This is a genomic window from Micromonospora peucetia (genome assembly GCF_900091625.1).
Taxonomy (GTDB): domain Bacteria; phylum Actinomycetota; class Actinomycetes; order Mycobacteriales; family Micromonosporaceae; genus Micromonospora; species Micromonospora peucetia.
Map to the genome: position 1 here is coordinate 2,574,644 of NZ_FMIC01000002.1, position 222,351 is coordinate 2,796,994.

209 protein-coding genes, 7 pseudogenes and 2 riboswitches (2 of these 218 only partly in view) are annotated in these 222,351 nt (G+C 73.1%); of the genes and pseudogenes, 112 read left to right on the forward strand and 104 right to left on the reverse strand.

Annotated elements, in window-relative coordinates; translation table 11 throughout:
- A protein-coding gene (locus GA0070608_RS12040) for a hypothetical protein (RefSeq protein ID WP_091626858.1) crosses the window boundary here: on the forward strand, positions 1 to 511 show its 3' portion. 98 nt of this gene lie to the left of the window's left edge; the window shows 511 of its 609 coding nt (coding positions 99-609); its start codon lies beyond the left edge, outside the window; its stop codon occupies positions 509 to 511.
- 84 nt (positions 512 to 595) lie between these two features.
- Here the strand turns inward: GA0070608_RS12040 and GA0070608_RS12045 are convergent, their stop codons facing one another.
- From GA0070608_RS12045 to GA0070608_RS12060, 4 genes are all read right to left on the reverse strand, one after another.
- Complete coding sequence (locus GA0070608_RS12045) at positions 596 to 1,039, reverse strand: HNH endonuclease (RefSeq protein ID WP_091626863.1); 444 nt, start codon at positions 1,037 to 1,039, stop codon at positions 596 to 598.
- A 252-nt stretch (positions 1,040 to 1,291) separates the two neighbouring features.
- The gene (locus GA0070608_RS12050; protein WP_091626867.1) at positions 1,292 to 2,467 is read right to left on the reverse strand and encodes a hypothetical protein; all 1,176 of its coding nucleotides are present in this window, start codon (positions 2,465 to 2,467) and stop codon (positions 1,292 to 1,294) included.
- Between the two features lie 140 nt (positions 2,468 to 2,607).
- A complete protein-coding gene (locus GA0070608_RS12055) occupies positions 2,608 to 4,140 on the reverse strand; it encodes an FAD-dependent oxidoreductase (RefSeq protein ID WP_091626870.1) in 1,533 nt (510 codons plus the stop codon).
- A 61-nt stretch (positions 4,141 to 4,201) separates the two neighbouring features.
- On the reverse strand, positions 4,202 to 4,696 hold the full coding sequence (locus GA0070608_RS12060; protein WP_091626873.1) for an MSMEG_6728 family protein: 495 nt from the start codon (positions 4,694 to 4,696) through the stop codon (positions 4,202 to 4,204).
- Between the two features lie 101 nt (positions 4,697 to 4,797).
- Between GA0070608_RS12060 and GA0070608_RS12065 the strand changes: the two genes are divergently transcribed.
- The 5 genes from GA0070608_RS12065 (at position 4,798) to GA0070608_RS31980 (ending at position 12,104) form a co-directional block, all read left to right on the forward strand.
- Complete coding sequence (locus tag GA0070608_RS12065; protein ID WP_245715773.1) at positions 4,798 to 6,579, forward strand: potassium channel protein; 1,782 nt, start codon at positions 4,798 to 4,800, stop codon at positions 6,577 to 6,579.
- A gap of 288 nt (positions 6,580 to 6,867) precedes the next feature.
- A complete protein-coding gene (locus tag GA0070608_RS12070; protein ID WP_141719456.1) occupies positions 6,868 to 7,335 on the forward strand; it encodes a type 1 periplasmic-binding domain-containing protein in 468 nt (155 codons plus the stop codon).
- 107 nt (positions 7,336 to 7,442) lie between these two features.
- Positions 7,443 to 8,849, forward strand: coding sequence for a hypothetical protein (locus GA0070608_RS31975; protein ID WP_141719457.1), 1,407 nt, complete (start codon positions 7,443 to 7,445; stop codon positions 8,847 to 8,849).
- Positions 8,735 to 11,521 carry a polymorphic toxin-type HINT domain-containing protein gene (locus tag GA0070608_RS12075; RefSeq protein WP_091626885.1) on the forward strand — a complete coding sequence of 929 codons (2,787 nt, stop codon included), beginning with the start codon at positions 8,735 to 8,737 and terminating at the stop codon, positions 11,519 to 11,521. The genes GA0070608_RS31975 and GA0070608_RS12075 overlap by 115 nt, the downstream gene beginning before the upstream one ends.
- A gap of 256 nt (positions 11,522 to 11,777) precedes the next feature.
- Positions 11,778 to 12,104, forward strand: a complete 327-nt coding sequence (locus GA0070608_RS31980) for a hypothetical protein (protein ID WP_141719458.1) — start codon at positions 11,778 to 11,780, stop codon at positions 12,102 to 12,104.
- 326 nt (positions 12,105 to 12,430) lie between these two features.
- Here the strand turns inward: GA0070608_RS31980 and GA0070608_RS12080 are convergent, their stop codons facing one another.
- Entirely contained in the window at positions 12,431 to 13,675 is a 1,245-nt protein-coding gene (locus GA0070608_RS12080; protein ID WP_091626890.1) for an APC family permease, read from the reverse strand.
- Positions 13,676 to 13,684: 9 nt separating this feature from the next.
- Positions 13,685 to 14,452: a phosphatase PAP2 family protein gene (locus GA0070608_RS12085; RefSeq protein WP_091626893.1), complete on the reverse strand. Its 768-nt coding sequence runs from the start codon at positions 14,450 to 14,452 to the stop codon at positions 13,685 to 13,687.
- Positions 14,453 to 14,565: 113 nt separating this feature from the next.
- On the opposite strand from GA0070608_RS12085, the gene GA0070608_RS12090 reads away from it, so the two are divergent.
- A complete protein-coding gene (locus GA0070608_RS12090; protein ID WP_091626896.1) occupies positions 14,566 to 15,777 on the forward strand; it encodes a DUF4032 domain-containing protein in 1,212 nt (403 codons plus the stop codon).
- Between the two features lie 241 nt (positions 15,778 to 16,018).
- Here GA0070608_RS12090 and nagA read toward each other — a convergent pair whose 3' ends face one another.
- From nagA to GA0070608_RS12105, 3 genes are read right to left on the reverse strand one after another with little or no spacing between them, the layout of a single operon-like run.
- Entirely contained in the window at positions 16,019 to 17,128 is a 1,110-nt protein-coding gene (nagA, locus tag GA0070608_RS12095; protein WP_091626898.1) for an N-acetylglucosamine-6-phosphate deacetylase, read from the reverse strand.
- Positions 17,128 to 18,060 carry an ROK family protein gene (locus GA0070608_RS12100; protein ID WP_266319959.1) on the reverse strand — a complete coding sequence of 311 codons (933 nt, stop codon included), beginning with the start codon at positions 18,058 to 18,060 and terminating at the stop codon, positions 17,128 to 17,130. The genes nagA and GA0070608_RS12100 overlap by 1 nt, the downstream gene beginning before the upstream one ends.
- Positions 18,057 to 18,986 carry an SIS domain-containing protein gene (locus GA0070608_RS12105; protein ID WP_091626902.1) on the reverse strand — a complete coding sequence of 310 codons (930 nt, stop codon included), beginning with the start codon at positions 18,984 to 18,986 and terminating at the stop codon, positions 18,057 to 18,059. The genes GA0070608_RS12100 and GA0070608_RS12105 overlap by 4 nt, the downstream gene beginning before the upstream one ends.
- Positions 18,987 to 19,180: 194 nt before the next feature.
- Here GA0070608_RS12105 and GA0070608_RS12110 point away from each other — a divergent pair, with 194 nt between their 5' ends.
- The 8 genes from GA0070608_RS12110 (at position 19,181) to GA0070608_RS12150 (ending at position 26,409) form a co-directional block, all read left to right on the forward strand.
- Entirely contained in the window at positions 19,181 to 19,966 is a 786-nt protein-coding gene (locus GA0070608_RS12110; RefSeq protein WP_091626905.1) for a DeoR/GlpR family DNA-binding transcription regulator, read from the forward strand.
- Positions 19,967 to 20,118: 152 nt separating this feature from the next.
- Positions 20,119 to 21,129 (forward strand): ATP-binding cassette domain-containing protein, encoded by a 1,011-nt coding sequence (locus GA0070608_RS12115; protein WP_091626909.1) that lies wholly within the window; start codon positions 20,119 to 20,121, stop codon positions 21,127 to 21,129.
- Complete coding sequence (locus GA0070608_RS12120) at positions 21,126 to 22,142, forward strand: ABC transporter permease subunit (protein WP_091626913.1); 1,017 nt, start codon at positions 21,126 to 21,128, stop codon at positions 22,140 to 22,142. Before GA0070608_RS12115 ends, GA0070608_RS12120 begins: the two co-directional genes overlap by 4 nt.
- A 438-nt stretch (positions 22,143 to 22,580) precedes the next feature.
- A complete protein-coding gene (locus GA0070608_RS12125; RefSeq protein ID WP_091634925.1) occupies positions 22,581 to 23,138 on the forward strand; it encodes a DUF3263 domain-containing protein in 558 nt (185 codons plus the stop codon).
- Between the two features lie 578 nt (positions 23,139 to 23,716).
- On the forward strand, positions 23,717 to 24,433 hold the full coding sequence (locus GA0070608_RS12135) for a hypothetical protein (protein WP_091626919.1): 717 nt from the start codon (positions 23,717 to 23,719) through the stop codon (positions 24,431 to 24,433).
- Complete coding sequence (locus GA0070608_RS12140) at positions 24,430 to 24,822, forward strand: phage holin family protein (RefSeq protein ID WP_091626923.1); 393 nt, start codon at positions 24,430 to 24,432, stop codon at positions 24,820 to 24,822. The genes GA0070608_RS12135 and GA0070608_RS12140 overlap by 4 nt, the downstream gene beginning before the upstream one ends.
- 23 nt (positions 24,823 to 24,845) lie before the next feature.
- Positions 24,846 to 25,541 carry a DUF3618 domain-containing protein gene (locus GA0070608_RS12145; protein WP_091634929.1) on the forward strand — a complete coding sequence of 232 codons (696 nt, stop codon included), beginning with the start codon at positions 24,846 to 24,848 and terminating at the stop codon, positions 25,539 to 25,541.
- A complete protein-coding gene (locus GA0070608_RS12150) occupies positions 25,510 to 26,409 on the forward strand; it encodes a hypothetical protein (protein WP_091626928.1) in 900 nt (299 codons plus the stop codon). Before GA0070608_RS12145 ends, GA0070608_RS12150 begins: the two co-directional genes overlap by 32 nt.
- Positions 26,410 to 26,467: 58 nt before the next feature.
- On the opposite strand, the gene GA0070608_RS12155 is transcribed toward GA0070608_RS12150, so the two are convergent.
- A complete protein-coding gene (locus tag GA0070608_RS12155) occupies positions 26,468 to 27,832 on the reverse strand; it encodes a low temperature requirement protein A (RefSeq protein ID WP_176733704.1) in 1,365 nt (454 codons plus the stop codon).
- Positions 27,833 to 28,050: 218 nt separating this feature from the next.
- On the opposite strand from GA0070608_RS12155, the gene GA0070608_RS12160 reads away from it, so the two are divergent.
- Entirely contained in the window at positions 28,051 to 28,560 is a 510-nt protein-coding gene (locus GA0070608_RS12160; RefSeq protein ID WP_091626935.1) for a GNAT family N-acetyltransferase, read from the forward strand.
- Between the two features lie 15 nt (positions 28,561 to 28,575).
- Here the strand turns inward: GA0070608_RS12160 and GA0070608_RS12165 are convergent, their stop codons facing one another.
- Genes GA0070608_RS12165 through GA0070608_RS12195 form a run of 7 tightly spaced genes read right to left on the reverse strand, consistent with a single transcriptional unit; the run spans position 28,576 to position 36,907 of the window.
- Positions 28,576 to 30,927 (reverse strand): AAA family ATPase, encoded by a 2,352-nt coding sequence (locus GA0070608_RS12165; RefSeq protein WP_091626939.1) that lies wholly within the window; start codon positions 30,925 to 30,927, stop codon positions 28,576 to 28,578.
- Between the two features lie 22 nt (positions 30,928 to 30,949).
- The gene (locus GA0070608_RS12170) at positions 30,950 to 31,498 is read right to left on the reverse strand and encodes a hypothetical protein (protein ID WP_091634932.1); all 549 of its coding nucleotides are present in this window, start codon (positions 31,496 to 31,498) and stop codon (positions 30,950 to 30,952) included.
- A gap of 45 nt (positions 31,499 to 31,543) precedes the next feature.
- A complete protein-coding gene (locus GA0070608_RS12175; protein ID WP_091626942.1) occupies positions 31,544 to 32,281 on the reverse strand; it encodes a GTP-binding protein in 738 nt (245 codons plus the stop codon).
- On the reverse strand, positions 32,259 to 32,732 hold the full coding sequence (locus tag GA0070608_RS12180; RefSeq protein ID WP_091626946.1) for a DUF742 domain-containing protein: 474 nt from the start codon (positions 32,730 to 32,732) through the stop codon (positions 32,259 to 32,261). The genes GA0070608_RS12175 and GA0070608_RS12180 overlap by 23 nt, the downstream gene beginning before the upstream one ends.
- A complete protein-coding gene (locus GA0070608_RS12185) occupies positions 32,729 to 33,199 on the reverse strand; it encodes a roadblock/LC7 domain-containing protein (RefSeq protein ID WP_091626950.1) in 471 nt (156 codons plus the stop codon). The genes GA0070608_RS12180 and GA0070608_RS12185 overlap by 4 nt, the downstream gene beginning before the upstream one ends.
- Complete coding sequence (locus GA0070608_RS12190; RefSeq protein ID WP_091626954.1) at positions 33,196 to 35,697, reverse strand: sensor histidine kinase; 2,502 nt, start codon at positions 35,695 to 35,697, stop codon at positions 33,196 to 33,198. Before GA0070608_RS12190 ends, GA0070608_RS12185 begins: the two co-directional genes overlap by 4 nt.
- Positions 35,684 to 36,907: a hypothetical protein gene (locus GA0070608_RS12195; protein ID WP_091626957.1), complete on the reverse strand. Its 1,224-nt coding sequence runs from the start codon at positions 36,905 to 36,907 to the stop codon at positions 35,684 to 35,686. The genes GA0070608_RS12190 and GA0070608_RS12195 overlap by 14 nt, the downstream gene beginning before the upstream one ends.
- Positions 36,908 to 37,271: 364 nt before the next feature.
- Here GA0070608_RS12195 and GA0070608_RS12200 point away from each other — a divergent pair, with 364 nt between their 5' ends.
- Positions 37,272 to 40,139 (forward strand): alpha/beta fold hydrolase, encoded by a 2,868-nt coding sequence (locus GA0070608_RS12200; protein WP_091626960.1) that lies wholly within the window; start codon positions 37,272 to 37,274, stop codon positions 40,137 to 40,139.
- On the forward strand, positions 40,136 to 41,008 hold the full coding sequence (locus GA0070608_RS12205) for an ABC transporter permease (protein ID WP_091626964.1): 873 nt from the start codon (positions 40,136 to 40,138) through the stop codon (positions 41,006 to 41,008). The genes GA0070608_RS12200 and GA0070608_RS12205 overlap by 4 nt, the downstream gene beginning before the upstream one ends.
- On the opposite strand, the gene GA0070608_RS12210 is transcribed toward GA0070608_RS12205, so the two are convergent.
- The 4 genes from GA0070608_RS12210 to GA0070608_RS12225 form a co-directional block, all read right to left on the reverse strand.
- Entirely contained in the window at positions 41,005 to 41,691 is a 687-nt protein-coding gene (locus GA0070608_RS12210) for a DUF4232 domain-containing protein (protein ID WP_091626969.1), read from the reverse strand. The genes GA0070608_RS12205 and GA0070608_RS12210 overlap by 4 nt on opposite strands.
- A gap of 86 nt (positions 41,692 to 41,777) precedes the next feature.
- Positions 41,778 to 42,074 carry a hypothetical protein gene (locus GA0070608_RS12215; protein WP_091626974.1) on the reverse strand — a complete coding sequence of 99 codons (297 nt, stop codon included), beginning with the start codon at positions 42,072 to 42,074 and terminating at the stop codon, positions 41,778 to 41,780.
- Positions 42,062 to 42,310 carry a DivIVA domain-containing protein gene (locus GA0070608_RS12220; protein WP_091634940.1) on the reverse strand — a complete coding sequence of 83 codons (249 nt, stop codon included), beginning with the start codon at positions 42,308 to 42,310 and terminating at the stop codon, positions 42,062 to 42,064. Before GA0070608_RS12220 ends, GA0070608_RS12215 begins: the two co-directional genes overlap by 13 nt.
- 191 nt (positions 42,311 to 42,501) lie before the next feature.
- Positions 42,502 to 43,044: a hypothetical protein gene (locus tag GA0070608_RS12225; RefSeq protein WP_091626977.1), complete on the reverse strand. Its 543-nt coding sequence runs from the start codon at positions 43,042 to 43,044 to the stop codon at positions 42,502 to 42,504.
- A gap of 249 nt (positions 43,045 to 43,293) precedes the next feature.
- Here GA0070608_RS12225 and GA0070608_RS12230 point away from each other — a divergent pair, with 249 nt between their 5' ends.
- Positions 43,294 to 43,527, forward strand: a complete 234-nt coding sequence (locus tag GA0070608_RS12230) for a winged helix-turn-helix domain-containing protein (protein WP_091634945.1) — start codon at positions 43,294 to 43,296, stop codon at positions 43,525 to 43,527.
- 4 nt (positions 43,528 to 43,531) lie between these two features.
- Here GA0070608_RS12230 and GA0070608_RS12235 read toward each other — a convergent pair whose 3' ends face one another.
- The 7 genes from GA0070608_RS12235 to GA0070608_RS12260 form a co-directional block, all read right to left on the reverse strand.
- A complete protein-coding gene (locus GA0070608_RS12235) occupies positions 43,532 to 43,708 on the reverse strand; it encodes a hypothetical protein (RefSeq protein ID WP_245715775.1) in 177 nt (58 codons plus the stop codon).
- Positions 43,708 to 44,088, reverse strand: coding sequence for a hypothetical protein (locus GA0070608_RS32600; RefSeq protein WP_176733593.1), 381 nt, complete (start codon positions 44,086 to 44,088; stop codon positions 43,708 to 43,710). Before GA0070608_RS32600 ends, GA0070608_RS12235 begins: the two co-directional genes overlap by 1 nt.
- Positions 44,085 to 44,726, reverse strand: a complete 642-nt coding sequence (locus tag GA0070608_RS12240) for a hypothetical protein (RefSeq protein WP_091626982.1) — start codon at positions 44,724 to 44,726, stop codon at positions 44,085 to 44,087. The genes GA0070608_RS32600 and GA0070608_RS12240 overlap by 4 nt, the downstream gene beginning before the upstream one ends.
- A 136-nt stretch (positions 44,727 to 44,862) precedes the next feature.
- The gene (locus tag GA0070608_RS12245; protein ID WP_091626986.1) at positions 44,863 to 45,600 is read right to left on the reverse strand and encodes a hypothetical protein; all 738 of its coding nucleotides are present in this window, start codon (positions 45,598 to 45,600) and stop codon (positions 44,863 to 44,865) included.
- A 43-nt stretch (positions 45,601 to 45,643) separates the two neighbouring features.
- The gene (locus GA0070608_RS12250) at positions 45,644 to 45,862 is read right to left on the reverse strand and encodes a hypothetical protein (protein WP_141719459.1); all 219 of its coding nucleotides are present in this window, start codon (positions 45,860 to 45,862) and stop codon (positions 45,644 to 45,646) included.
- A 190-nt stretch (positions 45,863 to 46,052) separates the two neighbouring features.
- Positions 46,053 to 46,316: a hypothetical protein gene (locus GA0070608_RS12255; RefSeq protein WP_091626994.1), complete on the reverse strand. Its 264-nt coding sequence runs from the start codon at positions 46,314 to 46,316 to the stop codon at positions 46,053 to 46,055.
- Positions 46,317 to 46,504: 188 nt separating this feature from the next.
- Positions 46,505 to 47,254, reverse strand: a complete 750-nt coding sequence (locus tag GA0070608_RS12260) for a hypothetical protein (RefSeq protein WP_091626997.1) — start codon at positions 47,252 to 47,254, stop codon at positions 46,505 to 46,507.
- 187 nt (positions 47,255 to 47,441) lie between these two features.
- A riboswitch (SAM riboswitch) is annotated at positions 47,442 to 47,577 on the forward strand.
- A gap of 10 nt (positions 47,578 to 47,587) precedes the next feature.
- On the opposite strand from GA0070608_RS12260, the gene thrC reads away from it, so the two are divergent.
- The 3 genes from thrC (at position 47,588) to paaN (ending at position 52,055) form a co-directional block, all read left to right on the forward strand.
- Entirely contained in the window at positions 47,588 to 48,874 is a 1,287-nt protein-coding gene (thrC, locus tag GA0070608_RS12265) for a threonine synthase (protein ID WP_091627000.1), read from the forward strand.
- A 435-nt stretch (positions 48,875 to 49,309) separates the two neighbouring features.
- Positions 49,310 to 50,329, forward strand: a complete 1,020-nt coding sequence (locus GA0070608_RS12270) for a GNAT family N-acetyltransferase (RefSeq protein ID WP_176733705.1) — start codon at positions 49,310 to 49,312, stop codon at positions 50,327 to 50,329.
- A gap of 52 nt (positions 50,330 to 50,381) precedes the next feature.
- Positions 50,382 to 52,055 (forward strand): phenylacetic acid degradation protein PaaN, encoded by a 1,674-nt coding sequence (paaN, locus tag GA0070608_RS12275; RefSeq protein WP_176733706.1) that lies wholly within the window; start codon positions 50,382 to 50,384, stop codon positions 52,053 to 52,055.
- Positions 52,056 to 52,108: 53 nt separating this feature from the next.
- On the opposite strand, the gene GA0070608_RS12280 is transcribed toward paaN, so the two are convergent.
- Positions 52,109 to 52,642 (reverse strand): GNAT family N-acetyltransferase, encoded by a 534-nt coding sequence (locus GA0070608_RS12280; protein ID WP_091627013.1) that lies wholly within the window; start codon positions 52,640 to 52,642, stop codon positions 52,109 to 52,111.
- Positions 52,643 to 52,851: 209 nt separating this feature from the next.
- Here GA0070608_RS12280 and GA0070608_RS12285 point away from each other — a divergent pair, with 209 nt between their 5' ends.
- The 3 genes from GA0070608_RS12285 to groL all read left to right on the forward strand — a co-directional run bounded on the left by GA0070608_RS12285 (position 52,852) and on the right by groL (position 56,403).
- Positions 52,852 to 53,055 carry a cold-shock protein gene (locus GA0070608_RS12285; protein ID WP_091627016.1) on the forward strand — a complete coding sequence of 68 codons (204 nt, stop codon included), beginning with the start codon at positions 52,852 to 52,854 and terminating at the stop codon, positions 53,053 to 53,055.
- A gap of 138 nt (positions 53,056 to 53,193) precedes the next feature.
- Positions 53,194 to 54,507: a DUF3824 domain-containing protein gene (locus tag GA0070608_RS32605; RefSeq protein WP_091627020.1), complete on the forward strand. Its 1,314-nt coding sequence runs from the start codon at positions 53,194 to 53,196 to the stop codon at positions 54,505 to 54,507.
- A 273-nt stretch (positions 54,508 to 54,780) separates the two neighbouring features.
- A complete protein-coding gene (groL, locus tag GA0070608_RS12295) occupies positions 54,781 to 56,403 on the forward strand; it encodes a chaperonin GroEL (protein ID WP_091627023.1) in 1,623 nt (540 codons plus the stop codon).
- Positions 56,404 to 56,459: 56 nt separating this feature from the next.
- Here the strand turns inward: groL and GA0070608_RS12300 are convergent, their stop codons facing one another.
- The 3 genes from GA0070608_RS12300 to GA0070608_RS12310 all read right to left on the reverse strand — a co-directional run bounded on the left by GA0070608_RS12300 (position 56,460) and on the right by GA0070608_RS12310 (position 60,174).
- Positions 56,460 to 56,657 (reverse strand): hypothetical protein, encoded by a 198-nt coding sequence (locus GA0070608_RS12300; protein ID WP_091627026.1) that lies wholly within the window; start codon positions 56,655 to 56,657, stop codon positions 56,460 to 56,462.
- Positions 56,658 to 56,744: 87 nt separating this feature from the next.
- Positions 56,745 to 57,671, reverse strand: coding sequence for a GNAT family N-acetyltransferase (locus GA0070608_RS12305; RefSeq protein ID WP_091627031.1), 927 nt, complete (start codon positions 57,669 to 57,671; stop codon positions 56,745 to 56,747).
- A gap of 46 nt (positions 57,672 to 57,717) precedes the next feature.
- On the reverse strand, positions 57,718 to 60,174 hold the full coding sequence (locus GA0070608_RS12310) for a S8 family serine peptidase (protein WP_091627035.1): 2,457 nt from the start codon (positions 60,172 to 60,174) through the stop codon (positions 57,718 to 57,720).
- Between the two features lie 79 nt (positions 60,175 to 60,253).
- Here GA0070608_RS12310 and GA0070608_RS12315 point away from each other — a divergent pair, with 79 nt between their 5' ends.
- Positions 60,254 to 62,068, forward strand: a complete 1,815-nt coding sequence (locus tag GA0070608_RS12315; RefSeq protein ID WP_091634952.1) for a glycerol-3-phosphate dehydrogenase/oxidase — start codon at positions 60,254 to 60,256, stop codon at positions 62,066 to 62,068.
- An 85-nt stretch (positions 62,069 to 62,153) separates the two neighbouring features.
- Here GA0070608_RS12315 and GA0070608_RS33965 read toward each other — a convergent pair.
- Positions 62,154 to 62,252 (reverse strand): annotated as a pseudogene (locus tag GA0070608_RS33965) (FAD-linked oxidase C-terminal domain-containing protein); the annotation flags it as partial.
- Between the two features lie 32 nt (positions 62,253 to 62,284).
- Here GA0070608_RS33965 and GA0070608_RS34145 point away from each other — a divergent pair.
- Positions 62,285 to 62,860 carry a DUF4031 domain-containing protein gene (locus tag GA0070608_RS34145; protein WP_326564664.1) on the forward strand — a complete coding sequence of 192 codons (576 nt, stop codon included), beginning with the start codon at positions 62,285 to 62,287 and terminating at the stop codon, positions 62,858 to 62,860.
- Positions 62,861 to 62,881: 21 nt separating this feature from the next.
- Here GA0070608_RS34145 and GA0070608_RS12335 read toward each other — a convergent pair whose 3' ends face one another.
- Positions 62,882 to 63,523: an HD domain-containing protein gene (locus GA0070608_RS12335; protein ID WP_091627039.1), complete on the reverse strand. Its 642-nt coding sequence runs from the start codon at positions 63,521 to 63,523 to the stop codon at positions 62,882 to 62,884.
- A 75-nt stretch (positions 63,524 to 63,598) separates the two neighbouring features.
- Between GA0070608_RS12335 and GA0070608_RS12340 the strand changes: the two genes are divergently transcribed.
- Complete coding sequence (locus tag GA0070608_RS12340; protein WP_245716097.1) at positions 63,599 to 64,843, forward strand: FUSC family protein; 1,245 nt, start codon at positions 63,599 to 63,601, stop codon at positions 64,841 to 64,843.
- A 299-nt stretch (positions 64,844 to 65,142) separates the two neighbouring features.
- Here GA0070608_RS12340 and GA0070608_RS12350 read toward each other — a convergent pair whose 3' ends face one another.
- A complete protein-coding gene (locus GA0070608_RS12350) occupies positions 65,143 to 66,444 on the reverse strand; it encodes an aminotransferase class V-fold PLP-dependent enzyme (protein WP_091627051.1) in 1,302 nt (433 codons plus the stop codon).
- Between the two features lie 46 nt (positions 66,445 to 66,490).
- Positions 66,491 to 66,611, reverse strand: a riboswitch (SAM riboswitch).
- Between the two features lie 22 nt (positions 66,612 to 66,633).
- On the opposite strand from GA0070608_RS12350, the gene GA0070608_RS12355 reads away from it, so the two are divergent.
- Positions 66,634 to 68,124 (forward strand): PrsW family intramembrane metalloprotease, encoded by a 1,491-nt coding sequence (locus tag GA0070608_RS12355; protein ID WP_091627055.1) that lies wholly within the window; start codon positions 66,634 to 66,636, stop codon positions 68,122 to 68,124.
- 62 nt (positions 68,125 to 68,186) lie between these two features.
- Here the strand turns inward: GA0070608_RS12355 and GA0070608_RS32610 are convergent, their stop codons facing one another.
- Both GA0070608_RS32610 and GA0070608_RS12360 read right to left on the reverse strand, forming a co-directional pair.
- Positions 68,187 to 68,354 (reverse strand): hypothetical protein, encoded by a 168-nt coding sequence (locus GA0070608_RS32610; protein ID WP_176733707.1) that lies wholly within the window; start codon positions 68,352 to 68,354, stop codon positions 68,187 to 68,189.
- A 104-nt stretch (positions 68,355 to 68,458) separates the two neighbouring features.
- Complete coding sequence (locus tag GA0070608_RS12360; RefSeq protein ID WP_091627060.1) at positions 68,459 to 68,797, reverse strand: GroES family chaperonin; 339 nt, start codon at positions 68,795 to 68,797, stop codon at positions 68,459 to 68,461.
- A 158-nt stretch (positions 68,798 to 68,955) separates the two neighbouring features.
- On the opposite strand from GA0070608_RS12360, the gene GA0070608_RS12365 reads away from it, so the two are divergent.
- The gene (locus GA0070608_RS12365) at positions 68,956 to 70,254 is read left to right on the forward strand and encodes an AI-2E family transporter (protein ID WP_091627063.1); all 1,299 of its coding nucleotides are present in this window, start codon (positions 68,956 to 68,958) and stop codon (positions 70,252 to 70,254) included.
- Between the two features lie 106 nt (positions 70,255 to 70,360).
- Here GA0070608_RS12365 and GA0070608_RS34280 read toward each other — a convergent pair.
- Together GA0070608_RS34280 and GA0070608_RS34285 are read right to left on the reverse strand one after the other, a co-directional pair.
- Positions 70,361 to 71,050, reverse strand: a pseudogene (locus GA0070608_RS34280) (ATP-dependent DNA helicase); the annotation flags it as partial.
- 156 nt (positions 71,051 to 71,206) lie between these two features.
- Positions 71,207 to 72,565, reverse strand: a pseudogene (locus GA0070608_RS34285) (ATP-dependent DNA helicase); the annotation flags it as partial.
- A gap of 138 nt (positions 72,566 to 72,703) precedes the next feature.
- On the opposite strand from GA0070608_RS34285, the gene GA0070608_RS12375 reads away from it, so the two are divergent.
- Positions 72,704 to 73,210, forward strand: a complete 507-nt coding sequence (locus GA0070608_RS12375; protein WP_091627077.1) for a DUF402 domain-containing protein — start codon at positions 72,704 to 72,706, stop codon at positions 73,208 to 73,210.
- Between the two features lie 7 nt (positions 73,211 to 73,217).
- Here the strand turns inward: GA0070608_RS12375 and sigJ are convergent, their stop codons facing one another.
- Entirely contained in the window at positions 73,218 to 74,183 is a 966-nt protein-coding gene (gene sigJ, locus GA0070608_RS12380) for an RNA polymerase sigma factor SigJ (protein WP_091634956.1), read from the reverse strand.
- A gap of 165 nt (positions 74,184 to 74,348) precedes the next feature.
- Here sigJ and GA0070608_RS12385 point away from each other — a divergent pair, with 165 nt between their 5' ends.
- From GA0070608_RS12385 to GA0070608_RS12395, 3 genes are all read left to right on the forward strand, one after another.
- Complete coding sequence (locus GA0070608_RS12385) at positions 74,349 to 74,564, forward strand: hypothetical protein (protein ID WP_245716099.1); 216 nt, start codon at positions 74,349 to 74,351, stop codon at positions 74,562 to 74,564.
- Positions 74,565 to 74,681: 117 nt separating this feature from the next.
- A complete protein-coding gene (locus GA0070608_RS12390) occupies positions 74,682 to 75,308 on the forward strand; it encodes a DUF47 domain-containing protein (protein WP_088998168.1) in 627 nt (208 codons plus the stop codon).
- A gap of 4 nt (positions 75,309 to 75,312) precedes the next feature.
- A complete protein-coding gene (locus GA0070608_RS12395) occupies positions 75,313 to 76,317 on the forward strand; it encodes an inorganic phosphate transporter (protein ID WP_091627083.1) in 1,005 nt (334 codons plus the stop codon).
- A 48-nt stretch (positions 76,318 to 76,365) separates the two neighbouring features.
- Here the strand turns inward: GA0070608_RS12395 and GA0070608_RS12400 are convergent, their stop codons facing one another.
- Positions 76,366 to 77,334, reverse strand: a complete 969-nt coding sequence (locus GA0070608_RS12400; RefSeq protein ID WP_091634959.1) for a Gfo/Idh/MocA family protein — start codon at positions 77,332 to 77,334, stop codon at positions 76,366 to 76,368.
- A 71-nt stretch (positions 77,335 to 77,405) separates the two neighbouring features.
- Here GA0070608_RS12400 and GA0070608_RS12405 point away from each other — a divergent pair, with 71 nt between their 5' ends.
- On the forward strand, positions 77,406 to 78,239 hold the full coding sequence (locus GA0070608_RS12405; protein WP_091627087.1) for an NUDIX hydrolase: 834 nt from the start codon (positions 77,406 to 77,408) through the stop codon (positions 78,237 to 78,239).
- 4 nt (positions 78,240 to 78,243) lie between these two features.
- Here GA0070608_RS12405 and GA0070608_RS12410 read toward each other — a convergent pair whose 3' ends face one another.
- Entirely contained in the window at positions 78,244 to 79,200 is a 957-nt protein-coding gene (locus tag GA0070608_RS12410) for a helix-turn-helix transcriptional regulator (RefSeq protein WP_091627090.1), read from the reverse strand.
- A gap of 61 nt (positions 79,201 to 79,261) precedes the next feature.
- On the opposite strand from GA0070608_RS12410, the gene GA0070608_RS12415 reads away from it, so the two are divergent.
- Positions 79,262 to 80,449, forward strand: coding sequence for an epoxide hydrolase family protein (locus tag GA0070608_RS12415; RefSeq protein ID WP_091634964.1), 1,188 nt, complete (start codon positions 79,262 to 79,264; stop codon positions 80,447 to 80,449).
- A gap of 10 nt (positions 80,450 to 80,459) precedes the next feature.
- Here GA0070608_RS12415 and pstB read toward each other — a convergent pair whose 3' ends face one another.
- From pstB to GA0070608_RS12450, 7 genes are all read right to left on the reverse strand, one after another.
- Positions 80,460 to 81,236: a phosphate ABC transporter ATP-binding protein PstB gene (gene pstB, locus GA0070608_RS12420; RefSeq protein WP_091627094.1), complete on the reverse strand. Its 777-nt coding sequence runs from the start codon at positions 81,234 to 81,236 to the stop codon at positions 80,460 to 80,462.
- A 20-nt stretch (positions 81,237 to 81,256) separates the two neighbouring features.
- Positions 81,257 to 82,345, reverse strand: a complete 1,089-nt coding sequence (gene pstA, locus GA0070608_RS12425; protein ID WP_091627097.1) for a phosphate ABC transporter permease PstA — start codon at positions 82,343 to 82,345, stop codon at positions 81,257 to 81,259.
- A gap of 67 nt (positions 82,346 to 82,412) precedes the next feature.
- Entirely contained in the window at positions 82,413 to 83,504 is a 1,092-nt protein-coding gene (gene pstC, locus GA0070608_RS12430) for a phosphate ABC transporter permease subunit PstC (RefSeq protein WP_091627100.1), read from the reverse strand.
- Positions 83,505 to 83,556: 52 nt separating this feature from the next.
- Positions 83,557 to 84,660 carry a phosphate ABC transporter substrate-binding protein PstS gene (gene pstS / locus GA0070608_RS12435; protein ID WP_091627103.1) on the reverse strand — a complete coding sequence of 368 codons (1,104 nt, stop codon included), beginning with the start codon at positions 84,658 to 84,660 and terminating at the stop codon, positions 83,557 to 83,559.
- A gap of 327 nt (positions 84,661 to 84,987) precedes the next feature.
- The gene (gene mshD / locus GA0070608_RS12440) at positions 84,988 to 85,914 is read right to left on the reverse strand and encodes a mycothiol synthase (RefSeq protein WP_091627106.1); all 927 of its coding nucleotides are present in this window, start codon (positions 85,912 to 85,914) and stop codon (positions 84,988 to 84,990) included.
- Positions 85,915 to 85,988: 74 nt separating this feature from the next.
- Positions 85,989 to 86,909: a polysaccharide deacetylase family protein gene (locus GA0070608_RS12445; RefSeq protein ID WP_411970824.1), complete on the reverse strand. Its 921-nt coding sequence runs from the start codon at positions 86,907 to 86,909 to the stop codon at positions 85,989 to 85,991.
- A 114-nt stretch (positions 86,910 to 87,023) separates the two neighbouring features.
- Complete coding sequence (locus tag GA0070608_RS12450; RefSeq protein ID WP_176733708.1) at positions 87,024 to 87,743, reverse strand: winged helix-turn-helix transcriptional regulator; 720 nt, start codon at positions 87,741 to 87,743, stop codon at positions 87,024 to 87,026.
- Between the two features lie 246 nt (positions 87,744 to 87,989).
- On the opposite strand from GA0070608_RS12450, the gene GA0070608_RS12455 reads away from it, so the two are divergent.
- The 6 genes from GA0070608_RS12455 (at position 87,990) to GA0070608_RS12475 (ending at position 92,464) form a co-directional block, all read left to right on the forward strand.
- Positions 87,990 to 89,048 (forward strand): hypothetical protein, encoded by a 1,059-nt coding sequence (locus GA0070608_RS12455; protein WP_091627113.1) that lies wholly within the window; start codon positions 87,990 to 87,992, stop codon positions 89,046 to 89,048.
- A gap of 83 nt (positions 89,049 to 89,131) precedes the next feature.
- Complete coding sequence (locus tag GA0070608_RS12460; protein WP_091627117.1) at positions 89,132 to 89,920, forward strand: LmeA family phospholipid-binding protein; 789 nt, start codon at positions 89,132 to 89,134, stop codon at positions 89,918 to 89,920.
- A gap of 139 nt (positions 89,921 to 90,059) precedes the next feature.
- Positions 90,060 to 90,137 (forward strand): Ms5788A family Cys-rich leader peptide, encoded by a 78-nt coding sequence (locus GA0070608_RS34150; protein ID WP_323135737.1) that lies wholly within the window; start codon positions 90,060 to 90,062, stop codon positions 90,135 to 90,137.
- Positions 90,138 to 90,339: 202 nt separating this feature from the next.
- The gene (locus GA0070608_RS12465) at positions 90,340 to 91,188 is read left to right on the forward strand and encodes a sulfurtransferase (protein WP_091627121.1); all 849 of its coding nucleotides are present in this window, start codon (positions 90,340 to 90,342) and stop codon (positions 91,186 to 91,188) included.
- A 3-nt stretch (positions 91,189 to 91,191) separates the two neighbouring features.
- On the forward strand, positions 91,192 to 91,515 hold the full coding sequence (locus GA0070608_RS12470; protein ID WP_091627125.1) for a DUF1416 domain-containing protein: 324 nt from the start codon (positions 91,192 to 91,194) through the stop codon (positions 91,513 to 91,515).
- 85 nt (positions 91,516 to 91,600) lie between these two features.
- Positions 91,601 to 92,464, forward strand: coding sequence for a hypothetical protein (locus tag GA0070608_RS12475; RefSeq protein WP_176733709.1), 864 nt, complete (start codon positions 91,601 to 91,603; stop codon positions 92,462 to 92,464).
- Positions 92,465 to 92,563: 99 nt separating this feature from the next.
- Here the strand turns inward: GA0070608_RS12475 and GA0070608_RS12480 are convergent.
- The 3 genes and pseudogenes from GA0070608_RS12480 to GA0070608_RS12490 form a co-directional block, all read right to left on the reverse strand.
- Positions 92,564 to 94,619, reverse strand: a pseudogene (locus tag GA0070608_RS12480) (amylo-alpha-1,6-glucosidase).
- A complete protein-coding gene (locus GA0070608_RS12485) occupies positions 94,616 to 94,996 on the reverse strand; it encodes an SCP2 sterol-binding domain-containing protein (protein ID WP_091627132.1) in 381 nt (126 codons plus the stop codon). The pseudogene GA0070608_RS12480 and the gene GA0070608_RS12485 overlap by 4 nt, the downstream one beginning before the upstream one ends.
- 55 nt (positions 94,997 to 95,051) lie before the next feature.
- Positions 95,052 to 95,426, reverse strand: a complete 375-nt coding sequence (locus tag GA0070608_RS12490) for a DsrE family protein (RefSeq protein ID WP_091627135.1) — start codon at positions 95,424 to 95,426, stop codon at positions 95,052 to 95,054.
- Between the two features lie 12 nt (positions 95,427 to 95,438).
- Here GA0070608_RS12490 and mtfM point away from each other — a divergent pair, with 12 nt between their 5' ends.
- Entirely contained in the window at positions 95,439 to 95,543 is a 105-nt protein-coding gene (gene mtfM, locus GA0070608_RS33970) for a small membrane protein MtfM (protein WP_266320062.1), read from the forward strand.
- 55 nt (positions 95,544 to 95,598) lie between these two features.
- The gene (locus GA0070608_RS12495) at positions 95,599 to 96,192 is read left to right on the forward strand and encodes a heme-binding beta-barrel domain-containing protein (protein WP_091627140.1); all 594 of its coding nucleotides are present in this window, start codon (positions 95,599 to 95,601) and stop codon (positions 96,190 to 96,192) included.
- Positions 96,193 to 96,207: 15 nt separating this feature from the next.
- On the opposite strand, the gene GA0070608_RS12500 is transcribed toward GA0070608_RS12495, so the two are convergent.
- Positions 96,208 to 97,050 carry an aminotransferase class IV gene (locus GA0070608_RS12500; RefSeq protein ID WP_091627144.1) on the reverse strand — a complete coding sequence of 281 codons (843 nt, stop codon included), beginning with the start codon at positions 97,048 to 97,050 and terminating at the stop codon, positions 96,208 to 96,210.
- Positions 97,051 to 97,119: 69 nt separating this feature from the next.
- Here GA0070608_RS12500 and GA0070608_RS12505 point away from each other — a divergent pair, with 69 nt between their 5' ends.
- The 4 genes from GA0070608_RS12505 to GA0070608_RS12520 all read left to right on the forward strand — a co-directional run bounded on the left by GA0070608_RS12505 (position 97,120) and on the right by GA0070608_RS12520 (position 100,691).
- Positions 97,120 to 97,548 carry a Fur family transcriptional regulator gene (locus GA0070608_RS12505; protein ID WP_091627148.1) on the forward strand — a complete coding sequence of 143 codons (429 nt, stop codon included), beginning with the start codon at positions 97,120 to 97,122 and terminating at the stop codon, positions 97,546 to 97,548.
- On the forward strand, positions 97,545 to 98,657 hold the full coding sequence (ygfZ, locus tag GA0070608_RS12510) for a CAF17-like 4Fe-4S cluster assembly/insertion protein YgfZ (RefSeq protein ID WP_091627153.1): 1,113 nt from the start codon (positions 97,545 to 97,547) through the stop codon (positions 98,655 to 98,657). The genes GA0070608_RS12505 and ygfZ overlap by 4 nt, the downstream gene beginning before the upstream one ends.
- 93 nt (positions 98,658 to 98,750) lie before the next feature.
- Entirely contained in the window at positions 98,751 to 99,593 is an 843-nt protein-coding gene (locus GA0070608_RS12515; protein WP_091627156.1) for a beta-keto acid cleavage family enzyme, read from the forward strand.
- A 138-nt stretch (positions 99,594 to 99,731) separates the two neighbouring features.
- Entirely contained in the window at positions 99,732 to 100,691 is a 960-nt protein-coding gene (locus GA0070608_RS12520; RefSeq protein WP_091627158.1) for an asparaginase, read from the forward strand.
- A 63-nt stretch (positions 100,692 to 100,754) separates the two neighbouring features.
- Here the strand turns inward: GA0070608_RS12520 and GA0070608_RS12525 are convergent, their stop codons facing one another.
- Both GA0070608_RS12525 and GA0070608_RS12530 read right to left on the reverse strand, forming a co-directional pair.
- Positions 100,755 to 101,003 carry a flavin reductase gene (locus tag GA0070608_RS12525; RefSeq protein ID WP_091627163.1) on the reverse strand — a complete coding sequence of 83 codons (249 nt, stop codon included), beginning with the start codon at positions 101,001 to 101,003 and terminating at the stop codon, positions 100,755 to 100,757.
- The gene (locus tag GA0070608_RS12530; RefSeq protein WP_091627167.1) at positions 101,000 to 101,284 is read right to left on the reverse strand and encodes a hypothetical protein; all 285 of its coding nucleotides are present in this window, start codon (positions 101,282 to 101,284) and stop codon (positions 101,000 to 101,002) included. Before GA0070608_RS12530 ends, GA0070608_RS12525 begins: the two co-directional genes overlap by 4 nt.
- Before the next feature lie 341 nt (positions 101,285 to 101,625).
- Here GA0070608_RS12530 and GA0070608_RS12535 point away from each other — a divergent pair, with 341 nt between their 5' ends.
- Both GA0070608_RS12535 and GA0070608_RS12540 read left to right on the forward strand, forming a co-directional pair.
- Positions 101,626 to 102,423 (forward strand): helix-turn-helix domain-containing protein, encoded by a 798-nt coding sequence (locus GA0070608_RS12535; protein WP_091634971.1) that lies wholly within the window; start codon positions 101,626 to 101,628, stop codon positions 102,421 to 102,423.
- Positions 102,414 to 102,605: a DUF397 domain-containing protein gene (locus GA0070608_RS12540; RefSeq protein ID WP_091627172.1), complete on the forward strand. Its 192-nt coding sequence runs from the start codon at positions 102,414 to 102,416 to the stop codon at positions 102,603 to 102,605. Before GA0070608_RS12535 ends, GA0070608_RS12540 begins: the two co-directional genes overlap by 10 nt.
- Before the next feature lie 82 nt (positions 102,606 to 102,687).
- On the opposite strand, the gene GA0070608_RS12545 is transcribed toward GA0070608_RS12540, so the two are convergent.
- Entirely contained in the window at positions 102,688 to 103,485 is a 798-nt protein-coding gene (locus tag GA0070608_RS12545; RefSeq protein WP_176733710.1) for an alpha/beta fold hydrolase, read from the reverse strand.
- A 112-nt stretch (positions 103,486 to 103,597) separates the two neighbouring features.
- Between GA0070608_RS12545 and GA0070608_RS12550 the strand changes: the two genes are divergently transcribed.
- From GA0070608_RS12550 to GA0070608_RS12565, 4 genes are all read left to right on the forward strand, one after another.
- Positions 103,598 to 104,221, forward strand: a complete 624-nt coding sequence (locus GA0070608_RS12550) for a helix-turn-helix domain-containing protein (RefSeq protein WP_091627180.1) — start codon at positions 103,598 to 103,600, stop codon at positions 104,219 to 104,221.
- The gene (locus tag GA0070608_RS12555; protein WP_091627183.1) at positions 104,218 to 105,000 is read left to right on the forward strand and encodes a hypothetical protein; all 783 of its coding nucleotides are present in this window, start codon (positions 104,218 to 104,220) and stop codon (positions 104,998 to 105,000) included. The genes GA0070608_RS12550 and GA0070608_RS12555 overlap by 4 nt, the downstream gene beginning before the upstream one ends.
- Before the next feature lie 70 nt (positions 105,001 to 105,070).
- The gene (locus GA0070608_RS12560) at positions 105,071 to 105,385 is read left to right on the forward strand and encodes a DUF2516 family protein (protein ID WP_091627187.1); all 315 of its coding nucleotides are present in this window, start codon (positions 105,071 to 105,073) and stop codon (positions 105,383 to 105,385) included.
- The gene (locus tag GA0070608_RS12565; RefSeq protein WP_091627192.1) at positions 105,382 to 106,269 is read left to right on the forward strand and encodes an alpha/beta fold hydrolase; all 888 of its coding nucleotides are present in this window, start codon (positions 105,382 to 105,384) and stop codon (positions 106,267 to 106,269) included. The genes GA0070608_RS12560 and GA0070608_RS12565 overlap by 4 nt, the downstream gene beginning before the upstream one ends.
- A gap of 244 nt (positions 106,270 to 106,513) precedes the next feature.
- Here the strand turns inward: GA0070608_RS12565 and GA0070608_RS12570 are convergent, their stop codons facing one another.
- A complete protein-coding gene (locus GA0070608_RS12570) occupies positions 106,514 to 107,209 on the reverse strand; it encodes a nucleotidyltransferase domain-containing protein (RefSeq protein ID WP_091634975.1) in 696 nt (231 codons plus the stop codon).
- Positions 107,210 to 107,285: 76 nt separating this feature from the next.
- Here GA0070608_RS12570 and GA0070608_RS12575 point away from each other — a divergent pair, with 76 nt between their 5' ends.
- Complete coding sequence (locus tag GA0070608_RS12575) at positions 107,286 to 108,200, forward strand: SDR family oxidoreductase (protein ID WP_091627195.1); 915 nt, start codon at positions 107,286 to 107,288, stop codon at positions 108,198 to 108,200.
- On the opposite strand, the gene GA0070608_RS12580 is transcribed toward GA0070608_RS12575, so the two are convergent.
- Positions 108,191 to 109,222, reverse strand: a complete 1,032-nt coding sequence (locus GA0070608_RS12580) for a helix-turn-helix transcriptional regulator (RefSeq protein WP_091627198.1) — start codon at positions 109,220 to 109,222, stop codon at positions 108,191 to 108,193. The two genes, GA0070608_RS12575 and GA0070608_RS12580, sit on opposite strands and share 10 nt — an antisense overlap.
- A gap of 96 nt (positions 109,223 to 109,318) precedes the next feature.
- On the opposite strand from GA0070608_RS12580, the gene GA0070608_RS12585 reads away from it, so the two are divergent.
- The 3 genes from GA0070608_RS12585 to GA0070608_RS12595 are packed head-to-tail and all read left to right on the forward strand — an operon-like array spanning position 109,319 to position 111,493.
- Complete coding sequence (locus GA0070608_RS12585; RefSeq protein WP_091627201.1) at positions 109,319 to 109,855, forward strand: VOC family protein; 537 nt, start codon at positions 109,319 to 109,321, stop codon at positions 109,853 to 109,855.
- Positions 109,848 to 110,651 carry a MerR family transcriptional regulator gene (locus GA0070608_RS12590; RefSeq protein ID WP_176733711.1) on the forward strand — a complete coding sequence of 268 codons (804 nt, stop codon included), beginning with the start codon at positions 109,848 to 109,850 and terminating at the stop codon, positions 110,649 to 110,651. The genes GA0070608_RS12585 and GA0070608_RS12590 overlap by 8 nt, the downstream gene beginning before the upstream one ends.
- Positions 110,652 to 110,701: 50 nt before the next feature.
- Positions 110,702 to 111,493, forward strand: coding sequence for an EI24 domain-containing protein (locus GA0070608_RS12595; protein WP_091627210.1), 792 nt, complete (start codon positions 110,702 to 110,704; stop codon positions 111,491 to 111,493).
- Between the two features lie 42 nt (positions 111,494 to 111,535).
- Here GA0070608_RS12595 and GA0070608_RS12600 read toward each other — a convergent pair whose 3' ends face one another.
- The 8 genes from GA0070608_RS12600 to GA0070608_RS12635 all read right to left on the reverse strand — a co-directional run bounded on the left by GA0070608_RS12600 (position 111,536) and on the right by GA0070608_RS12635 (position 119,743).
- The gene (locus tag GA0070608_RS12600; protein ID WP_091627214.1) at positions 111,536 to 112,432 is read right to left on the reverse strand and encodes a GNAT family N-acetyltransferase; all 897 of its coding nucleotides are present in this window, start codon (positions 112,430 to 112,432) and stop codon (positions 111,536 to 111,538) included.
- A 1-nt stretch (position 112,433) separates the two neighbouring features.
- Positions 112,434 to 112,835, reverse strand: a complete 402-nt coding sequence (locus tag GA0070608_RS12605; RefSeq protein ID WP_091634980.1) for a RidA family protein — start codon at positions 112,833 to 112,835, stop codon at positions 112,434 to 112,436.
- Between the two features lie 120 nt (positions 112,836 to 112,955).
- Positions 112,956 to 113,960: a LacI family DNA-binding transcriptional regulator gene (locus GA0070608_RS12610; RefSeq protein ID WP_091627219.1), complete on the reverse strand. Its 1,005-nt coding sequence runs from the start codon at positions 113,958 to 113,960 to the stop codon at positions 112,956 to 112,958.
- Between the two features lie 19 nt (positions 113,961 to 113,979).
- The gene (locus tag GA0070608_RS12615; RefSeq protein WP_091627222.1) at positions 113,980 to 115,359 is read right to left on the reverse strand and encodes a GH1 family beta-glucosidase; all 1,380 of its coding nucleotides are present in this window, start codon (positions 115,357 to 115,359) and stop codon (positions 113,980 to 113,982) included.
- Positions 115,356 to 116,189 carry a carbohydrate ABC transporter permease gene (locus GA0070608_RS12620; protein ID WP_091634983.1) on the reverse strand — a complete coding sequence of 278 codons (834 nt, stop codon included), beginning with the start codon at positions 116,187 to 116,189 and terminating at the stop codon, positions 115,356 to 115,358. Before GA0070608_RS12620 ends, GA0070608_RS12615 begins: the two co-directional genes overlap by 4 nt.
- On the reverse strand, positions 116,186 to 117,214 hold the full coding sequence (locus GA0070608_RS12625; protein ID WP_091627224.1) for a carbohydrate ABC transporter permease: 1,029 nt from the start codon (positions 117,212 to 117,214) through the stop codon (positions 116,186 to 116,188). The genes GA0070608_RS12620 and GA0070608_RS12625 overlap by 4 nt, the downstream gene beginning before the upstream one ends.
- Positions 117,215 to 117,290: 76 nt before the next feature.
- Positions 117,291 to 118,592: an ABC transporter substrate-binding protein gene (locus GA0070608_RS12630; protein ID WP_091627227.1), complete on the reverse strand. Its 1,302-nt coding sequence runs from the start codon at positions 118,590 to 118,592 to the stop codon at positions 117,291 to 117,293.
- 389 nt (positions 118,593 to 118,981) lie between these two features.
- Positions 118,982 to 119,743, reverse strand: coding sequence for a maleylpyruvate isomerase family mycothiol-dependent enzyme (locus GA0070608_RS12635; protein WP_091627230.1), 762 nt, complete (start codon positions 119,741 to 119,743; stop codon positions 118,982 to 118,984).
- A gap of 70 nt (positions 119,744 to 119,813) precedes the next feature.
- Here GA0070608_RS12635 and GA0070608_RS12640 point away from each other — a divergent pair, with 70 nt between their 5' ends.
- Positions 119,814 to 120,905 carry a UDP-N-acetylmuramate dehydrogenase gene (locus GA0070608_RS12640; protein ID WP_091627233.1) on the forward strand — a complete coding sequence of 364 codons (1,092 nt, stop codon included), beginning with the start codon at positions 119,814 to 119,816 and terminating at the stop codon, positions 120,903 to 120,905.
- 680 nt (positions 120,906 to 121,585) lie between these two features.
- Here the strand turns inward: GA0070608_RS12640 and GA0070608_RS12645 are convergent.
- Positions 121,586 to 122,386 (reverse strand): class I SAM-dependent methyltransferase, encoded by an 801-nt coding sequence (locus GA0070608_RS12645; protein ID WP_091627236.1) that lies wholly within the window; start codon positions 122,384 to 122,386, stop codon positions 121,586 to 121,588.
- Between the two features lie 23 nt (positions 122,387 to 122,409).
- Positions 122,410 to 123,171 (reverse strand): SDR family NAD(P)-dependent oxidoreductase, encoded by a 762-nt coding sequence (locus GA0070608_RS12650; RefSeq protein WP_091627241.1) that lies wholly within the window; start codon positions 123,169 to 123,171, stop codon positions 122,410 to 122,412.
- 180 nt (positions 123,172 to 123,351) lie between these two features.
- Here GA0070608_RS12650 and mshA point away from each other — a divergent pair, with 180 nt between their 5' ends.
- From mshA to GA0070608_RS12665, 3 genes are all read left to right on the forward strand, one after another.
- Positions 123,352 to 124,716, forward strand: coding sequence for a D-inositol-3-phosphate glycosyltransferase (gene mshA, locus GA0070608_RS12655; RefSeq protein WP_091627245.1), 1,365 nt, complete (start codon positions 123,352 to 123,354; stop codon positions 124,714 to 124,716).
- A 119-nt stretch (positions 124,717 to 124,835) separates the two neighbouring features.
- Positions 124,836 to 125,417, forward strand: coding sequence for a type III secretion system chaperone family protein (locus GA0070608_RS12660; RefSeq protein WP_091627248.1), 582 nt, complete (start codon positions 124,836 to 124,838; stop codon positions 125,415 to 125,417).
- A 189-nt stretch (positions 125,418 to 125,606) separates the two neighbouring features.
- Positions 125,607 to 126,467 carry a hypothetical protein gene (locus GA0070608_RS12665; RefSeq protein ID WP_245716102.1) on the forward strand — a complete coding sequence of 287 codons (861 nt, stop codon included), beginning with the start codon at positions 125,607 to 125,609 and terminating at the stop codon, positions 126,465 to 126,467.
- 572 nt (positions 126,468 to 127,039) lie between these two features.
- Here GA0070608_RS12665 and GA0070608_RS33395 read toward each other — a convergent pair.
- Both GA0070608_RS33395 and GA0070608_RS12690 read right to left on the reverse strand, forming a co-directional pair.
- Positions 127,040 to 128,518: an MFS transporter gene (locus tag GA0070608_RS33395; protein ID WP_245715776.1), complete on the reverse strand. Its 1,479-nt coding sequence runs from the start codon at positions 128,516 to 128,518 to the stop codon at positions 127,040 to 127,042.
- A gap of 313 nt (positions 128,519 to 128,831) precedes the next feature.
- The gene (locus GA0070608_RS12690; protein ID WP_091627262.1) at positions 128,832 to 130,226 is read right to left on the reverse strand and encodes an MDR family MFS transporter; all 1,395 of its coding nucleotides are present in this window, start codon (positions 130,224 to 130,226) and stop codon (positions 128,832 to 128,834) included.
- Between the two features lie 150 nt (positions 130,227 to 130,376).
- Here GA0070608_RS12690 and GA0070608_RS12695 point away from each other — a divergent pair, with 150 nt between their 5' ends.
- On the forward strand, positions 130,377 to 131,144 hold the full coding sequence (locus tag GA0070608_RS12695; RefSeq protein WP_091627266.1) for a phosphoglyceromutase: 768 nt from the start codon (positions 130,377 to 130,379) through the stop codon (positions 131,142 to 131,144).
- A gap of 62 nt (positions 131,145 to 131,206) precedes the next feature.
- On the opposite strand, the gene phoU is transcribed toward GA0070608_RS12695, so the two are convergent.
- Positions 131,207 to 131,860 (reverse strand): phosphate signaling complex protein PhoU, encoded by a 654-nt coding sequence (gene phoU, locus GA0070608_RS12700; RefSeq protein WP_091627270.1) that lies wholly within the window; start codon positions 131,858 to 131,860, stop codon positions 131,207 to 131,209.
- Positions 131,861 to 132,059: 199 nt separating this feature from the next.
- Here phoU and GA0070608_RS12705 point away from each other — a divergent pair, with 199 nt between their 5' ends.
- Both GA0070608_RS12705 and GA0070608_RS12710 read left to right on the forward strand, forming a co-directional pair.
- The gene (locus tag GA0070608_RS12705) at positions 132,060 to 133,346 is read left to right on the forward strand and encodes a sensor histidine kinase (protein ID WP_091627275.1); all 1,287 of its coding nucleotides are present in this window, start codon (positions 132,060 to 132,062) and stop codon (positions 133,344 to 133,346) included.
- Positions 133,347 to 133,370: 24 nt separating this feature from the next.
- Positions 133,371 to 134,054: a response regulator transcription factor gene (locus GA0070608_RS12710; protein ID WP_091627278.1), complete on the forward strand. Its 684-nt coding sequence runs from the start codon at positions 133,371 to 133,373 to the stop codon at positions 134,052 to 134,054.
- A 56-nt stretch (positions 134,055 to 134,110) separates the two neighbouring features.
- Here the strand turns inward: GA0070608_RS12710 and GA0070608_RS12715 are convergent, their stop codons facing one another.
- Positions 134,111 to 134,920 (reverse strand): DUF3109 family protein, encoded by an 810-nt coding sequence (locus GA0070608_RS12715; RefSeq protein WP_091627283.1) that lies wholly within the window; start codon positions 134,918 to 134,920, stop codon positions 134,111 to 134,113.
- A 74-nt stretch (positions 134,921 to 134,994) separates the two neighbouring features.
- Between GA0070608_RS12715 and GA0070608_RS12720 the strand changes: the two genes are divergently transcribed.
- Together GA0070608_RS12720 and GA0070608_RS12725 are read left to right on the forward strand one after the other, a co-directional pair.
- On the forward strand, positions 134,995 to 135,939 hold the full coding sequence (locus GA0070608_RS12720; RefSeq protein WP_091627286.1) for a Ppx/GppA phosphatase family protein: 945 nt from the start codon (positions 134,995 to 134,997) through the stop codon (positions 135,937 to 135,939).
- An 82-nt stretch (positions 135,940 to 136,021) separates the two neighbouring features.
- On the forward strand, positions 136,022 to 136,828 hold the full coding sequence (locus tag GA0070608_RS12725; protein WP_176733712.1) for a sugar phosphate isomerase/epimerase family protein: 807 nt from the start codon (positions 136,022 to 136,024) through the stop codon (positions 136,826 to 136,828).
- 68 nt (positions 136,829 to 136,896) lie between these two features.
- Here GA0070608_RS12725 and GA0070608_RS12730 read toward each other — a convergent pair whose 3' ends face one another.
- From GA0070608_RS12730 to GA0070608_RS12740, 3 genes are read right to left on the reverse strand one after another with little or no spacing between them, the layout of a single operon-like run.
- The gene (locus tag GA0070608_RS12730) at positions 136,897 to 137,469 is read right to left on the reverse strand and encodes a CGNR zinc finger domain-containing protein (protein WP_091627292.1); all 573 of its coding nucleotides are present in this window, start codon (positions 137,467 to 137,469) and stop codon (positions 136,897 to 136,899) included.
- Positions 137,470 to 137,488: 19 nt separating this feature from the next.
- Positions 137,489 to 138,655 carry a glutathionylspermidine synthase family protein gene (locus GA0070608_RS12735; RefSeq protein WP_091627296.1) on the reverse strand — a complete coding sequence of 389 codons (1,167 nt, stop codon included), beginning with the start codon at positions 138,653 to 138,655 and terminating at the stop codon, positions 137,489 to 137,491.
- A gap of 1 nt (position 138,656) precedes the next feature.
- A complete protein-coding gene (locus GA0070608_RS12740; RefSeq protein WP_245715777.1) occupies positions 138,657 to 138,926 on the reverse strand; it encodes a hypothetical protein in 270 nt (89 codons plus the stop codon).
- Positions 138,927 to 139,056: 130 nt separating this feature from the next.
- Between GA0070608_RS12740 and GA0070608_RS12745 the strand changes: the two genes are divergently transcribed.
- The 9 genes and pseudogenes from GA0070608_RS12745 to GA0070608_RS12785 all read left to right on the forward strand — a co-directional run bounded on the left by GA0070608_RS12745 (position 139,057) and on the right by GA0070608_RS12785 (position 145,379).
- Positions 139,057 to 139,977 carry a proline dehydrogenase family protein gene (locus GA0070608_RS12745; RefSeq protein ID WP_091627300.1) on the forward strand — a complete coding sequence of 307 codons (921 nt, stop codon included), beginning with the start codon at positions 139,057 to 139,059 and terminating at the stop codon, positions 139,975 to 139,977.
- An 88-nt stretch (positions 139,978 to 140,065) separates the two neighbouring features.
- On the forward strand, positions 140,066 to 140,863 hold the full coding sequence (locus tag GA0070608_RS12750) for an alpha/beta fold hydrolase (RefSeq protein WP_091627305.1): 798 nt from the start codon (positions 140,066 to 140,068) through the stop codon (positions 140,861 to 140,863).
- Positions 140,856 to 141,434, forward strand: coding sequence for a TetR/AcrR family transcriptional regulator (locus GA0070608_RS12755; RefSeq protein ID WP_091627309.1), 579 nt, complete (start codon positions 140,856 to 140,858; stop codon positions 141,432 to 141,434). Before GA0070608_RS12750 ends, GA0070608_RS12755 begins: the two co-directional genes overlap by 8 nt.
- Complete coding sequence (locus GA0070608_RS12760) at positions 141,431 to 141,766, forward strand: YrdB family protein (protein WP_091627313.1); 336 nt, start codon at positions 141,431 to 141,433, stop codon at positions 141,764 to 141,766. Before GA0070608_RS12755 ends, GA0070608_RS12760 begins: the two co-directional genes overlap by 4 nt.
- Before the next feature lie 309 nt (positions 141,767 to 142,075).
- Positions 142,076 to 142,306, forward strand: a pseudogene (locus tag GA0070608_RS33400) (hypothetical protein); the annotation flags it as partial.
- A gap of 354 nt (positions 142,307 to 142,660) precedes the next feature.
- Positions 142,661 to 142,870, forward strand: coding sequence for a helix-turn-helix domain-containing protein (locus GA0070608_RS12770; protein WP_007465625.1), 210 nt, complete (start codon positions 142,661 to 142,663; stop codon positions 142,868 to 142,870).
- 218 nt (positions 142,871 to 143,088) lie between these two features.
- Positions 143,089 to 143,190: a 30S ribosomal protein bS22 gene (locus GA0070608_RS12775; protein ID WP_007465623.1), complete on the forward strand. Its 102-nt coding sequence runs from the start codon at positions 143,089 to 143,091 to the stop codon at positions 143,188 to 143,190.
- Positions 143,191 to 143,310: 120 nt separating this feature from the next.
- Positions 143,311 to 144,384 (forward strand): NAD-dependent epimerase/dehydratase family protein, encoded by a 1,074-nt coding sequence (locus GA0070608_RS12780; RefSeq protein ID WP_091627317.1) that lies wholly within the window; start codon positions 143,311 to 143,313, stop codon positions 144,382 to 144,384.
- Positions 144,385 to 144,482: 98 nt separating this feature from the next.
- Positions 144,483 to 145,379 carry a lysophospholipid acyltransferase family protein gene (locus tag GA0070608_RS12785; protein WP_091634992.1) on the forward strand — a complete coding sequence of 299 codons (897 nt, stop codon included), beginning with the start codon at positions 144,483 to 144,485 and terminating at the stop codon, positions 145,377 to 145,379.
- A gap of 32 nt (positions 145,380 to 145,411) precedes the next feature.
- Here GA0070608_RS12785 and GA0070608_RS12790 read toward each other — a convergent pair whose 3' ends face one another.
- From GA0070608_RS12790 to GA0070608_RS12800, 3 genes are all read right to left on the reverse strand, one after another.
- Positions 145,412 to 146,287: an HAD family hydrolase gene (locus GA0070608_RS12790; RefSeq protein WP_091627322.1), complete on the reverse strand. Its 876-nt coding sequence runs from the start codon at positions 146,285 to 146,287 to the stop codon at positions 145,412 to 145,414.
- A 168-nt stretch (positions 146,288 to 146,455) separates the two neighbouring features.
- A complete protein-coding gene (locus GA0070608_RS12795) occupies positions 146,456 to 147,340 on the reverse strand; it encodes a DUF5667 domain-containing protein (RefSeq protein ID WP_091627326.1) in 885 nt (294 codons plus the stop codon).
- A gap of 289 nt (positions 147,341 to 147,629) precedes the next feature.
- Positions 147,630 to 148,586 (reverse strand): ECF subfamily RNA polymerase sigma factor, BldN family, encoded by a 957-nt coding sequence (locus GA0070608_RS12800; protein ID WP_091627330.1) that lies wholly within the window; start codon positions 148,584 to 148,586, stop codon positions 147,630 to 147,632.
- 552 nt (positions 148,587 to 149,138) lie between these two features.
- Between GA0070608_RS12800 and GA0070608_RS12805 the strand changes: the two genes are divergently transcribed.
- Genes GA0070608_RS12805 through GA0070608_RS12815 form a run of 3 tightly spaced genes read left to right on the forward strand, consistent with a single transcriptional unit; the run spans position 149,139 to position 151,795 of the window.
- Positions 149,139 to 150,878: an AMP-binding protein gene (locus GA0070608_RS12805; protein ID WP_091627333.1), complete on the forward strand. Its 1,740-nt coding sequence runs from the start codon at positions 149,139 to 149,141 to the stop codon at positions 150,876 to 150,878.
- Positions 150,871 to 151,122 (forward strand): glutaredoxin family protein, encoded by a 252-nt coding sequence (locus tag GA0070608_RS12810; RefSeq protein ID WP_091627336.1) that lies wholly within the window; start codon positions 150,871 to 150,873, stop codon positions 151,120 to 151,122. The genes GA0070608_RS12805 and GA0070608_RS12810 overlap by 8 nt, the downstream gene beginning before the upstream one ends.
- A 22-nt stretch (positions 151,123 to 151,144) precedes the next feature.
- On the forward strand, positions 151,145 to 151,795 hold the full coding sequence (locus GA0070608_RS12815; RefSeq protein WP_091627340.1) for an HAD family hydrolase: 651 nt from the start codon (positions 151,145 to 151,147) through the stop codon (positions 151,793 to 151,795).
- A 183-nt stretch (positions 151,796 to 151,978) separates the two neighbouring features.
- Here GA0070608_RS12815 and GA0070608_RS12820 read toward each other — a convergent pair whose 3' ends face one another.
- Together GA0070608_RS12820 and GA0070608_RS12825 are read right to left on the reverse strand one after the other, a co-directional pair.
- Positions 151,979 to 152,632 (reverse strand): response regulator, encoded by a 654-nt coding sequence (locus GA0070608_RS12820; RefSeq protein ID WP_091627345.1) that lies wholly within the window; start codon positions 152,630 to 152,632, stop codon positions 151,979 to 151,981.
- A 24-nt stretch (positions 152,633 to 152,656) separates the two neighbouring features.
- Entirely contained in the window at positions 152,657 to 153,955 is a 1,299-nt protein-coding gene (locus GA0070608_RS12825; RefSeq protein ID WP_091627349.1) for a sensor histidine kinase, read from the reverse strand.
- 401 nt (positions 153,956 to 154,356) lie between these two features.
- Here GA0070608_RS12825 and GA0070608_RS12830 point away from each other — a divergent pair, with 401 nt between their 5' ends.
- The 5 genes and pseudogenes from GA0070608_RS12830 to hemB all read left to right on the forward strand — a co-directional run bounded on the left by GA0070608_RS12830 (position 154,357) and on the right by hemB (position 160,144).
- Complete coding sequence (locus GA0070608_RS12830) at positions 154,357 to 155,127, forward strand: redox-sensing transcriptional repressor Rex (protein ID WP_091627353.1); 771 nt, start codon at positions 154,357 to 154,359, stop codon at positions 155,125 to 155,127.
- A pseudogene (locus GA0070608_RS12835) lies at positions 155,124 to 156,482 on the forward strand (glutamyl-tRNA reductase); the annotation flags it as partial. The gene GA0070608_RS12830 and the pseudogene GA0070608_RS12835, both read left to right, overlap by 4 nt.
- A 113-nt stretch (positions 156,483 to 156,595) precedes the next feature.
- Positions 156,596 to 157,564 (forward strand): hydroxymethylbilane synthase, encoded by a 969-nt coding sequence (hemC, locus tag GA0070608_RS12840; RefSeq protein WP_091627360.1) that lies wholly within the window; start codon positions 156,596 to 156,598, stop codon positions 157,562 to 157,564.
- The gene (locus GA0070608_RS12845; protein ID WP_091627363.1) at positions 157,561 to 159,141 is read left to right on the forward strand and encodes a bifunctional uroporphyrinogen-III C-methyltransferase/uroporphyrinogen-III synthase; all 1,581 of its coding nucleotides are present in this window, start codon (positions 157,561 to 157,563) and stop codon (positions 159,139 to 159,141) included. Before hemC ends, GA0070608_RS12845 begins: the two co-directional genes overlap by 4 nt.
- A gap of 19 nt (positions 159,142 to 159,160) precedes the next feature.
- A complete protein-coding gene (hemB, locus tag GA0070608_RS12850) occupies positions 159,161 to 160,144 on the forward strand; it encodes a porphobilinogen synthase (RefSeq protein WP_091627368.1) in 984 nt (327 codons plus the stop codon).
- A 99-nt stretch (positions 160,145 to 160,243) separates the two neighbouring features.
- On the opposite strand, the gene GA0070608_RS12855 is transcribed toward hemB, so the two are convergent.
- The 3 genes from GA0070608_RS12855 to GA0070608_RS12865 all read right to left on the reverse strand — a co-directional run bounded on the left by GA0070608_RS12855 (position 160,244) and on the right by GA0070608_RS12865 (position 166,259).
- Positions 160,244 to 163,522 carry a lamin tail domain-containing protein gene (locus GA0070608_RS12855; RefSeq protein WP_091627372.1) on the reverse strand — a complete coding sequence of 1,093 codons (3,279 nt, stop codon included), beginning with the start codon at positions 163,520 to 163,522 and terminating at the stop codon, positions 160,244 to 160,246.
- A 97-nt stretch (positions 163,523 to 163,619) separates the two neighbouring features.
- Positions 163,620 to 164,636, reverse strand: a complete 1,017-nt coding sequence (locus tag GA0070608_RS12860) for a GNAT family N-acetyltransferase (RefSeq protein WP_091627375.1) — start codon at positions 164,634 to 164,636, stop codon at positions 163,620 to 163,622.
- 72 nt (positions 164,637 to 164,708) lie between these two features.
- Complete coding sequence (locus GA0070608_RS12865; RefSeq protein WP_141719461.1) at positions 164,709 to 166,259, reverse strand: lytic murein transglycosylase; 1,551 nt, start codon at positions 166,257 to 166,259, stop codon at positions 164,709 to 164,711.
- Positions 166,260 to 166,297: 38 nt separating this feature from the next.
- On the opposite strand from GA0070608_RS12865, the gene GA0070608_RS12870 reads away from it, so the two are divergent.
- Together GA0070608_RS12870 and GA0070608_RS12875 are read left to right on the forward strand one after the other, a co-directional pair.
- A complete protein-coding gene (locus tag GA0070608_RS12870) occupies positions 166,298 to 166,522 on the forward strand; it encodes an FmdB family zinc ribbon protein (protein WP_091627383.1) in 225 nt (74 codons plus the stop codon).
- Between the two features lie 194 nt (positions 166,523 to 166,716).
- The gene (locus GA0070608_RS12875; protein ID WP_091627386.1) at positions 166,717 to 169,551 is read left to right on the forward strand and encodes an ATP-binding protein; all 2,835 of its coding nucleotides are present in this window, start codon (positions 166,717 to 166,719) and stop codon (positions 169,549 to 169,551) included.
- 163 nt (positions 169,552 to 169,714) lie between these two features.
- Here the strand turns inward: GA0070608_RS12875 and GA0070608_RS12880 are convergent, their stop codons facing one another.
- From GA0070608_RS12880 to GA0070608_RS12895, 4 genes and pseudogenes are all read right to left on the reverse strand, one after another.
- Positions 169,715 to 171,379, reverse strand: a complete 1,665-nt coding sequence (locus GA0070608_RS12880; protein WP_091627389.1) for a glycoside hydrolase family 10-like protein — start codon at positions 171,377 to 171,379, stop codon at positions 169,715 to 169,717.
- 209 nt (positions 171,380 to 171,588) lie between these two features.
- Positions 171,589 to 172,314, reverse strand: a complete 726-nt coding sequence (locus tag GA0070608_RS12885; RefSeq protein WP_091627393.1) for a methyltransferase domain-containing protein — start codon at positions 172,312 to 172,314, stop codon at positions 171,589 to 171,591.
- 250 nt (positions 172,315 to 172,564) lie between these two features.
- Positions 172,565 to 172,810 (reverse strand): annotated as a pseudogene (locus GA0070608_RS12890) (hypothetical protein); the annotation flags it as partial.
- Positions 172,811 to 172,848: 38 nt separating this feature from the next.
- Entirely contained in the window at positions 172,849 to 174,486 is a 1,638-nt protein-coding gene (locus GA0070608_RS12895; protein WP_091627401.1) for an ABC-F family ATP-binding cassette domain-containing protein, read from the reverse strand.
- Between the two features lie 244 nt (positions 174,487 to 174,730).
- On the opposite strand from GA0070608_RS12895, the gene GA0070608_RS12900 reads away from it, so the two are divergent.
- The 3 genes from GA0070608_RS12900 to GA0070608_RS12910 all read left to right on the forward strand — a co-directional run bounded on the left by GA0070608_RS12900 (position 174,731) and on the right by GA0070608_RS12910 (position 176,765).
- Complete coding sequence (locus GA0070608_RS12900; RefSeq protein WP_091627405.1) at positions 174,731 to 175,501, forward strand: ROK family protein; 771 nt, start codon at positions 174,731 to 174,733, stop codon at positions 175,499 to 175,501.
- Positions 175,502 to 175,715: 214 nt separating this feature from the next.
- Positions 175,716 to 176,084, forward strand: a complete 369-nt coding sequence (locus GA0070608_RS12905) for a tetratricopeptide repeat protein (protein ID WP_091627409.1) — start codon at positions 175,716 to 175,718, stop codon at positions 176,082 to 176,084.
- Between the two features lie 426 nt (positions 176,085 to 176,510).
- Entirely contained in the window at positions 176,511 to 176,765 is a 255-nt protein-coding gene (locus GA0070608_RS12910) for a Smr/MutS family protein (RefSeq protein ID WP_091627412.1), read from the forward strand.
- 55 nt (positions 176,766 to 176,820) lie between these two features.
- Here GA0070608_RS12910 and GA0070608_RS12915 read toward each other — a convergent pair whose 3' ends face one another.
- Positions 176,821 to 177,696, reverse strand: a complete 876-nt coding sequence (locus GA0070608_RS12915) for an NAD(P)-dependent oxidoreductase (protein WP_091627416.1) — start codon at positions 177,694 to 177,696, stop codon at positions 176,821 to 176,823.
- A 237-nt stretch (positions 177,697 to 177,933) separates the two neighbouring features.
- Entirely contained in the window at positions 177,934 to 180,309 is a 2,376-nt protein-coding gene (locus GA0070608_RS12920; protein ID WP_091627420.1) for a M28 family peptidase, read from the reverse strand.
- Between the two features lie 307 nt (positions 180,310 to 180,616).
- Here GA0070608_RS12920 and GA0070608_RS12925 point away from each other — a divergent pair, with 307 nt between their 5' ends.
- The 7 genes from GA0070608_RS12925 (at position 180,617) to GA0070608_RS12955 (ending at position 189,357) form a co-directional block, all read left to right on the forward strand.
- On the forward strand, positions 180,617 to 181,795 hold the full coding sequence (locus tag GA0070608_RS12925; protein ID WP_091634995.1) for a PP2C family protein-serine/threonine phosphatase: 1,179 nt from the start codon (positions 180,617 to 180,619) through the stop codon (positions 181,793 to 181,795).
- Positions 181,792 to 183,549: a sensor histidine kinase gene (locus tag GA0070608_RS12930; protein WP_245715778.1), complete on the forward strand. Its 1,758-nt coding sequence runs from the start codon at positions 181,792 to 181,794 to the stop codon at positions 183,547 to 183,549. The genes GA0070608_RS12925 and GA0070608_RS12930 overlap by 4 nt, the downstream gene beginning before the upstream one ends.
- Positions 183,546 to 183,998 (forward strand): response regulator, encoded by a 453-nt coding sequence (locus tag GA0070608_RS12935; RefSeq protein ID WP_091627426.1) that lies wholly within the window; start codon positions 183,546 to 183,548, stop codon positions 183,996 to 183,998. Before GA0070608_RS12930 ends, GA0070608_RS12935 begins: the two co-directional genes overlap by 4 nt.
- Positions 183,991 to 184,803, forward strand: coding sequence for an inositol monophosphatase family protein (locus tag GA0070608_RS12940; protein ID WP_091627430.1), 813 nt, complete (start codon positions 183,991 to 183,993; stop codon positions 184,801 to 184,803). The genes GA0070608_RS12935 and GA0070608_RS12940 overlap by 8 nt, the downstream gene beginning before the upstream one ends.
- Positions 184,804 to 184,994: 191 nt before the next feature.
- Positions 184,995 to 186,038, forward strand: coding sequence for a coiled-coil domain-containing protein (locus GA0070608_RS12945; protein WP_091627434.1), 1,044 nt, complete (start codon positions 184,995 to 184,997; stop codon positions 186,036 to 186,038).
- Positions 186,039 to 186,074: 36 nt separating this feature from the next.
- Entirely contained in the window at positions 186,075 to 187,628 is a 1,554-nt protein-coding gene (locus tag GA0070608_RS12950) for a fused MFS/spermidine synthase (protein WP_091627438.1), read from the forward strand.
- A 70-nt stretch (positions 187,629 to 187,698) separates the two neighbouring features.
- A complete protein-coding gene (locus tag GA0070608_RS12955; RefSeq protein WP_091627442.1) occupies positions 187,699 to 189,357 on the forward strand; it encodes a serine/threonine-protein kinase in 1,659 nt (552 codons plus the stop codon).
- A gap of 11 nt (positions 189,358 to 189,368) precedes the next feature.
- On the opposite strand, the gene GA0070608_RS12960 is transcribed toward GA0070608_RS12955, so the two are convergent.
- Both GA0070608_RS12960 and GA0070608_RS12965 read right to left on the reverse strand, forming a co-directional pair.
- A complete protein-coding gene (locus GA0070608_RS12960; RefSeq protein WP_411970825.1) occupies positions 189,369 to 190,001 on the reverse strand; it encodes a potassium channel family protein in 633 nt (210 codons plus the stop codon).
- A gap of 25 nt (positions 190,002 to 190,026) precedes the next feature.
- Complete coding sequence (locus GA0070608_RS12965; protein ID WP_091627450.1) at positions 190,027 to 191,361, reverse strand: TrkH family potassium uptake protein; 1,335 nt, start codon at positions 191,359 to 191,361, stop codon at positions 190,027 to 190,029.
- 674 nt (positions 191,362 to 192,035) lie between these two features.
- Here GA0070608_RS12965 and GA0070608_RS12970 point away from each other — a divergent pair.
- The 7 genes from GA0070608_RS12970 (at position 192,036) to GA0070608_RS13000 (ending at position 200,514) form a co-directional block, all read left to right on the forward strand.
- On the forward strand, positions 192,036 to 193,235 hold the full coding sequence (locus GA0070608_RS12970; RefSeq protein WP_091627454.1) for a substrate-binding domain-containing protein: 1,200 nt from the start codon (positions 192,036 to 192,038) through the stop codon (positions 193,233 to 193,235).
- 6 nt (positions 193,236 to 193,241) lie between these two features.
- A complete protein-coding gene (locus GA0070608_RS12975) occupies positions 193,242 to 193,985 on the forward strand; it encodes an ABC transporter ATP-binding protein (protein WP_091627460.1) in 744 nt (247 codons plus the stop codon).
- 62 nt (positions 193,986 to 194,047) lie between these two features.
- On the forward strand, positions 194,048 to 194,827 hold the full coding sequence (locus GA0070608_RS12980; RefSeq protein ID WP_176733714.1) for an ABC transporter ATP-binding protein: 780 nt from the start codon (positions 194,048 to 194,050) through the stop codon (positions 194,825 to 194,827).
- Positions 194,827 to 195,717 (forward strand): branched-chain amino acid ABC transporter permease, encoded by an 891-nt coding sequence (locus GA0070608_RS12985; protein ID WP_091627469.1) that lies wholly within the window; start codon positions 194,827 to 194,829, stop codon positions 195,715 to 195,717. Before GA0070608_RS12980 ends, GA0070608_RS12985 begins: the two co-directional genes overlap by 1 nt.
- Positions 195,714 to 196,841: a branched-chain amino acid ABC transporter permease gene (locus GA0070608_RS12990; RefSeq protein WP_091627472.1), complete on the forward strand. Its 1,128-nt coding sequence runs from the start codon at positions 195,714 to 195,716 to the stop codon at positions 196,839 to 196,841. Before GA0070608_RS12985 ends, GA0070608_RS12990 begins: the two co-directional genes overlap by 4 nt.
- A 209-nt stretch (positions 196,842 to 197,050) precedes the next feature.
- The gene (locus GA0070608_RS12995; RefSeq protein ID WP_091627476.1) at positions 197,051 to 199,207 is read left to right on the forward strand and encodes a RecQ family ATP-dependent DNA helicase; all 2,157 of its coding nucleotides are present in this window, start codon (positions 197,051 to 197,053) and stop codon (positions 199,205 to 199,207) included.
- A 251-nt stretch (positions 199,208 to 199,458) separates the two neighbouring features.
- Complete coding sequence (locus GA0070608_RS13000) at positions 199,459 to 200,514, forward strand: hypothetical protein (RefSeq protein WP_245715779.1); 1,056 nt, start codon at positions 199,459 to 199,461, stop codon at positions 200,512 to 200,514.
- A gap of 99 nt (positions 200,515 to 200,613) precedes the next feature.
- Here the strand turns inward: GA0070608_RS13000 and GA0070608_RS13005 are convergent, their stop codons facing one another.
- From GA0070608_RS13005 to GA0070608_RS13015, 3 genes are all read right to left on the reverse strand, one after another.
- The gene (locus GA0070608_RS13005) at positions 200,614 to 201,030 is read right to left on the reverse strand and encodes a helix-turn-helix domain-containing protein (RefSeq protein ID WP_091627481.1); all 417 of its coding nucleotides are present in this window, start codon (positions 201,028 to 201,030) and stop codon (positions 200,614 to 200,616) included.
- Positions 201,031 to 202,046: 1,016 nt separating this feature from the next.
- Positions 202,047 to 203,252, reverse strand: coding sequence for a class I SAM-dependent methyltransferase (locus GA0070608_RS13010; RefSeq protein WP_091627485.1), 1,206 nt, complete (start codon positions 203,250 to 203,252; stop codon positions 202,047 to 202,049).
- A 129-nt stretch (positions 203,253 to 203,381) separates the two neighbouring features.
- The gene (locus GA0070608_RS13015; RefSeq protein WP_091627490.1) at positions 203,382 to 205,070 is read right to left on the reverse strand and encodes a DEAD/DEAH box helicase; all 1,689 of its coding nucleotides are present in this window, start codon (positions 205,068 to 205,070) and stop codon (positions 203,382 to 203,384) included.
- 315 nt (positions 205,071 to 205,385) lie between these two features.
- Here GA0070608_RS13015 and GA0070608_RS13020 point away from each other — a divergent pair, with 315 nt between their 5' ends.
- Positions 205,386 to 206,039, forward strand: a complete 654-nt coding sequence (locus tag GA0070608_RS13020; RefSeq protein WP_091627493.1) for a ferritin-like fold-containing protein — start codon at positions 205,386 to 205,388, stop codon at positions 206,037 to 206,039.
- A 60-nt stretch (positions 206,040 to 206,099) separates the two neighbouring features.
- Here GA0070608_RS13020 and GA0070608_RS13025 read toward each other — a convergent pair whose 3' ends face one another.
- Entirely contained in the window at positions 206,100 to 206,327 is a 228-nt protein-coding gene (locus GA0070608_RS13025) for a DUF3107 domain-containing protein (protein ID WP_091627496.1), read from the reverse strand.
- 65 nt (positions 206,328 to 206,392) lie between these two features.
- On the reverse strand, positions 206,393 to 207,031 hold the full coding sequence (locus tag GA0070608_RS13030; RefSeq protein WP_091627499.1) for a TetR/AcrR family transcriptional regulator: 639 nt from the start codon (positions 207,029 to 207,031) through the stop codon (positions 206,393 to 206,395).
- 145 nt (positions 207,032 to 207,176) lie between these two features.
- On the opposite strand from GA0070608_RS13030, the gene GA0070608_RS13035 reads away from it, so the two are divergent.
- The 6 genes from GA0070608_RS13035 (at position 207,177) to GA0070608_RS13060 (ending at position 215,388) form a co-directional block, all read left to right on the forward strand.
- Positions 207,177 to 210,239 carry a hypothetical protein gene (locus GA0070608_RS13035; protein WP_091627503.1) on the forward strand — a complete coding sequence of 1,021 codons (3,063 nt, stop codon included), beginning with the start codon at positions 207,177 to 207,179 and terminating at the stop codon, positions 210,237 to 210,239.
- A 70-nt stretch (positions 210,240 to 210,309) separates the two neighbouring features.
- The gene (locus GA0070608_RS13040; RefSeq protein ID WP_091627506.1) at positions 210,310 to 211,284 is read left to right on the forward strand and encodes an alpha/beta fold hydrolase; all 975 of its coding nucleotides are present in this window, start codon (positions 210,310 to 210,312) and stop codon (positions 211,282 to 211,284) included.
- A gap of 5 nt (positions 211,285 to 211,289) precedes the next feature.
- Positions 211,290 to 212,243 carry a DUF3152 domain-containing protein gene (locus tag GA0070608_RS13045; RefSeq protein ID WP_091627511.1) on the forward strand — a complete coding sequence of 318 codons (954 nt, stop codon included), beginning with the start codon at positions 211,290 to 211,292 and terminating at the stop codon, positions 212,241 to 212,243.
- Positions 212,244 to 212,344: 101 nt separating this feature from the next.
- Positions 212,345 to 213,178: a DUF3152 domain-containing protein gene (locus tag GA0070608_RS13050; protein ID WP_091627515.1), complete on the forward strand. Its 834-nt coding sequence runs from the start codon at positions 212,345 to 212,347 to the stop codon at positions 213,176 to 213,178.
- A 110-nt stretch (positions 213,179 to 213,288) separates the two neighbouring features.
- Entirely contained in the window at positions 213,289 to 214,470 is a 1,182-nt protein-coding gene (gene moeZ, locus GA0070608_RS13055) for an adenylyltransferase/sulfurtransferase MoeZ (protein WP_091627519.1), read from the forward strand.
- Between the two features lie 96 nt (positions 214,471 to 214,566).
- Complete coding sequence (locus tag GA0070608_RS13060; RefSeq protein WP_091627524.1) at positions 214,567 to 215,388, forward strand: prenyltransferase/squalene oxidase repeat-containing protein; 822 nt, start codon at positions 214,567 to 214,569, stop codon at positions 215,386 to 215,388.
- A gap of 159 nt (positions 215,389 to 215,547) precedes the next feature.
- On the opposite strand, the gene GA0070608_RS13065 is transcribed toward GA0070608_RS13060, so the two are convergent.
- From GA0070608_RS13065 to proB, 8 genes are all read right to left on the reverse strand, one after another.
- A complete protein-coding gene (locus GA0070608_RS13065; protein ID WP_091627529.1) occupies positions 215,548 to 216,063 on the reverse strand; it encodes an SUKH-4 family immunity protein in 516 nt (171 codons plus the stop codon).
- Positions 216,064 to 216,099: 36 nt separating this feature from the next.
- Entirely contained in the window at positions 216,100 to 216,723 is a 624-nt protein-coding gene (locus GA0070608_RS13070) for a hypothetical protein (RefSeq protein WP_091627532.1), read from the reverse strand.
- Complete coding sequence (locus GA0070608_RS13075) at positions 216,720 to 217,310, reverse strand: hypothetical protein (protein WP_091627535.1); 591 nt, start codon at positions 217,308 to 217,310, stop codon at positions 216,720 to 216,722. The genes GA0070608_RS13070 and GA0070608_RS13075 overlap by 4 nt, the downstream gene beginning before the upstream one ends.
- Positions 217,303 to 217,797, reverse strand: coding sequence for a WXG100-like domain-containing protein (locus GA0070608_RS13080; protein ID WP_091627538.1), 495 nt, complete (start codon positions 217,795 to 217,797; stop codon positions 217,303 to 217,305). The genes GA0070608_RS13075 and GA0070608_RS13080 overlap by 8 nt, the downstream gene beginning before the upstream one ends.
- A 27-nt stretch (positions 217,798 to 217,824) precedes the next feature.
- Positions 217,825 to 218,151, reverse strand: a complete 327-nt coding sequence (locus tag GA0070608_RS13085) for a WXG100 family type VII secretion target (RefSeq protein WP_091627541.1) — start codon at positions 218,149 to 218,151, stop codon at positions 217,825 to 217,827.
- A 2-nt stretch (positions 218,152 to 218,153) separates the two neighbouring features.
- Positions 218,154 to 218,552 (reverse strand): YbaB/EbfC family nucleoid-associated protein, encoded by a 399-nt coding sequence (locus GA0070608_RS13090; protein ID WP_091627544.1) that lies wholly within the window; start codon positions 218,550 to 218,552, stop codon positions 218,154 to 218,156.
- 159 nt (positions 218,553 to 218,711) lie between these two features.
- Positions 218,712 to 219,956, reverse strand: a complete 1,245-nt coding sequence (locus tag GA0070608_RS13095; RefSeq protein WP_091627548.1) for a glutamate-5-semialdehyde dehydrogenase — start codon at positions 219,954 to 219,956, stop codon at positions 218,712 to 218,714.
- An 11-nt stretch (positions 219,957 to 219,967) separates the two neighbouring features.
- Entirely contained in the window at positions 219,968 to 221,125 is a 1,158-nt protein-coding gene (gene proB / locus GA0070608_RS13100; RefSeq protein WP_091627551.1) for a glutamate 5-kinase, read from the reverse strand.
- Positions 221,126 to 221,138: 13 nt separating this feature from the next.
- On the opposite strand from proB, the gene GA0070608_RS13105 reads away from it, so the two are divergent.
- Together GA0070608_RS13105 and GA0070608_RS13110 are read left to right on the forward strand one after the other, a co-directional pair.
- On the forward strand, positions 221,139 to 221,450 hold the full coding sequence (locus GA0070608_RS13105) for an MGMT family protein (RefSeq protein ID WP_091627554.1): 312 nt from the start codon (positions 221,139 to 221,141) through the stop codon (positions 221,448 to 221,450).
- Positions 221,451 to 221,482: 32 nt separating this feature from the next.
- On the forward strand, positions 221,483 to 222,351 hold the 5' portion of the coding sequence (locus tag GA0070608_RS13110) for an MFS transporter (RefSeq protein ID WP_091627557.1). 547 nt of this gene lie beyond the right edge of the window; the window shows 869 of its 1,416 coding nt (coding positions 1-869); it begins with the start codon at positions 221,483 to 221,485; its stop codon lies beyond the right edge, outside the window.

The following is a 222,351-nucleotide window of genomic DNA, read 5'->3' on the forward strand; positions in this document are numbered from 1 at the left end:
CGCGGGGCTGGTCGCGCTCGGCATCGGATTCGATCTGGACGTGCCCGCCTGGGGCGAACCGCCGGGCTGGGCGACTGTGCTCGGGGCGATCCTGGTCGGCGCGGGGGCGGTCACTCTGGTCGGCGGCATGCTCTATCTCGTCGGGACCGGTCTATACCGGCGCAACGCGCGCTCCCCGCTGTGGGGCGAGAACCGGGCGCGCCGGCGCGAGCTGGTCCGGCAGGCGCGGGGTCTGCTGCCGGTGCCGGACGTGGACCTGCCGCTGGTACGCCGGGTGGCCGCGCAGATGGACGGCCAGTGGACACAGTGGATTCCGCTGTCCGGGGTGGTCCTGGCGCAGATCGGGCAGGTGTTCATCCGGTGGGGCCCGGGGTGGCTGGCGCTGGCGCTGCTGGTGACCGTGGCGTCCGGCCTGCCCGCCGCGCTGATCGCCCGGCACGAGGGGCAGGCGCGGGCGTTCCTGCGTGCCCACCCCGAGCCGCCGGCGTCGAAGAAAGAACCGACCGGGTGAGCCTCTCACCGGACCGGGGGCCGGCGGGTGCCGCGCCGAGGGGCGTACCCCCGACGCGGCCCCCCGTTCCCGCCGGCCGGTCCGTCACCGCCCGGCCAGCGACGCCCAGCTCGGGGTCGCCGGCTCGCGCCGCAGCGGCATGCCCGCCTCGGCGGGCGTCCGGTCGCCCTTGCGCTGGTTGCACCCGTAGCAGGCGGCGGTCGTGTTCCGCCAGGTGTTCCGGCCGCCGCGCGAGCGGGGCAGCACGTGGTCGATCGTGCCGCCCGGCTCCCCGCAGTACGCGCAGCGGCCCCCGTCCCGGCGCAGCACCCCGGCCCGGGACCAGGCCGGGCCGGCGCTGAACCGCCACCGGGTCACCACGTAGCGGACGAGGCGCACCACCCGGGGGACCGGGAAGATCCCGATCAGCCGGTCTGGCTCGGCCTCGTGGATCTCGGCGACCCGCCGGCAGAGCATCCGGATCGCGTGTTTGACGGTGACCCGGTGCAGCGGGCCGAGGTCGGCGTTGACGACGAGGACTGCGTCCACCGGTGTCTCCCTTCGTGGCGGTGACGATCTGGGCGGGCCGGACAGCGAAAGAGCCGCCCGGTCCGGGTGCGTGCGGACGGGCGGCTCGACGTCGTGCGGGCACACGTCAGTCGGGCCGGCCGCCCCCGGGGTCTTCGGCGCGGTGACCGCCGCCGCTCGCCGCCGCCGGACGGGTGGGCAGGCACGACGGCACACAGGTGACGTGCGACATCGACATGACCAGCTCCCGTGGCGGTGGTTGACCTTGCCCGATCACGGTAGGTCGGCGGGGGACAGAGCGGCAACGGATTTCGATCGAGGGGCCGCCTCGCCCGGGCGGCGCTGCCGGCGGGCCCGGCCGGCGGCCCGTGCGGCGGCCAGCGGCCGGTCGATGCGTACGGCCATCCGGGCGGTCAGTTCGCTCTCCAGCAGCGGCCGGTTGACCTCCCCGGCGACCGCGAGCGCCGGGCCGGAGACGGTACGCCAGATGGCGGCCAGCCCGGCCCCCAGCCCGAGCAGGGCCACAGCGGCCCGGGTCACCGGCGAACCGGCGGCGGCGAGCGCGCTCACCCCCACCACGGCGAAGAGCGCTGCCAGCAGCGGCACGAGCACCGGCCAGAAGATCCCCCGGGCGGCCCGTGCCACCAGCTTCCGGTCCCGGATGATCAGGTTCCGGGCGACGATCGCGTAGTCCTCCTCGTCCAGCAGGTCCCTGGGGTGCAGCCCGCCGGTGAGCACGCCCTGCCACAGCTCGCCCTGGTTGCGCAGCTCCCGGGCCAGCTCGGGCAGCCCCGCCTCGGTTGGGTCACCCACGCCCGCCCGGGTGACCGCCGACGCCCACGCCGACAGCGACCGCCGGACCACCGCGGCCGAGTACGGGGGCAGCACGCTGGCCAACTCGCCCAGCCAACGCCCGATCTCGATGTGCCGGCCGCCGAAGCGGCGGGCCACCTGCTCGGCCTCGCCGTGCCGGACGGTGTCGGCGAGCGAGCGCCCCAGCCGGTACGCCAGCCCCACCCGCTGGTTGGTGGCCATCGTCCAGCGCAGCAGCTCCACGTTCAGGTCGTCGACGGCGAGCAGCAGCGCGTCGGCGCCCACGGCCGTGTCGGCCAGCCGGGCGTGGGCGTCGGCGGGGGTGGGCACGGGTCCGACCCGCCGGGTCAGCTCGGCGATCTGGGCGAGCGCGACCTCCACGCCGTCCAGGTACATCCGCATTCGCCGCCGCCCCGACATCTCGGTCAGGTTGGACAGCTTCGCCGGCGCGCCCGCCGGCCGGTCGGCCCCGGTGTCGCGCAGCTCGGCGGTCCGCGCGTGGTGGTAGGCGTCCGCCATCCACCAGCCGAGCCGCAGGGCGGTCACGATGCAGGCCCGCTCGTCCCGGATCAGCGGGTACGCGTCGTCCCGCGGCACATCGGCGACGAGCGGGCCGTCGTCCGCGTGCGGCGACATTCCGCGCTGACCTCCCGGCTCACTCCAGACGGTCAGCCTAGGCGAGTCAAGCGCGCCATTTATCCGCTTTCGTCACGCTCGTCCAGCGTGCGTCGCAGCGTCGTCGCCTGTACCGGGCGCGCACCGCGGCGCCGTCGCCGTCACCTGCGTCCGGCGAGCAGGCCCCGGGGGCGGATCGAGCGGACCGGCTCCGCCGCGCCGCCCTCGGCCCGCAGGATGTGGTTGGCCGCGATGATCCCGGTCGCCGCCGACCGCTCCATCAGCGCGCTCGGGAAGTCCGTCCGGATGCCGTCGCCGGCCAGGTAGAGCCCGTCGGCGTCGGTACGCACCCCGGGCCGCCAGGCGTGGCTGCCGGGCGTGAACGCCGGTGCCTGCGCCGCCACCCGGGCCCGCAACTCGCGGACCCGCAGCCCCGTCACCTCCGGCCAGAGCGCGGCCAGCTCGACCCGCATCCGTTCGGCCAGCTCCCCGGCGGACACGCCCGCCTCGCACGCGTACGCGTGCAGCTCCACGACCGAGCCGCCGGTGCGCTCCGCCCAGCGGCGCGACTCGTTCTCCAGCCGGTGATAGAGGGTCACCGAGTCCAGGGTGGGCTGCCGGGACACCCCGCTGAACACCGCCCGGTCGGCGGACACGTCCCCGTCGCACCAGTAGCGCGCCACCGCGTACGGCGGACCGGGCCGGCCGAACGCGGGCATCCGGGCCACCAGTCGGGGCGCGTGGGTGGCAAGGCCGGGCGAGGCCGCGACCAGCGTGGCCAGGGCGGGCGGGTCGACGGCGAGCACCACGTGCCCGGCCGGGTACGACGTGCCGTCGGCGGTCGCCACCCGCCAGCCGGCGCCGTCGCGGATCAGGGCGGTGACGGCGGCGCCGGTGACCACCCGGCCGCCGTGCTGCCGCACGTGCCGGGTCAGCGGCTCCCAGATCGCCGTCGCGTAGTCCTCGTCGGGGCAGTCGAAGGCCAGCCCCTCCGGATTGCCCAGCAGGTAGAAGTGGAACTGCGCGATCATTTCGGCGGCCGACATCTCCGCCTCGTGGTTGAAGAACGAGTGCGAGAAGACCTCGAAGAGCATCGCGCGGGCCCGGTCGGGCAGCCGCAGCGAGGCGAGCAGTGCGTCGGCGGTGGTGTCGTCGAACTCGGCGTAGGTGCGCTTCGGGTCGTACGTGAGCAGCGGCAGCGCCGCGTCCCGGTCCATCCCACGCAGGTCACCCAGGCGCAGGCTGGGGCTGCGCAGCAGCAGCGCCAGCAGGTTCATCGGCGGCGCGGGCGGCAGCCGGCCGAACTCCTCGGTCGGCCACTGCCCGCTCAGGACCGGGTAGCCCGGAACCGGCCGCAGGAAGCCGAGCCCCGGGTCGGCGCGACGCAGGATCGAGCGCCAGTTGTAGTACTGCCGGAAGAACGCGTGGAAGCCGTGCTCGTTCATCTGCCGGGTGCCGTCGGTGAGCGTCTCCGGCCAGGCCCCGAGCCGCCCGCCGAGGGTCGGCGCCGCCTCCAGCACGGTCACCGTCACCCCGCGCTCGGCCAGCACCACCGCCGTCGACATACCGGCGATCCCGCCGCCGACCACCACGACCTCCACCTGGCGCGGCACGCGGGGGGCGCCGCCACCGCCCGGGTCCACCTCGTGCTCGCGTACGCCGATGAGCCGACCGACCACTTGCGACAGCGCCATGTGCACCTTCCGCCCGGTGTGCCTCCAGTCTGCCCTGAGGTGGAAGGAAGGGCCCTTCCTTTCACGTCGGAGGCGGCGGCGGGCAGCGGCGCTGCCGGTCGGAGGCGGGCCAGACGTACTCCAGGTCGGGCGGGACGTCGTCGCCGAAGATCGGGCCGTAGTGCCCGGGGTCCTTGCGCAGCAGCGACGAGCGGTGGCTCAGGTGCAGGTCGTCGCGGCCCAGCCAGGGCGGCAGCTCCCCGGCCTCGGCCAGCTCCCGCTGGGTGCGGACCCGGTTCAGGCCGCAGGCGGCGGCGAGGTCGGTGGTCATCGTGGCCGCGCAGGTGTCGGCCCGACCGGGCTCGCACCAGACGGCGCAGACGTCCAGTCCGTACCGGGTGAGGGCCTCCTCGTACCCGGCCCACATCTTCACCGCCGGATGGTTGCGCCAGCCGTACGTGGGCCAGGTCAGGCCGCGCAGCACCTGGATGGCCTCCACCCGCTGCTTGCCCAGCCGCCGCTGGTCCAGCGTCCGGGCACTGGCCAGAAAGTCCGGGTACGGCAGGAACGTCTGCATACCGGTGCTCTACCCGTCGCCGGGCGGGACATGCCGACGCGACCAGCGTTCATGATCAAGGGGGCTGCGCTCGGCGCGACCGGCTGACTACGATGCGGCACATGCCGGAGCCCCTGTTGGATCGTGCGCGGCGTGCCAGCCGGCGGCTTCGGGTCAACGGGGACGCGCGGGCGGCGCACTACGTGATCTGTGGCCGCGACGCCCTCGCCTACTGGGTGGTGCGGGCGTTGCTCGCCACCGAGCTCCAGGCCGGTCGCGTCCGGATCACCCTGGTCGTGCCGGAACGACCGCGCTCCGACGAGCCCGACGGGCGGGACCTCCAGGGCGTCGAGGTGGTACGCGCCGACCGGCTGGACGAGGTCACCTTCCGCCGGGCAGGGCTGGCCGGCGCCGACGGGCTGGCCCTGCTGCACCAGGACGACGTCGGCAACATGCACGCCGCGCTCTGCGCGCAGGAGGTCGAGCCCCGGCTGCGCCTGGTGGTGCGGATGTTCAACACCGGTCTCGCCAACGGGGTGCGGCGGATCTTCCCCGACTCGGCGGTGCTCTCCGACGCCTCGATGGCCGCCCCGGCCTTCGTGGCCGCCGCGCTCGGCGAGGTCGCACCCACCCATTTCCGGCACGGCGGACGCACCCTCTACGTGGCCCGCCGCGACGACGTACGCCCCACCGACGTGGTCTGCGGGGTGGCCGACACCCGCGATCCACAGCAGGTCCGGCTGCTGCCCGCCGACGGGTCGGTGGCCGACCTGGTGATCGCCGAGGCGACCGGGACACCGCCCGGGACGGAGTTGGCCGCCCGCCGGCTGGTGCGGGCCCGCCGGCGCCGCCGACCCCTGACGGTGCTGCTGCGCGCGGTACGCAGCTTCGCCACCCGCAAGATCGGCCTCGCGGTGATCGTGCTGCTGGCGGTGATCGGTGTGCTCGGCTGGCTCAACGGCTACGCCTCGCACAAGGGCTGGGCCGACTCGCTCTACCTCACGCTGGTCACCACGCTGACCGGGCAGGATCCGGATCCGGACAAGTCGGCCGCCGAGCAGGTCATGCAGGTGGTGCTCAACCTGGCCGGGCTGGCGCTGATCCCGCTGATCACCGCCGTGGTGGTGGACGGCATAGTCAACGCCCGGCTGGCCCTGCACTCCGGCCGCATCCAGCCCGAGCGCTCCGGGCACGTGGTGGTGGTCGGGCTGGGCAACGTCGGCACCCGGGTGATGGCCCAGCTCTGCGACTTCGGCGTCGAGGTGGTGGCGATCGACAGGGTGCCCGAGCCGCGCGGTGCCGCGCTGGCCCGACGGCTGGGCGTACCGCTGATCGTGGGGGACGCCGCGTTGGAGGAGACCCTCCAGTCCGCGTCCGTGGGTGGCTGCCAGGCGCTGGTGGTGGTCTCCACCGACGACGAGACCAACCTCCAGGCGGCACTCAACGGCCTGGCCGTCAATTCAGAACTCCAGGTGGTGCTGCGCCTCTTCGACGGCCACTTCGCCGAACGCATCCAGCAGGCGTTCGGCATCGGCGTCTCGCGCAGCGTGTCCTACCTCGCCGCGCCGTCGTTCGCCGCCGCGCTGCTGGACCGCGCGGTGATCGCCACCATCCCGGTCGGCCGGCACGCGCTGCTGGTCACCGAGGTCTCCGTCGCCGCCGGATCGTCACTGGACGGACGGCCGCTCGCCGCTGTCGGGCCGACCGAGAGCGTACGCCTGCTGGCGCACGCCCGGGCCGGTCAGCGCCTCGACTGGGCCCCCGATCCGCGCCTGGTGATCGTCGCGGGCGACCGGCTGACGGTGGTGGCCCGCCGGGCCGGCCTGAACGCCCTGCTCCGCGAGGCCGCGCCACCCCTGCCGGAGGACCCGGTCCCGCCCGTGCCCCGGCAACCGGAGGAGTGACGGCCAGTCCCGCCGAAGGCGTAACCGGAGGGCGCCGCCGGCGAGCACGGCGGCTGCCGGCCAACATGCGGCCGGTCCGGCCTTGCGTTCCACCCGGCGCGCCGAGCGTCCCGCCTGCCGGCGCAGCCCAGTTGGCCGGGCAGGGGTCTCCCACCCTCGGTTGAGGCCGAGTAAGGTGCGCCCGTGCTTGGTGGTGGGGTGGGCCGACGGCTTCGCGGCGTGCAAAGGCGGCGGCGCGGTAACGCGATCGTGCGGTGGCTGTGGGGCCGGCCCTTGTGGTGGTACGCGGTGGCCGGCATGGTCGCGGTGGTGCTCGTGGGTTGGGCGGTCTGGCCGGACGAGGAGCCGGAGCCGCGCCAGCGCGAGTACCGGGCCGAGACGGCCTGCCTGTTGACCGGCAACCAGGGCGTCGTGGCGGCCGAGGCGCGCCCAGTGTGGGCCGGCATGCAGGAGGCCTCGCTCACCACCCAGGTCAAGGTGCAGTACCTCGAGGTGGACGGTCCGCAGACGGTTGAGAACGCTGAGACGTTCCTCGCCAGCCTGGTGCAGAGCCGCTGTGATGTTGTTCTCACGGTGGGCGGGGCTCCCGTGGAGGCGGTCCGGGCTACGGCGGCACGATTCCCCGCTACCCGATTTGTTGCTTTTGGCCCGGCCGTCGCGACCCACAACGTGTCCGTTGTGGAGGCATCCGACCGGGATGCGGTGCAGCGGGAGGCGCGAGGGATCGTCGCCGGGCTGGCATCCGGCAAGGACTGACCACTCCAAGGATCCTTTCAGGATTGGCCGTCGGACACCTTGTGTCGAAGATCAGCCAGGCTCCACACTCTGCGATGACTTTTTGCTGAGCAGGGGAGAGACCGGCCATGCGCCGATCCGTCAACAGCGTCACGCGCCGTGCGGCGCTCGTGATCGCGGTGGTCTTCGGGCTGACTTTCGCCGTACCGCCCGAGGCGGTGCGGCCGGGCGGAGAGTTCCCGCTCACCTGGCTCACCTGGTTCGCAGAGCGGCCGGCCTGGTCGGCGGCTGCGGCCTTCGTCGGCCTGCCCGTGCAGGAGAAGGGGAAGCCGGTAGCGTTCGACCCGCACGTGGCGGCGTCGGCGACGGACGCCGGGCAGGGCGCCGGGCGGGCGCCGAAGCCGGCCCCGGGCACCCTGGAGCCCTACCAGCCGCACCGGATCGAGGTCACCCCCGAGACGACCGGGGTCGCCGAGCCGGGCTTCGACGCCCGGACCAGCAAGCGGGATGCGAAGAAGTCGAGCGCCCGCTCGGACGTCTTCACCAACGCCGACGGCTCCTTCACCAAGCGCACCTACGACCGCCCGGTCAACTACCGGGCGGCGGGCGGCAGCTGGCAGAAGATCGACTCGAACCTGGCCCGCCGCTCCGACGGCCGGCTGCACGTCACGGCGAACCGCCTCGGCGTCTCGGTCGCCGGCGGTGCCCCGGCGCCGACCGCGCGGGCGGCGGCCGGCGCCGACGTGCGGGACGTTGCGGCCGACCTCGCCCGGCTCACCCTGCCCACCGGCGAGAGCGTCGGCTACCAGCTGCAGGGCGGCACCGTCGGCACGCCGGAGGTGGCCGGGGCGACTGCCCGCTACCGGGACATCCTGCCGGACACCGACCTGGAGCTGACCACCTTCGACGCTGGGGTCAAGGAGACCCTGGTGCTGCGCTCGCCGCAGGCGGCGTCGACCTGGGTGTTCCCGTTGCGGCTCACCGGCCTGACCCCCCGGCTCACCGCCAACGGCTCGGTGGAGCTGCTCGACGCGGCCGGCAAGGCGGTGGCCTGGTTCCCGCACGGTTCGATGCAGGACTCGAAGGTCGACCCGAAGTCCGGCGCGCCGGCCGAGTCCGACGCGGTGACCTTCGAGATCGTCACCGTGGACGGAGCCCCGGCGCTGAAGGTGATAGCCGACCAGGCCTGGCTGCGCGACCCGGCCCGCCAGTATCCGGTGCGGGTGGACCCGACCATGACCACCGGCACCACCGGTGACGTCTTTGTCGACAACGACTCCGAGACCACCAGCCACAACGGCGACAACCTGCCGGTCGGCACCTACAACGGCGGCACCGTAAAGGCGCGGTCGTTCATCCACTTCGATGAGTTCGCCAGCGACGGCTCTCGACGCTGGCCAACCCGACGGCCGGCGCGCAGATGGCCTACACCTACAACACCCTGTCCCAGGTCACGAAGATCACCTACGGGTCGAACGGCAACACCCGCAACTTCACCTTCGACCCCCTGCGGCGGCTCAAGGACGACGAGCTGAAGTCGTCGTCCAACGGGGCGTCGCTGGCGAAGATCACGTACGGCTGGGACGAGAACAGCAACATCGTCTCGAAGGCGACGACCGGCTTCGCCGGCTCGGCGACGAACACCTACAGCTACGACCTGGCCGACCGGCTGACGTCGTGGAACAACGGCACCAGCACCACCGTGTACGCCTACGACAAGTCCGGTAACCGGGTGCAGAACGGCTCCAAGCTGTTCACCTACGACCAGCGGAACCGGCTGTTCGCCGCGGACGGGGTCACCTACACCTACACCGCCCGGGGCACCCTCGCGGAGGCCGGCGGCAACGTCACCCGCACCGACGCGTTCGGGCAGGTGGTGTCGCAGCAGGCCGCGGGTGGCACGCAGACCTACACGTACGACGGTCTGGGCCGCGCGATCCGCCCCGGCCACTCGTACACCGGTCTCGGCAACGACCTGGCCGGCGACGCGAGCGCGACCTACGTGCGGGGGCCGTCCGGCGATGTGGTCGGCACGACTGCGGGTGGCAGCCAGCGGATGGTCTGGACGGACCTGCACACCGACGTGGTCGGGCAGTTCACTGCGACCGGGGCGGCGCTGTCGGGGTCGGTGACCTACGACCCGCTGGGCAAGGTGCTCAGCACCAGCGGCCTGCTCGGCCAGCTCGGCTACCAGTCGGAGTGGACGGACGCGCTGACCAGCCGGGTGAACATGCACGCCCGCTGGTACAACACGGACACCGGTCAGTTCGATACGCGGGACACGGCGAGCAACAGTCCGATCCCGGACTCGATCAACGCCAACCGGTACCAGTACGGCGACGCGAACCCGCTGACAGTGACCGACCCGACCGGGCACTGGGGCTGGGGCAGCGTGAAGAAGTCCTTCTCCCGCGCGGTCAGTTCGGTGTCGTCGACCGTCCGTTCGTACGCCTCGTCGGCTTACTCGTACACCTCGTCGTACGCGTCGCGGGCCTACTCGTACGCCTCGTCGGCCTACAGCTCGGCGAAGGCGACGGTCAAGAAGACCGTCAAGCGGGCCAAGTCGGTGGTCAAGAAGAAATACCAACAGGCGAAACGTAAGTACAGCCAGGTCAAGAAGAAGATCCAGAAGAAGTACAACCAGGTCAAACGGGCGGCCAAGAAGAAGATCGACCAGGGTAAGAAGTGGGCGGCGAAGAAGGTCGCGGAGGCCAAGAAGCGCGCCAAGCAAGCGGCGGCCAAGGCGAAGCAGGCCGGTAAGAAGATCGCGGCGAAGGCACACAGAGCGGTCAAGAAGGCCGCCAGCCAGGTGAGCGACGCGGCGAAGGCAGCGACGAAGTGGGTCAAGGACCACAAGGATGTCCTGCTGGAGGTCGCCGCGATCGGCGGGGCGATCCTCGCCGGCATCGCCTGCACGGCGGTGACCGCCGGTGCTGGGGCGATCGCCTGCATGGTCGGCGCCGGTGCGTTGATCAATCTGGCGAAGGACGCCGCGCAGGGTGACATCCACAGCGTCGGCGACGCGCTGGGCTCCCTCGGGACCGGTGCGGTCTCCGGTCTGATCGGCGGCGCGGGCGGCGCCATCGCCGCCAAGGTCGGCGTCGCGTTGGCCAAGAAGGCCGGCACCGGCCTGACGGGCCGGCTGGCGACCGAGGCGGCCGAGAACGGCATCGAGGACGGGATCGAGCAGCTCGCCACGACGGGTACCTACAACCCGCGGGCGGCTGCGGAGAACATGGTGCCGGGGCTGGGCGGGCTGAGCCGCAAGGGCGGTGGTGGCGCGCGTTCCGGCGGGGCCTCCAGTGGTGGCTCCGGCGGCGGGGGCGGCTACAACCCGCTCGGCCTCTCCGTCGGCGGAGGCCAACGAGGCTGTTCGACGCACAGCTTCGACCCGAAGACCCCGGTGCTGATGGCCGACGGCACCAGCCGGCCGATCGAGGACGTCAACGTCGGTGACAAGGTCCTGGCCACCGACCCGGTCGCCGGCACCTCGGAGCCGAAGCAGGTCACCCAACTGCACCGCAACACCGACAAGGACCTGACCGACCTGACCGTCCGCGACCAGGACGGCAAGGTGACGAAGGTCGAGACCACCTGGCACCACCCGTTCTGGAACGCCTCGCAGCGGAAGTGGGACGACGCCAAGGACCTGAAGCCGGGCACGAAGCTACTGGTCCGCGGAAAGGGCGCGGTCACCGTCGTCGCGGTGCTCAACAAGCTCGGCGCCGAGGAGATGCGCGACCTCACGGTCGCCGACATCCACACGTACTATGTGGTAGCCGGCAACACGCCCGTCCTGGTCCACAACTGTGGAGGATATCCACACGATGGCGGCATATATGGTCAATTGACCCCATCGGGCAGTGGTCATCAGGTAAATCACATGCCGCAGAAGGCCGCCACGAAGGGTTACATTACCGAATACAGCGGTCCAGCTATTCGCATGGAAACGAAAGACCATCGGGAGGTGAACTCGACAGGAAGTGGCGCGGCCGCTCAGAAGTGGCTCACTCGACAGCGAGCGTTCGTTGACTCGGGTCGAATCGATCAGGCAATGCAAAATGATATCGACGACGTGGTCTCCAGGTTCCCTGGGAAATATAACAATTCCATCGGCGAGATGATCGCAGCCTTGCCGAGAAATGGTCAGTATCAGCGTGCGCGTAAAGTCAAAGGCTCCGTCCATGTGCAGCTAGCGCTCTGGTAGGGCCATGCGCATGACGTCTGCTGCTGTGCCGATCGAATAAATAAGAAAGTGAACCCGAGGGTGGGTAATGGATATTATTTTAGATCCCCCGCGGGGTGCCGCGGGCGTGCAACTTGGCACTACCATCTCGGAGGCTGAGCGGGCTCTTTCTCGCCTTCCCCATTATGAGGGGCCCGGGCGCTCAAGAGGGAGTCAGGGTGTAGCGCATTTCACAAGCGGGATGACGGTCCAGGCGCACGGAGATTCTAATGGAATAGTGGAAGCGGTTGAGATATACCGACCACTGGATCAGGTGACCAGAGTTGTTTACGACGGCATCTCAATCTTCGGTGACCGCGCCGATGCAGTAGAGTTTGAGCTAGCGCGCCGCCTTCGTCTGGAGGTCATCAACGACGGCTCGACTGTCGTTGCGCCAGATGCGTTCCTGGCTTTTGGGAAGTCTCTATCCGAGTCGGGATACTTCGATTCAGTTGTTGTCGCTGCGCCAGGATATTATGACGATATCGCGTTGCCGCCTGAACCTGAATTTCCCGCAACTCCGCCTCGTGAATCACAACTGGAAGGGCAGGAAGGCCTCTTCTAGGGGAAGATTATATAGGGCCGCCTCCATCTGCTTTAGTGGTTTGCGAGCGTGGCGGCGGCCGCGGCGAGTGCGATCTTGCGACTGTGTCCTGTGGCGTGGATCGACGGATACTAGTCGGCACAGGAACGGCCCTCTCTCATAGCCGAGCGGCAGCGCTTCGTATCCGGCTGGTAATACGTCTGCTCCGTCCGAGTCTGTCGACATAGTTTCGCCACGTCCTGAAAAAGGATGCCCTGGGTTCGCTCTTAAGCCGGAAACCGACGCCGCTGGCTGAACGGGTGGGTTCAGCGCGCCAGGTGCCAGGTTGCCTCGCTGCGGCAATGAGGTCACGCCGAGGACATATCCGGTCGGAGGGCGTACCAGGCGGCCCCGACCGCCAGCACGGCGAAGCCGGCCAGCACGCTGGAGAGCGGCAGGTTGACCGCGAGCAGCAGGCAGCCGACCAGCCCCAGCGCGGCCAGCGCCCGCACCGGCAGCCGCCGGCCCGGATCGCGGCCCAGGGTAAGCGCGGCGGCGTTGGTGATCGCGTAGTAGACCAGCACGGTGCAGCTGGAGAAGCCGATCGCGTCGCGGATGTCGCCCAGCAGCACGATCAGCATCACCACCGCGGCCACGGCCAGCTCTGCCCGGTGCGGCACCCGGTGCACGGGGTGGACGGCGGCGAGCGCCCCCGGCAGGTCGCGGCGGCGGGCCATCGCCAGCGTGGTGCGCCCCACCCCGGCGAGCAGGGAGAGCAGGACCCCAGTCACCGCCACGGTCGCCCCGGCCCGGACCAGCCACGCCAGCCCGGGCAGCCCGGCGGCTGTCACCACGTCGGCCAGGGGCGCGGCGGAACCGGCCAGCCGGTCGGCCCCGAGCACGCCGACCGTCACCACGGCGAGCACCAGGTAGACCGCCAGCACCACGCCGAGGGCCAGCGGGACCGCGCGGGGGATGGTCCGCTGCGGGTCGCGTACCTCCTCGCCGAGGGTGGCGATCCGGGCGTACCCGGCGAAGGCGAAGAAGAGCAGCCCGGCGGCGGTGAGCACGCCCCGCCCGGAAGCGTCGAGGTCGCCGAGCCGGTCGAGCGAGACGCCGCCGCCGACCGCACCGACCACCGCGACCAGGGCCAGCACCGCGAGCACCACGCCGACCAGCACCTTCGTCGCGGTCGCGGTCCGGCCGATGCCGCGCAGGTTCACGGCGGTCACCGCCAACACCGCGCCGACCGCCACGAGCCGGACCTGCCCCGGCCAGAGGTACGCCCCGATGGTCAGCGCCATCGCCGCGCAACTCGCCGTCTTACCGACCACGAATCCCCAGCCGGCCAGGAAACCGGCGAACGGGCCGAGCCGCTCCCGCCCGTACACGTAGGTGCCGCCGGACTCGGGGTAGCGGGCGGCCAGCCGGGCCGAGCTGGTCGCGTTGCAGAAGGCGACGAAACCGGCCAGCACGAGCGCCGCCAGCAACCCGACCCCGCCGGCCGCCGCCGCAGCGGGCGCGAAGACGACGAAGACGCCCGCGCCGAGCATCGACCCCAGACCGATGACCACCGCATCTCGTACGCCCAGCCGGCGCGCCAGTTGGTCCACGCCGGGACCCTAGGGGGCGGAGATGAACGGACGGTTCCAGTCCCGCAGCGCCCCCGGCAACGGCAGGTCGTCCCAGGGCACCCGGTGCACCAGCCGGTCGAGGAGGAGCCCGAGCAGCAGCCCGGCGACCGAGTCGGTCAGCCAGTGCCAGCCGAGGTAGGTGGTGGTGCAGAGCACGACGATCGGCGGCACCACCCGGATCACGGTGACCAGCCGGGGCGGCACGGTCCGGCCGAACGTACGCAGCAGCGGGGCGAGCAGCAGCGCGATGACGCCGTACCAGAGGATCGCGTTCGCGACGTGGCCGGAGGGGTAGGACTGGGCGAAGCGGAGCGGCAGTTCGTCCTGGAACAACGGGAGGGTCTGTTCGGCGGGCAGGAAGGGTTCCTTGATGCTCGCGCTGGGCGCGGGTCGGGCGGTCCACACCTTGAGCGGGCCGATGGTGAGGTAGCTGAGGGCGAAGGCGAGTATCGGCGGCAGCACCGGGCGCACCGATCTCAGTCGTACCGCGAGCAGCACCCCGAGCCCCACGGCGATCAACGTCAGCGGGGTGCCCTGACCGAGGTAGTTGAGGATCACCGCCGTCCAGTGCGCGGCCGTGGGCCGGTGCGCCTCCGACCAGTCGGCGATCGCGCGGTCGATCCCGAAGAGCCGTTCGCCGGCGAGCGCCACGGTCAACCCGACCAGGGCGGTGAGCAGGAGTGCGTCGAACCACCAGCCGGTCGGCCGGACCGGCCGGAGCTGCGCCTTTCCCCGTACCGTCGTGGTCTCCCGCATCCCCGTCACGCTACCGGCCCCGGTCGGCGCCGGACCGGGACGGGCCGGGGACGCATGTGTGCCGAACCACGAAGGGAGGCGCGCGACGGGGGGTACCCGTCAGACTTGTCCCCGTGCGGATCACCTCGGCCCTCGTGGACCCGGCGCTGCTCGACCTTCCCTGGTCGACCCCGCTGGAGGAGTGGCCTGCGCAACACCTGGTGGCGCTGCCCCAGGGCATCTCCCGGCACATCGTCCGCTTCGTCCGGCTGGGCGGCTACGTCTACGCGGTCAAGGAGACCGGCGAGCGGGTCGCCGAGCGGGAGTACGACCTGCTGCGCGCCCTGGAGCGGATCGACTTCCCGTCGGTGGAGGCGGTGGCGATCGTCGCCGACCGGCAGACCGACGAAGGCGAACCGCTCGACCCCGTGCTGATCACCCGGCACCTACAGTTCTCGCTGCCCTACCGGGCGCTCTTCTCGAACACCCTGCGCCCGGAGACGATGGGCCGGCTGCTCGACGCGCTCGCGGCCCTGATCGTCCGGATGCACCTGACGGGTTTCTTCTGGGGCGACTGCTCGCTGTCGAACACGCTCTTCCGGCGGGACGCCGGCGCGTTCGCCGCCTACCTCGTGGACGCCGAGACCGGCGCCCTGCACCACGCCCTGTCCAACGGCCAGCGCGGCGAGGACCTGGAGATCGCCCGGGTCAACATCTTCGGCGAGGCGCTCGACCTCCAGGCCGCCGGGCTGCTGCACGAGTCGATCGACCCGGAGATGGTCTGCGAGGAGGTCGTGCAGCGGTACGAGCGGCTGTGGCACGAGATCACCTACGAGCAGCAGGTCGAGCGGGAGGCCCGGCACGACATCGAAGGCCGGATCCGTCGCCTCAACGAGCTGGGCTTCGACGTGGCCGAGGTGGCCATGTCCACGATCGACAACGGGCGCTACCTGGTCCGGCCGAAGGTGGTCGACGCCGGCTACCACACCCGGCGGCTGATCCGCCTGACCGGCCTGGACGCCGAGGAGAACCAGGCCCGCCGACTGCTCAACAACCTCGACGCCTACCGGGCCGAGAGCGACCTGACCGACGAGCAGCAGGCCGCACACCGCTGGCTCACCGAGGTCTTCGAGCCGGTGGTCCGGGCGGTGCCCGCGCACCTGCGCCGCAAGCTGGAGCCCCAGGAGCTCTTCTCGCAGATCATCGAGCACAAGTGGCTGCTCTCCGAGCGGGCCGGCCGGGACGTCGGGATGGGTCCGGCCGTGCAGTCGTTCCTCGCTGACGTGCTGGTGCACCGCCCCGACGAGCAGGCCGTGCTCGGCGTCGAGGTCCCCACCGCCGGCTGACCCCGGACGGCCCCCAACGCCACGTATCCGGCAGCGGCCGGCTGGCGGGCGGTGACGATCATTCCGCTGAAAGGCGGCGGACTGTGTCCGCGACCGCTGTCGAGCTGATGTCGTAGACGATTCAGCCTGTGCGCCCTGCGTGATGTCGTAGACGATTCAGCTCCACAGGGCGGACCCGAACCACTCCGCCCTGGGCAGCCGGTGCCCCCGCCCGCACGGCCGACCGCCGCGACGCCGCGGGTCACTCCACCCAGGAGCCGCCGCGCATCACCCGGACCACGTTCAGGTCGTCGTCGAGCACCACCAGGTCGGCCCGGAGCCCGACCTGGAGCGCGCCCAGCTGGTCGCCGAGGCCGATCGCGCGGGCCGGCGTGGTGGCCGCCATCCGGACGGCGTCCGCGATCGGGATCCCGGCGGCCACCGCGTGTCGCAGCGCGGCGTCCATGGTCAGGGTGCTGCCCGCGATGGCACCGTCGCGGGCCAGCCGGGCCACGCCGTCCGTCACCGTGACGGCCTGGCCGCCCAGGTCGTACTCGCCGTCGGCCATGCCGGTGGCGGCCATCGCGTCGGTGATCAGGGCGGCCCGCTCGGGGCCTGCCGTCGAGGTGGCGAAGGTCAGCATCCCGTCGTGCAGGTGCACGCCGTCGGCGACCAGCTCGCAGACCACGTTCGGGGCGTCCAGCAGGGCCACCACCGGGCCGGGCTCGCGGTGGTGCACCGGCCGCATCCCGTTGAACAGGTGGGTGCCGACGCTCGCGCCCGCCGCGACCGCGGCACGGGTCTCGTCGTACGTGGCGTCGGTGTGGCCGACCGCGGCGACCACCCGGTGCGCGGTGAGCAGCTTGATCGCCTCCAGCGCGCCGTCCCGCTCGGGGGCGAGGGTGACCATCCGGACCGCCCCGTCGCCCAGCTTGATCAGCTCGGCCAGCTCGTCCGTCGACGGGTCGCGCAGGAACTCGGGGTTCTGCGCGCCGCAGCGGGCGGAGGAGAGATACGGCCCCTCGAAGTGGATCCCGGCCAGCACCCCCTCGGCGACCAGCGGGGCGTACGCCTCGGTGGCCGAGCGCATGAGCGCGAAAGGCGAGCTGACCAGGCTGGCCAGCAGGGTGGTGGTGCCGTGCCGCAGGTGGAAGGCGGCGACCTGCCGGGCCTGCTCGGCGTCGCCGGTGGTGAAGGTGTGCCCGCCGCCGCCGTGCGTGTGCATGTCGACGAAGCCGGGCACGATCCAGTGCCCGTCGTGGACCGACGGGTACTCGGCCACCGCCCTGATCCGGTCCTCGTCCAGCTCGACACAGCCCTGCCGGATCACGCCGGTCGGCGTCACCACCTTGCCGTTCACCCGGTTGGCCATCACTTCTCCAGACTGTCGAGGGCGAGCAGGGCGGCGCCGAGGCAGCCGGCCTCGTCGCCGAGGGCCGCCGCGACGAGGCGCGGCTCCCGGTGGAACGTCAGCCGCTCGTGCAGCGCGGCCCGCAGCGGGTCGAACAGCAGCGTGCCGGCCCGGGCAAGCCCGCCGCCGAGCACGACGGTCTGCACGTCGTAGAGGGACTGGCCGGTGGCGAGGCCGTCGGCGAGCGCCTCGACGGCCTCCCGCCAGACGTCCGCCGCCAGTGGCTCGCCGGCCGCCGCCCGGTCGGCGACCTCGGCGGCGGACACCGGTACGCCTGCCAGCGCCGAGTAGCGCCGCCCGATCGCGGCGGCGGAGGACACCGCCTCAAGGCAGCCGGGACGGCCGCAGCCGCAGCGCGGCCCGCCGGGGCGTACCTGGATGTGGCCGATCTCGCCCGCGGCGCCGTGCGCGCCGGTGGCGGCCGTGCCGTCGACCACGTGGGCGGCGGCGATCCCGGTGCCGATCGCGACGAAGAGGACGTGCCCGCCGTCGCGGCCGGCGCCGAGCCGGGCCTCGGCCAGGCCACCGGCGCGCACGTCGTGACCGAGCGCCGTCGGCAGCCCGAGCCGCTTCCGGGCCAGCTCCCGCAGCGGTACGTCCCGGAAGCCCAGGTTCGCGGACCAGACGGCGACCCCGCGCGCCTCGTCGATCACCCCGGGCACCGCGATGCCGACCGCGACCGGGTCGAGCCCGTCGGCGCGGGCCTTGCCGGCCAGCCCCTCGGCGACTGCCAGGACGGTTTCCACCACGGCGTCCGGGCCGCGCCCGGCGTCGGTCGGGTGCCGTTCGGTGTGCAGCACGGCGCCGTCCGCCCGGACCAGGGCGCACTTCATCCCGGTGCCGCCGACGTCCAGCGCGACGACGACGTCGGTCGGCCGGTGCTCCGCGCTCACGCCAGTACCACGGAACGGGTCAGGTGCCGGGGCGCGTCGGGGTCGAGGCCCCGGCTGGTGGCGAGCGCGACGGCGAACCGCTGCGCCAGGATCAGGTCGGCCATCGGATCGACCGGCGTGCGGCCGGCCGCCCAGCTGCCCAGCACGGTGCGGCAGCCGTGGGTCCGGCTGTGCACGAACGCCGCCCCGGTCGCCGCCACGTCCGCCGGCAGCCCGTCGGGCAGCTCGCCGAAGGCCCAGACCAGCCGGCCCGGCGCGGCGATCGAGATCGGCCCGTGCCGGTAGTCCATCGCCGGGTACGCCTCGGCCCAGAAGGTGGCTGCCTCGCGGCACTTCAGCGCGGCCTCCTGGGCCAGCCCGACCGTCCAGCCGCAGCCGAGGAAGGTGACCTGCTCGATCAGGGCCGGGTCGATCGGCAGCGGGGCGCGTACGGCTACCTCGGCGTCGGCGGCGAGCACGTCGATGTTGTCGCCGAGGTGGGCGCGGAGCAGGGCGAGCGCGGTGGTCGCGAAGCGGGTCTGCACCACCGAGCGTTCGTCGGCGAAGGGCATGGTCACCGCCGCGTCGGCCAGCGCGACGGCGGGGGAGTCGGGGTCGCCGACCAGGACGGTGGTCGGCACCCGCCCGCGCAGGGCGGCGATCAGCTCGGTGACCTCGGTGGTGGTGCCGGATCGGGTGATCGCGACAAGCCGGTCGTAGCGCCGGCCGGCGGGGAACTCGGAGGCCTGGAAGGCGTCGGTCTCGCCCTGGCCGAGGTGTTCACGGCGGGCCGCGTACGCCATCGCCATGAACCACGACGTGCCGCAGCCCACGACGGCGACCCGCTCGCCGGGGCGGGGCAGGCGGTCGGCGGCGGTGGCGGCGAGTCGCGCCGCTTCCCGCCAGCAGTCGGGCTGGCTCGCGATCTCGGCGTCAACGTACGACATGAGAACTCCTACGCAGGGGAGCGGTGCGCAATACGGCTCGTTAGAGCCGCCTTTCGCGCGTTATTCTGCGCGAAAGCGGTTGGCTGTGGCAACCGGCCTCGGCATCGCGCAAGCCAGGGTTTTGCGCCCTCGTAGTTTCGCGCATTACTGTGCACGCAATCAATCACCGACCGCGCAGTAACTGGAGGGCCCGGGTGGACCGGTACGCCAGATGGAACGCCCTGCTCGAGATGCTGACCGACAACGGCCGGGTCAGCGTCGAGGAGGCCGCCGAGCGGCTGGACGTCTCTCAGGCCACCATTCGGCGCGACTTCGACCAGCTCGCCCAGCAGCAGATGATCACCCGGACCCGGGGTGGCGCGGTCGCCAACGGCGTGTCGTACGACCTGCCGCTGCGCTACAAGACCGCCAAGCACTCGGCGGAGAAGCAGCGGATCGGCGCCGCCGCCGCCGCGCTGGTCTCGCCAGGCACCGTGGTGGGCCTCAACGGCGGCACGACCAGCACCGAGGTGGCCCGGGCCCTCGCCGTCCGGCCCGACCTGAACACCAGCGCCGAGGGTGCCCAGCTCACCGTCGTCACCAACGCGCTGAACATCGCCAACGAGCTGCTGGTCCGCTCCCGGATGAAGGTCGTGGTGGCCGGCGGCGTGGTCCGCCCGAAGTCGTTCGAACTGGTCGGCCCGCTGGGTGGGGCGCTGCTGCGCGAGGTCACCCTGGACGTCGCCCTGCTCGGCGTGGACGCGATAGACCCGCAGCTCGGCGCCGCCGCCCACCACGAGGGTGAGGCGGCGATGAACAACCTCATGGTGGCCCGGGCCAAGCGGGTCGTGATCATCGCCGACTCGTCCAAGTTGGGCGGTCACGCCTTTGCCCGGATCTGCCCGGTGGACCGGGTGGAGACGCTGGTCACCGACTCCGGGGCCAACCCGGAGGTGGTGGAGGCGTTCCGCGCCGCAGGCGTCACCGTCATCTGCGCCTGAGGTGAAGGGAAGGGCACCTTCCTGACGCCTGGTGCACAGGGAGGGGTCCTTCCTGACATCCGATCGGCGTGCCGATGCATACCGGGTATTGCGGGCCGATGCATACCGCGTATGGTGTCGCGTGTCATACCGCCCATCGGGGGAGGTGCAGCTTGTCAGCTGTCCTGGAGATCGAAGGTCTCCGCAAGACGTACAAGAGTCGTCGGCGCGGCACCCGCAACGCGCTCGACGGTTTCGACATGCGGGTCGAAGAAGGGCAGGTGCACGGCTTCCTCGGCCCCAACGGGTCGGGTAAGACCACCACGCTGCGTACGCTGCTCGGGCTCATCCGGCCCGACGGCGGCCGGATGGCGGTCCTCGGGCACGAGGTGCCCGCAGCGCTGCCCGCCGTCGCCGGCCAGGTCGGCGCGATCGTGGAGAGCCCGCAGTTCTTCCCGCACTTCACGGCGCGGGACACCCTGTCGCTGCTCGCCGGCGCCGGTGACGTGCCGCAGCACCGGGTCGACGAGGTGCTGGAACTGGTCGGGCTGCGCGACCGGGCCGGCGAGCGGGTCAAGACCTACTCGCTCGGCATGAAGCAGCGACTCGCCGTCGCCTCGGCCCTGCTGAAGAACCCGAAGCTGCTGATCCTCGACGAGCCGGCCAACGGCCTCGACCCGGGCGGCATCCGGGAGATGCGCACGCTGACGCGTAACCTCGCGGAGTCGGGGATGACCGTGCTGCTCTCCAGCCACATCCTCGGCGAGATCCAGTTGATCTGCGACTCGGTCACCATCATCTCGCTCGGTCGGCGGGTGTCCTACGGGCCGGTCGAGCAGGTGCTCGCCCAGCACTCCTCCGGCGCGGTCCGGGTGCGGCTGGAAGCGGTCACCGACCTGCCGGTCGCCGCCGAGGCGCTGACCCGCGCCGGGATCCGGGTGGACGGTCAGGCCGACCACCTGATGCTCGCCGGGGTCGACAAGCCGGCCACGGTGACCCGGCTCCTCGCCGAGCAGGGCCTCTACGTCAGCGAACTCGTTCCGGTCGCCGTCGACCTGGAGAGCGTCTTCCTTGAACTGACCGCCACCGCCCCGGTACCCGGCCAGCACCGGCAGGTCGACCAGTCCACGAAGGTCGGTGGGGCGGGCCAGCCCGGTGCCACCGGAGGAGGGTGGGGCGCATGAGCCTCTACCGTACGGAGCTGCGCCGGCTCGCCAAGCGGCGCTTCACCCGATGGATGAGCCTGCTGGGCCTGTTGGTGCTGGCAGCGGTGGTGGTGGGGATCTTCGCCAGCAACGAGAAGATCGACGCCGCCGCGCTGGCGAAGGCCGAGCGCGCCGCCGAACAGCAGTGGCAGCGGGACGTCCAGCAGAACGCGCAGTACCGGGCGGAGTGCGACAAGGCGAAGGCCGCCGGTACGAGCCAGGACGGGGGCTTCCCGGAGGACTGCTCGGTCATCCAGCCGCCGCCGCGGGAGGCGATCCAGACGGACTGGTTCCTGCCCTCCACCTTCGACTTCCGGAAGAACTTCGGGTTCGCGCTGCTGCCGCTCGCGGCGATCCTGGCGTTGGTCGGGTTCGTTGTCGGTGCCTCCTTCGTCGGGGCGGAGTGGAACACCGGCGGCATGATGAACCTGCTGCTGTGGCGGCCGAAGCGGCTGACCGTACTCCTGACGAAGCTGGCGGCTCTGCTCACCGGGCTGGTCGCCCTGGCGGTGCCCACGACGGTGCTCTGGTTCGGCAGCTTCTGGCTGGTCGCCACCTTCCGCGGCAGCACGGAGAAGATGACCTCCGGGGTCTGGCAGTCCTTTGCCCTCACCGGGCTGCGCGGGTTGGTGCTCGCCCTGTTCGCCGCGACCATCGGGTTCGCGCTCGCCTCGCTGGGGCGGCACACCGCGATGGCCCTGGGCGGGGCGATCGGCGTGATGGTGGTCGGCCAGTTCGGTCTCGCCATCCTGCTGCAGATGGCGGGGGTGCGCTTCGCCGAGGCGTGGTTGCTGCCCACCTACGCCTTGGCCTGGCTGGACAAGAAGGTGACGCTGGAGGACTGGGACGCCTGCCAGGCCACCTACTTCGGCGATTGCAAACCGGACACGATGGACATCACCTGGCAGCAGTCCTCGGTGATGATGGCGGTCGGGTTCACGGTGATCCTCGGCGCGGCCCTCTGGACGATGCGCAGGCGGGACATCTCCTGACCGTGGGCGGTGCGGCCGGCGGCTCTCCCCGGCCCTCGGTCGTACCGCCGCATCCGGGTTGCCGGACCGGCGCACCGCCCCCGCGCCGGGGGCTGCCGAACCGGAGCGTCGCCCCGCGCCGGGGCCCCTTAGCCGGAGCGCCGCGGCGTGCCGTCGAACCGGAGCACGGCCCGGACGGTTTGCGGGGATTTCGCGGGGCCGGGTACGGCTTGAACCGGAGTGCACGGCCCGGGCGGTTCGGCGGCGGGCACGGCATGAACCGGAGTGGACACGTTCCGGCACCGTCGTCCGATGCGAACCGGGTCGGCCCTGGTTAGGCTGGGGGTCCCCGGTCGGGGTCCGCCCGCCAGCAGCCCCACGAGGAGCGCCATGCAGCCCGCCGACGCCGCCCCGGCCGCCACCGAGCAGCCCGCGTCGGACCGGCCCGGCGAGGTGGGCATGACCGGCGAGGTGGGCCCGGCCGGCAAGGTGGGCACGATCGGTGAGGCGCGGGACGCCGCCGGCGGCATCCCGCAACCACGCACCGGTCCGGAAGTCGGGGTGCCGGTGGTCCCGCACCCCCGCCCGGCGGCGGATCCGGACACCGCCAGGGTCCCGCCCCGCGTCGCCGATGCCCCGCCCCGCGACATTGACACCCCGACCCGGGACGCCGACGCCGACGCCGACACCGACACCGACACCGACACCGACACCGACACCGACACCGACACCGTCGCCGATGCCCCGCCCCGGGGCGCCGGTGCTTCGGCGGATGCTCACCCGGACGGCGGTCTCACCGAACGGGAGCAGGGCATCCTCGCCTTCGAGCAGCAGTGGTGGCGGCACGCCGGCGCGAAGGAACAGGCCATCCGGGACACCTTCGGCCTCTCGGCCACCCGCTACTACCAGTTGTTGAACGCGCTGCTTGACAACCCGGCTGCCCTCGCCGCCGAGCCGGTGCTGATCGGGCGGCTGCGCCGATTGCGGTCCTCCCGGGCCCGCAATCGCCGCCGCTGACCCGTAGTCCGGGACCAGCCGGGCAACGCCGAAACGGGCCTTATCGGGCAAGAGTGAACAAATAGCAGGTGCGCGCGGCTCGGTGATCGGGATCTTGGTGAGAAAAGGCCCTCAGAGGGGCCACTTCGTACCAAGATCTCGTCGCAACCGGGCCACCCACAGCCGCAACCGTCACCCACGACCGCAACCGGTACAGCCCCGCCGAGCCCTGTCGGGTCGGTCGCTCCGTTGACCGCTCGCCGCGTCCTACGACCGGTCCTGGCCCCCGACCTGTCCGTGTCCGCTCGATCTGAGCCGATGTCGCCGCAGCGGCACCGCACCAGTGGCCGGCCGCCATGCCAGGGACGCCGGGACGCCGGGACGCCGCAGCGGCACCGCACCGGTGGCCGGCCGCCATGCCCGGGACGCCGGGACGCCGGGACGGTACCGCATCGGCGGCCAGCCGCCCTGCCCGAGGCGCCGGGGCGGCATGCCGGTGACCCGGGCGGGTACGCGGCTGTCGTTCCGGGCCGCGTCTCGCGGCCGGTTCACGTTCCGGGCCGTGACCTGCGGCCCGGGGCCGACGGAGGGAGCGGGCGATGACGCAGATCAACCCGAGCCGGCCATCGGACGGTGCGACCGGCACCGCACAGCAGGCCCGGCAGGAGGCGTCCCGGGTCGGGCACCAGGCGGCCCAGGCCGGCGGACAAGTCGCGCACACCGCCGCCGAACAGGGCGGACAGGTGGCGTCGGAGGCACGCCGGCAGGCGCGCAACCTGACGGGCGAGGCCGGCACGCAGTTGCGCGACCAGGCCCGGGCACAGCAGCACCGGGCAGCCGACGGGCTGCGCGGCATCGGGCGTGAACTCGACTCGATGGCGGAGCGGAGTGCGGACTCCGGGTTGGCCGGTCAGGCGGTCCGCCGGGTGGCGGACGCCGCCCAGCAGGCGGCCGGCTGGCTCGACGAGCGCGAACCCGGGGCGGTGGCCGACGAGGTGCGGGCGTACGCGCGCCGGCACCCGGGCACCTTCCTGGCCGGCGCGGCCGTGGCCGGCGTACTGGTCGGGCGGCTCACCCGGAACCTGACCGCCTCGGGCGACGGGGCGCGGGGCGCCAGCCAGCCGTCGACCCCACAGCCGGCCGCCGCGCCGACCAGGCCAGCCGCCGCGCCCGGCATGACCGGGCCGCAGCCGTACGAGCGGACGGTCGAGGCGCCGTACCGGCCCGAGGAGGCGTACACCGGGATGGCCCGGGTGCGTAACGCCTCGCCGCCCGGCCGGCAGGGGCCGGACATCCCGGGTGGGGTGGCGCCGTGAGCGCCCCGGAGAAGGAGCGGACGCAGTCGGTCGGCGACCTGTTGGGCGACGTGACCCGGGACTTCTCCACGCTGGTCCGCAAGGAGGTCGAACTGGCCAAGGCGGAGCTGCGCGAGGAGGCGGGTCAGGCCGGCAAGGTTGGCGGCATGTTCGGCGGGGCCGCGCTGGCCGGTTTCCTGACGGTGCTGTTCGTGTCGTACGCGCTGTGGTGGGGGCTGTCCAACGTGATGGACCAGGGCTGGGCCGCGCTGATCGTGGCCGTCCTCTGGGCCGCCGTCACGGGTGTCCTGCTCGCCAACGCGCGGGCGAAGCTGGCGCAGTTGCGCTCGGTGCTGCCCCGGACGAAGCAGACCGTACGGGAGATGCCGAACGCGGTGCGAGGCCGGTGAACCAGTCGGGAGGGGAGCAGATCATGTCCAACGATCCGGACCGGATCCGGTGGGAGATCGAGAACACCCGGAACGAACTGAGCAGCGACGTCGACGCGCTGGCCGACAGGGTCAACCCGCGACGGATCGCCGGTGAGCGCGTCGGGCAGGCCCGTGGCGTGCTCACCCGGGCCAGGGAGAAGGTGATGGGCGTGCAGTCGGACGGGCACGGTGCCGGTCAGCGGATGTCGTACGCGACAGGTCAGCGGATGTCGCACGCGGCCGGATCGACGCGGGCGTTCGGGGAGCAGTCCCGGGAGCAGATGTCCCATGCCGCGGTCTCGGTGCGGGACGAGGCCCGCTCGCTCGGGCAGCAGTCCCGCCAGCAGGCACAGGGCAATCCCCTCGCCGCCGGCCTGATCGCCTTCGGCGCCGGGCTGCTGGTCTCGTCGCTGATCCCGCCCAGCCGCCCCGAACGGCAGTGGGCCGGGCAGGCCAGAGGCATGGTGGGGGAACACGCCGACCAGTTGCGCGCGCAGGCCGGGCAGCTGCGGGAGCAGGCCGGCCAGGTCGGCCACGAGATGCGCGACAACCTGCGCGGACCGGCGCAGCAGGCGGCCGAGTCGGTGCGCTCCACCGCTGCCGGGGGCGCGTCCGCCGTCCGGGAGCAGGGTCGCGCGGCGGCCCACCAGACGCAGGGGCAGGCGCATGCGGCCGCCGACGACCTCCGTCGCCGCTGAGGCGACCCGGGTGGTCGGGGCGGCGCGGACGATGCGGGTACGCTCCGCGTCCGCGCCGCCGCCCGGCCGGCCGGTCAACGAGGATCTGGTCTTCCGGTTCGGGCCGCTGGTCGGCGTGCTGGACGGCGCCAGCGTGCCGGAGGGCTTCGACACGGGGTGCGTGCACGGGACCGCCTGGTATGTCCGGCATCTCGCGGCCCGGCTCGGGCTGGCGGAGGCGATCCGCCCGACGGCGACCCTGATGAGCAACCTGGCGGCGGCGATCCTCGCGGTCCGGGCCGACCACGGCGGCGAGTGCGACCTGGACCATCCGGGCACCCCGTCGAGCACGGTCTGCCTGCTACGCGACGGCGGCGACCACCTCGACCACCTGGTGCTCTGCGACAGCCCGCTGGTGCTCGACGTCGACGGCACCGTCGACGTGGTCACCGACGACCGGCTGGACTCCGCGATGGCCGACCTGCGTGCCACGGTCGTCGCCGTCCCGGCGGGTTCCGCCGATCCGGTCGACCGGATCCGTCGGGCGGTCGGTGTGCAGCGGGAACGGATGAACCGGACGCACGGCTACTGGGTGGCGGCGGCTGACCCGGATGCGGCGTTCCACGCGGTGACCGGGACGCTGCCGCTGCACGGGGCAGGTGCGGTACGCCGGGCGGCACTGCTCAGCGACGGCGCGTCGGCTCTGGTGGAGCAGTTCGGCCTGCTCGACTGGGCGGGGCTGCTGGACGTGGCGACCGTCGAGGGGCCGGGTGCGTTGATCGACCGGGTACGCGCCGCGGAACGCGACCACCCGGACCGGCTGCGCCGGCACAAGCGTGCGGACGACGCCTCGGTGGTGTTCTGCGAGTTCGACGTGGGCACCCCGTGACCGGCCCCGCCCGTGGGTTTCGGGCCGTGGTCGGCGGTTCCAGGCCGGTCGGGGTCGGTCAGGGCACGATGGCGGATTCCGGCGGGTGGCCCTCGCGCGGCGTCTGTTGCTGTTCCAGGTAACGGCGGCGCCATTCGGTCTCCCCGGCCTCCAGTTCCCGTTCCTCGTGGAACTTCTCCTGGCGCAGCTCCTGCCGCTTGTGCCGGTAGCGGACGGTGTCGATGATTGCCACGAGCACGATGACCACCACCAGCAGGGTCAGCGCCCCGAAGGACGGTAGCGCGGTGCCCACCGGGATCAACGCGATCAGCACCACCAGCGCGAGCACCTGGAGCCGGTTGACCCGGTGCACGGTCCGGAACTGGAACCCCAGCACCGCCAGGAGATAGAGGGCCACGCCCCCGTACAACACGGCGGCGTCGAGCACGTCGATCCGCTCGTGCAACCCGACCCCGGTGGGGTCGCCGATCTCCGCCAGCACCCGCTTCAGGCCGAGGGCGAACAGGATGGTCCCGGCGATTATCGGCAGGTGCAGGTAGGTGTAGGCGTCCCGGGCGAGCGCGATCCGCGCGGGGCCGTGGACCCGGTGCAGCGCACGCTCCCCGGCGATCGCACGGCTGTCGAAGTAGATCCACCAAAGGGCGGCGATCACCGCGATGCCGAGCGCCGACGCACCGATGATCGGCCAGGTGAGTGGCAGGCCGGCCTCCAGGCCCGGGCCCAGCCCGAGGGAGATGATCGACTCACCGAGCGCGATGAGCACGATCTGGGCGTGCCGTTCCGCCCAGTGCCCCGCCGAGACGATCGTCAGCCCCTCGTTGCGGGTCCGTTGGCTCACCGCGAACGCCACGGCGACGGCCAGCACCCACAGCCCGACCCGGGCGACGGCCTCCGCGTCGCCGTCGAACAGGCGTTGCGGCACGAGCGCGGCGAGGAGCAGCAGGGAGACGGTGATGAACGGCGGTACGGCGATCGTGCGCCAGCGGGGCCGCAGCCGCGGGTCGTTGCGGAGCGCGTACCAGAAGGCCAGCAGTTGGAGGTTCCGGACCACCAGATAGCAGCCCGCGAAGACCAGGTCGCCGGGCAGCCCGGGGGGCTTGTCGGTGAACGCCTCCGGCAGCGACACCGACGCCACGAAGATCACGGCCATGGTGGTGAACCCGAACAGGGGCATGATTCCCTGGTCGGCACGCACGACATTGCCGAGCGTGGCGAGACTGGTCCAGGCGGTCCACAGCAGCGCGAGCACCAGGAGGCTACCCAACAGGCCGCCCTCGCCGAGGGTCTTCGCGGAAGCGTTTGTGACGTTGATGAACGCGAAGACGAAGACGAGGTCGTAGAAGAGTTCCAGCCGGGTGACCTTGGCCCCGGGGGCTGCCGGTGCCAGCCGATGGGTGCCCACCTGGACCTGGTCAGTGCTCACGGGCCAAGTTTCGCAGCGGCCGGGAAACCACGGCGGCGAACCGGGGGAACAGCGGAGGCTCACGCCGCGCCGCCCCGCGGCCCCCGACCGGACGGTGGTCAACAGCGGAGCGTGAGGTGGAACCTGATGCGGGCCGACCGGTCGGCACCTTCCGCCGGACCGCCAATCGGTGCCCGATGGGGTGGACTCGGGCCGGTGGTGGCGGCAGACTGCGGCACGTGGCGGGAACGGTCCGGTTGGAGCCGGTGGACGAACGGAACCTGGAGCCGTTGCTCTCCGTAGCGGCTGCCGAGGCGGAGCCGGGCGACGTGATGCCGCCGGTGGAGGCTCCGGCGGGGTGGTCGCACGCCCGGCGGGAGGCGTTCCGGGAGTTCCACCGGGCGAGCTTCGGCGGTCTTCACGGCCCGACCGGCACCCGGATGTACGCGATCCTGGCCGGCGGCGAGGTGGTCGGCGTGATCCGGATGGCCCACCGCGACGAGCCGGGCACCGTCGAGACCGGGATGTGGCTGGGGCGCTCCGCCCGGGGGCAGGGCATCGGCGCGGCCGCCCTGCGCGAGTTGCTGAACGAGGCGGCGGCGGCCGGGATGCGGCTCGTGGTCGCGGAGACCACCACCGACAATCATGGCGCCGTGTCGGTGCTGGAGAAGTGCGGCGCGAAACTTCGCGAGGACGGCGGGAAGGTGCACGCCGAGATCTGCCTCGATTCGACGCTGCCAGCTCCGTGACGCCCCGGCCGCCCGTCAGCCGCCCCGCTTCTCGGCGTACGCGGCGAGCCAGGCGACCTGGGCCGGGTCGAGGGACGGGCGGACCCGGGAGCGGGCCGTCGCCACGTGCGCGGCGGTGACCGTGGACGCGGTCAGTGACTCCCGCATCGCGGCCAGCGCCGCCTCCCGTACCAGTGCGGCGCAGTCCGCCGCCGAGAAGCCGTCCAACTCCCCGCCCAGCGCCGCGAGGTCCACCTCGGGTGCCAGCGGCACGTTCCGCGACGAGGCGCGCAGGATCTCCGCCCGCGCCGGCCCGTTCGGCGGCGGCACGTACACCAGCCGTTCCAGCCGCCCCGGGCGCAGCAGGGCCGGGTCCACCAGGTCGGGACGGTTCGTCGCGCCGACCACCACCACGTTGCGCAGCGCCTCCACCCCGTCCAGTTCGGTCAGCAGCGCGGCCACCACCCGGTCGGTGGTGCCGCCGTCGCTGGCCTGGCCGCGTACCGGGGCGAGCGCGTCCACCTCGTCCAGGAAGATCAGGGTGGGCGCGGCCTCCCGGGCCCGGCGGAACAGTTCGCGGACGGCGCGCTCGCTCTCACCCACCCACTTCGACAGCAGCTCCGCGCCCTTCACCGAGAGCACGTTCGCCCGCCCCGAGCCGGCCAGCGCCGTGACCAGGTAGGTCTTGCCGCAGCCCGGCGGGCCGTAGAGGAGAACACCGCGCGGCGGCTGCACACCGAGCCGGGCGAAGGTGTCCGGGTAGGTCAACGGCCAGAGCACCGACTCGGTAAGCGTCTCCTTGACCTCCGTCAGGTCGCCCACGTCGTCCAGCGTCACCGAGGCCAGCTCCAGGGTGGATGCGGCCATGGTGGTGGGGCGGACCACCTCCCGGGCGGCGGTGAAGTCGGCCATCGCCACCGTCGGCGTCTCGGCCGACTTCTGCCGCAGCGCCGCGCGCACCCCGGCCTCGCGGACCAGCGCGGCCAGGTCGGCGGCGACGAAGCCGGGGGTACGCCCGGCGACCTCGTCGAGCCGCACGTCGTCGGCGAGCGGAACCTGCCGGGTCAGCACCGTCAACTGTTCCCGGCGCAGGGCCGCGTCCGGCAGCGGGACGCTGATCCGCAGCGAGAGCAGGTCCGGGGCGCGCAGCGCGGGGTCGACGGCCTCGGGCCGGCCGGTGGTGCAGACGACCGCCGCCCCCGCCCGTACGGTCTCGGCGACCACCTGCCGGAACACGGTGGCCACCGGCCCCGGCCCGTCCGCCGGGGCGAGCGCCTCCACGTCGGCGACCAGCAGCACCCCGGGGCCGCCCGCGCGCGCCTCGGCCGCGGCGGCGCGCAGCCGGTCGGCGGCGGCCTGGTTGGTCAGGGCGGCCACCTCGGGGGCCCAGAGCGGGCTGACCCGGGCCCCGACCCGGGCGGCCACGGCGCGCACCAGCGCCGCCTTGCCGGACCCGGCCGGCCCGGCGATCAGTACGCCCAGCGAGACGGTGGTGCCCAGCCGGCCGAGCACCTCCCGGTGGTGGAAGCCGAGGTCGAGCAGTTCGGTGAGCTCTTCGGCCTGCGTCCGCAGCCCGGGCAGCTCGTCCACCGACGGCGTGGCCCCCGACTCGGCCGGCCCCGCCCCGGTGCCGTTGCTCCGGGCCGCCCGGCCCACGGCGTCCACGTCGGCGGGCGGGCCGTCGGGGCGCAGGTCGGCCGCACCGGTGCCTCCGGGGCGCAGCCCACCGGCGGCGCTCCCGCCGCCGGCCGGGCGGATGCGGCCGGGCCCGGGCCCGATGCCCGGGCCGGTGGTGCCGGCGGAGCCGTGGGTCGCCTGGCCGTGCTCCCAGCCGACCACGGTGTCCATCGTGACCAGCGAACCGGTGTCGGGCTCGGCGGCGACCACGGTGAGCAGGGTGCTGGTCCAGGCGTACCCGACGCGGTTGGAGAGGCTGCGCCGGGCGGCTTCCACCAGGCTGCGCACCGAGGCGTCCGGCAGCACGTCCTGCGGCAGCAGCGACACGTCGTCCCCGGCCGTCACCACCTTGCCCAGCAGGGCCAGCCGGAGCATCTCGGGGGATACCACGGCGGCGATCTGCGCCGGCCCGGCGAGGAGCACCCGGCTGGCCGGCGTGACCGGCAGGCGGCTCACCGTCACCTGGCCGCCGTCGCGGATCCCGAGGTTGCCCAGCATCAGGTCGTCCGCGTAGACCAGCGCGGCGCTCGCGGTCGGCTCGGCCGGCACGACGATGCCGGCGGTGACCCGCCGGCCTGCCAGCCGCACCGGGTCGCCGGGACGCAGCGCCAGCGCGGTGAGCACCTCCGGGTGCAGCCGGACGATGCCCCGTCGGGCGTCCAGGGCCGCCGGCCGCAGGCTCGCGGTCAGGGTCAGGTCGGGTTCCGCCACCGCCCGACCCTAGCCGCCCTGGTCACGCCGCGCCCGACCCCGGTGCGTTCCGTGCTCTGTCGGACGGGTCACCGGCACCGAGCAGGGAAGGGTCGCGGCGGATCAGTTCGGCCAGCCGCGCTGCCGGGTCGGGGGTCAGCCTCTCCCGGGTCGGTGTCCACGCCGGCACCGTCTTGACCGACATAGGCCAGGCCGGCGGTGGCGCGGCGGCCTCCACGTCGACCGTCACGCCCGAGTCGGTCCAGACGACCCGCAGCGGGTACGCCTGCCCGTCGTGCTCGACGCGGATGCTGACCGCCGTGCCGGGATGGCCGGCCACCACCCGACGGACGGCCTCGGCGACCTCCGCCACCGGGTCACGGGGTTCCGCGCCCCGCCGGGTGTCGGCCCAGCCGGGGCCGGCGTTGCGTCCCTCGCCCCGGGTCTCGGTGCGCCCCGGGTCGGATCCGCCCTGCGCCTCCGCCGACGTGACGGCCTCCCCGCCCGCCGCCTCCGCCTCGGCTGCCCGACGGCGCAGCGCCTCCTCGCGGCGGGCCATCCGGGCCAGTGTCTCGTCCAGTCCACCTCTCATCACGACCACCCCTTCTCGTGAAACGGGTCGAACCGCCGGAGCGGTTCAGGACTTCCTCTCCCGGGTGGCCCGATCGAGTGCGCGGTCCAGGACGACCAGCAGGGCGTCCCGCACCGAGAGCCGGTCCCGGGCGTCGAACTGCACCAGGGGCACGTGGTCGCCGATGGCGAGCGCCCACCGGATCGCGTCGAGGTCGTGTGCCAGCCGCCCGTCGAAGGCGTTCACCCCGACCACGAAGGGCAGACCGGCCCGCTCGAAGAAGTCGATCGCCGGATAGCAGTCGTCCAGTCGGGCGCTGTCCACCACGACGAGCGCGCCGAGCGCCCCGAGGGCCAGGTCGTCCCACATGAAGCCGAACCGGGCCTGCCCGGGCGTCCCGAACAGGTACAGCTTCAGGCTGCGGTCGATGGTGACGCAGCCGAAGTCCATCGCCACCGTGGTGGTGGTCTTCGCGGAACGGATGCCCGGGTCGTCGACGCCGATCCCGGCGGTGGTCATCTCCGCCTCGGTGGTCAGCGGGGCGATCTCGGAGATCGCGCCGACCGTGGTGGTCTTGCCGACCCCGAAGCCGCCGGCGATGAGAATCTTGACCGGGATCGGCGGCGCGGCGGCCGGCGCGGGGCGGGGCACCGCGGCCACTCCGGTGGCCGGCAGCCGGTGCGGTGGTGGGGCTGACGCGGCGGGCTGCGGCCCCGTCGGGGAGCCGTACCGGGCGGCGGCGTTGTTGGCGGCGATCCCGCCCAGCGGGGCGACCGGCCATTCAGGAGATCGCACGGAGTCCATCAATCACTCGCAGGATGAGGTTGGGGTCGAGGGCGTCGGCGTGGTCGTGCACGTCCAGGTGACCTGCGGCGCGGAGGTCGCCGACCAGCACCCGGGTCACGCCGAAGTGCAACCGGGTCCGGGCGGAGATCTCGGCGACCGAGATCGGCTCACCGCAGAGCGAGACGATTGCCTGCAACTCGGGCGCCAGCCAGGTGAGCGGCGCCGCCCGGTCGGTCGCCGGCCGGGCGGTCACCTGCGTCTCCAGCCCGATCGCCGGGTCGGCGCCGGCCACCCGCCCGGCGGTGAGCACGAACGGGCGCGGGCCGGCCGGCCCGTCCTCGGGCGCCGGTGCGGCCGTGGTCGCCGGCAGGCCGGGCCGGGCGTCGTACGGGGACGACGCGTGCAGGTAGGGCCGGATCCGGATGGTGGGCTCCGGATCCGGTTCCCCGCCGGCGACCTCGCGGGTCATTGCTGAACGGCGTTCTTCAGCTCGGCGATCAGTTTCGGGGTGAGGGCGCCACCGGCCCGCCCGGCGAAGAGCGTCATCTCGTAGGCGACGGTGCCGAGGTTCGCCGACCGGTCGGCGACCACCCCGAGCACTGAGCCGCTGCTGATCGCGCTGATCAACAGGTAGCCCTCGGCCATGTCCACGATCACCCGGTTCAGCCCGCCGAGGGCGTACCAGCTGGCGGCGCCGCCGGCGAGGCTCGTCATGCCGGAGACCACTGCGGCGAGCCGTTCCGCGTTGGACCGGTCCTTGATCGCCGACATGGCCATCAGCAGCCCGTCCGACGAGACGGCGATCGCCTCCACCACGCCGGCGGTGCTGGAGGTGAAGGAGTCCAGCAACCAGTTGAAGGTACGCGCCTCCGGGCTCAGCTCACCGGCGTCCGGATGCTGGTGGTCGACGTTGTCGTGCAGGAAGGGGCTGGTCACCGTGATGTTTCCTCTTCGTAGCGGCGGTCTTGACTGACTTCACGCAGGGCGCGGGCCACGCCCGCCTCGAACTCGGTGAGGAGGTCGCGGACCTTGTCCGGGTCTCCCGGCGACGGGCTGTCGGGCTGACGGGCCGGGGCGACGGTGAGGTTCGCCCCGGGCACCCGCCGGGTCAGCAGCGTCGGCGCCGTGCGGCCCGGCGGCCGATCCAGTTCGGCCCGGCGTACGCCGGACTCGACCGCTTCGACGAGGGCCCGGGCGGCGGCCGGGTCCGTGCCGGTGACCTCCGCCGGCCTGACCGCTGGCGGCCTGCCCGGGCGCAGGGTGGCCCCCGGCACCCGCTGCCGGATGCCCGCCGGGGCGGAATTGGCCGGTCCGGCGGAGCCGGGGGGCGCGGAACCCGCCGGTGCCTCCGGCGCGGCCTCGGCCAGCTCGCCACCGGCGCCGAACGCGTCCCAGGGAGCGCCGGACTCCAGGCTGCGGGTGGCCCGGCTCAGCAGTGCCGCGTCGAACCCGGACGGCGGGGTGTCCGGCGCGGCCCCGACCGCCGTGCGGGGCCGGTCGGCGGCCTGCGCGTCGGCGGGGGAGCGCCGGTCCCGGGCGGGTACGGCGGCCCGGGCCACGGTCACCCCGGCCCGCTCGGCGCGGTGGATAACCAGCGACGTCTCCGGGACGTCCAGGTGCGCGGTCACCCCGCCGCCGGTGGTCGGCGCCAGCCGCACCGCCCAGCCGTGCCGACGGGCCAGCCGGCCCACCACGAAGAGCCCCAGCACCTCGGTCGGCGCGAGATCGAGGCGCTCCCGCCGGGTCAGCCGGGCGTTCTCCTCCGCCAGCCGCTCCTGGGTGATGCCGATGCCCCGGTCCACCACGGTCAGCCGCGCCCCGGACCCGGTCGGCTCGCCGCCCACGGTGACCCGGGTGTGCGGCGGGGAGAAGACGGTCGCGTTCTCCATCAGCTCGGCCAGCGCCAGGACGAGGTCGCCGACGGTGCCGGGTGCCACCGACACGCCGGGCGGGACCTGCACGTCGACCCGGGTGTAGTCCTCGATCTCGCCGAGCGCCAGCCGGACCACGTCGCCGAGCGGCACCGGCGCCACGTGCGGGTCCGCGCCGGCCGCGCCGGAGAGCACCACCAGGCTGCCGGCGTTGCGGCGCAGCCGGCTGGAGATGTGGTCGAGCCGATACAGGTGTTCCAGCCGGCCGGGTTCGGTCTCCTGCCGCTCCAGCCGGTCGATCAGCGCGATCTGCCGGCCGACGAGGTTCTGCGTACGGCGTCCGACGTGGCCGAACATCTGCGCCACGTTGCGCCTGCCGGCGACCTGCCGTTCGACGAGCCGGGCGGCGGTGCTCTGCACCCGGTCGAACGCGCGGGCCAGGTCGCCGATCTCGTCGCGGGCCCGCACGTCGACCGGGTCGAGGCGCATCGGCGTGCTGCCCTCGGCCTCGTCGTCGGCGACCCGGGTCAGCTCCGCCTCGGCGACCCGGGCGACCCGGTCGGCCGAGCGGGTGAGCCGGGTCAGCGGTCGGGTCACCGTCCGGGCGACGGCCGCGCTGAGCAGCACCACCATGGCGAGGATCAGGGCGGCGAGCCCACCGACCAGGTACGCCTCGGTGAGCGCCCGGCGCTGCTGTGTGGTCACCTCGGCGAGGACGTCGGCGACGAGTTTCTTCTCGATGAACTGCCCGAAGGTGATCATCGAGAGGACCGACGGGAAGAGCGCGTCCAGCGGGATGCTCCTGGTCGCGCCGGCCGGGTCCAGTGCGCTCCTGCTGAGGAACTCGGCGCTGGTCCGGGCGGCCACCGCCGCGTCGTTGAGCGCCACCAGCTTCAACTGCTCGGGCGTGAGGAGATCACGGAACCGCCGGTTGTCCGCCCGGAGCCCGGCCATGCAGGCGACGTACGAGGTGGCCACCTGGGGGGAGTTGGTCGCCTTGACCAGCACGATCAGGGTGGCGCAGGCGCCCATCGCCTCGTCGACGCGGAGCAGCCCGTCCAGGGCCAGCACCTGCCGCCCGGCGGCCGTGTCGGTGTCCACCCCGAACGGCAGCCGCAGCGAGTCGATCAGCCTCGTGCTCACCGGTCCGTACGCGGCCATGATCTGGTCCGGGGTGGCGGTCCCGGCGAGCACCGCGGCCCGTAGGCCGGTCAGCCCGCGTACGCCGCTCAGGGCCTCGGTGACCTGCGGCAGCAGCAGGTCGCCCAGGGTGGCCCGCAGGTCGGCGACCCGGTCGTCCACGCTGGCCGTCCGCTGCATCAGCTCCGTCCGGGTGACCCGGCCGAGCAGCAGGCCGACGGAGAGGACCCGCTCCTGTTGCAGGTCCTGCACGAGGCTGCCGATCCGGCTGGCGACGCGGACCCGGTCGGCGGTGCCGTCGGCCCGTTGGGCGGCGGCCACCCGGTCGAGCACCGCCGGCACGGCCAGCCCCACCACGGTGAGCAGCGGGATGACGACGAGCAGCGCGAGCTTGCCCCGGATCCGGAGTCTAGCGAGCAGCATCGAAGGGCCCCCACTGCGCGGTCCCGGGCTCGCCGCCCGACCTGACCGGCTGGAGCTGGCGTGGCTCCGCGCCCCCGGCAGCGCCCGGCTGCCACGACGTGTTCTCCGGCGCGGCGGCGGCCCGCTGCTGCTGGTCGCCGTTGCTCTGCCCCTGGCCGTCGTCCCGGCCGGGTCGGGTCTCCGCCGCGCGCCGCCGGGCCCGGCGGACGGCGGCGAGCCACACCGCGCCGAGTGCCGCCCACAGCAGGGCGGCCAGCACCCCGGCCGCCACCGTCAGCCAGCGGTCCCGGGCGAGGGCGTCGACGCGTTCGGCGAGCAGGGCGTCGAGTTCACCGAGGATGACGGGCTGGAGTTGCCCGGCGGCGGACTGCGCGTTGAGTCGGGCGCCGACGAGCTGCGCCTGGTTCACCACCGCGCTGCGGTCGCCCGGCGCGGAGTGGGCCGCGAGCGCCTCGACGGCGCGTTGGTAGGCGTCGAGCGGGGTCAGCACGCTCGGGCCGAGGTCGGCGCTCTCCGAGCTGTCCACCGCGGCCCGCAGGTCGGTGGCCAGGTCGCCGGCCGGGGTGAGGGCGGCCATCCGGAGGGCGGCGAGCTCGCCCGTGGTGCGGTTCCGGTCGGCGGCGGGTCGGCGGTCGGCGAGCAGGGCCAGGTCGACGAGCCGTCCGGCCGCCACCACCGCCTCGGGCAGCTCCTCGCCGACGCCGTCCTGGAGGAAGAAGGAGTCCGACCGGGGGTCGCGGACCAGCCCGGAGGTCTCCCGGATCTTGCGGTACAGCGCCAACAGCAGGTCGGTGGCCTCGCCGTACGCGGCGAAGGCGTCCTCCGGGTCAGCCGGACCCCGGGCGCCCAGCGCCTCGATCCTGGCCCGCAGGCCGGCCCAGCGTTCCTGGCTGCGCAGCTCGTCGCCGATTCGCGCGTCGACCGAGGCGGCGGCCTCGACCGCGCGGGTCAGCGCCTCGCCGGAGGCGGGTCGGCCGGCGACGGCGGCGGACTGGGCGTTCACCAGGGCGTCGGTGACCGGGGCGAGGGCGCGCAGGTATTCCACGCCGAGCCGTTCCCGGCTGGCCAGGTCCCGGTCGTCGGCGGTGAGCCGCCAGGCCTGGACGAACAGCAGGGTCATCGGCGCGAGCAGGGCGACGAGGAGCAGCAGCGGCAGTACGCGGCCCACCGCGAGGGGCCGCCGGCGGGCCGGTGGCGCGGGGACTGTCATGTCTGTCTCCTCCGGCGGGCGCACGGGATCGGCGGGGGTGTCGGGGGTCGACGGTGAAGTCCTGTGCACCGGACCGGAAAACTAGTCGACCGGCACGGAGCTGTTTGGCTCGTCGGGCAGTCAGCTTTGCGTCATGAAGCCCGATGTAACCGCGACGTGATCAATTTGGCACGCTGCGTACCGACCCGGAGATGGACATGGATGGATCGGAGTGGATTTCTGCGGAACATCGGAATTCACGTGATCCGAATTCCTCTTTCTGAGACGGGCTGGACCGCGCCGGTGTGACACCGATCGGATCAACCGGACGGACGTACGGAGGATCTCAGCCAACGCTCAGGATCCGGGCCGTACCGTGTGCCGAATGAGATCGCCGTTGTCGGCCGCGTGGATCCGGCGCGCACTGCCCACCCGCCGACGCGCCGTGGCCGCGACAGGGGTCGTAGTGCTGCTCGCCGCTGCCGTGACCTGGGCCGTAGTGCCGAAGGGGCCGGACGTCCGCACCGAGGCGGCGATCGTGAACGTCCGCTCCGGGCCGGCCGGCGACGAGCCCGTCGACCTGGACACCACGCTCTATCTGCCCGAGGGCGCCTCGGCGGGGAACAAGGTGCCGGCGGTGCTGCTGGCGCACGGCTTCGGCGGCACCAAGGAGTCTGTCCGCGCCGATGCCGAGGAGTTCGCCGGACGCGGCTACGCGGTGCTCACCTGGACCGCGCGGGGCTTCGGCCGCAGCGGCGGGCTGATCCACCTGGACCACCCGGACTACGAGGTCCGGGACGCGCAACGCCTGCTGGACTGGCTCGCAGCCCGCCCCGAGATCCGCACCGACGCCGCCGGGGACCCGAAGGTCGGCGTCGTCGGCGGCTCGTACGGCGGCGCCCTGGCGTTGCTGCTCGCCGCGCAGGACCAGCGCGTCGACGCGATCGTGCCGATGATCACCTGGAACGACCTGTCCCGCTCCTTCCTGCCGGAGAGCACCGGGAAACAGCCCACCGAGGGCGTGTTCAAGTCCGGCTGGGCCGGCCTCTTCTTCGGCGGCGGCGGCAACGTCGGCTCCGGGCCGGCCGGGCTCTCCGGGGTCAGCGCCGCACAGCCCGAGGGGGCGCCTGCCTCCGCCGGCCCGCCCAGCCCGGGGCCGGGTGCCGGCCCGGGGACCGGTCCGGGGCGGGCACCGGCCGGGGCTGCCGACCCGGCGTGCGGCCGGTTCGCCGCCGACATCTGCGCCGCGTACCTGCGGATCGCCACCACCGGACAGGCCGACCAGGCCGCCGTGGACCTGCTGCGCCGTTCCAGCCCGGCCGGCGTGCTCGACCGGATCAAGGCGCCGACCCTGCTGGTGCAGGGCGAGGCGGACACCCTCTTCCCGCTCGGCGAGGCGGACGCCAACGCGCGCGGCATCGCCGCCGCCGGCACGCCCGTGCGGGTGGCCTGGTTCACCGGCGGGCACGACGGCGGCGAGGGCCCGAAGACCGACTCGGACCGGGTGAAGTTCCTGACCGTGCAGTGGCTCGACCACTACGTCAAGGGCGATGGGGCGGCTCCGGGGGACGACTTCACCTGGTCCCGCATCGCCGGCTTCGACGCTCTCGACCGGGGGCTGGTGGCCACCGGCTACCGCTACGCCGACTATCCGGGTGTCGCCGGCACGGCCCGCCGAGAGGTTCCGGTGACCGGCCCCGCCCAGCCGGTCGCCAATCCGCCGGCCGGCAACCCGGCCGCCATCTCCTCGGTGCCCTTCGCCGGCGAGCTGTCGTCGCTGCTCGGTGGCGTGGCGGGGGACATCCCCGGCCAGCATGCCCGGTTCGAGTCGGAGCCGCTGGCCGAGGCGGTGGACGTGGTGGGTGCCCCGACCGTCGACATCCGGGCGGCGTCGCCGACCGGGGAGGCGGTGCTCTTCGTCAAGCTCTACGACGTCGACCCCAACGGCACGGCCACCCTGCCCAACGGACTGGTCGCCCCGGTCCGGCTCACCGGCCTGCCGCCGACCATCGACGCGGCGCGACCGGTCACCGTCACCCTGCCGGCGATCGTCCGCCGGTTCGAGGCCGGGCACCGGCTGCGTGTGGTGGTGGCGACCTCCGACCAGGCGTATGCCACTCCCGTCGAGCCGGCGGTGCACACCGTCGAGGCCGGCGGCGGCGCGGTCAGCCTGCCGACCGTCGCCGGCGACCCGATCCCCACCGCCGCCGCCGTGTGGCGCTGGGTGCTGGCCGGGCTGATCGCGGCGATCGCGGTCGGGCTCGTCGTGGTCGTCGCCGTGGTCCGCCGTCGGCACCGCCGCCAGGACAGCTCCGTGCACCCGGCGTACGCGGGCGTCCCGCTGGCCGTGCGGCAGCTCCGCAAGGAGTACGCGGACGGCTTCGTCGCCGTCTCGAACGTGGACTTCGAGGTGCACCCCGGTCAGGTCGTCGGCCTGCTCGGCCCGAACGGCGCGGGCAAGACCACCACGCTGCGGGTGCTGATGGGGCTGACCCAGCCCACGGCCGGCGAGATCTACGTCTTCGGGCACCGGTTGGTGCCCGGCTCGCCGGTGCTGTCGCGGATCGGCGCGCTGGTCGAGGGGCCGGGTTTCCTGCCGCACCTGTCGGGGCTGGACAACCTGAAGGCGTACTGGCGGGCCACCGGGCGGCCGGCCGAGGACGCGCACTTCGAGGAGGCCCTGGAGATCGCCGGCCTGGGTGACTCCGTGCACCGCAGGATCAAGAACTACAGCCACGGCATGAAACAGCGCCTCGCCATCGCGCAGGCCATGCTGGGCCTGCCCGAGCTGCTGGTGCTCGACGAGCCGACCGACGGGCTCGATCCGCCGCAGATCGCGGAGATGCGCCGGGTGCTCCAGCGCTACGCCACCGACGGCCGGGCGGTGCTGGTCTCCAGCCACCTGCTGGCCGAGGTGGAGCAGACCTGCACGCACGCCGTGGTGGTGAACAAGGGCCGCATCGTCGCCTCGGGCCCGGTCGAGGAGATCGTCGGCGAGTCGCCCAGCGTGCTCTTCGACGTGACCGACCCGGTGGCCGCCCGGGCGGTGCTGGACGGCCTGCACGGGGTGCGGGTGCTTCCTGACGGTGAGGGGCAGCTCGTGGTGGACACCAACGGCACCGCCCGCAGCGAGGTGGTGGCCGAGCTGGTCAGGGCCGGCATCGGGGTGGACCGGGTGGTGCCGCGGCGCCGCCTGGAGGACGCGTTCCTCGCGCTGGTGGGCGAGAACTCTCGGGGAAGCGGGGACCGATGATGGCGGGCACGTCACCCACGGCGGGAGCGGCGGCCGGCTACCGGCCGTCGGCGACCCTGCCGTTCGGCGCCGAGTTCCGGCGGCAGGCGTCCCGGCGGCGTACGCAGCTCGCGCTCGGGTTCATGGTGCTGCTGCCGTTGATCATCCTGATCGCGTTCCAGTTCGACACGGGCGACGACGACAACGGGCGCGGGGAGTTCGGCAGCCTGGTCGAGTTCGCCACGTCGGGCGGGCTGAACTTCACCCTCTTCACCATCTTCGTCTCGGCGTCGTTCCTGATGGTCGTGGTGGTGGCGCTGTTCTGCGGTGACACGGTGGCCAGCGAGGCGAGCTGGGGCAGTCTGCGCTACCTGTTGGCGGTGCCGGTGCCCCGGGCCCGCCTGCTGACGGTGAAGCTGGTGGTCGCGCTCGTCTACTCGGCGTTGGCGTTGGTGTTGCTCGCCGGCACCGCACTGCTGATCGGCACCCTCCGCTACGGCTGGGAGCCGCTGCGCAGCACCGTGGCGGCCCAGCTCGAACCGGGCGAGGGGCTGCTGCGGCTGCTGGGTGTGCTCGGCTACCTGGCGGTCGTACTCCTGGTGGTGGCCGGCCTGGCGTTCCTGCTGTCGGTGGTGACGGACGCCGCGCTCGGTGCGGTCGGCGGCGCGGTGCTGCTCTGGATCCTCTCCGGCATCCTCGACCAGATCACCGCGCTGGGCGCAGTGCGTGCGTTCCTGCCGACGCACTACAGCACCGCCTGGTTGGGGCTGCTGTCGACGCCGGTGCAGACCGACGACGTGGTACGCGGCGCGATCTCCGCGATCAGCTACGCGACGCTGTTCTGGGGGTTGGCGTTCTGGCGGTTCACCCGCAAGGACATCACCAGCTAGGGCGACTGCTTCTTCCAGGCGCTGACGCCGAGCCGGCCCGTGTTGCCGAGGTCGATCGGGCCGTTCGTCTCGACGGCCTGCGCGGGCTGGCCCGTGGCGGCCGCGACCTCCAGGCCCTCGCCGTTGGTGGCGACGACTGTCGAGTCGGTGACCAGGTTGCGCCAGAGCACGGCGGCGCCGGCCCGTTCACCGGGCCGCAGGGTCAGCGGCCGGGGCGGGGCGTCGAAGCCCGACGTGATCCCCTTGGCCCCTTCGATCACCTGGACCGGTATCGGGTTGCCGTCGCCGTCGAGCAGGCGAAGCGCCGGGTAGCCGTCGAGCGGGTAGGGCTTCTTGCCGCAGTTGACCAGTTCCAGGCTGAGGGCCCGCAGGCCCATCGCGGCGCTGACGCCCGGCGAACTGATCCGTACGCCGGATTCCGGGCAGTCGGTCGTAGGGGTGGTCCCGGACGCTGCCGCTGTCGGCGGCGCGGCCGGCCTCGGGGCGTCCGGTGCCGGGTTGGCCGGTGTCGGGGCCGCCGGCGTCGTCGGTGCGGGCGGGGTCGGGGCGGCTGACGGGAGGTCGGTCGCCGGGGAACAGGCGCCGAGCAGGACGAGGCCGGCGACCGCGAGCCCGACGGCGCGGGCGCTACCGGGGAACCGGTTGTGGACGTGCGGTGCGGGTCGGTGCGCCGGGCCTGCCATGGCCTGATCATCGCACCGGCCGGCGCAGGGTGGAGCTTCGGTGGGCGCTGTCGAGCTGCCCCATCTGTGCGACCGCCCGGGCCGGGTCAGCCTTCCGGCGCCTGTCGAGCTGAGTCGTCTACGACATCAGCGGCCTCGGAACAGCCGCCGAGGTGATCGGAGCGCCGGGCGCACCGGCCGCCGCCGGGCATCGGGTGGTCACACCAGACGCGGGTACGCAGGAACTGCCGGTCCTCCTCGCTCAGCGTCGCCTCCCCGAAGTCGATCGCGAGCACGTGCCCGAGGGAACGGCGCAGCGCCATGGCCAGGGCGGCGACCTCGTCGACGCGGGTCAGGGTCGTCGGCAGGTGGATGATCCAGTGCGGGTCGTTCACCGGTGCCACCGGCTGTTCGGGGCCGCCGTGGTGTGTCGACACTCGGTGTGCCGGGACTGCCACTGGCGCAGCGCCTGCCGGATACGTTCGCCCTCGGTGTTGGCGGTGACCAGGTCGAGGGTGAGCCGTTCCAGCTCGTCGGCGAGCCGGTCGAGGTAGGCGTACACCTGGTCGGGGTCGAGACCGCGCCACCGGCGGGTGCCGAAAGTGGTGGCGCGGACGTGCTGCGGGAGCAGGCGCTGCATGGCTCGGTAGATCACGGCTGTCTCGTCTCTCCGGTGCGATCAGGGTCCGCGCGGGGGATCGGTGTCGCGGGCGGATGGTTGCGGCGCCGGGGCGGGCGGGGTCGACCGGAACGACCGCGCGTGGCGTGCCGGCCGGAGCCCGGCACCCGCCCCGGGCCCTTCTCCTTCTCGCGGAGGTCCGCGAGCAGGCTTCAGGTGGTGGCGGGTTCCGCGCCGGACAACCCGCCGGTGTACGACTCCAGCGCGGCCACCGCCGACGCCAGGCTCACCGTCATCAGGTCGAGCTGTTCGGCGGCGCGCTGCCACTGCCCGGTCGCCGTCTCGGTCGCCGGGTCGCCCCGGTGGCTGTCGAGGAGTTGCTTTCCGGCGTTGGTGATCCGGGCCGGGAGCTGTGCGAGCCGAGCGGCTGCCGCGTCCAACTCGTCCCGGGCGGTGTCCAGCACCTCGATCAGTCCGCCGATGGTGGCGGGCTCCTGGTGGCCGGCGTCGGTGCGCAGCCGGCGTACCCCTTCGCTGAGCTGCCGTTCCGCGTCGCCGGCCAGGTCGAGCGCGTCCTCGCCGCTGCGCCGCGCCTGCCGGACCGCCGGATGCGCGCAGCCCGTGCTGGTGCGTTCCAGCAGCACGGTGGCGGCGGCCACCGCGAGGTACGTCTCGCGCAGCTCGCCGGCCACCTGCTCGACCGCCCAGATCGCGCTCGCGGCGGGCACCGCCGAACTCGCCTGCGACACCGTCACATCAGACCTCCTTGTGCGTTGGTGGGTGCCGGGGCAACGCGCCGAAGGCACGGAGGGGGTCCGTGCCTTCGTGCACGCTGCCCCGGCATGGTCCGGATACGAGACCCGGGGGAGCGAGACGCCAGGCTGCCGAGCGAGGAGTCCCACGGAACTCACAGTAGGTACCTAAGGTGTCTAAGTCAACGTCGAAGTTGTAGGTGCCTAACTCGGCGTGTTGAAATGGTTGGGCCGAGCGAGGAGTACCCCGTCATGTCCAACCGCACCGCCGACTACATCCGAGTCGTGGACGGCATCACCGCGCAGATCCACTCGGGTGAGCTTGCGCCAGGAGACAAGCTGCCCACCTACGCGCAGCTTGCCGAGCATTTCAAGATCAGCGTTACGACTGCGCAAACCGCGTTGCGTATCCTTCGAGAGCGCGGCTTGGTGGAGGGGCACCAGGGTAAGGGAACCTATGTCGCAGTACCCCCGGAGTCGACATAGCCCGTCAGATGGCCCGCAGGTAGCGGCGAAGGTTGTCCTTCGACTGCCGGAGCAGGGTGCAGGCCTCCTCGACAGACCTGCGGGCGCCGGTCAGTTTTCCATTCACCTGCTGCATGAGGGCTGGACTTGCCCCGGTGATCACCGTCATCAGCCAGGCGTGGTTGGTGCCGATACGATCCATCACACCGACCAGCCCTTGATGGTTTCGTTCGAGGCGCGCGATGATCCGATCTCGGCGGCAAGGCTGCCGACGCTCGCCGGCTCGGCGCCGGCACGCCGTACCTTGACGGTGTCGAAGGTGGCGTTCACCGCCGCCTTGGCCAATACTCCCGAGGCAAATCCCAGAACCAGCCCGGATCCTGCCATCACGACCGGTGGCACCGGGACTCCCTGCCTGGCGAGGGCGGTGGCTGCGGCCAGTCCGGCGGCGAGACCGCCCCATTCGCCCAACTTCTCCAGCAGTTTGCCGACGCCCTCCTTGGGTGTTTCGTAGCGGAGGTTGCGCAGGTAGCCGTCCTGCTGCCGGGATCCGTTGCGATATCCCCGCCGGCGGTAGCTCATGGCATCGCGACGGGATCCAGGAAGGCGCACTGGGTGGCGATCAGCATCGGCAGGTTCACCGCCACCTCGCGGGCAACTCCCTCAGGCGTGAGGCCGATCGGGTCCTCACCCGCCGCCAACTCCTCCTCGTCAGCCCGGGCGAAGTAGGCGCAGGCTTCCCAGAGGTTGGGGTGCAGGAAGGAGAACGCCCACATGACGTAGGCGTCGTTCTGGAGCGCTACCAGGGGGCGGCGGTGATGGCCCATCCGGTGGTAGTGGGGCTCCTCGGCTGTCGATCCCATCCCCTCGGCGGTGGGGAAGAGGCGGTAGTGCCGGAACAGGTCTTCGAGCGGGCCTTCGGGGTCGAACTCCAGTAGCAGGCCCCGGTTGACCAGATCTTCGACCAGTCCTGCGGCGTCAGGCTGTGGCTTCGGTGCGGTCAGCAGCGACTCCACCAGCCTCGCCCGGTCCACGCGCAGCTCCGAGTGGCCCTCGACGTCCAGAAAGACGGCCCCGTAGGCGCCGACCTCGTCCTCGCTGAGGTCGACCATGTCCGCGCCGAGGTGGATCTCCCACGACTCCGGCGTCGGGTCGGCGGGGCGCACATACCGGTGTTGTGGTCCGAGGCTGAAGCCCACCGGGACGATGACGCGAGGCATGGGCCGTCCCTTCGTCATTGCGGGTCGCTGCCGACCCTACCGAAGTCGGCACTCTGAGTCACCTCGCAACGCCAGGCGGTCATCGTCGATTAGCTTATGTCGATACGCTCAGCCTCCGTTATGGACGAAGCGTGCGCTACAGCGTCGTCCGGACCGACTCGATGAGATGCCAGATCGCGACGCTCGCCACGGTCGACCCGGCGGCGGTCAGCAGGAGGACCCGCAGTGAGACGAGCCGTCGGCGAAGCCGTACCGTCACGAGCACAGTTGCTGTCGCGAGAAGGAACTGCACCGCCGCCGACCCGATCCGGGCCCAGACGAAGGAATCCACCGGCCCGACCCAGATGAAGGCGGCGTGGAATACGGCATAGGCGGCCTCCCCGGTGAGCAGACCGAAGGCGACGCCGAGAGCAATGCTGGCGTTGGGGGTCGAGCCGACCCTGACCACGTACGCGACGCAGCCCAGGACCAATCCGCCGAACAGCGAGCCGACAAGCCAGAAGGTCGACGCGTGTATGACGGAGGAGAGTCCGCCGAGTGACGCCGCCCCCTCCGGTCCCGAGCCGTTGGATCCGTGATACCACCGCTGGCTCAGAGAAACGATGAGGCCGTAATAGATCAGGGTCGCCAGGACGAGTGTGCCGACCCCAGCGACGAGAGCGGACGTGAGGGTCGCAGCGAAGAAACTCACGGCGAGGGCCACCACACCCCAGGCGAATCCTGAGCTGAAGACCGGCACGAGGAACCTGCCCACGGCTTCCGGAACGAGGTCGGCACTGAACGCTGCGGTTCCCAGCGCCACACCCGCAAACACCGGTGAGAGCGTCTGACGCCACGTGTTGAGGCGCCCCCCGAAGGTCGTCAGTTCTGTCATCTGGACACCGCCGAAGAGTCGATCTTCACCAGGTCGCCGCCTGTCAGTCGTCCGACGGCATCGGCCACACGTCCCGGGAATCGTTGAAGGCCGCTCCCCGCGTCGGCTCGACCGTCAGCCCTCTCGCCCAACGCCCCAGAGGCGCGGGCGCCCGCCTCACCGATCGGCCCAGCCATGCCACCAGGTGCGCCGCGGCGACGAGCGCGACCAAGCCCAGCGCCGGCAGTACCAGGAAGAGGAAAACGATCGCTGCGAGGAGCACTCGGACATTCTCGCCCGACAAGGCCACGACTATCGATGCAGGCGCCGGGAGCGCATCTGAGGAGCTAGTCGATCTTGTCGTTGACGGTGCCGTCGTATCCGTCGATGCGGTTGGTGTAGACGTAGGGGGACAGCGACGCCATGGCTCAGGCGCCAGGGACCTCGGTTGGCGGGACGTGGGGGACCAGCGTTCAGCCGAGGACGTTCATGTAGTTGCGGGCTGCCTCTGAGCTGCCCTGGATCAGGCTCATCGCCTCGACCAGCCGTTGCCTGCTCTGCTCGGCGCGGGCGATGGCCTCGGCGATGGCCGGATGGCCGGTGCCGGTGGCGACTGCCCGCATCCGGGCCAACGTCTGGTCCGTGGCCTCGACGGCGGCCCGGATCTGCATGACCGTGGCATTGCCCTGCTCTGCGGCCTGTGCGAGGGCTGCCTTGACTTCCTCGATGCTCGCCATCCGGCCCTCCGGAGTATCGACGCGAGACGACGTCGCCCTGCGTGTTTATTCGGACACTATCGGAGACGGTCTGGTCGCCGCACTCCCGACCACCGCGCCGAGTCGGGATGTCGACATTGACTGTGCCCAATCCCGACTTCGCTGCGTGCGGCCTGGGTCGTGTCGTGCGCAGCGACTCGGCGGGGACGTCAGCGGGAACGGGACTTGCGCTTCCGGGCGGGGGAGCTGCCGTCGGGGACCGTGCCGGAGTCCGAGGAGTCGGCGGTGTCGCCGTCGGCGGAGGCCTCGGTCGCCCGGGCGTCGGTGTGGCTCAGCTTGGCCAGTGACGTGCCCCTGAGCTGGTAGACGGCGGTGCGCCGGATGTTCAGCTCCGCCATCGGGCTGTTCGTCGACCGGGTCAGGTAGACCACCGTCGCCCTGCCGTCGCGCACGCTGACGCTCTCCACCGGGGTGCGGTCGCCGAGGTCGACCTGGGCCTGGTAGTCCGGTTCGCCGTCGACGTTGCGCCAGGCGGCGAGGGTGAAGAAGCGCCCGGTGCCACCGCCGTCGAGCATGACCACGCCGATCGCGTCGCCCGCGCCGTCGCTGTCGAGATCGCCGACGGCGCAGGGCCGCTGCAACTCCACCGTCGTGCCGTCCCGGTCGGACCAGCGGCCGTCGACGAGGCGGATCGGCGCGGCGTACTCCCGGTAGCGGACCTTCCTGCTGCCGACCCGGGTGTTGCGCAGTTCGACGCAGGCGAGCTGGTCGCCCGTACGGCGTGGGGTCGGGGTGGCCCGGGTGGTCGCCGTGTCGACGTCGTCCCGCTTGGCGGCGGTGCCGGTCGACCCGTCGGCGGACCGGTTCCGCTTCTTCCGGCTGCCCGGAGAGCAGGCGGTGGTGGCGACCAGCAGGCAGACCATGGAGAGCGCCACCACGGGGACGAGCTTGCGACGCATCGCGCGATTCCCTTCCATCGATGAGCCCGCACGGTAGCCGGCCCGCGCCAGCCCGGTCGCCGGTGGTGGGTCACCGCGTACCGGAAGCGTTTCCGAAAGGCGGGAGAGGCTGCGGCATCGCTCACAGCGTGGGATCCACCGTTTATCCGGGCGGCGAGAGCGCCTAGACTCGGCGGCACAACTGCATACCTCATCCAGAGGGGCTGAGGGATACGGCCCGACGACGCCCCGGCAACCACCCCGCGCGCTCATCGCAGAGCGCCCCGCGGGGCAGGTGCCAATTCCGTCCCCGCCGCAGGGTGCGATGTGGGGAAAGATGAGAGGACCCTCGACATGACGTCGACGTACGCCCCCTCCGGCATCGACACCACCGTCAGCCCCGCCCGCGCCCTGGTCTGCCGCGCCTGTTCGGCCCGCTACCCGCTCGCCGCCCAGCACGCCTGTTACGACTGTTTCGGCCCGCTGGAGGTCGACTACGACGCCGCCGCGCTGGCGGCGGTCACCCGGGAGCAGATCGAGGCGGGCCCACAGAACATCTGGCGGTACGCGGCCCTGCTGCCCGCCGGCCAGGACCCGGCCACCCGGGTCACCCTCGACCCGGGCTTCACCCCGCTGGTGGCCGCCCCGCACCTCGCCGCCGAGCTGGGCATCACCGCCCCGCTCTGGGTCAAGGACGACAGCGCCAACCCGACCCACTCGTTCAAGGACCGGGTGGTCTCCGTGGCGTTGACCGCCGCCCGGGCGCTCGGCTTCAGCCGCTACGCCTGCGCCTCCACGGGCAACCTGGCGAACTCGGTCGCCGCGCACGCCGCCCGGGCCGGCACGCCGTCGGTGGTCTTCATCCCCGGCGACCTGGAACAGGGCAAGGTCATCACCACCGCCGTCTACGGTGGCGAGCTGGTCGCCATCGACGGCTCGTACGACGACGTGAACCGGCTCTGCGGCGAGCTGGTGGAGACGGACGAGTTCGAGGACACCGCGTTCGTCAACGTCAACGTGCGCCCCTACTACGCCGAGGGGTCGAAGACGCTCGGCTACGAGGTGGCCGAGCAGCTCGGCTGGCGGATCCCCGCGCAGGTGGTGATCCCGATGGCCTCCGGCGAACTGCTCACCAAGATTGACAAGGCGTTCGCCGAGTTGGTCGAGATCGGCCTGGTCGAGGCTCCGGCCGGCGGCTGGAAGGTGTTCGGCGCCCAGTCGGCCGGCTGCAACCCGATCGCCACCGCCCTGCACGCCGACACCGACACCATCACCCCCGTCAGACCGACCGGCATCGCCAAGTCCCTGAACATCGGCGACCCGGCCGCCGGCATCTACGCGCTGGAGGCGGTACGCCGCACCGGAGGCTGGATGGAGTACGTCGACGACGACGAGATCCGCGCCGGCATCCAGATGCTGGCCCGGACCACCGGCGTCTTCGCCGAGACGGCCGGCGGGGTGACCGTGGCCGTGCTGCGCAAGCTGATCGAGTCGGGCCGGCTGGACCCGACGGCGGAAACCGTTGTCTTCAACACCGGCGAGGGCCTCAAGACCCTCGACGCGGTGGCCGGCCAGGTCGGCCCCACCCACCGCATCAAGCCCTCGCTACGCGCCGCCCGCGACGCCGGCCTCCTCGGCTGACTCCCGCCCTGCCCCGCTCCCCGCCCCGCCCTGCGCCCCGCCCCGCCCCGTCCCGCTCCCCGCGATCTTGCACTTACTGCCCCGACGTTTCGGGACTTTCAGGGCATCTTGAGGGCACAAAGTGCAAGATCGCGGCGGGCGCGGCGGGCGCGGCGGGCGCGGCGGGCGGACGCGGCGGGCGGGGGAGGGGCGGGGAGAGGGTTTCAGGGGGTGACTGGGTTTTTGCTGTGAGTGCGGAAAACGCGCCGACGAGGACTTGACGGCAGGAACCGCACGGCGCAAGATGCTCCGTGCGGGAGGGCGTTTCGCCCGAGACTTTCAGTTCTTGCGACCCAACGCCGGAGGCGTTGTGCGAGCGTCCCTCCCGACCAACTTCCGATCGGGCCAGCGGTTATTCGCTGGCCCGATCGTCGTCTCATGGCGCACTCTCGCGCAATGAGCATCACGATCGCGCTGCTCGACGCCGCCGACCAGGCAGCGATCGACGAGGTCTACCGGATCGGCGCGGCAGCCAACGAGGCCGACCTGCCCGACTTCCCGCCCTTCTCCCAGCGGCACTTCGAGGCGGCGCTGCGGCACCCGATGCCGGGCAACCTACCGCTCTGGGCGCTGGCCCGGCTCGACGGTGTGCCAGCCGGCTACCTCGCACTGGAACTGCCGCAGCTCGACAACATCGAGAACGCCACGGCTGAGATCGTCGTCCACCCCGCGTGTCGGCGTCGCGGCGTCGGTCGCGCGTTGCACGAGCATGCCGTACGCCTGCTGCGGGAGCGGGGCCGCAAGCGGGTGCTGGCGATGGCGGTCTCCGCGCTGCCCGGCGGCCCGGCCCGGTCCGCCGCCGGCGCGGCCTTCGCCGCGTCGACCGGCGCCCGGCCCGCGCTGGCCGAGGTGCGCCGCCGGCTCGATGCCACCCGGCTCGACGACGAGGGCCTGGCCGCGTCGCTGGCCGAGGCCCGGTCCCGCGCCGCCGGATACCGCACCGTCCGCTGGCAGGGGCACACCCCGGAGGAGTACGTCGCCGACATCGCCTACCTCGACGGCCGGTTGTCGACCGACGCGCCGTTGGGCGACGTGCAGTGGGAGCCGGAGCGGGTCGACGCCGACCGGATCCGGGGCGCCGATCGGGCGCTGGCGGCGCGGGGCCGGCGGCGTTACCACACGGCGGTCCGGCATGAGGCGTCCGGACGGCTGGTCGCCTGGACCCTGCTCGACGTGGGCGCCACGGTCGACTGGCACGCGTTCCAACAGATCACGATCGTCGACCCGGAGCACCGCGGTCACCGGCTCGGCCTGCTCGCCAAGGTCGAGAACCTGCGCCACCTGCTGGCCCACGAGCCGGCGGTACGCGTCATCGACACCTTCAATGCGGCCGAGAACGGCCACATGGTGCGGATCAACGAGCAGCTCGGGTTCCGTCCCGTCGACGGCTGGACCGACTGGCAGCTCACGATCTGAGTTGTGACACGGCCCTACTGATCCTGGGGCTTCCTGTTGCATGATGGCGGGCATGACGGAGACCCCGCACCCCCTGTACGACAGGCACGCCGACACCCTCAGCCGGGCGCTGACCGCGATCAAGGAGCGCGGGTACTGGTCCGCCTATCCCGAGTCGCCCAGCCCTCGGGTCTACGGCGAGACCGCCGCCGCCGACGGCAAGGCCGCCTTCGAGGCGTACCTCGGTGGTGATTTCCCCCTCGACCAGCCGGGCGCCGGCGACCGGATCGCCACCGAGAGCAGCCCGTTCGGCGTCGAGCTGGACGTCCGCTACCCGCACGCCGGGGCCGACGAGCTGGTGGCCGCCGCCTCGGCCGCCCTGCCCGGCTGGCGCGACGCCGGTCCGCAGGCCCGGGTGGGGGTCTGCCTGGAGATCCTCGACCGGCTGCACCGGCACATCTTCGAGCTGGCCAACGCGGTGCAGTTCACCAGTGGCCAGGCCTTCGTGATGGCCTTCCAGGCCGGCGGCGCGCACGCGCTGGACCGCGCGCTGGAGGCGGTCGCCTACGCGTACTCGGAGATGACGCGGCACCCGGGGACGGCGGCCTGGGAGAAGGCGGCCGGCAAGGGCGACCCGCTGCGGATGACCAAGACGTTCCACGTGGTGCCCCGTGGCGTGGCGCTGGTGATCGGCTGCAACACCTTCCCGACCTGGAACTCGTACCCGGGGCTGTTCGCCTCGCTGGTCACCGGTAACCCGGTGGTCGTCAAGCCGCACCCGCGCGCGGTGCTGCCGCTGGCGATCACGGTGAAGTACGCCCGGGAGGTGCTCGCCGAGGCCGGCTTCGACCCGAACCTGGTGCTGCTCGCCCCCGAGGCGCCCGGCGAGAAGCTCGCCTCCACACTGGCCCTGCACCCGGCCGTGAAGATCATCGACTTCACCGGTTCCACCGAGTACGGCGACTGGTTGGAGGCCAACGCCCGGCAGGCGGCGGTCTACACCGAGAAGGCCGGCCTGAACACGGTGGTGATCGACTCCACCGACGACTTCGCCGGGATGTGCCGCAACCTCGGCTTCACCCTGACCCTCTACAGCGGCCAGATGTGCACCACCTCGCAGAACATCCTGATCCCCTCCGGCGGCATCGCCACCGACCAGGGGCACAAGAGCTTCGACGAGGTGGCCGGCGGGATCGCCGCGACGGTCGCCAAGATCACCGCCGACCCGGCGCGCGGGGTGGAGATGACCGGCGCGATCGTCAACGACGGGGTGCTGGAGCGCCTCGACGAGGTCACCAAGGTCGGCGAGGCGGTGCTGGAGTCGCGTACGGTCGAGCACCCCGCCTTCCCCGGCGCGGTGGTCCGCACCCCGACGGTGGTCAGGTTGGCGGCCGGCGACACCGCGACCTACTCGCGGGAGTGGTTCGGGCCGATCTCGTTCGCCATCGCGACGGACTCCACCGCGCACAGCCTGGAGATCCTGCGGTCCACGGTCGGCGAGAAGGGCGCGCTCACCGCGGCGGTCTACTCCACCGACGAGGCGGTCCTCGACGCGGCCGAGGTGGCGGCGATCGAGGTCGGGGTGCACCTGTCCTGCAACCTGACCGGTGGGGTCTTCGTGAACCAGTCGGCGGCCTTCTCCGACTTCCACGGCAGCGGCGCCAACGCGGCGGCCAACTCCGCGCTCACCGACGGCGCCTACGTGGCCAACCGGTTCCGCATCGTGCAGTCCCGCCGCCACGCGTGATCGTTGCGGCTGCCCGGGCCGGTCGCGAGTGGACCGGGCCGGGCGGCCGTCGATCAGGCCGGGCGGCGCATCTGGAGCTCGGTGAGCGCCGGAACGGTGGGGTGCGGGACGCGTACGCCGGTGTCGACGAAGCCAAGCCGCCGGTACGCGCGGCAGGCCCGGTCGTTGCCGACCACCACCTCCAGCATCAGTTCGGGACGCCCGCAGGCCCGGGACCAGGCCGCGACCGCGTCGACCAGGTCGCCGAGGAGGCCGGTGCCCCGCCAGTGCGGGGTGACGTAGACGGCGTACACCACGGTCAGCCCCGGCTCCCGCGGGGCCGCCATGCCACCGGCGTGCCCGACGAACCGGCCGCCCGGGTCGGCGACGAACTGTGCGGTGCCCGCCCCGGCGGAGACGGACGCGATCCGGGCCGTGTAGTCGGTGTGCGACCGGGCTGCGGCGTCGGCGAGGGTCTCCAGGAAGGCCAGCGGGGAGTCGGCGAGCATCTCCAGTCGCAGGGCCCGCATCCGGGCCGCGTCACGCGGCCGGACCCGCCGGATCTCCGCCCGCCGCGCCGGCCCCGACCCGTCGGGCATGCTCGTCATGACGCATGCGTACCACAGCGACGATCACCGATGGCAGCCTATCTAAATATGCCCGATTTGCGGGAGTGCACCGTCGTCACGCTTCGTGTAGCGTGCGATTTCGGTCACCGTTTCAGCGGCCTTCGTCGATCGCCGAGCCGGGGGCCTCCGGTGCCGGTCAGCCCGGCTTCCGGGGTCGTGGAACGCCGCGCAGAGTGAGGAAGTGCACCGTGGCACAGGGCACCGTGAAGTGGTTCAACTCCGAAAAGGGCTACGGCTTCATCGCCGTCGACGGCGGGCAGGACGTCTTCGTCCACTTCTCGGCGATCGAGATGGACGGCTACAAGGCGTTGGACGACGGCCAGCGGGTCGAGTTCGAGATCTCCCAGGGACAGAAGGGCCCCCAGGCAGAGCGGGTACGCGTCGTCGCCTGACCGGCCGTTCGGTTCGCGGCGGTGGGGGCCGGCAGACGGCTGAGCGCCGTCAGCCCCGTCCCTCCGGGGGCGGGCTCGGCGCGGTTGCGCCGGCAGGGAAGGATCGTGAGCCGTTCCAGCCATCGCTGAGGAGGGTTCATGTCCGACCAGCCGCCCCCGGCCGCGCCGCCCCCGGGAGATCCCTACCCCTCCGCGACACCACCCGGCGGTCCGGCCGGCGCAGAGCCCGGCGCCGCCGCGCCCCCGGCCGGCGCAGAGCCCGTCGTCCCGGGCCCGGAACAGCCTGTCGTCCCGGGTGCCGGACCGGCCGTCCCCGCAGCCGGAGGACCGGCTGTCCCGGGTGGTCCCGTCGTCCCGGGTGGCGGTGCGCCGGCGGGTCCGCAGCAGCCGCAGGACTGGGTCTTCCCGCCGACCGGCGGCTTCCCGCCCGGCTCCGGTCCGTACGGTGGGCAGCCGTGGTATCCGGGTGCCCCGGTCGCCTACCCCGGGCCGGGTGCCCCGGTCGCCTACCCCGGGCCGGGTGCCCCGGTCGCCTACCCCGGGCCGGGCGCCCCGGTCGCCTACCCAGGGCAGCCGGTCCACGGGTGGTACCCGCCGGGGCACGGCCTCGACCCGGCCGACCTGCTCGTCACCCCGCCCGGCGCCGGCGTCAGCGGCTGGTTCGACCGGTGCGTCGGCGCGGTGCGCCGGGGCTGGCGGCTCCTGCTGCCCATCCTGCTGCTCACCCAGGTGTTGCCGGCCGTGGCGGTGTCGGTGCTCACGCTGGTCGTCGACCCGTCGGCGAAGTGGGAGGAGTCGATGACCGACGACTCCGCCGCGCTGCCCGACACCTTCCTGGCCGACCTGGGCGTCATGCTGGCCGTGGTGCTCGGCGGCACCCTCGTCTTCGGCCTGGTGCAGAGTCTGGGCTGGGCGGCCGGCAGTTGGGTGGTCGCCCGGCAGGCGGCCGGTCAACCGGTGAGTCTGGGCGCGGCCCTGTCCTACGGCGCGCGCCGGGCACTGGGCCTCTGGGGCTGGACCCTGCTGATGAGCGTGATCATCGGGATCGGCGTCTGCTTCTGCGTCCTCCCCGGCATCTACGTCGCCTTCGCGCTGAGCATGGCCGGCCCGGTCTATCTCTTCGAGCGGCAGGCTCCGATCGGCCGCTCCTTCCGGATGTTCCACGACCGGCTGGGGCTGCTGCTCGGCCGGGTGGCGCTGGTGGCGGCGGCGGTGATCGTCGGCGGCGGGTTGGCCGGCATGGTGGAGGGCATCGGGGGGCTGCCGTTCGGCACCACTCCGTTGGAGTCGCCGGGTACGGCGGTGGGCGTGTTCGTGGTGACGCTGCTGGGCGCGGTGCTCGCCCTGCCGACCCACCTCGCCCAACTGGTCGGTCTGGTCGTCACGTACGCCGAGCAGCGCGCCCACGAGGGGCCGGTGGACAGCGCACGGCTGGCCGGTGAACTCGGCTGACGGGGGCGATCGTGCTTGCACTCGGCAGGGGAGAGTGCTAAACAAGTCATTGGCACTCGCATACCGCGAGTGCCAATGGTCGGGGCGGTAGGGCCACGGCCGCAGCGGCGTCCACACGCGGGTGCGGCACATGGCCGGTCGTCGCGGGCTATCCGGCCCGGCCGAGGAGACGTCGTCGTCGCCAGGTGGCGACGTCCCCAGGTGCGTACACCAGGCGGCCCATCCGGGACACACACTCGGGTGGCCCGTGAGTGTCCAGGAGGACAACGCCGTATGGCCAAGATGATCGCGTTCGACGAAGAGGCGCGCCGCGGCCTCGAGCGGGGCATGAACCAGCTCGCCGACGCCGTGAAGGTGACGCTCGGCCCCAAGGGCCGCAACGTCGTCCTCGAGAAGAAGTGGGGTGCCCCCACCATCACCAACGATGGTGTGAGCATCGCCAAGGAGATCGAGCTCGAGGACCCCTACGAGAAGATCGGCGCCGAGCTGGTCAAGGAGGTCGCGAAGAAGACCGACGACGTCGCCGGTGACGGCACGACGACGGCGACCGTCCTGGCCCAGGCCCTGGTCCGCGAGGGCCTGCGCAACGTGGCCGCGGGTGCCAACCCGATGGCCCTGAAGCGGGGCATCGAGGCCGCTGTGGCCAGCGTCTCGGAGGAGCTGCTCAAGCTCGCCAAGGACGTCGAGACCAAGGAGCAGATCGCCTCCACCGCCTCCATCTCCGCCGGTGACAACACCGTCGGCGAGATCATCGCCGAGGCGATGGACAAGGTCGGCAAGGAAGGCGTCATCACCGTCGAGGAGAGCAACACCTTCGGGCTGGAGCTGGAGCTCACCGAGGGTATGCGCTTCGACAAGGGCTACATCTCGGCCTACTTCATGACCGACCCGGAGCGCATGGAGGCCGTCTTCGACGACCCCTACCTCCTGATCGTCAACAGCAAGATCTCGTCGGTCAAGGACCTGCTCCCGATCCTGGAGAAGGTCATGCAGTCGGGCAAGCCGCTGCTGATCATCTCCGAGGACATCGAGGGCGAGGCCCTGGCCACCCTGGTCGTCAACAAGGTCCGCGGCACCTTCAAGTCGGTCGCCGTCAAGGCGCCGGGCTTCGGTGACCGTCGCAAGGCCATGCTGGCCGACATCGCCATCCTCACCGGTGGCCAGGTCATCAGCGAGGAGGTCGGCCTCAAGCTGGACGCCGTCAGCCTCGACATGCTGGGCCGCGCCCGCAAGGTCGTGGTGACCAAGGACGAGACCACCATCGTCGACGGTGCCGGCGACGCCGATCAGATCCAGGGCCGGGTCAACCAGATCCGGGCCGAGATCGAGAAGAGCGACTCCGACTACGACCGCGAGAAGCTGCAGGAGCGGCTGGCCAAGCTGGCCGGCGGCGTCGCGGTGATCAAGGTCGGCGCGGCCACCGAGGTCGAGCTGAAGGAGCGCAAGCACCGCATCGAGGACGCCGTCCGCAACGCGAAGGCCGCCGTCGAGGAGGGCATCGTCCCGGGTGGTGGCGTCGCGCTGGTGCAGGCCGGCAAGACCGCCTTCGACAAGCTGGACCTGGCGGGCGACGAGGCGACTGGCGCGAACATCGTCAAGGTCGCGCTGGACGCCCCGCTGCGGCAGATCGCCGTCAACGCCGGCCTTGAGGGCGGTGTCGTGGTGGAGAAGGTCCGTAACCTGGAAGCGGGTCACGGTCTGAACGCCGCCAACGGCGAGTACGTCGACCTGCTGGCCGCGGGCATCATCGACCCGGCCAAGGTGACCCGGTCGGCGCTGCAGAACGCCGCTTCCATCGCGGCGCTCTTCCTCACCACCGAGGTCGTCGTGGCGGACAAGCCGGAGAAGGCCCCGGCCGCTCCGGCTGGCCCGGGCGGCGGGGACATGGACTTCTGAGTCCAGCTCCAACGCCGGAGGGGGCGGGCCGCGTCAGCGGTCCGCCCCCTCCGCTGTCACGTCGGCAGTGGCCGCTGGTTGCGTCTATTCTGCGCCCGGTCGTACGGCTGCGGGATCTGCACCGGCTCGTCGACCAGCGTCACCGGCTCGTCGGCCGGCTCGTCGACGCCGGCCATCTCCGCCTGCTGCTCGGCGTCGCCGTAGTCGAACCGGTCGAACGGCAACGGGCCGGGGCGTTCGTCGTCCGTGGTCATGGCTGCCTCCTTAACCGAAACGGTAGGGCGCGACGATCACCGATGCGGGCGAATGGCGTTATAAGGATCTATGTCCTATTCGCCCCTTCAGCTCCCGAGCGTCCTGCGGTAGAGGAAGAAGACGCGCTCGATCCGGGCACCCGCACTGCCCGAGTAGAAGGCGACCGGCCCCACCCAGCCGATCTGCGCGGCCGGCACGCCCGCCGCCTGCTGGTCGCGTAGGCACCGGCGCAGCAGCACCCCGCCGATCCCCGAGCCCTCGGCCGCCGGGGCGGTGCCCATCGGGCCGAACCAGCTCGGCCGGGACGACCCGTACGCGGCGAAGCCGAGCACCTCGCCGTCGCGTTCGGCCAGGTGACAGCCCGCCCCCTCCCGGCCCACCGAGCCGGCCAGTTCGGCGTCCCAGACCCCGCCGAAGGTGCTGCGGGCGAACTCCGCCAGCGCCGGCAGGTCGGTCGCCCCGGCGCGGCGGACCGTCACGCCCCGCCCGGCCAACCGCGCCTCCGCCGCCTCCGTCGGGCGCAGCGCGGGCGAGTCGTCGTACGACAGGTCGGCCGTCATGTTCCACGCCGTCCGGTCCTGCCGGTAGCCGAGCGCCAGCGCGGCGCAGACCGCCGGGGTGTAGCGCACGTCGATGCCGGGCCAGGCGTAGTACGGCGGATTGCCGGCGAGCAGCACCTCGGCCGCGCCGAGACCGGTGAGGATGCGCTCGGCGGACGACAGCAGCGCCCGTCCCACGCCCCGCCGCCGGTGGGCGGGGTCCACCGCCACCAGGTCCACGTGCCCGAGCCGGGCGTCCCGGGCGGAGACGGAGCAGACCAGCACCCCGACCAGGTCCGCCCCCCGGTACGCGCCCAGTGCGACCACCGGCCGGTCGACGGCCGCCCGGGTCCAGAGCGCGTCCACCACGTCCGGCGCCTCGGCCGCATCCTCGGGCAGGTCCAGCGCCCGGCGGCACAGCTCCGCCACGGCGGGCACCCGGTCGGCGGTCAGCTCGGCGATCTCCGTCTCCATGGTCGCCGACCCTAGATCACCGGGTACGGGGGAGGGCAAGACCTGCTCACCCCCTGGCCTCCCGCACCGCCGCGTACGCGTCGACCAGACCGGCGCCGGTGATGTTCCGGTCGCCCCCGCAGGTCTGCGTCCGGGAGGCGTACGTCGCCCCGGCCGGGGTCGCGGTGTCCCGCAGGATCTGCCGGGTGCGGGGCAGGTCACCGACGAGTGCCGGGTTGGCCGACCACATCAGCGCCACCACGCCCGCCACCTGCGGGGTCGCCATCGAGGTGCCGCTCAGGGCGGCGTAGCCACCGCCCGGCATCGCCGACAACACCTCGTCGCCCGGCGCGACCAGGTCCGGCTTGGCCGCCCCCGGCACCGGGCCCCGGGACGAGAACAGGGTGACCCGGCGCTGCCGGTCCACCGCGCCGACGGTCAGCACGTCCGCGTACGGGGCGGGCGGGTCGTCGATTGAGCCGCAGTACGGGCCGGTGTTGCCAGCCGCGGCCACCACCAGGATGCCGGCGGCGTCCAGGGCGGCTGTCGCCGGCCGGAGCACCCCCGGGTCGCAGCCCTCGATCGGCGGGCAGCCCCACGAGTTGGTGAGGATCTCCGGGGCGCGCGCCGGTCGCCCGTCGGTGAACGGGTCCCCACCCGGCGGGAAGGGCGCCAGCATGAACTGGAGGCAGTCCAGGTAGTACGCGGGGTTGCCGAGGTTGCGGTCCAGGTTGACGCAACCAACCCACCGGGCGCCCGGGGCCACCCCGATGCCGCCCCGGCCCACCGCGCTGCCCGCCGTGTGGGTGCCGTGCCCGCCCTGGTCGATCGGCGCCCGGGTGCCGTTCCACGGGTCGTGCCAGGAGTCGTCGCCGCCCCGGAAGCCGCCGGCCAGCGCGGGGTGCCCGCCGTCCACGCCCGAGTCCGAGCTGCCCACCACGATGCCGGAGCCGTCCACCCCGAGCTGGGACCAGACCCGGTCCGCGCCGAGCATCCGGATGTTCCACTCCGGGCCAGCGGGCGCCGGCGCGGTGCCGTGACTGCGGCCGGCCGGCGCGGGCAGCGGTCGTACCCGCTGGTTGACCAGCACCCGGGCCACCTCCGGCCGGCGCGACAACCAGGCCCGCACCACCGGCCCGCCGTTCACCTCGACCGCGTTCACCAGGTAGTAGGGGGTGTGTTCCAGCCGCAACCGGCGCAGGTCCCGGCGCAGGTCGGCCTGGGTGCGCTCGGCGGTCGCCACCAGCCGTCGGTGGACCTCGCCGACCCGGGCGTCCCGGCCGGCCCGACCGGTCGCCGCCGGTACGCCACCGAGGTCAGCCTGCTCGCGCAGCACCACGAACAGCCGCTCACCGTGCAGGCCGGGCTGGCCGACGCCGACGGCCACCACGCCGACCGTGACCAGCAGAACCGCGGCGGTCACCCCGGCGACCCGCCGGCTCGGCCGCCGGCCCCGGGTCAGCAACGCGCCGTACGCCACAGCGAGGACGGTCGCGGCGGCGAGCCCGGTGCCGGTCGCGGCGGCCACCCAGAACGGCACGTCGCGAGTGCCGGCCAGGACGAGGGTGATCTCCTCGGGGTCGGTGAAGGCCAGCGGGCCGAGCACGCCGAGCCCGACCAGCCAGCGGGCCGCGGGCCGGACGCCGGATGCGCCCGCCCGCCCGGCCGCCCCCGAAGTGCCGGGCGGGATCGCCGGTAGGGCGGCCGGGCGGCGGGCCGCCGCGTGCAGGGCCGCCAGCGCGAAGCCGGCCGGCGGCAGGGTCAGCAGCAGGGGGAGCTGGGCCCCGGACTGCCCGACCCCGGCGGCGAGCAGCAGCAGCGCGACCCCGGCGACAAGCCCGCCGACCAGCACCAGCCGGGCTGGCCGGGGCGGCTCGCCGACGGTGAAGCGGGACCAGAACGCCTCGTCCAGCAGCGCCCCGGCCAGCGCGCCCAGCGCGGCGGCGGCGACCCCGGCGAGCACCGTCTCCAGCAGCCCGCCGAGCGCCCCCAGCCAGACCCAGGGCAGCAGCAGCGCCAGCCCGCCGGCCACCCCGAGCAGTGTGACCGCCGGCGCGGGCACCCGGGGCGTCGCGCCGGCCCCGCGCCGGGCGAGCGCCCGCAGCACGAGAGCGGCCAGGGCGGCCGTGGCGGCCAGCGCGGCGAGGTACGCCTCGTGGTGTACCGGCGGGATCGCCCGGAGCAGTCCCAGCGCGCCGAGCACGAGCACCGTCGCCAGCCAGGCCCGCCCGGTGGCGCGGACCGCCGCCGAGCGGGGCAGCAGGGCGAGCGCCAGCGCGGGCCCGCCGACCAGCAGCACGGTGGCCAGGGCCGCTGCCGGCCACAGCCAGACCGCCCGGTCCAGCCCGGAGGCGAGCAGTACCTGGTCGGCCAGCCACCCGCCGAGCTGGCTGACGACGACGAAGCCGACCGTCCAGCAGCCGGCCGCCACCGCCGCCACCGCCGCCCAGGGGCTCGGCCGCTCCGGCCCGGCCGGGCGCCATGGGACGGGCTGGCCAGCGGGGAACGGGGGACCGACCTCCATCCCCCAGACAGTACGGCGCGGACGGCGCGTGCCGCGCGGTGGCGGCGACAGTTACCGTGGACGGGTGCGTGACCCCAACGTGTCCCGAACCGCAGCCGGTCAGCTCTCCCCCGAGCGCCGGGCCGCCGACCTGCGCCGCCTGCGCGCCGAACGCTTCGACGTGCTGGTCATCGGCGGTGGCGCGACCGGGGCCGGAGCCGCCCTGGACGCGGCCTCGCGGGGGCTCAAGGTGGCCCTGGTGGAGGCGCGCGACTACGCCGCCGGCACCTCCAGCCGCTCCAGCAAGCTCATCCACGGTGGCCTTCGCTACCTGGAGCAACTGGAGTTCCACCTGGTGCACGAGGCGCTCACCGAGCGTGGGCTGCTCGCCACCCGGCTCGCCCCGCACCTGGTCCGGCCGGTGCCCATCCTGGTCCCGCTGCCCGACGGGCGAGGCGTGCGCGGCCTGCCCGGCCGGCTGTTCCGCCGCTCCTACTACGGCGCCGGCGTGGCGGCCTACGACGCCTTCGCCGGGATCTTCGGCGGTGGCCGGGGCATGCCGCTGCACCGGCACCTGACCCGCGAGGGCACCCGCCGGGTCTTCCCCAGCCTGCGCGCCGACGCGGTGGCCGGCGCGATCCGCTACTACGACGGGCAGGTCGACGACGCGCGGCTGGTGGTGACCCTGGCCCGCACGGCGGCCAGCCTCGGCGCGACCGTGGTGAACAGCACCCGGGCCGTCGGGCTGATCCGGCAGGCCCGCGAGGTCACCGGCGTACGGGTCCGGGACCTGGAGGCGCCCGCCGGCTCACCGGACGCCGAGTTCGAGGTACGCGCCCGCACCGTCATCGCCGCCACCGGCGTGTGGAGCGACGACATGTCGCGGATGCTGAACGATGTCGGGCTGCGTCCCGGCATCCGCGTCCGGGCCTCCAAGGGTGTGCACCTGGTGGTACCCCGCTCGGCGATCACCGGCGAGGCCGGGCTGATCCTGCGTACGGCGACCAGTGTGCTCTTCGTCATCCCGTGGGGCGGGCACTGGATCATCGGCACCACCGACACCGACTGGCGGCTCGACCGGTCCCACCCGGCCGCCTCCGCCCGGGACATCGACTACCTGCTGGACCAGGTCAACGCGGTGCTCGACCGGCCGCTCACGACGGCCGACATCGAGGGGGTCTACGCCGGGCTGCGGCCACTGCTGGCCGGCGAGGCCGACTCCACCTCCAAACTGTCCCGCGAGCACGCTGTCTTCGAGCCGATGCTCGGTCTGCTGCTGGTCGCGGGCGGCAAGTACACGACGTACCGGGTGATGGCCTCCGACGTGGTGGACCGGGCCGCCCACCGGCTCGGTGCCGTACGCCCCTCCCGCACCGCCGACCTGCCGCTGCTCGGCGCCGACGGCTATCCGGCGATGTGGCGGGACCGGGCGGACCTGGCCCGCCGGCACGGGGTGCCGGTCGGGGTGGTCGAGCACCTGCTGGAGCGCTACGGCACCCTCACCCGTGACCTGCTCGCGTTGATCGACGCGGATCCGCTGCTGGCCTCCCCGCTGGCCGGCGCACCGGAATACCTGGCCGCCGAGGTGACGTACGCGGCCCGGGCCGAGGGGGCACTGCACCTGGAGGACGTGCTCACCCGGCGGACCCGGATCTCCTTCGAGACCGCCCACCGGGGCCTGGAGTCGGCCGGCCACGCGGCCGAGCTGATGGCCGCGGTGCTCGGCTGGGACGAGGCCACCCGGGCCCGCGAGGTGGAGCACTACCGGGCCCGGGTGGAGGCGGAGCGCCAGTCCCAGCTGATGCCCGACGACGCCACGGCCGACGCCGCCCGGCTCGGCGCGCCCGACGTGCGGGGCTTCGCAGCGGACCGCGGCGCGGACGACGACCAGGCCGAACTGCCGTCGTCCCGCTGACCGGCCCGGCCCCGGTCACCCCTGCATCCGCCGCTTGCCCCGGTGGTCCTCACCCGTGGTGGGGTAGGAGCCCGGACCGCGGCGGTCAGAGGACCTTGCCGGGGTTGAGCAGGCCGGTCGGGTCCAGGGCGGCCTTGATCGCCTGGTGCACCCGTAGGCTCACCGGGCCGATCTCGCGGGCCACCAACCGGCCCTCGGGCGGGTAGCTTGGCCGACATGCTCTACCTGGACCGGCCCGCCTGGCCGTGGCGGGGGCGGCTCTGGTCCCACCTGATCAGCGACGTGTCCCCCGCCGAGCTGCACGCCTTCGCCGAGGCGCTGGCTGTGCCCCGGCGGGGGTTCGACCGGGACCACTACGACATCCCGGCCGAGCGGTTCGCCGTGGCGGTCTGGTTGGGCGCCCGGGTGGTGCCGAGCCGTGAACTGGTGCGTCTGCTCCGCCAGTCCGGCCTCCGCCGCCCCAAACACCTGTCCCACCCAACGCCCCAACCCCCAACCCACCCACCCCAACCCAACGCCCCAACCAACGCCCCAACCCACCCCAACCCCGCCCCAACCCACCCCAATGTCCCAGCCCACCCAGCCCAGCCCTCAACCCAACCGCCCCTGAACCAACCCACCTTCCCGCCCCGCGATCTTGCACTTTCTGCCCTCCCTATGGGTGATCAGTGGCTTTCGTCGGGGCCAAAACCGCAAGATCGCCGCGGGCTGGAGGGCAGAGGCGAGGGCAGGGGCAGGCCGGAGTGCGGGGGGCGAGTGCAGGGGCGGGGGCAGGGTGAGGGGCGAGGGTGAGGGGCGGGGCTAGGGGCGGGGCTAGGGGAGGGCGAGGGTGGTTAGTTCGCGGGTGAGGTTGGCGCGGGCGCGGGGTTCCCAGCGCCGGGCCAGTGGCGGCAGCCGGTACAGCGCGGGCAGGGCGAGCAGGCCGGCGAGCACCCGGGCCCGGCCGGCCCGGAAGGCCGGGTCGGGCACGTGCGCGTACTCCTGGCGGATCGCGGCGGCGTAGCGGTCGTACGCCTCGGGCGGCGCCGCGAGGACGGCCAGGTCGGCGTCGCAGAGCAGCGCGCCGTCGGCGTCGCCCGGGTCGACGGCGTGCCCGGCGGTGAGCAGCACCAGCCGGCGCACCTCGGCCACGGCGTCGGCCGGCAGGCCCGCCCCGGTGAGTAGCGTGCCGGCGAGCGCCGCGCTGTCGCGCTCGTTGGCGTCACCCCCGGCGCGCGGATCGTAGACCGCGTCGTGACACCAGGCCGCGAGGCGCACCAGGTCCGGCCGCCCGGCGGACGGCGCGTGCGCGTCGACCACGTCGAGGACGGCCGTCAGGTGGTCCGGGGTGTGATGGTGCCGGTGCGGCTCTCGCCAACGGGCCAGCAGTTCCGCGCCGACCCGGGTCAGCGCCGCCGGGTCGGTCACCCCGGCGCCCCGGGCCGCGGCCCGCCACCGGTCGAGAAGGTCAACCACCCGGCCGAGTCTGCCCCACCGCCGCCATCGCCGGAGGATTCACCGGACGTGGCACGGGTAGTCCCCGCCATGGCCGTGGCCCGGGACCGTCGCCCCTCACTGGTGCGACGCGTCATCCTGCGCGACCGGGGTACGGACGTCGAAGGGCCGCGCATCGGCGAGGCGGTGGCGCACCTGCGGCAGCGCGGCAAACTCACCCTGCACGACCGTCTGCACCGGCTGAAGATGGCGATGGGCCTCGCCGTGCAGGCCGGCCTCGCCGCCGGGCTGGCCTGGCTGGCGGCGCACGAGCTGCTCGGCAACCCGCAGCCGGTCTTCGCGCCGATCTCCGCGGTCGGCACCCTCGCCGCCTCGGTCGGCCAGCGGTTCCGCCGCACGGTGGAGCTGATCGCCGGGGTGGGGATCGGGGTCGCCGTCGGTGACTTCCTCATCTATCTGCTCGGCACCGGGCCGTGGCAGCTGGGGCTGGTGGTCACCCTGGCGATCTTGCTGACCATCTTCGCGGGCGCCAGCGTGGCCATCGTCATCCAGGCGGCGGCCACGGCGGTGCTGATCGTCACGCTCAGCCCGTCGACCGAGAACCTGGAGATCCCCAGGTTCATCGACGCGTTCGTCGGCGGTGGCATCGCGCTGCTCGTCACCGCGGTCCTGCTGCCGCTCAATCCGCTGCGGGTCATCAACCGGGCCGCCCGGCCGGCCCTGGACCTGCTCGCCGCCCAACTCGACAACACCGCGGACGCGCTGCGGGAACGGGACCGGGACAAGGCCCAGCTGGCCCTGGACCGGCTCCGCGACAACCAGGAGGAGCTGGCCGCCTTCACCGAGGCCATCGAGGGGGCGAAGGAGACCGCCATCCTCTCGCCGGCCCGTTGGCACCGGCGGGACGAGCTCACCCACTACGCCGAGGCCGCCGAACCGATCGACCGGGCGATGCGCAACGCCGGCACGTTGACCCGGCGCGCGGTCACCCTGATCGAGGACGGGGAGCCCATCCCGGAGACGATGCCGGACGCGGTGGCCCACCTCGCCGAGTCGGTACGCCTGCTCAAGCACGAGTTCGCCGTCGCCGAGGAGCCGGAGAAGGCTCGGGAGCGGGCGCTGCGCGCGGTCGGCGAGGCCGGCCGGGCGTACGCCGAGGGGGTCGGCTTCTCCGGCAGCGTGGTGATCGCACAGGTGCGGACCACCGCCAGCGACCTGATGGTGGCCTCCGGCATCAGCCAGGAGGAGGCGAACCGTGGCGTCCGGCAGTCCTTCGGCGACCAGGACCGAGCGCACGATCACGGCCCCCCGAAGCCACCCACCGCCCCGCCGCTTGGCTGACCACCCCGCCGCCCCACCACCCACCGCTCACAGCCCCGCCCCTCTCGCTCACAACCCTGCCCCCTCGCCCGCCGCCCCCGCCTCGCTCGCGCCCCGCGCACCCGCCCCCTCGCCCGCGATCTTGCACTTTCGGCCCCTAAGGCGCGGCTTTAGTCCGGTTTGCCGGGGCAGTAAGTGCAAGATCGACGGGGCGGGAGCGCGGGGCGGGAGCGCGGGGCGGGAGCGCGGGGCGGGAGGCGGGAGGCGCGGGAAGGGCAGGGGTGGGAGGCGCGGGGCGGGGGAAGGGGAGGGCGGGGAGGTCAGGGCAGGGTGGTCAGGGCGGTCAGGAGGCGGTCGACGTGGTCTGTCGTGCTGCCCAGGCCGATGCTGGCGCGCAGGGCGGTCGGTGGCAGGTCCCGCCGGCCGCTGCGGGCCGCCGCCTCGTCGAGCAGCCGCCGGGCCAGCGGATGGGCGCAGAAGAGGCCGTCGCGCACCCCGATGTCGTACGACGTGGCCAGTTCCGCCGCCACCTCCGCCGAGTCCCGGCCGGCCACCACGAACGACACGATGCCCACCCGGGACGCCGCCGGCCCGAACGTGCGCAGCTCCACCACGTGCGGCAGGGCCGCGATGCCGTCGCGCAGCCGGGCCAGCAGGGCCTGCTCGGTGTCGTGCAGGGCGGCCCGGTCGGCGTCGGCCAGGGCGGCGCAGACCGCGGCCAGGGCGACCGCGCCGAGCAGGTTCGGCGTGCCCGCCTCGTGCCGGGCCGGGCCGGTCGCCCACCGTACGTCGTGGGTGGCCGCCCCGACGTGGCTGGTGGCGCCGCCGCCGACCAGGTACGGCGGCGCCGCGTCCAGCCAGTCCGCCCGCCCGACGAGCACCCCCGTGCCGAACGGCGCGTACAGCTTGTGGCCGGAGACCGCGAGGTAGTCGACGTCGAGTGAGGCGACGTCCACCGGTGCGTGCGGGGCGAGTTGCGCGGCGTCCACCGCGATCCGGGCACCGTACCGCCGGGCCACCTGGGCCAGCTCGGCCACCGGCCAGCGCTCGCCGGTCACGTTGCTGGCGGCGGTCACCGCCACCAGCACGGGCGGGCCCTGGTCGACGCCGGGGCGCGCGGGATGTGTGACTGGGCCGCCCCTCCCGTCCGGCCTGCGCAGCTCGCTGAGCGCGGCGGCCAGCGCGCGGACCGCCTCGGCCGGCTCCCGGGGCACCGGCAGCCGGACCGAGCCGCGCGGCCAGGGCAGCAGGTTGGCGTGGTGCTCCCCGCCGAAGGTGACCACCGTGGTGCCGGCGGGCAGGGCCCGGGCCAGCAGGTTCAGCGCGTCGGTGGTGTTGCGGGTGAAGATCACGTGGTCTTCGGCGCGGGCGCCGAAGAAGTCACCGACCGTCTGCCGGGCGCGTTCGTAGGCGAGGGTGCAGCGCCGCGACAGGGCCCCGGCGCCGCGATGCACGCTGGCGTACCAGGGCAGCAGCTCGGCCACCGCGTCGGCCGCGGCTCGCGCGCAGGGCGCGGTGGCGGCGTAGTCCAGGTTTACCTGGCCGGGTACGCCGAGCACGCCGAGCGGCCCGGCGACGGTGGGCGGCTGCGGTGCGGGCGAAGGCGCGAGGGTGACGGTCATGGCCGACCTCCGGGTCCAGGGACCCCGGGTGGGCGCACACGGGCGGGGTCCGCGCTTGCCCGGCACGCGGATCGCGCCGGGCCCGGTCATCACCCGGGGCACCCCACCGCGAACTCGACGAGGGTTGCCGGCCAGCAAACCGGGGCTTGACGCTGGCGCTCGTGACCTGCCGGCAGCATAGCCGGGTGAATGCGGCCGAACCAGCCGGCCGGGGATGGCTACGCTGACCGCATGGCCGACACCCCGCCCGGCGCACCGCTGCCGCCGACCGCGCCCGCCGTTCCGCCGCCGGTCGGGGCCGGGCCCCGGATGCCGGTGCGCCGGCCGGGTTGGCCCCGGTACCTGGTGCTGGCCGGGACCGTCGTGTTCATCGCGGCCTGCGCGCTGTTCATGGTCTTCAGACTCGGTCAGAATCTCGGCGTCGAGGCGCTGCTGATCGGCCTGGTCGCCGCGATCCTCCCGGTTCCGGTGCTGGTGGGCTGTTTCCTCTGGCTCGACCGCTACGAACCGGAACCCCTGAAGTACCTGATCTTCTGCTTCGCCTGGGGCGCGTTCGTCTCCACCGCCGCATCGCTGGAGGTCAACGGCTTCTTCGCGGGGCTGTTCGAGGACTGGGGGCTGCCGGACGGGCTGACCGCGGTGCTGGTCGCGCCGTTCATCGAGGAGCTGACCAAGGCCATCGGGCCGATCCTGCTGCTGATCTTCCGCCGGCGGGAGTTCTCCGGCATCACCGACGCCCTGGTCTACTGCGGGCTCTCCGCGGTCGGCTTCGCCATGGTGGAGAACATCCTCTACCTGGGCGGTCACGGCTACGCCAGCGGCGCGCAGCAGTACGGGCCGGCGACCGGCACCCAGCAGGTCATCGCCATCTTCATCGTCCGGATCCTGCTCTTCGGCTTCGCCCACCCGCTGTTCACCTCGATGACCGGGGTGGGGCTGGGCATCGCCGCGCGCGCCGCCAACCGGTGGGTCCGGGTGCTCGCCCCGATCGCCGGCCTGCTGTTGGCGATGATGCTGCACGGCCTCTGGAACCTGCTGCCCACGCTCACCCAGGCCACCGGCGAAACGTTGATCATGTTGTACGGCTTCATCGGCGTGATGGTGCCGTTGTTCTTCGGCATGGTCGGGCTCGCCCTGTGGCTGCGGGCCTGGGAGGGGCGGATCACCGAGCGGACCCTGCCGGACTACGTCCGGGCCGGCTGGCTCACCCCGCCCGAGGTGGCGGCGCTGAGCAGCCTGGGGCGGCGGCACGCGGCCCGGGTGTGGGCCAAGCGGGTGGCCGGCGATGGCGGGCTGAGGGCGATGCGCGGCTACCAGTTCGCGGCGACCCGGCTGGCGCTGCTGCGCGACGGCGCGTTGCGCGGCCTGGACCGGAGCCCGGTTGACCGGGACCGGACAGCACGGGAGGAACGGGAGCTGCTGGAGGCGATCGGCGCGTACCGGTCGTTCTTCACGGGCCGGGACCCACAGGCGCCGGTGGGGATCTGGGACGGGCACCGCTACCACCTGCGGTTCCCGGACGGCACGCAGCGGTCGGTCGAGGCGCCGGACGAGCCCGTCGTGCCGATCCCGGTGGTGCTCGTCCCGCCGCCACCCCCGCCCGGCTACGGCCCACCCGGCTGGTACGGCCACGGCCACGGCCAGCGACCGGCCGCGCCGTGGCCCCCCGGCCACCCCTGACCCGTACGCCCAGCCACCCCTGACCCGAGACCGGGGCCGCCCCGTGAGGTCGGCCCCGGTCGTCAGGTCATCAGGCTGGTGAGGAAGTCACCGAGACCCTGCGCCATCGCCATCAGTCCCGCCCCGATCGCCTTGAACATCTCCGCCGCGCCCTCCGGCCGGAAGGCCATGAAGTAGATCAGGAACGCGACGCTCCCCCAGAGCAGAACCTTCTTCACGAGTACCGGCATCGCGTCCCTCCCCAGGGCCGGTGGTGCGGTTGGCTTCCCGGCGGGGAGCGACGCAAACGACACCGGCGCCCTCATCCGGGCGGGCGGGGGCGGGCGGGGTGGGATCAGAGGTAGAGGCCGGTGGAGTTGTTCTCCACCCGCTCGGCGGCCACGGCGTGCACGTCGCGCTCGCGCAGCAGCACGTAGCCGCGCCCGTGCAGCTCGACCTCGGAGCGGTCGTCGGGGTCGAAGAGGACCCGGTCGCCTGAGACGATGGCGCGCACGTTCGGCCCGACCCCCACGGCGGTGGCCCAGGCCAGGCGTTTGCCCACGGCGGCGGTCGCCGGGATCACGATGCCGGCGGTCGAGCGTCGCTCACCCTCGCTCCCCTCCACCCGCACCAGCACGCGGTCGTGCAACATGCGGATCGGCAGCCCGGAGTCGAGATTCTGGTCGGCGGTCACGCCGGAAACGCTACCGTGTCCCCGTCGGCCGGCCGTGGGCGGTTACGCGCCGGGGGCCGGGGGCAATGTGTGGCGGACCTGCCATACGGTGGCGTCGTCGGACGTATCCTGTCCGCCCACCTGCGTGGGCGGGCCGATTCTCTTGCCAGGAGGTGCGCTTGAGCCGCTTCGAGCGGATACGCGGACGGCTCCGTCGCGCGTACGAGTCGGGCCGGGAGTCGACGCGCGTCCGCCGTACGGCCCCGGCCGACGATCCCGCGACGGCCGGCGTGGCCTCGCCGACGTCCCCCGGGCCGGTGGCGGCACCGTCCGCGACCGTGGTCGGCGCGGCGCCGCCCGCGGCCATGCACAACTCCACCTCCAGCCGGGACGACGCGGACGTCCCGCACGGGCTGCGGATCGCCGCTGCCTGGTCCTGGCGGCTGATCGTGATCGGTGTCGTCGCCTGGGCGCTGCTGAAGGTCGTCGGCACCGTCAAGATCGTGGTCATTCCGCTGGCCGTCGCGCTGCTGCTCTCGGCGTTGCTGGCGCCGGCGGTCGGCTGGCTGTTGCGGGCCCGACTGCCCCGCTCCCTGGCGACGGCGGTGGTGCTGGTCGGCGGCCTGGCCGGGGTGATCGGCACGCTGACCCTGGTGGTGAACGAGTTCATCCAGGGCGTGCCGGAGCTGAGCAAGAAGTCCTCGGAGGGCGTCCGGCAGATCCAGGACTGGCTGAAGACCGGCCCGCTGCACCTCTCGGACGGCCAACTCGACAACTACATCGAGGAGGGCCAGAAGTGGATCAACAACAACACCGAGAAGTTCACCAGCGGTGCCCTCTCCACGGCCGCCACGCTGGCTGAGGTGTTGACCGGCACGCTGCTGGTGCTCTTCGCCACCTTCTTCTTCCTGCGCGACGGCAGCAAGATCTGGCGCTTCCTGGTCCGGCTGCTGCCGGTGGCGGCCCGCTGGAAGGTCGACGACGCCGGGCGGGCGTCCTGGGCGACGCTGGTCGCCTACGTCCGGGCGACCGTGCTGGTCGCCTTCATCGACGCGGTCGGCATCGGCGTCTTCCTGGTCATCTTCGACATCCCGTTCGCCTTCCCGCTCGCCGCGCTGGTCTTCCTCGGGGCGTTCATCCCGATCGTCGGCGCGACCCTGTCGGGCGTCGTCGCGGTCCTGGTCGCGCTGGTCGACAGCGGCCTGGTGACCGCGCTGATCATCCTCGGCGTGGTGATCGGGGTGCAGCAGGTGGAGGGACACCTCCTCCAGCCGCTGATCATGGGCCGGGCGGTGGCCATCCACCCGCTCGCGGTGATCATCGGAATCGCGGCCGGTGTGGTCCTCGCCGGGATCACCGGCGCGCTGGTCTCCGTGCCGCTGATCGCCGTGCTCAACACGGCCGTCCGCCGGCTCGCCGCCCGCACCGTTCCGGACACCCCGCCCGACGCCGTCGTCGTCGCCTCCCAGGCACCCTGACCCGTCCCACCGCGCGGCCACGGGCCCGCACAGCCGCACCGAGAGGGTGGCCCTCCCGAACCCGGGGGGTCACCCTCTCGACGTAGCTGGGAGCGCGGGGCCGTCGTCAGGGCTTGGCGAGGCGTTCGAGCGCGCCGCGGGCGACCTCCGGCCGGGTGGTGTACCAGAACGGCGGCAGCGACCGGCGCAGGAACGGCCCGTACCCCCGGGCGGTCTCCAACCGTGAGTCGAGCACCGCCACCACGCCCTTGTCGCCCGTCGACCTGATCAGCCGGCCCACCCCCTGGGCCAACCGGATCGCGGCGATCGGCACGCTGACCGCGGCGAAACCCGACCCGCCGCCGGCGTCCACCGCCGCTGCCCGCGCCGCCGCCAGCGGCTCGTCCGGCCGGGGGAAGGGCAGCCGGTCGATGACCACCAGCTGGCAGGCGTCGCCCGGCACGTCGACCCCCTGCCAGAGCGACATCACCCCGAACAGGCAGCTGGACTTCTCCTCCCGGAACCGGCGCACCAGCAGCGGCAACGACTCCTCGCCCTGGAGCAGGACCGGCAGGTCGGTCCGCGCGCGCAGCAGCTCCGCCGCCTGCTGCGCGGCCCGTCGGGAGGAGAAGAGGCCGAGCGTACGCCCGCCGAGCGCGGTCACCAGCGCGAGCAGCTCCTCGCCGGCCGCGTCGGGCAGCCCGGAGACGCTGGGTCGGGGCAGGTGCGCGGCGACGTACAGGATGCCCTGCCGCCCGTAGTCGAACGGCGAGCCGACGTCGAGGGAGCGCCACCCCGGCCCCGAGGTCGCCGGCACCCCCGGCGTGCCGGTCACCGGGCTGCTCCCGGTGGGTCCGCCGCCCTCCGCCGGGCCGCCGCGTCCGGCCGACTCGTCGGCGCCTCTCCGCCCGCTGCCGGGGCGCCCCGCGGCGGTCCGGGCGGCCAGCGCGGCGGCGGCCGGCGACGGTGGGTCGGCGGTGGGAGCCTCCAGGCCCAGCGCCCGGGCCACCGTGTCGAACCGGCCGCCCAGCGTCAGCGTGGCCGAGGTGGCGACCACCACGCGCTCGTCGTACAGATGGGTGGCGAGGGTGCCGGCGACCGAGAGGGGCGCGACCACCAGCGCCCGGCGACCGGTGTTGTCGTTCTTCTCCACCCACGCGACGTCGTGGTCGGCTTCCTCCAGCAGGCGCTGCGCGGTGGCGGAGAGCTCGTCGAGCACCGCCTTGGCCTGCTGCTTGCGCACCGGGTCCGGGTCGTCGGACTTGACGTCGCCGATCGCGTCGAGCGCCGCCCGGGTGGCCGCGTCGAGCAGCGTGCACGCGTCGCGCAGCGCGGACGGCAGCCCCGAGGTGATCCGCCCGGCGGGCGCCTCGGCCAGCCCGACCGCCAGGGCGTCGCCGGCCGCGGTGAGCGACTCGGCGGTCTCCGGCCGCAGCAGCGGGCGGGCCCGCTTCGCGGAGCGGTCGATCAGCTCCGGCACCAGCTCGGCCTGGGCGGCGGAGGAGACCCGGTCGGCCAGCTCGTGCGCCTCGTCGACGATGAGCAGCTTGTGCGGCGGCACGATGTGCCGGCCGGCGAGCATGTCCACCGCGAGCAGGCTGTGGTTGGTGACGACGATGTCGGCCTCCCGGGCGCGGGCCCGGGACGCCTCGGCGAAGCACTCCGCGCCGAACGGGCAGCGGGAGGCGCCGACGCACTCCCGGGCCGGCATGGACACCAGCCGCCAGGCCTGGTCGTCGACGCCGGGGTCCAGCTCGTCCCGGTCGCCGGTGTCGGTCTTCTCCGCCCAGTCGCGCAGCCGCTGGACCTGCTTGCCGAGCCGGCCCGCCTCACCGAGCCACCGCGTCCCGCCGCCGGGGCGCGCGGCCGGGGCGTCGAAGAGGGTGTCCTCCGGCTCGTCCTCGGTGGAGTTGTCCAGCCGGGCCAGGCAGAGGTAGTGGTGCCGCCCCTTCAGCACCGCGAAGGTGGGCCGCCGCCCGAGCACCGGCTCCACGGCGTCGGCGAGCCGGGGCAGGTCGTGGTCGACCAGTTGGGACTGCAACGCCAGGGTGGCCGTGGAGATCACCACCGGACCGTCCACGGTCAGCGCGGGCGTCAGGTAGGCCAATGACTTCCCGGTGCCCGTGCCAGCCTGCACGAGCAGGTGCTCCCGTGCCTGCACGCACTCCTCGATGGCGGTCGTCATCTGCTGCTGGCCCGGACGCGCCGCCCCACCCGGCACCGCGCCGACGGCGGCAGCGAGCAGCTCCACCCCGCTCGGCCGGGCGCCCCGCCGCCGGCCTCCGGTGCGGGGCGAGGGGGCGGCGGAACCGGTGGCGAGGCGCGGAGTCACCGTGCGACGGTACCCGTCGGCCCCGACGTCGGCCGCGCCGATCCGGGGCGTGGCGTCGTCACGGTACGGTCTCCCACCGACCGCGTCCGGTTACTTCCGTGCGGCGACGGATGGGCGGTATCGGTTAGGGTGCGACTCATGCCGAGCGATGTGGTCCGCGTGATCTACCGCAAGTACGACGGCAGCGCGCACCGTGACTACCCGGCCCGCCGCCTCGCCGAGGACGACCTGGGCGTCTGGCTCGGCGTGACCGAGGGCACGAGGTCCGTCTACCATGGCCGGCCGTCGGTGGAGCAGATTCCGTTCGTCCTGCTGGTGCCGCACCACGCCTGGTGGACCGGCATGTTCAACCCGCCGCCACGGACCAGCGAGGTCTACTGCGACATCGCCAGCCCGGCCCGCTGGGAGAACGACGACACGGTCCACCTCATCGACCTCGACCTGGACGTGGTGCGCCGCCGGGCCACCGGCGCGGTGGAGTTGCGCGACGAGGACGAGTTCGCCGAGCACCGGGCCCGCTTCGGCTACCCGGACGACGTGGTGACGCAGGCCGAGGCGGCAGCCCGATGGCTCCTCGACGCGCTGGGCGACGGCGTCGAACCGTTCGCCACGTCGTACCGGAAATGGCTGGCCCTGGTGGTCTGACCCGGCGTCACCAACGCGGTGGCCAACGGTCCTCGGCCGCCAGCGGCGGCAGGTTGCCCAGCTTCTCCGGGTTGAGTTGGTGGAAGACCCCGGTCACCCGGCCGCCGTCCACCGCGAGGGCGGCGACCACCCGCAGCGGCCGGCCGTCGGAGTGCAGGGTCTCCAGGTGCAGGCCCTCCACGCCGTCGACCAGCACCGGACGGGCGCGCAGCGTGCCGGCGTAGCGGCCGGCCCGGCCGAACAGGCCCAGGATGAGGCGGGCCACCGCGTCGGCACCGAGCACCGGGCGCCGGGCCGCCGGGAAGTGGCCGCCGCTGTCGCCGATCAGGACCACGTCCGGGGCGAGCACCCGCACCAGCGCGGCCAGCTCGCCCGACTCGACGGCGGCCACGAAGGCGGCGAGCACCCGGCGCTGCTCGACCGCGTCGGCGGTGTGCCGGGGAGCGTCGGGCGCGTGCACTGCCCGGCGGGCCCGGGAGGCGAGCTGGCGGGCGGCGGCGTCCGTCGTACCGAGCACCTCGGCGATCCGGGAGAACGGCACGGCGAAGACGTCGTGCAGCACGAAGGCGACCCGCTGCTCCGGCGCGAGCCGCTCCAGCACCACCATCAGGGCGGTGCCGACCTGGTCGGCGCGGACCGCCCGTTCGGCGGGGTCGGGCGCGAAGCCGTCGGTGCGCGGGCCCTGGTCGAGCGGTGCCACCACGGGCTCCGGCAGCCACTGGCCGGGGTACGCCTCCCGCCGTACCCGCGCCGAGCGGAGCACGTCCAGGCAGATCCGGGCGCACGCGGTGGTGAGCCAGGCGCCGAGGTGCCGGATCTCGGCGCGGGCCGTCGGGTCGGCGAGCGCGGCGGCGTACCGCAGCCAGGTCTCCTGCACGGCGTCCTCGGCCTCGCTGCGGCTGCCGAGCATCCGGTACGCCACCGCCAGCAGCCGCCCCCGCTCGGCCTCGAACTCCGTCGCCAGATCCCGCACCACCGCTCCTCCCGCCACCCGCCCCGGCCCGGATTCTTCCGCGCCGGCACAGCTTGTCCCATCCCGTCGGCGGGCGGGTGTAGCGGGGGTGGGTGATGATCCGAGGATGCGAGCGACGACGCCCGGGTCCGCTGGGACGACTACCAGGCCGCGTACGCCGAGGCCCTGGGCCGGTGCGGCAGGGCCACCGCGCCCTGGTACGTGGTGCCGGCGGGCCGCAGGTGGTACCGCGACCGGGCCGTCGCGCACCTGCTCCGGGGAGACGTTCGACACCCTCGATCTCGGGTATCCGCCTGCCGGTTTCGACGTCCGGCACGAACGGGAGCGGCTGCTGGGATCCGAGGGGACGCCGTAGATGAACGGCAGGTGAACGACCGGTGAATGTGGCCTGGCCAGGGGGAGGCCGCCGAATCCGCCGTTCCGCCGTTTTCTAGCATTCCCAGGCGGGCACCCTCCGGGCGGCCGCCACCCTTCCACCGACACGACGAGGTCCGTGCTGTGAAGTTTTCCTTCCGTCCGAACGAGGGCGCCTTTTACGAGCTCTTCACCAGGGCCGCGCAGAACCTGGTGAAGGGCACCGAGCTGCTCAACGAGCTGGCCCTGCCCGGGGTGGAGGTGCAGTCGGTCAGCGAGCGGCTCACCGAGGTGGAGCACGACAGCGACCAGATCACCCACGAGCTGTACAAGAAGATCAACTCTACCTTCATCACGCCGTTCGACCGGGAGGACATCTACCGGCTCGGCTCGCTGCTGGACGACGTGATGGACCACCTGGAGGCGGTCGGCAACCTGCTCTACCTCTACGGCCTGACCAAGCTCCCCTCGCTGCCCCGCGAGATGCACGAGATGGTCAACGTCCTGGACGCACAGGCGAAGCTGACCGCCGACGCGATGCCGCGGCTGAAGTCGATGAAGGACCTCGAGGACTACTGGATCGAGTGCAACCGGCTGGAGAACGACGGCGACCAGGTGTACCGGATGCTGCTGGTCCGCCTCTTCTCCGGCGAGTACGACGCTCTGACCGTGCTGAAGATGAAGGAGGTCGCCGACGAGCTGGAGGCCGCCTGCGACGCCTTCGAGCACGTGGCCAACACCGTCGAGACCATCGCGGTCAAGGAGTCCTGATCCTGTGAGTCCCGAACTCATCGCCGTACTGGCGGTGATCGCGGTGGCATTGGTGTTCGACTACACCAACGGCTTCCACGACGCCGCCAACGCGATCGCGACCAGCATCTCCACCCGGGCGCTCACACCCCGGGTGGCTTTGGCCATGGCGGCGGTCGGCAACTTCATCGGCGCCCACTTCGGCGCCGAGGTGGCCAAGACCGTCGGCAGCGGCCTGGTGAAACTACCCACCGGCACATCGAGCCTCGGCATCGTCTTCGCCGGCGTGATCGGCGCGATCGTCTGGAACCTGGTCACCTGGTACTTCGGCCTGCCGTCGTCCTCGTCGCACGCGCTGATCGGCGGCCTGGTCGGCGCGACCGTCGCCGCGTCCGGCACGGTGCTGTGGAGCGGCATCGGGAAGAGCGTGATCATTCCGATGATCCTCTCGCCGATGGTCGGCTTCGTGCTCGGCTACATCGTCATGATCGCCGTGCAGTGGATCTTCCGGAAGGGCCACCCGGGCAAGCTCAACCGCGGCTTCCGCTGGGCGCAGACCGCGTCCGCCGCCGCCATGTCGGTCGGCCACGGCATGCAGGACGCCGCCAAGACCATCGGCATCGTGGTGCTCGCCCTCTACGTCGGCGGCTTCCAGGACGATCCGAGCCACATCCCGGAGTGGGCGTTCTGGACCTCGGCCGCCGTACTGGCTGCCGGCACGTACTCCGGTGGCTGGCGGATCATCCGGACGCTGGGCCGGAAGATCATCGACCTGAAGCCGCCGGAGGGCTTCGCGGCCGAGACCGTGGCCAGCGGGGTGCTCTACTTCAACGCGCTCGTCCTCGGCGCCCCGATCTCGACGACCCACACGATCACCTCGGCGATCATGGGCGTCGGCGCCACCAAGCGGCTCTCCGCCGTCCGGTGGGGCGTGGCCGGCAACATCGTCGGCGCGTGGATCCTCACCTTCCCGGCCGCCGGCTCGATCGGCGCCCTGATGTACTTCCTGGCCCGTCCGCTGTTCAGCTGAGGTGTAGGGAGGGGCCCTTCGTTGACGAAGGGCCCCTCCCAACCCGCGCTAGGAGTAGTGGACGCCGATCTGGGCGCGGATCCCGTCGAGGAGCGCCATCACCTCCAGCGTGGCGGCGTGCGGCACCAGAGGGCTCTCCAGCAGTCCTTCGGCGAGGCAGCGCTGGACCTCGGCGGCCTCGTACTGGTAGCCGCCGCCGACCAGCTCTTCGGTGATCGTCTCCGGCTCGGCGCCGGCCCGGTGCAGGGTCACCGAGCCGGGGCGGAAGAACGGCTCGGGCAGGTCGATCCGGCCGGTGGTGCCGGTGACCGAGGCGACCAGCGGGGTGGCCCCGACCATGCCGCAGCTGAGCGTGGCGACCGCGCCCGAGTCGTACCCGAGGACGATCCCGGTGTTCTCGTCCACACCCTCCGGGCTCAGCTTCGCCCAGGACCGGACGTGGTCGGGCACGCCGAGCAGCAGGTGGGCCAGGCTGACCGGGTAGACGCCCAGGTCGAGCAGGGCGCCACCGCCGAGGGTGCGGGCCCGCAGCCGGTGCTCCGGCGGGAACGGCCCGGCGGCCCCGAAATCGGCCCGGACGCTGGTCACCGTGCCGATCGCGCCGTCCGCGACCAGCGCGCAGAGTCGGCGTACGAGCGGGTTCGTCCGCATCCACATGGCCTCCATCAGGAAGACCCCGGCCGCGCGGGCGGTGTCGACCAGTTCGGCGCTGGTCGACAGTTCGAGGGTGAACGGCTTCTCCAGCAGCACCGCCCGGCCGGCCGTGAGGCAGGTCAGGGCCGCCTCGTGGTGCGCGGCGTGCGGGGTGGCGACGTAGACGACGTCCAGGTCGTCGTCCGCGGCGAGTTCCGCCCAGGAGGCGTACGCCCGGGGCACGCCGTGCCGGGCCGCGAACCGCTGCGCGCTCTCGGCGGTCCGCGAGCCGACGGCCGCGAGTTCGGCGCCCGGCACCAGCCGCAGGTCCTCGGCGAAACGGGCGGCGATGTGGCCGGTGGCCAGGATGCCCCAACGAGTCATGCCGGCCACGCTAGCGAAGATCACCGGATGGCGGAGCGGGCGATCCACCCGCCGGGAACTAGGCTCGGCGCATGACGATCGACGCCGACGGCTTCCCCGCACCCCCGGCGCTCGTGGAGCATGCCCGCCGGTTCCACGCCGAGGGCGGCACCCCGGCGACGCCCCGGGTCGCGGCCACCGTGCTGCTGCTGCGCCCCGCCGGGGACGACTTCGAGGTGTACCTGATCCGACGGGTCGCCGCGATGGCCTTCGGCGGGATGTACGCCTTCCCCGGCGGAGGGGTCGACCCCTCCGACTCGCAGGCGCACCTGGACTGGGCCGGCCCGCCACCGGCCGGATGGGGCGAGCGGCTGGCGCTGACCCCGCAGGCCGCCCAGGCGGTCGTCTGCGCCGCGGCCCGGGAGGTGTTCGAGGAGGCTGGCGTCCTGCTCGCCGGCCCGGACGCTCAGACCGTGGTGGGCGACGTGAGCGGTGACGACTGGGAGGCCGACCGGGTGGAGCTGGAGCAGCACCGGGGCGGCTTCGCGGACCTGCTCGCCCGGCGCGGGCTCACCCTCCGGTCGGACCTGCTGCTGCCGTGGAGCCGGTGGATCACGCCCGACTTCGAGCCGCGCCGCTTCGACACGTACTTCTTCGTGGCCCTCCTGCCGGAGGGGCAGCGGACCCGGGACGTCTCCGGCGAGACCGACCACACGCTCTGGATCCGCCCGGCGGACGCCCTGGCCCGGGTGGCGGCGGGCGAGCTGAGCATGCTGCCGCCGACCCTGGTCACCCTCGGGCAGGTGGCCGACGCCGGTGGCCTGGCGGGTGTCGTCCGCGCGTCGGCCGACCGGGACGCCGCCAATCCGGTCACCCCCCGGCTGGAGTTCACCGACGACTCCGCGGCCCGGTTCGTGCTCGGCTGACGGGTCACGGCGCCGCGCGCAGGTAACGGTCGGCGATGGTACGCAGGAGGTCGGTGAGCTCCGGTGGATCCTGGACGGTGAAGTCGGCGTCGAGCAGGCCCAGCCAGACCGCCACCGTTTCCAGCCGGTCGGCGCCGGTGTGCAGCAGGCAGCTGCGCGCGTCGACCGGTTCGACGGTGCCGACGGCCGGGTTGATCCGTTCGGTGACCACCTCGGCCGGCGCGTGCACCAGCACCCGGGCGCGGTGTCGCCAGGCTGCCGAGGAGACGCCGTGGCGGACCCGGTCCACCACGTCCTCGGGCAGGTCCCGGGTGGGGAAGCGGGGCCCGACGGGGGTACGCGGGGTGATCCGGTCCACCCGGAACGTCCGCCAGTCGTCCCGCTGCGGGTCGAAGGCCACCAGATACCAGCGGCGCCCCCAGTTGACCAGCCGGTACGGCTCGACGTCCCGCCGGTCGGCGGTGCCGTCGTGCCGGATGTAGTCGAAGCGCAACCGTTCCCGGTCCCGGCAGGCCGCGCTTATCGTGCTGAGCGTCTCCGCGTCCACGGTCGGGGCGGGCGCGTCGTGGGGCACCCGCACGGTGTGGGTGTGCAGCGCGTTGACGCGGCGGCGCAGCCGGTGGGGGAGGACCTGTTCCAACTTCGCGAGCGCGCGCAGCGAGGTTTCCTCGATGCCGGCGACGCTTCCCCCGGCGGCGGTACGCAGCCCGACGGCCACCGCCACGGCCTCCTCGTCGTCGAGCAGCAGCGGGGGCAGCGCTGCACCCGCCCCGAGCCGGTAGCCGCCGACCGCGCCCCGCGTGCCGTGCACCGGGTAGCCCAGGGTGCGCAGCCGCTCCACGTCGTTGCGGACCGTCCGGGTGCTCACCGACAGCCGCTCGGCCAGCTCCGTGCCGGTCCACTCGCGTGGGGTCTGCAACAGTGACAGCAGGCGCAGCAGCCGCGCCGAGGTCTCCAACATCGCCTCATTCTGCCTGCTCATTAGGAACGAACTCTTCCTAATGGGCTCCTACCGTAAGGGCATGGCTGACGACACCGCGATCGTTCCGTTCCGCATCGACATCCCGCAGGCCGACCTCGACGACCTCGCCGACCGGCTGGCCCGCACCCGCTGGGCCGAGGAACTGCCGGCCGACCCCACGGCCACCCCCGAGGGACCGGTGCCGCCCGGCTGGGAGTACGGCGTCCCGGTCAGCTACGTCAAGCGCCTGGTCACGCACTGGCGCACGGCGTACGACTGGCGGGCCTGGGAGGCGAAGCTCAACGCGTACCCGCAGTTCACCACCGAGATCGACGGGCAGAACGTGCACTTCCTGCACGTCCGTTCACCCGAGCCGGACGCCACCCCGCTGATCCTCACGCACGGCTGGCCGACCACGGTCGTCGAGTGGCTGGACGTGATCGGGCCGCTCACCGACCCCCGGGCCCACGGCGGCGACCCGGCGCACGCGTTCCACCTGGTCATCCCGTCGGTCCCCGGCTTCGGCTTCTCCGGCCCGACCGGGGATCGGGGCTGGAACCGGTTCCGGGTGGCCCGGGCCTGGGCGGAGCTGATGCGCCGCCTCGGCTACCACCGGTACGGCTCGGCCGGGAACGACCTCGGCGCGTTCATCGCCCCTGAGGTGGGCCGGGCCGACCCGGAGCACGTGATCGGCGTGCACGTCACGCAGGTCTTCTCACTGCCGTCCGGGGACGCCGACGAACTGGCCGCCCTCTCGGAGGAGGAGCGGGGCAAGCTGGCGTTCGCCGACTGGCACGTGCAACGGCACGGCGGCTACGACCGGCTCCACTCGACCGAGCCACAGAACGTCGCGCACGCGCTGGCCGACTCACCGGCCGGCCTGCTCGGCTGGGTGGCCCAGCTGATGGGCGAGCAACTCGACCCCGACTACGTCCTCACCAACGCGACGATCTACTGGCTGACCAACACCGCCGCCTCCTCGGCCCGTTTCTACTACGAGGACGCGGAGGTGGTCCCATCCGCCCAGAAGGTCAACGGTCGTGGCACCACGCCCCTGGAGCCGACCACCGTGCCGCTGGGGCTGGCCAACTTCCCCTGGGACTTCCAGTCCATCCGTACGCTCGCCGAGCGGGACCACGAGAACATCGTCTCCTGGCAGACGTACGACCGGGGCGGCCACTTCGCCGCCCGCGAGGTGCCCGACCTGCTGGTGGACGACCTGCGCCGGTTCTTCGCGACGCTGCCCTGATCCCGGCGACTCAGCCGAAGCGGCCGGTGATGTAGTCCTCGGTCTTCTTCACGCCGGGGTTGCTGAAGATCTTCTGCGTGTTGTCGTACTCGATGAGGCGGCCCGGGTCGCCGGTCTTCTCGATCGAGAAGAAGGCGGTCCGGTCCGAGACGCGGGCGGCCTGCTGCATGTTGTGCGTGACGATGATGATGGTGAACTTGTCCTTGAGCTGGAACATAAGGTCCTCGATGGCCAGCGTGGAGATCGGGTCGAGCGCCGAGCAGGGCTCGTCCATCAGCACCACCTGCGGCTCGACGGCGATGGTCCGGGCGATGCAGAGCCGCTGCTGCTGACCGCCGGAGAGGCCGGCACCGGGCTTGCCGAGCCGGTCCTTCACCTCGTCCCAGAGGTTGGCCGAGCGGAGCGCCCGCTCGGCCGCCTCGTCCAGGATCGACTTCTTGCGCAGCCCGTTGAGCCGCAGCCCGGCCACCACGTTCTCGAAGATGCTCATGGTGGGGAACGGGTTCGGTCGCTGGAAGACCATGCCGATCATGCGCCGGACGGCGGTGACGTCCACATCCCGGTCGTAGATGTCCTGGTCGTCGATGGTGAGGCTGCCCTCGACCCGGGCCCCGGGGAGCACCTCGTGCATCCGGTTGATCGACCGCAGGAAGGTGGACTTGCCGCAGCCGGACGGGCCGATCAGGGCGGTCACCGTCTTCGGCTCGACCGTCAGGTTGATGTTCTCGATCGCCTTGAAGGCGCCGTAGTAGGCGGTGACGTTCGAGGCTTCGATGCGCTTGGCCATGGTGGTGGTACCTCCGGGGTTCATCGGCCGAGCCGGTTGCGACGGGCCAGCAGCTTCGCCGCGACGGTCAGGACCAGCACGAGGGCGACCAGGGTGAGTGCCGCGGTCCACGCCCGCGCCGGCGCGTACCGGGACGCGTCGCCGGCCTGCTGGTAGACGAAGAGGGCCAGCGACGACTGGTTGTTCTCGAACGGGTTGAAGTTGATCGCCGCGCCGCCGCCGGCGACGAGCAGCACCGGGGCGGTCTCGCCGGCCGCGCGGGCGATGGCGAGCATGACGCCGGTGACGATGCCCGGCAGGGCGGTCGGCAGCACGACCCGCAGGATGGTCTTCCACTTCGGCACGCCGAGGGCGTACGCCCCCTCGCGCAGCGGCGCCGGGACGAGCCGCAACATCTCCTCGGTGGAGCGGACCACGGTGGGCAGCATCAGCACGCTCAGCGCGAGCGCGGCGGCGAAGCCGGAGAAGCTCGGCCGCCCGTCGTTGAACCACGGCGAGACGATCAGCACCCAGAACGCCAGCACGAAGAGTCCGGCGACGATCGACGGGATGCCCGTCATCACGTCCACGAAGAAGCGGATCGTGGCGGCGAACCGGCCCCGGCCGTACTCGACGATGTAGATCGCGCAGAGGATGCCGAGCGGGACGGTGATCAGGGCGGCGATGCCGACCTGCTGGAGTGTGCCGACGATCGCGTGGTACGCGCCGCCGTTCGGGTCCCGCGCGCCGATGTTGTTCATCGAGGTGAGGAAGAAGTCGGCGTCCAGCCGCTCGGCGCCCTTGCTGACCAGCGTCCAGACCACCGAGGCCAGCGGCAGGACGGCCAGCACGAACGCGGAGTGGATCAGCGCGCTCCAGGTGCGGTTGCGGGCCGACCTGCGTCCCTCGACCCGGTTCGCGGCGGCGAACAGCCCGGCCAGGTAGAGCAGTGCGCCGACCACCACGACCAGCACCGGGCCGCCGGTGCCGGTGCCGTACACGACGGCGGCGGCGACCGTCAGGGCGGCTGCCGCGATGGCCGGCGCGGCGTACCTCGGCAGCCGTCGGGCCTTCAGGGTGGGCGGCTGCGCGGACGGTCGGGTTCGATGCGGTGTGCGGGTAGTGGTCATGCCGTCACTCCGCTTCGCTCCGTGGCGGCAGACGCACTGTGAAGATGATTCGCTCGCTGACGCTCGCTCATGCCGCCGACTCCGTGAACTCCCGGCGGCGGTGGATGATCGCCCGCGCCGTGATGTTGACGATCAGCGTGATGGCGAAGAGCACCAGGCCCGAGGCGATCAGCGCGCCCCGACCGGTGTCGTTCGCCTCGCCGAACGTGTTGGCGATGTTGGCGGCGATGGTGTTGCCGCCGCTCTCGATGAGGTTGAACGAGATGCCGAAGGTGATGCCGAGGGTCATCGCCAGGGCGATGGTCTCGCCGAGGGCCCGGCCCAGGCCGAGCATCACCGCGGCGATGACGCCGGGGCGGCCGTACGGCAGCACCGCGGTGCGGATCATCTCCCAGCGGGTGGCGCCGAGGGCGAGGGCGGCCTCCTCGTTGGCGGTCGGGGTCTGGAGGAACACCTCGCGGGAGAGCGACGTGATGATCGGCAGCACCATGATCGCCAGGACCAGCGCGCCCAGCATGATCGACTTCCCGAACGGTCCGTCACCGCCGAAGATCGGGATCCAGCCGAAGTACGTGTTCAGCCAGGCGGAGAAGTCCCGCACCGGACTGATGAAGACGTCGCGGCCCCAGAGGCCGAAGACCACGCTGGGCACCGCGGCCAGCAGGTCGATCAGGAAGCCCAGCGTGGTGCCGAGCCGGCGCGGCGCGTAGTGGGACAGGTAGAGCGCGATGCCCAGGGCCACCGGCACCGCGATGAGCAGGGCCAGCGCGGAGCTGAACACGGTGCCGAAGGCGAGCGCCCCGATGCCGAACCTCGGTTCCGCGTCGTTGGGGAACCAGCCCTCGAAGCTCCAGAAGCTCTCGGTGTTGGCCCGTAGCGCCGGCACCGCCTTCGCCACCAGGAAGATCGCGATCGCCGCGATGATGACCAGGACGGTGGCGCCGGCGCCCACGGTCAGGCCACGGAAGGCCCGTTCGGCGCCGAACGCCCGGGCCCGGGGCAGCGCGCCGCCGCCGCCCAACCCGGCTCCGCCCGGCGTACGGATGCTGACTGGTGCCTCGGCCGGACGCGCCGAGGCACCGGAGGGCCGGTCGTGACCTTCGGTCACGCGCGTCCCGCCGGTGCCGGCGTGGGCCGAGCGGTGGGGGGTTTCACCCATCTGCTCGCTCGCTTCGAGTTGAGGTGGTGGTGACGGTGTCGGTGCGGCCGGCTCAGGCGAGGTTCTTGACCGCGGCCTCGACCTTGGTACGGACCGACTCGGGCAGCGGGGCGTAGCCCAGTTCGGTCAGGTCGGCCTGGCCCGCGGTGCTCGCGGCGTGGCCGAGGAAGCCCTTGACCAGCGGCAGCTTGTCGGCGGCGAGGCCCTTGGTGCAGACGATCTCGTAGGTCACCAGGACGATCGGGTAGGCCCCGGCCTCCTTGGTGTTGTAGTCGATCTTCATCTTGAGGTCGTCGCCCTGGCCGACCACCTCCGCGCCGGCGATGGTCTTGCCGGCCGACTCGGCGGTCAGCTCGGCGAACTCGCCCGCGCCGTTGCCGACCTTGGCGGTCTTCAGGCCGCCGTTCTCGGCGTACGACCACTCGACGTAGCCGATGGTGCCTTCCTGGCCCTTGATCGCGCTGGCCATGCCGTCGGACTTCGCCGCGCCGGTGCCGCCCGGGGCCTTCCACTCCTTGGCCTTGCCGAAGGTCCAGTCAGACGCGGCGGTCTTGGTGAGGAAGTCGGTGAAGTTGTCGGTGGTGCCGGAGGAGTCCGAGCGGTGCACCGCGTTGATGGTGGTCGACGGCAGCTTGGCGTCCGGGTTGTCGGCCTTGATCGCCGGGTCGTCCCACCTGGTCACCTTGCCGGCGAAGATCTTCGCCAGGGTGGCCGGCTTGAGCTGGAGGTTGTCCACGCCGTCGACGTTGTAGGCGATGGCGACCGGGCCGATCACCATCGGCAGGTTGATCGCGGCGCCGCCGACGCACTTGGCGTCGGCCTGCGGCTGCTCCTCGTCCTTGAGGGCGGAGTCCGAGCCGGCGAAGTCGGCGGTGCCGGCGACGAAGGCCTGGATGCCGGCGCCCGAGCCGGACGGCTCGTAGTTGATCCTGGCGCCGGAGCACTTCTGCTGGTACGCCTTGATCCACTCGTCCATGGCGTTCTTCTGCGCCGACGAGCCCTGGGTGTTCAGCGTGCCGGTGGCGCAGTCGGCGGCGGCCGACCCGGAGGTGGAGGCGCTGCTCGCGGGCTCGTTGTTGTCCGAGCCGCATGCGCTGAGAGCGAGCGTCGCGGTAAGAGCGAGGCAGGCGAGGGTGCCGTGCCGCTGGAGCTTCACCTGAGGGGTTTCCCTTCACGTCTGACTTCGCACCCGGATTGGGGCCCGGGGTGCCGGCGCTGACCGGCTGATCCAAAAGTTAGGAGCGCCAGGTAGCCGGTTCGTCGGTCAGAAGTGAACGGGGAGTGAACAGGTGCGGCAGCGTAGATGACCGCTCGCTGAGTGCGAGTTGTCCGTTAAGTGAACTCGAATGCCCCGGTCGGAGGTATGGCGATCTTCCTGGTGCACGGCGCGGCCCGCCCGGCACGGCCCCGGGTCGCCGTGCCGTCACGGCCCGCCCGTCACGGCCCGGGTCGCCGCGCCGCAGCGCCCCGGGCCGTGCCGACGTCAGGCCGACTGGTAGTTGACGTGCGCCGACCAGCGGGCGAAGCCGAGCCGCTCGTAGAGCGCCACCGCGGCGGTGTTCGACTCGTCGACGTAGAGCATGACCCGGTCCAGGCCCCGCTGGTCCCGCAGGTGCGCCAGGCCGGCCGCGGTCAGCACCCGGCCCAGCCCGCCGCGGTGCGCCGACGGGTCCACGCCGAGGACGTAGACCTCGCCGATCCGGGCCGAGCCGGGTCGCTCGTGGACCTTCGTCCAGTGGAAGCCGAGCAACCGGCCGGTGGGCTCGTCGACGGCGAGCAGGAAGCCCTCCGGGTCGAACCACGGCTCGTCGAGGCGTACCCGCAGGTCGGCGGGGGACCAGCGACCCTGTTCCGGGTGCTCGGCGAAGGCCCGCGCGTTGAGCGCCAGCCACTCGTCGTCGTCGACGCCCGGCTGGAACGCACGCAGCGTCACCCCGTCCGGCAGCCCGGGGTCGGGGATCGGGGCGGTCAGCGGCCGGCGGAGCTGCCAGAGCACCCGGGCCCGGCGCAGGCCCAGGTCGACGGCGAGCGCGGCGGCCGAGGGGTGGTCGCCGTGCGCCCAGACCCGCAGCGGGCCGTCGGCCGCCGCCAGGACGCCCCGGGCCAGCGCCCGGCCCGTCCCGCGCCGCCGGTACGCCGGGTGCACCACCAGTTCCACCCCGACCCCCGTGGCCGCGTCGGTGGTGTCCAGGTGCGCGTACCCGGCCAGTGTGCCGTCGTCCGCCCGGATGGTCAGGTGCACCGCGGGCGCGTCCGGGTCGCGGAGCCGGAGCAGGACGTGCTCGTCGAACGGGTCTGCCCCGTCCACGTCGCCGGCGGTCCGGGCGAGGGCCGTCACGTCGGCGATCTCCGTGGGGCTGAGGCGGCCGGCCCGGGTCACCCGGCGGTCGCTCGGTTCGGGGTTGCTCATGGGGCCACCGTAGTCCGTTCGGCTCCTCGGCCCCGTCCCGCTCGCGACGGTTGCCGTGGTGCGGCTGGCGCGGCTCACGTCGCCCCGTTCGGCAACGCCTCCACCTCGAACCGGCTGGTCAGGGCCGGCAGGATGCGGTGCAGCGCGTCCACAGTGCCCTGTCGGTCGCCGCCGGCGTCGTGCAGCAGCACGACCGAACCGGGTACGACGCCCGCCACGACCGTCGCCGCGATCCGGCTGGCTCCCGGCACCTCCCAGTCCGCCGGGTCCACCGTCCAGTGCAGCGGGATCATGTCGAGTTCGTTGGACACCGACACGACCTGGCCCGTCCAGGCGCCGCCGGGTTGCCGGTAGTACGCGATCGGCGCGTCGGGCACCGCCGCCCGGATCGCCGCGCTGGTGCGCAGCAGGTCCGACCGGATGGCGTCCGGCGACCGCCTGCCGAGGGTGACGTCGTGGTTCCAACTGTGGTTGCACAGGGTGTGCCCGTCGGCCGCGATGGCCCGGATCAGGTCCGGGTGGGCCTGCGCGTTCTCGCCGACCACGCAGAAGGTGGCGCGTACCTGGTGCTCGCGGAGCAGGGCGAGCACCTGCGGGGTGTACCGCGGGTCCGGCCCGTCGTCGAAGGTCAGCGCGACCAGCGAGGTGCCACTGGTGGTCTGCGCGCCGAACGGCCCGTCGGTCGGGCCGGGCGACGGTGTGCCCCCGGGGCTGGCGCCGCCATCCTGGCCGGCCTCCGCCGGGCCGGTGCTCGCAGCGCCCTCCGGCGTGCGCCGGGAAGCGTCGCCGGCCGGCGGCTGGTCGGTGTAGTGCGGGCCGGTGGTGACGCTGGCCCGGGAGGGCGGCTGGTCGGGGACCAGGCTGCGCCCGAGGACGTACGCGGTGCCGAGCAGTGCGACGACCACCAGCGCGACGAGACCGATGGTGCGCGCGGCCGAGGGGTCCCGGATCAGCGCGCGCGCCCGTGTCGATCCGCTGCCGCCCCCGTGGCCGATGCGCACGCCGCCGCCCCCTTTTTGTCGCAAACCCGGCAGTCAGAATAGAACCGACTAGCAAGGCAAAAGGGGTAAAAGGGAAACAACGAAACAGCCCGCGAAGGATGGGGAAGATCAGACGGGCAGGGGCGCGCGCTCGCTCTCCGGCAGCGACCGGGAGGGCGGTACGACGAACTTGTAACCCACCTGCCGCACCGTGCCGATCATCGACTCGTACTCGGAGCCGAGTTTGGCGCGCAGCCGCCGGACGTGCACGTCGACGGTGCGGGTGCCGCCGAAGTAGTCGTAGCCCCAGACCTCGCGCAGGAGTTGGTCCCGGGTGAACACCCGACCCGGGTGCTGGGCCAGGAACTTCAGCAGCTCGAACTCCTTGTAGGTGAGATCGAGCGGCCGGCCCTTGAGTTTCGCGGCGTAGGTGTCGGGGTCGATCGTCAGCTCCCCGGCGCGGATCGAGCCGCCGGCACCGGAGGTGGCGTTGCTCAGCCGCCCGACGGCGAGCCGCAGCCGGGCCTCCACCTCGGCCGGGCCGGCGGAGGCGAGGATGACGTCGTCGACGCCCCAGTCGGCGTTGAGCGCGATCAGGCCGGCCTCGGTGACCACCGCGACCAGCGGCACCCCGAGCCCGGTGGCGTGCAGCATCCGGCAGGTCGCCCGGGCCTCGCTCAGCTCGGAGCGGGCGTCGACCAGCACCGCGTCCGGACTGGGGCCGGCGACCAGGGTACGGACGTCGCGGGGTGCGGTGCGGACCGAGTGTGGCAGCAGGTCGAGCGCCGGCAGCACTGCGGATGGTTCGCCTGCGCGTGCGGTCACCAGCAGCAGGATCTCCACGATCACCTCCGTCCCGGCGGCCGTCGGCCGCGCGCGACCAGCGCACTCCGCAGCGGGGTGTGACGCTGATGAACTTGCGTGGGTCCCGGCGTCGCTGACGGGGCGGGTAACGGCCTGAGCGTAACCGATCGCCCCGGTCACACCTCTGCGGCATTTCCTGTTTGCCCTGTTTGCCCATGATCGTGCGCCAGGTTTTAACGTTGCCGAAACCGTGACCCCCGCGCCGGCGGGTGGGTCTGGCACGATCGGGGCGTGTTTCCCTCCAGCTCGCCCGAGACCGGCCGTGACCAGTGGGCCGACGGGCCCCGCCCCGGGCCTGCCGACCCGTCCCGTGGCCAGCCGCCAGCACCGCGCCCCGGGCCGGCCCCCGACGACGACGAGCGCCGGGAACGCAGCGGGCCACGCCGCGCCCGGCGGGCCGGCGAACCAGCCCGCCGGCCCGACGACGAGCCGGACACCGAGCCGGACGAGGAACCGTTGGAGCCGGTCGAGGTGCGCCGTCCGCTCGCGCTGACCGTCGCCGGGTTCGCCGTCCTGCTCGGGGTCGGTCTGGTGCTCGGCGCGCAGACCTCCGGCCCGGGGCACCGGCTGCCCTTCGCGTTCATCATCTTCGGCGTACAGGTGCTCTTCGTGCTGGCCTGGACGATGGCCATCCGGCCGCCGGCGCTGCTGCTGGTCGCCCTGGTCAGCGTCGGCGCTGCGGCGGCGGCCGACATCGCGGCCGTGCAGACGGACATCGCCGGCCTGGCACCGCTGGGCTACGTCGCGGCGGGCGGCTTCGCCCTCGGCGTGCTCGGCCAGCTGTTCCGGCGGGTCGACCGGGTGCGGGTGACGGACTCGCTCGGCAGCACCCTGCTGATCGTGGTCGGCGTCGTCGCCTTCGCCACCCTGATCGTGCTCAGCCGGATTCCGGCGGGCACCCAGGCCATCACGGTGTGCCTCACCGCCAGCGCGGTCGCGCTCACCGTCGCCCGGCTGACCGACGCGGTGGCGCCCTGGCCACGGCTGGCCCCCCAGGTGCCCCGGGGCGCGGCCGGCGTGGTCGTCGGCGCGATGGCCGGCACGCTGGTCAGCGCCCTTCTCGGCGGCTACCTGGTGACGCCCTTCACCCCGACCCGTGCCGCGGTCATCGGGCTGGTCGCGGCGGTCACCGCTGTGCTGGCCGACCTCGCCGTCGGCTACGCCGAGGCTGGCCGGCTGATGGCGGGGGAGCCGCCGACGATGTGGGTGGCCCGGCACATGCAGGGGCCGCTCGGCGGCTTCGCCCTGGCCGCGCCGGCCGCGTACGCCATGTGCAAGTTCGTCCTCTGACCCGGCGATTGAGGGTTTCCCCGTTCGGGTACCACCGGTGGGCCGCTTCGCGGCACCCTCGGCACTGACGAGAAGGAGACGGCGTGGCGCAGGACGACACGTACGACGAGCGGCCCCGGCGACGTGGGCGCAAGGTGCTCATCACCCTCGTCGTGCTGCTGCTGGTCCTGGGCGGCCTGATCGTGGTGGCCGACCGGGTCGCGGTCGGGGTGGCCGAGCGCGCCATCGCCGACCAGGTCCGGCAGGAGATCGCCAAGCAGGGGGCGCAGTCCTCGGCGCCGGAGGTGGAGATCGGCGGAGCCCCGTTCCTCACCCAGGTGCTCGACGGCCGCTACGAGCGCATCTCCATCGCGCTGCGCGACGTGCAGGGCTCGGTGCGGGGCGACGCGGTCGCGCTGCCGAAGCTCGACGTGGACGCCCGGAACGTGCGCGCCTCGCTGGACACCCTCCGTACCGGCCAGGGTGAGGTGGTTGCCGAGACGGTCGACGGGACGGGCACCATCAGCTACGACAGCCTCGCCAAGCTGCTCGACCGGCCGGGGCTGACCCTCGGCGAGCAGAACGGGCGGCTGGCCGTCACCGCGCCGGTCGACATCCTCGGCCGGCGGCTCACCGTGACCGGCACCGCCGACATCACGGTCGGCAAGGAGGGGCAGGTGGCGCTGCGCTTCAACGACCTGAACGCCGAGGGCCTGCCGAACCTGCCGCTGGCCCGGACGCTGTTGAACAACTACGCCCGCGGCATCTCCATCGACGTGCCCCTGCCCGAGCTGCCGTTCCAGCTCGCCGTCCGGAAGGTCCGGCCGCTGCCCGAGGGGCTGACCGTCACCGCGGACGCCAGGAACGTGCCGATCAACTCCGTCACCGGCTGATCCGCCCGGCGATCCGCACCCCTGCCACCACCCACCACGGAAGGTGTCCTTCCTTCCGTCTCTGCGTCGGCCTGCGCTCCGTCCCGGATGCTGGTCGGCGCGGTGGTGTCCCGAAGCCCTGCTGGTAGGCTCCCTGCTCATGGGGACGCACCTCACCAAACGGCGCGCGGTCGACCTGTGCCGCGTGGCCACCTGCCTGTGTCGCTCCGTCATCTGACGGCGGGGCTGTCCTCGGCCGCTTGACGGCCACCTGCACGCAGGAGTTCTTCTTCTCCCGTGCTTTCTATCAACGCCCGGCAGCGGCGCCGTCGCACAAACCCGTGATCCGTCCATACGGTGGATCCCGCGCGTGGTGCGATCGTCACGACTTCGATGCCCTCGTGCTGGTTCACCATTCATCCTCACCAGGGAGTGATCTGATGAGTCGCGACACCGCACTCGTCTCGGCCGACTGGGCCGAGAAGAACCTCGACGCCCCGGGCGTCGTCTTCGTCGAGGTCGACGAGGACACCTCGGCCTACGACACCGGCCACCTGGCCGGCGCGATCAAGCTGGACTGGAAGACCGACCTGCAGGACCAGGTGCGTCGGGACTTCGTCAACAAGAGCCAGTTCGAGGCGCTGCTCTCCGAGCGGGGCGTCAGCAACGACGACACCGTCATCCTCTACGGCGGCAACAACAACTGGTTCGCCGCGTACGCGTACTGGTACTTCAAGCTCTACGGCCACGGCGACGTGAAGCTGCTCGACGGTGGTCGCAAGAAGTGGGAGCTCGACGCCCGCCCGCTGGTCACGGACGCGGTGACCCGGCCGGCGACGCAGTACGTGGCGCAGCAGCCGGACACCTCGATCCGGGCCTTCCGCGACGAGGTCCTGGCCGCCATCGGCACCAAGAACCTGGTCGACGTACGCAGCCCCGACGAGTTCGCCGGCCGGCTGCTCGCCCCCGCCCACCTGCCGCAGGAGCAGGCGCAGCGGGCCGGGCACATCCCCACGGCGATCAGCGTGCCGTGGTCCAGGACGGCCAACGAGGACGGCACCTTCAAGTCCGACGACGAGCTGCGCAGGATCTACGCCGACGCGGGGCTGGACGACGGCCGCGAGACCATCGCGTACTGCCGGATCGGCGAGCGCTCCTCGCACTCCTGGTTCGTGCTCCAGGAGCTGCTCGGGCACCGCAACGTGAAGAACTACGACGGATCCTGGACCGAGTACGGCTCGCTGGTCGGCGTGCCGGTCGCGCTCGGCGACGAGCCCGGGGAGGCCTGAGCCATGACCGCACCCACCGCTGCCGGCTGCGCCGCCCCCGACCAGGCCGCTCCGCTGCCCGCGAGCCTGGACCTGGAGAAGGAAACCGTGATCACCGGTGTCGTCCGCTCCGCCGCGGGCGAGGCCGTCCCGGGCGCGTACGTCCGGCTGCTCGACTCGACCGGTGAGTTCACCGCCGAGGTGGTGACCTCGCCGGCCGGTCAGTTCCGGTTCTTCGCCGCGCCGGGCGCCTGGACCCTGCGGGCGCTCTCCCGGCACGGCAACGGCGAGACCGCTGTGACCGCTGCCCGGGGCCTCAACGAGGTTGCCGTCACGGTCGCCTCCTGACCCACACTCCGATCGGCCGTGGCCCGTCCCCTCACTGGTGGCGGGCCGCGACCGTGTTCGGCTGCGGCTGGACGGGCGTGACACGATGGCCGGCGTGAACGGCGTGCAAGCGGCGGGGCAGGCCCCGCCCACTGGTCCCGACCGGCCGGCGTCCGCCCGGCGGTGGTGGCGCTGGCTGCTCGCCGCCACCGTGGCGTGGGCGGTGCTGCTGGGGGCGCTGACCTGGATCTCGGTACGGGACGACCCGCCGACCGTCCGGGAGCAGCGCAGCCTGACCGAGGCCGGTCCGGTCGTCGACCGCGCGGTCGGCGAACTGGTCGCGGCGGCCGGCGACACCGCCGTGCTGACCCCGCCGGTGGTGGATCGGGGCTGTCGGGTCACCCCGTTCGCCGACGGCGCCGACCTGTCGCGCGGGGTGGACGTCTTCGTCGCGACCGGCGGGGAGCGGACGCTGCTGGAGCAGGTCGCCGACCGGCTGCCGGCGGACTGGCGGGCCGGGGTCCGGGCCACCTCGGACGGCCCCCGGCTGCGCGCCGACGCGGGCGAGTTCGTGACCGTCTCCGGCCGGGTCGAGGGGGACGGCCGGGTCCGGCTGACCGTCGACACCGGCTGCCGGCCGGTCGGCGACGGCTACGCCGTACCCGCGATCGGCGCCGCCGGTGCGGAGGCCGACGCCCTCGCGGAGGCGCTGCGGACCCTCGGCGGTCCGGCCGGACCGGCCCCCGAGCCGGTCGCCGCGCCCTGTCCCGGTGGCGGCACCGCCCGCACCGTCCGATCCGCCGGCGTCCCGGCCCCGGCGTCCCCGGCCGCCGCCCTGGCCCCCGTCGCCCGCGTCCCGGTGCTGGACGGCCCACAGGCGTACGCCTACCGGCGCGGCCCGGTGACCGTCGTCGCCGACCTCTCAGGCGACCGGATCGTCCTTTCCGCGACCACCGGCTGCGCGGCCTGATCTCGCCTCGACCGGCCGGCCGTCGTCGGGTCGCCGTCGTCCGTGGGCCAGCGTCCGGGGCGGTCCGGTCAGGTCCGTGGCTGCGCCGCCTGACGAGGATCAGCGACCGCGCCGGTGGTCGTGCGGGGTGCGGCTGCGGCCGAGGGCGTCGACGTGGCCCCACCGGCCGGGAATGTCGAGCAGCTCGACCCGACCCATCCCCTCGGGCACGGCGGGATCGATGATCAGGTGCTCGCCCTGCGGATCCAGGCCCAGCATCACCCGGAGCAGCAGCAGCGGTGTCCCCGCCGACCAGGCCTGCGGGCTGCACGCGGTGGGATACTCCACCGGGTACTCGGTGAGGTCCCGCTCGTAGCCGGCGAAGGCCTCCGGCAGTCGCCCGCCGAAGAACCGGGACGCGCCCACCATCGCGTCACAGATCTGCCCGGCCTCACGGCGGAACCCGTACCGCCACAGCCCCCAGGCGATGATCGAGTTGTCGAACGGCCAGACTGTCCCGACGTGGTAGCCGACGGGTTGTACCGCCCCTGGTCGTCGGCGAGGGTCCGCACCCCCCAGCCGGAGAAGAGCCGTGGGCTCATCAGGTGCTCGGCGATCCGTCCGGCCCGCGACTCGTCCACGATGCCGCTCCAGAGCAGGTGCCCGATGTTCGAGCTGAGCGCGTCGACCTGCCGGCCCTCGGCGTCCAGGGCGAGCGCGTAGTACTCCCGTTCCGGAATCCAGAAGTCTCGGTTGAACCGTATCTTCAGCTCGGCTGCCTCCCGTTCCAGCCGGTCGGCGTACGCGGGGTCGCCCCAGATCGTCCGGGCCAGCCGGGCACCGCGGATCTTCGCGTCGTAGGCGTAGCCCTGGAGTTCGCAGGTGGCGCGTGGGAAGCCGGGTAGCCGGCCGTCGCGGTAGGAGATCCCGTCCCACGAGTCCTTCCAGCACTGGTTCTGTAGCCCGGTCTCCGGGTTCCGGGTGTGGTACCACAGGTATCCGGTGCCGAGCAGGTCCCCGTACGTGTCGATCCAGTCGAGCGCGGCGCGGGTGGGCGCCTCCAATCGCAGGGCCAGGCTGGTGTCGCCGGTCCACCGCTCGTACTCGTCGAGCAGGATGACGAAGAGCGGGGTGGAGTCGGCCGACCCGTAGTACGGCGAGTGGGGCTGTTCCTCGAAGCCCGCCGTCTCGCCGTACCGCAACTCGTGCAGGATCTTGCCCGGTTCCTCGTCCCGGAAGTCGTCGATCCGGTGCCCCTGGAGCCGGCCAGGATCATCAGCGTCGGTGGCACCAGCTCCGGCAGGAAGGGCATCAACTGGAGCGAGGTGATGAGGCTGTCCCGGCCGAAGAGGGTCATGAACCACGGCAGCCCGGCTGCCAGCAGCCGTACGCGGAGGGTGATCGACTCGTAGCGCAGCGCCGCCAAGTCGTTGAGGCTCTGCCGGTACGCCCCGGCCAGCGGCTCGCAGTCGCAGCCGAGTTTCGGCGCCCGGGCGATCAGTTCGTCCTGCTCGGCCCGGATCGCGTCCGGGCCGCGACTGCTCCCGTGCAGCGGCAGGCTGGCCCGGATGTCCTCGCCCCGGGCGCCGTACACGAGGGTGGCCACGCGCAGCCGGGTGGTCCACTCGCCGTGTGGGGCGACCCGGACCCGGAAGGTCATGCTGGAGACCTCGATGTGTGCGGACGCGCTGGTGCTGATCACCGTCTCGCGGTGGAACCCCTCCCGGTGGTAGGCGAGACGCAGCTCGTTGTCGCCGACGGTGGCGGTGGTGTGACCGTGCTTCTGTTGGACGTGCTTGATCTCGAACAGGTCCGCGAAGTCGGCGGCGATGTCGAGGTGGACGACGAACTCGGTCTCCTCCCCGGAGTGGTTGAGCAGGGTCAGTTCCTCCTCCAGGCTGTTGCTGATGGCCCGACTGCGGATCACCGAGACCTTCGCGTCCAGGTAGTGGGTCGGCTCGCCGGGTACGAGGAAGAACCGGGTGCGGAAGGACTCGGCATCGTCGATGGAGAGGGCGTGTAACCGTTCGCCGCCGAGGGTCAACAGCCAGGTGGAGAGGAACCGGGTGTCGAACGAGAAGAACCCGGTCGGGAAGTCGAGTGACGGCTCGATGTCGCCGCGACGGTCGCTGACCAGGAAGGTGTTGCCGTCGAGGATGCTGACCAGGTCCTTCACCGTAACCGTCCGGCCTGCGCGCGGGCGACCTCGCGGGGGTCCCGGGTGCCGGGCGGGTCGGGAAAGAACCGCCGGAACAGCAGGAAGAGCACGACGTCGCCGCTGAAGCTGCTCTCGTTGCGCAGCACCGACGAGATCGCCTCGGCCCGGCCGGTGACGAGCCGATCGAACAGGTCCTCGCTGGTGTACCAGATCGCGTCCGCCGGCCCCCGGTCGCGGCTCACCTCGATCGCGCCGGGGCGAAGGTGGACCAGCCAGCGCACCGTCTGGCCGCCGTCCGAGAGGGCGATCTGTATCGTCCCGCTGACCGGGCTGCGCAGCACCCCCGGGGCGCGCGCCGGCAGTGATTCGAAGAACCGCTCCGTGGCCTCGGTCACACCCGAATCGTAGGCATTCGCCTGACCTGCCGGGCCGGTTCCGGTTCCTGACGGGTCAGTAGACCAGGGCCTGGGCCCCCTCGGCCACCGACTCCTCGACGAAGACCGCGGCACCGGCGATGCGGACGCCGGGCAGCACGTCGTCCGGCCCGATGTCCCGCCGGGCGGCGCACTGGGTGCAGACGGTCACCGTGCCGGTGGTGAGGATCACGTGCAGCAGCTCGGCCAGCGGGGCGGAGTGCGGCAGCTCGAACTCCTGCGCCCGTCCCGGCAGCGCGAACCAGGTCGACTCCCCGGTCAGCCAGAGGGACACGTGCACCCCGGCGGCTGCCGCGGTGGCGGCGACGGTGAAGGCCTGTGCGCACCGCTCCGGGGCGTCCGCGCCGGCGGTGGCCTTGACGACGAGAGTGCGGGCCATGGGGCCCAGCATAGGATGAGCGCGATGGTTACCGAGATCGGGTTCGTCAGCCTGCTGGTCGCCGGCCTGGGCGCGCTCGCCGGTGGCCTGGTCTACCTGGCCGTACGCATATCGAGAGGTAACTGGTGAGCGCGAGGAGTGAGCCGGGTTTGCGAGCCCCGCAGTCGCGAACGGAGATGGGCCAGTGAGCGACGAGAACCCCATGCAGCCGCCGCCGTGGCTGAACGCGCCGCCGGTCGACCCGTACCCCTTCGAGGAGAGCCACGACCTGCGGGTCGGCCCGAAGCTGCACCCCGCGCTGGACGGCCTGCTGCCGTACGTCGGGGTGTGGCGCGGCCGGGGCCGGGGCGGCTTCCCCACCATCGAGGACTTCGACTTCGCGCAGGAGATCCGGATCAGCCACGACGGCCGACCGTTCCTGTCCTACGAGTCGCGTGCCTGGCTCCTCGACGAGCAGAGCCAGCCGATCCGTCCGGCGGGTCGTGAGGTCGGCTGGTGGCGGCCGGTGATGGACGGCGACCAGGCCACCGACGAGCTGGAAGCGCTGATGGCCGTGCCCACCGGGGTGATGGAGCTGCACATCGGCAAGCGCAAGGGCACCCAGATCGAGTTCGTCACCGACGCGGTGGTCCGCACGGCGACCGCCAAGGAGGTCACCGCCGGGCACCGCCTCTTCGGCATCGTCGAGGGCGCCCTGCTCTACGCCCAGGAGATGGCGGCCGTGGGTCAGCCTCTCTCCCCGCACCTCTCCGCCCGCCTCACCCGGGTGGCCGGCTGACCCGGGCGGGGCAACTCAGGGGAGGGCCAGGAGGGACTGGAGGGCCCCGGTGTGCGTGCAGCGCCGCAGCGGGACGGCGTCCAGGGTGCGGACCTCCACGAGGCCACGGACGGACGAGCTGAGCCAGACGCCGTCGGCGGCCCGCAGCTCGGCCGGGGTGACCAGGCGCTCATCGGCGCGCAGGCCCAGTTCGTGGGCGTGGGCGAGGAGCCAGGCAACGGTCACGCCCGGCAGGATGCCGGTCTCGGCGGCGGGCACGGTGCAGAGGGTGTCGCCGGTCAGCCAGACCAGGTTGGCTGTGGGCCCCTCCAGCGCGTACCCGTCGCAGGAGACCCAGAGCGCGTCGTCCACGCCGGTGCGGGCGGCCCACCGGCGGGCGGCGGTGCTCACCGCGTACGAGGTGGATTTGATCCCGGCCGGCAGCCAGTCGAGTTCGGCGCGGGCCCGCGCCGCGACGCCGAGCGGCAGGGTCGCGACGGTGACCCCGTCCCGGCGGGCCGCCCGGGCCGACGCCGGCACCTCGCCCAGCGTGGCGTAGGCGGTGGGCGGCCCGCCGCCCTCCGGGCCCCGGGTGCAGACCAGCCGCAGCGCCCCCTCCACCTCGGCGGGCCAGCCGGCGCTGACGGCGTCCAGCAGGTCGACCAGCACGTCGGCGGCGGGCACCGCCAGGTCGACGGCCGCTGCCGCCCGGGCCAGCCGGGCCAGGTGCGCGTCGCGCAGCCACGGCCGCCCGTTTCGCAGGTGCATCGTCTCGAAGAGCCCGTCGCCGTGCAGTACGCCCCGATCGTCGCCACGCAGCACCGGCTCCCCGGGCGGCACCAGCCCGCGCCCCGGCACGGCGATCCTCGACGCCACCATGACCGCCGAGCCTAGCGGTGGACCGGTCGAGGCGACGGCGGGAGCTGCGGGGCGAACTATGATCGGACGGTGTCCGAATCCTCCCTCGCGGAAATACTCCGCTCCCGTGGGCTGCGGCTGACGGCGCAGCGGCAACTGATTCTCCAAGCCGTGCTGGACCTGGGGCACGCCACCCCGGAGCAGGTGCACACAGCCGTCCGGGAGGTTGCCGCAGGGGTCAACATCACCACCATCTACCGCACGCTGGAGCTGCTTGAACGGCTCGGCCTGGTCACCCACACCCACCTCTCGCACGGCTCGCCGACCTACCACGCGGCCGGCGAGGACCAGCACGTCCACCTTGTCTGCCGGGACTGCGGCGCGATCGACGAGATCGATCCGGAGCTGCTGCGCCCGTTGGCCGACCAGGTGGCGAGCCAGCGCGGGTTCCGGGTGGACATCGGCCACGTCTCGCTCTTCGGTGTCTGCGTCCGCTGCGAGAACGGGGACCGGAAATGATCGACATCGCGGGAGCGGTGAGCGTCGAGAGCATCGACGAGGCCAGCCGGGACCAGCCCGAGCCGGCGCACGCGGCGGCCGGCGTGCGGGGCGTGGCGGCGCACTACGGCGACCCGATGCGCGAGCAGCGCACCCTCGACACGGCGGTGGGCCTGGTCGACCGCTCGCACCGGGGCGTCGTGGCGGTGCCGGGTGAGGAACGGATCGGCTGGCTGCACACCGTCACCAGCCAGCACCTGGCACAGCTCGGCGCCGGCCAGGGCACCGAACTGCTGGTGCTCTCCCCGCACGGGCACGTCGAGCAGCACGCCATGGTCGCCGAGGACGGCATCACCACCTGGCTCGACACCGAGCCGGGCGCCACCGCCGGCCTGCTGTCGTACCTGGAGAAGATGCGGTTCTTCAGCAAGGTCGAGCCGCGTGACGTGACCGGTGAGCACGCGCTGCTCTCCCTGGTCGGGCCGGAGGCGCCCGCCGCGGTGGAGACGCTCGGCGTGACCGGGCTGGCCGCGCCCGACGTGGTCGCGGTGCCGGGGCCGAAGTTCCGTTCCGGCGAGCTGCCGCCACGGCCGACCGCGCTGTACGATGTGCGCCCGCTGCCCGTGGGTGGCTGGGCCCGCCGGGGCCCGCTCGGCGTGGACCTGCTGGTGCCCCGGGCCGCGATGGAGCAGGTGGTCACGCAGTTGCGGGGCAACGGGGTGCCGGTCGCCGGGCTGTGGGCGTACGAGGCGGTGCGGGTGGCCGCCCGGCGGGCCCGGGTCGGGGTGGACACCGACCACCGGACCATCCCGGCCGAGGTGGACCTGATCGCCCCGGCCGTGCACCTGGACAAGGGCTGCTACCGGGGCCAGGAGACCGTCGCCCGGGTGCACAACATGGGCCGGCCGCCGCGTCGGCTCGTACTGCTGCACCTGGACGGGGTGACCACCGACCAGCCGCCGGTGGCCGGCACGCCGGTGACCCTCGACGGCCGGGCGGTCGGCTTCGTCGGCACGGCCGTGCACCATCACGAGCTGGGTCAGGTCGCCCTGGCCGTGGTCAAGCGCAACGTCGCCGACGACGCCCGCCTGCTCATCGGGGAGACCGCCGCCGCGATCGATCCTGCCTGACCGTCCGACGGCGAAAGAATCTCTCATTCGTGGCGCTGAGGCCGGAAAAGTTCCGGTCGACTGGCTCGCTGACCTCGGTCTAGGATCGCCGGCATGACGACAGGGACGTTGATCACGGTTGCCCCCACCGGCGCGGAGTCGGCCAAGGCCGAGGTGCCGGCGCTGCCGGTGACGCTCGACGAGCTGCTGCTGACCGCCAAGGAGTGCGAGGCGCTCGGCGCCGCCGTGATCCACGTCCACCTCCGTGACGACGAGGCGCAGCCGACCCTGGACCAGGGGCGGCTGCGGGAGGCCGTGGCGGCGCTGAAGGAGAGCACCGACCTGATCGTGCAGCTCTCCTCCGGTGGTGCGGTGACCGACCCGGAGGCCGACCGGCTCGCCGTGCTCGACGCCGGCCCGGACATGGCCTCCTGCACGATGGGCACGCTCAACTTCGGCGACGACGTCTTCCTCAACCGCTGGGAGTTCATCGTCGACCTGCACACCCGGATGCAGGAGCGCGGCATCGTCCCCGAGTACGAGATCTTCGACCTCGGCCACCTGACCGCCCTGCAACGGCTGCTCGGCAAGTACGGCCTGCCGGCCGGCGGGCACGTGCACGTCGACTTCGTGATGGGCGTGCCGGGTGGCATGCCGGGCACCACCTCGGCGCTGGTCGCCGCCCACCAGGCGCTGCGCGACCTGCCCGAGGGCACCACCTTCTCGGCCACCGGCGTCGGCCGCAGCACGATCCCGGTCATGCTGGCCTCGCTCTCGGCCGGCGGGCACCTGCGGGTCGGCATGGAGGACACGGTCACGTACGCCAAGGGCCGCTCGGTCGAGTCCAACATGCAGCTCGTCGCCCGGGCGGTCGGCTTCGCCCAGCTCGCCCAGCGCCCGCCGCTGACCACCGCCGAGGCGCGCGGGCTGCTCGGCGTGCCGGCTGCCGCCCGGTAGGCGGCGGGGCTCGACCGGTAGCCGACCAGGGTCGCCGGCCGTAAGCGGCGGCCCTGGCGGCGCTGCTGTACACCCGGCGGTAAACCGCCTGCTCACCCGCCTGACGGACCGAGCCGGTGCTGCCGGTACCTTCCACCTGTGGGAAAGACGTACGAGGGCGGCGCGCCGCTCACCGAGGTGGTCCGGTCGGGGTTCGTCGAGGGCGTGCACCGGGGTTCGGTGGTGGTGCTCGACGCCGCCGGCACGACGGTGGCCGATGCCGGGGACGTGACCTCCCCGGTCTTCCCGCGCTCGTCCAACAAGCCGATGCAGGCGATCGGGATGCTCCGCGCCGGGTTGGCGCTGACCGACCCCGCCGACGTGGCGCTGATCTCGGCCAGCCACGCCGGGGAGGACTTCCACCTGAGGCGGGTCGGCGCGCTGCTGGCCCGCGCCGGGCTGGACGAGTCGGCCCTGCACTGCCCGCCGGACCTGCCGGTGAGCGACGAGGCCCGGACCGCCGTGCTGCGGGCCGGCGGCGGTCCCACGCGTACGCAGATGAACTGCTCCGGCAAGCACAGCGGGATGCTGCTGACCTGCCTGGCCGCCGGCTGGCCGCTCGACGGGTACTGGCGCCCGGAGCACCCGTTGCAGCAGCGGCTGCGGGACACGGTGGAGGAGTTCACCGGAGAGCGGGCCGAGGCGGTCGGGGTGGACGGCTGCGGCGCTCCGGTTCTCGCGGCCTCGCTGACCGGCCTGGCGGGGGCGTACCTCCGGCTGGTCTCGGCGGAGCCAGGCGCCGTGGCGCGGACGGTGGCCGACGCGATGCGCGCCCACCCGGACCTGGTCGGCGGCACGCAGGCCGACGACAGCCGGCTGATGCGCGGGGTGCCCGGGCTGCTCGCCAAGATCGGCGCCGAGGGGGTCGTCGCGGCGGCGGTGCCCGGCGTCGGGGCGGTCGCTCTCAAGATCGACGATGGTGCGGGCCGGGCCCGGATGCCGGTGCTGGTCTCCGCCCTGCGCCGGCTCGGGGTGGACGCCCCGGTGCTGGCCGAGTACGCCGAACTGCCGATCTTCGGTGGCGGCCTGCCGGTCGGCGCGGTCCGCCCCCTCTGGTAGCCGTTCCACGAGCCGTCGCGGTTCGCCTGCCTCCGGTAGCCGTTCCACGAGCTGTCGCGGCGTTCACCGGGCGTGCGTCCAGCCGGTGAACCGCTCGGCGAGGCCCACCGGTGGCGTCCCGCCGTCCAGGGTGGCGAGATGCGCGGCGGCCTCGGCCTGCAAGGCCGCGAGGTGGACCCGCAACGCGGCGCGATCGTTGCGGTACTCGCCGAGGAGGGCCAGCTTCGCGGGCGAGCAGGGCCAAGCGATCCCGCACGCCCGGCAGCGCCAGGTCGGCCGCGTGGGCAGGTGCGGGAGGCTCCGGCGACTCAAGCGTTCACCGCCGTACGCTCGGGGCGTGGTTGCCGGCGCGCAGCCAGGGTGGGCGAGGTGGCGAGCCGACGCACCCCTTCGCGTCTGACGAACAGCTCGCGTTTCGCCACCGCCCGGCCCGCCGAGCCCAGTTCGTAGGCCTCGAACCACAGCCAGCCGTCGTACGTGTGGCGGTCGGGCAGCTCACGGATCACGCGAACCCAGATCGGCCGCGTGAACTGGGGGCTCGCGTCGCGGGTCAGGTGCAGGACGTCGCCCGCCTTCAGCCCGCGCTCGCCCACTGTGGGCCCCCGTTCCGGTGAGCGGTCCAGCGCGACGCGGGTACGGCGTCCGTTACCCGGCTCGGCCCTCGAAACGGCGAGACGAAGGGCCCGATCGGTCCCGGAACCATCGGACGGGCGGGTGGCGGGTCGTTCTTCGGCGCTGGCTTCGGCTTGCCCTCTGGCATGTTTCCCCCTCAATCGGCGGAATGGGTTCCGTGGATGGAACTCTCGCCCGAGACCCCCTAGTGTCGAAAGGCAATCGGCCATCATGGAGCGTCGTTGACGGGATGCGATTTGCCTGGTGAGGGCGGCGAAGGGACTCTCGCCCAGGCGTTGGGGGAGGTTTGGGGAATGTGAGCATGTCTGCGGCGGAAATCCTGCTGGACGAACTGCGCCACGCGCGGACGGCACGGGGAATGAACCAAGACGAGTTCGGCAGATTCATCAGCTACTCCGGCACCCATGTCAGCGCTGTCGAGACGGGCGCCCGGCCGCCGACTGGCGACTACGTGGCGGCCATCGACAAAGCGCTGAAGACCGGCGGTATCTTCGCAAGACTTCTCGAGCGGCTCGCCGCGCTCGACCTGGCGCCAGTCTGGCTGCGCGAATGGATCACGTTTGAGAATCAGGCCAAGGCGCTGCGCTGGTACGAGCCGGCCTTCGTGCCGGGCCTCCTACAGATCGAGGCGTACGCACGAGCGACGCTTGAGGCCGGCGGGTTGCTCACTGCTGAGCAGATTTCGCGGCGGGTGCGCTCGCGGCTGGATCGCCAAGCCATTCTCAACCGCAACGAGTCACCCCATGTCGTGATCGTGCTCGACGCGGCGGTGCTGCGACGGACGGTGAACGACGACCGGACGCTGATGCGTGAGCAGCTCGACCACTTGGCGGACGTCGCCGAACTTCCTCGCCTGCACATTCATGTAGTGCCGGAAGACGCGGGGCTCTACCCTGGCCTGCAAGGTGGCTTCATCCTCGCCACCATGCCTGATGAGACGGTCGTCGGGCACATTGACCATCAGGTGCGTTCTCAGACCGTCAGCGGCGCGGCCGAGATTGCTACGCTCCAGAAAACATGGGAGGCCATCCTCCGGGACGCGCTTCCTCGCAGACCTTCTCTAGACCTGATCAAGGAAACGGCGAAGACATGGACATGACTGACGCCCGGTGGCGTAAGTCGTCGAGGTCCGGGACGAACGGCGGCAACTGCGTCGAGGTCGCGGACAACCTTCCCAGCGTCGTCTGCGTGCGGGACAGCAAGGATCCCGCCGGCCCGGCCCTCGTCTTCGAGCCGGCCGCGTGGCGCGCATTCATCGGTCGGGTCGGCTGGCGAGGCTGACCGCAGGCGCGGAAGCGCCCGCCCCCCGTCGTGGGGGCGGGCGCTTCGCTCTGAGGTGGCCCGGTGTAGCTGTTCGGCTCTGTCAGGGGAGGAAGTCGAGCAGGGCGGCGTTGACCGGGGCGGGTCGCTCCAGCGGCAGCAGGTGCCCGGCGTCCGGCACGTCCGGCAGGCGGATCGCGTGGGGTGCCTCGGCCGCGATCCGGTCGGCGAGGCGGCTGATGTCGGGTACGTCCGCGGTGCCGGCGCCGACCAGGACGGGCATCCGCAGCTCGCCGAGGCGTCCGATCGCCGGCGGGTCGAGTTCGGCGACGTCGATCGCGCTGAGCGCCAGCTCGGCGGCGAGGGCTCGCTGGTCCATCTCGCGGGCGAAGGCGAGCAGCTCGGGGTCGACGTCGGCGGGCTCGCGGCCTGGGCCGACCACCCAGAACCGCACCTCACCGGCGGCATTGGCGGCGAAGTCCTCCGGGTCGATCTCTCCGACCAGGCTGTCCCAGAGGTCGTTGGCCTCGTCCGACCATTCGTGCCCCGAGGCGGCGGTGCCGAGGAGGGCGAGCGCGGTCACCCGGTCCGGGTGGGCCAGCGCGGTGTCGATCGCCACTGCGCCGCCGAACGAGCAGCCGACCAGGGCGGCCCGGGGGATGTCGAGCGCGTCGAGCAGCCCGGCCACGTCGTCGTGGTGGGCGAACGGGGTCGGCGGCAGTTCGGAGTCCCCGTACCCGCGCAGGTCGAGGGCGATCACCCGGTGCCGCGCGGCCAGCGGGCCGACCTGTTCCCGCCACATCCGGCGGTCGGCGATGCCGGCGTGCAGCAGGACGACGGGCGTGCCGCTGCCGGTGTCGTCGTACGCGAGCAGGGCGCCGTTCACCTCGATCTTGGTCACTGCGGAAAGGTACGCAAGGGGGCGACCGGGACGCAACCGCGTTGGTGAGACGTCGCTAACTCTGGCTAGCACTTCGCTTGCAGGAGCTAGCAATGCGCGTTAGCGTCGAGTCATGGCCACTGGTAAGGACCTTCCCGACGTCGGCGGGTTCATTCGCGATCTGCGCCGCAACGCGAAGATCTCGCTCCGGCAACTCGCCGAGCAGGCGGGGGTCAGCAACCCGTACCTCAGTCAGATCGAGCGCGGCCTGCGCAAGCCGAGCGCGGAGGTGCTCCAGCAGCTCGCCAGCGCGCTGCGGGTCTCCACCCCGGCGATGTACCTGCGGGCCGGGCTGCTCGACGACAAGGAGGGCCAGGGCGTGCTCGCGGCCATCGCCGTCGACCCCGACCTGACGATGGCGCAGAAGCAGTCGCTCACCCAGATCTACGAGACGTTCCGCCGGGAGAACGCACGGCTCGCCGAGGCGACCGCGGCGGCCACCGGTGCGACGCCCGCCACCGAGGCCGACGCCACGTCCGACGTAAGCGCGTCGGAACCCGTCGAGGCGGCTTCCGACCTGGCCAACCTCGCCGCCACCGGCCCCACCACGCCGGAGGGCACCCCGATCGAGGCCGTTCTGGAGTCGGTCGCCGTCACCGAGGCCGGCCCCGCTCCCGCTCCGACCGACACGCCCGCGAAGAAGGCCGCCAGCAAGGCGGTCCGGAAGGCCGCCGACGCGGCCGAAGAGGAGAAGTGATGTCCCAGCCGAAGACCAGCCGCATCCCGGCCCCGATCTACGCCGCCGCCGGCGCTGGCGAGCTCGCCCTCCAGCAGCTGCGCAAGCTCCCGGCTGTGGTGACCGACCTCGGCAACAAGGTCGTCGCCGACCTGGGCGGCAAGGCTGTCGTCACCGGCGTCGAGCTGCGTCAGAAGGCCAACGACACGCTGCGTACGGCGAACCTGACCGTCGGCAGCCTGCGCGAGAAGGCCGTCCCGACCGAGGAGGACCTGAAGCGGCTCCGCGAGGCCACCGACCTCAACAAGCTCCGCGAGGCCACCGACTTCAACAAGCTGGTCGAGGTCGCCGACCTCAACAAGCTGCGCGAGGTCGCCGACCTGGACAAGCTCCGTGCGGTGGCGGCCCGCAACGCCGCCGTGGTGGTCGCCGGTGCCCAGGCCGCGTACGTCGCCCTGATCGCCCGGGGTGAGCGGGTCGTCGGGGCCGGCGTGCTGGAGGCCGCCGAGACCGTGAACGCCGACATCGAGGCGACCGAGGCCGAGCCGGCCGACGCCGTCGCGAAGCCGGCCACCACGCAGCCCGCCGAGCAGCCCGCCGTTGCGAAGCCGGCCACCGCGCAGCCTGTCGCCGAGGTGCCGACCCCGGCCGACGTGGCCGAGGTGCTGGGGGCCAAGCCGGCCGCCGCCAAGAAGGCGACCCGGGCTCCCCGGGCCACCAAGGCCGCCGCCAAGCCGGCCGCCACCCCGTCGGCGAAGCTGCCCCGGGCCACCAAGCGGACCCGTCCGGCCGCCGAGTAGTGCGTTGCGCCGGTGGCCCCGGATGCGTCCTGTCGGACGTATCCGGGGTCACCGGCATAAGCTTGCCGACATGGCCTACGCCGCGCCGCTCTTCGCCTTCGATGTTCGCTACGTGACCGAGCTGATCCTGCTCGTCTTCGCGTTGGTCGTGCAGGGCATCGCCCTGGTGCACGCCATCACCCAGCGTTCCGACGCCTTCTCGGCCATCGGCACGCTGCCCAAGGGCGGCTGGATCGCCATCCTGGCCGTCTGCCTGGTGCTGACCCTGCTCGGCTTCGGCCCGATCAGTCTCTTCGGACTCATCGGCATCGCCGCCGGCCTGATCTACCTGCTCGACGTCCGGGTGGGGCTGCGCGACCTGAGTGACGGCAAAGGGTTCTGGTGAGGGGTTTCCGCTGGCCGCCCCCGCCGGACGGTGGGCCCCGCACCTGGGGTCCGGGCCCGGGTGGCCCGCGTACCGGTCGACCGGCCCTGCCGGAGCCGGACACCGACCTGGTCGCCACTCCGCACGGCGTACACCTGGAACAGCTCGTCACCGGCACGGGTGACCCGGTCACGGTGTTCGCCCACGGGTTGGGCAGCGGCATCGCCACCACCCGGCCCTTCGGCAGCGGGGTGACGGGTCGCAAGCTGTTCTTCCAGTTCCGCGGGCACGGCCGGTCCGACGCGCCGCCCGGTGCGTGGACCTACCTGGACCTCGCCCGTGACCTGCGCGCGGTCGCCGATCTCGGCGGCGCCACCCGGGCCTTCGGCGCCAGCCTCGGCGCGGGCGCGCTCTGCCGGCTGCTCACCGAGAGCCCTGAACGCTTCGAGCGACTCGTCTTCTTCCTGCCGGCGGCGCTCGACCAGCCACGCGGCGAGGTCGCCCGGGCCCGGCTGACCGCGCTGTTCGACGCCGTGGAGAGCGGCGACTCGTCCGCCGTGGCCGACGTGGTCCAGATGGAGCTGCCGCCCGCCGTACGCAACACCCCGGCCGGCTGGGCCTACCTGCGCCAGCGGCTCGACCAGCTGCTGCGTGACGGGCTCGCCCCCGGGCTGGCCACCCTGCCCGAGCAGGCACCGCTGCGCGACGCCGGGGCGTTGGGCGCGGTCACCGCGCCGGCCCTGGTGATCGGCTGTGCCGGCGACGACCTGCACCCGGTCGAGGTCGCCGAGCAGCTCACGGCCGCGCTGCCCCAGGCCACCCTGCACGTGTACGACCGGCCCGGCGTCCTCTGGACCGAACGCGCCGACCTGCGCAGCCGGGTGTCCGCCTTCCTCAACGGGTGACGTGACTCCCGGCGCCGAACGCCGACGCCGGGAGCCGGGCCGTCACACGAGGTCGATACGTTCCCGCTCGATCGGGTAGCCCGCGCGGGCGAAGGCGGCGACCATCGGATGGTTCGGCTGATCGGTGGCCGCCACGATCTCCTCCGCGCCCGCCTCGACGAGCAGATGGGTGGCCTCGACCCTCCGGTCCCATGCATGGGGCAGCTCGACAGGGCCGCAGACACACCCCGGCCCGGGCGGCGGGTCAGCGGGACCTCAGCTCCGGCGGCAGGTGGGCGGCGCGGAGGGCGAGCAGCCAGCGTTCCACGGTCGGTTCGTCCGGGCGGTCCGGCAGTGGGGTGCGGACCCGGTCGAAGTCCCGTTCCGCCTCGGCGAGCAGCCTCCGGGCCTCCGCCAGGTCGCCGCCGGCCACCCGCTCGCCGAACTCCCGGAACCACTCCGGGTCGGCGAGCCGGATCTCCAGCACACCGGTGGCGTAGAGCAGCCGGCCCTGGTGCACCAGCCGGGCCAGGTGCCGGGCGTGCTTGGCGGTCCGCCGCCGGGTGTCGGCCGAGAACGTGCCGTCGGCCCGGGACTCCAGCTTGCGGAACTGCTGGCCGGCGTACCCGAGATAGGCGTCGCGGACGCGGGGCGCGCTGAGGAACGCCGAGCGGATGGCGATCAGCCGGTCGCCGAACTCCGTCCGGGTCTCGTAGCAGTCGTCCGGCAGCCAGGCCAGCTCGGTGGCGGTCGGGTTGCCGCTCAACGCCAGGCGGCACCACTTCGCCGCCTCGTGCAGGGTGATGTCCGGGTCGGTGGTCACCACCGACTCGCGGGGCGGGTGCAGGCCGTGGAACGCGACGGTGGGCGCGGCGAAGACACCGATCCGGTCGACGTCGGAACCCGGCCCGGCCAGCCCGTACGCGACGGAGCCGACGATTCCGGAGAGCAGCAGGTGCATGCCCGCGAGCATGACGGACGACACGGCTTCGTGAAACCGGACTTCGGCTGTCAGGTATCGCTGACAGGCTCGCCGCATGACTAAACCGCTGACAGGGAAGATCGCGCTCGTCGCCGGGGCGACCCGGGGCGCCGGCCGGCAGATCGCGGTCCAGCTCGGTGCCGCCGGTGCCATGGTCTACGCCACCGGCCGCAGCAGCCGGGCCGGCCGCTCCGAGCTGGACCGGCCGGAGACCATCGAGGAGACCGCCGAGCTGGTCACCGCCGCCGGCGGGACCGGCATCGCCGTCCGGGTCGACCACCTCGTCCCCGAGCAGGTCCGCGACCTGGTCGCCCGGATCGACGTCGAGCAGGGCCGGCTCGACGTGCTGGTCAACGACATCTGGGGTGGCGACCCCCTGACCACCTGGGAGAAGCCGGTCTGGGAGCAGCCGCTGGAGGCCGGCTTCCGCAGCCTGCGCCTGGCGATCGACACGCACATCATCACCAGCCACTTCGCCCTGCCGCTGCTGATCCGCCGCCCCGGTGGCCTGGTGGTGGAGGTCGGCGACGGCACGCGCGAGCACAATGACGCCAACTACCGGCTCTCGGTCTTCTACGACCTGGCCAAGGTGTCCGTGAACCGGCTCGCCTTCAGCTGGGCGCACGAGTTGAAGCCGCACGGCTGCACCGCCGTCGCGCTGACCCCGGGCTGGCTGCGGTCCGAGGCGATGCTGGAGCATTATGGCGTCACCGAGGAGAACTGGCGCGACGGCGCCGCCAAGGAACCGCACTTCGTCATGTCGGAGACGCCGGCCCTGGTCGGCCGCGCGGTCGCCGCCCTGGCCGCCGACGAGGACCGGGCCCGCTGGAACGGCGAGTCGCTCGACAGCGGCGGGCTGGCCCAGGTGTACGGCTTCACCGACCTGGACGGCACCCGGCCGCACTGGGCGCGCTACTACACGGAGGTGGTGGAGCCCGGCCGACCGGCCGACGACTCCGGCTACCGCTGACCCGGCTCGGGCTCGGGCTCCGGCTCGGGCTGCGGCTCCGGCTCGGGCTTCGGTCCGGCGTAGCGGCGGGCCATCCGATCGGCCGCCTCCGCCAGCCGGGCCCGCAGCTCGGGCGGGTCGAGCACCTCCACCTCCGGACCCAGCCCGAGCAGTTGGTGGTACGCGACCTCGACGGATTCGACGGGCAGCCGGGTCACCACCCAGCCCTGCCCGTCGGGCCCGCCGGTGGCGGCGACCGCCTCGTCGTACGCGAAGGGGGCGTCCGCCAGGTGCCGGAGCTGGCGCAGGCCGGCGGGGCTGAGCCGGACGGTGGCCTGCTCCCGCAGCACGCCCCGCTGGAACGCCTCGGCCTGCTCCCGCCAGTACCCGGCCAGGTCGAAGCCCTCGTCCCGGTCGAAGGTCTCCCCGCCCACCTCGACGCCGGTGACCCGGTCGACCCGGTAGGTGCGCACGTCGTCGCCGACCCGGCCCACGAGATACCAGACGCCGTTCTTGAGCACCAGCCCGTACGGCCGCACGGTGCGCGCCACCTCGCGGTCGCCGCGCCGGTAGCGCAGCTCGACCATCCGGTCCCGCCACACCGCGCCGGCAAGCTCGGTCAGCCACGGCGGCGGCCCCACCTCCCGGAACCAGCCCGGCACGTCCAGGTGGAACCGCTGCCCGGTGCGGGCCGGGGCGTCGCGCAGTGTGGGCGGCAGCGCGGCCAACACCTTCAGTTCGGCCGAGGCCACCGCGTCGGCGAGCCCCATGTCGCCGGCCGGTCCGGGCAGTCCGGCCAGGAAGAGCGCCTCCGCCTCGTCCCGGGTCAGCCCGGTCAACCGGGTCCGGTAGCCGCCGAGCAGCCGGTAGCCGCCGGCCCGGCCCCGGTCGGCGTAGACCGGCACCCCGGCGGCGGAGAGCGCCAGCACGTCGCGGTAGACGGTCCGCTCGGAGACCTCCAGCTCCCGCGCCAGCTCCGGCGCGGTCATCGTCTCCCGCGCCTGAAGCAGCAGAACCAACGAGATCAACCGGGCCGCCCGCACGCGTCCATCCTGCCGTGCCCGCTCGACCGCCCCCCAGCCGGGCCGTCACGGATCCGGCTTGACCCTCACGGTGCGTGAGGCCGGAGGGTGGGGTGCATGAGTGACTACTACGACGCTTTTGAGATGAGCCCCGTGCCCGCGCCCGGCCCGGACGCGGTTGCGCCGGAGCCGTACCGGGGAATCTATGGAATGCCCGCGTTCGTGACGATCCCCACGAGCGATCTGGCGGCGTCGGTGGACTTCTGGACTCGTGGGCTCGGGTTCTTCGAGCTGTTCAGCATCCCCGGCACGCTGGTGCATCTGCGCCGGTGGGCGTTCCAGGACGTCCTCCTCGTCTCGGCGGAGAGCGTTCCGGCGCAGCCACCAGCGATGAGCTTCAGTTTCTCGGGCGTGCTCAGCCAGATCGATTCCCTTGTCGAGGCATGTCGTGCGTTGAACCCGGACTCGGTCGAGGGCCCACGGGACACTCCCTGGAACACCCGCGACGTGGAGGTGATCACCCCCGAGAACGCACGGATCGTCTTCACCGCGGCGAAGCCCTTCGATCCGGCCAGTCAGGAGGCACGGAACCTTGAAGCCATGGGGATCACCCCACCGGGCGTCGGGCGCGGCGACAATGAGGAGCATGTCTGATGCCACTGACGTCGAGGGCCTGACCGTCGGTCAGGTCTCGACGCGTCTGGGCGTGACAGTCCGCGCGCTGCACCACTGGGATGACATCGGTCTGGCGCGACCGTCGCTGCGCACGACTGCCGGATACCGGCTCTACACCGCCGGTGATCTGGAACGCCTGCACCGCATCGTCGTCTACCGGGAGATCGGCCTCAGCCTGGACAGGACCCAGGCCGTCCTGGACGACTCGACCGCAGACGTGCCCGGCGCACTGCGCGCGCAGCGCACCCAGGTCGCCCAACGGATCGACCGCCTCCAGCAGCTCAGCGCCGGCCTGGACCGCATGATCGACGCCCACGAGCGCGGCCTGCTGCTGACCGTCGAGCAGCAGGCCGCGATCTTCGGCCCCCAGTGGAACCCGGACTGGCCCGCCCAGGCCCGTCAGCGCTACGGAGACACGACGCAATGGCAGCAGTACGCCGAACGCTCAGCGTCTCGCAGTCCGGAGGAATGGCAGGCCATCGCCGACACCGTTGCCGACCTCGACCGTGCCCTCGGCGACGCGATGGACGCCGGTGTCACCCCTGGCAGCCCAGAGGCGAATCGACTCGTCGAGCGGCACCGTGAGGTGTTCACCTCGTACTTTCCCCTCACCAGGCAGATGCAGGTCTGTCTCGGCCGCATGTATGAGGCCGATCCGGCATTTGCCGCCCACTACGACGGCATCCGCGCCGGCCTCACCACGTGGTTCCGGCAGAGCATCGACGCCAGCGCACGCGCCCACAACATCGACCCCGACACCGCCACCTGGCAGTAGCGCGCGGCTGCGACCAACCCCATGACCGGGTACAACTAGGCTCTGCGGTCGTGAACGCAACCCGCATCGCCGCGCCCGTGACCGGCGCCGTCGGCCGGTTCTTCGCCGGCGTGGGCCTGCTCCTGCGCGGCCTCGGCCTCTACGTCCGCAGCCCCAAGCTGATGCTGCTCGGCGTCATCCCGGCGTTGATCTCGGGCGCGGTCTTCGTGACCGCGTTCGCCACCCTGGCGTACTTCGTCGACGACCTGGCCGCGCTGGTCACGCCGTTCGCCGACGACTGGTCGACCACCGGGCGCAGCCTGGTCCGGGTGATCGCCGGGCTGGCCTTCCTCGGCATCGGCGGCCTGCTCGCGGTGGTCAGCTTCACCGCGGTCACCCTGGTCATCGGCGACCCGTTCTACGAGAAGATCTCCGAACGCGTCGAGGAGCGCCTCGGCGGCACGCCCGGCGCGGTCGAGGTGCCGTTCTGGCCGTCGCTGCGGCGCAGCCTCGCCGACTCGGTACGGCTGGTGGGCCTGTCGATCCTCTTCGGCATCCCGCTCTTCGCCGCCGGGTTCATCCCGGTGGTCGGCCAGACCGTGGTGCCGGTCATCGGGGCGGCGGTCGGCGGCTGGCTGCTCGCCGTGGAGCTGGTCGGGGCGCCCTTCTACCGGCGCGGGATGCGGCTGCCGGAGCGCCGGTCGTACCTCAAGGCGGACCGGCCCACCACGCTCGGCTTCGGGGTGGCGGTCTTCGTCTGCTTCCTGATCCCGCTCGGCGCGGTGTTCGTCATGCCGGCCGCCGTCGCCGGGGCGACCCTGCTGGCCCGCCGCTCCCTCGGCCAGTCCATCTCCGAGGACTGAACTGCGGTCCCGCCGCTTCCGTCGGCCGGACCAGCGGCACCGTCAGGAGAGGTCGCGCAGGCAGGACCAGCTCGACCCGACCGGTCGGTAGCCGAGCTTGACGTTGATCGCCAGCATCGGCGCGTTCGCCTCGTCGTTCGAGGTGTAGGCGACGCGTACCCCGCCGGCTGCGGCGCGGTGCAGCGCCGCCGTCTTGACCAGGCGGGCGAGCCCGCGCCCCCGGTGCGTCGGCAGCGTGCCGGTGTAGTCCGACCACATCCGGTCGCCGTCCCGCTTGACGAGGCTTAAGGCCACCAGCTCGCCGCCGGCCTCGGCCACCGTGCTGGCCGCCCGGTCCAGGCCCAGGTTGTCCCAGACCTCGGAGTACCAGTTCTCGTAGCTGATCGAGTCGACGGGCACGTCCCCCGGCTCGTCGGCCGCCGCCGCCAGGTTGACCAGGTAGACCCGGCGCGGGTCGAGGTCGGTCAGCGGGAGCAGCCGTACGCCCGGCGGCGGCTCCGGCATCGGCGGGGCCGGCCGCAGGTCCAGCGCCGAGTAGCGCAGCTCCCGGCTCGGCGTGAACCCGTGCCGGCGGGCGAACGGCAGCGACTCCGGCAGCGCCCAGGTACGCACCCGACGCGCCCCGATGTCCCGCAGGTGTCCCAGCGCGGCGGTCAGCAACGCGGTGCCGGCACCCCGGCCCCGATGCTCCGGGTGCACGTGCAGGATGGAGACCTCCCCGACGTCGCGCTCGGAGGTCAGGTCGTTGCGGTAGGCCGACACCCACCCGACCACCGTGTCGTCCACCTCGACCACGTACGCGGTCCACTGCTCGCTGGGCGGGGGCTGGGCGATCATCTTCCGGGTCGACTCGACGCCGCGTACCAGATAGGGGTGGACCAGCGCGCGCAGTGCCACCACAGCGGGCGCGTCGTCGGGACGGGCGGTCCGGATCCGCATGTCAGGCCTCCTCGCGTACGGCGGCGACGGCCTCGACCTCGACGAGTTGGTCGTCGTAGCCGAGCACGGCCACCCCGAGCAGGGTGCTGGGCGGCTCGTGGTCGCCGAACGCGTCCCGGACGACCTCCCAGACGGCCACCAGGTCGGCCTGGCGGGACGACGCCACGTACACCGTGGTCTTGACGACATCGGTGAGCCGGGCGCCGGCCGCCGCGAGGGCGGTCTCCAGGTTGGCCATCACCTGCCGGGCCTGGCCGGCGGGGTCGCCGGGCGCGACGGTCCGCCCGTTGACGTCGAGCGGGCAGGCGCCGGCGGTGTGGACGAGCCGGGTCGACGGCTCGACCGTGGCCGCGTAGGTGTACTCGGCGACGTCGGAGAGGGCGGGCACGCGGATCAGGTTCACGGTCACGCGCGCGACGCTACCGGCGCCCGCAGCGCGCCTCCACGGATTAAGTCCGGCGCCCGTCAGGAAGGGGTCTTCCCCTTATACAGAAGGCGTTGACCGGGTGCCCTTCCCTGCACCTCAGGCCGACTCGCGGATGATCAGCTCGGTGGGTAGCACCACGGATTCGATCGCCTCTCCGGCGGCCAGCCGCAGCAGCAACCGGGTCATCTGCCGGCCCAGCTGCACGATCGGCTGGCGGACGGTGGTCAGCGGCGGCTCGGTGTACGCGGCGGTCTCGATGTCGTCGAAGCCGATCACCGCCACGTCGTCCGGCACCCGCCGTCCGGCCGCGCGGAGCGTACGCAGGGCGGCGTGCGCCATCAGGTCGGAGGCGGCGAAGACGGCGTCCAGGTCGGGGTGCTCGGCGAGGAGTTGCCGCATCGCCGTCGCCCCGGACTCGCGGGTGAAGTCGCCGGTCGCCACCAGCTCCGGCAGCCCGGCCTCGGCGACCGTGTTCCGGTAGCCGGTGAGCCGCTCGATGCCGGCCACCATGTCCTGCGGGCCGGCGATGGTGGCGATCCGGCGGCGTCCGCTGTCGAGCAGGTGCCGCACCGCCGTGGCCACCCCGCCGACGTGGTCGACGTCCACGTAGGGCACGTCGGCGCCGTCGAGCGGCCGGCCGCTGCACACCACCGGAATGCCCAGCCGGGCGAGCCGGCCGGGCAGCGGGTCCTCGCCGTGCAGCGAGGCGAAGAGCACCCCGTCGACGTGCCGCCCGGTCGTGTAGCGCTCGACCCGGTCGTGCCCGGCGGGCGAGCCGGCCAGCATCAGCACGAGCTGCTTGTCTGCCGCCTCCAGCTCCTGCGCCGCGCCCCGGATGATGCCGGGGAAGACCTGGTCGTCGGAGAAGACCCGGGTGGCGGCCTCCGGCAGCACCAGGGCGATCGAGTCGGTCCGCTGGGTGACCAGGCTGCGGGCGGCCAGGTTCGGCACGTACCCCAGCTCGGCCACCGCCTGGCGGACCGCCTCCTGGATCGGTTCGGCGACGGTCGTGGAACCGTTCACCACCCGGGACACGGTGGCCCGCGAGACACCCGCCAGCCGGGCCACCGCCTCCAGTGTCGGCCGCTGCGCCGTCGTCATCCCCGTAACCACCGCCTCGTCACAGCCCGTTCCGGGAGATCACCTCCTGGTACCACCGGGCGCTGGACTTCGGTGTGCGTCGCTGCGTCAGGTAGTCGACGTGGATGATGCCGAACCGTCGACGGTAGCCCTCGGCCCACTCGAAGTTGTCCAACAGTGACCATACGAGATAGCCCCGAAGATCCACTCCCCGGGAGATCGCCTCGTGTGCGGCGCGCAGGTGCCCGTCGAGGTAGGCGATCCGGTCGGCGTCCATCACCTGCCCGACGCCGTCCGGGGCGTCGGTGCCGGTCTTGTCGCCGAACGCCGCCCCGTTCTCGGTGATCATCAACGGCACGCCGGGGTAGTCCGTGGCGATCCGTTCCAGCAGCCGGGTCAGCCCGGCCGGCTCGATCATCCAGCCCATGTCGGTCAGCGGCCCGACCGGCGGGAGGAACTCCACCGCGCCGACGGTGCCCGGGTAGGCGCCGTCGCCCGCGCCGTCGGGCCGGCCGGCGACGTAGGTGGGCGCGTAGTAGTTGATCCCGAGCAGGTCGATCGGGGCGGCGATCAGCTTCTCGTCGCCGTCGCGCAGGAACGTCGGCTCGACGAGCCGGACCACGTGTTCCAGCACGTCGTCGGGGTAGGCCGCCCGCAGCATCGGGTCGAGGAAGATCCGGTTGTGCAGGCCGTCGACCAGCCGGACCGCCGCCGTGTCCGCGGCGCTGTCCGGGTCGGCCGCGCGCACGTCGGCCGGATTGATCGTGATCCCCACGGTGTCCGCGCCGGCCGCGCGCAGCGCGCGGGCCGCCAGGCCGTGCCCGAGCAGCAGATGGTGTACGGCGGCGAAGGCCGCACCCGGGTCCTGCTCGCCGGGGGCGTGCACCCCGTTGCCGTAGCCGAGGTAGGCCGAGCACCACGGCTCGTTGAGCGTGGTCCAGGTGCGGATCCGGTCGCCGAGCCGGGTGTGCACCGCCGTGGCGTACGTGGCGAAGTGCTCGGCGGTCTCCCGGTTGGTCCAGCCGCCCCGGTCCTGGAGGGCCTGCGGCAGGTCCCAGTGGTAGAGCGTGACGATCGGGTCGATGCCCCGGGCCAGCAGCGCGTCGGTCAACCGGTCGTAGAAGTCCAGGCCGCGCGGGTTGACCGGGCCGGTGCCGTCCGGCTGGATCCGGGGCCAGGCCACCGAGAAGCGGTACGCCGCCAGCCCCAGCTCCGCCATCAGCGCCACGTCGTCGGCGTACCGGTGGTAGTGGTCGCAGGCCACGTCGCCGGTGTGTCCCTGGTGGACCCGTCCCGGCGTACGGCTGAAGGTGTCCCAGATCGACGGGCCGCGGCCGTCGTCGGTGGCCGCGCCCTCGATCTGGTACGCGGCGGTGGCCGCGCCCCAGACGAAGTTGTCGGGGAATCGCAGAGTGCTCACGCCTTGACCGCACCTTCCATGATGCCGCCGATGATCTGGCGGCCGAACAGGACGAAGACCAGCAGCAGTGGGAGGGTGGCGATGGCCGTCCCGGTGAACACCTGGGACATGTCCGTGTAGTAGCCCTCGGAGAGGGTGCGCAACGCCAGTTGCACGGTCGGGTTCTCCGGGTCGTTGAGGACAGCGTACGGCCAGAGGAAGTCGTTCCAGGTCGTCATGAACGTGAGTAGACCCAGCACGGCGGCGGCCGGGCGTAGCGCCGGCAGCACGACGTTCCAGTAGATCCGCGCGGTGTTGCAGCCGTCCACCCGGGCCGCCTCGATCAGCTCGGTGCTGACCGCCTGGCCCGCGTACTGCCGCATCATGAAGACCCCGAAGCCGGTGACCAGGGCCGGCACGATCACCGCCGGCAGCCGGTCGTTCCAGTTCAGCTTCGTCATCAGCATGTATAGCGGGATGACGCCGAGTTGGGTGGGCACCATCATCGTTGCGATGATCACCATGAGCAGCGCGTTGCGGCCCCGGAACCGCAGCTTGGCGAAGGCGAACCCGGCCAGCGTGGAGAAGAAGACCACCGACACGGTGACCGTGGTCGCCACGATCGCCGAGTTGATCAGCCCGGTGACGAAGTACGCATCGGTGTTGTTCAACAGCCGGGACACGTTCGCGCCGAAGTTGCCGCCGGGGGTGACCGGGGGCGGCAGTTGGCCCATCGCGTCGTTGGAGCGGCTCGCCACCACGAACATCCAGTAGATCGGGAAGATCGACATCACCCCGGCGGCGATCAGCGCGGCATAGGTGAGCCGGCTGGCGGCCCAGAGGCGGGTCATCGCGCCCATCCCTTCGACTTCGCGTCCTCCTTCGACTTCGCGTCCTTCCTCGGGGGCTTCGCGTCGCCGAGCCGGCGCAGGAGCAGTACGTTCACCGCCGCGACGACCGCGATCAGCGCGAAGAGCAACCACGCCACCGCCGAGCCGTACCCGAAGTTGTAGTGGGGCGCGAAGGCGTTCTCGAACATGTACATGGTCACGGTCTGCGACTCCCGTAGCGGTCCGCCCCGGATCGGGTTGGTTCCGGAGTGGAACAGCCGGGGCTCGGTGAAGAGCTGGAGCCCGCCGATGGTGGAGATGATGACGGTGAAGATGATCGTCGGCTTGAGCAGCGGAACGGTGATCGACCAGAACTGCCGGACCCGGTTGGCGCCGTCGATGGCGGCCGCCTCGTAGAGGTCGCGGGGGATGGCCTGCATCGCGGCCAGGAAGATCAGCGCGTTGTAGCCGGTCCACCGCCAGTCGACCATGGCGGAGATGGCCACCCAGGACGCGAACCGGTTCGACTTCCACTCGATCGCGTCGATCCCGACCAGGTCCAGCAGCCAGTTGACCATGCCGAACTCGCGGCCGAAGAGCACCCCGAAGACGATCGCGACCGCGGCGGTCGAGGTGATGTTCGGGATCAGCACCGCCATCCGGAACGTGGTCCGGGCCCGCAGTTGCCGGTTCAGCAGGTTGGCCAGCCAGAGCGCGGCCAGCAGCTGCGGGACGGTGGAGATGACGAAGATGCCGAGGGTGTTGACGACGGCGTGCCAGAAGTCGGCGTCCGCCAGCAGCCGGCTGTAGTTCTCCAGGCCGACGAACGGATGGCTGCTGCCGAGCAGGTCCCAGTCGTGCAGGGAGACCCAGAAGGTGTAGATCAGCGGGTACGCCCCGAACACCCCGAAGAGCACGAAGAACGGGGCGATGAACAGGTAGGGCGAGTACTTCGTGTCGAGGCGGCTGAACCGCATCCCCGGCGGACGCCGGCCGGTGCGGGGCGCCGGTGCGACCGGCGGGTGCGGGTCGAGCTGGACGGTCATGCCCGGACCACTCCTTTCCCGGCTGCGGGCGGGATCGGCGCCCCCGGCGCCCTCCCGCCCGCCCTACCGGCTCGGGCTACTTGGCGGCGGCCTTCTTCGCGTTGTTGACCGCGTCCGTCCAGCCCTTTCCGGGGTCGCGCTGGCCCAGCTCCACCGTCCGGACGGCGTTCTCGACCTCGGTGCGTACGGCCTGGTTCTTCGGCCCCATGTAGACGGGCTTCAGGGTCTTGGCGCCCTCGCCGAAGATCTGCCCCACCGGGGCGTCGGAGAAGTACGCGTTCTTGGCGTCGACGATCGCCGGGTCGGCCAGCGCCTGCGGCGACGAGGGCAGCGGGCCCTTGGCCTTGAACGCGCCGATCTGACCCTTGGCGCTGGTCAGGAACTTCGCCAGCTCGATCGCCTCGGCGCGGTGCTTGCTCTGGGTCGGCACGGCGAGCCAGGACCCGCCCCAGTTGCCGCCGTCACCGGGCACCCGGGCGATGTCCCACTTGCCCTTGGCCTCGGCGCCGGCGTTGCCCTCGATGACGCCGGTCATCCAGGCCGGGCAGGCGATCGTGGCGAACTTGGCCTGCTTGAAGGCCGACACCCACTCCTCGGACCAGGAGCCGTACTTGCCGGAGAGGCCGGAGTCGATGATGTCCATCGTGGTGTCCCAGGCCTGCCGGACCGCCGGGTTGCTGTCCACCACCAGGTTGTCGCTGGTGTCGTAGTAGTGGTGGCCCTGCGCGTTACCCGCCGTCTGGAGCACGATCGTGTTGAAGATGTTGGTCGCGGCGTCCAGGAACGAGGCCCCGGTGTTCTTCGCCTTGAACTGCTCGCCGACCTTGATGTACTCCTGCCAGGTCGGCCAGAGCTTCGACACCGTCTCGCGGTCGGTGGGCAGACCCGCCTTGGCGAAGAGGTCCTTGCGGTAGCACATGGCCATGCCGCCGACGTCGGTGCCCAGGCCGATGACCTTGCCGTCCGGGGTCGTGCCGCCCTTCCACTTCCACTCCAGGAAGTTGCCCTGGAGCTCGGCCCCGCCGTGGTCGAGCAGGTTGACGAAGTTGTCGGGGTTGGCCTTGTATTCGACCATCAACCCCTCTTCGATGGCGACGACGTCGCCCGCGCCCTTGCCGGCGGCGAGCCACTGGGTCAGCTTCGGCGAGTAGTCGTCGAGGTTGGTGCCCGTGCCACGCTCGACGATCTTCACGTTCGGGTGGCTGGCCATGTATTCCTTGTAGAGCTCTTCGTAGCCGAACTGGCTGAACACGTCCACGGTCAACGTGATCTTGCCGTCCTCGGCGGGTTCGTCGCCGGCGCAGCCAGCGGTGGCGAACAGCGCGGTGGCGGCGACGAGGGCCACCGCCGCCAGGCGGCGGCGCGGAAAGACACCCATATCGGTTGGACCCCTCTCAGGTCGTCTGAGGTGGTGAGGCAGGTGGCGGAGCAAAGCTGAGAGAGCGCTCTCACGACAGGGTGGTGGTTGGTCCGGTCGGTGTCAAGGGAACCCTCCCGCTCGCCGTCAGGTCAGGGCCGGACGCCGTCGCCGTGAGGGCCGGACGCCGTCGGGTGAGGGGCCGGACGCAGTCGGGTGAGGGCCGGGCGCGAATGAGAGTGGCCGCCCGGGCACGGGCGGCCACTCTCATCGGACATGCGGTAGAACCGGACCGCACGAAACCCTCGGGATCCAGCGCCGCGCGGAACCCTTCGGGCCCGGCACCGTGGGGAGCCGTCGGCCCCGGCACGGTGGGGAGTCGCCGGCCCCGGCGCCGTGCGACGGGTGGATCAGCCGACCCGGAGACCCTCCAACAGGGTCCGGTCGCCGGCCACGTCCAGCGTGTCGAGACCGACCCGGCCCCAGAGCGCCAGCAGCAGGTCGCTCGCGGTACCGCTGACCTGCGCCCGGGCGTGGTGGTCGTCGTGGTCGAAGATGGTGGCGGTGTCGAGCAGGGCCACACCCTCGCCGCGCAGCCGCAGGAACCACTCCTGGGCGGCGTCGACCGCGGAGAGCTGCACCACCCCGTGCCACTGGCCGGCGGTGCGGCGTCGACCGGCCGGCAGCCAGGTGTCCAGGATCTCGCTCACCCCGTCGGCGGCGAGCTTCGCCTCGACCGGCTCACCCGCCGCGATGGCGAGTTGGGCGTCCCACCGGTGCACCGCCGTCTCGTGCGCCATCCGGCGCGGCCAGAATCCCGCCTTCTTCGGCTGCGGCGCCCAGTTCCAGGCCGGAGCCTCCGGGTCCAGTCCGTCGAAGAGGATCATCAGCTGGTCGTACGCCTGCTGCCAGAGCTGGAGCGGGGCGACGCCCGGCTCCGGTGCCACCGGCTCGGAGCGGCCGGGCGGCGGGGTGACCGTGCCCGCGCCCGCGAACGAGTGCACCCAGTGGTAGAGGGAGGCGAGGTGCAGGGTCAGGTCGGCGACGGTCCAGCCGGGACAGGACAGCACCGGTGTCTCCGGCGGCGCCTCGGCCGCAGCGGCGGCGAACGCCGGGCCCTCCGTGCGGAGTGCTCCCATCCAGAAGTCCTTCGTGCCGTGCAGTCTGCTCATCGCCATCCTCCCGGGGGTGACCGGGCCACCAGTGGGCGCCGCGGCTACCCCTCAGCCTAGGGTGAAAGGCGTGTCAGACGTCTACGCCCAGCCGACAACCGGCCCCGAACCCGCCACGACGTGCGAACTGGCGCAATACACCACGTTGCGCCTGGGCGGCCCGGCCGGGCGCGTCGTCGCCGGCACCGACGCCGACGGGATCGTCCGGGCGGTGCGGGAGGCGGCCGAACGCGACGAGCAGGTCCTGCTCCTCGCCGGGGGCAGCAACGTCGTGATCGGAGACGCCGGTTTCCCCGGCACCGTCGTCCTGGTGCGCTCCCGGGGCCTGCGGGTGGTCGCCGAGGACACCGACACCGTCACCGTACGCGTCGAGGCCGGCGAGCCCTGGGACGACCTGGTCGCCACCACCGTGGCCAACGGCTGGTCCGGCCTGGAATGCCTCTCCGGCATCCCCGGCTCGACCGGCGCCACCCCCATCCAGAACGTCGGCGCGTACGGGCAGGAGGTCGCCGAGACCATCACCGGCGTCCAGGTCCACGACCGGGTCGAGGGGACCGTCGGATCGATCCCCGCCGCCGACTGCGGCTTCGCGTACCGGTCCAGCATCTTCAAGTACGCCGACCGCTGGGTGGTGCTCTCCGTCGACTTCCGGCTCGCCCGCTCGCCGCTGTCCGGCCCCGTGCGCTACGCGGAACTGGCCCGGGCGCTCGGCGTACAGGTGGGGGACCAGGTGCCGCTGGCCGACGCCCGGGCCACGGTCCTGCGGCTGCGCGCCGGCAAGGGCATGGTGCTCGACGCGACCGACCCGGACACCCGGTCGGTCGGCTCGTTCTTCACCAACCCCGTGCTGGACGTGGCCGCGTACGAACTGCTGCGGGAGCGCGCCGCCGACCTCGGCGAACCGCCGGCCTGGCCGGGCGCGGGTGACGTGGTTAAGGTCAGCGCGGCCTGGCTGATCGACAAGGCCGGCTTCGGCAAGGGCCACCCGGGGCCGCAGGGTGTCGCCATCTCCAGCAAGCACACCCTCGCCCTGACCAACCGCAGCGGCACCGCCAGCACGGCGTCCCTGGTCGAACTGGCCCGCGAGATCCGCGACGGCGTCCACCAACGCTTCGGCGTGACCCTCCACCCCGAACCCATCCTCATCAACTGCACCCTCTAACCACCCCGCCCGCCCACGCCCGCGTGACCCACCCCGCCCTGCCCCCGCGTGACCCGCTTGCCCGCCCCCGCGTGACCCGCTTGCCCGCCCCCGCTTGACCCGCACCGAGACCGACCGGTTGTTTGTCTGTGCCGGCCGACGAGTTGCGGGTAGAGGTGGCCTCCGAACCGGGTATGGGCCAAACGCCGAGACCTCGCCCGCGCCCGGACAGGTCGCGACTCCCGCGTCCGAACCCGTCGAACGGGTGCCGTACATGGCCCCGACGAAGGTGAGGTCCGCAACGCCGGGGTCCTGTGCCTCAGCTGAGCCCCACGGGTGGAACACCATGGTTGTCACCGAAAGCCTTTGACACCCATGGTGTTCCACCCGTCACGACCGATCCGCGTTCAGCTCCGCGCCGCCCGGGCATGCCCGGCCCCGCCCACCCCGCCCTCATTCCGTTCCGCCCCTCGTGCCCGCGATCTTGCATTTTCGGCCCCTTGATTGCGCAAATTGCCGCTTATGTCGGGGCTAGAAGTGCAAGATCGCGGGTGACGGGGTGACGGGGTGACGGGGTGACGGGGTGACGGGGTGACGGGGTGACGGGGTGACGGGGTGACGGGGTGACGGGGTGACGGGGTGACGGGGTGACGGGGTGACGGGGTGACGGGGTGACGGGGCGAGCGGGCGGGGGAGCTGGGTCAGGGGGTGGGGGAGATCTGGGGCCAGGGGAGGGTGAGTTCGCCGTGGCGCCAGCGGCGGGGACCGTCCAGGATCGGCCAGCCCGCCTCGCGGACGGTGGACACCGTGCGTAGCCAGCGCTGGCGGGGGCCGTACGGGGCGTAGCCGGCGGCGGCCTGCCAGGCGTCGTCGAGGGCGCGGATCAACTCGTGGATCCGCTCACCGGGGACGTTGCGGTGGATCAGTGCCTTGGGCAGCCGTTCGGCCAGCTCCGCCGGGGTGCCCAGGGTGGTGAGCTTCGCGGCCAGGGTGAGCGTACGGGGGCCGTCGGCGTCGATCAGCAGCCAGCCGCCGAGCCGCCCCAACTCGTCGCAGGTGCCCTCGACCAGCAGCCCGCCCGGGGCCAGCCCGGCGGTCATCGTGCGCCAGGCGTCGGCGACCTCGTGCTCGTCGTACTGGCGTAGGACGTTGAAGGCGCGGACCAGGGCGGGACGGAGCCCGGCCAGCTCGAACCCGCCCCGGGCGAAGGTGAGCCGGGGCGGGTCGGCGGACGGCTGGGCGGCGGCGACGCGTACCGGATCGATCTCCAGCCCGACGACCCGCACGTCGGGGCGGACCGCGGCGGCCAGCCGGGCGCGCAGCTCGACGGCGGTCACGGGGCTGGCGCCGTAGCCGAGGTCCACCACCAGCGGGTCGGCCGCCGCGCGCAGCGCCGTTCCGCAGGTCTCGACGATCCAGTTGTCCACCCGGCGGAGCCGGTTGGGGTTCGTCGTGCCCCGGGTCACCACGCCGAGCGGCCGGTGCCGCCCCGTGCCCGCCATCGTCCGCGACCGTCCGGACCGGGTCAGCCGACCCGGTGCACCTTGTGCTGGGCGGCCTGGGCCAGCGGGCGTACGACGAGGCGGTCCACGTTGACGTGCTGCGGGCGGGTCGCGCACCAGGCGATGCAGTCGGCGACGTCCTCGGCGACCAGCGGCTCGGCGACGCCGGCGTAGACCGCTGCCGCCTTCTCGGTGTCCCCGCCGAAGCGGACCAGCCCGAACTCGTCGGTCCTGACCATGCCGGGGTCGATCTCGATCACGCGCACCGGCCGGCCGGAGAGTTCCAGCCGCAGCGTGCCGGCGATCGCCGTCTGTGCGTGCTTCGCGGCGGCATAGCCGCCCCCACCTTCGTAGACGGTGAAGCCGGCGGTCGAGGAGACGACCACGATGGTGGCGGCCCCGGACGCCTCCAGGGCGGGCAGCAGCGCCTGGGTGACGCGCAGCGTGCCGAGCACGTTGACGTCGTACATCCACTGCCAGTCACCGACCGACCCGGACTCCACCGGGTCCAGGCCGCGCGCGCCGCCGGCGTTGTTGACCAGGAGGGTGACCGGTCCCAGGGCCGCCGCCGCCCGGGCCAGGCCGGCCACCGACTCGTCGGAGGTGACGTCGCAGGCCACGGCGGTGGCCGCGCCTCCCGCCGCCTCGATTTCGGCCACCAGGGCGGCCAACCGGTCGGTACGCCGCGCGGCGGCGAGCACGTGGAATCCCTCGGCGGCGAGCCGGCGGGCGGTGGCCGCCCCGATCCCGCTGGACGCTCCGGTGACGACGGCGACAGAGGTCATCCGGCCATTCTCCCCCGAACTCCCGGGCCGGGTGCCGGCGGCGCGGTGATGAGGTCCGTCACGCCCGGGGGTTGTTCCGGGGCATTACCAGTGCCCGATGGGGAAGATGACAGCCGCCGGGGACGTTGTCCGAAAAGCGCCGGGCGTGCGGACGGCATCAACCGTGACAGAGGAGCGGATGTGGCGGAGTTGCACACCGGTGTGGGTCGTCAGCGCGGTGCGCGCCCGTGGCCCCGCCCTCGGCGGATCGCGACGCTCTCGGTACACACATCACCCCTGCACCAGCCTGGCACCGGCGACGCCGGCGGCATGAACGTCTACATCCTGGAGGTCGCCCGGCGGCTGGCCGAGGCGAACGTCGAGGTGGAGATCTTCACCCGAGCGACCTCCGGCGACCTGCCTCCGGTGGTCGAGACGGCGCCCGGCGTGCACGTCCGGCACGTTACCGCCGGCCCCCTGGAAGGGCTCACCAAGGAGGAGCTGCCGGGGCAGCTCTGCGCCTTCACCGCCGGTGTGCTGCGCGCCGAGGCGTCCCGGCCGCCGGGCCACTACGACCTGATCCACTCCCACTACTGGCTGTCGGGGCAGGTCGGCTGGCTGGCCAAGGAGCGCTGGGGGGTGCCGCTGGTGCACACCGCGCACACGCTGGCGAAAGTCAAGAACGCCCAGCTCGCCGCCGGGGACCGGCCCGAGCCGAAGGCCCGCGTCATCGGCGAGGAGCAGGTGGTCGCCGAGGCCGACCGGCTGGTCGCGAACACGGCGGTCGAGGCCCGTGACCTCATCGACCGGTACGACGCCGAGCCGGCCCGGGTCGCGGTGGTCGAGCCCGGCGTGGACCTGGACCGGTTCCGCCCGGCCACCGGGGACCGCGATCGTGTCGCGGCCGACGCCCGCCGCCGGCTGGGGTTGCCCGTCACCGGTTACGTGGTGGCCTTCGTCGGTCGCATCCAGCCGCTGAAGGCCCCGGACGTGCTCATCCGCGCGGTGGCCGCGCTGCGGGAGCACGACCCGTTGCTCGCCGACGAGGTGACCGTGGTGATCTGCGGGGGCCCCAGCGGCAGCGGGCTCGACCGGCCGACCGCCCTGATGGAGCTCGCCGCCACGCTCGGCGTCGCCGACCGGGTGCGTTTCCTGCCGCCGCGGACCGGTGACGACCTGCCCGCGCTGTACCGGGCAGCGGACCTGGTCGCGGTGCCGTCGTACAACGAGTCCTTCGGCCTGGTCGCGCTGGAGGCACAGGCCTGCGGTACGCCGGTGGTGGCCGCCGCCGTCGGCGGTCTGGTGACCGCCGTGCGGGACGAGGTCAGTGGCGTGCTGGTCGACGGCCACGACCCGGTCGACTGGGCCGGTACGCTCGGGCGCCTGCTGCCGGACGGGCTCCGCCGCGCCGCGCTGGGCCGGGGTGCCGCCCGCCATGCCCGTGACTTCTCCTGGCACCGGACCGCCTCCGGGCTGCTCGCCGTGTACGGCGAGGCGATCGCCGCGCACCGGGCCCGGCTCGCCTCCGAACTGGCCGGCGGTCCCGCGATGTCCTGCTCCTGGTGACCGGTCCGCGTCGGCCGCCGTCATCGGTGCCGGGGCGTCGTCTGCCGTCATCCGGTGACCGGTCCGCGTCGGCCGCCGTCATCCGGTGGCGGGGCGGTGGCGGCCGTAAAGTGGATCCGATGAGTGGGAAGAGTGATCTTGCGGCCCTGATCGAGTCGGTCTGCGACGAACGGGAGCTGGTCTGGGAGTCGACCGGACCGGGCTCATACGTGGTCACGCTGCCGGGTACCCACAAGTTGAAGACGGTCTGCAACCTGATCGTCGGGGAACACGCGCTGCGGATCGAGGCGTTCGTGATGCGCCAGCCCGACGAGCGGCGCGAGGAACTGTGGGCCTGGCTGTTGCAGCGCAACGCCCGCATGTACGGGGTGTCGTTCTCCGTCGACGGGGTCGGCGACGTCTACCTGACGGGTCGCGTCAATCCCGCCGGGGTCGACGCCGACGAGCTGGACCGACTGCTGGGCTCCGTGCTGACGTACGCGGACGAGTCCTTCGACACGATGCTGGAGATCGGCTTTGGCAGCTCGATCCGCCGGGAGTGGGAGTGGCGGGTCAAGCGGGGCGAGTCCACCGCCAACCTCGCGGCGTTCGCGCACCTCTTCGAGCCGTCCCCGGGCGGTGCGGGGCCGACGGGGAAGCCAGGCGCCGTCGCAGACGTCCCGGGCACGGGTGCCCCCGTCGGAGGTTCGGACCGGTCCTGACGGGTATGCCGCACCGCGCGGTGCGGCACTGGGATCCGCCGCGCGCCGAGGACCAACTGTCGAGGAGCGTGAGCGTCCATGGCTCAGCGGAACAGCTCAGGTCGCGGCGGGACTGCGACCAGGACGAAACGGCAGGCGGGCAACCAGACCCCGAACACCCCGACGATCTCCGAGTCCGATATCTCCCGGATGAGGGTGGACGAGATCCGGGGACAGCTCCGCAGACGCGGGGTCGCCGGCATCTCCGCCCTGCGCAAGCCGGAACTGGTGAAGACACTGGCGAGGACCCTGCGGGCGGAGCGCCCCTCAGGTGGCGCCGCGCGCCGCAGCACCGGGCCCGCTGGCCGGGCGACGGGCGTACGGGCGTCGGCCGGGCGTGCCGCCGCCACGAAGAAGGCGGCGGGCAGGTCTGCCGCGAGCCGGTCGCAGGCGGCGGCGACGAAGGCTCCGGGCCGGTCGCAGGCGGCGAACAAGGCCGGCCCGGCGAAGAAGGCGGCGGGCAGGTCTGCTGCGGGCCGGGCGCAGGCGGCGGGCAGGTCCGCCCCGGCGAAGAAGGCTCCGGCCAGGAAGGCCGCCGCGAAGGCGGCCCCGGCGAAGAAGGCGACGGCGGCGGCCCGGAAGTCCACTGCGGCCGGCGCGTCGACGTCGGCGGGCACGACAGGCGGCGGTACGGCGACCGGGGTCCGGACCGGGCGGAGCACCTCCCGGTCGGTGCGTTCCTCGCAGCTCATCTCGTCCACCGCCGATCGGCCGGAGCGCCCCGGACGCAGCCTGGTGACCACGAACCACGACGTGATCCAGCGTTGGGCGCGGGAGCGCGGTGCCAAGCCGGCGACGATCGCGGGCACCGAGCGGGAGGGCCGGGCCGGCGTGCTCACCTTCAACCTGCCCGGTTACCGGGAGAGCAGCCGGGTGCGCGAGATCACCTGGGACGACTGGTTCCGCACCTTCGACGGGCGGAAGCTGAACCTGATCTACCAGGAGCAGCTTCGCGACGGCCGGCAGAGCAACTTCTTCCGTACCGAATCGCCTGATCGTGAGGACGGCTGACGTGTTTGGGGGAATGGCCGACGGGTATGCCCTGTTGGCCATGACCGAGGCCCGAGGCGGTGACACCCCGGTGGGACACCGGGGCTGTGACCGGCGAGACAGGCGATCCAGGTTGTCTTCGTAATACCGGGCGAACTAGCTTTATTGCACTGCGCCACGCTCGGAACCGTTCGGGGGAGCGGTGGATCGATCAGATCCGTGCACCGAGCGAGACGCAGGGGACGGGTGGAACAACACCGTTGGGGGACGGTGGCCACCTGTTTGGACCGGCGGCGCGAGCGGGCGACGCCTACGGGGGTGGGCTTTGCCCGCCGCCGCCGGTCATACGGTGCGAACGCCCATCGCGATCACGAGTCGCGATGGGCGTTCTGCTGTCTCCTCACCCTGGCACAGCCCCTCCGCGCCGCCCCTCCGCGCCGCCCCTCCGCGCCGCCCCTCCGCGCCGCCCCTCCGCGCCGCTCCTCCGCGCCGCCCGTCCGCGCCGCCCGTCCGCGCCGCCCCTCCGCCTCCGGCCGCGTTGATCATGAGTTTGGCGGTGATGTCGATCTCCTCGGCCGCAGCCAACCCCATGATCAACGCACCGGGGTGGGGGTTGGGGGTGGGAGGGGGGTGGAGAGCTGGCGGAGGGCGGCGACGCGGCGTTCGCGGGGTGGGCCGGCCAGGAGGTGACAGCCGGCGGCCAGCAGTCCCAGCCCGCCGACGATCAGCCAGTGCCGGTCCCCGAGATACTGGAGGCTCACCCCGCCGAGGGTGGGCGCCACGAACGACGCCGCCGGGAATGCCAGGTAGAACACCGACTGGTAGCGGGCCCTCAGCTCGGGTGGGGCGAGGTCGGCGTTGATCTGTGCGTTGGGCGGCGCGGCGAGCATCTGGCCGACGGTCCAGACGACCGCCGCAGCCAGGTAGACCGCCACGTCGTCGGCGAACGCGAGGGTGGCGAAGCCGAGCGCCAGCAGCGCGGTGGAGACGGCCAGGACGCGGTCCTTGCGGTGTCGATCGATCAGTCGCGGTACGAAGAGCTGCCCGAGCACGATCAGTACCCCGCCGAGCGCCACCACGGCGCCGTACGCCGACGGTCGCAGGCCGTCCGACCGCATCGCCAGGGGCATGATCGTCGACGTCTGCATGGTCAGCACGGCCAGCACGAAGGTCAGGCCCACGAAGGTGAGGAAGGTGCGGTCGGTCAGCGCGGTGTGCAGCCCAGGCTGTCGCTGCCGTCCCCCCAGCCCTTCCCGTCCCCCCAGCCCTTCCCGTCCCGCTGGCCCTTCCCGTCCCGCTGGCCGTGGCCATCCCACCAGCCGGAACCGCCCCGGTAGCCGGAACCGCCCCGGTAGCCGGAACCGCTCCGGCAGCTGCGGCGTCCCCGCTGCGCTGTCGAGCGGCCCCGACCGAAGATCTTGGACACTTTCCGTCCGGTCTGAAAGGAAAGTGTCCAAGATCGGCGCGGGGGCAGTGGGGCGGCGGGGAAGGGTCTCCGGGACCTTCCAGGCGATGACGGCCGCCGCGAGCAGAGTGGCGGCGGCGTCGACCAGGAAGAGCGCGACGAAGCTCGCCTCGGCGAGCAGGCCGGCCAGCAGCGAGGCCATGGCCATGCCCAGGTTGAACGCCCAGAACTGGAGGTTGAAGGCCCGGGAGCGACGCTGTTCGGGCACCACGTCGACGATCGCCGCCACGAAGGCGGGGCTGGGCATCGAGTGGGCCACCCCGACCAGGGCGGCGAGCGCCGCGATCATCACCAGGTGCCGGCTGAAGGCCAGCCCGACCATCAACCCGGCGGTGGCCAGGTGAGCGGCGATCAGAGTGGACCGCCGCCCCCACCGATCGGCCAGCACCCCGCCGAGCAGCACACCGGCGGCACCGCCCAGCCCGTACGCCCCGACGACCGCCCCGGTGAGCCCTTCGCTCGCGCCCCGCGCGTCGGTCAGGTAGAGCGACAGGAAGAGCATCGCGAAGGCGCCGGCACGGTTGATCAACAGTCCGGCCCAGAGGTACCAGAAGGTGGCGGGGAGACCGCCTGCGGTGTCGTCCAGCCAGCGGCGCAGGGCCCGCACCCGTCCTCCCGACAGTTGTGTTTCCTAACCGAATCGCCCTAGACCGTAGGAAGCCCAGGGCTGCCGCGCCAGAGTGTCGCTGGTCACCGCGCTCCGGTGGGCTCCGTCGCCCGCCCCGGACCCACGACCGGCAGGTCGCCACCACCGCGCATGGGCTCTAGCGCCTCGACCGGTTGGTCGCCGCCCCGCGTGGGTTTCATCCCCTCGATCGGCAGGTCGTCCCCCCGCGTGGGCTTCACCGTCTCGACCAGTAGGTGGTCCCCCCGCGTGGGCTTCACCGCCTCGACCAGTAGGTGGTCGCCCCGGGTGGGCTTCACCGGCCGACCGGCAGGTGGTCGCCGCGTGTGGGCTTCACCGGCTCGGCGGGGGCCGTCGCCGCCGCCTCGGCGGCCTCCGGGACTGGCGGCTTGATCGCCACCACGGGTACGACAGGACCGGTGGCTGTCCGCAGGGTGACCGCCCGCCGTTCCCGGGCCGGGCCGGAGATCAGGTGGGCGAGCGCCATCAGCCCACCGATGACGGCGCAGCCGAGCCAGAGTTGGGCATTGCCGGCCTGCTCCCGGACCAAACCGCCGAGGACCGGCGCGACGGCGGCGGCGGCCTGCCAGGAGAGTGAGAAGACGCCCTGGTAGCGGCCCCGCAGTTCGGCGGGGGAGAGTTCGGCGATCAGGGTGGCGTTGGACGGCGAGTTGAGCATCTCGCCGACCGTCCAGATCAGCACGGTCAGGCCGTAGAACCAGGCCACGTCGGCGAAGGCGGTGAGCCCGAACCCGACACCCATCACCACCGAGGCCAGGGCGAGCACGTGCGACCGGCTCCGGCCCCTGATCAGTCGGGGTACGAAGAGTTGGCCGACCACGATGAGCACCCCGTTGAGCGCGATCACCGAGCCGTAGGTGGCGGGGCTGAGGCCGGAGTCGCCCATCGCGATCGGCAGCATCGAGATGTGCTGGAGGAAGACCAGCGCACTGAACAGGTTGAGCGTCACGAAACCGAGGTAGACCCGGTCACGCAGGATGGTGCGCAGCGCCCCGACCGGAGCACCGGCCCTCTTCTGGCCGCCGACGCCGACGCCGACGCCGACGCCGACGCCGACGCCGACGCCGACGCCGACGGGGGCTCGCCGGGTCTCGCCGACCTTGGCGAAGATGATCAGCGCGGTGATCACGGTGGTGGTCGCGTCGACCACGAAGAGCAGCAGGTAGCCGGCCTCCGCCGCGAGTCCGGCGAGGATCGCCGCGCTGGCGAAGCCGAGGTTGATCGCCCAGTAGTTCAACGAGAAGGCGCGCAGCCGGTCCTTCTCCGGCACCACGTCGATCACCATCGCCCCGAACGCGGGCCGGGCCGCCTCGGCGAACATGCCGAGCAGCAGGGCGCCGAGCGCCACGGCCCAGAGTTCCCGGGCGAAGCCGAGGGCGAGCATCATGGCTGCCGCGCCGAGGTGTGCGGTGAGCAGGGTGGGCCGGCGGCCCCAGCGGTCGCACAGCGTACCGCCGACGGTGGTGCCGACCGCGCCGCCGACGCCCCACAGGCCGAGCACGAGCCCTGCCTGCGACGGGGAGAAGCCGCGCTCCTGCGTCAGGTAGATGGCCAGGAAGACCAGGACGAACGAGCCGAGCCGGTTGATCAGCGTGCCGGCCCACAGGTACCAGAAGGTGACCGGCAGGCCGCCGGTGGTGTTCCGGAACCAGCCCTGCATCGTCCGCACGTCGGCGCCCCCGCCCCGTAATGACCGCCATGATTATTGCGCCTTACAACCTAGTGTCAGGCCCGATGTCCGGGCAGCGCATTTTCCACGTGGTGGTCGTCACGACCACTGCCCGCGCGTCGCCCGGCGGCGTGCGGCAGGATGATCGGCATGACTGCTAGCGAGGGGCCCACCGTCGGGACGCTGGTCCTGCTGCGGCACGGCGAGAGTGACTGGAACGCCAAGAACCTCTTCACCGGCTGGGTCGACGTCGACCTGACCGAGAAGGGCGAGAACGAGGCGCGCCGCGGCGGCGAGCTGATGCGCGAGCACGGCCTGCTGCCGGACGTGGTGCACACGAGCGTGATGCGCCGCGCGATCCGCACCGCCGAGCTGGCGCTCAACGCCGCCGACCGGCACTGGATCGCCGTGCGCCGGTCGTGGCGCCTCAACGAGCGGCACTACGGCGCCCTACAGGGCAAGAACAAGAAGCAGACCCTGGAGGAGTACGGCGAGGAGCAGTTCATGCTCTGGCGCCGCTCGTACGACACCCCGCCGCCGCCGATCGCCGACGACGACGAGTTCTCCCAGGTCGGTGACCCGCGTTACGCGCTGCTGCCGAGCGAGCTGATGCCGCGTACCGAGTGCCTCAAGGACGTCGTCGAGCGGATGCTGCCGTACTGGTACGACTCGATCGTGCCGGACGTCCTGGCCGGCCGTACGGTGCTGGTGGCCGCGCACGGCAACTCGCTGCGCGCCCTGGTCAAGCACCTGGACCAGATCTCCGACGAGGCGATCGCCAAGCTCAACATCCCCACCGGCATCCCGCTGCGCTACGACCTGGACCCGCAGTTGCGTCCGCTCACCCTGGGTGGCACGTACCTGGATCCGGCCGCCGCGAAGGCCGCCGCCGCCGCGGTGGCCAACCAGGGCCGCTGACGTAGGTGTAAAGAAGGGCCCTTTCCTGACGCATCGCGTCGGGAAAGGGCCCTTCTTGCGCCTCAGCCTGGGGTGGGGGTGGGTTCGCCGGTGATCAGGTAGACCACGTGCTCGCCGGCGTTGACGGCGTGGTCGGCGAAGCGCTCGTAGAAGCGGCCGAGCAGGGTGGCGTCGATGGCGGTCTCCACCCCGTACGGCCAGTCCTCACCGAGCAGCAGCCCGAACAGGTTCCGGTGCAGGTCGTCCATGGCGTCGTCGTCACCGTCCAGTTCGGCGGCGAGGTCGGCGTCGGGCCTGGCGAGCACCGAGCCGATCTTGATGGCCATCCGGTCGGCGGTGGCGGCCATCTCGGTGAAGGTCGGCCGTAGTTCTGCCGGCACGGCGGGCGACGGGTGCCGGCGCAGGGCCGTCTTGGCGACGTGTTCGGCCAGGTCACCCATCCGCTCCAGGTCGGCGGCGACGTGCAGCGCGGTGATCATCGCGCGCAGGTCGGAGGCGACCGGGGCCTGCCGGGCGAGCAGGTCGCAGACCCGCTCCTCGACGTGCCGGTAGAGGTTGTCGATCTCGGCGTCCCGCTCGATCACCGTCTCGGCCGCCCGGCGGTCCGCGGTGAGCAGGGCGTGGGTGGCCTGCCGCATCGCGGCCCGGACGCCCTCCGCCATGTCCACCAGCAGTTGGCTGACGATCTGCAGGTCAGCACGGAACTCGTCGCGCATTGTCACGTCCTGTGGTCGGTGGTCGCCGGCCCGGGGCCGGCGGGGGAGCAGGTGCGCCGCCCACGGTAGGTCGGTCGGGCGGACCGGAGGTGAACCTCGGTGAACGACGCCGGACGCGGGGGTGAACTTTCCCGGAAGCGAAGGTGATTCAGCCTATTTATGTGGGTTGACAGGTTAACAGTGACCCTACGATCGCCAGGTGGAATGGGCGGTGACGGTCGCGGTGGCCGTGGGGCTGGCGGTCGGGCTGATCGCCGGGGTGTTGCTGCCCCGGCTCGTCCCGGTGCTCGGCGAGCGCGCCACGCGGACGGGGAGCCGGTCCGGCTTCCCCTTCAGTAGGGGGAGGCTCCAGATATCCGAAGATCCGCAGTCCGGGATCGACCGTCGGACCATCGACTCGCTCCGGGCCGGTGTGGTCGTGCTCGACCCCGACGACCTGCCCGTCCTGGTCAACCCCGCCGCCCGTGCGATGGGGCTGCTCCGCACCGGCGCCACCCCCGGCTCGATCGCCGCCCACCCGCTGATCCGTACGCTCGCCGGGCAGGTGCGGCGCACCGGCGTGCGGCGCGAGATCGAGCTGGACCTGCCGCGGGGCCGTGACAACGCCGAGGTGAACCCGCTCGGGGTGCACCTGAGGGCGCTGGGGATCGGGGCCGGCTTCATCGCCGTCGAGGCCTCGGACGTGACCGAGTCGCACCGGCTGGCCCGGGTTCGCCGCGACTTCGTGGCCAACGTCAGCCACGAGCTCAAGACCCCGATCGGGGCCCTCCAACTCCTCGCCGAGGCGCTGCTGGACGCCACCGAGCCGGCCGGGGCGGGCGCGCCCGACCTCTCCGAGGACCTGGTCGCCGCCCGGCGGTTCGCCGAACGCATCCAGCACGAGTCGACCCGGCTGGGCCGCCTGGTGCAGGAGTTGCTGGAGCTGACCCGGCTCCAGGGCGCCGAGCCGCAGCCGCCCCCGGAGCCGGTCGCGCTCGACTGGGTGATCGCCGAGGTGATCGACCGGACCCGCACCTCCGCCGCCGCCCGCCGGATCGAGGTGACCGTCGACGCCGAACGGGGCCTGACCGTCCACGGCAGCGACACCCAGCTCGCCACGGCCGTGGCCAACCTGGTGGAGAACGCCGTCAACTACTCGGGCGAGGACACCACCGTGCGGATCACCACCCGCGCCACCGCCGAACACGTGGAGATCTCCGTCGCCGACCAGGGCATCGGGATCGCCCCGACCGACGTCGACCGGGTCTTCGAGCGGTTCTACCGGGCCGACCAGGCCCGGTCCCGGTCGACCGGCGGCACCGGCCTGGGGCTGGCCATCGTGAAACACATCGCCGGCAACCATGGCGGACGGGTCGAGGTGTCGAGCACTCTTGGTGGTGGGTCGACGTTCACCCTCCGGCTTCCCACCCGTCCTCCGGACGAGGTCCTGGCGACACCGCCCACCGCTGGGATCGAAGCCGGTCCGGCCGAGCTCCGGCAGGTCTGACAGCACATGGAAAGGAAGTCCCCGTTGAGCCGCGTTCTGGTGGTCGAAGACGAGGAGTCGTTCTCCGACGCTCTGTCGTACATGCTTCGCAAGGAGGGTTTCGAGGTGTCCGTCGCCTCGACGGGACCCGCCGCCCTCACCGAGTTCGACCGGGCCGGTGCCGACATCGTGCTGCTCGACCTGATGCTGCCCGAGATGTCCGGCACCGAGGTGTGCCGGCAACTCCGGCAGCGCTCGCACGTGCCCATCATCATGGTCACCGCCCGGGACAGTGAGATCGACAAGGTGGTCGGCCTGGAGATCGGCGCCGACGACTACGTGACCAAGCCGTACTCGCCCCGGGAACTGGTCGCCCGGATCCGGGCGGTGCTGCGCCGGCAGAGCGCCGAGGCCGCCGAGTCGGGTGGCCCGACGCTGGCCGCCGGGCCGGTCCGGATGGACATCGAGCGGCACGTGGTGACCGTCGACGGCACCCCCGTCCAGCTTCCGCTCAAGGAGTTCGAGCTGCTGGAGCTGCTGTTGCGCAACGCCGGCCGGGTGCTCACCCGGGGGCAGCTCATCGACCGCGTCTGGGGGGCCGACTACGTCGGCGACACCAAGACCCTCGACGTGCACGTCAAGCGGCTGCGCTCGAAGGTCGAGCCGGAGCCGTCCGCGCCGCGCTTCATCGTCACTGTCCGGGGTCTGGGCTACAAGTTCGAGCCCTGATCGGCGTACGCACGAAGGGGCCCGCGCCGTGCGCGGGCCCCTTCGTCGTCGGTCGGTCAGGCGGGGTCGGCGGGGTGCGCGGCGACCAGACCCTGCCGGCCGCGTGCCCCACAGACCTCGGCCAGCTTCGCGTACGCGGGGGCGCCGACGAGCGCGGTCAGCTCCGGGCCGTAGGTGACGTACATCGGCTCGGCGCCGACGTGCGCGTCGGTCGAGGAGGTGCACCACCAGTCCAGGTCGTGCCCGCCCGCGCCCCAGCCCCGCCGGTCGAACTCGGCCAGCGTGGAGACCAGCACCTTCGTGTCGTCCGGCCGCTTGACCCACTCCTGGTCGCGGCGGATCGGCAGCTGCCAGCAGACGTCCGGTTTGTATTCCAGCGGGTGTGCCCCGTCGCGCAGCGCCTGGGCGTGCAGGGCGCAGCCGGCGCCGGCCGGGAAGTCGGCGTCGTTGAGGAAGACGCACGGCCCGTCCGCCCCCTGGGTGGCGGTACGGCGGGCGGAGTTCTTGCCGTCGATGGTGTCGTTCTCGGTCCAGTTCTTGAACCCGCGCCGGAAGTGCTGCCACGTCTCGGGGCTCAGCCGCTTGACCGCGGCCCGGACCCGCTGCTCGTCCTCCGAGTCGGTGAAGAACGCACCGTGCGAGCAGCAGCCGTCGGCGGCCCGGCCGGCGACGATGCCATGGCAGCCCCGGCCGAAGATGCACGTCCAACGGGACAGCAGCCACGTCAGGTCGGCCCGGATGAGGTGGTTGTCGTCCGCCGGGTCGGCGAACTCGATCCACTCCCGGGGGAAGCCCAGCGGCACCTCACGACTGCGTGGGTCCGCCGGGTCGTCCACCAGCACGCGGAGTTCGATCTGGCCTGTCACTCGGCCCAGCGTACGCGCGGTGCCCGCACCGGTCCGCCGAGCCGCGCAAACCGGTTGGCCCTAGTGTCTTCAGCATGCGACTGGGTGTCCTCGACGTCGGTTCCAACACCGTGCACCTGCTGGTGGTCGACGCCCATCACGGGGCGCACCCCTGGCCGGCGCACTCGGAGAAGGTAGTGCTGCGGCTGGCCGAGCAGTTGGGCCCGGACGGCGCGCTCACCGAGCCCGGCGCGGACAGCCTGGTCAAGGCGGTCGGCATGGCCCAGGCGGCGGCCGTGGGGCTGGACGCCGACGACCTGATCGCGTTCGCCACCTCCGCCGTCCGCGACGCCACCAACGCCGCCGAGGTGCTGGCCCGGGTCCACGACGAGACCGGCGTACGCCTGGAGGTGCTCCCGGGTGCGGACGAGGCGCGGCTGACCTTCCTCGCGGTGCGGCGCTGGTTCGGCTGGTCGGCGGGCCGGCTGCTGGTGCTGGACATCGGCGGCGGCTCGCTGGAGATCGCGGCCGGCATCGACGAGGACCCGACCGTCGCGGTGTCCCTGCCGCTCGGCGCCGGCCGGCTCACCCGCGACCGGCTCCGGGTGGACCCGGCCACCGCGGCGCCGCCGTCGGCCGAGGCGGTCGACGAGCTGCGGGCGTACGTCGACGGGCTGCTGGAGCCGGTGGTCGCGCAGGCGACCGCGGTGGGCTGGGACCGGCCGGTGGCCACCTCGAAGACGTTCCGGACCCTGGCCCGGCTGGCCGGGGCGGCGCCCTCCGGCGCGGGCCTGTGGGCGCCCCGCCGGCTCACCCGCGCCGGGTTGCGGCAGGTGCTCGGGTTCATCCGGCACATCCCGCCGGCCCAGCTCGTCGAGCTGGAGGGGGTGAGCGCCGGCCGGTCCCACCAGCTGCTCGCCGGGGCGGTCGTCGCCGAGGCGGTGCTGCGCCGGCTGGACGTGGACGCGCTGGACATCTGTCCCTGGGCGCTGCGTGAGGGCATGATCCTGCGCCGGCTGGATCAGCTCGGTCCGGTGTGAGCGCGAGGCGGTCCGGTGTGATCTGGGCGGTTTGCGGCATCTCGTCGCGAGGCTTCGATCTACCCCGGCTACCCTCGATGGTGTGACTTCCCGCGTCCCGGTGCTCCTGTCCACGTCCTCGGTCTTCCCTGAACGGACGGCGGCGGCGTTCCAGTTGGCCGCCTCGCTCGGCTACGACGGCGTCGAGGTCATGGTCTGGACGGACGCCGTCAGCCAGGACGTCGGGGCGCTACGCGGGCTCGCCGAGCACTACGGCGTGCCGGTGCTCTCCGTCCACGCGCCCTGCCTGCTGGTCACGCAGCGGGTATGGAGCCCCGACCCGTGGGAACGGCTGCGCCGCTCGGCGGAGCTGGCGGCGACGCTCGGGGCACCCGTCGTGGTGGTGCACCCGCCGTTCACGTGGCAGCGGGAATATGCGCGCAACTTCGCCGACGGGCTCGCCACGATCGCCGCCGAGTACCCGGACCTGCGTTTCCCGGTGGAGAACATGTACCCGGTCCGGATGGCGGGGCGGCAGTTCGTGCCGTACGTCCCGGGCTGGGACCCGACCGCGACGGGGTACGCCTCCTACACGCTCGACCTGTCGCACTGCGCCGCCTCGCACACCGACTCGATGGCGATGGCCGACCGGATGGGCGCCAACCTGGCCCACGTGCACCTCGGTGACGGCACCGGCGAGGGCCGCGACGAGCACCTGGTGCCGGGGCGCGGCAACCAGCCCTGCGGCCGGCTGCTCTCCTCGCTGGCCGGGCGCGGGTTCACCGGCTCGGTCGCTGTCGAGGTCACCACCCGGGGCGCGAAGAGCCGGGCCGTGCGGGAGGACGACCTGCGGGAGGCGCTGGCGTTCGCCCGCGAGCACCTCGGCACCCCGTCCCCGGTCGACGCCTGAGCGCCGACCGACCCGGTGCCGGACGCGCCGACCGGCCGGTGCCGGACGCGCCCGACACCGGGCCGGCGTCAGACGACCGTGGTGAGGGTTTCCTTGCTGGCCACGCCGGCCTGCTCGCCGATGGCCGCGCGCTTGCGGGCGCGGTGGGCGGCCACGTGCGAGCGGGTGGCACAGCGTTCCGAGCAGAACCGCCGGCAGCAGTTGGACGAGGTGTCCAGGTAGACGTTGCCGCAGCGTTCGTCGGCACACACCCCGAACCGGGCGCTGCCGTACTCGCAGAGCCAGACCGACAGCCCCCAGACCGCGCCGGCCATGTATTCGGCGCTCACCGAGGCGCCCCGGCTGGTCACGTGCATGTGCCAGTCGTTGGAGTCGTGCCCGGAGATGCGGGGCTGCACCGGGAACGCCTCCAGCAGCGCGTTGATCTCGGTCACCGCCTGGGCGTCCCGCCCGGAGGTGCCGTACTCGAAGACGTCGCGCAGTCGCTTCTGCGCCCGCCGGAAGGTCGTCAGGTCCCGCTCCGCCACCTCGTCGCGCATCCACGCGTTTTCTTCGGGGAAGAGGGCCCGCAGGTCGTCGAGGTCGTCCAGGCGGGCGTTGACGAGGTCAACGCCGGTCCGGGCGTACGCGTCGAAGTTCACGCTCACAACCGTAGACGACTCAGGGGGCCCGTGGCGCGTCGATGTAGTGCGGCAGGAACCGCGCGTAGCCGTCGGTGATGAGGCTTGCGCTCTCCCGCACCCCCACCCCGGCCGATTCGCCGTCGACGATCCAGCTGCCCAGCACCATCCGGTTGCCGGCGAACTCCGGCAACGCCCGGAACTCCTGGTAGCACCAGCCCTCGTCGCCGTAGATCCCCGGGTTGGTGATCTCGGTGTCGCCGGTGACGATCCGCACCGAGCCGCCCTCCCGGCCGAGCAGCGGCTTGGCCACGTACTCCGTCATCGCGCGCGGCGAGTCGAGGTACGCCGGCAGCAGCAGCTCGTGGCCGGGATAGAGCTCCCAGAGCACGGCGAGCAGTGCCTTGTTCGACAGCAGCAGCTTCCAGGCCGGCTCGATCCAGGTCGTCGGGGTGCCCGGCTCCAGCGCCGGCGGCCCGTACGGCTCGGCGAGCATCCACTCCCAGGGGTAGAGCTTGAAGCAGGTGGTGACCGGGTGGCCCGACGCGTCGACGAAGCGCCGGCCGTCCCAGCCGAGCTGTTGGATCGGCTGGAGCGTGACCTCCAGGCCGGCCTGCCGGGCGGTCTCGGCGAGGTAGCCGGCGGTCATGTGGTCCTCGCCGGACTCCTCCTCGTTCGACCAGAGCACATGTACCCGGCGGTCGTGCAGCCCCGACCCGATCTTCGCCCAGGCGCCGACGAGGCGCTCGTGCAGGCTGTTCCACTGGTCCAGCTCCGGCCGGGTGTGCTCAAGCCAGTACCACTGGATGATGCTCGCCTCGACCAGCGCGGTGGGGGTGTCGGCGTTGTACTCCAGCAGCTTCGGCGGCCAACTGCCGTCGTACCAGAAATCGAAGCGCCCGTAGAGGGTGGGCGGCGCCTCGCGCAGCGACCGGGCCACGGCCTCGGCCGCCCAGGCGGGGATGCCGAACTCGGCGTAGCGGTGGTGCGCGACGACGTGTTCGGCGGCGGCGACCGACATCCGGTGCAGCTCCTCGGTCGCCTCCTCCAGCCGCAGCACCTCGTCCAGCTCGAACGCGTACGCGGCGGTCTCGTCCCAGTACGACATGATGCCGCCGTCGGGCAGCTCGGTGTCGACGTACACCAGGCCCTGCGCGCGGATGGTGGCGTCCCAGTCCGGGCGGGGGGTGACCGCCTCCCGGCGCACCTCAGCCGCCGCAGGCGGCTAGGTGGGTGCCGAAGCCGCCCCGCTCGGGCATGGCCGCGGTGGTCGGCTCCGGCGCGGTCCGTCCGGTGGTCACCGTCGGGGCCCGCAGCGCCAGGGCCACCGTCCCGCCGCCGCCCACCGGGCCGAGGGCGCAGTCGTCATCGTCGTCGTCCGAGGTCGTGTTGCAGCCGGAGAGGGCGAGCGCGAGGACGGTGAGCGCGCCGAGCTGCACGGAGGCCGACCGGAGCCGGCGGCGGGGGCGTTGTTCCACGTCATCGTTGTAGCCGATGGAGGCCACCGTCGTCCGCCCACGGCTGGTGCCTGTGATGCGGTTGGGACCTGGCGATCGAGGCTGCGCCCGCCGCCCCGCGCGGGGCAGCGGTGGGCGTTACGCTCGGTCCATGCTCCGTACCATCATCCTCGCTGCCTCCCGGTCATCGCAGGTCGAGCGGCTCGTCGCGACGGCCCCGTTCACCCGGGACCTCGTCCGCCGGTTCGTCGCCGGCGCCAGGACCGACGACGCGTTGCGCGCGACCCGCGAGCTCGTCGACGACGGCCTCGCGGTCACTCTCGACAACCTCGGCGAGGACACCGTCACCCCCGAGCAGGCCACCGCCACCCGCGACGAGTACGTGCGGCTGCTGAGGGAGCTATCCGGCGCGGGGCTCACCCCGGCGGCCGAGGTGAGCGTCAAGCTGTCGGCGCTCGGCCAGATGTTCGACGAGCAGCTCGCCTACGACAACGCGCGGGCGATCTGCGCCGCCGCCGAGGCGGCGGGCACCACGGTCACCCTGGACATGGAGGACCACACCACCACCGACTCGACGCTGGACATCCTCGCCAAGCTGCGCAAGGACCACCCGTCGACCGGGGCGGTGCTCCAGGCGTACCTGCGGCGGACCGAGTCGGACTGCCGCGAGCTGGCCACGGAGGGCTCCCGGGTGCGGCTGTGCAAGGGCGCGTACAAGGAGCCGGAGTCGGTGGCCTACCAGTCCACCCGCGAGGTGGACAAGTCCTACGTGCGCTGCATGAACATCCTGATGTCCGGCGACGGCCATCCGATGCTGGCCACCCACGACCCCCGCCTGATCGCCATCGGCGAGGACCGGGCCCGCTGGTTCGACCGCGGCCCCGAGCGATTCGAGTTCCAGATGCTGTACGGCATCCGCCCGGAGGAGCAGGCCCGGCTGGTCGGCGAGGGCTACACCGTGCGCACCTACCTGCCCTACGGCGAGGACTGGTACGGCTACCTGATGCGCCGGCTCGCCGAGCGTCCGGCCAACCTGATGTTCTTCGGCCGGGCCGTGGTCTCGAAGAAGTGAGTCAGCCGTTCGGCCAGCCCCGGGTGCCCAGCGCCAGGGGCTGAGTAAGCCCTTGACGGTTTTGGCTAACTGGATTAGCTTTTAGGTTATGCCAACTAGCTATGTGGGGCGGGACGGCGGGCGGATCGCCTACGAGGTGCACGGGCAGGGGTCGCTCGTCGTCCTCTCGCACGGCATGGGGGAGAACCGCCGCTCGTTCCGGCACCTGGTCCCGTTGCTCGTCGCGGCCGGGCACCGGGTGGCGTCGGTGGACGTCCGGGGGCACGGCGAGTCCACCGCCGGCTGGCCGTCGTACGCCCCGGCCGAGGTCGGCGCCGACCTGCTCGCGGTGGTCCGCGACCTCGGCGACGGACCGGCCACCCTGGTCGGCAACTCGTCCAGCGCCGCGGCCGTGGTCTTCGCCGCCGCCGACGCCCCCGCGCTCGTCAACGGCATCGTCCAGATCGGCCCGTTCGTCAGGCAGCCGAAGCTCAACCCGTTCATGCGGCTGGCCCTGGCCGCCGTGCTGCGCAGCCCCCGGCTGTTCGGGCTGTTCCACCGCACGCTCTTCCCGTGCGCCCGGCCGGCCGACGACGCGGCGTACCGCAGGGCGATGGTCGCCACCCTGCGCGAGCCCGGCCGGATGGCGGCGACCCGTGGCCTGAACGTGCCGGCCGACCCGCACTGGACCACCCGCGCCCGCGAGGTCCGGCAGCCGGTGCTGGTGCTGATGGGCGCGCAGGACCCGGACTTCCCCGACCCGGGCGCCGAGGCACGGGCGGCCCGCCGGCTCTTCGCCACCGCCGAGGCCCGGATGATCGACGACTCCGGCCACTACCCGCACGCCGACCAGCCGGCGCGTACCGCCGCCCAGCTCACCGAGTTCCTGGCGGTCACCGGTGCCTAGGGTCGGGCTCAACCAGCGGACCGTGGTGCGCGAGGCAGCCCGGCTCGCCGACGAGGTCGGCGCCGACCAGCTCACCCTCGCCGCGCTGGCACACCGGCTCGGCGTCGCGCTGCCCAGCCTCTACAAGCACGTCCGAGGGGCCGAGGCGCTCGCCCAGAAGCTCTCCGCGCTGGCCACCGCCGAGCTTGCCGACGAACTGACCACCGCCGCCGCGGGCCGGGCCGGCGGGGACGCGCTACGGGCCGTCGCCGCCGCCTACCGGTCGTACGCCCACCGCCACCCCGGTCGCTATCCGACCACCCAGCGGGTGCCGGACCCGACCGACCCGGAGCACGTCGCCGCCGGTGAACGGGCCGTCGGGGCGATCCGGTCCACCCTGCGCGGCTACGGGTTCGACGGCGACGACACCATCGACGCGACCCGGATGCTGCGCAGCACCCTGCACGGATTCGTCTCGCTGGAGGCTGCCGGCGGGTTCGGCCTGCCCCGCGCCGTCGACGCCTCCTTCGCACACCTGGTCGCCGCGCTGGACGGCGCGTTCCGGTCCTGGCCCCGAGATTCGGACCGATGAAGGCCCTGGGACTGCTGCTGCTCTTCCTGCTGGAAGTCGCCGTGCTCGTCGTCGGTGGCTGGTGGGGCTGGACCCTCGACGTGGTGACGCCCGTCCGGGTGGGCGCCGCCGTCGCCGTACCGCTGCTGCTGGCCGCGCTCTGGGGTGTCCTCGGTTCGCCGAAGGCCCACGTGTCGCTGCCACCAGCGGGCAAGCACGCGTTCCAGGCCACCTGGTTCGTGGCCGGCGGCGGAATGCTCGCCCTACGCGGACTGCCACTGCTCGGGCTCGCCCTGGTCTTGACCTGGGCACTCACCATCACCCTGCTCCACCTGACCCCCCGCCCCGCCTAACCCGCCCCGCCCCGCCCCCACCCCGTGCTGCCCTGCCCCACCCCGTGCTGCCTTGCGCCGCCCGTCCCCGCGATCTTGCACTTTCGGCCCTGACGAAAGGGGCATTGTGCACATCTTGAGGGCGCAAAGTGCAAGATCGCGGGGACGGGCGGTGTGGGGCGGTGTGGGGCGGTGTGGGGCGGCGTGGCTTGGTGGGCTGTGGTCGTTTGGTCGGGTGGATGGTCGTACCGCAGCTACGGCATCTCCTCCGCGCCGTGGTCGGCTGACGGACCCGAGTGGCGCCGCGGCCTCCGGTGGCACCGGCCCGGGGTGGCCCCTGGCATTCATGATCGACCGCTGTCGGGCGGCGCCGGCCGACCTGAGACACTGGTGCCCGCTCCCAGCGCGGAGCCCCGGTCCGCGTCCGGAAGCGGCCCGGGGCACCCGCCCGGTGGCTCCGGTGGCGCCACCGGAGCCACCGGGCGCCTTCCGCGCGGCGGGCGACCCCCGCTCAGCCGGGCACCGGGCTCCGTCGAGGCCGCGGAGCCGGCGGAGCAGTAGGCCGGGTGAGTCGTAGGCCGGGTGAGTCGTTCACGACATCAGCTCGAAAGGGCGCGAGGTGGGCCCATCGATCGCCGTCGTGTGCGGAGCGTCGGCGGTGGCCCGGCGGGCGGCATCCGAGGCGCCGCGGGCACAGCACGGGCCGGGTGAGGGCCGACCGGACGCCGGACGCAACAGGTTCGACGACGACGTAACCGGTCGAGTGGACACCGGCGAGAATTATGATCAGTTGTACGAAGGGATCGCGCCGGTCACAGCCGTCCCGCTACCGTACTGGTAACACGCGCGTCGCCGGTCCGGGCGGGACGAACCCGTCCGGTGGCACGCGCCGGGCATGGGATTGGTCGGTGAGCCATGGCCGGGTCGCAGTCCGACGGTCGGCTGTCGGAGGTCAAGTTCCTGACCGTCGCCGAGGTGGCGACGGTCATGCGGGTGTCGAAGATGACGGTCTACCGCCTGGTGCACAGCGGTGAGCTCACCGCGGTCCGGGTCGGCCGGTCGTTCCGGGTACCCGAGCACGCGGTGCACGAATACCTGCGGGGCGCCTTTCAGGAAACCGCCTGAACCGCCCGTAGACCGCCCGTCGAGTGCGACGTAACGGGCATCGCCGGGGCCGCGTTGGTCCTGCTGACGCTCTCCGGCTACCCTGGACCCCGACCGTGACCGCAGGTGTGCCCCGCCGCATACACCGCAGGCCGGTCCGTTGTCCGCAAGCGGTCGCCGACGCCACATGATCGTGGCGTCACCCGGTCGCCCCGCACGTTGCATCGAAAGGCTTTCGTATGGGCTCGGTGGTCAAGAAGCGCCGCAAGCGTATGGCAAAGAAGAAGCACCGCAAGCTGCTGCGCAAGACCCGCGTCCAGCGTCGCCGTCTCGGCAAGTGACCGGGGCCGGGTCCTGACCCGGCACCCGTCGTCACTTGCCAACTGTCGACCCTCGGAGGCTCAGGTGATCAGGCCGCGGATGTCCCGGCTCGATCTCTCCTGCCGGGGAAGGTGTGCGACATGACCCCCGGTGGCACCCCAGGTGCCCCGGGGGTCGTCGTCGTAACCGGGGTCAGCCGCTACCTCGGCGCACACGTCGCCGCCCGGCTCGCCGCCGACCCGCGCATCGAGCGGGTCATCGGCGTGGACCAGCCCGAGCCGGGCACCGAGTTCGCCGACCTGCTCGACCGGGTCGAGCGCGTTCGCATCGACGCCGGCTCGCTCGGTGGCCTCCTCGCCGACCTCGACGTCGACGCGGTGGTCCACCTGGCCCTGGTCACCGCGCCGGACCCGCAGCACGGCGGTCGCTCGGCGATGAAGGACCAGAACGTCATCGGCACGATGCAGCTTCTCGCCGCCTGCCAGCGCGCGCCCCGCCTGCGCAAGCTCGTGGTCCGCTCCTCGACGGCCGCGTACGGCGCGTCGTTCCGGGACCCGGCCGTCTTCACCGAGGAGACCGAGCCGCGCGAGGTGCCGCGTGGGGGATTCGGCCGCGACATCCTCGACATCGAGGGGTACGTCCGAGGCTTCCGCCGCCGGCGGCCCGACGTCACGGCGACGGTGCTGCGCTTCGCGCCGTTCATCGGCTCGACCGCCGACACGACCCTCACCCGCTACTTCTCGCGGCCGGTGGTGCCCACCGTGTTCGGGCGCGATCCCCGGTTGCAGTTCCTGCACTTCGACGACGCGCTGGAGGTGCTGCACCGGTCGATCGTCGAGGACCATCCGGGGACGTACAACGTGGCCGGGCCGGGCGTGCTCTCGCTGTCGCAGGCGATCCGCCGGGCCGGCCGGGTCGCCGTGCCGGTGCTGGAGCCCGGCCTCTCCAGCGCCGCCGCGATCGCCCGCAATCTCGGCTTCGGCCGCTACGGCCTGGACCAGGTCGACCTCTTCGTGCACGGCCGGGTCGTCGACACCAGCCAGCTCGAGCGGGAGTACGGCTTCACGCCCCGCTCCACCGCCGCCGCCTTCGACGACTTCATCCGGGCCCACCACGGGGGAATCGTGGTGGACCGGGAGCAGTTGGCCGCCGCAGAGCAGCTCGTGCTGGACGGGATCCGACAGGTCCGGGCGGCCGTGCGGGACAGCTCGTGAGCGAACCGGAGGAGCTGCGCGACGGCCGCTACGAGGTGCCGTCGACCGGATCCGGGCCCGACGAGCCCGCGCGGGTGAACGGGCGCGCGCCGGCCCCGGTGAACGGACACGTTCCGGGCCCGGCGGGCGGGCCGGCGGTGTCGGACCGGCCCGGCGACCACTGGGACCGCAAGGTCGCCAGGGGCCTGGCGTTCCTGCGCCGGCGGCTCTCCGGTGACTACGAGGTCGACGAGTTCGGGTTCGACCCTGAGATCACCGAGGCGGTTTTCCACCCGCTGCTGAGGATGCTCTACCGGGACTGGTTCCGCACCGAGGTCACCGGCCTGGAGCACGTGCCCGCCGAGGGTGCCGGCCTGGTGGTCGGCAACCACTCCGGCACCGTGGCGCTGGACGCGCTGATCCTTTCGGCCGCCCTGCACGACCAGCACCCGGCCAACCGCTATCTGCGGCTGCTCGGCGCCGACCTGGTCTTCCGGATGCCGGTGGTCTCCGAGCTCGCCCGCAAGACCGGCGGGACGGTCGCCTGCAACCCGGACGCCGAGCGGCTGCTCGGCAACGGCGATCTGGTCGGCGTCTTCCCCGAGGGCTTCAAGGGTGTCGGCAAGCTCTACTCCGAACGCTACAAGCTGCAACGCTTCGGCCGGGGCGGGTTCGTCTCTGCGGCGCTGCGCACCGGCACCCCGATCGTGCCCGTCGCCATCGTCGGCGGCGAGGAGACCTATCCGATGCTCGCCGACATCAAGCCCCTGGCGCGGCTGCTCAAGCTGCCCTATTTCCCGGTCACGCCGACCTTCCCCCTGCTGGGGCCGCTCGGTGTGGTGCCGCTGCCGAGTAAGTGGCTGATCGAGTTCTGTCCGCCGATCCCCACCGCGCACCTGATGGATTCCGCCGACGACCCGCTGGTCGTGTTCAACCTCGCCGACCAGGTGCGGGAGACCATCCAGCAGACCCTGCACCAGCTGTTGGAGCGGCGTCCGGACCCGTTCGGTCCCTAGGTTCTGTCGCGGGACGCGCGCAGCGGGCGCCGTCAGCTGTCGCGGCGGCGCCGGTGCAGCGCCAGCCCGGCGCTGACCGCCCCGGCGACCAGGCCGGCCGCCGCGGTGGACGGTACGGCGATCTTGACGGCGCGTCGGCCGGTGCGGAAGTCGCGGACGTCCCAGCCGCGCTGCCGGGCCTCCTTGAGCAGGGCCGGGTCCGGGTTGACGGCCACGCCCCGCCCCACCATGGAGAGCATCGGCAGGTCGTTGCACGAGTCGCTGTAGGCGGCGCACCGGCCCAGGTCGAGCCCCTCGACCGCGGCGAGCTGGGCGACCGCCTCCGCCTTGGCCGGGCCGTGCATCAGGTCGCCGACCAGCCGGCCGGTGTAGGCACCGTCGATGATTTCGGCGACCGTGCCGATCGCGCCGGTCAGGCCCAGCCGCGTGGCGATCACCCGGCCGATCTCCACCGGCGCGGCGCTGACCAGCCAGACCCGCTCGCCGCAGTCCAGGTGGCGCTGGGCCAGTTGGCGGGCGCCGGCCCAGATCCGGGGCGCCATCAACTCGTCGAAGATCTCCTCCGCGAGGCGCTCCACGTCGTCCACCCGCCAGCCCTCGACGAAGGCGAGGGCGGCCTCCTTGGCCTGCGACATGTCCCCGGCGTGCTCGGTGGCGAGCAGCCGGAACCGCAGCTGCTGCCAGGCGAACCGGGCCAGGTCGGCGGTGGTGAAGTAGTTGCGCGCGGCGAGGCCCCGGGCGAACCAGTAGATCGAGGCGCCCCGCATCATCGTGTTGTCGACGTCGAAGAAGGCCGCCGCGGTGGGATCGGGTTCCGGGGGAGTCAGCGGCGCCAGGTCGGTCTCCGCCCAGCCGGCGGTGTGCCCGTGGAGGTCGGTGCTGACCGTCACCTTGCGGCTGCGGGCCACGTGACCTCCCTCCGCTCGACCGACGCGACGTGTGCCTTCCGCGAGGGTAACCGGGTCACGGCGACGCACGGCTGCCCAACAGGCGAAGTGTGGCGAGGGTGTCTCGGCCGGATCACAGCCCGGACGGCACGGGCGCGGTCGCCGACGCGCTGGCGGGCCGACGGTGGGTCAGCGGTCGCCGGGGCAGGTGGCCGGGACCGGGCCGAGGGCGTCGCTGCCGACGGGCGCGGGCAGGCCGCAGGCGATGGCCGCGCGCAGGGCGTCGGAGCGCTTGCGGGCGGCGTCGAGCAGGGCGAGTGAGCGGCGGGTGCGGTCGCGGTCGGCCCGGGTGGCGTCGTCGAGCAGCCCGCCGACGGCCCGCCGCTGGCCGGTGAGGAAGGAGTTGACCGCGTCCAGCGCCGCCGGGTCCGAGCGCTGCACCGCGGCGCCGGTCAGCAGGCGTACGCCCTGGCGGGTGTCGGCGTCCATGTCGTTCAGCACCGCGCTGAAGCCGTCCTCGTCGCCGCGCAGCGTGGCCGCCTCGGCGAGCCGGGTGCGGGCGAAGTCCAGGAACAGCTGACCCCGGCTGACGTCGGAGCTGGCCAGCGCGAGCTGGGCGCGTTCGGTGGAGCGCTTCATGCCGTACAGCGCGTCGCCGGGGACGGCGTTCTCGCTGGCGGCCGAGATGCCCGAGAGGGCGACGGCGCCGGCTGCGACGCCGACCAGGATGGCGCCGCGGGCGCGGGCCCGGCGGGCGGTCACCGCCGGCAGCAGCCGGTTGCGGCCGGGCTCGGCGGCGGAGCGCCGGGACGCCGGTTCGGTCGTGACGGTGGCCGGGGCGCCGATGCCTTCGCGCTCGGCCGTGGCCAGCAGCATGGCCCGCAGGCCGGTACGGAACTCCGGATCCACCTCGACGGCGGGCCGGGCCACGGGGAGCCGCTGCCCGACCGCGACGAGTGCGGCCAACTGGTCGTCGGCCCGGGAACGGACGTGGTGTCGCCGGCCCCCGTTGGCCTCGTCGAGAAGCTGCGCGAAGCGCTCCGCGCGCCGACGGGAGAAGAGGTTGCTGTCCACCGCGGGCACCTCCTCTCGCTGGTCGCGGCCGGTCGGCCGCTGTCGTCGCCAGCGACCGGTGACGGCGAGACACCACAGACGAAGGTCGTGGGGCGGCCGCACTGCCGGACCTCGGGGCCCGGAGGATGCCGGGGCTACCACCGGTCGCACCCGGAGAAACGGTCCGCACCGGGCATGGGTTACGGGGCCGGCGGAGGCGAAATCACGGAAAGTGATTGCCGTCACGAGGTGAAAACGGCGCTGAGCTGCACGTACATCGATCGATGTACGGCAGTCTCCGGCAAAGGGGCTACGGCTGGAAACCGTCCGGCAGCAGCCGGGCCAGCGCCCGTACCGCGCGGTACTGGAGCGCTTTGATCGCGCCCTCGTTCTTGCCCATCGTGCGAGCCGTCTCGGCCACCGAGAAGCCCTGTAGGAAGCGCAGCACGATGCACTCCTGTTGCTCCGGGTTGAGTTGCTTCACGGCGCTGAGCAGGGCCACGTTGGTGATGTGCTCGACGACCGCGGCCTCCGGGCTGCCCTCCGGGCCCCGGTCCTCGCGGTCGGCGTCCAGCACGTCCCCGGTGGTGACCTCCAGCCGGTAGCGGCCGGACTTGAAGTGGTCGGCCACCAGGTTGCGGGCGATGGTGACCAGCCAGGCCCCCAGGTCGCGCCCCTGCCAGGTGAAGCTGCCGATCCGCTTGAGGGCACGCAGGAAGGTGTCGGAGGTGAGGTCCTCGGCGAGTTGGCGGTTGCCCACCCGGAAGTAGACGAACCGGAACACGGTGTCGACGTACCGGTCGTAGATCAGCCCGAACGCCTCGGACTCGCCACCCTGGGCCCGCTCGACCAGGCCCCAGACCTCGGTGGCGGGGTCGGACGGGTCCGGGCGGCTGGGGAAGCCCGTCGAGGCGTTGACCGGTGCGGCGGCCGCCGGCACCGCCGGGAGCACCGCCGTCTCCGTGCCCGACTCGTCGGGTGGCCTGGCCGGCTCCGTGGTGCGGCGGCCCTGCACCGGCATCGTGGGCCGGGCGGGGACGGCGACCCGGCCGCCGGCCGGCTTCGCGTTGCCGCCCGGTGTCGCGGGGCGTGCCGGCGGTTCGTTGTGCGGCCGGCTGCGGGTCTGGCTCGACGCGCCCTCCCCCCGGACGGCGAGGCCGCCCGGGTCGTCCGACGGGCTCCGGGTGGCGGGCCGTTCGTTGACCGAGCCGCGGCTCGCCGGGTTGGTCAGGCGGATCGGTCGATCCGCGTATCCGAAGGTGGTCACCGTGCCGCCTCCGTCCCGCCGGCCGGCGACGCCGGTCGGCGCGTCGCCGTCGTGGCCCGGCCGGCACGGCCGGGCAGGGCTGGCTCGGGATGTGCCGACGGGCGGCAGATCCCCTTGAGGTGCTGGTCCAATGCGCTCACAGGCACGGGGGCCTCCTCGGGCTGAGGGGTGTCGACTCACGGAAAATGGGGTGAGCCGACCCGAGTGATGATAGGGCCAACGTCACCCACGCGTGGCAAGTCCGTTACACAGGGCGGAAGTATTTCCCCCCGCGTCGCACAACTGGCGGACCGGTTGTCCGTCGTGGGTGGTTGACATTCGGATTGCGCCGTGTTCGTGAAGAAAATTCCAGGTCAGCGCACATTGGCCGGTCGCCGAACGGGGCGGCGGTGCGGGTCGTCGAGTCAGGATCTTCCGGCCTCCGGAGGCCCGTGCACGTCCTGTCGACGGGACCGACCCCGTCCCGCTCGGGCGTCGCCGACAGTCCTGTTGACGGGACTCTCCCCGGCCGGCCTTTCCGTCGACCGACTGACCCGTCGGCCCTTGTCGGGCATGGCCCACCGGCCCTGCGCTGTGCCAGACTCAGCCACCGTGCAGGACGCAACCGACAGCCCCGCCTCGACCCTCGTCGAGCGGCTTCACCGGGCGGCCACCGCCCACGGCGACCGACCCGCGCTGCACTGGCGCGAGCGGACCCTGACCTGGTCCGAACTGGACGTCTCGGTGACGGCCACCGCCCACGCCCTGGCGGCCCTGACCGGATCACCGTCGGCCGGGGCCCGCCCGGCGCCGGGCGGCCCCGCCACCGACCGGCACCCGCCCCGGATCGCCGTCGCGCTCGGCAACTCGCCGGACCTCGTGGTCAGCTGCCTGGCCGCGCTGCGTGCCGGGCTGGTCGCGGTGCCGGTCAACCCCGACCTCACCGCCCCCGAACTGCGGCACGTGCTGGCCGACTCCGGCGCCTCGGTGCTGATCGCCACCGAACGGGTGCGTGACCTGGTCGCCGGCATCGCCGGGGAGTTGCCCGCGCTCGTCGCCGTGCACACCGCGCCGCCGGTGGCCGACACCGGTCACCCGTTCCCCGACCGGGGCGGCGACGACCTGGCGCTGCTGCTCTACACCTCCGGCACCGAGGGGCGGCCGAAGGGCGCGATGCTGACGCACCGGGCGTTGGCGGCCAACCACGAGCAGGTCGGCCGGATCGAGCCGCCCGTCGTCGGCCCGGACGACACCGTGTTGCTGGCGCTGCCGCTGTTCCACGCGTACGGGCTGAACGCGGGGCTGGGTGCCGTCGTCCACCATGGCGCGACCGGGGTGCTCGTCGACGAGCTGGGCCCCGACGCGGGACTGGCCGAGATCGCCCGGCGCCGGGTCACCGTGCTGGTCGGCGTACCGTCGATGGTGGCCGCCTGGTCCACGGCGGACGCCGCCGCCCTCGCCGGGGCGACGGCCTCGGTCCGGGTCGTGGTCTGCGGTGCGGCGCCGCTGGAGCCGGCCGTCGCGGCGCGCTTCACCGAGGTCACCGGTCGTCCGGTGCACGTCGGGTACGGGCTGACCGAGACCGCGCCGGTGCTGACCTCCACCCTGGTCGGCGGGGAACCGAAGGCCGGCTCGGTCGGCCGGCCGCTGCCCGGCGTCGAGCTGCGTCTGGTCGGGACGGACGGGGCCGACCTGTGGCGCGACGGCGTGGCCGAGCCGGACGACGACGCCGACGAGCTGGACCTCTCCGACGGCACGCCGGGCACCGACCCGGGCCAGGTCGTGGTGCGCGGGGCGAACCTCTTCGCCGGCTACTGGCCGGACGGGCGGGGCGGACCGGACGCCGACGGCTGGTGGGCCACCGGCGACGTGGCGTACGCCGACTCCGACGGCGACCTCTTCCTGGTGGACCGGATCGGCGAGCTGATCCTGGTCAACGGGTTCAACGTGTACCCACACGAGGTCGAGCTGGTGCTCTCCGCGCACCCGGGGGTGGCCGAGTCGGCGGTACTGGGTGTGCCGCACCCACGGACCGGCGAGACTGTCCGGGCGTACGTGGTGCCGGCGCCGGGGCGTCCGGTGACCGGTGAGGAACTGCTCGCCCACTGCGCCCGCAACCTGGCCCGGTTCAAGTGCCCGACCGCCGTCGAGTTCGTCGACGGGTTGCCGCACTCGGTGATCGGGAAGGTACGCAAGACCCTGCTCCGGCCGGCGTCGTCCCCGGCGTCCCCGGTACCGTCCCCGGCGGCGTCGCCGGAGACCCGCCCGCCGGCCCCGGCCGGCACCAGCACGACGGAGGAGACCGATGCGTGAGCCCCGACTCGCCCTGATCACCCGCCCCGGCTGCCACCTCTGCGACGACGCGAAGGTGGCGCTGGACCGGGTGGTGGCGGTCACCGGGGACCGGTGGACCGAGAAGGACGTCACCGGCGACATCGAGCTGGAACGCGAGTACGGCGACCGGCTGCCCGTGGTGCTGCTCGACGGCAAGGAGCACGGCTACTGGCGGGTGGAGGAGGAGCGGCTGCTGCGGGACCTGACCACGCCGCAGCTGTGACACCGGGCGCTATGGTGCTGCGATGACCCCGGCGCGAAACCACCTGGTGTGGGACTGGAACGGCACCCTGCTCAACGACCTGAACCTGGTGGTCACCTCCACCAACGCCGCCTTCGCCAGCGTCGGCGGGCCCGCCGTGACGGCCGACGAGCACCGGGTGCGGTTCCGCCGGCCGATCGCCGACTACTACGCCGAGGTGCTCGGCCGGGCCGTCGACGACGACGCGTTCGGCCGGCTGGACCAGATCTTCCACGACGCGTACCGCACCGGGCTGACGACCTGCGAGCTGGCGCACGACGCAGGCGTCGCGATGGCGGCCTGGCCGGGCAGCCAGTCCCTGCTGTCCATGTGGTTCCACGAGGAACTGGTGCCGACTGTGCAGACGTACGGCCTCACCGGGCAGTTCGTCCGGGTGGACGGGCTGCGGGCGAGCGTCGGCGGGGACCGCAAGGCCGAGTCCCTCCGGCGGCACCTGGCCGAGCTGGGCGTGGACGGCCGGGACGTGGTGCTGATCGGCGACTCCGTCGACGACGCCGACGCCGCCGTGTCGGTGGGGGGCCGCGCCGTCCTCTACACCGGCGGGTTCACCGACGCGGTCCGGCTGCGCGCCGCCGGCCACCCGGTCGCCGACACCCTCACCGACGCGGTGACCCTGGCGGCCACGCTGCCCTGACCGGCCCGGCTGCCGCGCCGCCGGCTGCCGCCCCGCGCCGCCGGCTGCCGCCCCGCGCCGCCGGCTGCCGCCCCGCGCCGCCGGCTGCCGCCCCGCGCCGCCGGCTGCCGCCCCGCGCCGCCGGCTGCCGCCCCGCGCCGCCGGCTGCCGCCCCGCGCCGCCGTCGGCAGGCCCGGTCGCGGGTCAGTTGCGCAGGTAGGCCAGGACGGCCAGGACCCGCCGGTGCTGCTCCGTGTCGGGCGGGAGCTGGAGCTTGGTGAAGATGTTCCGGACGTGCTTCTCGACGGCCCCGTCGGTGACCACCAGCGTCCTCGCGATAGCCGTGTTGGAGCGCCCCTCGGCCATCAGCGCGAGCACCTCCCGTTCGCGCGGGGTGAGCTCGCGCAGCGGGTCGTCGCGGCGGCGTCGGGCGAAGAGCTGGCCGACCACCTCGGGGTCGAGCACCGTCCCGCCGGCGGCCACCCGGTCCAGCGCGTCGAGGAACTCGTCGATCGCGGCCACCCGGTCCTTGAGCAGGTAGCCGATCCCACCCCCGCCCCCGCCGGTGGTGGCGAGCAGGTCGTCGGCGTACGACACCTCGACGTACTGGGAGAGGACCAGGATCGGGGTGCGGGGCACCAGCCGGCGTGCTTCCACCGCCGCGCGCAGCCCCTCGTCGGTGTGTGACGGCGGCATCCGGACGTCGACGATCGACACGTCCGGCCGGTGGGCCACCACCGCCGCCACCAGCGCCTCCCCGTCGGCCACGGCGGCCACCACCTCGTGCCCACACTCGGTGAGCAGCCGTACCAGCCCCTCCCGGAGCAGCACCGCGTCGTCGGCGATCACGATCCGCATGTGCTGTTGTCTACCACGTACGGCTCACAGCGGGAGTTCCGCGCGGATCGTGGTGGGTCCGCCGGCCGGGCTGACCACGGAGAGCCGGCCGCCGGCGGCGCGGACCCGGTCGGCGATGCCGACCAGCCCGTGCCCCTTGGCCAGGTGGGCGCCGCCCTGACCGTCGTCGTCGACGTTGACCTCCAGCCGCCCGTCGTGCCGGGCCACGGTGATCTGGCACTCGGTCGCCCGGCTGTGCTTGGCGACGTTGGTCAGCGCCTCGGCCACCACGAAGTAGGCGGTGCTCTCCACCGCCGGTTCGAGCCGGCCGGCCGGGCTGGCCAGTTCCGGGTCCACCCGCAGCTCGATCGGGATCAGGCCGCGCCCGGCCAGCGCCGCCAGGGCGCTGGGCAGGCCCCGGTCGACCAGGATCGGCGGCGCGATGCCCCGGGACAGGGCGCGCAGCTCGGCGAGCGTCTCCCGGGTCTGGGTGACCGCCTCGTCCAGGGTGCGCGCGGCGGCCTCCGGGTCGGTGGCGAGTTGCTGGCGGGCCCGGCTGAGATCCATCGCGAGCCGGACCAGGCGCTGCTGCGGGCCGTCGTGGATGTCCCGCTCCAGCCGGCGCAGCGCGCTCGCCTCGGCGGAGACGGCGGCCCGCTTCTGCTCCTCCAGCACGATGATCCGGTTGCGCATCTCGGCCACGCCGGTGAGCAGGGCCCGGCCGAAGCTGGCCTGGAGCAGCGCGCAGCCGCGGGCCACGATCGGCAGGGTGATCAGGAAGAACAGCCCGATCGCGGTGTGCAGCCCGATCCGGGCGATGGTCGAGTCGCCCAGGCCGAGGAGCTGGGGGAGACCGACGTCCTCCGGGTCGCCGTGCGGCAGCGCCCAGTCGTACGCCCAGTAGAGGCTGCCGGCGACGGCACCGGCCCACCAGACGAGCGTGACCACGAAGGTGACGATGGCCACGATCAGCTTGAGGATGCCGTGCGCCAGGTCGAGCCAGGACTGCGCGTCCCCCATCGGCACGAAGATCCGCCGCCAGGCGCTCGCCCCGGGCTCGGGGAGCCGGTACCGGGGGCGGATCCGGGCCTGGTGGAGCACGGCGGGGAGGCGAAGTCGCTCGATGTCGGCGAGGCCCCGGGCGGCGTAGAGGGTGCCGCTGAGGATCGGCAGGCCGATCACCGTCACCACCAGCCCGAGCCCGGCCGCCAGGCCGACCAGCAGGACGGCGAAGCTGGCCAGGGCCAGCGGGAGGCCCAGCAGCACGTAGCCGGAGTCCAGCAGGAGCTGTCGGGAGATGGTCGGCACCGGCACGGGCTGGTCGGCGGCGGGTACGGCGGTCATGCCAACGAGGCTAGGCAGCGCGGGCGGCCGGACCCATCCCGTCGGCCTGCCTCTCGGGCGTAGGGCTGGCCCTACCGTGACCGGATCGTGGGCGAGCCGTGGCCGTGCGATTGGTCAGAGAAGTCGTAATTGAGCAATAATCAGCGCGGCCGGCGCCATCGGCCCCGCCCGGAGGCCGGGCAACGGCCGGCGGAGGCCCGCTGGATCGATCTTGCGGAATGGAGGGGCTGGTGAAGCCGCGTCGCGGGCTTTCAAGATCGCGATTTGTGCACGCGTTCACAAGCGCCTACTCTGTAATTCCGACGCGCCCTGCTAGCACAGCCGGCATTCTCGGTCGCCAGCGGGAGTCCCTGAACGGCCGGCCGCACGAGCTGGCTGAGGATCGCACCGCACGGAGTCTCATGAGTCAGCACCGTCACCCTGGTGCGCCCGGCCGCGCCGGTGCCGTACCGGCGCTTCCGGACCTGCCGGAGGCGACCGTCGCCCGGCTCCCGGAATACCTCCGTGCCCTGCACAATCTCGCCGACACCGGTCACGAGACCGTGTCCAGCGAGGGGCTGGCCGGCGCCGCCGGCGTGAACTCCGCGAAGCTCCGCAAGGACCTGTCGCACCTCGGCTCGTACGGGACCCGGGGCGTCGGCTACGACGTTTCGCTGCTGATCGACCAGATCGAGTACGTGCTCGGGCTCACCCAGCGGCGGGCCGTCGCCCTGGTCGGCGTGGGTAACCTCGGTCACGCCCTCGCCGGCTACGACGGCTTCGCCAGCCGCGGCTTCCGGATCGCCGCGCTCTTCGACGCCGATGCCGGACGGGTCGGCGAGGAGATCAACGGGCTGATCGTCCGGCACATCGACGAGCTGGCCCGGGTCGCCGTCGAGGAGGCCATCGCCATCGGCGTGATCGCCACCCCGGCCCCGGCCGCCCAGGCGGTGGCGGACCAGCTCGTGGCCGTGGGTGTGACGAGCATCCTGAACTTCGCCCCGTGCGTACTCTCGGTGCCGGAGGGCGTCGACGTACGCAAGGTCGACCTCGCCATCGAGCTGCAGATCCTGTCCTTCCACGAGCACCGCAAGGCATCGCTGACCGCGCTTCCCGCCACCGGTGGGTCCGCCCTCACCGCCCTGCCCGGGGGGCTCGCCGTCACCGAACCGCAGGAGGCGATCGGCACGTGAAACTGCTCGTCGTCGGCGCGTCCTACCGCACCGCTCCCGTCGCCACGCTGGAGCAGCTCGCGGTCGGCCCCGCGGACCTCACCCGCACCCTGGACCGGCTGGTCGCCCAGCCGTACGTGACCGAGGCCGTGCTCGTCTCCACCTGTAACCGGGTGGAGGTCTACGCCGCCGTGTCCGGTTTCCACGGCGGCCTCGGCGACATCTGCGCGGTGCTGGCCGAGCATGCCGGTTGCCAGCCGGCCGCGCTCGCCAACCACCTCTACGTGCACTTCGACGCCGCCGCGGTGGACCACGTCTTCCGGGTCGCCGCCGGGCTCGACTCGATGGTGGTCGGCGAGGCGCAGATCCTCGGCCAGCTCCGGGACGCCTACCATTCCGCGACCGGGGCCGACACCGCCGGGCGGCTGCTGCACGAGCTGATGCAGCAGGCGCTGCGGGTCGGCAAGCGGGCCCACGCGGAGACCGGCATCGACCGGGCCGGCCAGAGCGTGGTGACCGCCGCGCTGGAGCTGGCCGCCGGGCACCTCGACGGCGACCTCGCCGGCCGTCCCGCGCTGGTGGTCGGTGCGGGCGCGATGGGCTCGCTGGGCGTCGCCACGCTGTCCCGGCTGGGTGCCGGGCCGCTCACCGTCACCAACCGGGGCGCCGACCGGGCCGTCCGGCTGGCCGAGGCGTACGGGGCCGGTGCGACGCCGATGGCGGAGCTGACCACCGCGCTTTCCACAGTGGACATCGTAGTGGCCGCCACCGCCGCCGCCGAAGCGGTCCTCACCCGTGAGGTGGTGACCCGGGCGCTCGCCGGGCGTGACCCCGGCCGGGGGCCGCTCGTCCTGCTGGACCTGGCCGTGCCGCGCGACGTGGAGGCCGGTGTCGCCGAGCTGCCCGGCGTCGAGGTGATCGACATCGACCGGATGGCGGCGCTGCTCGCCGACGGGCCCGCCGCCACCGATGCCGCCGCCGTCGAGCGGATCGTGACCGGCGAGGTCGACGCCTTCCTCACCTGGCTGCGCGGCGCCGACGTGGCACCCACGGTGGCCGCCCTGCGTGGCCGCGCCGACGACGTGGTCGGCGCCGAGCTGCGCCGGCTCGCCCAGCGTCGTCCGGACCTCACCGACGACCAGCGCGCCGAGGTGGCCCGGACGGTGCACCGGGTGGTGCAGCGACTGCTGCACCAGCCCACCGTGCGGGTCCGCCAGCTGGCGGCCGAACCCGGCGGCGACCAGTACGCGGCCCTGCTGCGCGAGCTGTTCGACCTCCAGGTGCCGCAGACCTCCCCGGTCGACGCCGTCCCCGACATCGTGGCCGGCGACGCCGCGCCGCCGTTCGGTCTCGCCGACCTGCCACCGCCCGTCGGCCTCGCCGACCTGCCACCGCCCGTCGGCCTCGCCGACCTGCCACCGCCCGTCGGCCTCGCCGACCTGCCACCGTCGACGGGTTCCGCCGACATCCCGCCCATCGGAGGTGAGCGATGAGCACGCCCCTGCGCCTCGGTACCCGGGGCAGCAAACTGGCGATGGCCCAGTCCGGCCACGTCGCCGAGGCCCTGACCGCCGCCACCGGCCGGCCCGTCGAGCTGGTCGAGGTGGTCACCGCCGGCGACCGCTCGTCGGCACCGGTGCACCGGCTCGGCGTCGGCGTCTTCGTCTCCGCCCTGCGCGACGCGCTGACCGCCGGCACCATCGACTTCGCGGTGCACTCCTACAAGGATCTGCCCACCGCGGCGGCGGCCGGGCTGCACGTCGCGGCGGTGCCGACCCGGCAGGACCCGCGGGACGCACTGGTCGCCAGGGACGGCCGGACGCTCACCGAGCTGCCCTCCGGCGCGACCGTGGGCACGGGCGCGCTGCGCCGCATCGCCCAGCTGCACGCCCTCGGGATGCAGTTGGAGGTCACCCCGATCCGCGGCAACGTCGACAGCCGCCTCGCGCGGGTGCTCGGGCCGGAGGCCGACCTCGACGCGGTCGTCCTGGCCCGGGCCGGGCTGGCCCGGCTCGGGCGGACCGACGTGATCACCGAGACGCTCGACCCGATGCTGATGCTGCCCGCGCCCGCCCAGGGCGCGCTGGCGGTGGAGTGCCGGGCCGATGACCTCGACCTGGTCGAGCTGCTCGCTGTGCTCGACCACGCACCGTCCCACGCCGCGGTCACCGCGGAACGGGCGTTGCTGGCCACCCTGGAGGCCGGATGCTCCGCTCCGGTCGCCGCCTACGCCGAACTCGCCGAAGGCGACGACGGCGAGGAGATCTATCTGCGCGGGGCGGTGATCAGTCCGGACGGTACGAGAGACCTCCGGCTGTCCCGCACCGGAACGCCCGCCGACGCGGCGGAGATCGGCAAGGCACTCGCCGCCGAACTCCTCGACCTCGGCGCCGACTCGATCCTCGGCCAAGATGGACACGCCGGCCCGGGGACCCAGCAATTTGGGAGCACAGAATGACCCGCACCCGTAAGCCCGTAGGCCGCATCGCCTTCGTCGGGGCCGGTCCCGGCGACCCGGGCCTGCTGACCCGCCGGGCGCACGACGCCCTGGTCGACGCCGACCAGGTGGTGTACGACCGGGGAGTCCCGGAGTCGCTGCTCGACGCCGTCCGCTCCCAGGCCAGGGAGGACGCCCAGTTCACCCCGGCGGAGGGCGCGCCGGGTGACGTGGCGAAGGTGCTGATCTCGGCGGCCCGTTCGGGGCTGAACGCGGTGCACCTGGTCGCCGGCGACCCGTTCGGCCACGATTCGGTGGTCAAGGAGGTGCAGGCGGTCGCGCGGACCGCCGCGCACTTCGAGGTGGTTCCCGGTGTCGGCCAGGCCGAGGGGGTGGCGACCTACGCGGGCGTGCCGCTGCCGGGCGTACGGACGGCGGCCGACGTCGAGGACGTCAGCACGCTGGACTTCGACGCGCTGGCCGCGGCCGTCGGCCGGGGTTCGCTGGCGCTGGCCGTGGACGCCGGCGACCTCGCCGCGATCCGTGACGGGCTGCTCGCCGCCGGTGTGGAGGGCGCCACCGGCGTCGGGGTGACCGGGGACGGCACCGGCGAGACGCAGTACACCACCACGTCGACCGTGGACTCGTTCGTCGCGGCGGCGCTCGGCTTCACCGGCCGGGTGGTGCTCACCGTCGGCGAGGGCGTGGGCCAGCGGGACAAGCTGAGCTGGTGGGAGAACCGGCCGCTGTACGGCTGGAAGGTGCTCGTGCCCCGCACCAAGGAGCAGGCCGGCGTGATGAGCGCACGGCTGCGCGCGTACGGGGCCATCCCGTGTGAGGTGCCGACCATCGCGGTCGAGCCGCCCCGGACCCCGGCCCAGATGGAGCGGGCGGTCAAGGGCCTGGTCGACGGCCGGTACGCCTGGGTGATCTTCACTTCCGTCAACGCGGTCCGCGCGGTCTGGGAGAAGTTCGCCGAGCACGGCCTGGACGCCCGGCACTTCGGCGGCGTCAAGATCGCCTGCATCGGTGAGGCGACCGCCGACGCCGTCCGCGCGTTCGGCATCCAGCCCGAGCTGATCCCGTCGGGGGAGCAGTCCTCCGACGGGCTGCTGGCCGAGTTCTCGCCGCACGACGAGATCCTCGACCCGGTCGGCCGGGTGCTGCTGCCGCGCGCCGACATCGCCACCGAGACCCTCGCCGCCGGGCTCACCGAGCGCGGCTGGGAGGTCGACGACGTGACCGCGTACCGGACGGTCCGGGCCGCCCCGCCGCCCGCCGAGATCCGGGACGCGATCAAGTCGGGTGGCTTCGACGCGGTGCTCTTCACGTCCAGCTCGACGGTGCGCAATCTGGTGGGTATCGCGGGGAAGCCGCACGCCCGTACCGTTGTTGCGGTGATCGGTCCCAAGACGGCGGAGACCGCGACGGAGTTCGGCCTGCGGGTCGACGTCCAGCCGCCGCACGCCTCGGTCCCCGATCTGGTGGAGGCGCTCGCCGCCTACGCCGTCGAGTTGCGCGAGAAGCTCGCCGCCATGCCGGCGAAGCAGCGTCGTGGCTCGAAGGTGCAGGGGCCGACCGCCCTGAGGTTCCGGTAGTCGTAGCAGGAGGCCCGTGATGCCGTACCCCGAGATCCGGCCCCGCCGGCTGCGCCGCGACGCGGCCATCCGGCGGCTGGTCTCCGAGACCCGCGTCGACCCGGCCGAGCTGGTCGTGCCGATGTTCGTCAAGGAGGGGTTGACGGAGCCGCGGGCGATCGCGTCGCTCCCGGGGGTGCTCCAGCACTCCCGGGACTCGCTCCGCAAGGCCGCCGCCGAGGCGGTCCAGGCGGGCGTGGGCGGCATCATGCTCTTCGGCGTGCCGGCGCGACGGGACGCCACCGGGTCCGGCGGGATCGACCCGGACGGCATCCTCAACGTCGCGATCCGCGACGTCGTCGCCGAGGTGGGCGACGCCACGGTGGTGATGAGCGACCTCTGCCTGGACGAGTTCACCTCGCACGGGCACTGCGGTCTGCTCACCCCCGACGGTGGCGTCGACAACGACGCCACGCTGGAGGCGTACGCCGAGATGGCGGTCGCCCAGGCCGCCGCCGGGGTCGGGGTTGTCGGGCCGTCCGGGATGATGGACGGCCAGATCGGCGTGGTACGCCGGGCGCTGGACGCCGCGGGCCACCAGGACGTGTCCGTGCTGGCGTACGCCGCCAAGTACGCCTCGGCCTTCTACGGCCCGTTCCGGGACGCGGTGGAGTCGGCCCTGGAAGGCGACCGACGCACCTACCAGCAGGACCCGGCCAACCTGCGGGAGTCGCTGCGCGAGGTCGAGCTGGACGTCGCCGAGGGTGCCGACATGGTGATGGTCAAGCCCGCCCTGCCGTACCTCGACGTGGTGGCGGCGGTCCGCGCTGCGGTGCACGTCCCGGTCGCCGCCTACCAGGTCTCCGGCGAGTACGCGATGGTCGAGGCGGCTGCCGCGAACGGCTGGATCGACCGGGAACGGGTGATGATGGAGACGCTCACCTCGATCCGTCGTGCCGGCGCGCAGATCATCCTCACCTACTGGGCGGTCGAGGCGGCCCAACTCCTCCGCCAGCGCTACTGACCAGGAGCGGCCCCGGCCGGCCCGCGCCTGGTGAGCGGACGGCCCGCCGACCAGGAGACTCCTGGTCGGCGGGCCGTCGGGACGCGCTCCGGTGCGACGTCAGTCGTCGTCGGTGATGGTGCCCACGGCGAGGGGGTCGGCCAGGCGCAGGCCCGGCACCCCGGCCACCAGCAGGGTCACCTTCTCGTCCGCCTCCCGTTTCCGGTCGCCGCGCACGGTCACCGGGAAGGCCAGCGAGGTCTGCCCGGCAGCCAGCACCTTGCAGCCGACGTACGGGTCGTAGTCGGCGCCGGCCTGGGCCGTGGTGCCATAGGTGGCGGCACAGAGCAGCACCGGCTGGGACAACGGCCGCGACACGGCGACCGTGAAGGTCAACGGCCGGGTGCCCCGGTCGCCCTCGACCACCGACGCGTCGCTGACGCTCAGCGACGCCCGGGAGCGGAACCGGGCCACCTGCGGGTCGTGGTCGCTGGAGCCGCGGGTGCCGTCGCCGGCGTGGTCGGCCGGCCAGTCGGCGTTGATGTGCGCGGCCCGCATCTGCACCAGGTCCCGGTGCAGCGTGCCGTTCACGAACAGGTGGTCCAGCGTCTGCGCCTGCCCCTCGAAGCTGTACGAGTAGGCGGACGACGGCGCGTCGGCGAGCAGGTCGTCCCACAGGTTGCGCATGCCGGCCCCGTACAGCGGACCGAGCTGGTCCGACCCGGTGGGCTCCGCCGCCGTGGCGATGGGATCGTCGGGGCGGGGGAAGACGTTCAGGTCCCCGCCGTAGACCACCCGCGCGTGCGGATCCGACGCCTCGATAGCGGTGACGATCGCGGCACCGTACGCGGCCTGCTCCCGGCGCTGCCCGACCCGGCTGTCCGGCCCCGACGAGTAGTGGTTGCTCGCGGCCCACAGGGTGTACCGCTCGGTGGAACCGGGCGCCGCCGCGACGGTGAACCTGCCGAGCTGCGGGGCTCGGGTGAAGACGTTGTTGCCGTCCTTGCCGGTGGACGTGTCCACGTCGGGGGGAAGGACCGCGTTGAGCGCCTTCGGGTTCTGCACGTCAGCGTTGGCCGGTAGGCCCGCGCTTCGGTACTGGACCGTTGGCGCCGAACCCAGCAGCGGGTCGCCGGCGGTGGCCTCGGCCAGCGACACCCGGTCGGTGCGGAACAGGAACGCCGCGGTGATGCCCCGGGCGTCCGCGCCGGTCCGGTCGTACGCGGCCTGGTAGGTCGGGCCACCGGCGGCCGTGATGGTCAGCGCCAGGTCCTGGAGGCTGTCCGGTGCCCCGTCCGCGTTGTCCGTGCTGCCGCAGACCAGCACACCGCCCGAGACCGAGCAGATGTCCTGGTCCTCGGCCTCCTGCACCAGGATCAGGTCCGGCGAGTGCAGGTCGGTGGTGATCTGGTCGGCCAGCGCGACGAGCTGCTCGCGGTACTCCTGCTCGCTGCCCGGGACGTAGTCGAACGGCGGGCGCACCCCGGTGCAGCCGGCGTTGCCGGCGAAGTCGCACCCGTCGAAGGGGTCGTCACGGTAGTCGTACAGGTTCTCGACGTTGTAGGTCGCGACCGCGATCTCCTCCGACCGGTTGGCCGGCTTCGGCGGGTTGTTCGTCGACGGATCGGTCCCGCCGGTGAACGCGGCCCGCTCGACCTGCACGCCGTACTTCTCGAACGAGTAGTAGAGCCCGCCGACCGCGTCGGCGGTCAGCGTGTCGAAGGTGCGCGCGGGCGGGAGCAGCGCGCCGCTGTCACCCGTGGTGCCCTTGACGCCCATGCTGCCGAGCAGGACGCGCTGCCCGTTGCCGTCGTCGAAGCGGCGGCCCGGGTCGTTGTCCAGCGGGTGCGCGTCCCGGAACACCCGACGGGCGAGCGGGTCGGCGCGGTCGAGCAGCGGGTCGTCCCGGTCGATCACGAAGATCTCCGCGTCGGCGGTGGAGGGGAAGACGTTCCGCCCGCTCACCGCGCCGCTGCCCGCACGCACCCGCAGCCGGGCGCCCTCGTGCCGCTCGAAGAAGCGCTGCGCCGCCGCCAACTCGACCGGCGGCACCGCGTCGGTCACCTCGACCTCGGCGTTCACGTCCACCCCGGAGGCGATCCGGCGGACCAGCGACGCACCGGAGAGCTGGGTGAAGTTGAAGTACTCGGAGACCCGGGCGCGCAGCACCACCTCGTCGCCGGCCGTCGGCACGTAGCCGCCGATCAGGGAGGTGAACGAGCCCATGAAGACGAAGATGCCGTCCGAGCTGGTCGGGTCGCCGTCGGTGGCGTCCGACCGGCTCTGCAGGAAGAAGCCGTACTGGTTCCGGCCCGCCGAGTCGCGGGCCAGGGTGAGCTGGGTGATCACGCCGCGTACGTCGTGCAGCGTGCTGCTGGTCCCGTTGCCGGAGGCCGGCGCGAGCGGCGACCGGTCGGCAGGGCCGGACTCGGCGTCGGTGGTCGGGCCCTGCACCTCGCCGACAGTCAACTCCCGGGTGACCTGCACGGCCAGGGTGCAGGTGGCGGTGTCGCCGTCCGCGTCGGTCGAGGTCAGCACCACGGTGTACGCCCCGGCGGCCAGGTCGGCGCTCGTGCCGACCGTGGCCCGGGCGGTGCCGCCGACCGCGTCGGCCGGGGTGACCGCCGAGCGGCTGACGGAGCCGGTGGCCGGGGTCGGGCTGACCGAGGTGACCGCCAGGTCGACGATCCGGTCGTCCGCGTCGGTGGCGGTGACCTCCCGGGTGGCTGCCGTGCCGGCCGAGGTGACCAGCGTCGGCCCGCAGGTGAGCGTGGCCGGCGCGTCGACCGGGCCCCCGCCGTCGACCGTGTGCGCGCCGAGCCCGTCGAACGTGTCGACGGGGAAGCCGGCCCACTGGGCGGCCGGGTCGAACGCGTCGGAGGGGTCGGGGTCGCCGGCGGTCACGGCGGCCGACCGACGCAGCGTGTTGTCGGCGGTGCTGGTGACGCCCGTGCCCCACTCGGTGCCCGGGTCGACGCCGACCTGGCCGATCGAGTCGAGCACGGTGCCGCCGCGACGCAGCACGATCGCGTCGTCGCCGTTGAACAGGCTGGCGGTCGTGGTCTGGTCGGCCCGGTCGAGGATGCCCGGCGCGGCCGAGGCGGAGGCGAGGACGAAGGCGTCACCGGCCGCGACGGTGCCGGTCAGGGCCAGGTTCGTCGGGGTGGTGGAGCCGTTGAAGTGCAACTGGAGCTGGTAGCCGCTGGCGGCCAGATCGACGGCGGCGCCGGTGCCGTTGAACAGCTCGATCGCCTTGTTGTTCGACGAGCCTTCGACGTATTCCGAGATGAAGAGGTCGGTGGGCGCGGCGCTGGCCGCGGTGGGTGCGATGCCGACGGCCGCGACGGTCACGGCGGCGGTGGCGGTCGCGAGCGCGGCAAGAGTGCGGCGCGGGCGCATGTGGCCTCCACGATGGGTGGACGGGGAACTAACGCACGTTAAGGGGCGCTGCTGACCGCCGTCCATCCCCCAGACGACAGTTTCCTGAACTCTCCGGTCAACGTCCGGCGTCGATGCGGTGCACCAGCTCGGCCACGTCGATGCTGTATTCGCACCATTCGCGGTCCGGCCGGTAGCCCAGCTCGGCGTTGACCTTGAGCATCGCCTCGTTGGCCTGCGCGTTCCAGGTCTGCACCTCGGCCAGCTGCGCCTCCGTCGAGCGCAGCTCCATCAGCATCCGGGCCTTGATCGCCCGGTCGATGCCATAGCCCCGGTGGTCCTGCACCACGATGGTGTCGTACTGGTCGGCGCGGGTGGGGTGCTGGGCCGGCACGACGACCTCGGTCAGCCCGGCCACCTCCCCGGTCTGCTCGTGCAGGGCGAGCACGATGTAGGGCTTCATGCCCCGCCGGTGCAGGCAGTCCAGGCTGTCCCGCAGCCGCTGTGGGTCGTAGGAGCTGGGGCGCAGCTCGCCGTCCTCGACGTCGCGCACCTCCGCCTTGGCCCGGGCGTACGCGTCGATCAGCTCGTCCGGCGGGCCGCCGGGGTGGAACTCCAGGTGGTAGCCCGCGCCGATGCCGGTGGCCATCTCGGCCAGCTCGGCCCAGTCCACCCCGGACAGGTCCAGCACGCTGCGGGTCTCGACGAACTCCTTCGAGAAGCCGAGCGCCTCGTAGAAGGCGATGGCCGGCGTGTCGCCGACCACCTCCACCCCGATCGACTGGAAGCCCTCCTGGTAGGCCCGTCGGGCGGCGGTCAGGACGAGGCTCCGGCCGAGGCCCGTGCGCCGGGCCGACGGGTGCACCAGCACCTCCAGCACCCCGATGTCGCCGAGCAGCAGCACGTGCACATGACCCAGGATCGCCCCTGGGCTGCCGTCGGCGGCCTTCTCCGCCTGGGCGACCCAGGAGATCCGCCGCTCACCGGGCATTACCTCGGCGAGATATTCCCGCATGGAAATCTCCCGCCACGGCGGATCCCGCGGCAGATCGGCCGCCAGGACCGCGTTCAGCGTGTCCAGCAGCGACGCGATCTCGGCGGACGACGCGGTCCTGGGGTCCCACTCGCGCACCATCACCCGTCTAGCTTGCCGCTAACGGCTGCCGGGGGGAAGTGTCCAGTTCTCCAATGTATGCAGACGATCACTTCACGTGCGGCTGGCCTGTCCGTAACGGTTGGCGGTGTCGTGGACGTCCTGGGCGTACCGACGGACGTCGTTGTACGACAGGATCGCGCTCCACCAGTCGGCCGGGATGGTGAGGTTCCGCCCGCCCTTGCAGAGGTAGTTGCCGGCGGCGAGGGCGGCGTCGTCCAGGTCGTGCGGGTCCTTCACACCGTCGTTGTCGGCGTCGGCCCCGATCTCCTGCCAGGTGGTCGGGATGAACTGCATCGGCCCGACCGCCCGGTCGAGGACGGGGTCCTTGTCCAGCAGGCCACGGTCGGTGTCGGGGATGCGCATCCGACCACCCTGCCCGTCCAGCGGCAGGCCGATGATCTCGGGAAGCGCCTTGCCGTCCTGGCCCAACTTGGCGTTGTTGGCCTGGCCGTGCCCCGACTCGACGAACCCGATGGCCGCCAGGGTGGTCCAGCTCAGCCCGCAGCTGCGGTTGGTCTGGGAGAGCACCAGCTCGGCGTAGCCGTACGCCTGCATGGCCACCGGCGAGATGCCAACCTTCGGCCCGATCTGGGCGGCCCAGCCGGCGAGCGCGTCCGACGGCCGGCCGGTGATCCCGCCGCCGGGCGGCCCGGTCGGCACCGTGCCGGGCGGCGGCACCGTCTGGTTGGGCAGCGGCAGCCCGCCGGGCAGCGGCACCTGCGGCGCGGTGGTCGGCGTGGCGGAGGTGGCGTCGGCGGCCACCGGACGGGGCCCCCGGGCCGTCGCGGGCACCAGCAGCGCGCCAGCCGTAGCCGTTGCCGCGACCAGGGCGAGCAGGAACACCCCGGGCAGGGTGAGTCGTCCGCTGGGCCGCCGCGACCAGTCCCGGGTGGCGCGGGCCGCGGCCATCGCGACGCGGTGCGGCGGCTGGCGTACGGCGTGCGCGAACTGCACCCGGCGGCGCCGGGGCCCGGTGGCCGGTTTCGTCGCGGGCGCGTCGACCTTCGTCTCCGTGAGGTCGTCCGGCTTCGCGGTGGTGGCCGGCCGGTCGCCGGGCTTCGCATCCGTCGTGGGCGTGTCGTCCGGCTTCCCGGCCGTGGCCGGCGTGTCGTCCGGCTTCGGCTCGGCGGCCGGCGTGTCGTCCGGCTTTGGCTCGGCGGCCGGCGTGTCGTCCGGCTTTGGCTCAAGGGCCCGCGTGTCGCCTGGCTTTGGCTCGGCGGCCGGCGTGTCGCCCGGCTTCGGCTCGGTGGCGGACTCGTCGTCCGGCTTTGCGGCGGCGGGCTTGTCGGTGTCGCCGGGCTTCGCGGCGGCGGTGGGTGTGGGCGTGGGCCCGGCTTCCGGCGGCTCCGGTGTGGAGGACCCGGCCGGAGTCTTCGCCGGCCCGGCGGGTGCGGGCCCGGCCGCCGGGGCGCCGGCCTCGGCAGAGGTGCCGGCGGCGGAGGCGCCGAATTTCAGCCAGGGGCGGCGGGGACGCGGCAACCGCGTGGCGGGTTCGGGTCCGGCCCCGGAACCGGCGAGCGGCCCGTCGATCGGCGCTGCCGGCCGCAGGGGCCGAAGGGTCGTCCTGTCCTCGCCGTCCGCCACAAGTTGAGTATCACCCATGTCCCTCCGTACGTCAGGACCGGTCGTACCCTTGTGCCATGCCCCGGTACGAGTTTCGTTGCCGCGCCTGCGGTGACACCTTCGAGGTCAACCGCCCGATGGCGCACGCCGCCGAGCCCGCGTCCTGCCCGCAGGGGCACGCCGACACGGTCAAGCTCCTCTCCACCGTCGCGGTCACCGGCCGAGGCGGCGGCAGCGGTGCTGCCGGTGGTGCGCCGGCTCCGGCCGGCGGCGGCTGTTGCGGCGGTGGCTGCGGCTGCTGACCGGCGCGTCACCGTCGGTCCCGCACCGTCCGCCCGCGCCGGGCCGGTCCTTCGTCCAGCGGCACCTGCCGGCTCCTCTCGTGGTGGTCGAGGGCGGACGGCCCCTGGGTCCGGGCCCGGCCGACCGTTCTCACGATGCGTGATGGTCCGGTATCAGGCAGCATGAGTCCGACGTCACGGGCGGAGGTTCCACCATGTCGCCACGGATCCACCTCCCGAGCGGGTTGGTGACCTTCGTCTTCACCGACATCGAGGGTTCCACCCGGCTGGCCCAGCTGCTCGGCCCGGACTACCCGCCGGTGCTGCGGGAGCACCGCCGTCTGCTGCGCCGGACGATCGCCGCGACCGAGGGCGCGGAGCTGTTGACCGAGGGGGACTCGTTCTTCCTCGCCTTCGGCGACGCGACCGCCGCGCTGACCGCCTGCCTGACCGCGCAACGGGCGCTGGCCAGCCACGAGTGGCCCACCGCCGACGCCGTCCCCCGGGTCCGGATGGGGCTGCACACCGGCTGGGCGGAGCCGCGCGACGGCGAGTACGCCTCCCCGGAGGTGCACCGCGCGGCCCGGGTAGCCGCAGCCGCCCACGGCGGCCAGGTGCTCTGCTCGGCGGCGACGGCGCGACACGCGGCGCCGCTGCCGCCCGGCGCGTCCCTGCTCGACCTCGGCCTGCACCGGCTGCGCGGCTTCGACGACCGGGAGCGGCTCCTCCAACTGGTCGCGCCCGGCCTGGAGCGGCAGTTCCCGCGGCCCCGCACCGCCGACGCGACCGCGCACAACCTGCCCACCCCGGTCACCTCGTTCATCGGCCGGCACGCCGAGCGCGCCGAGCTGAAGCGGCTGGTGGAGGCGCACCGGCTGGTCACCGTCCTCGGCGCGGGCGGTGCGGGCAAGACCCGGCTGGCCGTGGAGTTCGCCGTCGACCTGGTGGAGTCCCACCCGGACGGCGTCTGGTTCGTCGACGTCGCCGCGGTCACCGACCCGGGCCTGGTGGCGTTCGAGGTCGCCGCCGTGCTCGGCCTGCGTCCCGAGCCGGGCCGCCCGATGGTCGACACGCTGGTGGAGTACGCCGCCGCGCGCCGGATGCTCGTCCTCCTGGACACCTGCGACGCCCAGCCGGCAGCCTCGGCCGACGTGATCTCCCGGCTGCTCGCCGGCGGGGTGAACGTCCGGGTGCTCGCCACCAGCCGGGAGTCGTTCGGCCTGCCGGGCGAGGTGGTCTGGCGGATCCCGCCGTTGTCGGTCGACCCATCGACGGACGGGGCGGAGAGCGACGCGGTCGCGCTGCTGCTGGACCGGACGGCGGCGGCCCGGGGTGGTCGGCCGCCGGACCCGGCAGAGTCGGCCGACCTGCGCCGGGTCGTACGGCGGTTGGACGGGCTGCCGCTCGCCATCGAGCTGGCCGCCGCCCGGCTGCGGGTGCTCTCCGTCGGGCAGCTCGCCGAGCGTCTCGACGACGTGCTGGGCACCCTGGACGCGGGCCGGGACACGAAGCCGTCCCCGGTCGGGCCGGACTGGTCGGGCGAGCAGCAGGACCCGGTGGACCTGGTCGCGGCGGCCGTGGAGATGGCGCTGCCCGGTCTGCCCGTCCGGGATGTGCAGCGCCCCGCCACCGAACGGCACCTGACCATGCAGGCCACGGTCACCTGGTCGTACCGCACGCTGGGGCCACGCGCCGCCCGGCTGCTGCGCTGGCTGGCGGTCTTCGCCGGCCCGGTCGACCTGGCGACGGTGGAGTGGCTGCTCGGCGACGATCCGCTCGATCCGCTCTCGGTCCTGGTCGACAAGTCGATGGTGCTGGCGGAGCCGCACGCCTCGGGCGGCACCTACCGGATGCTCGACCCGATCCGGGCGTACGCGGCGCGTCGGCTGGTGGAGGCGGGGGAGGAACAGTCGGCCCGCAACCGGCACGTGGCGTGGGCGGTACACGCGCTGGAGCGGGCCCACCTCGGCCCGGACGGGCGGCCGGTGACTCTCTCGCTCTACGCACTCGACCCGCTCGCCGGTGAGCTGCGTGCCGCGTTGCGCTGGTGCGCCACCGGCGGCAGTGCCCGGGCCGGCCTGCGGCTGGCCGGGGGCCTCGACCAGTGGTGGCGGGAGCGGGGCCTGGCCCGGGAGGGACGGCTCTGGCTGTTCCGGCTGTACGGGCGGATCGCCGAGACGGGGGAGCGGATTCCGGACGCCGAGCTGGCGGCGGCGTACCACATGCACTCGCTGCACGCCGGCGCGGACGGCGAGTTCGCCGAGGAGCTGCGCTACTCCCAGCGGGCGGAGGCGGCGGCCCGGCAGGCGGGCGACGTCGGCCTGCTCGCCCGGGTGCTCGCCGGGCGGGCGGCCCCGCTGGTCGACATGGGACAGTTCGCGGAGGCTGAGCGGGTCTGCCGCGAGGTGATCGACTGGGCCTCCGGCCAGGAGGCGGTCGGCGACGCGTTCTTCGGGGTGCTCAGGCTGGCTGAGCTGCTCTGGCGGCGGGGTGCCCTGGACGAGGCGGCCGAGCTGCTGGGCGCGGCCCGCCCGGTGGAGGCGGCCCGCCCGGTGGAGCGGGGGCGGCGTTCGGTCGACATGCTGCTCGGGATGGTCGCCCTGGCGCGCGGTGACCTGGTCGCCGCGCACGAGCACCTCCAGGTGGCGCTCCGGTCGAGGATGGGTCACGGCTTTCACGGTCGGGCCTGCGACACGTTGAACGCGATGGCGGTGCGCTGCGCGGACGGCGGTGACGGACTGACGGCGGCCCGCCTGTTCGGCGCGGCGGGGGCGACCCGGGCGAGCATGCGCTGCGCCCCGGGTATCTACGACGGGTACTGGGCGCAGCGGCAGGGGGAGCTGCGTCAGGAGTTGGGCGACGCGGCCTTCGACGGCGCGTACGGCGAGGGGGCCGAGCTGGGGCTGGAGGAGGCGGCGGCGCTGGCCCTCGGCGTCGAGCACCCGGACCTGGCGGCGGGCTCGGCGAGGTTCGGGGCCGGTCACGTCCGGGTGGTTCCCCGCCAGCCGGTCACCCCCGACCGTCGCCGGCACCACACCGGTCACGCCTGACGGCGGGGCCCGCCGGGGGGCCGCGCCGCCCGGGGCCCGTGTCCGCGCTGGCCGGGGCCGTGTCCGCGCCGGGCGGGCGGGGCTGCGAACCCCGGATGCTGACAGGTGCCGAAACAGCCGGATGCCCCGGGTGCCTGGGGCACCCGGGGCATCCGGTCGGAGGTCAGCGGACGAATGCCGGCGGGCTTGCCGGGCTCTCGTTCGCCAGCCGGTCGAGCGCGGTCACGTAGTAGGTGTACCGCTTGCCGGCCTCGGCCGTGGTGTCCACCCAGGACTGGGTCCGGGTGCCGGCGTTGGCGCGGACGGTGTCGACCAGGTGCGCCGCGTCGGCGAAGTCGCACCGGCCGGCCAGGCCGATCCCGTCGAAGCGGTAGACCGCGTACGACTTGGCGGTGCCGAGCGGGCCCACGCCGTCGGCCGGCTGGAGCCAGTTCAGGCGGACCCCGTCGTCCTGCCGTGCGGCCCTGGTGACCACCGGCATGAGCAGCGGCTTCTTCGGCAGGTGCGACATGGTCGGGATCAGCGCCGGCCGGGAGTAGTGCTCGGCGGCGTAGATGTCGGTGGCGCCGAGCCGGTTGGCCTGCACCTGTACTGCCGAGAAGTGGATGTTGCCCTGGATCTCCGGGTACGCCCGGTTGAGCGTCAGGTGGTCGGACAGCTCGCGCGGGTTCTGCCAGAACGAGCCGTAGACCGGGTCACCGCTCTTGTAGTCGGCCTGCCCGATGTAGAGCTGCACCTTGGTGCCCTTCACCACGTCCGCCCACCACGGCACCAGCCGGGCGTAGTCGGCGGCCGGGTACTGGCCGATGTACCAGTAGAGCTGCGGCACGATGTAGTCGATCCACTCCTCCTTGACCCACTTGCGGGTGTCGGCGGAGACAGTGTCGTACGCCTGGCTGCCGGTGGTGTCCGAGCCCAGCGGGTCGACCGACTGGTTGCGCCAGATGCCGAACGGGCTGACGCCGAACTTCACCCACGGCTTCTCGGCCTTGACCTTGATGCCCATCTCCTGGATCAGCAGGTTGGTGTTGTCCCGCCGCCAGTCGGCCTTGTTGGTGATGCCCCGGTTGTACGCCGCGAAGGCAGCGTCGTCGGGCACCTGGTGAGCGCCGCTCGGGTAGGGGTAGAAGTAGTCGTCGAAGTGCACACCGTCGATGTCGTACCGCTTGACCGCGTCCATCATGGCGGTCTGCACGAACTCGCGGACCTCGGGGATGCCGGGGTTGTAGTAGAGCCGGCTGCCGGCGACCCCGGCCGGCGGGTAGGCGAAGACCCAATCGGGGTTCGCCCGCGCCGGGTGGTTCGGCGCGAGGAGGTTGATGTCCGCGCCGGCGCCGCCCGGGGCGGGCATGGAGACGCGGTACGGGTTGAACCAGGCGTGGAACTCCAGGTTCCGCTTGTGCGCCTCCTCGACCACGAACTTCAGCGGGTCCCAGCCGGGGTCCTGCCCGCGGACCCCGGTCAGGTACTCCGACCAGGGCTCGTGCGGCGACGGCCACAGCGCGTCGGCGGTCGGCCGGATCTGGACGACCACGGCGTTGTGGTTGAGCCGCTCGGCGAGGTCGAGCAGCCTGCGGTACTCGGCCTGCTGGGTGGCGATCCGGTCCGGCGCGGTGTGCGACGCCTTGGTCGGCCAGTCGATGTTGACGACCGACGAGATCCACATGGCCCGGAACTGCCGCTTCGGCGTGGCCGGGTCGGTGACGCAGGTGGTGGTGGAGGCGGTGGTGGTCGCCGTGTCGGGCGTCGCGCTCGCGGGGGTCGCGGCGACGAGCGCGCCGAGCAGGGCGGCGGCCAGCCCGGCGGCTCCGAGCCGAGTTGCCTTCATGCGGTGTGTCCCTTCGTTGGGGCTCCCGTGTCAGGGGTTCATCGCGGCGTAGACGGCAAGATTCGCCGCAGGCTATCTACCGCTGGTAGGAAATTTTCACACCACACGGGGTCCGCGCAAGGGTCTGGGCGGGATCGATACGTCCGTCGTCTCCGGCGCCACCGATCGGGTCGGCGCCGGTGGTCCCCTCCGGGTCGTCGCTGGCGTGCTCAGTCGAAGAAGCGGGCCAGGTGGGAAGGGTTGGGGCCGTCCGCGCCCGGCGGCAGCGGGGTGAGGTCGGCGAAGATCGACGCGCCGTCGCAGCCGACGTGCAACGGATACCAGCGCGGGGTGCCCGGCGGGCGCTGGAGGCAGATCCCCTTGACCGTCTGCACGTCGAGCAGCCGCACATGGGTCGGGTCGGCCACGGCGTTCACGTGCCGCCACCACGGGCTCATCACGTGCAGCACGCCGCCCGGCCGGAGCACCCGGTGACACTCGTCGACCAGCGACAGGAAGTCGATCAGGTGCTCCAGGATGTGCACCGCGAAGAAGACGTCCACCGAGTCGTCGGCCAGCGGCAGCGAGCCGGAGAGGTCCGCCACCGCGTCCACCCCCGGGGCCGGGAAGATGTCCAGCCCCAGATTGCCCGGCCACTGCTTGGTGGCGCCGCAGCCCAGGTCGACCACCACCGGGTCGCGCCCGCCGACGCGTACCCGGCCCCACACGCCGAGCACCCCGGCCAGCCGGCCGACCCGGTCCCGGACCAGGCGCAGCTCGGCCTGCTCGGCGACCTCTCCGCTGAGGTGGGCAACCCCCCGGTCGAAGCGCACCTCGACCGCGAGGTCGCGCAGCCGGTCGTCGTGCCGGGCCTGGTCGGCCCACGACTCGGCGAGGAATCCGTCGATCGCCCGCAGCCGCTCGGCCGAGGGCGGGGTCTGTGCCATCGCGACCATTCGGGCCACCTCCCGCCGGCCGATACCCGGATCCCCGCCCGTTATGCCTGTGCCGGGCCACGAACCGGATCGTTGGCGTCGCAATCCCGTCCGTGCCGCGATCCCCGTCCGTGCCGCGATCCCCGTCCGTGCCGCGATCCCCGTCCGGGTCGCGGCACGCAGCGCGGGCCGGACGGGGTCAGCCGGTGATCGTCCGCCGGGGACGTCCGCCGCCGCGCATCCGCTGCCGGGGCGGCGGTGCGGTGGCCTTGGGCCGCTTGAGGTGGTAGCGATGCAACTCGCTGCTGCCGGGCATGGACGGATCCTCGCTCATCGCCACCAGCTCCCAGCCCTGGTCGCCGGCCCGGTTCAGGTGCGCCAACGAGGTGTCGCCGTAGGGCGTCACGTCGACCATGGAGCCGTCCGGGCCGTACCAGACGAAGACGATCTCCCAGCCGATGTCGGTGGTGGCCGCCTGGCGACGGCGGACCAGCAGCGCGTACTCCCACTTGAGCATGGAGCCATTCTCACCCGCCGCAGGCGGGTCGGCACGGATCAGTCCTCGGCGATCCGTCCGGCGGCCACCCGCAGCCGCCGGTTCGTGGTCACCGCGTCGAGCATCCGCCGGTCGTGGGTGACCAGCAGCAGCGTGCCCGGGTAGCTGGCCAGCGCCGATTCCAGCTGCTCGATGGCGGGCAGGTCCAGGTGGTTCGTCGGCTCGTCCAGCACCAGCAGGTTCACCCCGCGGCCCTGGAGCAGCGCCAGCGCCGCCCGGGTCCGCTCGCCCGGCGACAGGGTCGCCGCCGGCCGCAGCACGTGCCCCGCGCGCAGGCCGAACTTGGCCAGCAGCGTCCGCGCGTCCGCCGGCGACAGCTGCGGTACGGCGGCGCCGAACGCGTCGATCAGCGGTACGTCACCGAGGAACAGCCCCCGGGCCTGGTCCACCTCGCCGACCACCACGCCCGGGCCGAGCGCGGCGTGCCCGGAGTCGAGGGGAAGCCGGCCCAGCAGGGCGGCGAGCAGGGTCGACTTGCCGGAGCCGTTCGCCCCGGTCACCGCAACCTTGTCGGCCCAGTCGATCTGGAGGGTCACCGGGCCGAGGGTGAAGTCGCCCCGGCGTACGACGGCATCACGCAGCGAGGCCACGACGGCGCCGGCGCGGGGCGCGGCGGCGATCTCCATCCGCAGCTCCCACTCCTTGCGCGGCTCCTCGACCACCTCCAGCCGCTCGATCAGCCGCTCGGTCTGCTTGGCCTTGGCCGCCTGCTTCTCGGTCGCCTCGGCGCGGAACTTGCGGCCGATCTTGTCGTTGTCGGTGGCCTTGCGGCGGGCGTTCTTGACGCCCTTCTCCATCCAGGCCCGCTGGGTCCGGGCGCGCGACTCCAGCCCGGCCCGGGTGTCGGCGTACTCCTCGAAATCCTCGCGGGCGTGCCGGCGGGCCACCTCGCGCTCCTCCAGATAGCCCGCGTAACCGCCCCCGTAGTGCCGGACCTGCTGCTGGTGCAGGTCCAGCTCCAGCACCCGGGTCACCGTGCGGGCGAGGAACTCCCGGTCGTGGCTGACCAGCACCGTGCCGGCGCGCAGCCCGGTGACGAACTCCTCCAGCCGCTCCAGGCCGGCCAGGTCCAGGTCGTTGGTCGGCTCGTCGAGCAGGAAGACGTCGTAGCGGCTGAGCAGCAGCGAGGCCAACCCGGCCCGGGCCGCCTGGCCGCCCGAGAGACCGGTCATCGGGTGGTCCAGGTCGACCGTGAGGCCCAGCTCGGCGGCCACCTGCTCGGCCCGTTCCTCCAGGTCCGCCCCGCCGAGGGCGAGCCAACGCTCCAGCGCCTCGGCGTAGGCGTCGTCGGCGCCGGGCAGGCCCTCGGTGAGCGCCGCCGTCGCCGCGTCCAGCGCGGCCTGCGCGGCGGTGACCCCGGTGCGCCGGGCCAGGAAGTCCCGCACGGTCTCGCCGGCCCGCCGCTCCGGTTCCTGCGGCAGGTGCCCCACGCTCGCGGTGGGCGGGCTGAGCGTGACGCCGCCGGCCTCCACCGGCAGCAACCCGGCGAGGGTACGCAGCAGCGTCGACTTGCCCGCCCCGTTCGGCCCGACCAGCCCCACCACGTCCCCCGGCGCGACCACCAGGTCCAGCCCGGCGAACAACGCCCGGTCCCCGTGCCCCGCAGCCAACCCCTTGACAATCACCGTCGCACTCATCAACCCCCAACCCTATCCCCGCCCCCACCCAGCCACCCTCACCCCGCCTCCGCCCTCGCCCCACCCTCACTCCCTCTCCCCACCCCGCCCCCACCCCACCCCGCCCCACCCCGCCCCACCCCGCTCCGCCCGCCCCCGCGATCTTGCAGTTTGTGCCCGGACAAGCGTGATGAAAGCCGCGAATGCGGGGCTGAAAGTGCAAGATCGCGAACCATGTTCGGGCGGCACGCGGCACACTGCTCGGGTGGTGACCACTCTGGCGATCGACTGTGGCGGCGGCGGGATCAAGGCGTCCGTGCTGGACGGGGCGGGCACGATGCGCGCCCGACCGCTGCGGGTGCCCACTCCGTACCCTCTGCCGCCGGCGCTCTTCGTCAAGACGCTGCTGGAGTTGGGCGGCCGGCTGCCCGCGGCGGACCGGCTGACCGTCGGCCTGCCCGGCATGATCCGGCACGGGGTGGTGGTCGCCACCCCGCATTATGTGACCCGCTCCGGCCCTCGTTCGAAGGTCGATCCCGGCCTCGTCGCGCAGTGGTCCGGGTACGACGCGCGGACCGCGCTCGCCGAGGCGTTCGGGGTGCCGGCGCTGGTGCTGAACGACGCCGAGGTGCACGGGGCCGGGGTGGTCGCCGGGACCGGCTGCGAGCTGGTGCTGACCCTCGGCACGGGGCTGGGCAGCGCGCTCTTCGATGGCGGAGTGCTCGCCCCGCACCTGGAGCTGTCCCACGCCCCGGTGCGCTGGAACACCACCTACGACACCTATGTCGGAGAGCCGGAGCGGCGCCGGCTCGGGGACGCGTTCTGGTCCCGCCGGATCCGGCAGGTCGTGGACGGGCTGCGCCCGGTGTTCCGCTGGGACCGGCTCTACCTGGGCGGCGGCAACTCCCGGCTGATCCGTCCCGAGCAACTCGCCCGGATGGGCGACGACGTGGTGGTGGTGCCCAACACCGCCGGCATCGTCGGCGGCGTCCGCGCCTGGGAGTTGGCCACCGGCCGGCACGGCGCCTCCGCCTGACAGCCCCACATTCCGCACGTTTCCCATGCCCGCCACCACCTACCCCTCGCGATCTTGCACTTCCGGCCCCGAGTTCGCGGCTTTCGCCCCAATCGCCAGGGCGCCAAGTGCAAGATCGCGAGGGGCGGGGGTGCGGGGAGGGCGGGAACAGCTGAGGTACGGCGGGTGTTGTGCCAGCGTCGGGACAGTGGCGCGACACGAGGGGGTGGGCCGAATGGACCTTCTGACCGAGTACCGGCGGGCGAACATGTTCTTCGAGGCTGGTGACCCGACCGGAGCGGCCCGGCTACTCGAACCGATCGTGGAGGCCGAGCCCGGCAACGCCTCGGTGCGGCAGCTGCTGGCCCGGGCGTACTTCGCCTCGGCCCAGCTCAACCGGGCCGAGGCGCAGCTGCGGGAACTGGTCGACCGGGATCCCAGCGATCACTACGCCCACCACGTGCTGGGCCGCACGCTGGAACGGCTCAACCGGCACGCCGACGCGCTGCGGCACCTGCGCATCGCGGCGGCGATGCACAGCGGCAACGACGACTACCGCGTCGCCCTGGACCGGGTGCAGACCCGGGTCGAGGACGGCCGCTGACGGCGCACGGATCGCCGCCCGGCATGGGCGCACGGACGGGGCAGCTCGACAGGGCTGCCCCGTCCGCTTGCGCGGGTGTCGCCGTCGCCGGGGCGGGGCGACGTACCCCGGACAGCCCAACGGCCAGTTCCCGCGACGAGTGGAACGTCGTGGCTGTCAAACGGGTCCGTTGACAGCCACGACGTTCCACCCGTGCGGCAGGTACGGAAAGGAAGCCGCCTGGGAGCCGGGGCGGTTGGTGGCGGCCTGGACACTCGACCACCAGTGTGACGCTGCGCAGTGCGACGGTGATGGCCCGCTCGGCATCCCCGACGGCACAGGTGCGGTGGGGTGTCGGGCCACGGCGGGCGCGGGACGGGGCCGGCCCCTCACCGCCGGGCGGCCTACCATCGGTGTCATGGGACGTGACCTGCCGGCGGGTGCGGCGTGAAGCTGAAGCTGGATCTGCACGACATCTTCAACAAGGGCCACGACATCGACCGGGCGCTGCGCGGGATCATGGACGAGGCGGTGGCGAAGAAGGCCACCCTCGTCGAGATCATCCCCGGCAAGGGTTCCGGCCAGCTCAAGAAGCGGGTGCTGCGGTTCCTGGACCAGAAGGACGTCAAGCAGCTCTACCACCGCGTCGAGAAGGACTCGAAGAACTTCGGCCGCGTCTTCATCCACTTCCGCTGGAAGTAGCGCCGCCGGGGCTGGCGTCGCCGGGGCTGGCGTCGCCCCGGGTGGGCGAGCGCCGCTAGCAGGGGTTCTTGATGCTCTCGATGATCCTGGCGAAGCCCTCCGTTCCGTGGCCCGCGTCGATCTGCCGCCGCAGGAGGCGCTGGACCATGTCGACGACCTCGGTGCTGACGCCCTGCTCGGCGCTGGCGTTCAGGATGTCGGTGAGGTCGGAGAACTCCAGGCTCTGCTGCCCCGCGACGGTGTAGTCCCCGCCGTCGATGACCGCGGCGTACTCGTGGAGGCCGTTGGTCATGGCGGTCAGCAGGGGCACGGCCATGTCGGCGAACCTGCTGGCCGTCATGCCGGCCGGCGCGACCATGGCGGCGCCGTGCATGAATCCGGCGAACATGACGTACATGCCCGCGAGCAGGGCGAGGTCGTACAGGGACGCCAGCCCGGGATCCTCGCCGTGGTACGTGCTGGTTCCCCACCGGTCGAGCAGCGGCCGGTACTGGTGGAAGGCGTCGGCCGACCCGCTGTAGAGCAGGGATGATCCGGGCTGCCCGATCATCTGCGGCACGGCCATGATGCCGCCGTCCAGGTACGTGATGCCCGCTTCGGTGGCCCAGGCCGCCATCTCGCGTGACTGGTTCGGTGTCGTCGTGGTCACGTTGACCAGGGTCCGTCCGGCCAGGTGGCCGGCGAGCGGGTCGAGCACCTCGCGGACCGACGCGTGATCCAGCAGGCATGCGATCACCAGATGGCTGGCCTGGACGGCGTCGCCTGCTGTGGCGGCGACCTGCGCGCCCTGAGCGGCGAGGTCGTCCGCCCTGCCCGCCGAGCGGTTCCAGACTGTCGTCTCGTGGCCGGCCGTCACCAGGGCGGCGGCGAGAGCGCTGCCCATCGCGCCCAGCCCGAGAACGCTCACCCGGACGCTGTCGTTGGTAGTCATGTAGTGGGTGCTCCCCTTCGTGGCTCGTGGTACGGGGAAATCGTCGCCGTTGTCGGACAGAGTCCGCCAGTACCGACTATTTAGTCAGGTACTTACCTTTCGGTAAGTCTGGCGGGGGAGGGCAGATGGCAACGTCGGCGCGACGCGGCCCCACGCCAGACCGCGCCCACCGCCCCCGGCGAGGCGAGCCATCGCCGGGGGCGGTGGGTGGTCGAGCCATCACCGGGGGCGGGGCGGTCAGAGCGGATAGGTGCGGGCCACGGCCAGCATCTCCGAGCTGTGCGAGCCGACGATCCCGACGTCGGGCGGGCGGGGCCGGAAGCCGGGCAGGGCGTCCAGGCCGTCGCTGGCGTCCATCGCGCGTAGCGCCACCTGCCCCGCCTTCGGCGCGACGGTCAGGGTCACCTCGACGCCCTCCGGCGGCGGGGCGTGGAAGACCACGCCGAAGCCCCAGCGGCCCGCGCCGCCCTCCACCGGGACCGGGCGGCCGGCCACCTCCGCCCGCAGCACCGTCGCCGTCTCCGTGTCCACATGCAGGGTGGTCAGGCGCACCTGGCGCTGGGGGACGAGTCGCAGGCGCAGGGTGCGCTCGGTGCCGGCGGTGGTGTCGGCGAGCACCTCCAGCTTCGGGGCGGGCAGGTTCGCCGCCTGCGCCGGACCGGCGCGCAACTCGGCGTCGCCCAGCCCGGGGAAGTCGGCGACCTCGGTCACCCCGTCGACGTAGCCGTCGGTCCAGGGCTGCGGATTCTCCTCGTGGCTGAGCCAGCGGGCCTGGCCGGTGCCGGCGTCGAGGGCGTACATCAGGTGACTGGGCGCGGGGTGCGTGGCGTCGAAGCGGTCGACGGCGAGTCCGGTCCCGGCGAGGACCACGGCCGCCAGCGTGGCGGCGACGGCCGGCAGTGCGCCGAGCCGGCGGGCGCGCACGGCGACCATGCCCCGCTGGCCGCCGGCCTGCGGGTGCAGCAGGTCGACCACCGGCAGCGCGGCCAGGCCGAGCAGCACCGCGACCAGCGCGGCGACCCCGCCCATCGCCATGCCGAGCGCCGGGAAGAGCAGGACGACGGTGGGCAGCAGGATCACCACGGCCACCGCGGCGGCCAGGGCCGATGCCACCACCGGCCACGGGCCGTCGATCCGCGTGCCCAGCGCGGCCAGCCCGGCCAGCGCGCCGGCCAGGGCCGGGATGGTGACCAGGTACGCCCCGCCGGGCACCAGCACGGCGAGCAGCACCCCGAGCACGGCCAGCCAGCCCAGCCCGCCGATCGCGAGCGCGGCCGGGCCGACCCGGCGGCGGGTCAGCGCGTACCAGGTGAACAGGACGGCGGCGGCGAGCGCCACCACGGCAAGCCGGTACCAGGTCGGCCGGTACGGGTCGAGCAACTCGGCGTAGCCGGGCCGGATCGCGGTGATCGCCGCCCAGAGCAGTTGCGCGGCGAGCGGGGCGAGCACGATCGGCAGCAGCGCCAGCCCGAAGCCGGCGGCGAGCCGGCCCCCGGTGACGCGGCCCCGCCGCCGGGCGAGCCAGCCGAGGGCCACCACGGCGGCGAGCGCGAGCAACGCCAGCGGCAGGACCAGCCAGCCGGGGTAGCGGACCAGCCCGCCCGGGACCGGGAAGTAGGTGGCGTCGTGCCCGGAGTCCAGCGCGGTCAGGTCGACCCGGCCGAACTCGCGGGCGAGGCCGAGGGCGTTGTCGCCGTGGTGCTGGAGGCTGGCCCGGTCCATGGCGGCGGGGGTGTCCAGCGGGGTGTGGTAGATCGCCCCGCCGTCGATGTACGCCGAGTTGAGCCCGACGAAGTCGGCGTCGAGGAACGCGGTGAAGTCGGTGTCGTTGGGCAACGCCCGGTAGATCTCCACCGCGAACGAGGTGCCCACGGGGTGCGGCGCGGCCCGGCCGAAGGCGTCCACCAGGGCGGCGTTGTTCCGCGAGGTCTCGAACATGATCACCGGGCCGGTGGAGCCGCGTGCCTCCAGGTTGAGCACCACGCCGCCGTCGGCGGCCAGCGGGTGGCTGGACGCGAACGCCGCCGCCCCGCACAGGCACGCCTCCTCGGCGTCGGTGAGCACGAAGACGATGTCGTTGCGGGGCCGGGGGCCGGCGGCCAGCGCGCGGGCCACCTCCAGGATGGCCGAGGTGCCGGCGGCGTCGTCGTTGCCGCCCGGCCCGGACTGCACCGAGTCGTAGTGCGCGACGAGGAAGACCTTGCCGGTGGGGGCGGTGCCGGGCAGCCGGGCCACCACGTTGCGGACCCGGGCCAGGGTGGCCCCGCCGGCCGCCCCGCTGAGCTGGCCGGCCTCGGGCGCGACGGTGTCCTGCACCTCGGTCTCCAGGCCGAGGCCGCGCAGCACCCCCTCGACGTGTACGCGGACCTGGTCGTTGGCCGGGCTGCCCGCCACGTGCGCCCGCGCGGCGACGACCTCGACGTGTTCGTACGCCCGGGCGGCGCTGAACTCGCCCGGCGGCGCGTCGGCCGGGCGCGGTGCGGGGGTGCGCAGGTCGAACAGGGTGCCGGCGCCGACGGCGACGAGCGCGGCGAGCGCCGCCACGGCGGCGACCAGCCGGCGACGGGGCCGGGCCAGCGCGCGGTCGGCGGGGCGGATGGGGGGTGCGCCCACGAAGGTCTCCTCGGAACGGGTCTCAGGTGGGCACCATCCTGCACCCCGGTGGCCGTCAGCGGGACTCCCGACGACGGCTCGGGAGCACACCCGTCCGCTTTGCCCGTCGCCGGGTAGTGATCCGGCCCATGCCCGCGCATCCGGCGCCCGTCGTGTTGTGTGCGAACGTTGTGTAATACAGGATCAGCAGGGCACTCGGAAGGAGCCCGACATCACCAGCGATCTCCCGCGTCTCGCGGCGGTGACCCGGCCGCACCGGGGGACCGGCCTGGCCGGCTCCTCTGCCGTGCCGTACCCGCACGGTGGCATGGGACGTCATCCGAACCTGCCTCCCGGCGAGCGGCTGCGGGTCCTGCTGGTCGAGGACGACGAGGGCGACGCCTTCCTGGTCGGTGAGTTGCTCGCCGAGACCAATTCGATGATCGAACTGCTGGTGGCGACCAGCCTCAGCGAGGCGCGGCGGCGCGTGATGGGCGTCGACTGCGTCCTGCTCGACCTGGGCCTGCCCGACGCGCAGGGCCTCGACGGGCTGCGTCAGGTGCTGGAGATGTCCAGCGGCGCCGCGGTCTGCGTGCTGACCGGCCGCTCCGACGAGCACCTCGGCATCGTCGCGGTCGCCGAGGGCGCCCAGGACTACCTGGTCAAGGGTCAGGTCGACGGGGTGCTGCTGACCCGGGCGCTGCGCTACGCGGTGGAGCGTAAGCGGGCCGACGAGAACGCCCGGCGGCTGCGTGAGGTCGAGTTGCGCCAGGCCGAGTCGGCCCGCCTCGAACGGGGCCTGCTGCCCCAACCGCTGATGACCACGGACCAGGTCGCGGTGCACACCTTCTACCGGCCCGGCCGGTACGCCGCCCTGATCGGCGGCGACTTCTACGACGTGGTGCAGACCCGGCCCGACCGGGTCGACCTGATCGTCGGTGACGTCTGCGGGCACGGCGTGGACGAGGCGGCCCTCGGCGTGGAGCTCCGGGTCGCCTGGCGGGCGCTGATCCTCGCCGGGGTGCCCGACGACGAGGTGCTCCCGGCGCTGGAGCAGGTGCTGATGAGCGAGCGCCGGCTTCAGGAGATCTTCGCGACCGTCGCCACCGTACGGCTGGACCTCGACGCCAACCGGGCCACCGTCCGACTGGCCGGGCACCCGCCGCCGCTGCTGCTGGCCGGGGGCCGGGTGCTGCCGGTTCCGGCGCCCGGTGGCCGGCTGCTCGGCGTACGACCTCGCCGACCCGTGGCCTACGACCTGGAGTTCGACACCGATGACTGGTCCCTGCTGATGTACACCGACGGACTGATCGAGGGCCGGATCGGCGAGGGCGACGAGCGCCTCGACGTGCCCGGCCTCAGCGGACTGCTCGCCGACCCGGCGACCCGCGCGGTGCCGCTCGCCGAGCTGCCGGCCTGGCTGGTCGGGCGTGCCGAGCAGCTCAACGGCGGTCCGTTCGCCGACGACGTCGCCATGCTGCTGGTCAGCCGGGGCGGTGGCCGGTGACCGCCGTCCGCGACTGGACCCTGCGCCGGCGGGTCATCACGCTGCTCACCGTCGTCGCCGTGCTCCTGCTCGGCCTGGCCGCCGGCGAGGTGGCCCTGGCAGCGAAGAACCGGTCGCACATCGACGCGATCCTGAACAAGACCGGCCCGCTGCGGGTGCAGGCGCAGGAGTTGCTGAACGCGCTGCTGGACCAGGAGACGGCGGTCCGCGGTTACGCGGTGAGTGGCAACCCGGCCGACCTGGCGCCGTACGACGCCGGCCGCAAGCGCGAGCAGAACCTGGTCGCCTCGATGCAGCGGCTGGTCGGCGACTACCCGGAGCTTCGGGAGGAGATCCGGATCGTCGAACAGCGGGCCGAGGCGTGGCGCCAGACGGTGGCGGTGCCGGTGGTCACCACGACGGACCAGAGCGGCACCACCGCCGGGCAGGCGCTCATCACCGACGAGGCCCGGGAGCAGTTCGACGAGGTTCGCGGCGCCGTCGACCACCTCCAGCAGGTGATCTTCGAGGCCCGGCAGCGCAGCGCCGAGGACGTCCAGCGGACCAGCAACCTGCTGGTCGTCCTGCTGATCGTCGCCGTCGGGGTGGTGATCATCGCCGGCACCCTGATGCTGGTCTCGCTGGACAAGATGGTGATCCGCCCGCTGACCGGGCTCGCCGACCAGGTCCGGGAGGTGGCCGAGGGCGACTATCAGCACGGCATCGCCGGTTCCGGCCCGCCCGAGTTCGTCCGGCTCGCCGAAGACGTGGACGCGATGCGGCGCAAGATCGCCAAGGACCTGGCCGAGGTACGGGAGGCCCGGGAGCGGATCGAGTGGGTCAACAGCCAGCTCCAGAAGCAGGCCGAGGAACTCACCCGATCCAACCGTGACCTGGAGCAGTTCGCGTACGTCGCCTCGCACGACCTCCAGGAGCCGCTGCGCAAGGTGGCCAGCTTCTGCCAGCTCCTTCAGCGCCGATACTCCGGGCAGTTGGACGAGCGGGCCGACCAGTACATCGCGTTCGCGGTCGACGGCGCGCAGCGAATGCAGCGCCTGATCAACGATCTGCTCGCCTTCTCCCGGATCGGCCGGCTCACCACCGGCTTCACCGAGGTCGACATGAACAAGGTCATGGGCGACGTGGCCGGCCAGACCGAGGCGGCCCGGCAGTACGCCGACGCGGAGCTGACCTGGGACGAGCTGCCGGTCATCCGTGGCGAGGAGCCGTTGCTGACCAACCTGCTGGCCAACCTGGTCAGCAACTCGATCAAGTTCCGCCGCCCCGACGTGCCCGCGAAGGTGCACATCTCGGCCCGCCTGGTGGGCGACGAGTGGGAGATCAGCTGCCAGGACAACGGCATCGGGATCGAGCCGGAGTTCGCCGACAAGATCTTCGTCATCTTCCAGCGGCTGCACGCCAAGGACGCGTACCCGGGCACCGGGATCGGGCTGGCGATCGTCAAGAAGATCGTTGAATACCATGGCGGTCGGGTCTGGGTGGACACCGACACCGAGGAGGGCACGGCGATCCGCTTCACCCTCCCGGCGCTGCCCGGGGACGTCGAGTCGGCGGCTGCGGCACCGGACGAGCCGGCCGACGAGCCGGCGACCGGCGAGGCCGGGACCGGGGACGGCGGGGAGCCCGCCGGGGAGCCCGGGACGGGCACCCCGGCGCAGGCCGGCGGACGCCTCGACGAGACGGACGCCACGGATGGGCCCGACCGGGCACCGGAAGGCGGTAGAACGGGTGACATGAGGGAGACAGTGGGATGACCGCGCCGGCGGACGGCAAGAGCCCGATCGAGGTCCTGCTGGTCGAGGACGACCCGGGCGACGTGTTGATGACCCAGGAGGCGTTCGAGGAGCACAAGCTCCGTAACCGGCTGACCGTCGTCTCCGACGGCGCCGAGGCGCTGTCCTACCTGAGGCGCGAGGGCCAGTACGCCGACGCGGTGCAGCCGGACCTGATCCTGCTCGACCTGAACCTTCCCCGCCGCGACGGGCGGGAGGTGCTGGAGGAGATCAAGTCCGACGAGCAGCTCTGCCGGATCCCGGTCGTGGTGCTGACGACCTCCCAGGCCGACGAGGACATTCTGCGCAGCTACCAGTTGCACGCCAACGCGTACGTGGCCAAGCCGGTGGACTTCGAGCGCTTCATCTCGGTGGTCCGGCAGATCGACGAGTTCTTCGTCAGCGTGGTCAAGCTGCCGCCGCGTGGCTGACACCCTGCTCGACGACGTCGGTGGTCTGCTGCGTGAGACCGCCGACCAGGTCGTGCTTCCGCTGTTCCGCAAGCTCGACGACGCCGACATCAGCGAGAAGGCGGAGGGGGAACTCGTCACGGTCGCCGACCGCCGCGCCGAGGAGATGATCTCGGCGGCGCTGCGCCGGCTGCGGCCCGGCTCGGTGGTGGTGGGCGAGGAGGCGGTTGCCGAGGACCCGGCCCTGCTGGACCACCTGCACGGCTCCGGCGACGTCTGGCTGGTCGACCCGGTCGACGGCACGTCGAACTTCGCCGCTGGCCGGCAGCCGTTCGCGCTGATGGTGGCGCTGCTGACCGACGGGGAGCCGGCCGCCGCCTGGGTGCTCGACCCGCTCGCCGGCACGCTGGCGGTCGCCCGGTCGGGCGAGGGGACCTGGCTCGACGGCCGGCCGCTGTGGACCGGCGACCGTACGCCCGCGCTCGGCGCGCTGCGCGGCGCCGCGATGTCGCACGCCCTGCCGTCCGCGTCACGGGCGCTTGTCGAGGCGGGCGGCGCGCGGCTCGGCGAACTGCTTCCCGGCCAGCACTGCGCCGGCCGGGAATACCTGGACGTGCTCACCGGCGACCAGGACTTCGTGCTCTTCTGGCGCACCCTGCCGTGGGACCACGCCCCGGGCAGCCTGCTGGTCCGAGCGGCCGGTGGAGTGGCCCGGCGCTTCGACGGCACCGACTACCGCCCGGGGGACGGGGGGCACGGCCTCCTGGTCGCCGCGAGCGAACAGATCTGGACGGACGTACGCGAGGGATTGCTCGGCGCTGCGTGACGTCGATGAGACACTGCGTCGATATTCGATGGCTCGGGCGTTCGTGGGCCTGGCCGGACATGCTCCATCCGGTATCCTGACCGCCGGTCTCCGCCAGCAGGCCGCCGACCGGCGCCCGGCGGGGGCCGCCACCGCGCCGTGCTGTCATCCGGGCCGGTGGCTGACGGAAGGATGCTTTCGTGCGCAGGACCATGCCCGTCGGGCGTCACGGCCGCCGCCCGCTGATCGCCCTGCCGGCTGGGCGGCGTGTCCGCCGCCCGCTGATCGCCCTGCTCGTCGCCGGGACGCTGCTCTTCGGCGGCGGCGCGGTGCCGGCCCACGCGGAGCCCAACGAGGGTGGCACCAAGAAGCTCCGGGAAGCCCTGGAGGCCACCGCCAAGGCGCACATCGAGGCGACGGGGAAGCTCAACAACTCCAAGGCCCGGCAGAAGCAACTGGGCGGGCAGGTGGGTGCTCTGGAGACCCGGCTGGTCGCGCTGACCGCGCAGGTCGGCGAGGTGGCCGCCCAGTCCTACCGGCTGGGCCGGCTGACGCCCACGTCGATGCTGCTAAACAGCGCCTCGCCGGAGTCGTTCCTGGAGCGGGCGGCCAGCCTCGACCTGATGGCACAGCGCGACGGCAGGCGGCTGCGTGACCTGACCGAGACACGTGAGCAGGCGCGTCAGGCCAAGATCGCCATCGACGCCGAGATCCGCGAGCAGCAGAAGCAGGTCGCGGTGATTGCGAAAAAGAAGAAGGAGGCCGAGGCGGCGCTCGCGGAGGTCAGCTCGGGCAGCAGCGGCGGCTTCAGCGGCGGCAGCTCCACCTCGGCGAAACCGGCCCCCCGCAACTCGGACGGCTCCTGGCCGTCGGAGTCCTGCTCGGTGAACGACCCGACCACCTCCGGCTGCATCACCCCGCGCACCCTCAACGCCCTGAAGCAGACCCAGGCGGCCAACTACAAGCGGCACGTCTCCTGCTACCGCAGCGGCGGCTCCGGTGAGCATCCCAAGGGCCGGGCCTGCGACTTCTCGGCCGCCACCAGCGGGTTCAAGGACGAGACCGCCACCGGCGGGGACAAGTCGTACGGGGACAACCTCGCCGCCTGGCACGTGCGCAACGCCAGCCGGCTCGGCGTGCTCTACGTGATCTGGTACCGGCAGATCTGGCACCCCGGCACCGGATGGCGGGCGTACGGCGGCAGCGGCAGCCCCGCCGCCGACCACACGAACCATGTTCATCTCTCGATGTACTGACCCGCCGGGTCAGTTTCACTGCGTACCATCGCGCGGGTGAGCTCCCCATCCTCCGACGTCACGGTCCCGCCGGCCCAGCCGGCGGCGCCGACCGCCCTGGCCCTGCCCAACGGCCTCGCCGCGTTCCTGGTCTTCTTCTCCAGCGGCGCCGTCCTGGTGCTGGAGACCGCCGCCCTGCGGCTGGTCGGGCCGTACGTGGGGGTGACCCTCCAGGTGACCAGTTCGGTCATCGGCATCGCCCTGGCCGCCATCGCCTACGGTGCGTGGACGGGCGGCTGGTTGGCAGACCGGCGCAACCCGCGCACCCTGCTGGCCCCGGCGCTGGTGTTGGCCGGCATCGCCACCGCAGTCACCCTGCCCGTCGTCCGGTACGCCGGTGAGGTGCTGCGCGGCGGGGCGGCCTCGGCCATCCTGCTGCTCGTCGCGCTCGCCGTCTTCGTGCCGGCGGCCCTGCTCTCGTCGGTCACCCCGCTGGTGGTGAAGCTCCAGCTCGCCGACCTGCGGCGCACCGGCCAGGTGGTCGGCCGGCTCTCCAGCGTGGGCACGTTGGGCGCGGTCACGGCCACCCTGGTCACCGGTTTCGTGCTGGTGGCCGCGCTGCCCAGCACCGTCATCCTGTTCGCCCTGGCGGCCTCGCTCGGGCTCACCGGGCTCGGCCTCGGGGTGTGGCTGCGCCGTCGGGACGCAGCCCAGCTGCCCGGTCCCGCCCGCGCCAAGGCCGCCCTGGCGGTGCTCGGCCTCGCCGGCGCCGGGCTGACCACGGTGGCGCCGAACCCGTGCGACATCGAGACGGCCTACCACTGCGCCAGCGTGCAGGCCGACTCCGACCGGTCCTCCGGCCGCACCCTGCTGCTCAACTCGGCCCAGCACTCGTACGTGGACCTCGCCGACCCCACCCACCTGGAGTACGCGTACACCCGGTGGATCGGGGCGGTGGCCGACGTGGTGGCCCCGAAGGGGCAGCGGCTCGACGCGCTGCACCTGGGCGGTGGCGGGTTCACCGTGCCCCGCTACCTGACCGCCACCCGCCCCGGCACGGACAACGTCGTGTTCGAGATCGACGGCGGGCTGGTGGAGCTGGGCGAGCGTCAGCTCGGCGTACGCCAGGGCCCTGACCTGCGGGCGGTGGTGGGTGACGCCCGGATGCTGGTCGCGGGGGAGGCCACCGACAGCCGCGACCTCGTGGTCGGCGACGCGTTCGGGCACCTGGTGGTGCCCTGGCACCTGGCCACCCGGGAGATGGCCGCCGAGGTCCGCCGGGTGACCCGGCCGGGCGGCGTCTACGTGCAGAACGTCATCGACTACCCGCCGCTGCGCTTCATCCGCAGTGAGTTGGCCACCGTCGCCGCCGAGTTCCGGCACGTCGCGCTGATCGCCCCGGCGGCGGCGCTCGCCGGGCGGGAGGGCTCGAACTTCCTCATCGTCGCCTCCGACGCCCCGCTGCCGCTGGAGTCGGTCCGCGCCCGGCTGGCCGAGCTGCGGGAGGACGCCAACGTGCTGGTGGGCGCCGACCTCACCGCGTTCGTCGGCGAGGCACTGGTGCTGACCGACGACTACGCGCCCGTGGACCAGCTCCTCGCCACCGCCTGAACGGGTGAATCGCTGACCGATTCCGACCCTGGAGGTGTAGCCGGGGCGGTCCGGGGCAACAACGACTCCCATGGGTGGAGCGATCCGGGACGGCGCACAACTGCTGGGTGAGCGGTACCGGCTGATCGAACAGCTCGGCGCGGGCGGCATGTCCGTGGTGTGGCGCGGCTACGACGAGGTGCTCGGCCGCCAGGTGGCGGTCAAGGTGCTCGCGTCCCGGCTGGCCGCCGACCGTGCCTTCCGGCACCGCATCCGGATCGAGGCGCAGGCCGCCGCCCGGCTGTGCCACCCCAACATCACCAATGTCTACGACTACGGCGAGTCCGAGCAGGTCGGCCTGACGGTGCCGTACGTCGTCATGGAGCTGGTCGACGGCGAGTCGCTGACCGGTCGGCTGCGCCGGGGCAGCCTGCCCTGGCGGGAGGCGGTGACGATCGGCGCGGAGGTCACCTCGGCGCTGGCCACCGCGCACGCCCGAGGTGTGGTGCACCGCGACGTCACCCCGGGCAACATCATGCTGACCGCCACCGGCGTGAAGGTGGTCGACTTCGGCATCTCCGCGCTGGTGGGGGAGAAGGAGAAGGGGCCGGACGGCACCCTGCTCGGCACGCCCGCGTACCTCGCCCCGGAGCGGCTCGACAACGGCCAGGTCTCCCCGGCCACCGACGTGTACGCGGTCGGCCTGCTGCTCTACCGGATGCTCACCGGGCGGCTGCCCTGGCAGGCGAGCACCACCACGCAGATGCTGCGCGCGCACATGTACAACGAACCGGAGCCGATGCCGCCGGTGCCGGGGCTGCCCGACGAGGTGCGCGACCTGGTGGGCCGTTGCCTGGCCAAGCGCCCCGGGGACCGCCCCGTCACCACCGAGGTGGCGCGGACGCTCGCCGACGCCGCCGGCATGATCGCCGCGGTGCCGGTCTCCCCGGCGGCGGGGCCCGTGGACGAGGCCGAGCTGGCCGCCGCCGGGACCACGATCCTGCCCTGGTCCGCCGCGACCGACGCGCTGCCGTTCTCCCGTACGCGCAACCGGCGCGCGGCGACCCGGCGTCGGCGGATCGAGGCGGGGGTGGCCGCCGCCGGGCTGGTGGCGGTGACCGCAGCGGTCTGGGGGGTGACCTCGCACAGCCCCGCCAGCGGCGGCATCGACCAGCCGACCCAGGCGCGGATGGGCGCGGACGCGCCGACGCCCTGCCGGGTCGCGTACACGCTGCGCACGGACTCCGGCAAGGACTTCGCCGCCGAACTGACCCTGACCAACACCAGCGAGCGGGAACTGCGGGACTGGCGGCTGAGTTTCACCTTCCCCGGCCAGCAGACGGTGATCAAGGCGACGCCCGGCCCGGTGCGCCAGCAGGGGCAGACAGTGCTTGTACAGCCTGCCGCGGAGCGCGGCGCGCTGGCCCCCGGCGCGTCGGAGAAGCTCACCCTGACCGGCCGCCACACCGGCGTCAACCCACTGCCGCTGGAGTTCCGCCTCGGTGAGGAGACGTGCGGGGCGCAGGTTTCCGGGGTGGCCGGCTCGGCACCCGGCGTCGTACCCACCAAGGCCCCTGCCACCAAGGCGCCGGCTGCCAAGCCCTCGACGAAGAAGGCCGGAACGTCCGCCGGCAGTTCGGGTGGCGGGCCGAAGGCGAAGTCCGACAACTCAGGCAAGGGCAAGGGGGCGGGTGGTGGAAAAAAAGTAAGCCCGGAAAAGGAAAGGGACGAGGACGATGACGACGACTGAGCCGGCCGGGGTCAGCTGAGTTCCGCGAACCGTTGCACCTGCCCGATGTCCCCCTCGACGATCAGCATGCTGCCCGGGGTGATCACCGTGGCGTCCGTGGCGTACCGGAAGCGTTCGCCGGGCAGCTTCACACCGACCACCCGTACCCCGTAGCGCTCGGTGGGCGTCAGTTCCGTGAGCGGCCGGCCGACCATCGACTCCGGGGTGCACACCTTGGCGATGGCGAAGTCGTCGCCGAACTCGATGAAGTCGAGCATCCTGCTGACGATCAGGTGGGCCACCCGCTCGCCGGTCTCCGCCTCGGGAAAGATCACGTGGTGTGCGCCGACCGAGTCCAGGATCTTGGCGTGCTTCGTCGAGGTGGCCCGGGCCCAGATCTGCGGTACGCCCAGCTCGGCCAGCGCCAGCACGGTCAGTACGCTCGCCTCCACCGAGGCGCCGATGGCGACCACCGCCCGGCCGAAGTCCGCCACGCCGAGTTGGCGCAGCGCCCCCTCCTCGGTGGAGTCGGCCTGCACGACCCGGTCGAGCTGCGCCGACCATCGCTGCACCTGGTCCGGGTTGCGGTCGATGGCCAGCACCTCGTGCTTGAGGGCGGTCAGCGCGGTGGACAGGTGGCACCCGAACCGGCCCAACCCGATCACCACGACGCTGCCCGCGTCCGTCTTCCTAGCCGACAATGGGTTGCTCCTCCGCATAGCGGTACAGCCGCCGGCGGGTGTTCAGGGCGATCGCCGACCCGAGGGTCAGCGGCCCGATCCGGCCGACGAACATGAGGACGATCAGGGCGAGTTGGCCGCTCTCCGGCAGCGCGGCGGCGACCCCGACGCTGAGGCCGGTGGTGGTGAACGCCGAGGTCACCTCGAACAGCGCCTCGTAGTAGCGGACCCCCTCGGTGAGGAAGATCAGCACCACCGTGCCGCAGACCACCAGCGCGACGCTGAGCAGCGCGACGGTGATGGCCTGCCGCTGGCTGGCGGTGGCCACCCGGCGTTGCCCGACCGTCACGTCCGGCTCACCCCGCAGCTCCGCCCACATCACGAAGGCGAGCAGGAAGAACGTGGTGACCTTGATCCCGCCGGCCGTGCTGGCGCTGCCGCCGCCGATGAACATCAGCGCGATGACCAGGGGATAGCTCTCCTCCTCCAGTCTGGTGACGTCGACGACGTTGAAGCCGCCGGTGCGGATGAACGAGTTCTGGGCGAACGCCACGAGGAGCTTGTCCGGCCAGGCGTAGATCCCCAGGGTGCGCACGTTGGCCCACTCGATGACCAGCAGGCCGAGGAAGCCCACCACCAGCAGCGTCAGGCTGCCCCAGATGGTCAGTTTGGTGGCGATCGCCCACCGGTTCGGCTGCCGCCACTCCCGGACCGCCTCGAACAGCGCCGGGAAGCCGAGCCCGCCGACGATGGTGCCGATCGCCAGCGGCAGGGTGACCCAGGCGTCCGTGGAGAAGGCGATCAGGTTGTCGGTGTAGAGGGCGAATCCGCCGTTGTTGAAGGCCTGGACGGCGTGGAAGACGCTGCTCCAGAGGGCCCGGTCGAACGGGTAGTCGTAGGCGATCCAGAGTCGGGTGGTCAGGATCGCGGTGATGACCACCTCGCAGACGAGCGAGAGGCCAGCGATGCGCAGCAGCAGCCGGCGTACGTCGCCGATGCCGAACTCGGCGGTCTCGGCCTGCACCAGCAGCCGGCTGCGCAGCCCCAGCCGGCGGGCCACCACCAGGACCACCAGGGTCGCCCCGGTCACGATGCCGAGGCCACCGACCTGGGTGAGCACGGTGATCATCACGAGCCCGAACTCGTTCCAGTAGTTCGGCGTGTCCACCACCGCCATCCCGGTCACCGAGACCGCCGAGGTGGAGGTGAACAGGGCGATCAGGAACGGGGTGTGCCGGGACTCGCTGGTGGCCCAGGGCAGCATCAGCAGCCCGGTGCCGACCAGGATCGTCACCAGGAAGCCGAGCGGCACGAGCCGTACGGGGTGACGAAGGAGCCGGCGCATCAGACAATCTTCCTTTTCCACCGCGATCCGGGTGCGGAAACCCGCATGGACGGCCACAGGGGTTGGCCGGCCGGAGCGGCTGCCCGGCTGCCGCGTCGGGCCTGTCGGGCTGATGTCGCAGACGACTCAGGTGTCCCGCGAACGCTGTCGAGCTGCCCCATCTGTAGGGGCGGTCGACAGGCCGGCACGCGCCACCCGCGTTCGGCGCCGCGGTGCGGAGCTCCACGGGAGGTCTGCTCGGGCTGTCCAGGCGAGGCGGCGGGGCAGGACGAACTCGGCGCCCCATACGTGGGGCAGTTCGACAGGAGGTGTCCAGGGTGGTTACGCGGTGGGGCGTTCGGCGACGTGGGTGCCCCGATCCGGCGTCGAACTGGCCGCCACCCGCCGAAAGCTGACCGGGTCTTCTGCGACAGCCTGCTCGGCGGCGGCCGGCGCTGTCGACGGACGAGGGAAATGCCGGTCGGTGGGGGGCGGCGACACAGGAGCGTTTCCGTCAATGGCCGCTGCGGCCATCGCGGACGTACGCCGTCACAGTCGCAGGGCTGGCGCTGTAACGTCCGGCCACCCCACCCGTGTTACTTGTGTGCATCGGCCACATAGCCCGTGGGTGACGTCACTCCTAGCGTGAGCCGTCATATGAGTTCCCTACCTCCGAGTCCTCACGTGGAGTCGCAATGACGGTCCGGACGACGCGGCGGGTGTTCCTCTCCGCCGCCACGATGATGGCCGCGGCGCTCGCCGCCACGGCCTGTGGCAGCCCGCAGGACACCGCTTCCGGTGGCGGCGACAGCGCCGCCCCGGTGAAGGTTGGCCTGGTGTACTCCCAGTCGGGAGCCCTGGCCAGCTACGGCAAGCAGTACATCGAGGGTTTCAGGGCCGGCCTCGACTTCGCCACCAAGGGCACCAACAAGGTGGGCGACCGGGCCGTCGAGGTCACCGAGGTCGACGACGCGGGTGACCCGGCGAAGGCGGTCTCCGCGGCCAAGGACCTGATCGGCAAGGGCAACAAGATCATCGCGGGGTCGACGGCCTCCGGCGTGGCCCTCCAGGTCGCCCCGATCGCCGCGCAGAACAAGGTTCTCTTCATCTCCGGGCCGGCCGCCACCGACGCGGTGACCGGCTCGAACAAGTACACGTTCCGGTCCGGGCGGCAGTCGTACCAGGACGTGGTCACCGCCAAGTCGTTCATCGGCGACCCGGCCGGCAAGAAGGTCGTGGTCTTCGCCCAGGACGGCGCCTTCGGCGACGCCAACGAGGCGGCCGTGAAGGCTGTCATCGGCGGTGCGGGCGCGGCCGTCAGCAGCGTCCGGGCGCCGGCCAGCGCCACCGAGTTCACCCCGTTCGCCAGCCAGATCAAGTCCGCCAAGCCAGACCTGCTCTTCGTGGCCTGGGCCGGCACCACCGCCCCGGCGATGTGGCAGACGCTCGACCAGCAGGGTGTGCTCTCCTCCACCACGGTCGTCACCGGCCTGGACATCCGCGCCTCGTGGCCGACCTTCGGCGCCGCCGGCGCCAAGATCTCCTTCCTGTCGCACTACTTCGACGGGGCCTCCGACAACGAGGCCGCCAAGGCCCTGAAGGCCAAGGTCGGCACGGTCGACCTGTTCCACCCGGACGGCTTCGCCGCCGCGCAGATGGTCGTCCGTGCGATCTCCGAGGGCGGCGACGACGTCGAAAAGATGATCAAGGCTCTGGAGGGCTGGAGCTTCGACGGGGTCAAGGGCGGGATGACCATCCGCGCCGAGGACCACGCGCTGCTCCAGCCGATGTTCCAGGCCAAGCTGACCGGCAGCGGCACCGCGTTCACGGCCACCGCGCAGAAGGCGCTGACCGGGGACGAGTCCGCACCGCCGGCCGTGCCGATGAAGGGCTGACAACAGATGCTCGCCACCCGCGGTCTGACCTGGCGGATCGGTGAGGTCGCCATCGTCGACAGCGTCTACCTCGACCTGGCGCCCGGGGAGTTCCTCGGCGTCATCGGGCCGAACGGCGCCGGCAAGACCTCACTGTTCAACCTGATCACCGGCATCCGCCGGGCCACGGAAGGACGGATCACCCTCGACGGGGAGGACATCGGTTCCCTCCCGCCGCACCGGCGGGCCCGTCTCGGGCTCGGCCGTACCTTCCAGGCATCCTCGGTCTTCGGCTCGCTCAGCGTGCGGGAGAACGTCCGGCTCGCCGTGCAGGCGCACCGCGGGGGCTCGATGAAGCTGTGGCGGCGGGCGGCGGCCGACCGGGAGGTCGCCGCCGCCGCCGACGCGGCGCTCGACCGGGTCGGCCTCGCCCACCGGGGTACGGCGCTGGCCGGCACCCTCGCCCACGGCGAGAAGCGGAAGTTGGAGATCGCCCTGCTGCTCGCCGGGGAGCCCCGGGTCATGCTGCTCGACGAGCCGATGGCCGGGGTCAGCGCCGAGGACGTGCCCGAGCTGGTCTCGGTGATCCGCTCGCTCACCGGCGACAGCGGCCGGTCGGTGCTGATGGTCGAGCACCACATGGACGTCATCCTGGAGCTGGCCGACCGGATCGCCGTGATGCACCACGGCGCGCTGCTGGCCTGCGACACCCCGGAGACGGTGATGGCCAACCCCACCGTGCAAGAGGCCTACCTGGGGGAGTCGCTGTGAGCGCGAGGAATGAGCCGGGTTTGCGAGTCCCGCAGTCGCGAACGGAAGGCGGCTCAGCTCTAGTGGAACCCATTCTCAGCGTGGAGAACCTGTCGGTCCGGATCGCCGGGCTGCACATCCTCCAGGGGGTGTCCTTCACGGTCGCCCCGACCGGCGTCACCGTCCTGCTCGGGCGCAACGGCGTGGGCAAGACGACCACGCTGCGCGCGATCGTCGGTCTCACCCCGCCCGCCGGCGAGGTGCGGGGCGCCGTCCGGATGGGCGCGCAGAGCCTGCTGGCCCGGCCGACCCACCGGCTGGTCCGCGGCGGGCTCGGCTACGTGCCGGAGGACCGGTGCGTCTTCGCCGGGCTCACCGTCGCGGAGAACCTCCGGCTCGCCGAACAGCGGGGCAGCACCCCGGCGTACGACAAGGTCTTCGCGCTCTTCCCGGAGCTGGACCGGCGCGGACGGCAACGGGCCGGCTCGCTCTCCGGCGGGCAGCAGCAGATGCTCGCGATCGGCCGGGTGCTGCTCAACGACAACCGGCTGCTGCTGGTCGACGAGCCGACCAAGGGGCTGGCGCCGAAGGTGGTGACCGAGGTGGCCGAGGTGCTGGAACGGGTCGCCGAATCCGTGCCGGTGCTGCTGGTCGAGCAGAACCTGGCCGTGGTCCGGCGGCTCGCCCGGGACGCGGTCGTGCTGGCCGCCGGCCAGGTCGCCTGGACCGGCGACGCGCAGGAACTGCTGCTGGAGACCGCCCTGACAAAGTCGCTGCTGGGCGTGGGCTCGGCGGAGGGGCACGCGCCGGGCGCGAGGAGTCAGCTTGCGGGCCCCGCAGGCGCGAGGAAGGACCAGCACTGATGGACACCGTCATCCTGTTGACGCTGACCGGGCTCGGCCTGGCGGCGCTCTACTTCCTGGTCGCCAGCGGTCTGTCCCTGGTCTTCGGTCTGGCCGACGTGCTCAACTTCGCGCACGGCGTCTTCCTCGGCGTCGGCGCGTACGGGACCTGGTGGGCGGCGGGCAACCTGCCCGGCGCCGGGTCGGACGGCTTCGGCTTCGTGGTCTCGGTCGCCTTCGGGGTGGCCGCCGGCACGCTGGTGGCGGTGCTGGTCGAGCTGGTGCTGATCCGGCCGCTCTACTCCCGCACCATCGAGCAGGTGCTGGTCACCGTCGGTCTCTCGCTGGCCGGTGTGGCGCTGCTCCAGGCCACCTGGGGCGCGGACGCCCGGCCGTTCCCGCGCCCCGAGTGGACCCGGCAGGTCACCGGAATCCTCGGCGCCAACGTGCCCAACGGCGGCCTGCTGCTGATCATCGCCGCGGTGCTGGTGCTCGGCGCGATCCTGGCCTTCCTCCGCTGGACCCGCTACGGCCTGATCATCCGGGCCGGCGTGGAGAACCGGGAGATGGTCACCGCGCTCGGCATCGACGTGCGCAAGGCGTTCACCCTGGTCTTCGCCATCGGCGGGGCGGCGGCGGCGCTGGCCGGCGCGCTCGGCGGCGTCTACTTCGGCACCGTCTCGCCCGGCCAGGGCGGCTCGCTGCTGATCTTCGCGTTCATCGTGGTGGTCATCGGCGGCATGGGCTCGGTGACCGGTTCCGCGTACGCGGCCGTCGCCGTCGGCCTGACCCAACAGTTCGTCAACTACTACGGCACCTCCGGGCTGGGCGACATCTGCGTGGTCGCGCTGCTGGCCGTGGTGCTGCTGCTGCGCCCGCAGGGCATCGCCGGAAAGGTGGCAACGGCATGACCGAGACCAAGAGCCCCGAGGTTCCGGCGCCGCCCGCGGCGGTGCCCGACGAACTGACGCCGGGGCGCCGACGGTGGCACGGGCTGCGCCCGTACCTGCCGCTGGTCGCGCTGGTGGTCGCGCTGATCCTGCCGTACTCCACGCTGCACCTGCCGGGCGTCTTCGAGGGGGCGCTGAACTCCCCGGGCACCCTGCAACTGCTCGCCGTCTGCCTGGTCTTCGGCGGCCTGGCCGCCGGGTACGACCTGCTCTTCGGGCGGACCGGGATGCTCTCCTTCGGCCACGCCCTCTACTTCGCCGCCGGCGTCTACGGCACCGACATCCTCGTTACCAAGGCGGGGCTGCCGCTGTGGCAGGCGGGGCTGCTTGCGATCACCGGCGGGACGATCCTCGCCGCGCTGCTCGGCGCGGTGGCGCTACGCACCGTCGGCATCGCGTTCGCCATGGTGACGCTCGCCTTCGCCCAGGTCGGGGCGATCCTGGTGGCCCGCGACTTCGGCGGGCTCACCGGCGGCGAGGAGGGGCTGCCGCTGGATGTCTCCGGGCTGCCGGAGGGCCTGGTCGGGGTCACCAACACCGTCAACCTCTACTGGCTGGCGCTGGCGTACCTGGTCGTGGTGGTCTTCGTGGTGCACCGGGTCTCCGGCTCGCCGACCGGGCGGGTGCTCGCCGGCCTGCGCGACGACGAGCGGCGGATCGGGGTGCTGGGGCTCGACCCGTACCGGTTCAAGCTGGTGGCGTTCGCGCTGGCCGGCGGGCTGGCGGCGGCCGGGGGCGTGGTCTACGTCCTGATCGTCGGCGGCGCCTCGCCGCACATCACCTCCTCCGAGTGGACCCTGGCGCTGCTGGTGATGGTGGTGCTCGGCGGGCCGGGCACCCGGTGGGGGCCGGTGATCGGCGGCATCCTCTACATGTACCTCGACCACCGGCTGGTCGCGTTCGGCACGTCCGACGCGGTGGAGGCCCTGCCGGCGTTCCTGAGCAACCCGCTGTCCCAGCCGCTCTTCGTGCTCGGCACCGTCTTCATCCTGGCCGTCTATTTCTTCCCCGGCGGCCTGGCCAGCCTCGCCCCACGCCTGGCACTCCTGCGGCACTCCCTGCGCACCCCCTCCCGCCGCCCCTGACGGCGCGGGCCCGGCCCCGCCGATATGGAGTTGTCGCCGCCCGGCGACGGCTCCATATCGGCGGGGCTTCTGCGCGGAGGAGGACCCCCGCACCCACGCGGACGCGGCGCCCCTGGCAGTCCGCCAGCACGGCACCGCGCCGGGGTGATGTGCTGCTGGGCGAGCGCTCGCCCAGCGGGAACGTCCGTCGTAGCTGGTAGAAATGCCGGATGAGCGTGGATCGGACGGCGGTACGGGAACGGGCCGAAGCGGTGCTGCGGCGGTTGGCCGGCGAGCACGCCCGGCTCCGCGAGGACCAGTGGCGGGCGATCGAGGCGCTGGTGGCCGACCGCCGCCGGGTGCTCTGCGTACAGCGCACCGGGTGGGGCAAGTCGGCGGTCTACTTCGTGGCCACCGCCCTGCTCCGCGAGCGCGACCAGGGCGAGGCCGCCCCGCAGCCGGGCGAGCGTGCCGGAACAGCCGGCCCGACCGTCATCGTCTCGCCGCTGCTGGCGCTGATGCGTAACCAGGTCGAGTCGGCGGCCCGGGCCGGCATCCGGGCCCGCACCATCAACTCCGCCAACCTCGACGAGTGGGACGAGATCACCGCCGAGATCCAGGCCGGCACCGTGGACGTACTGCTGATCAGCCCCGAGCGGCTCAACAACCCGGACTTCCGGGACACCGTGCTACCGAAGCTCGCAGCCACCACCGGCCTGCTGGTGGTGGACGAGGCGCACTGCGTCTCCGACTGGGGGCACGACTTCCGGCCGGACTACCGCCGGCTGCGTACCTTCCTGGCCAACCTGCCCGAACGCACCCCGGTGCTGGCCACCACGGCCACCGCCAACGCCCGGGTCACCGCCGACGTGGCGGAGCAGTTGGGCGACGCCCTCGTACTGCGCGGCAGCCTGGACCGGGAGTCACTGCGACTGGCCGTGCTCGACCTGCCCAGCCCGGCGCACCGGCTGGCCTGGCTCGCCGACCACCTGGACCGGCTGCCCGGCTCGGGCATCGTCTACACGCTCACCGTCGCCGCGGCGGGGGAGACCGCCGAGTTCCTGCGTTCCCGGGGCTACGCCGTCGCCTCCTACACCGGCCAGGCCGAGGACGCCGACCGGCGGGCCGCCGAGCAGGACCTGCTGGACAACAAGATCAAGGCGCTGGTCGCCACCAGCGCCCTGGGCATGGGCTTCGACAAGCCCGACCTCGGCTTCGTGGTGCACCTCGGCGCACCGCCGTCGCCGATCGCGTACTACCAGCAGGTCGGCCGCGCCGGCCGCGCCGTCGCGCACGCCGAGGTGCTGCTGCTGCCCGGCGCCGAGGACGCCGCGATCTGGCGCTACTTCGCCTCGCTCGCCTTCCCGCCGGAGGAGCAGGTCCGCGCCGTGCTGGCCGCCCTGCACACCGACCGCCCGCTCTCCACCCAGGCCCTCGAACCGATCGTCGACCTGCGCCGGGCCCGGCTGGAGCTGATGCTCAAGGTGCTCGACGTCGACGGCGCGGTCCGCCGGGTGCGCGGCGGCTGGCTCGCCACCGGCGAACCCTGGACCTACGACGAGGCCCGGCTGCGCCGCGTCGCCGAGGCGCGCACCGCCGAGCAACAGGCCATGCGGGAGTACGCGAGGACCCCCGACTGCCGACTGCGCTACCTGCGAGAGTGCCTGGACGACGCCGGTGCGACCGGCTGCGGCCGGTGCGACCGCTGCGCCGGCCCGCTGTTCACGCCCGACGTGTCGGACGTGGCGCTGACCGCCGCGCAGACCTTCCTCGGCCGCCCCGGTGTGGAGATCACGCCGAAGAAGCTCTGGCCGACCGGGCTGGAGGCGGTGGGCGTACCGCTGAAGGGGCGGATCGCCCCGGCGGAGCAGGCGCTGCCGGGGCGCGCGGTGGGGCGGCTGTCCGACCTGGGGTGGGGCGGTCGGCTACGCGACCTGGTCGGGCCGGAGGCGGCGGACGTCGCCGTTCCCGACGACGTGGCCGCCGCCGTGGTCGAGGTGCTGAAGGCGTGGGCGCACGGGGACGAGAAGTGGCCCCGCCGCCCGGTCGGTGTGGTCGCGGTCGGCTCGCGCCGCCGGCCCCGACTGGTCGGCTCGCTCGCCGAGCGGATCGCCGCCGTGGGTCGGCTGCCGCTGCTCGGCCAGGTGACGCCGACCGGCGCGCCCGTCGGCGGCCCGCGCGGCAACAGCGCCCAGCGGGTACGCGTCCTGCACGGCGCCTTCACCGTGCCGGACGAACTGGCCGGCGCTCTCGCCGGGCTCGACGGGCCGGTGCTCCTCGTTGACGATCTGGTCGACTCGGGCTGGACGATGACGATGGCCGCCCGGGAGCTGCGCCGGGCCGGCGCCCCCGACGTGCTTCCCCTCGCACTGGCCGTGGCCGGCTGAGCCACCCGCCGTCCGCCGTCCGCACACCCGCCACCCGCCACCCGCCACCCGCCACTCGCCACCCGCCACCCGCCGTCCGCCGTCCGCCGTCTGCCCGTCTGCCCGTCTGCCGTCCGCAGTCCGAGCTGCGCCGACGTCGTTTCGGCTGGGCCGGGAAAGTTCCCGGTGGGGCGGGACTGCGACCGTCGCCACGCCGCAGCACCGGCGGGCTGACGCGGTGCCGAGGGGCGGTAGCGTGGGCGGCATGACCGATGAGCAGCCTGGCCGCGAGCGGGACGGCGGCGGTGCCTGACCAGGTGTCGGCCGTGCCCGACCAGGCGTCATCCGTGCCGGATCAGGCATTGGCCGTACCGGATCAGGCGTCGACGGAGATCGACCAGGCATCGGCCGAGCCGGATCAGGTGTCGGCAGTGCCGGACCGGAGCACCGTCCGGCTGGCGCTGGTCGTCGGCGGGTTGGTGCTCGCCGTCCTGCTCGGCTTCGGCCTCGGCCGGCTCAACGGCGGCCCGTCCGTGGCGGCGGGGCCGGACAGCGCCCTCACCGGCCACAGCCACGCGCCGGGCACAGGCGCCCACGAGCACGGCGCTGACCAGGCCGCGGCGGCGCAGGCCGGCGGCCTCTCGGTCAGCTCGGCGGGCTACACGCTCACCCCGGTGGCCGCCGCGTTCACCGCCGGCCGTCCAGGCGAGCTGCGGTTCCAGGTGCGGGACGCGCAACGCCGCCCGGTGACCCGGTTCGCGGTCGTGCACGACAAGCCGATGCACCTGATCGTGGTGCGTCGCGACCTGACCGGCTACCAGCACCTGCATCCGACGATGGCGGCCGACGGCACCTGGTCGGTGCCGCTGACCCTGTCGCAGCCGGGCGTCTGGCGGGCGTACGCCGATTTCACCGCGCTCGGCGACGACGGCCGGCAGACGCCGGTGACCCTCGGGGTCGACCTGACCGCGCCGGGCGGCTACCAGCCGAGGCCGCTACCGGCGCCGGCGTCCTCCGTCACGGTCGACGGGTTCACCGTCGGCTATCAGGGCACCCCGCAGGCCGGCGTGACCGTGCCGTTGACCTTCCGGGTCGACTCGCCCGGCGGGCCGGCGGCGCTGGAGCGTTACCTCGGCGCGTACGGGCACCTGGTCGCCCTACGCGAGGGGGATCTGGGCTACCTGCACGTCCACCCCGAGCCGCAACCGGTCGACGGGGCGGTGACGTTCTGGGTGACCACGCCCGACCCGGGCCGGTACCGGCTCTACCTGGATTTCCAGGTTGCCGGCGTGGTGCGGACCGCCGAGTTCACGGTCATCGTGCCCTGACCCCATCGGGCGGGCGGCCGGCGCCGGAACGCGAGGGTGCGAGCAGCACGACGGCGGCGACGAGCAGCCCGACGACCGGTGGTCGTGCTCGGTGGGCGCTCAGCCGGCGCGGCGGATCGGGCGGCGGGCCAGGTAGCGCAGCAGGTCGCGGATGTGGTGCTTCTCCTCGGCCGGAACGGTCGGATCCGCCAGCCGTTGCAGGATCACCCGTACGTCCGCCTCGACAGGGCCGTCGTCGACTCGTCGGCGGGGTGCGGGACCGGCGTCCGGCAGGCCGAGCGCGCGGAACGCGGCCGCGACCGGCAGGTCCAGCGCCGCGCAGAAGCCGCGCACCTTGGCCAGCTCGGGGTAGTCCTGCCAGTCCCCGGCGAGCCAACGGAACACGGTCGACCGACCGACTCCGGTGTGGGACGCCAGATCGGTGACGGTCCAGCCGCGTTCCTCACGGGCGTCGTCGATCGCACGCCGCACGAAACGTGCGAAGGCCATCTGCGGAGAAACCTCTACGGAACCCATCCCTGCGGGTCTTCCCTCCCGACCGGCACCGGCGGTGCGCCTCCGAGGGTAGTACGGAAAGGTCGGGAAACAATTGACTGATCGACCAGACCGTCACGTGGACGCGACGTTCCACCCTCCGGAATGGCGCGGATCACATCCCGGACGGGTGGACGCGGCGGTCGACGTCGCTCAGGTGACCGGGGCTCCAGCGAAGTGGTCCGGGCGACGACGACGAGCAGTCCCCGCGCTGCACGTCGGCGGGGCCGACAGTTGCGTCGTGCCTCGATCACGCCACCCACCATCGGCGGGACCGGCGGTGACGCTGATGGCGGGCCGGTGATGCGCGAGCGCCCCGGGTGATCAGGACGCCATGGACGTTACCCGGGCTGTTTAGCGTCCATGGCGTCCTGATCACCGTTGGCTGGAGCGCCGGATCCGGCACGCGGGTATCCGGGCCGGAGCGGAACTGCCTTCGAGATCCGGTTCTGCTGAGCGGTGGAGATCCGGCGGATCAGCACGATGAACGAGGCCCCGGCGACCAGGCCGGGGACTGCGGCAATCACCCGGGGGCCAAGCGATCCTGGTGGTAGCGGACAAACGTGGCGATGGTGGCCGTCCAGGGAACCGGCGGAGGGGGCGGCGCAGAATAGATGATCATGCGATGGGCGGTGATCCCGCGCTCAGTCAATGGTGATCAGGACGCCATGGACCCTAAAACAGCCGGGTAAGGTCCATGGCGTCCTGATCACCCGGGGTGCTCGCGCATCACCGGCCCGGCCCCGCATCACCGGCCTGCCGGTTGGCCCGGACGTTCAGCGGCGCGGGTTTGGGGCGGGCGCTGGTGGGTGGCGTGCTCGCCCGGTGGGCAGCAACTCCGGGCCGGGCGGCCCGTCGAACTGCGGCCTGCCGAGCCGGGCGGCCTGCCGAACTGCGGCCTGCCGAGCCGGGCGGCCTGCCGGGCCGGGCGGCCTGCCGGGCCGGGCGGCCCGCCGGAACTGCGCCCCGACCGGCAGGCAGTTCGGGCGACGTCCCGATTAGCGGGCCGTCGCGACGTCGTCCGGCGCCTGGGTGTCGGGGTCCGGGGCAGGGTCCGGCGTGGGCGCCGGAAGCAGCGCCTCCAGTCGGGGGCTCACCGCCCACCGGTCGACCAGCTCCCGGTACTCCGCCCGCTGGGCGGCGGTCGGCGCGGTGCCGGTGCGTCGTGCCCGGATGAGCAGGTTGCGCGGGGTGTGCCGGGAGTCGACGAACTCCACGACCTCGGCCCGGTAACCGTGCAGCCGGAGCAGCCCGGCCCGCAGCGCGTCGGTGAGGACGTCCGCGAAGCGCTCGCGGAGGATGCCCTGCCGGGTCAGCAGCTCGTACGGGGCCGGGGCCGGCCGGGTGCGCAGCTGGGCCGCGACGTCGTGGTGGCAGCACGGCGCGGCGAGCACCCAGCGGGCCCGCCAGCGCACCGCCCGGGCCAGCGCCTCGTCGGTGGCGGTGTCACAGGCGTGCAGGGCCAGCACCAGGTCGGGGGCGGGTTCCACGACGGCGTCGGCGATCGTGCCGGCCACGAAGCTGACCCGGTCGGCCCAGCCCAGCCGCTCGGCCAGCTCGGTGTTGCGCCGCCGCTGGTCCTCCCGGACGTCCACGCCGACCAGTTCGACGTCGACCCCGCGCTGGGCCAGCCACCGGTACGCGGCGAAGGTCAGGTACGCGTTGCCGCAGCCCAGGTCGACCACCCGCAGCGGGCCGGTCAGGTCGTCCGGGAGGGTCGCCGCCAGCGCCCGCAGGAACGCGTCGACCTGGCGCCGTTTCGCCGCCGAACCACCGATCTCGGCGAAGATCGGGTCGCCGGGGTCGAGCAGGTACTCCTTCGCCCGGTCGTGCCCACCCGGCTCGGCGGCCGGCCGGGCCGCGGCGGCCCGGTGTACCTGCGCCTCGCCGGACTTGGTGACCCGTAGCTGGAGCGTCGCGTCGGCCGTCTCCACGTGCCAGTTGCCGAACGGCTCGGCCAACAGCGCGTCCACCGCCGCGTCGGCCTCCGGGCCGGGGGCCACGTTGCGGGTGTACGGGCGGGAGCCGTCGGAGGTGGAGATCTGCAACCGGGGGCCGGCCTTGAGCGCGACCGGCCGCAGTTCGGCGCGGACCACCGAGGGCCGGTGTCCACGTCGGCGTCCGGCGGCCACCGCACGGGTGAGCGCAGGGTCGAGCAGCAGTGCCCGGACCTCGGTCAGGGCGGCGTCCAGCGGTTCGGCCATTGCTCCATCATCCTGCTCGGTCGGACCCGTCCCGAACGCGGGCCGCGTCGGTCAGGCGCCTGGCGCACCAGGCGCAGAAGGAACGTCCCCGCACCGGAGGCCGGTACGGGGACGTCGGACGTGCGTGGGTCAGTCGGCGGTCGCCTCGGCCGGCGTACCGGCGGCGGAGCCACCGCCACCACGACGGCGCCGGCGGCGGCGGGGCTTCGGGGCCTCGCCCTCTGCGTCGGCGGCCGGAGCGTCGGTGGCTTCGGCGGTGACCACCGTGGTCGGCTCGCCCGCGACGGTCTCGCCGGCGCGGCGACGCCGACGGCGACGCGGGATGCGGGTGCCCTCCTCGGCGGTGTCGGCCGGCGCGTCCGCCTCCGGCACGTCGGCGGCACTGCTGGCGCGGCGCGGACGGCGCTCGCCGCGACCGCCGCCCTCGCCCCGACCGCCCTCGCCGCGACCGCGACCCTCGCCGCTGCGGGAGCCCCTGCCCTCGCCCCGGCGGGGCCGGCCGCCGCCGAGGTCCTCCTCGACCTCTGCCGACAACCCGGCGCGGGTGCGCTCGGCGCTCGGCAGGGTGCCGGTGACCTCGGTGGAGATGTCCAGGTCGGTGTAGAGGTGCGGAGAGGTGTGGTACGTCTCCTGGGGCTCCGGCATCTCCAGGCCCAGCGTCTTGTCGATGATCCGCCAGCGGGGCATGTCGTCCCAGTCGACGAAGGTCACCGCGACGCCGGTCGCCCCGGCCCGGCCGGTACGACCGATCCGGTGGGTGTAGGTGTCCTGGTCCTCGGGGCAGTCGTAGTTGATGACGTGGGTGACGCCGCTGACGTCGAGCCCGCGCGCCGCCACGTCGGTGGCAACCAGAATGTCGATCTTGCCGGCCCGGAACGCACGCAGCGCCCGCTCCCGCGCGCCCTGCCCGAGGTCACCGTGCACGGCGGCGACCGCGAAGCCCCGGAAGTCGAGGTCCTCGGCGACCCGGTCGGCGGCCCGCTTGGTGCGGGTGAAGATCATGGTCAGCCCGCGTCCCTCAGCCTGGAGGATGCGGGCCACGATCTCGACCTTGTTCATCGAGTGGGTGCGGTAGACCAGTTGCTCGGTCTGCGGCGACGGCCCGGTCTCGGCGGTGTGCCCGGCGTGGATCGTCACCGGGTGGCGCAGGAAGCGCCGGGACAGGGTGACGATCGGGTCCGGCATGGTCGCCGAGAAGAGCATGGTCTGCCGGTCCTCCGGCAGCATCGCGAGGATCCGCTCGACATCGTCGAGGAAGCCCAGGTCGAGCATCCGGTCGGCCTCGTCGAGGACCAGCGCGTGCACCCGGTCCAGGCGCAGGTGCTTCTGCTTGGCCAGGTCCAGCAGCCGGCCGGGCGTGCCGACCAGGATCTCCACGCCCTTGCGCAGCGTGTCGACCTGCGGCTCGTACGCCACGCCGCCGTAGATGGGCAGCACCCGGACGCCCCGGGTCCGGCCCGCGGCGGCGAGGTCCTTGGCCACCTGGATGCCCAGCTCACGGGTGGGTACGACGACCAGTGCCTGCGGCACGCCGTCGCTGCCCTCGCCCGGCGCGAAGACCCGCTCCAGCAGCGGTACGCCGAAGCCGAGGGTCTTGCCGGTGCCGGTGGGCGCCTGGCCGATCAGGTCGGTGCCGCGCATCGCGATCGGGATCGCGTACTCCTGGATGGCGAAGGCGCGGGTGATGCCGGCGTCGGCCAGCGCGTCGACGGTCTCCTGACGCGCGCCCAGCTCGGCGAAGGTGGGTGCCTCCGGACGCACCGGAGCGGTGGCGGCCAGTTCCTGGCCGTCCAGCAGGTCTTCAGTCAGCTCGCTCATATGGATTTGGGGGTGCCCTCTCGTGGGTGCGCCCCGTCATGTCCTCAGGGCGCGTTCGGTGTGGCGCGGGCCACACGGTCGGCGGCAGACTGCCTTGCCGGACCGGGCCGCACGCGCGCCGCGGGCCTCATACTTCGACTGGGCCGGCTGATCGGTTGGACCACCCTGGCTAGGTCGGCGCCCACGGCAACTGCTCCATGTTACCTGAACCGGTCCAAGGGCGTCCTGATTCCGCGCGCACGCGCCACGCCGGGGGCAGTCCACGTGATCTGAGCCACTTCTGGTCTGGTTGCCGGCGGGCGGTAGCCTGCGCTCGTGTCCGCGCCCGATCTGCCCGACCATGCCGTCGTCGACCTGCTCGGCCTGGTGGCCCTCGGTGAGCTGCTCGCCTTCGAACGGATGGCCGTCGATGCCCGGCTCGCCCCCGACCTGCGCCGGCGGGCGGCACTGGGCGAGATGGCCGCCGCCGAGATCGGCAACTACCGGCGGCTGGCCGACCGGCTCGCCGCGCTCGGCGTGCTCCCCGACGACGCCATGGCGCCGTACGTCGGGGCGCTCCAGGCGTACCACGACTCGACCGAGCCGAGGGACTGGGCGGAGGCGGTGACGAAGGCGTACGTGGGCGACGCCATCGCCGACGACTTCATCCGGGAGATCGCCACCGCGCTGGCCGAACCGGACCGTCAGCTCGTCCTCGACGTGCTGCACGACTCGTCATACGCGGACTTCGCCGTAGCCGAGATCCGAGCGGCTGTCGAGGCCGATCCACGGGTGGCCGACCGGCTCTCGATGTGGGCGCGGCGCCTGGTCGGCGAGGCGCTGTCACAGGCCGGCCGGGTGGCGACCGCCGAGCGGGGGGCGTTCACCGCGCTCATCGCACAGGGCGGGCAGGTGGACGTGCAGGGGCTGTTCCGGCGGCTAACCGAGGCGCACTCCAGGCGGCTGGCCGAGGCCGGGTTGAACAACTGAGCGGGACCGGCGGTCCGCGACGGGCGATCGTCGGTCACCCGTCGCGACCGGCCGGACCACTCAGCGGACGGTGAACCCGACCGCCCGCGGCGACGCCTCGGCGATCTCGACGTAGGCGACCTTGCCGACCGGCACGATCACCCGCCGGCCCTTCTCGTCGGTCAGGGAGAGGGTGCCCTCGGCCTTGCCGAAGGCGTCGGTCACGATCTGCTCGATCTCGGCCGGCGACTGCGCGCTCTCCAGGACCAGCTCACGCGGCGCGTACTGCACGCCGATCTTGACCTCCACTGTGCCTCCTCATTCGGGCGAAAGAGCCGCCGATGGGAAGGCTATCCGATCCCGGGGCCGGATGTTCAGACTGACTCACCTTGCAGCGGGAAGCTGGCGATGCCCCGCCAGGAGAGCGCGGCGACCAGTGCCTCCGCCTCGGCCTTGGGCAACTGCCGGCCGCGGGCCAGCCAGAACTGCGCGGCGGTCTCGGCCGCGCCGACCAGGCCGGAGGCGAGCAGCTCCGCGTGCGCCCGGCTGATCCCGGTGTCGGAGATGATGGTGTCGGTGATCGCCGCGATGCAGCCCTGCTCCACCCGCTCGACGCGCTGCCGCACCGCGGGGTCGTTGCGCAGGTCCGACTCGAAGACGAGGCGGAAGGCCTCGCTCTCATGGTCGACGAAGTCGAAGTACGCACGTACCGACGCCCCGACCCGGTCCTTGTTGTCGTTGGTGCCGCGCATGGCGTCGTCCACCTTCGCGAGGATCGCGTCACAGTGCGTGTCCAGCAGGGCGAGGTAGAGCTCCATCTTGCCGGGGAAGTGCTGGTAGAGCACCGGCTTGGAGACCCCGGCCCGCTCGGCGATGTCGTCCATCGCAGCCGCGTGGTAGCCCTGGGCGACGAACACCTCCTGGGCCGCGGCGAGCAGTTGCTTGCGGCGCGCGGAACGGGGCAGGCGGGTAGGCCGGCCGGCGGTCTGGGCACCGTTCCCCACAGCGGTCATGGGAACCTCCGAGTTCTCGTACGAGCCGGCATATCACCCGAACCGGTCGGGGTCCGGGGACCCGTCGCGGAATTGGCCCGCCGCTGTAACTTATCGCCACTGTCACCACACGGTAGCCTCAGCGGGGGCGACCAAGGAGCGCGCGGTGAGTGAAACAGGGCAACCCGGTGCCGCCACCCCGGGAGAGCACGGTGACGGGACGGGTCCGCAGGACGACCTGGCCCGTTCCGGCAGCGGGTGGGCGCCCCCGGCGGCCGGTTGGGCCCGGGGCGGGGAGATTTCCGGCCCCCACGAATCGGCCGCGCCATGGGGTCCGCCCGATCCGACTCCCGGCTGGGCCGCCTCGTCGCCGCGACACGGTGACCTGCCGCCGCCGCTGCCCGGCCTGCCGGCCGGGGCCGAGCCGCCGGCCCGGGCCAACGGCCACCGCGTCAACGGCGTGGACCATCCCGCCGACGACGCGCCGGTCAACCGCCAGGCGCCGGTGAGCGCCCCGCCCGGCATCCTCGGCGAGCAGCGCCGCGACCCGGGCAACGACCGGCTGGTGGTGCCCGCGCAGCGCCCGGCACCGCCGGTCGAGCAGCCGCCCGGGCCGCAGCACGGGTTCGCCGACCCCGAGTCCGGTCCGGTCCGGCGTTCCTCCGACGACCCGTCGACCGGCCGGACCCGCTGGTCCGACCCCGGCCTGCCGACGTCGGCGCCCCCGGCCGTCCAGGTCCCGCCCGTGGGCATGGCAGCCAGCGGCTTCGAGGTGCCGCCCGGCTTCCGCGCGCCGACGGTGGACCGCGCCGCCGCTCAGGAGACCCCGTCAGCCGCTGGCCCGGCGCGCGGCTGGGGCGAGCACTTCCCGCCGGAGCCGCCGGCCAACGAACCGCGCCCGTTCCCGCCGGCCACCGATCGGCCGGCCGACGCCGCGCCCGCCACCGGAGACCACGCGACCAGCGGCGACCGGGTCGCCGGCGTCGACCGCACGCCGGGTGCGGATCGCGCCTTCCGGGACGACCGCGGCCCCGATCCGGTCGCCGCCGGCACGGATGGCGCAGCCCGGGAGTTCGGCCAGGACCCCACGTCCGGCGGGTTCGGCCAGGACCGTGCGTCGAGGGCCGCCGGATACGAACAGGCCGCGCGTGGCTTCGGCCCGGGCCCGGGTGGGGGCCGTTCGCCGGACGCCGATCCCGTCGCCGGTGCGGTGCACGCTCCGGGCGTCGACCGGGAACCGTTGCCCGACCCGGAACAGGGCGGGCCCCGGCAGCCGGCCGCAGATCGGCCGCCGACGACCGAACCGGACTGGACCGGCCCGAACTGGAACCGCCCGAGCTGGGGTGCCGCGTGGGCGCCGCCCTGGTCCCGCGAGGAGCACGAGTCGGCGGGCCGCCTGCCCCGGGAGGAGTCAACCCCGTCGGGTCGCCGCGCCTGGGAGGAACCCGAGCCGCCGGGCCGCCGCACCCGCGAGGAACCCGAGCCCGTCGCTCGCCGGGCCCGTGAGGAACAGCCGCCGGCCTGGGCCGGCGAGCCGCACCGGCTGTACGAGCCGCGCGCGGAGTCTCCCCGGTCCTACGACCCGCCCCACGAGTCCGGCCGCCCCTACGACGTCGCCCAGACCGCGTCGGTGCCCCGACCGGCGTACGAGCGGCCGTCCGCCCCCGCCGACCGGACGACGGGGCCCGAGGCCGGACCGCCGGCCCCGGCCGAGCGGCCGGCCTGGGCGGCGGGCGGGCCGGTCACCGCGCCGGCGAGTGCACCCCCCCTCGCGTACGCCCCGGAGGCCGCCGTTGCTGCGGCGCCCCGCGCCGAGGAAACCCCGGACCGGGTCACCCGGCCGTTCCGGCTCCGTCCGGAGACCGCGGAGACGGCCCCGGGGCCTCCGGACGGCCCGCAGGCCGCCGCTGGTCCCGCTGCCGAGGCCGCCACCAGCGGATTCGGGCGGCGTGACCACACCCCGTCCGCGCCCGCCCCGACGAGCGCACCTCCCTATGCGGCCCGCCGCTCCGCCCCCGAGCCGGAGCGGATGGCCCAGCCGGCCGCCGCCGACCGGGCACCGGATCCCGCGTCGGCGGTGTTGCCGCAACGCGTCCCCTCCGAGCCGGACGTGCCCGTCGTGCCGGAGCCGCCAGCCGTGGAGCCACCCGCCGAAACCCCCGAGCTCGCCCGCATCGCCACCCACCTGCGCCGCGAGGACGAGTCCGCCCCGCCGCGGGAGCGTCCGGAGGGTTTCGACGTCAACGCCATCCTCGACGCCGTCCGTGGCGTGGCCGGCGTTCGCGACGCGGCGCTGCGCCGTACCCCGGCCGGCGCACACAGCCTGCGCCTCGACCTCGCCGACGGGGCCGACCCGGCCGAGGTGAGCCGGCAGGTCGCCCGCCTGCTCCAGGACCGGATGGGGCTGGCCGCAGCCCCGCAGAACGTGCCCGGCATGCCGGCCGCGCCCGCGCCGCCGGTGCGCCGCCGGTCGGCGGAGCCGCGCGGCACCGACAGCCGGGGCCCGGCGGCACGCCCCACCGAGCCGTCTCCCGCCGAGCCCCGGACACCCGGCAGCAGGGTGGCCGGCAGCCCGTCGGAGGCCTCGCCGCCCCGTCCCGAGGCGGCGCCCGAGACCCCGCGCCGACGCCGGCAGCCCGCCGTCCCGCACCGGGGCCGGGCCACGGTGGAGGAGCCGGGCTCGGTCTCCGCCGCACCGACCGGGACTCCCGCCGGTGCCCCGGCGGCGAGCGTCGGCACGTCCTACTCCGGCGGGCAGGTGACGACGACGGAGACCGCGCCGTCCCGGCCGCTGGACACCGGCGGCGCGACGGGCCCCCGGGTGGTGATCGACCACGTCCAGGTGAGCACCTTCGGGCTCGATGCCACCGTGGAGGTACGCCTGCTCGCCGGCGGGGAGAGCGCCGCCGGCTACTCGACCGGGCCTGCCGTCGACGGGTACGTGCTGCGGCTCTGCGCGGTGGCCGCCGCGGCGGCGGTCGACGAGCTGCTGCGCGGGGGCGAGACCGGCCCCGACGCCGGCCCCGACCGTGGGCGCTGCTTCGTTGAGCACGCCGCTGTGGTGCCCTTCGGCAACTGCGACGTGGCCACGGTCGTGGTGCTGCTGGTCTGCGACGGCTGGGTGGAGCAGCTCGTCGGCTCCGCACTGGTCGCCGGTGACCCACGGCAGGCGGTCGTCCGGGCCACCCTGGCCGCGGTCAACCGCCGGCTCGAGGCGCTGCTGGCCTGAGCGCCTCCGTGGTACGCGGGGAGGGGGGCGACGCGCTGTAGGTCGGCCCGGGCCCGGGCAGACTGGAGTCATGAAGCGCGCCACCCTTCGGCCGGACCACCTCCTTCCCGAGCACTCCGTCCCGCCGCCCTGGCCGGGACGGGAGGTACGCCTTGAAGGCACGGTGACGTACGTCCGGGACACGCCGGCCACCGCGCCCGGCGCCGAGCCGGCGCTCTACGTGCACGGACTCGGCGGTTCGTCGCAGAACTGGACCGACCTGGCGTACCTGCTCGCCGACCACCTCGACGGGCAGGCCATCGACCTGCCCGGGTTCGGCCGCAGTGAGCCGGGTCGGCGGTACACGGTGCCGGCCTTCGCCGACCGGGTGATCCGCTGGATCGAGCACTCCGGTCGGGGGCCGGTGCACCTGTTCGGCAACTCGCTGGGCGGGGCGATCTCGGTGCACGTGGCGGGGGTGCGGCCGGACCTGGTCCGGAGCCTGACCCTGATCTCGCCGGCGTTGCCGTTCCTGGATTTCCGGCGTTCGTTGCAGGGTCGGATGCTGCCGCTGCTGGCGATCCCCCGGGGCGAGCGACTGGCCGCCTGGCGGCTGGCCCAGGTCGCGCCCGAGGTGATGGCCCAGCAGGTGATGGAGGCGAGCGTCGCCGACCTCAGCCGGATCTGTGACCAGCGCCGGGAGGAGGCGCTGGAGGAGATCCGGGCGCGGCACGAGGCCACGCATCACGCCGCCGCGTACGTCCGGACGTTCCGGGGGCTGGTCTCCAGCTTCCTGCGGTCGTACCTGCCGGGGTCGGGGTCGCTGTGGCGGCTGGCCGGGACGGTCGGGGCGCCCACCCTGGTCGTCGGCGGACGGGCCGACCGGCTGGTCGACGTGCGGGTGGCGCCGCAGACGGCCCGCGTCGTCCCGGACAGCCGGCTGCTGATGCTCGACGGAGTCGGCCACGTGGCGCAACTGGAGGTGCCGCGCCTGGTGGCCCGGGCGGTGCTGGGTCTGCTCGCCGAAACGGGGGACGCCGTCAAGCGGTCCGACATGGCAGGCTGACCGGGATGTCCGCTGCCCGTCGCCCCGCCCCCGCCCGCCACGTCCCGGCCCCCGCCGAGGGCCGTCGTCGGGTCTCGGCGCGATCACCGGTACCGGCTGCCGGCCCGGACCTGACCCGCCCGCGGCACCGCCGTCCGGAGCGCCGACGGCTTCTCGTGAAACTGCTCGCGCTCGTGCTCACGCTCGCCGTGGCGGTGGTGGTGATCGCCAACCGGCGGGGCGCCGACGTCGAGGCGGAGACGCTCGCCGCCCAGGAGTTGGCCCCCGCGCCGGTGCTGGCGCCGCCGGCGGCCTCGCCGCTGCCGTCGTCGCCCGCCAGTACGGCCCCGTCCGCCACGACGCTCCCGCAGGCCGTGCTCCGGCTGCCCGGGCCGGTGCCGTCGGCGGGCCGGGGCAGCTTCGGCTACGACGACCGGGCGGGCCCGGTGCTGGGTGACGCCGGCACGCTGCGCCGCTACCGGGTCGCTGTGGAGTCGGGCGCCGACGAGGACGCGGGCGAGTTCGGCGCTGCCGTCGAGCTGGCGCTCACCGGGCCGGGGAGCTGGGTCGACGGCGGGCTGCGGTTGCAGCAGGTACGCGCCGCCTCCCGGCACGACTTCACGGTCTACCTGGCCACGGCGAGGACGGCGGGGCAGATGTGCGCCGCCGGAGGGGTGAACATCCGGGTGGGCGGGCAGCCGTACACGTCGTGCCGGGCACCGGGCAAGGTGATCATCAATCTGGACCGCTGGCGGCTCTCGGTGCCGCACTTCGTCAGCGCGAAGGTGCCGCTCTCGGTCTACCGGACGTACGTGGTGAACCACGAGGTCGGGCACCAGTTGGGGCATCGGCACGAGCGCTGCCCCGGCAAGGGGCGGGTGGCGCCGGTGATGATGCAGCAGACGCTCTTCCTCGACGGCTGCGTGGCCAACCCCTGGCCGTACCGCGACGGCCGCCGGTACGCGGGCCCACGGCTCTGACCGTCGGAGTCGGCCGTTCGACGCGACACGGGGAACCACCTGACGTGAGCTTGAATCGCGTAAAAGCGCCATATGCCCGATTGGCGTGAGATGCTCGTTTCATGACGCCGCCGTCCCCGAAGTTGCCGTCCGGTCCGGCACGGTGGCGGCTGTCGGCCCTGCCTCGGAACCGCCGCGTCGTGCTGTTCGGCGTCCTGCTGCTGCTCGCGGCGACCACCGCCGTGACGCTGGCCCGGGCCGCCACCCCGGCCACCGCCCCGGCGAACGGTCAGGCGACCGACCAGGCGAACGGGCGGGCCACGGACGAACAGGGTCGCGTCTCGCGCGGGGCGGGGGCGGACGAGCGGGACCGGCCCTCCTACCCCCGGACGGGCACGGGCGACTTCACCGCCGCGCCCGGCGACTCCCCGGTGCGGGGCACCGAGGGACCGGTCCGGCACTACCGGGTGGCCGTGGAGCAGGGCACCGGCCAGGACGCCGCCGCCTTCGCCGCCACGGTCGACGAGGTGCTGGCCGACCCCCGAAGTTGGATCGCCTCGGGGGAGCTACGGGTGCGGCGGGTGGCGCAGGCGGCCGATGCCGACTTCACCGTCTACCTCGCCACCCCGGCCACCTCCGAACGGATGTGCGCCGAGGGCGGGCTGAGCACCGAGGGCTACACCTCCTGCCAGCTCCCCGGCCAGGTGATCATCAACCTGGCGCGCTGGCTGGAGGCGGTCCCCGACTACGGTGCGCCGCTGGAGATCTACCGCGCCTACGTGGTCAACCACGAGGTGGGCCATGAGTTCGGCGAGGGACACCAGGCCTGCCCGGGCCCCGGCGAACCGGCACCGGTGATGCAGCAGCAGACGTACGGCCTGGACGGCTGCGCCGCCAACGCCTGGCCGTACGTGGACGGCTCGCGGTACGACGGCGAGTTCGTTCCCGGCACCTGAGATATTCCCGTTCCCGCAGTTCGGACGACGTGTCCCTGCTCATGGCCGATCGACCCCGGTGCGAGCGACAATGGCTCGGTTCGCCTTCAGCCGATCCCGGGGAGTCCACCGTGTCGTTGCCCCCGCTCGTCGAGCCCGCCGCCGAGCTGACCGTTGACGAGATCCGCCGCTACTCACGCCACCTGATCATCCCGGACGTCGGGGTCGAGGGGCAGAAGCGGCTGAAGAACGCCCGGGTGCTCTGTGTCGGCGCCGGCGGTCTCGGCTCGCCGGCCCTGATGTACCTCGCCGCGGCCGGGGTCGGCACGCTCGGCATCATCGACTTCGACACCGTCGACGAGTCCAACCTCCAGCGCCAGATCATCCACGGCGTCTCCGACATCGGCCGTGCCAAGGCCGAGTCGGCCGCGGCCTCGATCCGCGAGATCAACCCGCTGGTCAACGTGGAGATCCACAACACCGCGCTGGACCGCGAGAACGTCCGCGAGATCTTCGCCCGGTACGACCTGATCGTCGACGGCACCGACAACTTCGCCACCCGCTACATGGTCAACGACGCGGCGGTGCTGCTCGGCAAGCCGTACGTCTGGGGGTCGATCTACCGCTTCGACGGCCAGGCGTCGGTGTTCTGGGCCGAGCACGGCCCCTGCTACCGCTGCCTCTACCCGGAGCCGCCGCCGCCCGGCATGGTCCCCTCCTGTGCCGAGGGCGGCGTGCTCGGTGTGCTCTGCGCGTCGATCGGTTCCATCCAGGTCAACGAGGCGATCAAGCTGCTCGCCGGCATCGGGGAGCCGCTGGTCGGCCGGCTGATGGTCTACGACGCCCTGGAGATGAGCTACCGCAAGATCAAGGTCCGCAAGGACCCGAACTGCGTGCTCTGCGGCGAGAACCCCACGGTCACCGACCTGCTGGAGGACTACGACGACTTCTGCGGCGCGGTGTCGGTGGAGGCCCAGGAGGCGGTGGTCGACGCGACCATCACCGCGCTGGAGCTCAAGGAGTGGCAGGACGCGGGCAAGGACATCTTCCTCGTCGACGTCCGCGAGCCGGCCGAGTACGAGATCGTCCGGATCCCCGGCGCCACGCTGATCCCCAAGGGCGAGATCATCTCGGGCGCGGCGCTCGCCAGGCTGCCACAGGACCGGCAGCTTGTGCTGCACTGCAAGTCCGGCGTCCGCTCGGCGGAGGCGCTCGCCGCGCTCAAGGCGGCCGGCTTCCGCGACGCGGTACACGTGCAGGGCGGCGTGCTCTCCTGGATCAAGCAGATCGACCCGTCGCTGCCCGCGTACTGACCGCGTCGGCCGAGGTCGTGGCGGGCCGTCCCGGCCCCCGCGACCTCGGCCGATTCGCCGAGGCGTGATCGCATTTCCGCAGGTAGCGTTGCCGCCGTGGTCGACATCGAAGCGGCGGTCGGGTTCGTCGTGGCGCACGGGGACGCGGTGGATCGCGCCCGTCTGTCGTGGCTGCGCACCGGCGCGCAGCCACCTCCCGGGCTGCTCGACGACGCGGAGGTCGGCCAGACGCTCGACGGCGGTTGGCCAGCAACCCTGGACGGGACCGTGTCCTCGGTGGACGCCACCTGTTTCCGCCTGTCCGAGCTGGACGATCTCGGTGCGCTCGGCCGTCCGGCCGCCCGCCGGGCGCTGGACTGGCTGGCCACCCGTCAGCTGCCCGACGGCGGCTGGGCGGAGGACCCGGCACTGGCCGACGTCGCCCCCGACTGGGCCCGGCCGGGCGACCCCGAGGCGGGGTTCCACCTGACCGCGAACGCCGGGTTCTGGTTGACCGTCGCCGGCCTGGACGCCCGGCCGTCCGGGCCGCTCGACCATCGGGTCGGCGGGGCGTACGCGGGCGTCGTGCAGGCCGCCGCGCAGTCGCTCGTCGCGCGCCTGCGCCCGGACGGCCGCTGGCCGTCCTTCCTGCCCGCCGGGTGGCTCAGCGCGGCGGTCCTGTACCGGCAGGAGATGTTCCACGAGGCGGCGCGAATCCAGGTGATCCTCGCCGAGCGGATGCCGGAACTGTCCCCGGGCGACGCGGCCTGGCTGGCGGCGACGCTGCGCCGCGTCGGCATCGACGGGCAGGACTGGCTGCTGGCGCGGGCGTGGCGGCGGCTGACCGAGACCCAGCGCAGCGACGGCGGCTGGGAGAGCGACGACGGGCGCCAGTTCGACGTGCACAGCACGCTGAGCGTGATCCGCTCCTGCCGCTGAGGCCCGACTCGTCGCCCGCGACCGGCTCGTCGGCCCTCGTCGCCCGCGACCGGTTTGTCGGCCCTTGCCGCCCGCGACCACACCGGTTCGTCGGCCGTCGCCGCCCGCGACCGCATCGGCGTCAACCCCGCAGCCGACGGTTCGGCCCGCCGGCCGGCCTCACCTGAGCTGGCTGATCACCAGCGGCCACCAGGCGTCCGGGGCAAACGCGGCACGGTCGATGCTCTCCAGGACCGTGCGTAGCGTCTCCGCCCGTTCGGCCCGGCCCGGTTGGCCCTCGTCGGCCTCCACGAAGAGCGCGAACTGGTAGATGAACTCGACGAAGGTGCGGAAGTTGCTGTTGACGGCCTGGATGTCCTGCTGCTCCAGGTCGAACTGGAGGATGTCGCCGGTCTTCGGGTCCAGCACGTAGAGCAGGTCGGGGTTGTCGGCGACCGCGCCCACCACGATCAGCCGGAGGTCCAGCGAGCCGTCCTCGGTGCTCAGCTGGATCGTGTCGAACAGCTCGATGTCGCCTTCGAGGAAGGCGGTGTAGACGACCGCCACGTCGAGCGGGATCTCGTCGCCGGCGGGCAGCATGTCGGGGGCGAATCCCCCCTCCAACCACGCCTCGCGCGGGTACGGGATGAGCTCGTCCTCGCTCCACAGTGAGCGGAACCGGGGGTCAGCGGCCATCGGTGTTCCTTCGCATTCTCGGCGGGACGGTGCTTGTCAGGAGACGATGCCCGCGGTCACCAGCAGGCGCAGCCAGGTGTCCGCGTACTGCCCCTGGAACCGGCCCTTGCGTACCCGCTGCTCCCGGACCCCGGGCCCCAGGATGGTGTCGACCATCTGCGGGTATTTCTCGCCCAGCACGTACTCGTCGAAGAAGGTGACGATGTCGGGGGCGAGGACGTGGATGTCGACGTCCTCGTCGGGGTGCTCGTAGAGAAAGACGTAGTCGTCCGGGTCGATGTGATAGACGTCGCCCTCTTCAAGGTCGAGCGAGATGCCCTCGCCGCCGTCGATCTCGTCGCGCAGCCGGGGCGGGACGCTGTGCAGCTCGCAGCCGATCGACAGGGCGGGGCCCAGCGGATCGTGCGGATTGTCCGGCCGGGCCTGGAAGGCGGCCGCGCTGCCGATCTCGGCTGGCTGCTCGAACCGGAAGTTGCTGCCTTCGATCTTGCCGATGATGCGGAACACCTCGAACGTGCCCTCGGGTACGCCGGGAAGAGGCTCAAGGGCGGCCCCGTCGACGAGGACGACGCCGAAACCGTGCTCCGCCTCCAGTTCCCTGAGTCGTTCGAACCTGGTGCGGATCCGGTCGAGCTTGGCCGCCATCGCGTCACTCGTCACGGGATCACCTTCACTATTACCGGAGTCCCCTCGGGCACGTCCTTGAGCGCCTGGCCGATCTCCCGGCCGATCTCCCGGTTGGTCCAGGCATCCATCAACCGGAGGTTATCGTACGAATCCTTGCCACCCAGTTGCAGCTCGTGCACGTGGTCGGGGTCGAGTGTCACGCCGGGCCCGGTCACCGGGTGCTTCTTGGGATTCTTGCCCCGGTACAGGGCCTTGACCAGCTCCTTGTTGCTCACGTAGTTCTGGCCCTTGTTCAGCCGTCGGATCACCCGGTCCCGGTAGACGGTGGTCAGCTTCCGGGTGCCCGGCTTCTTCGGGTCCTTGTGTTCCACCTGCTTGCGTTTCGGCTTGGTCTTGACCAGCTTGCCCTCCTGGCCGAGCCGCACCAGGTCCGCGGCCTTGCGGTCGAAGTCCTTCTTGACGAAGTCCGTCCGGTTGCGCAGCACCAGGACGGCAGGCCCCTTGGGCTTGCCTCCCCCCTTGGCGGTCCGGAAGACGTCCGCGTTCTCCAGGTACGCCGAGACGAGCTTCGCGCCCTTGGCCTGGGTCTGCCGAGGCGGGGACGTCCGTCGATTAGGCATTGAGCACCGTGTCCACGGCCATGCCGATGAGCTGGTCGATGATGAACCCGGTGATCATCTTGAAGATCGGGATCTGGAGGAGGGACGCCCCGAAGGTGACCGCCGCCGTCACGATCGCCTGCGCGATCTGGATCGCCAGCAGGGCCAGTTGGATGATCACCTGGATCTTCAGGACCAGCACCACGCCCGCCGCGACCATCAACCCGATGCCGATGACGGTCGCCGGGCGGGCGGCATCGGCGACGTTGCGCGCGGCCGACTCGCCGTCGTTCCACTCACCGGCGAAGGCGGTGAAGCTCTCACCCCGGTTGTTGTCGAGGATCGTTCGGGCCGCCGTCTCCAGCTGCGCGACCGACCCGGAGATCTGGCCGGCCATGCCGGTCCACTCCCCGGCGAGCTGGAAGATCGCCGTCTCGTCGGACTGGGGCCACTCGTAGCCCAGCATCGAGAGCAGGGAGGCGAGCTCGCCCGGAATCGTCAGACCCACCGCGACTCCTTTCGTAGGTCGGGCGGCTCAGCCGCCCAGCGAGCCGAGGATCGAGCGGAAGGACGCGGCCGCGTCATCCTCGACGGCGCGGTAGCTCTCGGCCATCCCGCGCAGCCTGTCGACGTAGCTCTCCAGCTCGGTGATGTTGGTGCCGAGGCACTCGGCCAGCGCCTCCACGCACGCCTGGTGGGCGATGCCCAGCAGCGACCCGATGTCGTCGCCGCCGAAGGCTGCGGCGTAGCCGCCGACCGACGCCTGGAAGCCCTCGAAGACCTGGCGGACGGACTCCTTGGCCTGTTCCAGCTCGTCCGCGCCGCGACCCAGCGCGTCGATGTCGACGTCGAGGCTCTCCACGCTCAGCTCCTGTGCAGTTTGCGCATGGTCTCACTGACGGCCTGGCTGATCTCCCGCATCTGCCGCAGGCCCTGGTCCTGGAGACGTTCGACGGTGGCGGTCACCGCAGCGAGGTCAGGCATCGACTCGGTGGCGGCGGCCCCGTCGTCCTGACCGTCGAGCGCCGCGTTGACTGCCTGGCGCAGCTCGGCGGCGAGGTATTCCGAGCCCTCCCGGAGCACCCGGGGGTCGATGTCGATGGCGCTGACCCGACCGTCGGTGCCAAGGGTGACCCGGATCCGGCCATCGGCGGCCTCGGCCACCGACTCCGCCCGCTCCCGAGGCGCTGCGGTGCCGCTCACCTCGCGCAGCGCGGCCCGTGTCTGCGCCAGTTGCTGTTCCAGGGCGCTCTCACCCAGCATGCCGCCTCCCCAAGACAAGCCGTGCCGAACCGTTCCAGACTAACGGTCAGCCGCAATCCGGCCGTGACCCGTCTCAACTGGCCGCCCGGCTGGCCGGATTCGAGCGCCCCGGTCCCCAGTGGCCGGACGCCCCGCCGGCACCGGTGACCGCGGGTGCGATCAGCCGCGCAGGTGGCCGTTCCCGGTGACCACGTACTTGGTGGAGGTCAGCTCGGGCAGGCCCATCGGGCCCCGGGCGTGCAGTTTCTGCGTGGAGATGCCGATCTCGGCGCCGAAGCCGAACTCGCCGCCGTCGGTGAACCGGGTCGAGGCGTTGACCATCACGGCCGCCGCGTCCACCCGGGCCACGAACTCCCGGGCGGCGGTGGTCGAGTCGGTGACGATCGCCTCGGTGTGCCCGGTGCCGTACCGCCGGATGTGCGCGACCGCCGCGTCGAGCGAGTCGACGACGGCGACCGAGATGTCGGCGGACAGGTATTCGGTGGCGAAGTCCTCGTCGGAGGCGGGCAGCACCGCGTCGGAGTGGGCGGCGACCCGGCCGTCGCCGTGCACGGTGACGCCCGCGTCGGCGAACGCGGCCAGCATCGGCGGCAGGAAGGCGTCGGCGACCGCCGCGTGCACGAGCAGCGACTCGGCGGTGTTGCAGGTGGACAGTCGCTGGGTCTTCGCGTTCAGTGCGATCGCGACGGCCTTGGCCAGGTCGGCGGCGGCGTCGACGTAGACGTGGCAGTTGCCCACGCCGGTCTCGATCACCGGCACGGTGGACTCCTCCACCACGGTGCGGATCAGGGACGCGCCGCCGCGCGGGATCAGCACGTCGACCAGGCCCCGGGCGCGCATCAGCTCCTTGACCGAGTCGCGGCTGCTGGCGTCGAGCAGTTGCACCGCGTCCGCCGGCAGGCCCGCGTCGGCGACGGCGTCGCGCAGCACCGCGACCAGGGCGGCGTTGGAGTGCGCCGCCGACGACGAGCCGCGCAGCAGCGCCGCGTTGCCGGACTTCAGGCAGATGCCGGCGGCGTCGACCGTCACGTTCGGCCGGGCCTCGTAGATGATGCCCACCACGCCGAACGGCACCCGGATCTGGCGCAGCTCCAGCCCGTTGGGCAGGGTCGAGCCCCGGACCACCTCGCCCACCGGGTCCGGCAGCGCGGCCATCTGCCGCAGCGCGTCGGCGATGCCGGCCACCCGCCCCGCGTCGAGGGCGAGCCGGTCCAGCACGGCCGCGCTCAGCCCGGCCTCCCGCCCGGCCGCCAGGTCCGCCTCGTTGGCGGCCAGGATCTCCGGCGTACGGGCCACCAACGCGTCGGCCATCGCCACCAGCGCGGCATCCTTGGTCGTACGCGTGGCGACGGCCAGCGCCTCCGCCGCCGTACGCGCCCGTCGGGCCTGCTCGCTCACGCTCATCGCCGCACTCCTCACAGCAGTACCAGGTCGTCGCGGTGGACGACCTCCCGTTCGTACGCCGGGCCGAGCGCCGCGGCGAGTTCCGTGGTGGACCGGCCGAGCAGCCCGGGCAGCTCGACCGCGTCGTAGTTGACCAGCCCTCGGGCGACCGGTGCGCCCCCGGCGTCCACCAGGTCGACCGGGTCGCCGGCGGTGAACGCCCCGTCCACGGCCGTGATCCCGGCGGGCAGCAGCGACTTGCGTCGATCCACCACCGCCGCGACCGCACCCGGGTCGAGGTGCAGCCGCCCCCGGGGCGAGGTGGCGTGGGCCAGCCAGAACAGCCGGGCCGTCGGGCGCCGGCGGCTCGGGTGGAACAGGGTGCCGACGGGCTCGCCGGCCAGCGCCGGGGCGGCCAGCGGCGCGGCGGTCAGCACCACCGGGATGCCGAAGCCGGTGGCGATCCGGGCCGCCTCCACCTTGGTGACCATGCCGCCGGTGCCCACCCCGGCCCGGCCGGCGCCCCCGACCTCGACCCCGGTGAGGTCCCGCTCGTCGTGCACCTCGCTGATCCGGCTGGAGCCCGGCCGGGCGGGGTCGCCGGTCCAGAGGGCGTCCACGTCCGAGAGGAGCACCAGCAGGTCGGCGTGGACCAGGGCGGCGACGAGGGCGGCCAGCCGGTCGTTGTCGCCGAACCGGATCTCCTCGGTGGCGACCGTGTCGTTCTCGTTGACGATCGGCACCGCCCGCAGGTCGAGCAGCTTGCGCAGGGTCCGGTACGCGTTGCGGTAGTGCGCCCGCCGGGTCACGTCGTCGACGGTGAGCAGGACCTGCCCGACGGTCAGCCCGTGGCGGGCGAAGGCCGACGCGTACCGGCCGATCAGCAGGCCCTGCCCGACGCTGGCGGCGGCCTGCTGGGTGGCCAGGTCGCGCGGACGCCGGGACAGCCCCAGCGGCGCGAGGCCGGCGGCGATCGCGCCGGAGCTGACCAGTACGACCTCCCGGCCCTCGGCGGCGAGCGCGCCCAGGGTGCCGACGAGCGCGTCGACCCGCTCGTCGTCCAGCCCGCCGGTCGCGGTGGTCAACGAGGAGGATCCGATCTTGACGACGACCCGCCGGGCCGCCGTGACTACGTCGCGCACCCGCCCATTCTGCGTGGTCGGTCCCGGCCCGCCCCGGCGCGTTCCCATATCGTGGCCGGTCGTGAGACCTGACGAGTACGTGGAGGCGGTGCTGGAACTGGTCGAGCGGATCCCGCCCGGCCGGGTGATGTCGTACGGGGCGGTCGCCGACGCGTTGGCCGAACGCTCGGGGCGGGCGTCGGCCCGGCTGGTCGGCACGATCATGGCCCGGCACGGTGGGGGAGTGCCCTGGCACCGGGTGGTGAACTCGGCCGGCCGGCTGCCGCCCGGTCACGAGCGGGAGGCGCGGGCCCGGCTGCGCGCCGAGGGGACGCCGCTGCGCGGCGACGGGGTGGACATGGGGGCGAGCTGGTCCCCTGAGGAGGGGATGTGACCCGCGCCATAACGTGAGTAACATTCGGCGGCATGAACGCGCCGTCGGGTGGAGTTGGGCCGGTCCCTGGCGTGCTGCCGCGCCGGGTGCACGCCGGTTACGCGCTCGGCTCGCTGGCCACCGGCGCGTTCGGCACCGTGCCCGGCCTGCTCCTGCTGCCTTACCTGACCGACACCCTCGGCGTCGCGGCGGGCGCGGCGGCCCTGCTGGTGCTCCTGCCGAAGGCGTGGGACGTGCTGGTCAACCCGGTCGCCGGCCGGATCTCCGACCGCACCCGGTCGCGCTGGGGTGCCCGCCGGCCGTACCTGCTGGGCGCCGGGCTCGCCCTCGGCGTGCTCTTCGCCGCCATCTTCGCCGCGCCGTTCGGCACCGGGCCGGCCGCCGGGGCGTACGTGGCGGTCGCCTTCCTCGCCACCGCCACCGCGTTCGCCTTCTTCCAGGTGCCGTACGTGGCGATGCCGGCCGAGCTGACCGGCGACTACGCCGAACGTACCCGGCTGATGAGCTGGCGGATCGCGGTGCTGGCGCTGGCCATCCTGGTCTCCGGCGCGGTGGCCCCGCTGGTGCGCGACGCCGGTGGCGGGGGCGTCGGGGGGCACCGCTGGATGGGGCTCTTCGTCGCCGCTCTGATCGTGCTCGGCGCGCTCGGCGCGTTCCTCGGCACCCGGTCCGCGCCCGGCGCCACGGTGGGGGAGAACGAGCCGACGCTGCGCGCCCAGCTCACCGTCGCTGCCCGCAACCGGCCGTTCCGGGCGCTGCTGGTCTGCTTCGTGGTGCAGTCCGCCGGGGTGGCCACCGTCCTAGCCGGGGTCAACTACTTCGCCGACCAGATCCTGCGCGACCCCGAGGGCGGGCCGACCGTGCTGTTCGCCTGCTTCGTCGGGCCGGCGCTGCTGGTGAT

What these genes read in the sequence shown, in the direction of transcription:
- GA0070608_RS12350 (WP_091627051.1), bottom strand. Translation starts at nt 66,444, where the DNA reads ATGACCGTCACCCTCGCGCCTTCGCCCGCACCGCAGCCGCCCACCGTC.
- GA0070608_RS12540 (WP_091627172.1), top strand. Translation starts at nt 102,414, where the DNA reads ATGGACATGACTGACGCCCGGTGGCGTAAGTCGTCGAGGTCCGGGACG.
- GA0070608_RS12180 (WP_091626946.1), bottom strand. Translation starts at nt 32,732, where the DNA reads ATGACCCGCGAGGTCGCCGGCGGGGAACCGGATCCGGAGCCCACCATC.
- GA0070608_RS12570 (WP_091634975.1), bottom strand. Translation starts at nt 107,209, where the DNA reads ATGCACCTGCTGCTCTCCGGAATCGTCGGCTCCGTCGCGTACGGGCTG.
- pstC (WP_091627100.1), bottom strand. Translation starts at nt 83,504, where the DNA reads ATGGGTGAAACCCCCCACCGCTCGGCCCACGCCGGCACCGGCGGGACG.
- ygfZ (WP_091627153.1), top strand. Translation starts at nt 97,545, where the DNA reads ATGATCGACATCGCGGGAGCGGTGAGCGTCGAGAGCATCGACGAGGCC.
- GA0070608_RS12820 (WP_091627345.1), bottom strand. Translation starts at nt 152,632, where the DNA reads ATGCGGATCGTGATCGCCGACGACGCGGTGCTGCTCCGGGAGGGGCTG.
- GA0070608_RS12630 (WP_091627227.1), bottom strand. Translation starts at nt 118,592, where the DNA reads ATGGGTGTCTTTCCGCGCCGCCGCCTGGCGGCGGTGGCCCTCGTCGCC.
- GA0070608_RS12170 (WP_091634932.1), bottom strand. Translation starts at nt 31,498, where the DNA reads ATGAGAGGTGGACTGGACGAGACACTGGCCCGGATGGCCCGCCGCGAG.
- GA0070608_RS12235 (WP_245715775.1), bottom strand. Translation starts at nt 43,708, where the DNA reads ATGGATCGTATCGGCACCAACCACGCCTGGCTGATGACGGTGATCACC.
- GA0070608_RS12300 (WP_091627026.1), bottom strand. Translation starts at nt 56,657, where the DNA reads ATGACCACGGACGACGAACGCCCCGGCCCGTTGCCGTTCGACCGGTTC.
- GA0070608_RS12925 (WP_091634995.1), top strand. Translation starts at nt 180,617, where the DNA reads ATGGGACGTCATCCGAACCTGCCTCCCGGCGAGCGGCTGCGGGTCCTG.
- proB (WP_091627551.1), bottom strand. Translation starts at nt 221,125, where the DNA reads ATGGGAACGCGCCGGGGCGGGCCGGGACCGACCACGCAGAATGGGCGG.
- GA0070608_RS12535 (WP_091634971.1), top strand. Translation starts at nt 101,626, where the DNA reads ATGTCTGCGGCGGAAATCCTGCTGGACGAACTGCGCCACGCGCGGACG.
- GA0070608_RS12230 (WP_091634945.1), top strand. Translation starts at nt 43,294, where the DNA reads ATGTCCAACCGCACCGCCGACTACATCCGAGTCGTGGACGGCATCACC.
- GA0070608_RS12065 (WP_245715773.1), top strand. Translation starts at nt 4,798, where the DNA reads ATGCCGGAGCCCCTGTTGGATCGTGCGCGGCGTGCCAGCCGGCGGCTT.
- GA0070608_RS12660 (WP_091627248.1), top strand. Translation starts at nt 124,836, where the DNA reads ATGAGTGGGAAGAGTGATCTTGCGGCCCTGATCGAGTCGGTCTGCGAC.
- GA0070608_RS34145 (WP_326564664.1), top strand. Translation starts at nt 62,285, where the DNA reads ATGCTCTACCTGGACCGGCCCGCCTGGCCGTGGCGGGGGCGGCTCTGG.
- GA0070608_RS12985 (WP_091627469.1), top strand. Translation starts at nt 194,827, where the DNA reads ATGGACACCGTCATCCTGTTGACGCTGACCGGGCTCGGCCTGGCGGCG.
- GA0070608_RS12310 (WP_091627035.1), bottom strand. Translation starts at nt 60,174, where the DNA reads ATGGAGGTCGGTCCCCCGTTCCCCGCTGGCCAGCCCGTCCCATGGCGC.
- pstA (WP_091627097.1), bottom strand. Translation starts at nt 82,345, where the DNA reads ATGACCACTACCCGCACACCGCATCGAACCCGACCGTCCGCGCAGCCG.
- GA0070608_RS12470 (WP_091627125.1), top strand. Translation starts at nt 91,192, where the DNA reads ATGACCGCACCCACCGCTGCCGGCTGCGCCGCCCCCGACCAGGCCGCT.
- GA0070608_RS12975 (WP_091627460.1), top strand. Translation starts at nt 193,242, where the DNA reads ATGCTCGCCACCCGCGGTCTGACCTGGCGGATCGGTGAGGTCGCCATC.
- paaN (WP_176733706.1), top strand. Translation starts at nt 50,382, where the DNA reads ATGACGGAGACCCCGCACCCCCTGTACGACAGGCACGCCGACACCCTC.
- GA0070608_RS12620 (WP_091634983.1), bottom strand. Translation starts at nt 116,189, where the DNA reads ATGACCCGCCTCTGGGCCGCCAGCCGGCTCACCTATGCCGCGCTGATC.
- GA0070608_RS12410 (WP_091627090.1), bottom strand. Translation starts at nt 79,200, where the DNA reads ATGTTGGAGACCTCGGCGCGGCTGCTGCGCCTGCTGTCACTGTTGCAG.
- groL (WP_091627023.1), top strand. Translation starts at nt 54,781, where the DNA reads ATGGCCAAGATGATCGCGTTCGACGAAGAGGCGCGCCGCGGCCTCGAG.
- GA0070608_RS12270 (WP_176733705.1), top strand. Translation starts at nt 49,310, where the DNA reads ATGAGCATCACGATCGCGCTGCTCGACGCCGCCGACCAGGCAGCGATC.
- GA0070608_RS12400 (WP_091634959.1), bottom strand. Translation starts at nt 77,334, where the DNA reads ATGACTCGTTGGGGCATCCTGGCCACCGGCCACATCGCCGCCCGTTTC.
- GA0070608_RS13090 (WP_091627544.1), bottom strand. Translation starts at nt 218,552, where the DNA reads ATGCTGGGTGAGAGCGCCCTGGAACAGCAACTGGCGCAGACACGGGCC.
- GA0070608_RS12600 (WP_091627214.1), bottom strand. Translation starts at nt 112,432, where the DNA reads ATGCGGATCCGGACCGCCCGTCCCGACGACGCGCCCGCTGTGGTGGCA.
- GA0070608_RS12880 (WP_091627389.1), bottom strand. Translation starts at nt 171,379, where the DNA reads ATGAAGGCAACTCGGCTCGGAGCCGCCGGGCTGGCCGCCGCCCTGCTC.
- GA0070608_RS12085 (WP_091626893.1), bottom strand. Translation starts at nt 14,452, where the DNA reads ATGCGGGAGACCACGACGGTACGGGGAAAGGCGCAGCTCCGGCCGGTC.
- hemB (WP_091627368.1), top strand. Translation starts at nt 159,161, where the DNA reads ATGCCGTACCCCGAGATCCGGCCCCGCCGGCTGCGCCGCGACGCGGCC.
- GA0070608_RS12125 (WP_091634925.1), top strand. Translation starts at nt 22,581, where the DNA reads ATGACCGGCGAGGTGGGCCCGGCCGGCAAGGTGGGCACGATCGGTGAG.
- GA0070608_RS12855 (WP_091627372.1), bottom strand. Translation starts at nt 163,522, where the DNA reads ATGCGCCCGCGCCGCACTCTTGCCGCGCTCGCGACCGCCACCGCCGCC.
- GA0070608_RS12220 (WP_091634940.1), bottom strand. Translation starts at nt 42,310, where the DNA reads ATGCAGCGCCTGCTCCCGCAGCACGTCCGCGCCACCACTTTCGGCACC.
- GA0070608_RS12935 (WP_091627426.1), top strand. Translation starts at nt 183,546, where the DNA reads ATGACCGCGCCGGCGGACGGCAAGAGCCCGATCGAGGTCCTGCTGGTC.
- GA0070608_RS12240 (WP_091626982.1), bottom strand. Translation starts at nt 44,726, where the DNA reads ATGCCTCGCGTCATCGTCCCGGTGGGCTTCAGCCTCGGACCACAACAC.
- GA0070608_RS12150 (WP_091626928.1), top strand. Translation starts at nt 25,510, where the DNA reads ATGCGGCCGCCGACGACCTCCGTCGCCGCTGAGGCGACCCGGGTGGTC.
- GA0070608_RS12145 (WP_091634929.1), top strand. Translation starts at nt 24,846, where the DNA reads ATGTCCAACGATCCGGACCGGATCCGGTGGGAGATCGAGAACACCCGG.
- GA0070608_RS31975 (WP_141719457.1), top strand. Translation starts at nt 7,443, where the DNA reads ATGCGCCGATCCGTCAACAGCGTCACGCGCCGTGCGGCGCTCGTGATC.
- GA0070608_RS12815 (WP_091627340.1), top strand. Translation starts at nt 151,145, where the DNA reads ATGACCCCGGCGCGAAACCACCTGGTGTGGGACTGGAACGGCACCCTG.
- GA0070608_RS12245 (WP_091626986.1), bottom strand. Translation starts at nt 45,600, where the DNA reads ATGACAGAACTGACGACCTTCGGGGGGCGCCTCAACACGTGGCGTCAG.
- GA0070608_RS12830 (WP_091627353.1), top strand. Translation starts at nt 154,357, where the DNA reads ATGAGTCAGCACCGTCACCCTGGTGCGCCCGGCCGCGCCGGTGCCGTA.
- GA0070608_RS12745 (WP_091627300.1), top strand. Translation starts at nt 139,057, where the DNA reads ATGCTCCGTACCATCATCCTCGCTGCCTCCCGGTCATCGCAGGTCGAG.
- GA0070608_RS12205 (WP_091626964.1), top strand. Translation starts at nt 40,136, where the DNA reads ATGATGGCGGGCACGTCACCCACGGCGGGAGCGGCGGCCGGCTACCGG.
- GA0070608_RS12260 (WP_091626997.1), bottom strand. Translation starts at nt 47,254, where the DNA reads ATGCGTCGCAAGCTCGTCCCCGTGGTGGCGCTCTCCATGGTCTGCCTG.
- GA0070608_RS12775 (WP_007465623.1), top strand. Translation starts at nt 143,089, where the DNA reads ATGGGCTCGGTGGTCAAGAAGCGCCGCAAGCGTATGGCAAAGAAGAAG.
- GA0070608_RS34150 (WP_323135737.1), top strand. Translation starts at nt 90,060, where the DNA reads ATGGGGACGCACCTCACCAAACGGCGCGCGGTCGACCTGTGCCGCGTG.
- GA0070608_RS13005 (WP_091627481.1), bottom strand. Translation starts at nt 201,030, where the DNA reads ATGGGTTCCGTAGAGGTTTCTCCGCAGATGGCCTTCGCACGTTTCGTG.
- GA0070608_RS12190 (WP_091626954.1), bottom strand. Translation starts at nt 35,697, where the DNA reads ATGCTGCTCGCTAGACTCCGGATCCGGGGCAAGCTCGCGCTGCTCGTC.
- GA0070608_RS12560 (WP_091627187.1), top strand. Translation starts at nt 105,071, where the DNA reads ATGGCCTACGCCGCGCCGCTCTTCGCCTTCGATGTTCGCTACGTGACC.
- GA0070608_RS12770 (WP_007465625.1), top strand. Translation starts at nt 142,661, where the DNA reads ATGGCCGGGTCGCAGTCCGACGGTCGGCTGTCGGAGGTCAAGTTCCTG.
- GA0070608_RS13095 (WP_091627548.1), bottom strand. Translation starts at nt 219,956, where the DNA reads ATGAGCGTGAGCGAGCAGGCCCGACGGGCGCGTACGGCGGCGGAGGCG.
- GA0070608_RS12355 (WP_091627055.1), top strand. Translation starts at nt 66,634, where the DNA reads ATGCGGCCGAACCAGCCGGCCGGGGATGGCTACGCTGACCGCATGGCC.
- GA0070608_RS13030 (WP_091627499.1), bottom strand. Translation starts at nt 207,031, where the DNA reads ATGACCGCTGTGGGGAACGGTGCCCAGACCGCCGGCCGGCCTACCCGC.
- GA0070608_RS12885 (WP_091627393.1), bottom strand. Translation starts at nt 172,314, where the DNA reads ATGGTCGCGATGGCACAGACCCCGCCCTCGGCCGAGCGGCTGCGGGCG.
- GA0070608_RS12645 (WP_091627236.1), bottom strand. Translation starts at nt 122,386, where the DNA reads ATGGCGGGCACGGGGCGGCACCGGCCGCTCGGCGTGGTGACCCGGGGC.
- GA0070608_RS13065 (WP_091627529.1), bottom strand. Translation starts at nt 216,063, where the DNA reads ATGGCCGCTGACCCCCGGTTCCGCTCACTGTGGAGCGAGGACGAGCTC.
- GA0070608_RS32600 (WP_176733593.1), bottom strand. Translation starts at nt 44,088, where the DNA reads ATGAGCTACCGCCGGCGGGGATATCGCAACGGATCCCGGCAGCAGGAC.
- mshD (WP_091627106.1), bottom strand. Translation starts at nt 85,914, where the DNA reads ATGAGCAACCCCGAACCGAGCGACCGCCGGGTGACCCGGGCCGGCCGC.
- GA0070608_RS13050 (WP_091627515.1), top strand. Translation starts at nt 212,345, where the DNA reads ATGACGCCGCCGTCCCCGAAGTTGCCGTCCGGTCCGGCACGGTGGCGG.
- GA0070608_RS12175 (WP_091626942.1), bottom strand. Translation starts at nt 32,281, where the DNA reads ATGGACTCCGTGCGATCTCCTGAATGGCCGGTCGCCCCGCTGGGCGGG.
- GA0070608_RS12490 (WP_091627135.1), bottom strand. Translation starts at nt 95,426, where the DNA reads ATGCTGGGCCCCATGGCCCGCACTCTCGTCGTCAAGGCCACCGCCGGC.
- GA0070608_RS12625 (WP_091627224.1), bottom strand. Translation starts at nt 117,214, where the DNA reads ATGACCGTCCAGCTCGACCCGCACCCGCCGGTCGCACCGGCGCCCCGC.
- GA0070608_RS12970 (WP_091627454.1), top strand. Translation starts at nt 192,036, where the DNA reads ATGACGGTCCGGACGACGCGGCGGGTGTTCCTCTCCGCCGCCACGATG.
- GA0070608_RS12895 (WP_091627401.1), bottom strand. Translation starts at nt 174,486, where the DNA reads ATGAGTGCGACGGTGATTGTCAAGGGGTTGGCTGCGGGGCACGGGGAC.
- phoU (WP_091627270.1), bottom strand. Translation starts at nt 131,860, where the DNA reads ATGCGCGACGAGTTCCGTGCTGACCTGCAGATCGTCAGCCAACTGCTG.
- GA0070608_RS12875 (WP_091627386.1), top strand. Translation starts at nt 166,717, where the DNA reads ATGTCGCCACGGATCCACCTCCCGAGCGGGTTGGTGACCTTCGTCTTC.
- GA0070608_RS12810 (WP_091627336.1), top strand. Translation starts at nt 150,871, where the DNA reads ATGCGTGAGCCCCGACTCGCCCTGATCACCCGCCCCGGCTGCCACCTC.
- GA0070608_RS13000 (WP_245715779.1), top strand. Translation starts at nt 199,459, where the DNA reads ATGAGCAGCCTGGCCGCGAGCGGGACGGCGGCGGTGCCTGACCAGGTG.
- mtfM (WP_266320062.1), top strand. Translation starts at nt 95,439, where the DNA reads ATGGTTACCGAGATCGGGTTCGTCAGCCTGCTGGTCGCCGGCCTGGGC.
- GA0070608_RS12760 (WP_091627313.1), top strand. Translation starts at nt 141,431, where the DNA reads ATGAAGGCCCTGGGACTGCTGCTGCTCTTCCTGCTGGAAGTCGCCGTG.
- pstB (WP_091627094.1), bottom strand. Translation starts at nt 81,236, where the DNA reads ATGGCCAAGCGCATCGAAGCCTCGAACGTCACCGCCTACTACGGCGCC.
- GA0070608_RS12060 (WP_091626873.1), bottom strand. Translation starts at nt 4,696, where the DNA reads ATGCAGACGTTCCTGCCGTACCCGGACTTTCTGGCCAGTGCCCGGACG.
- GA0070608_RS12610 (WP_091627219.1), bottom strand. Translation starts at nt 113,960, where the DNA reads ATGACGACGGCGCAGCGGCCGACACTGGAGGCGGTGGCCCGGCTGGCG.
- nagA (WP_091626898.1), bottom strand. Translation starts at nt 17,128, where the DNA reads ATGGCCAACCGGGTGAACGGCAAGGTGGTGACGCCGACCGGCGTGATC.
- thrC (WP_091627000.1), top strand. Translation starts at nt 47,588, where the DNA reads ATGACGTCGACGTACGCCCCCTCCGGCATCGACACCACCGTCAGCCCC.
- GA0070608_RS13040 (WP_091627506.1), top strand. Translation starts at nt 210,310, where the DNA reads ATGAAGCGCGCCACCCTTCGGCCGGACCACCTCCTTCCCGAGCACTCC.
- GA0070608_RS12650 (WP_091627241.1), bottom strand. Translation starts at nt 123,171, where the DNA reads ATGACCTCTGTCGCCGTCGTCACCGGAGCGTCCAGCGGGATCGGGGCG.
- GA0070608_RS13010 (WP_091627485.1), bottom strand. Translation starts at nt 203,252, where the DNA reads ATGGCCGAACCGCTGGACGCCGCCCTGACCGAGGTCCGGGCACTGCTG.
- GA0070608_RS12585 (WP_091627201.1), top strand. Translation starts at nt 109,319, where the DNA reads ATGAGTGACTACTACGACGCTTTTGAGATGAGCCCCGTGCCCGCGCCC.
- GA0070608_RS12105 (WP_091626902.1), bottom strand. Translation starts at nt 18,986, where the DNA reads ATGTCGTACGTTGACGCCGAGATCGCGAGCCAGCCCGACTGCTGGCGG.
- GA0070608_RS12665 (WP_245716102.1), top strand. Translation starts at nt 125,607, where the DNA reads ATGAGGGTGGACGAGATCCGGGGACAGCTCCGCAGACGCGGGGTCGCC.
- GA0070608_RS12415 (WP_091634964.1), top strand. Translation starts at nt 79,262, where the DNA reads ATGGCTGACGACACCGCGATCGTTCCGTTCCGCATCGACATCCCGCAG.
- GA0070608_RS12375 (WP_091627077.1), top strand. Translation starts at nt 72,704, where the DNA reads ATGCCGAGCGATGTGGTCCGCGTGATCTACCGCAAGTACGACGGCAGC.
- GA0070608_RS32605 (WP_091627020.1), top strand. Translation starts at nt 53,194, where the DNA reads ATGTCCGACCAGCCGCCCCCGGCCGCGCCGCCCCCGGGAGATCCCTAC.
- GA0070608_RS12825 (WP_091627349.1), bottom strand. Translation starts at nt 153,955, where the DNA reads ATGACCGCCGTACCCGCCGCCGACCAGCCCGTGCCGGTGCCGACCATC.
- GA0070608_RS12845 (WP_091627363.1), top strand. Translation starts at nt 157,561, where the DNA reads ATGACCCGCACCCGTAAGCCCGTAGGCCGCATCGCCTTCGTCGGGGCC.
- GA0070608_RS12590 (WP_176733711.1), top strand. Translation starts at nt 109,848, where the DNA reads ATGTCTGATGCCACTGACGTCGAGGGCCTGACCGTCGGTCAGGTCTCG.
- GA0070608_RS12915 (WP_091627416.1), bottom strand. Translation starts at nt 177,696, where the DNA reads ATGACTACCAACGACAGCGTCCGGGTGAGCGTTCTCGGGCTGGGCGCG.
- GA0070608_RS12305 (WP_091627031.1), bottom strand. Translation starts at nt 57,671, where the DNA reads ATGGAGACGGAGATCGCCGAGCTGACCGCCGACCGGGTGCCCGCCGTG.
- GA0070608_RS12500 (WP_091627144.1), bottom strand. Translation starts at nt 97,050, where the DNA reads ATGGTGGCGTCGAGGATCGCCGTGCCGGGGCGCGGGCTGGTGCCGCCC.
- GA0070608_RS12575 (WP_091627195.1), top strand. Translation starts at nt 107,286, where the DNA reads ATGACTAAACCGCTGACAGGGAAGATCGCGCTCGTCGCCGGGGCGACC.
- hemC (WP_091627360.1), top strand. Translation starts at nt 156,596, where the DNA reads ATGAGCACGCCCCTGCGCCTCGGTACCCGGGGCAGCAAACTGGCGATG.
- GA0070608_RS12695 (WP_091627266.1), top strand. Translation starts at nt 130,377, where the DNA reads ATGACTGCTAGCGAGGGGCCCACCGTCGGGACGCTGGTCCTGCTGCGG.
- GA0070608_RS12280 (WP_091627013.1), bottom strand. Translation starts at nt 52,642, where the DNA reads ATGACGAGCATGCCCGACGGGTCGGGGCCGGCGCGGCGGGCGGAGATC.
- GA0070608_RS12955 (WP_091627442.1), top strand. Translation starts at nt 187,699, where the DNA reads ATGGGTGGAGCGATCCGGGACGGCGCACAACTGCTGGGTGAGCGGTAC.
- GA0070608_RS12200 (WP_091626960.1), top strand. Translation starts at nt 37,272, where the DNA reads ATGAGATCGCCGTTGTCGGCCGCGTGGATCCGGCGCGCACTGCCCACC.
- GA0070608_RS12210 (WP_091626969.1), bottom strand. Translation starts at nt 41,691, where the DNA reads ATGGCAGGCCCGGCGCACCGACCCGCACCGCACGTCCACAACCGGTTC.
- GA0070608_RS12120 (WP_091626913.1), top strand. Translation starts at nt 21,126, where the DNA reads ATGAGCCTCTACCGTACGGAGCTGCGCCGGCTCGCCAAGCGGCGCTTC.
- GA0070608_RS12780 (WP_091627317.1), top strand. Translation starts at nt 143,311, where the DNA reads ATGACCCCCGGTGGCACCCCAGGTGCCCCGGGGGTCGTCGTCGTAACC.
- GA0070608_RS12965 (WP_091627450.1), bottom strand. Translation starts at nt 191,361, where the DNA reads ATGCGCCGGCTCCTTCGTCACCCCGTACGGCTCGTGCCGCTCGGCTTC.
- GA0070608_RS12550 (WP_091627180.1), top strand. Translation starts at nt 103,598, where the DNA reads ATGGCCACTGGTAAGGACCTTCCCGACGTCGGCGGGTTCATTCGCGAT.
- GA0070608_RS12475 (WP_176733709.1), top strand. Translation starts at nt 91,601, where the DNA reads ATGGCCGGCGTGAACGGCGTGCAAGCGGCGGGGCAGGCCCCGCCCACT.
- GA0070608_RS13045 (WP_091627511.1), top strand. Translation starts at nt 211,290, where the DNA reads ATGTCCGCTGCCCGTCGCCCCGCCCCCGCCCGCCACGTCCCGGCCCCC.
- GA0070608_RS12865 (WP_141719461.1), bottom strand. Translation starts at nt 166,259, where the DNA reads ATGGGTGATACTCAACTTGTGGCGGACGGCGAGGACAGGACGACCCTT.
- GA0070608_RS12050 (WP_091626867.1), bottom strand. Translation starts at nt 2,467, where the DNA reads ATGTCGCCGCACGCGGACGACGGCCCGCTCGTCGCCGATGTGCCGCGG.
- GA0070608_RS12405 (WP_091627087.1), top strand. Translation starts at nt 77,406, where the DNA reads ATGACGATCGACGCCGACGGCTTCCCCGCACCCCCGGCGCTCGTGGAG.
- GA0070608_RS12720 (WP_091627286.1), top strand. Translation starts at nt 134,995, where the DNA reads ATGCGACTGGGTGTCCTCGACGTCGGTTCCAACACCGTGCACCTGCTG.
- GA0070608_RS12945 (WP_091627434.1), top strand. Translation starts at nt 184,995, where the DNA reads ATGCCCGTCGGGCGTCACGGCCGCCGCCCGCTGATCGCCCTGCCGGCT.
- GA0070608_RS12255 (WP_091626994.1), bottom strand. Translation starts at nt 46,316, where the DNA reads ATGGCGAGCATCGAGGAAGTCAAGGCAGCCCTCGCACAGGCCGCAGAG.
- GA0070608_RS12870 (WP_091627383.1), top strand. Translation starts at nt 166,298, where the DNA reads ATGCCCCGGTACGAGTTTCGTTGCCGCGCCTGCGGTGACACCTTCGAG.
- GA0070608_RS12515 (WP_091627156.1), top strand. Translation starts at nt 98,751, where the DNA reads ATGACGACAGGGACGTTGATCACGGTTGCCCCCACCGGCGCGGAGTCG.
- GA0070608_RS13015 (WP_091627490.1), bottom strand. Translation starts at nt 205,070, where the DNA reads ATGAGCGAGCTGACTGAAGACCTGCTGGACGGCCAGGAACTGGCCGCC.
- GA0070608_RS12860 (WP_091627375.1), bottom strand. Translation starts at nt 164,636, where the DNA reads ATGGTGCGCGAGTGGGACCCCAGGACCGCGTCGTCCGCCGAGATCGCG.
- GA0070608_RS12195 (WP_091626957.1), bottom strand. Translation starts at nt 36,907, where the DNA reads ATGACAGTCCCCGCGCCACCGGCCCGCCGGCGGCCCCTCGCGGTGGGC.
- GA0070608_RS32610 (WP_176733707.1), bottom strand. Translation starts at nt 68,354, where the DNA reads ATGCCGGTACTCGTGAAGAAGGTTCTGCTCTGGGGGAGCGTCGCGTTC.
- GA0070608_RS12635 (WP_091627230.1), bottom strand. Translation starts at nt 119,743, where the DNA reads ATGAGCAGACTGCACGGCACGAAGGACTTCTGGATGGGAGCACTCCGC.
- GA0070608_RS12075 (WP_091626885.1), top strand. Translation starts at nt 8,735, where the DNA reads ATGGCCTACACCTACAACACCCTGTCCCAGGTCACGAAGATCACCTAC.
- GA0070608_RS13075 (WP_091627535.1), bottom strand. Translation starts at nt 217,310, where the DNA reads ATGCCTAATCGACGGACGTCCCCGCCTCGGCAGACCCAGGCCAAGGGC.
- GA0070608_RS12055 (WP_091626870.1), bottom strand. Translation starts at nt 4,140, where the DNA reads ATGGCGCTGTCGCAAGTGGTCGGTCGGCTCATCGGCGTACGCGAGCAC.
- GA0070608_RS12135 (WP_091626919.1), top strand. Translation starts at nt 23,717, where the DNA reads ATGACGCAGATCAACCCGAGCCGGCCATCGGACGGTGCGACCGGCACC.
- GA0070608_RS12805 (WP_091627333.1), top strand. Translation starts at nt 149,139, where the DNA reads ATGGCCCACCGGCCCTGCGCTGTGCCAGACTCAGCCACCGTGCAGGAC.
- GA0070608_RS12995 (WP_091627476.1), top strand. Translation starts at nt 197,051, where the DNA reads ATGAGCGTGGATCGGACGGCGGTACGGGAACGGGCCGAAGCGGTGCTG.
- GA0070608_RS12750 (WP_091627305.1), top strand. Translation starts at nt 140,066, where the DNA reads ATGCCAACTAGCTATGTGGGGCGGGACGGCGGGCGGATCGCCTACGAG.
- GA0070608_RS12465 (WP_091627121.1), top strand. Translation starts at nt 90,340, where the DNA reads ATGAGTCGCGACACCGCACTCGTCTCGGCCGACTGGGCCGAGAAGAAC.
- GA0070608_RS12905 (WP_091627409.1), top strand. Translation starts at nt 175,716, where the DNA reads ATGGACCTTCTGACCGAGTACCGGCGGGCGAACATGTTCTTCGAGGCT.
- GA0070608_RS12990 (WP_091627472.1), top strand. Translation starts at nt 195,714, where the DNA reads ATGACCGAGACCAAGAGCCCCGAGGTTCCGGCGCCGCCCGCGGCGGTG.